Here is a 225,022-nt window from a genome sequence, read left to right as displayed (position 1 = left end):
TACAGCGTCTGCAGGCCGAAGGGGTGGAGGTGGAACAGCCGCTCGCCGTCGACGCCCTCGGGCGGATCGTCGTCGCGGTCGAGCGCGATGACGCTGGCGGCCTCGTAGTTCAGCGAGATGCGCTCGATCACCGGCGTGTACGGCGGATTCGGCAGCGGGCTCGGGCGCTTGGTGCGCGCGTTGGCGGCCACCGTCGCGGCCAGCTCGACCGGATAGGCCGCATGGCCGAAGGCCGCGCGCGGGCCGCTGAGCTGCAGCCGGCACAGGCCGTTGCGCGGCATCGGCATCGTGGACCAGTCCTCGTCGGTGGCGCGGCTGAGCTTGCGCACCGAGCCGGGATCGATCTCGATGTGCTGCGTGGCGATCAGCTCGCCGGCCGCGTTGGCGCCGGCGAACAGCGGCTGCTGGGCCGAGCGGTTCGCGCAGGCCTGCCATTGGCTGTCGCGCAGCCAGGCGATCTCGGTGCTGAACTGGCCCTGGCGCAGTTCCTTGCCGGCGGTGCCGCCGTAGCCGGCGTAATGCGTGTCGAAGCCGCCGGGCTCGAGCGGCAGGCCGCCCCATTCGATGTCCAGCGAGAGCCGGTCCAGGGTCTTGCGCGCCGCTTCGGGCGAGCCCACGACCAGGTAGGAGGACAGGCCCGGCAGCGGACCGAAGGGCGCGAAGGCCTTGGTCGGGTCGAGCGGGCCGAGGTTGTTGGCCAGCCGCACCTCGCGCACGCCGCGCACGCACACGCGCAGGTCGACCTCCGCCAGCGGCAGCCGCGCGAGCAGCGAGTACGGATAGAGCCGCCCCTGCGTCGCGACCTCCAGCCGCAGCACCGGCAGCCGCGTCGGCCACTCCGCGCCGTGCACGGCGGGATCGCAGCCGGTGATGGCCGGCGCGTCCGCGCGCAGCCGGATCAGCAGAGACAGGCCGGCGCCGGCGGCGCGGTCCAGGCGGCTCTCGACGGTCCACCAACCGGCCGCCGTGCTCAGGCTCAGGCGGAACGCGCCCTGCAGCAGCCGGTCGAAGATCAGCGCGCGGTTGGGCGAGCCCGAGCCGTCGAACATCGCGGGCAGGCCTTCGCCGAGCAGGCGGTGCGCGGCGTTGCGCATGGAGATCCAGTCGGTGTCCCTCAGATCGTGGCGGAAGTCGGCACTCCGATCGTCGGAGGAGGGCGCCGGCGCATCGGCCGCAGCGGGGCCGGTGCCGGCGCCAGTGCCCGGAGCGGTCGTCGCTGTCGTCGTCATGGTCGAGGCCGGCCGCGTGTCGCCGGCCGCCAGCAGCCATTGCGGCACCAGGTCGCCGAACGCATCGCGGAAGGCGTCCGCGGTCTTGGCGCGCAGCACCGCGTCGCGCAGGCCGCGCAGGTCCGGCGCGGCGCCGGACGAGGTCTGGCGCAGGATCACGCGGATCTCGCGCTCGCCCTCGCGCAGCAGGAGCAGCGGCGACGCGATGGCCAGGCCGATGCGCGCGTCCTCGGCCCCCGCGCCGCCGGCCGCGCCGAACAGCGGCCAGACAGTGCGGCCGTCCGCCACCGGCTGCGCGACCTTGGCGCGGGTGACGTAGTTGAGGTCGCGCTCGGGCGCGATCAGCCGGTCCCGTTCCAGCCGCAGCGTGCGCAGCGTCTCCACACGCGCGTCGGTGACGGTCAAGGGACCCTCGCTGACGAAGCGCACCGGCCGGCCCGCCGCGTCCTTGCCCGCGTCGAAGGCGGTGCCCGCCGGCACGTGCACGTCGCCGGGCGCGCGCAGGTCGCGCTGGCAGGCCAGGTAGACGGTGTCGGCGCGCGACGGCGCGAGGTCGAAGCCCAGGCAGTCGCGGTAGTAGAACGCGGTGTGCCGGGCGGGGAAGCGGTTGACCTCGCGCTGCGCCGTCTCGCAGACCTTCAGGAAGGCGACCAGCAGCGCCGCCGCGGGCTCGTGGTTGGCCGTGGCGATGCTGTCGGGCAGCAGCTCGCGCGCCAGCCGGCGCACGTCGTCCACCGCGCTGAGGAAGGCGAAGAAACGTTCGCGCAGCCGCTCGCGGTCCTCGCGCTCGGCGTCCGGATCGACGGACGGCTCCTCGCTGATCTGGCGGTGCCACATGCGCGAGAGCTCGCGCTCCACCGGTCCCGGCGGACGCGGCGCGGCCGGCGCGTCCTGCTTGTCCTCGCCCTGGAGGAAGCGCCGCTCGACCCAGCGCAGGTCGGCCGCCAGCTGCTGGTCGACCAGCAGGTGGATGCGCTCGCGCAGCACGCGCGGCGCCGTGTCGTGGATGCCGGCCAGCGCGCGCCACCACAGGTCCAGCCAGCCCGCCAGCGTCAACACCTGGCGCGCCAGCTGCGGCAGCGGCGCCGAGTCCACCTCGCGCCCGAAGCGCTGCTGCAGCGGCCACGGATCGACCGCCGCGATGCGCGCCATCACCAGCGTCGGATCGGTGGCGAAGAGCGAGCTCCAGTCGCCCGCGTCGTGGTCGTCCAGGTCGATGAAGCGCAGATGGCGCGCCAGCTGCGCCGTCATCTCCACGCGCTGCTCGAAGTCCAGGTCGTCCGGGCGGAAGTAGCCCGGCGCCAGGGCCATCGGGAAGCGCTCGCGCTGTTCGGTGCCGGTGCTCATGCGGCGACCCTCCCTGGCGCGTCGCGCCCCGGGTCCTCGGTCCCCAGCACCTCGCCCTCGCGCAGGTAGAGCGGGAACACGAAGTTGTAGCGGCTGTTGCTGCTGCGCAGCGTGTAGTCGAGCTGGATGCGCAGCACCCCGTCGTACAGCCCGGAGGTGTCGATGTCGATCGCGTTGAGCGCGATGCGCGCCTCGAAGAACAGGATGGCCTGCTGGATGAGGCTGCGGATCTCCGTCAGCGTGCTGTCGTTCATCGTCTCGAAGACCATGCGCCGCAGGCCGCAGCCGTAGGTCGGGTGCATCACGCGCTCGCCCGGCGCGGTGGTCAGCAGGATGCGCAGGCTCTCCTCGACGTCGGTCACGCCGGACACCATCACGCCGCCGCGCGTGCGCCGGTCGAAGGCCGGCGGGAAGGCCCAGCCGGTGCCGAGGAAGTCGTGTTCGCCGTCCATGTGCAGGTGTCCGTGAGCGGGTCCGTGGAGGAGTCGGAGGGACGTCGGAGGGGGTCCGGGCGGCGGCGTCATCCGCCGATCAGCACGGTCGGCAGGCCGATCGCGATGTTGCCGCCGTGCGCGGTGGGGTCGCCGACGCGCGCCGCCGGCTTGTTGCCGATCAGCACCGTGGTGGAGCCCATCACGATCGCGTCCGGCGGGCCGACGCAGGTCGCGTTGTCGCCCAGCACGGCGGCGGGCAGCGAGCCGATGAGCACCGTCGGCACGCCGGGCCCGATGACCGGGCCGCCCACGTGCGGGATCGGCGGCAGGCCGGGCGTGACCATGGGGCAGACATTCAGGTCGGTGAGTCGGGCGGCGGGCGGCATGGCGTGTCCTTCCTCAATTGATCATGACCATCGCGCCCTTGACCACGGTCTGACCCGAGGCCGAGAGTTCCGCGGAGGCGTTGCCCTTGGCGGAGAAGGCGATCTGCGCCTCGTTGTTGACGTTCATGCCGGCGGTCTTGACGTCGGCCTTGGACGTGATCGACACCGCGCCGACGGCGTCCAGCTTGATCTGGCCCTTGGCGGTGACGGTGATGTCCTTGGGGCTGTCCAGCGCGATGCCGGAGGGGCCGAGCTCGACCGTGTTGCCGTTCTGGTCCGCGAGCAGGATGGACTTGTCCTTGTCGCTCAGCACGATGCGGTTGTTGCCCGGTGTGGTGACGGTGATGACCTTGTCCTTCTCGTCGAACTCGAGCTTGTGCTTGCAGCGCGTGACGAAGGCCTTGGTGTCGTTGGGCGCGGCCAGCGCGTAGGGCGGCGTGCGGCTGCTGCTGTAGAGGCTGCCCAGGATGACCGGGTGCGAGGGGTCGCCGGCGAAGTAGCCCAGCACGACCTCGTCGCCGACCTCCGGCAGGAAGAACGCGCCGAAGCCGCTGCTGGCGTGCGACTGCAGCAGCCGCGCCCACACGCCTTCGGTCTCGGCCTGCAGCACCGGCACCTTGACCTGGATGCGCTGCTCGCCGGCCGGGTCGGCGTCGAGCTTCATCACCACGCCGACCTGCAGTCCCGGCACGGGCGGCAGCAGGCCGGCCGCCGGCAACGCCGGCACGTCGGGCCGTGCGCTGAACCAGTCGGGATCGAGGCCGAAGTCCGCCTCCGTCGTCCACGCGCCGTCCTCGATGTGGTGGCGCAGCCCGGTGATGAAGACCGTGCCGCTGAAGCGCTTGCCCACGCCCTGCAGGTCGATGAGCCCGCCGACCTTGGCCTTGGCGCTGCCCTGGAAGCTCAGGTGGCCGCGCAGGCGCGCCAGGCCCGACTTGAGCTGCTGCGCCTTGGCCCACTGCGTCAGCATGTCGCGAGACTGCGGCGCGCCGGCCTGCAGCCGGAAGCTCGCCAGGCCGATGACCTCCGACAGCGTGCTGGTGTCGAGGTCGCCCTGCACCGGCAGCGTGGCGGGATCGGCGGCGGTGCCTTCCAGCGCGGCCTGCGCCTTGGGATCCCAGGACACCGCCATCGCGCTGCCGTACTGGTGCCGCGCGTCGACGTCGCCCTCGAACGAGATCAGGTCCACGCCGTAGGTGACCGACAGCGCCGGCTCGCCGCCGGCCTTGGGCGCGGCGACGGCCAGCGCGCCGTCGTTGACCAGGACCAGCATGCCGTTGGCATCGGCCCGCGTCAGCAGGAAGTCCCAGTCGCTGCAGAAGTGCTGCACCAGCTCGGGATGCGTGATCGTGGTGGCCTCGACGTCGGCGGACAGGCCGTGCGCGCCGGCCAGCGTGCTCATGATGTCGCTGTCGAGCTGGTCGATGTAGTTCACGTTGCGCCGGCCGACCGTCATCTTCACCGCCTTGTCGCGGCAGTCGACGACCAGGCGCGCGTCGTTGTCGCCCTCGACCCGCAGGCCGTGGCGCACGACCAGGCCTTCGAAGATCGTCTCCTCCTGCTGGCCGTAGCCGGCCTGCACGGTGAGCGCGGCGCCGGGCTTGAAGTGGGCCGCGTCGCTGAGCGGGAACTCGCGGTCCGGCATGTCGCCGTCGTTGAAGACGAGCCGCGCGCTGGGCACGGTGTTGGCGGCGCGGCGCACGGTCACCGACATGAGGTCGGCGCTTTCGGGCAGGCGCTCGCCGTCGACGAGCACGCTGAGCGTGACGACGCCGACGGTGTCCTGGAGCGGGGAAACGCCGGGCATGTCACTTCCCCACCGGTGGAAACTTCAGCACCGTCCCGGGCGGGATGGCGCGGAAGTCGTTCAGGCCGTTGTAGCGGGCGACCTTCATGAAGGCGGAGGAGTCGCCGTAGATCTTCTCGCAGAGCGCGCCCAGCGAGTCGCCTTCCTTCATCTTCACCGTCTGCGTCAGGTCGGAGGTGCTGGCGCGGCTGGTGACGCGGCGCTCCTCCTCCTTGCTCATCGCGCCGACGAAGGCCAGGTCCACCTTCGCGCGCAGCGGATCGCCGCCCGGCTTGAACAGCGTGTACTGCGCCTTCAGCGACTCCAGCCGGCCGAAGAAGATCAGCGTGCCCCACAGCACGCGGACGTAGGGCGGCTCGGTGCGCAGGTCGATGTACTCGTACACGACCTTGTTGAGCTGGGCGAGCTGGCCCTTCACGTCCGTCGGCTGGCCCGGCACGGGCGGGACCACGCCGGTGCTGTCCAGCACGATGGAGAAGTTGACGCGCTCGTCGTCGATGGCGCTGAACTTCGGCTCCACGCCCGGCGAGCCCTGCGACTTGGTCTTGTCGTAGCGGATGCCGAAGCTGTGGCTGAACTCGGACGGGTTGATCTGCGCCTGGAAGGTGACGTCCTTGTCCAGCTCGACCGTGCCGGTCTTGCTGAGGTTGTAGCGCGTCAGCAGCAGCCGGGTCAGCTGCGGCGAGGCGGACGTCGACGATGAGGACGACGACGATGCCGAGGACGACGAAGCGGTGGCGGGGGCCGGCATCTCAGCGCTCCCGTTGCGCGCGCAGCCGGTCGGCCAGCCAGGCCCGGCATTCGGCGAGCAGCTGCTCGCGCAGCCGCTGCAGGTCCCGCTGGGCGATCGCGGGCGCGGGCGGCGCCGGTGCGGGCGTCACTTGCGAGCGGATCAGCAGTTGTCTGACTTCGATGCTCATGGTCTTTCTCGATCGGGGGTCAGGTCTTGATCCCGGGGCGGTCGTGGTCGTCGTGCCGTGCCGTGCCGTCACACCAGGCGGCTCGATCCGGCGTAGGCCAGCTCGACGCGTTCGATGGCGACCTCGTTGCGGGTGGACTGGAAGGCCTCGACCGACCACTTCACCGGATACGCGTTCCGCACCGACCACACCCGCAGCGGACCGCCGTCCTGGTCGAGCAGGAAGACGTGCAGCAGCTGCGGCACGATGGGCTGGGCGAAGCCGCCTTCCAGCACCTCCTGGCACCACTGCAGCAGGCCCGACTCCATCGTCGCGACGCCGCGCGAGAGCACCAGCTTCGGATGCTTGGCCGGCTTGGGCAGCTGGTGGACGAAGGTGTTCTGTCCGCCTTCGACCACCGTCTCCGTGTCCAGCTCCGGCCCCAGGCCGGTGACCTCGCGGAAGGCGTTGTCGCTGTTCCTGCCGGCCGACCCGAAGGTCACCGCGAAGCGGAAGGCCGGCGGCGGGTAGAGCATCTCCGCCCGCAGCGCGGCCGAGGCCGACGCGGTGCCGGGCCCCGCCGCGCCGGCCGCCGCGGACGGCCGCTTCGCCGCCGCCGGCGTCGGGCTCACCCGCGCCGACGGACGGGCCGCGGGCGGCAGCGGCGGCGCGGGCGGGACCGGCGGCATCAGGCGTTGGCGATGACGAGGCCTTCGTGCGCGATCACGATGGTCTCGATCGCCACCTCGTTGCCGGTGGACTTCAGGTCGGTGCTGGTGATCTTGGTCGGCCAGGCGTTGGCCAGCGTCCAGACCATCGTGGGCTTGCCGGCCTCGTCCAGGAGACTGATGGTCACCGGCTTGCGCTTGATGGTGTTCATCTTGATCTCGTTGAACCAGTCCCAGAACTTGTTGTCGCCCTTGAAGACGCCTTTCTTCATCGTGACGTCGCTGTACTTCTTCATGCCCGGCATCTTGAGCACCGAGAACGCGGGGCTGTCCCCGTGCCGGTACTCGATGGGCTGGGCTTCCACGTCCAGGCCGGAGACCTCCTGGAAGGACATCACCGCCGAGTCCCACTTCACTTCGAAACGGAACTTGGGGAGGGGCCACACCGTGCCCGATTGCGCTGATCCGTCGTCTGCCATTGCCTGCCTCCACGAGGGTTATGAGGTCGAAAATTGAGGGTGCGCGCGATACGGCGCCGCGATGCCGCGCCGAGATCCGGGGACGCCCGCGATGCCGACGGCATCGGGGACGCGCCGCATCACGACTTCTGCATCTGCTGCTGGAAGGTGATCTCGATGAACTCGGCCGGGCGGCTGATGGCGACCAGGACGGTCACGCGCAGGATGCCCTCGAGGATGTCCTCGGCGGTCATCGTCTCGCCCAGGCCGACGTGGACGCTGAAGGCGTCGTCGGGGACCGCGCCGGCCAGGCCGCCGCGCTTCCAGATCCCGGTGAGGAAGCTGGAGATCATGCTCTTGATGGTCACCCAGGTATTGGCCACGTTGGGCTCGAACACCATCGCCTTGGACGCCAGCCGGCAGGACTCCTCCAGCATGATCATCGTGCGGCGCACGTTGATGTAGCGCCAGTCCAGGCTGTTGCCGTCCAGCGTGCGGGCGCCCCAGACGAGCACGCCCTCGCCGATGAAGGACCGGATCGCGTTGATCGACTTGCCCTGCGTCGTGACGTTGAGGTCTTCCTGGTCCTCGTGCGAGATGGTCACCTCGGGCGACACCACGCCGTTGAGGCTGACGTTGGCGGGCGCCTTCCAGACGCCGCGGCTGTTGTCGACCATCGTGTACACGCCGGCCATCGCGGCCGAGGGCGGCAGCAGGTTGAGCCGGTTGCGCGCCTCGGTCATCACCGTGTTGTAGAGCGGGCTCATCGAGACCAGGCTCTTGTGCAGCAGCGACTTGTGCGTCTCCACCGCGACGGCGAGCGCGGCGGGCGTCAGCGCCTTCTGCTTCTCCAGGTCGGACTTGGTGGAGTTGTTCACCAGGTCGGTGACGTACTTGGTCCAGTCCTCGTCGGTCTTGAGGATGTCGGCCACGGCCTGCGTCTGCTGCGCGGCGCGCGGAGGCATCGCGGGGTCGACGGCGTCGGGCAGCGACAGCTCCTTGCGCAGCAGCTGGGCCAGCAGCGCCGGGTTGGCGATGCGGGTGTAGTCCAGGTCCTTGTCCTGCACGACGGTGGTGTTGACCCACGGGTAGTAGGCCGCGGCGAAGTCCAGGAAGTTGACGCCCAGGTCGTTGCGGAAGCCCTCGATCGGATCGCCGCCCGGGTCCTTGCGGTCCAGGTAGCCGTTCCAGACGTCGAGGATAGCGATGCGGTTGCGCATGCGGCCGCCGCAGTGCTGCAGCATGGCCTGCTGGACCGCGACGCAGTCGGCGCGCTTGAGCAGCACCGCGTCGGGGATGACCAGCATGGTCGGTTCCTGCTCCTTGATCAGCGTGTCGATGCCGTCGGTGAGCGCCTGCGCCTCGACCAGGCCGCCGTAGTTGCCCACGGAGACGACGTAGCAGGGCCCGCCGCCGTTCTGGAAGAAGTGGACCATGCCGTGGTACAGCAGGAAGCGGCCGCCTTCGGCGCCGTCGGCCTGGGTCAGGGCGTAGTCCTTGTCGTCCCCGCGGAAGTCGGAGCGCGTGTTGGGCGGCGCCTCGGCGATGGTCAGGTGGGGGTCGGGACCGTGGCCGAAGTAGGTGTGGTACTCCGCCATCGAGCTGATGCGCCAGGGCTTGTTCAGCAGCGACTTGCCGCCGTTCTCGGCCCGGCGGGTGTAGCCGACGAAGGCGGGCACCGCGGTGGCCACCTCGACGACCGAATTGGGAAACGCATTCTTCTCGACGATATAGACACCGGGTGTCTTCATAGCCATGGCGGCCTCCTCTGCGGGTTAGCGATGCACGTGGATCTCGGAGACGATCGCCGGTTGGCCGTCGATCATTTCGCGGGCGAGCAGTTGCGCCGCTGCCGTGGGCAGGCGGCGGATCAGCACCTTGTCGTTGCCACCGGCCGTGCCGGCGGTGGTTCCGTTTCCGTTTCCGTTTCCGTTTGCGCTGCCGGCGCCGAGCTCCACGCGGCTGCGCAGCTGGAACCGGCGCGGCGAGCGCTGCGCCAGCGGCACGCGGCCGCGGGACCGGATCGCCAGCATCGGCGTGCCGTCGTCCAGGCGCTCCAGCGCGGGCGGGGTGAAATCGGTCTCGCCGGCCAGGTCGACGACGGCGAGCGCCGGCTCGGTCCAGTCGCCCAGCAGGCAGTACTTCCAGACCGTGGCGCGCGGCGCCAGCGGCCAGCGATGGCGCACGGGCCAGGCCGCGGGATCGCGCGAAGGGCCCTGCGCCGGCAGTTGCGCCAGCGGCAGGTGCAGCAGCGCGAAGGGCGGCAGGCGGAGCTCGCGTTGCGTCAGCAGCGCCTGGACCTCGGGCGTGTCGAGCGCCTTGGGCCGTGCGACCAGCGTGACCGCAGACGCGACGCGCGTCGGCGTCGGCAAGGCCGTGATCGTGGTGGCGGTGGCGGTGGCGGTGGTCGTCGTGGACGCGTCGGCGCTGCGCTCGACCCACAGCAACTCGCGCGGCCGGTCGGCGGCGTCCTCCGTCCCGCAGGCGAAGTCGTCGTCGGTGGCGAAGACGCACCAGCTCAGCGCGGCGCCACGGCCCTGGTCGTCGCCGAACGCGCCCGACGCGTCCTCGGCATCGGCGCGCAGACGCTCGACCGCTTCGGCCGGGCCGTGGATGCGGAGCGATCCGCCGTCGGCGCGCACCAGCGCGTCGGCGCGGCGCAGCCGCTCGGCGGTCGATCCGGCGGGGACGAAGCGCAGACCGCGGCAGCGGCCGTCGGCGTAGTAGCCGTGGTCGACGTCCACCTGCAGCAACGGGAAGTAGGGGCCGCTGTGACTCATGCCGTGCTCCCGCCCGTTCAGCCGTGCACACCGACCGCCGGCGTGCGCACCGGCGGCAGTTGCGCGTCGGGCTTGCGGGCGTCGATGGTGAGGAGCCGCACGCGGTAGAGCACCGACGGCACGTAGCGGCCGCCCAGCACGCCCCACAGCGTGGACAGGTCGTGCAGGCTGAGCGGCTCGATGTTCAGCGTGAGCTTGTCGATGCGCGGGTCCAGGCCGGGCGAGTTCTGCGGATCGAGCACCGGCGTGGCCTGGAAGCAGGCGATGGTGCTGGAGATCAGCTTGAGCGCCTCCGGATAGGTGCTGCCCCCGTAGTTGGCCGCGAACATCACCAGCAGGTTCAGCTGGACCGGCGGGGCGGAGCGCGCCATCCGGTCGCCGCTGCCCAGCGTGTGCGCCGGCATGCCGGGGACGCCGTCGCGTTCCAGGTTGACCAGGAAGGCGCAGAGCCGATGCGCCGCGCCGGCCGCCGGGGCGCCGTCCGCTTCATGCAGCGCGGTCACGGCGACGAGGTCCTCCGCCGACTGGTGCGAGCGGCGCAGCACGGCGTTCAGGTGGCCGGCGATGTGGAGGAGGGCGGCGTCGATCATGGTGGGCCGGTGGGTGGGCTGCGTGTCGGGGAGCGGCGGGTGAAGGGGCGGTAAGGGGCGGTAAGGGGCGGCGAAGCGTGCGACGAAGGGGCGGGTGGGGGACGGCTGGAGGTGCGGAGGCACCGGGCTGTCGATGCGTTGAACGATAGGAGCGCGCGCCCTCGCGTCCCATCCGACGGATGCCGATGTTGGGGGCCGGGTTTGCGGAGATTCGGCTCGGACCGCCGCACTGGCGGATCGCGGTCGCGGCGCAAGCGCGGGTTGTCCCCTGTCAAGCTGTCAACCCTTGCGGGGTGGACATGCACACGCGCGCGGCTGCGGCTTCTAGACTGCGCGCCATCACGGCTCGAAGAGGCCGGGCACAGGGGGTGATGACATGCATCCGAGGATCGAGGAGGGCCCGCCGCCCGCGATGACGCCGGCTTCGGCGCGCGGGGCCAAGGCGGGCGAGCCGCTGAGCTTCCTGCTCGGCGACTGGATCGTCGACGTGCCCACGCGCCGGCTGCGCCGCGATGACGAGACCGTGACGCTGGAGCCGCGCCCGATGGCGGTGCTGGCCGCGCTGTGCCGTCATCCGGGCGAGGTGGTGTCCGCCGAGGCGCTGCTCCAGGACTGCTGGCCGGAGGCCACGACGCTGGGGGACAACCCGGTGCACAAGGTGGTGGCCGGCCTGCGCCGGGCGCTCGGCGACAGCGCCACCACGCCGCGTTACCTGGAGACCATCCGCAAGCAGGGCTACCGGCTGGTGGCGCCGATCGGCGTGCTGTCGGCGGAAGGGCCGCGCAGCCACGCCGGCGGCTGGCGCGGGCTGTCGCCGTTCCGCGGGCTGGAGCCGTTCGACGCGGCGCATGCGAGCGTGTTCTTCGGCCGCGACGACGCCGTCGCCGCGCTGCACCTGCGTCTGACGCGGCAGTGGCGCTCGGGCCACCCGCTGGTGGTGCTGCTGGGGCCGAGCGGCTCGGGCAAGACCTCGCTGGTGCAGGCGGGCCTGGTGCCGGCGTTGACGCGAGCGGCGTCGGCGGCGACTTCGTCCGCATCGGTTTCTACTTCGGTGCCAACCTCGACATCGACATCGACCGCGGGCTCGACCTCGAACTCGACCTCGGGCTCAGGCTCAGGCTCAGGCTCAGGCTCAGGCTCAGGCTCGGCACCGGTGGTCGGCCGTGTGCCGGACGCCGGCCTGGGCGGCTCCAGCGGCCCGTTGCTGCGCGTCAGTGCGGCGGCGCTGGTCGACCTCGGCGCGCTGGGCGGGCTGGACGCCTGGGCCGGCGTGGCCGGTGCGATGCTGGACTGGGAATGCCAGGGTGTGCCGCTGCTGTCCGGCTACAGCATCGACACGCTGGCCGCGGACCTGCGCGAGGCGCCGGGCGAGGTGCTGCGGCAGCTGGAGATCGGGCTGGACGCCACGCGTGCGCTGCGCAGCGGCGCGCAGGCGCCGCCGCTGCTGGTGCTGGACCGGCTGGAGGCGATCTTCCAGGACGACGACGGGCATCTCCGTGCATGGGTCGCGATGCTCGACCGCCTGGTGACCAGCGCGCGGATGGTCGTGCTGGCGATCTGCCGCAATGATTTCTATGCCGCGCTGGCTCGCTGGCCGTCGCTGATGCGCGGCAAGGAGGACGGCGCCCACCTGGACCTGGCGCCGCCGGACGCGCGCGCGATCGCGCAGATGATCCGCCTTCCGGCGCGCGCCGCGGGCCTGAGCTACGGCGCCGACGAGAGCGGCCTCAACCGCCTCGACGACCGGCTGTGCATCGACGCGATGCAGGCGGCGGATGCCCTGCCGCTGCTGCAGTACACGCTGCAGCAGCTCTACCTGCACCGGGCGCCGGGGGACGTGCTGGCGTGGTCGGCCTACGAGGACCTCGGCGGCCTGGAAGGCGCGATCGGGCGCCGCGCGGAGGCGCTGCTCGGCGAGCTGCCGGCGGCCCAGCAGGAGGCGTTGCCGCGGCTGCTGCCCCGGCTCGTCACGCTCAGTGGCGAGGAGGCGTCGCCGACCAGCCGCTGGATCGCCGCGTCCGAGCTGACGGACCCGCAGGAGCAGGCGCTGGTGCGTGCCTTCGTCGATGCGCGACTGCTGGTGGCGGACCTGGCCGGTGGCAACGCAGGCTTGAACGCAGGCACGAACGGCGCGATCAACGGAGGACTGGGTGGAAGGGCAAGCGCGGGCGTGAGCGGCTACCGCGTCGCGCACGAAGCGCTGCTGCGACGCTGGCCCCGCGTGACGTCGTGGGTCGCGCAGCACCGCGCGTCGCTGGCCGCGCGCGACGAACTGCGGCCCTGGGTCGCGCGCTGGATCGAGGCGGACCGGGCCGGCCCGCTGCTGATGCCGCGCGGCTCGACGCTGTGGACGGCGGCGCGCGCGCTGGCGGAGGCGCCGCAGCTCTTCGGCGATGAGGAGCGGGACTTCATCGAGCGCTCGCAGCGGCGCCTGCGCCGTCAGCGCTGGGGTCTGGGCGCGGCGAGCACGGGGGCCTTCCTGCTGGCCGGCATCGCGGGCATCGCCGCGATCGGCTATGCGCGGCAGGCCGAGGTCGCGGCGGAACGCCAGCGCCAGAGCCGGCAACTGGCGTCCTTCATGCTGGGCGAGCTGGCGGACAAGCTGCGGCCGATGGGGCAGCTCGACGTGCTCAGCCGCATCGGCGAACAGGGCGTGAAGCTGCTGGCGCCGGCCGAGGGCGGCCGCGAGACGCCCGCCGACGCGCTGCAGCGCGCCCGGGCGCTGGTGGTGATCGGCGAGGTCAACAGCAGCCGCGGACAGGGCCGCACCGACATCGCGATCGATGCGCTGCAGGCGGCGCGGCGGCTGCTGGCGCCGCTGTCGCTGGCCGCGCAGCAGGATCCCGCCGCCTACTACAAGACATTGGGCGCCGCGTCGTTCTGGCTCGGCCAGATCGCCTACGACGCCGGTGACTTCGACACGGCCTCGCAGGAAATGACGCGCTACCGGCAGGCGTCGCAGACCTGGCGCCAGGTCTTGCCCGACGACGCGGACGCGCCGGTCGAACTCGCGTTCGCGGTGAACAGCCTGGGCTCAATCGCGGTCCGGCGCGCCGCCTGGGACGAGGCGCAGCGCTGGTTCGAGCAGGCGCTCGCGATGAAGCTGGCGACGCTGGCGCTGAAGCCGGAGAACGCGGAAGCCCAGGAGTCGGTGGCGAGCTCGCGCATCTGGCTCGGGCGGGTCGCGTATGTCCGGGGCAATCCGGTGGAGGCGCTGGCGCTGTTCGACCTGGCCCGGCAGCCGCTGGCGACGCTGGCGGCGCGTTCGCCCGACGCGCTCGTGCGCCAGCGCGATCTGGCGACGGTGGAGGCGCGGCGCGGCGATGCGTTGTGGGCGATGGGCCGTGTCCACGAAGGGCTCGCGGTGATGAGCGCGGCCGTGGACCTTCTGCGCGATGTGGAGCGCCGCGATGCCAGCAACCGCTACTGGTCGGCGGACCGGCTGCATGCGCAGGCCAGCCTCTTGCTGCTGCAGACGGACGCGGGGATGGCGGTGCGCGAGGCGCTGGACGCGCTCCGCGGCCAGGTGCCCGCGCGGCCCGATGCCGAGCCGAGCCGCGAGTTCATGCGCCGCGAGGTGCTGGCGCGATTGGCGGTCGCCGAGACGATGCTGGCGGCGCGCGGTGGCGCGCGCGAGGACTTCCAACGGCTGCATGCGGCGGCCGTCGACGAGGTGCAGTCGCTGCTCGCGCTGGCGCCGCGGCATTGGCAGACCCTCGAGCTGAAGGCGCGACTCGGGCTGATGGCGTTGGCGATGCCCGAGGCGAACGGCCCCCGCGACGGCCTTCGCGACGGCGCGCGAGACGGAGCGCAAGATGGCGCGCGAATCGGCGCCGCGACCGGCCCGCGAGGCGTCTGCCTGCAACTGCGCGACGGCCTGGGCTCGGCGGTGATGGCCGGGCAGGGCGGCCTCGTGCTGGAGGCCTGGCTCGCGGCCCGGCGCTGCCTGGGCGAGGCGGCGGCCGACACCGAGGCGGCGGCGCGCCTGCGCGCGGGCGGCTACGCGCCGAGCCGGCTCACGACGTCCGCACTTCCTTCGACCCCCATTTCGACCTCCATTTCAACCCCCACTCCAACCTCAACGACGACAAGGAAACCTGTGTCATGACTGACTTCGCAATGATCGACGAATCGACCACCGGCGTGCCCCTTGACACCCCGGGCGTGGCGACGTTCTACGTGGTGCCGTGGACCCTGGAGACGGTCAATCACAGCAGCGGGAAGACCACCCTGGTGGCATGCCGCTACTACGACGACCAGTGGAACCAGATCGAAAGCGGCACGCCGATGCAGAGCGGCGCTGCCTTCTTCCAGCTCGCGCAACGCGCCACGACGCAGGGCGGCAACGAGAAGCCTCCAGCGGAGCTGGACCTCACGCTGGTCTCCGCGGTGGCCAAGACGCTGAACTCGGCGTGCAACCTCGACAACAGCTTCATCGCGGCGGGGAAGCCGAAGGCGACCTGGCTGATCATCCCGGTGATGCCGGACACGAAGCGCGGCGTCATCCTGGTGTTCCGCTCGCCGGCGGACGGCGACAAGGTGGACTACCTGGTCGCGACCTCGGATCCGGAGATCAAGAACGGGAGCAACTAGGAGCGGGGCTTCAGCGTGTGCCTGACCACGGCGGGCTTGCTGCGCGTCCCGGCGTTGCATGCCGGCCGAGGCATTTGCCGTACTGGCAACGCCTGACCCCTGATCATCGTCTCCGGGGTCGTCCTTCAATCACCGGTGCGATTCGAGGTCCAGGCCGACGGGCCGCCGTTCCACGGCGGCACATAGACATACGTCGACTTGGACTCGTACGCCTCTCGCTTTTCCGTCTTCCGCTGCTGCTTGTACGTGTCCCGATGGCTCTCGGAGCGCTGGCCGCTCCCGCTGCTCGAGGTGGTCACCGCGCCGCCGGAGGCGCCGTCCTCGTCCTCGTCGTCATCCTTCTTGTTCTTCCTTTTCCATTTCTCGAATTCAGTCCACCACTTCTCGAGCCGGGTGTTGTTCTGCTGCTGTCGGTTCTTTTCGCCCTTGCCGTCGGTGCCGGGTCGCTTGGAGGCATGCCCGGCCAGCGTCGGCGCGGCGAAGCCCAGGTCCTCGGCCTCCTGCAGGCGGGCGGCCCACTTGTCGTAGGAGTCCGGCGAATAGGCGGCGATCAGCTTGCCGGCCTCGTCATAGGCCCCGGTCAATCGTTGCACGGGGCCCATGCCTGCGGGCGTTTCGCGCGCGATCTCCGGCGCCAGCGCGGCACGTGCCGCAGCGTAGGCGCCGGGCAGTTCCCTGCGTTGTGCCGGGGAGGAGGGGACGGCCGCTTGAGCGCCGAACAGGGATTCGATCGTCCGGCGCTGCGCCAGCATGCGGGGCGACGCATCAATGCCGGTCGACACGGCGGTCGCGGTGGACGACCGGCGTGCCTGGGCCACGGCGGCGGCGCGGCTGGGCGCGGAGTCGCTCTCATGCCTGGATGTCAGCTTCATCCTGATCCTCCCGATCTGATTGCATCGTGACGGTGCTGTCACGTTGACGGGACAGAGTGGCACGGATGCAGACCGGGCGACATCAGCAGAATGCTGAGTCGCCGCGGCAGAAATGCCGAGACGATCGCGCGTGCACGCAAGACACCACGCCCGCCGCGCCGCCCGCTTAGCGCGCCACCTGCGCGCCCTGCTGCGCCGCCCGGTGCACGACGTCGGCCACGACCTTTGCCTGCGTCATGAACACCGCGTGACTGGCCTTCACTTCCGTCACGGACGCGCCGATGCGCTTGGCCATCGACTGCAGCATGCGCTGGTCGAAGGCCTTGTCGTCGGTCGCGATGACCGCCCAGCTCGGCTTGCTGCGCCAGGCCGCGTTCTGCAGCTTCGTGCCGAACGAGGCCATGTTGATCGGCACCTGGCTGTCGCGAAGGAAGGCGGCGTCCGCATCGCTGGCGTCCGCGGCGAAGCCGGCCTTGAACTTGTCCGGACGGACGATGCCGAAGCCGTCGGGCAGCGTGTCGAGCACGAACTCCGGCGGCGTGGTGAAGCCGGCGTACTGCTGCGCCGTCGTCTCTCCGGCGTCCGGCGACAGGGCCGACACGTAGACCAGCGCCGTGACCTTGGGATCCACGCCGGCCTCGGTGATCACGGTGCCGCCCCAGGAATGTCCCACCAGCACGGTCGGGCCGTCCTGCTGCGCCAGTGCGCGCCTGGTGGCGGCGACGTCGTCCGCCAGCGAGGTCAGCGGGTTCTGCACGATGGTGACGCGGTAGCCGCGCTTCGTGAGGTTGTCGTGGACACCGCGCCAGCCCGACCCGTCGGCGAAGGCGCCGTGCACCAGCACCACGTTCCGGGCAGGCTTGACGTCCGAGCTACTCCGGGCCGTCTGCGCGGACGCGAGGTCCGACAGACCGGCCATGGCGGAAACGGCGAGGACGGCGGAAAGGATGGCTTGTCTGCTCATGATGAATCTCCTTGGGTGGGGCAACGGCATGCGGGCCAACACGGCCGGTGGATGACCGACGACACGGTCCGATCGGGTGGAAGGATCTGGCGAGGGGATCCGGTCAGGGAAGTCGGAGACCGTGTGTCGACACGAGCTCCTCGACGGCGCGCTCCCCGATGACGACGCAGGGCGCCATCGTGTTGCCGCTGGTCACGTGCGGCATGACCGAGGCATCGGCGATGCGCAGGCCGTCGATCCCGTAGACCTTGAGCTGCCCGTCCACCACCGCCATCGCGTCGCGGCCCATCTTGGCCGTGCAGGACTGATGCCAGTAGGTCACGGCGGCATTGCGGAGGTAATGCTCCAGAGCCTGACCCTTCATCCGGCCGGGCAGCGATTCGCCTTTGACAAGCCCCTTGAAGGCCGGGCTCGCGCCGAGTTCGCGGACCAGTTCGATGCTCCGGACCGCGCTGCGAAGGTCGTCCGGGTGCGACAAGGTGCCGGTATCGATCACGGGTGCGTCGGTGAACTCGCGTCCGGAGAGCGTGATGCGGCCGCGGCTCTGCGGATGGGCCAGTCCGGCGAACATCGTCCAGCCGTGGGCGGGAACGCCGAGGGAGGCGTTCTCCGCGCTCGGCACCGGGAACTCCACCTGGCAATGGAACATGTCGGGCAGTCGCAGGGCGCTGCTGCTGCTCCAGTACAGGGTGGCCTCCGATCCGCCGTAACCCACGGCCTGCGGTTCCTCATACTCGAAGATCGCTGCGAAGGAGACATGGTCCTGGTGGTTCTCGCCGACGCCGGGGAGGTGCTGGACCAGGGGAATGCCGTGACGGTGCAGTTCCGCCGCGGGCCCGATGCCGGACTGCATGAGGAGCTTGGGCGTGTTGACGGCGCCCAGGGACAGGATGACTTCGCGATCGGCGTTGAAGCGCTCGATGCGGCCGTCGCGCAGCGCTTCCACGCCGACGACGCGGCGGCCGGAGAACTGCAGGCGGCTCACCACGGTGCCGGTGAGCACCGTCAGGTTCGACTGGCCGCGTCGGGGATGGACGTAGGCGCGGTAGATGGAATGCCGGCGGCCGTCCTTGACGATGAGGTCGTTGAAGGCGACGCCGCCGAGGCCTTCCATCATGGCGCCGTTGGGGCTGTCGAAGTGGGGGATGTCGCTCGCGCGCGCGGCCTCCACCAGTGCCCGGGCGATCGGCTGCGGATCCTGCACGGCGGCGACGTGGACGGGACCGTCCGCGCCCCGCCGCAGCGGATCGGCGGGCCCGCGATAGTCCTCCACGCGCCGGTAGATCTTCAGCACGGATTCGTAGTTCCACGCGGGATTGCCGGACTCCTCGGCGAAGTCCTCCCAGTCGTTCTTGTGGCCGCGCGCCCAGAGCCCCACGTTGATGCTGGATCCGCCGCCCAGGACGCGACCCATGTTGAGCGGGATCGACCGGTGGTTCAGATGCGGATTGGGCGCGCCGCTGAAGTTCCAGTCACGCGCCGATCCGAGATTCAGCGGCCATTGGCCGGGCGTCATCACTTCCGGCAGATCGTCGTCGCCACCTGCTTCGATGAGCAGCACCTTGACGCTGGGGTCCTGCGCGAGACGACCCGCGACGACGGAGCCGGCCGTGCCGGCGCCGCAGATGATGAAGTCGTAGGTCGTTCCGGCAGCGTCGGCGCTGACCGGGTTCGGTTGCGAGTGTTCCATTGCTTTCTGATCGGCCATGGCCGATGCCGTGTGACGCGGAGGTGGCCGCGACATCGATCAGAAAGGAAGGATTTGGCGGCTACGAAATGGTAGGAGGAGTGCCGCGAAATGAGGTTGCAAACATCGTCGTTAGAACAAGCCTTGATGTGATCATCACGCCTGAATCGCTTAAGAATATTAGAGGAATGATTTCAGTGAAGAAATTTAATTCCACGCGCCATTGAGGGAAGGCGGCAGAAGAAGTCGAGCGGGATCAAACGACGTGCAAACGGCGTCCGAGCGAGGTCCGGACGGACTCAGGCAATCGGAATCGCGGTGGTGGAGAGCACTTCCTTCAGGACCATGAAGGACCTGACCTGCCGGACGCCGGGCAGATGCAGGAGGTGCTCGGCGTGCAGCCGGTTGTAGCTGGCGTTGTCCTTGGTGCGGATCACCATGAAGTAGTCGAACTCGCCGGTCACGACATGGCATTCCTGGCATCCGGGGACCTTCTGCACGGCCTTCTCGAAGGCCGCGAACGACTCGGGTGTCGAGCGATCGAGCACCACGCCGATCACCACCAGCATCCCGGCCTCCAGCGCGGACGGATTGAGGAGCGCCACGATGCCCTTGATGTAGCCGGCGTCCTTGAGTCGTTCCACGCGTCTCAGGCAGGCCGGCGGACTCAGGTTGACCTTGCCGGCCAAGGCCACGTTGGAGATCGACGCGTCCTTCTGCAGCGCCTTCAGGATGGCCTTGTCGATCTTGTCCAGCGTGCCCGATGAGAGATCGACGGCGGCGCCACTCTTGCCTTGCACTTTTCTTGCGTTCATGTCGATTTCAGAGATGTTTTGTGAATGAAAGGGAATCGCTGATGAACTATCGACTCATGGGAAGCCCTGATGTTGCATCAACATTGTTCGAGCTTATTCCTATCATCGACAGACCCGCAATCAGGAGTGCCTCTGATGAACCTGTCGAAGTTCCCCCGTCATCCGCTGACCTTCGGGCCCACGCCGATCCAGCCTCTCAAGCGCCTGTCCCAGCACCTCGGCGGCAAGGTCGAGCTCTACGCGAAACGCGAGGACTGCAACAGCGGCCTGGCCTTCGGCGGCAACAAGACGCGCAAGCTCGAATACCTCATCCCGGAGGTCCTCGAAGGCGGCTACGACACGCTGGTGTCGATCGGCGGGATCCAGTCCAACCAGACCCGCCAGGTCGCCGCGGTCGCCGCGCACCTGGGCCTGCGCTGCGTGCTGGTGCAGGAGAACTGGGTCAACTATTCCGACGCGGTCTATGACCGGGTCGGCAACATCGAGATGTCCCGCATCCTGGGCGCCGAGGTCACGCTGGACGCGGCGGGATTCGACATCGGCATCCGTCCCAGCTGGGAGCAGGCGATCGAGGACGTGAAGCGCGCCGGCGGCAAGCCCTATCCGATCCCGGCGGGCTGCTCCGAGCATCCGCTCGGCGGACTGGGCTTCGTCGGCTTCGCCGAGGAGGTGCGGCAGCAGGAGCAGGCCCTCGGCTTCCGGTTCGACTACATCGTGGTCTGCTCGGTGACCGGCAGCACGCAGGCCGGCATGGTGGTCGGCTTCGCCGCGGACGGTCGTGCCGACCGGGTCATCGGCATCGATGCCTCGGCCAAACCCGACAAGACCCGCGCGCAGATCCTGCGCATCGCGCGCCACACCGCCGAGATCGTTGAACTGGGTCGCCCCATCCAGGACAGTGACGTGGTGCTGGACGACCGTTACGGCGGACCGGAATACGGCCTGCCGAACGACGGCACGCTGGCGGCGATCCGCCTGTGCGCGCGGCAGGAGGGCATGCTGACCGACCCGGTGTATGAGGGGAAGTCCATGCACGGCATGATCGACAAGGTGCGCAAGGGCGAGTTCCCGGAGGGCTCCCGCGTCCTGTACGCGCATCTGGGCGGCGTACCCGCGCTGAACGCCTACAGCTTCCTCTTCCGCAACGGCTGATGAGCGCGAAAGCGATGACGCAGCGCACGACGCGGGGGCGACCTCGTATCGCCGCTGAGTGCGCGCGAGTGCCTCGCGACTGCCTCGCGCATTGCCTCGCACATTGCCTCGCACTATTGCGCGGCTGAGGCCGTGGGCAGGTCGCGATCCAGCAGGCAGTCGATGAAGGCGCTCAACGCCGCGGGGCGATGGCGGCGGTTCGAGTAGTAGAGGAAGAGCCCCGGCCGCGTGATCGACCAGTCGGCGAGGACCTGCACCAGACGCCCCTGGGCGAGCCACTCGTCGACGGGCCCGCGGTCGAAGGCGTAGGTGATGCCCAGCCCTTGCAGCGCCGCGGCGACACCGATGTCGGCGTGGTTGGTGACCAGAGGGCCTTCCGCCGCGACCTCCACGCGTTTGCCCTTCTTCTTGAACTCCCATCGATACACGCGGCCGTCGAGCTGCAGCCGCCAGTTGATGCAGGCATGGCCGTGCAGGTCGGCGGGTGACTGCGGCGTGCCGCGGCTCGCCAGATAGTCGGGCGACGCCACCGCGACCATGCGCACGTCGGGGGTCAGGCGCACGGCGACCATGTCCTTCTCCAGCTGCGCGCCCACGCGGATGCCGGCATCGAAGCGACCGGCGACGATGTCGCTCAGCGCGTCGTCCACCACGATGTCGAGCGCCACGTCCGGATGCGCACGATGGAACCGGCCGAGCCGTGGCGCGATGACGGTTCGTGCCGCCATCCCCAGCGTGTTGATGCGCAGCGTTCCGCCCATCTGGCCGGTCGCCGCGCTGGCCTCGGCGACGGCGTCGGCCATTTCCCGGAAGAGCGGAGCGACGCGCCGGTAGAGCTGCTCGCCGCTGGCCGACGGCGCCACGCTGCGGGTGGTGCGGTTCAGCAGTCGCGCGCCGAGGCGTTCTTCCAGTTGCCGGATCGTCTGGCTCAGCGCCGAAGGCGACAGGCCGAGATGCTCGGCGGCGCGGGCGAAGCTCTCCCGCTCGACCACCGCGACGAAGGCCTTCAGTTCGGCGAATTCCGATCCGCGCATTCTGTATCCGTTGCTACATAGCCTATCAAGATTCTAGGTGATTCTCTAATGTCTCCATCGGACGGAAGCTATGAACTTCGAAGCCTGAAAGGAGTCTCGTCATGAACGAATTGATCCTTCCCGATCCCATCGCCGCCTACTTCGCCGCCGACCGGCAGAATCCGGACAGCCTTGCCCGATGCTTCACCGCCCAGGCGGTCGTGAAGGACGAGGGGCGCGCCTACACGGGCCGCGATGCCATCAAGGCGTGGAAGGCCGAGTCGGCGGCCAGGTACACGTACACGAGCGAGCCGTTCGCCGTGGCGCCGGAGGAGGGCGGTCACGTCGTGAGCAGCCATGTGGTCGGGAACTTCCCCGGCAGCCCGGTCGATCTCAGGTATCACTTCCGCCTTGAGCGCGGCCTGATCGCACAGCTGGAGATCACCGCATGAGCTTCGATCTCCAACTGGACGGCCTCCGGGCGCTGGTCACGGGCGGTACGAAGGGCGTGGGGGCCGCGGTCGTGCAGAGCCTGCTCGATGCCGGCGCGCAGGTGATGACCACGGCGCGGTCCGTGCCCGCGTCATCGACGGATGGCGCGTTCTACGTCGCCGCCGATCTGTCGACGGCCGAGGGCGCGAGCCGCGTCGCGCAGGTCGCGCTCGAGCGGTGGGGTGGTGTCGACATCCTGGTCAACCTGCTGGGCGGTTCCAGCGCGCCCGGTGGCGGTTTCGCGGCACTGGACGATGCGCAATGGTTCAGCGAGTTGAACCAGAACCTGATGCCCGCGGTGCGCCTGGACCGCGCGCTGCTGCCCGCCATGCTGGCGCAGGGGTCGGGCGTCATCGTTCATGTGAGCTCGATCCAGCGGCTGCTGCCGCTGCCGGAGTCGACGACGGCCTACGCCGCGGCCAAGGCGGCCCTGTCCACCTACAGCAAGGCCTTGTCGAAGGAGGTGACGCCCAAGGGTGTCCGCGTGCTGAGCGTCGCGCCGGGCTGGATCGAGACGGAAGCGGCCGTGGCGCTGGCGCAGCGGCTGGCGACCCAGGCCGGCACGGACTACGAGGGCGGGAAGCGGATCATCATGCAGTCGCTCGGCGGCATCCCACTGGGCAGGCCGGCCAAGCCGCAGGAGGTGGCGGATCTGATCACCTTCCTGGTGTCGCCGCGCGCCGGCTCGATCTCGGGGTCGGAGCATCTGATCGACGGCGGGACCGTCCCGACGGTGTAGGGCGACGGGGCGTGCCGTTTCCGGACGGGAGATGGCAAGTCCTGACCCCCAAGAGACGCCCCTGTCTGCGTGGTCCGCAAAGGCGGCCGCTTGCGGAAGACGGGCGACTGAAGTCTCGGAGGCTGCGGCTTCACTCCGCCGGGAGGTGGTAGCTGAATTCGTAGAAGTGTTTGCCGTCCCGCACGTCGATGCTGAGCGTGCCGCTCAGGCCGACCAGTTCGCCGGTGCCGGAATCGGGCACGACCTGGACGATCAGCTTGGGCGTGCCGCGATTCATCTCGCCGAAGTGCATCAGCATGAACGAGCCGCTGCGGCCCGCCACCCGGCCCTCGACGCGCTCCATGGCGACGTAGCCGGCCGAACTTGGCTCCGCGCTGCGGAAGGCCAGCATGTGGCCGAGGCCGGTCGCGTCGAGTTCGCCGTGGAACTGCTTGCGAAGCAGCAGGTGGCCGAGGTTCGCTTCGGCCTCTTCAGGCGCCGGGGTGAGCGGCGTCATCTGCACGTCGAAGGTGCCGCGGAGGGTGTGGGTCTGGGGCATGGTGGCCTCGGTGTCTATCTACCAATCGATGATGACGAGCCGCTTCATCCTGGCATGACGGGAATGCTGAAATCCCTGCTTCAGGCGGCTCAGAACGGACACCGCAACGGCGGCGTCGTCATCCGGATAGTCTAGTCATTGGATATGCTCGGCACGAGACGCTGACCGGACCGGGAATGAGCAAGCTCCACTTTTCCGAACACGCAGAGCCCATGCGCTTCATGGCCGCGAGCACGGCGCCCCTCGGCGGCGTGCTGCTCGCCCTGTTGGCGCTGTGGATGGCGGCGGTTCCTCCGTCGCTTCATGAGATCGGCTTTGATCTTCCCGGCGACGGTTGCCTGGGCGTGACGGGTCCGGAGGGGCCTCCAGTCCACATCGTCATCATCGACCAGGCCGGGGACGTCACCTGGGATGGCGAGGTGCTGGCCGATCGCGCGGCCCTCGAGCGACGGATGAGCGCCATCGGTGCCGAGGCCATCGCTCAGCAGCCGGCGATCCATGTCGTGCCGCACAAATGGGCACGCTACGGGGCGTTCATGGCCGTCATGGTTGCCGCTCAGCGCAATGGCGTGGCATTGGTCGACCTGATCGGAGAGGGGCCGATGCGCATCCGCGGCGTGCCGGCCGACGCCCCGAGGGTCATCGACCATCTCTGAGCCTCACGAGCAGCTGGGCAAGACCTGACACCGCCGCTCACCGAGCGTGTTGTGGGACCGCCGTGATCCGCGCTTTCAGCACGTCCTTCATCCAGTCGAGCGCCTCGCGCTTGCGCTGCTCCGATTCGGAGGCCGTGCAATCGGCGGGAACCGCCACGCGATAGCCGCGGACATACGCGTCCATCGCCGTGCACTTGACGCAGTAGTCCGTCGCGAGGCCCGTGACGATGAGATCCTTGGCGCCCAGCTGCGCCAGGAGCAGGTCCAGCGGCGTCGCGTAGAAGCCGGAATGTCGCGGCTTGAGGATCAGCAGGTCGGCCTTGGCGGGCGGCAGCAGCCGTGCCAGTTCGGCGGCGGCGCCGCCCGCTTTGCGGCATTCGCGCAGCAGCGTCTGCACATCCGACCGCCACTGGCCGAAGTTGTCGTTGACGTAGATGACGCACGACCCGTCGGCATGGAACTGCTTCCTCAGCCGCGCGGTGGCGCGTGCCGCTTCCACCGCCGCGTCGGCGATGTCTCCGGCGCCTTCGAAGCGCAGCGGATTGATGAAGTCCACCAGCAGCAGCACCTTGCGTGAACGCGGCATGCCCGTCCCGCTCGCGACCTTCCGGTCGATCGCGCGGGCGCTGGAACGGGATGGCATGGTCAGCGCGCTTTCATGGATCGCCGCGTCCGCCTGACGCGCCGTAGACCTGCCCGGTGGCGTAGCCGGACTCCGCCGACGCCAGCAGCACGTACACCGCCGCCAGTTCCGCGGGCTGACCTGCCCGCCCCATCGGCGTGTCGGTGCCGAATTTCTGCAGCTTCTCCTGCGTCTGGCCGCCGCAGACCTGCAGCGGCGTCCAGAACGGCCCCGGCGCGACCGCGTTGACGCGGATGCCCTGCTTGGCCAGCTGCTTCGCGAGCCCCTTGGTGAAGATCAGGATCGCGCCCTTGGTGGACGCGTAGTCCAGCAGGTTCTCGCCCGGGTCGTACGAGTTGACGGACGCCGTGTTGATGATCGAGCTGCCCGGCGCGAGATGCGGGATCGCCGCCTTGGACAGCCAGAACGGCGCGTAGATGTTGGTCTTGAAGGTCCAGTCGAACTGCTCGGTGCTGATGTCCAGGATCGATTCGTGGCTCTGCTGCCGGGCGGCGTTGTTGACGAGGATGTCCAGGCCGCCGAGCTCGCGCACCGCGTCCGCCACCAAGCGCTGGCAGAAGGCTTCCTCGCGCAGGTCGCCCGGCAGCGCGATCCCCTGGCGTCCGGTCTCCCGGATCAACTCGATCACCTCGCGCGCGTCGGGCTCCTCGTCGGGCAGGTAGTTGATCGCGACGTCCGCGCCCTCGCGCGCGAAGGCGATCGCGGCCGCGCGGCCGATGCCGCTGTCACCGCCGGTGATCAAGGCGCGGCGACCGGCGAGTCGGCCATGCCCCACGTAGCTCTTCTCGCCGTGGTCGGGCGGAGGCGTCATGTCGCGGGCGAGGCCCGGCCATGGCTGTGACTGCTTCGGGAAGGCGATCTTGTCCGTCATCGGAATACTCCTGGGAAAGGCGCGGCGTCCGCGTTACCGCACCCGCACCCGCATCCGCGTTGACGCTGATGCGGCAACGCGGATGCCTGTGGCGTCGATCTCGCGCCGCGATCAATGCTTGGCCTGCTCCTGCGCCATCAGTTCCTGCTTGCGCTGCAGGATCCGTTCGCCGAGCTCGGCCATGTCCAGTCCGGACTTCTTCGCCTTCGGGAACATCTCGTTCTGTTCTTCCTTGACGTGGTGCTTGACCCACTCGCTCATGACCTTGACCTTGGCGTCATAGTCCTCGCCGCCGGGCTCGACGCCTTCGACGGCGGCGATCAGGTCCTTGATGCTCTGGTGCTCGACACGCGCCTCGGGGACCAGCTCCTTGTCCTTCAACGCGGCCTGGACTTCCGGGTAGAAGATCTCTTCCTCGACCTGGGCGTGCACCGTCAGCTCCAGGCAGATCTGCGCGACGAGCTGCTTCTTCTTCGCGGTGGAGCGCGACTTCTCGAATTGCTCGAAGAGCCCGGCGACCAGCTTGTGATCGGCGCGCAGCAGGCTCACGGCATCCGGTGTCTTCGTGCGCGCGGTGGTCGCGCGGCGGGTGGTCGATTTGCGGCTGTTGGTCGCGGTCGTCGTGGATGGCATGGAAGTTCTCCTGGCGGTGATGGCTGGGGCGGCGAGCCCTCATGGCTCGCCGCAGCAAATTCATTGGCAAAGGCGATGCCCGCCGCCGCGTCCGCTAACCGGGATCGTCCGACGCCGCAGCTTCTTCGTCCTCCTTCTTGTTCTTGCGCACGCCGCGCAGGTTCATCGCGAACAGACCCAGCTGCAGCACGATCAAGGCGTACGACTGCGTGAAGGCGCCCCACACGCACCACAGCAGATTGCTGAGCACGAAGACCCAGAAGCCCCAGGTCCGGCGCCGCGCGCTGCGACCGCCGACCAGCCAGGCGGCGACGAGCGTGACGACCATCGCGGGCCATTGAAGCGCGTTGAGCAGTGGGTCCATCACCCGCCGAGGCAAGCGGCTCGCCAGCGATGGTCCACGGCATTCAACGCAGGACTGCGGAGGACAGCGGCGGCGGGACGAAAAAGCCCCGGCGGGCCGAGGCTTGTGTTGCAGGCTGGCAGCGGCAGCGGCCGCCGCGGAGCCGTTCGAAAGGACGAGCCTTCAGCGATCGTCGCGCGACGAATCGCTGTCCTGGCCTTGATCGTCCTTGGAGGCGCGGTTGGACTGATCGCGCGAGGTCTGCGGGTTCTGCTGTTGCTGCGAACCTTCGTTCATCTGGCCCTGCCGGCCGCTGCCGGGCTGGCCCTGCTGCGGCGATTGCCGCTGACCTTGCGATCCTGATCCTTGCTGCTGGCCGCCGGGCTGGTTCTGTCCTTGCTGGCCTTGCTGATGCTGCTGTTGTTGCTGCTTCTGCTGGCCTTCTCCGCCCGGGGCCTGCTGCGGGTTCTGCGCGTTGGGTTGCTGAGCCATGATGGTCTCCTCGTTGTGCGCGTCGGCAAAGACACCGACAGCAGGAAATGGGCAATGCGCATGCCGCCTCGGCGTTGCCGACCCCGATCGCCGGGCCGGTCCGCCGCTTGCCACGATCTGGCGGAATCCGTCGTCCCGGAGCCACCCGCATGCCCGTCATCATCCGTATCGGCACCGCCGGTTGGAGCATCCCCAAGGCCGTCGCGGCTTCGTTCCCCGGCGACGGCAGTCAGCTGACGCGTTATGCCCGCGTCCTCGAATGCGCCGAGATCAACACGACCTTCAGCCGCACCCATCGGCCAACGACGTTTGAGCGCTGGGCGAACGAAACGCCGGCGGACTTCCGCTTCTCGGCGAAGGTGCCTCAAGCGATGACGCACGGCGCACGGCTGAAGGTGCCTCGCGCGGAGGTCCGGGCCTTCACCGCGTCGCTGGTCGGGCTGGGCGATCGGCTGGCCGCGTTGCTCGTGCAACTGCCGCCGTCGCTCGACCTGGACACGAGGACGGCGCGCGCCTTCTTCCGTTCGATCCACGCCGGATTCGAAGGCGCCGTGCTGTGCGAGCCCCGGCACCCGAGCTGGTTCACCGCGGCCGCCGAGCGGCTGCTGATCGAGGAACGTGTCGGACGCGTCGCCGCGGATCCCGCGAAACCGGAGGGTGCGGCCGCGCCGGGCGGATGGCTCGGCGAGAAGGGCGACGGTCGCGGCGCCACGGTCTACTACCGTTGGCACGGCTCGCCGCGCATGTACTGGTCGCGGTATGAGGATGACTGGCTCGCCGCGCAGGCATCGGAGATCTCGCGGTGGCCGGCGGGCACGCAGGTCTGGTGCGTCTTCGACAACACCGCCTCCGGTGCGGCGGCCGACGACGCGTTGCGATTGCAGGCCTTGCTGAGCGGTGGTCTCAAGGGTCCTTGAACGCTGGCCCGGGATCCTTCAAGCGGAGACGCGCCTCGGGCCGTGGCTAGAGGCGCTCGATGCCGACGACGGACACGGCCGATATCACCACCACCCGCACCGGCTTCGTATAAGCCGGACTGTTTGCGCGCAGGGTGGCGAGCAGTGCCGCGACGACAGTTGGATCCGATTCACGCACCATCAACAACGTGGGCCGGCGCGGTCGGAACGCCGCGGCGGCCTCCAGCGGACCCGCTCGCCACCAACCGCAATCCCACGGGTCCTGGGCCTGAGCGTCTCGCCGCGTCACGCACTCGCGCCACAGGATCTGCAAGCGCCATCGCAGGCCGAGCCAACGGCCCAGGCGTGCCAGTTCATGGCTGCCGTCGAGCTCGCACGCTACGCCATCCAGGCCGGCATGAGGCGCGATGCTGGCCGCGCGCAGCGGCTCCGTCATGACCGGGAAGGCGCCGCTCTCGCACCAGGCGCGCAGCGACGAGAGCAAGCCGCCGTTGACCGCGCCGAGCGCATCGGGCGGGATCATCAGGGCGTCGTCGAAGCGGCGCGGCAGGCGCATGGCAGGGCGGGTCAACCGCCGCTCGACGAGCGCCTCGCGGGGGCCGAACTCGCCTGGGGCGCGACGCCGATGGGGATGACACGTACGCCGGAGGCGGTCGCCGTGGCGTCGGTCTGACGAGTCGTCTGCGCCGCGGGCGGCTTCTTGCGGGCCGCGAACATGTTCACCACGCCCTGGCGAGCTTCGGAGAAGTAGAACAGTCCGGTCACGGCCAGGACGACGGCCACGATGCCGGCGGCGATTTTGACGGGGGAGATGTGCAGCATGAAGAAGCCTTCGACGGGGCCAGGAGGGTAACAGCCCGCGCCTGGCGTCCCGAGGTCACTCCTTCGCGACGGCTTCCACCTGGATGCGCAGGGCCACGTCCATCTTGAAGCCGTAGTCCTTCCCGGCGGCGAGGCCGAACTCCTCGCGGTTGAAGCTGCCCGAGGCGTCGGCGCCGCAGAAGTCGCGCTTGAGCATCGGGTGCGGCATGCACTTGAGCTGGTGGATCGTCAGGGTGAGGGGTCGGGTCTTGCCATTCAGCGTGAGTTCGCCCACCACCTGGGTCGGCACGCCGCCCTTGGCGCCGTCGAATCGACCCTTGAACGTGGCGCTCGGGTTCTTCTCGACGTTGAAGAACTTGTCGCCGGTGGCCCAGGCGTTCATCGCGTCCAGGCCGAAGTCGATGCTGGCCAGGTCCATCTTCACGTCGACGCTGCCCGCGCCGGTGGCCTTGTCGTAGACGATGGTGCCGGCGCTCTTGTTGAGCTTGCCGCGCCAGTGGGACATGCCCATGTGGTCGGCCTCGAAGCTGGGGTAGGTGTGCGATGGGTCGATGTCGTAGGTCACGGGCGCGGCCTGCGCGGCGACGGCGGAGAGGAGCAGGGCGGGGACGAGCAGCAGCGAGTGCATCGGAATTCCTTGAGTGGGTTGGGCGGGAGTGCCTGTCTGACGACGAATCGGGTGGGCGGATTTCGACAAGGCGGCATCATCGCCCGGTCACCGAGCCGCCGCGTCGAAGGTCTGTCATTCGGCAACTGGAGGCTCAGGATTCCGGCGGCCCGGAATCGGCAAGGGTCGGATGGCGCCGATCGGTTCAACGCGCTCCAGGCCTACGTCGACCGGTCGCCGCGAAGCACGCAAAAGGCTCCGGCAACCTGCTCACGATGTTCGGTCAGACGACCGCAAAGGCCGCGACCAGCAGCGGCAGCAGCTCGAAAGAGTCCGGGCTCGAGAGCACCGCAAAGGCGCTGGACGACGAGGCCGATCTGCTGGCCAATCAGGGCGTCTATCAGGTGGAGGATCTGAGGAACATGCGCCAGACGGAGCAGATCCAGGGCATGGTCGCCATTCTTGAGGAGTTGATCCACGAGTCCGCGGGCAAGCCGCATGGCGAATCCGAGCCCTACTTCTACTACGGGCGCATGCGATGGTGAGCGACTGATCCTCAACCCACTTCGATGACGACCTTGCCGCGGAGCGGTTGATCGCCGTTCCGACCGCTTTCGAGGGCCGTGTGCGCCGCGCCGATCCGGGCCAGCGGGAAGGTGGCGCCGATGACCGGCCGGATGCGCTCGCGCTCCAGCAGGTCCTTGAGCGCGAGCAGCTTGCCGCGGTTCTGCCTGGTGAAGACGAAGTGGTACTCCGCGTTCACGCCCCAGGCGGCATTCAGGTTCTGAGGTGTCGCGATGTCGACGATCGAGACGACGCGTCCCGCATCCGCCAGGACCAGCGGCGAGCGCTCGAGCGTCCTGCCGCCGATGGTGTCCAGGACGACGTTCACGCCGCGGGTGCCCGTCAGCTCGCGCACGTGGTCGACGTAGTCGCCGGATTCGTAGTCGATCGCCTCATCCGCGCCGAGCGAGCGGACGAAGTCGGACTGCGGGGCTCTGCAGGTGGTCAGCACCCGTGCGCCCATCGTCTTGGCGAGCTGAATGGCGATGGAGCCCACGCCGCCAGCGCCGCCGTGGATCAGTACGGTTTCAGCCGGCTGAAGGCGGGCCCGCGTGACCAGCGCTTCCCAGGCGGTGCCGCCGACCAGCGTCAGCGACGCTGCCTCGGCATGCGTCAGGTTGCGCGGCTTGTGCGTCACCAGCTCCTGCGGGACGACGTTGAACTCGGCGTAGCTGCCGCCCTTGGGGCCGAAGATCTTCGGTGTGTAGAAGACCTCGTCGCCGGGCTTGAAGTCGCGCACGCCGGTGCCGACGCGCTCGACCACGCCGGACACGTCGTGCCCGATGACCGCCGGCAGGGGCACGTACGCCGGGTAGTCGCCGCGGCGGATCTGATAGTCCAGCGGATTGATGGACGTGGCGATGACGCGCACGAGGAGTTCACCGGGATCGACGTCCGGCACGGGGATCTCCTGCAGCTGCAGGTGCTCGACGCCGCCGAAGGCGGTCAGGACAATGGCTTTCATGGGGACTCGCAAAGGTTGAGGGCTGTCTCGCTCCGCCGATTTCCGCGGAACGACGCCATTGTCATATCGCAAATCGTCGATACGTTGAGGCGATGAACTCAACCCTCCTGCCGGCGATGGTGATGGGTCCGGTCTTGCGTGGCCGGTCGCCAGCTGCTATCCGCGGCGCGAGCCCTTCGTCGCGCGAGCCCCCCGTACACTGGCCGCTCAAACGCTCGATTCCGCCCATGTCCGAAGAAGTGCCCCTGCTCCGCGTGCTCGAAGTGCTGGCCAACGCGCAGCGCCTGGAGATCCTGCGCAAGCTCAAGACGCCCGGGAGCTTCCCGCCGCAGGACGAGGGCGACCCGCTGGTCGACGGCGTCTGCGTGTCGTCGATCCAGGAAGGGCAGGGGCTGGCGTTCTCGACGACCTCGAAGTACCTCGCCGACCTGGCGAGCGTGGGGCTGGTGACCGTCAAGCGGGCGGGGAGGTGGTCGTACTACCGGCGGGATGAGCGGGCCATTGCGGCGTTGGCGAAGCGGATGGCGCGCGAGCTTTGATTTCTGCTGCTAGAACGACTGCAACACGCTCTTGGTCGTGAGACAGTCCCGTGGCCTGCGGTATGAGCAGGCAATCCAGAGGAGCATGCAGTTTCCGGACGCCGCCGCATCCAGGAAGTACTTCCACACCGTCACAACTAGGGATGTCCGTCCTCGCTGGCTGGAGCACGATCCACCGGCACTGGGAGGAGGCCAAGATGGCACGTTCACTCATCCGCATTCAGGCTTGGGCCTTGGCAATCGCCATGGCATCGATGGCAGCGCCTGCTTGGGCCACGCTCACCGTGGGCAAGGACGCCGCGTGCGGCCAGGACCAGTGGGTCACAGGCCTCACCGGGAAAGCCGGTCTCTGGATCGACGCCGTCGGCCCGACATGCACCGGCTGGAACGAGAGGACCCACCTTCCCATCGAGGGGCGGGCAGGGCGCCCCGTTGGCGGCAAGGGCGGCGGGGTGGTCACGCAGAGCTGTCCTGCGGGCTCCGCCGTCAGCGCGTGGGAAGTCGCGAAGGTGCTTCAGGGGGATGCCGCGTTTGCCGACAAGGTGACCCTGCAGTGCAGCACGCTCGCACCGCCGCAGACGGTGACCGGGTCGGCCATCGCTTTCGGAGGAAGCAACAACCTCCCGCGTGGCAAAGGCAAGCCAAACAAGGGCAGGTGCCCAGCGGGCGAACTGGCCACCTCGTTGTCGGTCTGGACCTCCAGCGACGGGCGCTTCGTGACGGACGTGAACATGAGGTGCGCCCGCGCGCCGCGCGCGTATTCGCAGATGTCGACGCAGCGCGCGGCGGACGGATCCCTCACCGTCTTCTCGCCTGAACTGAAGCTCAAAAGCGGCGACGTCGTCCAGCTCGATTGGTGCCGGGAGTGGGCGACCAATTGCGGCAAGCCGGCCGCGGACGCCTTTTGCGCATCGAAGGGCTTGGGACCATCGAGCAATGAAGTCGCGAAGCCGAACTACGGCCTGACCGTCGTGATCTCTGATCAGCGGATCTGCAATGGTCGCGACTGCACGTCGTTCCAGAAACTCACCTGCAGTCCCCGCAGCTAGGAAAGGGCAGCCGAGACAGGAATCGGGGAAGGAGAATCGCTACAGGTACTTCGGGATCGGGCCATCCTGCGGGGTCGTATCCGCTCCCAGGTCCACGATGGTCTTGTCGACGAAGCACCATCCCCATCCCTCTGGCGGGTCGTAGCCTTCGATGATGGGGTGCTGGGTCGCGGTGTAATGGGCTCGTGCATGCCGATGGGGCGAGTCATCGCAGCATCCGACGTGCCCACAGGTGCGGCAGATGCGGAGATGCACCCATTCGCTGCCGATCTTGAGGCACTCCTCGCAGCCTCGCGCGCTGGGAATCACCGTTCGAATGCTGTCCCGGTGTGTGCAAGAACGTGCCACTGTGGTCTCCTCAGAGTCGCCTTTGAACGGCGGGGTCATCCTAGCAGTGGCCCATGGCGTCGGAGCTCGCTCGGCCTGCCTGAGTCGTCCCGTCTCCGGAAACACTGCGTTCCGCCATCGGCACGAGATGAACAGCGCAGTGCCGTGGGTCGAGCTGGCGGCTCTGAGCCAACAGACCGCTACCTCGCCGCCACCGGCAAACTTCTCGAATCCCACCTCAGCATGTTCGCGAGCGCGTTCTCGATCGGATCCGAGGTGACGCGTTCCGCGCCGAGGAAAGGCCGATCCATCGCGGCGACGAAGTGGAAGACCAATCCGAGGGCAATCGCCAGCACCACGATCGCCCCGCGACTGCACGCGGTGACCGGCAGGACCGACACCGGCGCCAGCGTCAGCAGCGAGCTGACCAGCACCACCACCCACAGCGTCGTCGGCACCTTGCCGTCGCTGGCCTCCAGCCGGGCGCGGCGCTGCATCAGCAGGTCATTCGCCTGGCTCCACATCTGCTCGACCAGCACGGTCTCCGCCGCGCTCGCCGGCCGCAGGGCGCCCAGCGACCGGTAGACGTCGTCGAACGCGTCCTGCGTCGGCTGACTCGGCTGCTCGTGCTGCATCGCCGCCCATTCCTTGCCGATGACGCTTCGGCCATAGCCGCGCAGCCGCTCGCGCGCGAGCGTCGACTCCGGCGTCCCGTACACCGCCAGCGACCGCCCCAGCTGCGCGATCGCCGTCGCCTCCCGGCTCACCGCCTGCTCCGCCGCGCTGAACGAGTCCCACACCGACACGGCCGAGAACGCCAGCAGCAGCGAGTTGATCGTCGCGATCACGCCCAGCGACGCGAGTGCGACGTTGCGATCCGCCTCGGTCGCACGCTCGCGCCACCGCCGCGGAAGCACCGCCTGCGCCCCCAGTCCCAGCATCACCCAGGCCAGCACCAGCCCCAGCCCGAGCGCCCAGTTCGGCACGTCGTAGACGATCACCGGCATGGCACGCCTCCCTCGCTCAGGCCTTCGCTCAGCGCGTACCGCGTCATGCCCGCCACCCCCCGCACGCCCAGCTTGCGGGTCACGTTCTCGCGATGCGTCGCCACCGTCTTCGCGCTGAGCTTGAGCCGGTCCGCGATCTCCTGCGTGCTCAGGTCCTCGGCGAAGAGCTGGACGATCTCCCGCTCACGCGCCGTCAGCGCGGGACCGACCGGGATCGGCGTGCCGGCCTCGGGCAGCCGATGCCGCGTACGGATCTCGTCGACCAGTCCGCCCATCAGTCCCGGGCTCAGATAGATCCGCCCGCTGGCCACGTCGCGCACCGCGCGCAGCAGCTCCTCGCTCGACGCGTCCTTGAGCACGTAGCCCGACGCCCCCGCCTGCAGCGCCGTGACCACGCTGCGCTGATCGCCGTGCATCGACAGGCAGATCGCCTGCACCGACGGATGGTGGGCGCGGACGCGGCGCGTGGCCTCGATGCCGTTGAGTCCGGGCATCGCGATGTCCGTGATCAGCAGATCCGGCTGCAGATGGCGCACGAGCTTGACGGCGGCGGCGCCGTCCTCGGCCAGCCCGACGACGTCCAGCTCGGCGTCTCGCGACAGGAGCGCGCGCAGGCCTTCGCGCACGAGTTGGTGGTCGTCCGCCAGGACGATGCGGAGGGTCATCGGAATCTCCCTGAAATGGAACGTGAAAGAGGAACCTGGAAGAGGAACGTGGAAGAGGAACGTGGAAGAGGGCGCGGGATCACCCGGGATCACCCGGGATCGCGCCGGATCGCGCCGGATCGCCAGGCATCACGCGGAGTCGATGGGGATCAGCAAGGTCGCGCAGGTGCCGCGCCCCGGCTCGGAGCGCAGCACGAGCGCGCCGCCCAGGGCCTGCAACTGGGCGCGCGCGCCGCTCAGGCCGAGCCCTCGCGCCTCGGCGGCACCCTGGCCGGTCGCGAAGCCGCGCCCGTCGTCGCGCACGCGCACGCTCAGCCATCCGGCGTCGACCGTCGGCACGATGTCGACGCGGGACGCCTTGGCGTGCTTCTGCACATTCAGGCAGAGCTCCCGCACCACGCGGCAGGCGACCGCGCGTTGCGCCGCCGGGATCTCGGTGGTTCCGGGGGGCGCCATCGCGCTGTCGTCGACATGGATCGCCAGCGGGCCGAGCAGGCCCAGCTCCGCCGCCATGGCGGCCAGCGCCGTCGGCAGGTCGCCGTGCCAGTCCGGCGGCGCCAGCGCGAAGGTCAGCGTGCGGACCGTCTGTGACAGCTCGCCCAGCAGCGCGGTGACCTGGGCCAGCGCCGGATCCGCGCCGGCCGGGGCGGTCGCGCCCTGGCGCCACTCCCCGAAGGCCAGCCGCAGCCGGACGATCAGGCCGCCGACCTGGTCATGCAGCAGCTGGGCGACGCGCTCGCGCTCACGGAGCTCGGCGTCGGCGTGCGCTTCCGCGAGCGTCATCTGCAGACGGGTCAGCCGCTCGAGCCGGTGCTCGCGGGTGAGCCGGCCGGTCGGGCCGGCGGAACGGGGCCGCGCCGGCGGCGGGGAATCGTCACGCTGGCGGGGACGGTGCGGGGTGAGGTTCATGCGAGCTCCCTGTGCGCCTGGACGGCGTCGTCGTGTGGATGCCGACCCGGGGGATCGGTGCCGCAGACGGTAGGCGCCGCCGCCTTGCGCGACCTTCCGGAAACCTTCCGGAAGGTCCGTCAGGTTCCGGAAGGTCCGGAAACAGGCGCTTGCGGGCGCTGGCACGCGCTCGCATGCGCTCGCCTGCGCGCTTGCGACCGACCGGCCGGGCCGATCATTCGCGGGGGCAGTGCGGTCGCTGGTGCGGCGCGGCACGGCTGAGGTCGTAGCAGCGCTTCAGGAAATCGATGTTGGCGCCCAGGTCCGGCAGCGGTCGCCCGATGCCTTTCCAGTGCTCGGCGAGCGCCTTGCGCAGCGGGTCGACGGCCGCCATGTAGTCGTCGGGGAAGGGGACGACCTCGTAGACCAGGGGGAACTCGATGTACTCCAGCTTCACCAGCGCGCCGAGCTGCTCGTAATGGAAGTGGACGGCGGCGAAGTTCTCCATGTCCTGGCTCAGGTAGAGGTCCTCGCCCGAGCCGGCCAGGCGGATGAGCTCCTGGGCGTGCGGGCCGATCTCGGGCAGCAGCTCGCGCTGGAACGCGCGGGCGCGCAGCCGGATGCGCTCGTCGCGCTCCAGCAGGTGGGCCACGTGCTGCAGCGACTGCAGCCGCTCCGTCAGGTTGGCGCGCTTGCTGTCGTCCACCCATTCGACGAGCTGGGTGACCGAGATCAGCACCCCGACGATGACGCTCAGGCCCGTGGCCAGCCCGACCGCCGCCTGCCAGTAGCCGAGCACCGCCGCGCGGCGGTCGCGCGGCATCCTGACGTTGTCGGAGGTGCTCAAGGCGGCGCTCCCTTCTGACGCAGCAGGACCGTCCAGGCGCGGTCCGGCGTCGTGATCAGCCGGCCCCCGGCATCCAGCGGGGCGCGCGTCCAGCTGACGCTCTCGCTGACGTTGCCGCCGATGGCGCCCAGCTCGCCGCCGTCCACCTGCACGACCAGGTCGCAGTGCCAGGTCCAGATGCGGCTGCGCAACGCGCGGGGCAGGGTGCTCCATTGGGCGAAGCCGGTCGGAGCGTCGGGCTGCGCGTCGCGCGGCGCGCAGATGACGTCGCCCGGTCGCGGCGGCGTGATGGCGGCGTCGCGGGCCTCCAGGCCCGGACGGCTCCCGTCCAGCGCCGCGCGGATGTAGTGCCAGTGCAGCTCGCTGGCCTCGAACTGGCGGTCGCCGAAGCCGGCGTTGCGCATCAGCCAGGAGATGAAGACCGCGCTCCACGGCTTGAGCGAGCCGTCGTCGAAGCGCGTGCGCTGGAGCGGGTAGTCGGGACCCTTCACGCCGATCCAGTACAGCAGCACGCGGGTGTGGAGGTAGGGCTCGGTTTCCTGCCGGCGCGGCACGTCCAGCCGGCGCTCGGTGAGGTTGGAGGCGGCATCCCAGCGACCTCGACCCCAGAGCTCCCATTCCTGCAGTGCAAGCGCGAGCAGGCGTTCGGTCGACGGCGCCGGCGGCGCGGTCTCGCCGCCGAGGCCGGTCGTCGGGCTGGCGTCCGGAGCGGCGTTCGAAGTGGCATTCGAAGCGGCGTTCGGACTGACGTTCGAACTGAGGTTCGACGTGGCGGCCGGACGCGGCGGCTCCACTTCATAGACCGGCGCGGGATCGTCGAGCGGCCACGGCGGCGGCGCCGCGATCGGCTTGGTCTGCGCGCAGCCCTGCAGCCAGAGCGCGACGAGCGCGAGCAGCGCCAGCAGCACGGCGTGAGAGAGATCGCGAGGGAACGGATCGCGCCGGGACTGACGCTGCGACATGAGGCCTCCTGCTCCAGCCACGGGGACGCGGCAGGCTCATCGTCGGGGCGTCAGTGCTGGCTGGGCATCGGAGGAAAGCTGAGCTTGAGGCTCCGGATTCTCCGATTGGTGCGGGCGGATCGCGTCGGCGGCTGGCATCGCCGGACGTCGCGGCTCTCGCGCCCCAAAGCGGTCGCGGCGGAGGTCCTGCCTGGTCCAAATCGACAGATATCGCCCAAATCGGGCGCTCAGCGCCCGCGCGGTGCGAACTGTCCTCAGGGTTCCCCTGTTCGTGCCGATCCCATGGAGACACACGACAAGGGAGTCAGGATGTCTTCGGTTTTCAATCTCAGGATCGGCGCGCGTCTGGCCGTCGCGTTCGGTCTGATGGTGCTGCTCATGCTGCTGATGGCGGGCGCCTCGCACGGCGGGTTGACGTCGGTCGACGGCCGGCTGGGGCAGGTGATCGGTGACCGGTACGTGAAGGTGCGCTCGGTGGGACGCATCTTCGACGAGCTGAACCTGCAGGCCCGCAATGCGCGCAACGTGCTGCTGCTGGACACGGCGCAGGAGCGCGGGGTGGAGCTGACGTCGATCCGCGAGTCGCGCGAGCGCGCGACCAAGGTCTATGACGAGCTGATGCCCACGGTCCACGACACGAAGGCCAAGGCGTTCCTCGAGGAATCGTTGACCGCGCGCAAGGCCTACGGGGAGGCGCTCGACGCCTTCTTCGCGCAGGCCAGGTCGGAGGACATGGACGGCGCGAAGCTGGTGCTGATGCAGAAGCTGCGCCCGGCGCAACTGGCCTACGTGGGATCGCTGGGCAAGCTGGTGGAGCGGCAGGAGCAGCTGATGGAGGAGTCCGGCTCGCTGGCCAAGGAGGCGGTGCGGGAGACGACGCTGGTGCTGTGGATCGCGGTGATCGTCGGCGTGGGGGCAGGTATTGCTTTCGGCGTGCTAGCGACGCGGTCGGTGACGCGGCCGCTGGCGGACGTGCGTCGCGCGATGGAGGCCGTGGCGGGCGGCGACCTGACGACGGACGTGCGCGTGACGCGTCGCGATGAACTGGGGGACCTGCAGCAGAGCCTGGCGCGCATGGTGGAAGGCCTGCGCGGGCTGGTGCGCGAGGTACGCAGCGGCGTGGACTCGGTGACGACGGCGTCGAGCCAGATCGCGGCGGGCAACCTGGACCTGTCGAGCCGCACCGAGGAACAGGCGAGCAGCCTGCAGCAGACGGCGAGCTCGATGGAGGAGATCACCGGGACCGTGCACCAGGCGGCGGACAGCGCGCGTCAGGCGACGGCGCTGGCGGAGGAGGCGTCGGGGACGGCTCGCCGAGGTGGGGAGGTCATCGGGCGGGTGGTGGCGACGATGGATGCGATCACGGACAGCAGCCGGCGCATCGAGGACATCATCGGCGTGATCGACGGGATCGCGTTCCAGACGAACATCCTGGCGTTGAACGCCGCGGTCGAAGCGGCGAGGGCAGGGGAGCACGGCCGCGGATTCGCGGTGGTGGCTGGTGAGGTGCGAGCGTTGGCGCAGCGCAGTGCGAGCGCGGCAAGGGAGATCAAGACGCTGATCGGGACGTCAGGCGTGTCGGTGGCGTCGGGTGGCCGCGAGGTCGCGGCGGCAGGCGAGACGATGCGCGAGATCGTCGAGCAGATCCGCCGCGTGAGCGAGCTCGTCAACGAGATCTCCGGCGCCGCCGGAGAGCAGAGCCGCGGAATCGAGCAGATCAATCAGGCCATCACGCAGATGGATCAGGTGACGCAGCAGAACGCGGCGTTGGTCGAGGAAAGTGCCGCTGCCGCCAACAGCCTGGAAGCGCAGGCGCAGAGGTTGGCAGAGTCGGTGGCGACGTTCAGGGTGGCGTGAAGCGGCGGAGCGCGCTGCTGCTGATGTGCTCGGCTTGCCCCCCATTTTTCCTAGGCGATGTAGGACTGCCAAAGGCTGTGTGCAGCCGCTCAGTGTCGGCAGGTGACGGGCAGCTCGAGCTGAAATCGGGCGCAGCGTCGCCGATAAGGAGGATGACCGCTGCACCTCGCTGACCGGTCACTCGCTCTACGTCCTCGATGCGGCTGCCGCGACTGACCCCTATTGCCCCTGACTCAAGGGCCTCAGGTTCATCGTCGAACTGGCAGGCTGGATCAACAGAACTCTGGCGGATTCTGACCGGGCCGCTGAGCCGAGCGCCGCTCGTGCTCAAACCTTGGTAGGGGTTGGATAAACCTACCTCCGATGGTGAGGCCGTGTCGAACCTGATGTCATGCGTCAACTCCTCTGAAGAGCAACCATGATCCGCACGAACCTATCCACTTACGCGATCTCAATGCCCAGTTCGCCTGCGAATCGCGCATCTCTGTCGACGCTCTACCTGTGCCGCGGCTTGCTCGCGCTGTTGTGGGCAGCCGCCTTCGCCCCGGCACACGCGACCTTGGGCCCCGCGGCGACGGCATTGCTCGTGAGCTATCCGCTGATCGACGCAGTCTCATCGCTGATCGACTATCGCGCGCTGAAGCGCGACGCGGAGCGCCGCATCACCGCCTTCAATGCGGCTCTGAGCACTCTTGCGGCGATCGCCACTGGCTCAGCGTCAGCCTACGGCCCCGCCGCCGTGCTCGCCGTCTTCGGCGTCTGGGCGGCCATCGCCGGTGCGGCGCAGTTCGCGCTGGGCATTCGCAGGCGTGGCCAGGAACTCGGTCAACAGTGGCCGATGCTCATCTCCGGTGGCCTGTCCTTTCTCGTCGGCATCGCGTACTGCATCCAGGCCACGGGGCCCATGCCGTCCCTGGCCGTGCTGTCGGTCTATGCGACCGGAGGCGGTGGATTCTTCGTCATCCAGGCGGGACTGCTGGCATGGCGCTCGCGCCGCCAGCGCTGATCCCGACACCTCGTTCGTTGATCGCCGGCCTGCCGACTCGTCTGCAGAACCCTTTCAGCTACCCATTTGCCTCCACGTCGGAGCAATCAAAGGACACCCAATGCACAAGCAACCCGTATCGACATCCGATGCACCGGCTGCCATCGGCATCTACTCCCAAGCTGTTCGAGCTGGCAGCACCATCTGGCTATCGGGCCAACTCCCATTGGATCCGCGGACCAACAGGATGGTCGACGGCAATGCCGAGTCGCAGATCCGGCAGGTCTTCGAGAACCTCCGCGCGGTTGTCACGGCAGCCGGCGCCACGTTCGACGACGTCGTGAAGGTCAATGTTTACCTGACCGACCTTGCCCATTCCGCGCTCCTCAACAGCGTCATGTCGGAGTACTTCCAGAAGCCTTACCCCGCACGCGGCACGGTCGGCGTGGCGGCACTCGCTGGCGGGGCGCTGGTCGAGGTCGAGTGCGTCGTCGCGCTGTGAGGCGCCAGATCCAGTTCAAGACGAATACACCATGACAAGAACCGTTGCAGATCAGTTCGTCGACACCCTTCGGGCTGCTGGCGTCAAGCGCATCTTCGGCGTCGTCGGGGACAGCCTGAACGGGTTGACCGACGCCGTACGCCGTCGAGGCGACATCGAATGGGTGCCCGTCAGGCATGAGGAGGTTGCCGCCTTTGCCGCCGGGGCGGAAGCACACCTGACGGGATCGCTCGCCGTTTGTGCCGGAAGCTGCGGGCCGGGCAACCTGCATCTGATCAATGGACTGTTCGATTGCCATCGCTCAGGCGTGCCAGTGCTTGCCATCGCGGCTCATATTCCTTCACCGGAAATCGGCACAGGCTATTTCCAGGAGACCCACCCGCAGACGCTCTTCCAGGAGTGCAGCCACTACTGCGAATTGGTCTCCGACCCCGAGCAGATGCCTCGGACCCTGGAGATCGCGATACGCGAGGCAGTGAGCAAGCGGGGGGTCTCCGTCGTGACGATCCCGGGCAATGTCGCGCTTCTTCCGGCCACCGAGGCACCCACGGCGAGGACGTCGAGCCTGCTGCCGGCGGCGCCCTTGGTGACGCCCGCCAGAGACGAGTTGGTCAAGCTCGCGGAGATGTTGAACAGCGGTCGGCGGATCACGGTGCTGTGCGGCTCCGGATGCCAGGGTGCCCACGATCAACTGATCTCTGTCTGCGAGCGATTGAACGCGCCCGTGGTGCATGCGCTCCGGGGCAAGGAACACGTCGAATGGGACAACCCCTACGACGTCGGCATGACGGGCTTGATCGGCTTCTCGTCGGGCTACTACGCCATGCTCGATTGCGATGTCCTGCTGATGCTGGGGACCGATTTCCCCTACCGGCAGTTCTACCCCCGCGAGGCGGGTGTGCGCATCGCCCAGGTCGACATCAGAGCGGAGCACATTGGACGTCGTGCACCGGTCGACCTCGGAATCGTGGGAGACGTCCGAGCGACGCTGGAGGCCTTGCTGCCGCTGCTTCAGCAGAATCCCGACGCCGCCCACCTGACGCAGGCGCGCGAGCATTACCGGAAGACTCGCAAGGGTCTCGACGATCTCGCGGCGCCTGGTCGACGGGGCATCCATCCGCAGCAGATTGCCAAGGCGCTCAGCGACCAGGCCGCCGACGATGCGGTCTTCACCTGCGACGTCGGTCTGCCGACCGTGTGGGCCTCTCGATATCTCGCCATGAACGGCAAGCGCCGATTGATCGGCTCGTTCTGGCACGGGTCGATGGCGAACGCGATGCCGCACGCGATCGGCGCACAAGCCGCATTTCCTGGCAGACAGGTGATCTCGCTTTCAGGCGATGGCGGGTTCACGATGCTGATGGGTGACTTCCTGAGCCTCGCCCAGTTGGGACTGCCGGTGAAGGTGGTGGTCTTCAACAATTCGGCCCTGGGATTCATCGAGCTGGAGCAGAAGTCGACCGGCACGCTCAACGTCGGTACGGAACTGAAGAACCCGTCCTTTGCAGCAATGGCGGAGTCCGTCGGCGTGCGCGGAATCCGGCTCGAGCATCCCGACGAGGTGGACCGAGGCATCGCGCAAGCGTTGGCACATGACGGGCCTGTCCTTGTCGATGCGGTCGTGAACCGAAGCGAGCTTGCGATGCCTCCCGCCATCACGCTTGAGATGGCCAAGGGCTTTTCGCTCTACATGCTTCGGGCCGTGATGAATGGCCGCGCTGACGAAGTCATCGAGCTCGCACGCTCGAACCTGTGGCGCTGAACTGCGGGAGTGAAATGAAAAGAGGTGTTGAAAGCGCGCCCACGGATGCAGCCTGGGACGCCGCGCGAATCACGCGGGCATCGTCTGAACTCTGGCGGCTTCCCGCGACCGAGCTTGCGCAGCTGGTGCGGCTGCGCAAGGTCTCCGCTCGGGAAGCTGCGGCGGATGCACTGAAGAGACTGGACGAGGTCAATCCGCGGATCAACGCGGTGGTGGCGCATCGACCCGAACAGGTGCTCGCGCAGGCAGATGAGTTGGATCGCAGGATCGGACGCGGCGAGGACGTGGGGCCATTGGCCGGCGTTCCGGTGACGGTCAAGATCAATGTCGACATGGCGGGCTGGGCATGCTCGGCGTGGTGGAGCGTGCGGTGGATGATGATCGGAGGAAGGTGGTCTCTTGAGCGCGAGAGTCCAGATCAGCGGGGCGATAGCGGATGCCGATCGCCTCGCGTTTGACCGCATTTGCCTTTCAAGCGCAGCCGGTGACGGAGTCGGTGGTGGCGTTCAGTTCGGAGTGAGAGGCTTTATGCCCGATTGCAGTCATTCGAGAGCCTAGTCGATCACAACTGAGGGCGTTGCGATCAAACCTGATTTCCTTGCATGCTATACGCCACCTACGGAAATGCAGCTTTCCTCAGTCGGCTCTAGGTGCCTGTTCAGGCGCGCCAAGGCTCGGACAACTCGTTTCCTGGATCGCGCAAATGCGATCGACCCAGGCGCGGAAACGGCCGGAAGGCAAGCCCTCGCGCGCAGCGCGCTCTACCTTCACAGACGCACGCGTTTCCGCCGGGAATCGCTGATCGGCGAACTCGAGTTGTGCCCACGTGCCTTTGCAGTCAACAAGGCGAGCGGCTTCGATGGTGTCGTCGTCATCGAAGGTCTGGTTCTCGCCGATGCGCAACACTGCCGCAGCTTGCGGTCCGGGCTGAGCACGACCGACGTCGGCCTGCGACTTCACCGTCAGCTTGCTGCCGCTGACCCAACCTTCGCCGTTGTACAGGCGGCGAGCCGGCTGGCCGGTGAGGGCGTCGTTGTCCTTCGCGTTGCGGATCAGGAACCAGCCGTTGCGCGTGCCGGCGACCTCGACCTCGATGCGGACGCCGTAGCCTGCCGAGGGCTCGACGAAGGTTCGCGGCAGCTTGCCAAGAATCTTGGCGGAGGAGTTCGGCTCGGCGCGCACGTTGAGGCCGGCGGGATCGTTCTCGGCAACAAAGGCGCCGAAGTTGCATGCAGTGACGGGCGTGGTTGCGGTAGCGACGGTTGCCGTCGCCTTGCTCTCGGACGGAGCGCCGGCACAACTGGCCAGCGAAGCAAAGCCCGCGCTGGCGAGAAGCAGGACGGCGTTGCGCAGAAGGTGTTCAGTAGCCATCGACGAGGACGTAGTGGAACGACGACATCTGGCCCAGTGAGGCCAGGAAGCCGGGGTAGAGGTCATCCGGGATGGTCTGGCAGCCGGCGGACCAGGTGTTGCCGGAGGCCTGGGTGCCGCCGCGGTGGATGTACATCGTAGTCTGGACGTTCTTCGTGTCGATGCGGTTGGCGTCGAAGGGGTTGAACCGGCCGTCGCCGTCGGTGTCACGTTCGGCGGTCTGGGTGCGGGTGGCCTGGAAGGCACGGCGCTTGAGGTGGCCTTTAGGCTTTTCGCCGAAAAAGTAGGTGCCGGCGCGCAGGCGGCCGATCTCGGCGATGCCGTCGCCGTTCACGTCGAAGCCTTCGCTGTGTTTGAAGAGCACGTTGTTGTAGCGCGGGTCCAGGCGGCCGGCGCCAACGGGCTTTGCACGTTGGGAGTACTGGGCGCCGGGTTCGGTGCAGGCGGGGAAGACACGTGCGGTGCGCAGGCCGTCGCCGCCGTTGAGTACGACGATGTGATCGTCGTAGACGCCAAGACCGCGGTTGGCCAGGGCAGAGGTTTCGCGGCGCAGGCCGACGAGGATCATGCGGCCCTGGTGGAGCGCGTCGACGGCCGCGGCAGTGCCACGTTGCAGGACGATGCCAGCGCAGTAGGCATAGGTCTGGCGTCGGGAGAGCAACGGCAGGCGGGGGACGTAGGGCGCGCGCAAGCGATCTGCGTCCCACTCGGTGATGAGGGCGGTGCCAGCGCGCTGGGTGCCGAGCGCCGCCTTGGCGCGCCAATCGAGCTGCGCGGCAGCGAGGCGTCCGCCGGTGTCGCGCTGAACCTCTGAGAGACCGGCAGTGTCGGCGCGCCACTGTTGCAGCGCCTCGTCGGGCGCGGCCGCAGCGCGGGACGCGAAGCCCCGGGCGAAAGCTTCGAGGTCAGGATCGATGGGGTTGATGGTGGCGCGCATGAGTCTCCCTGGGGGCTCGCCGCGTTGATGGCGGGCGAGCGACGCAGTTGATTCTGCGTAGCAGCCAAGGTGGGAATATGGTCGAAAGTCATCCCAAGCCGAATGCCAACCGCTGCTTTTGATTTAGATCAGAAATCGAAGTCGCGTTCGTGCGGAGCATGGGCATCGGTGTTAAAGGCCCAGCAGCGTGGTCACGACGCGTGCGCTGCTGCGGTAGCGCTCCTCCAGCACCACGATGAAATGCCCTTTCTCGTGCTCGTTCGGTTCCACCCGATGATCGGGATTGAGCGCCAGCATCCGCGCCATGCTGAAACCCGCGACGTCGCATCGCGCGTCGAATCGACCGTAGAACTGCGTGTGCTTCAGACGCATGGGAGGGGAAGTTCAATCCATGTCAGCGTGCGCCATGTCGCCGCAGCAAGGCGATCATCTGCTCGTCCTGGTTATGTCGCGCCCGCGCCATCACGGAGGCCCCGTCCTTGGCGACGGCCTTCACGTCGGCGCGATGCTCGATCAGCAGTTCCGCCATCGCCACGTTGCCGACGCCAGCCACCCACCATAGCGGGGTTGCGCCCTCCGTGTCGCGAGGATCGACCGGCACGCCGCGGTCGAGCAACACGCGAGCGACGTCCTTCTCTCCCGAATCGACCGCGCGATGCAGCACGGTCGAGTTCCTGACCTCGGGATCGACAGCTTGCGGGTCGGCTCCAGCGGTGAGCAGGAAAGTCGCCGTCGCTGCGCGGGCCGCCGGCGGTGCGCCACTCTCGCGTGTGCCGCTCGCCAGCGACCACAGCGCCTCCGTGGCGACCTGAGCCTGTGTCGCGCTCAGGCGTGGCGCCAGGATCTGCAACGTCGCGAGCTGGCCCGCGGCAGCGGCGGACAGATACGCGCGCTTGACGACATCCAGGGCGGGATCGGCGTCGAGCAACAGGCGCGTCAGACCCTCGTCCCCTGCGAAAGCCGCCACGGCCAGCGCCGGCCCTTGCCGCTGTCCCCACTTGGACTGATCCGCTTTCGCCGCCAGCAGCCGCTTCACGACGGCCGTGCGCCTGGCGCTGGTGGCCGCATCCAGCGCGGTCAAGTCCTGACCCGACGGTTCGTCCACGGGGATCGCCGCCTGGAGATACAGCCGCACGGCGATCTCGTCGCCGCGCGCGGCGGCCGCGACGAAGGCGTCCTGCGTGAACGGCTGACCGAGCTTCACCAGTTGCTGCCGAGGGTCCTCCACGTGGTCGGGCTGGAACAGCGCCACCAGCTTCTTCGCCGAGTCGGTGAAGCCGGCCACGCCCGTGACGACCGCGGCGATCACCAGCAACACCGCCACCCAGCGCCGCTGCTTCAGGCTCGCGAGGTAGCGTTCGTGCGGGGGTGGCGGGGGCGGCGGGGGCGCGGCATCGGGCATCCGAGATCCGTGTGAGTGGTCGACAAGGCCTTTCTACTCCAGAGTAGCGCCGCCATGCGCGGGACGGACCGCTCTGTCCTCGGGATACGGGTCGCGACCGCGGCGATCCGCGCGCATCGCCACTGGCAAGTCCTGACCCCCGTCACCACCGGGGCATCCGGTGACCGGAGCCGGATCTGCGTCAAGAACGCGTTGCCACGGCGCAGTTGTCGTCGGGCCTTCATTCATTGGAAAACCTTTGGCTGGCCATTGGGGTTCGCGGAAGGTCCTTCGGGATACTTTGAATGGAGCCGCGCCCCAGGATCGGACATGGGGATCGCCTGGCAGGCCTCGCTCGCCGGGACGGCTCCTGGAACCTTCGACTGGCGACGCATTGAAGCAGGTCGCGAGGATGGTGCTCGAAACCGAATGTCTGGACCACAAAGATGAAGACGATTAAGAACATGCTGATCGCTACCGCCACTGCCTCGCTCGCCGCGGCGGGCGGCGGCGCCGTTGCCGCGGACAAGCCCACGATCGCCCTGGTGCATGGCGCCTTCTGCGACGCCCACGCGTGGGACGCCGTTGCCGGCGTGCTCCGCACGAACGGCTACAAGGTGATCAACATCAATCTCCCAGGTCGTCCAGGCACGGAGGTCTCTCCGAAACGGGCAACGCTCGACAGCTACCGCCAGACCGTCCTGACCGCCCTGCAGGAGGAGACATCCCCGGTGGTGCTGGTGGGCCACAGCTTCGCGGGCATCACCATCTCCAACGTCGGAGAAGCTGCGCCCGACAAGGTGAAGACGCTGGTGTACGTGGCCGCCTATCTGCCCAAGGACGGCGACTCGCTGCTGAAGCTCGCGAACGAGGACAAGGACGCCAGGATCGGACCGATCCTCAAGCCCGATGAAGCCAATGGCGTGGTCGGCGTGGACCGCGCCGCCAGCGTGGATGTCTTCCTCAACGACGGCTCGACCGAGTTGCGCGCCGTGTTCCCGAAGCTCGTCATCGACGAGCCGCTGGCCCCGCTGGGGACACCCGTGCATCTGACCGCGGCCCGCTTCGGCAAGCTCGACAAGGCCTACATCCGCACGTCGAAGGACCAGGTCATCAGCCCGTACCTCCAGTCCGCGATGCTGGCCGCCACACCCGTGCGACTGACGCAGACGCTCGACACCGGCCACCTGGGTTTGCTCACCAACCCGAAGGGCGTGGCCGAGGCCGTGGAGAAGGCGGCCCGATGACCCGGCGGCGGCCATCGTGCCGCTCGTCGGGGTGGGCTGGATTCAGGAGCAAGTGGAGCGTATCGAATGGGTTTTTCACGTCGTAGATTCGGGTCGCATGTCACCGGCGCGGCCGTCGGGGCGGCGCTCGCCGCGTGCGGTGCGGAGGGGGCCGATGGGCCAACCGACGGCGCCAGGACAAAACGGGCGGTCGTGCTGGTTCACGGCTCGTGGTTCGGGGCATGGTGCTATTCGGCGCTGACGCCGCTGCTCGTGGCCAAGGGCATCACGGTGGTCGCGCCGGACCTGCCGGGCCACGGGCTCGGCGCCAGGTTCCCCGGCAGTTTCGGGCCGCGGCTGTTCGACGCCGCGGGCTTTTCGTCCGAGGTCTCTCCGCTGGCCGGCGTCTCCTTGCAGGACTACGTCACGGCGATCCTGGCGCAGGTCGACAGCCTCGCGGCGGCAGGTTTCGGGCCGATCACCGTGCTCGGACACAGCATGGCCGGCATCCCCATCACGGCGGCGGCCGAGCAGTCGCCATCGAAGATCGCCAAGCTGATCTATCTGTCGGCCTTCATGCCGGTGACGAGCGCGCCGGCCGCCGCCTATCTTCAGCGTCCGGAAGCCGCGGGGAGCGGGGTAGGCGCACTCCTGAAGGCGGACCTGGCCGCCGTCGGCGCGTTGCGGCTCGAGACGACCACGCCCGATCCCGTCGACATCCAGAAGCTCAAGAACGCCTTCTGCGCGGACGTGTCGGACCTGGACTTCGCGGCGATCGCGCATCTGATGCAGCCCGACGATCCTGTTCAAGCCTATGGCACGCCCACCGGGGCCACCGCGAAGAACTGGGGCTCCGTGCCTCGGGCCTACGTCGGCTGCACCAGCGACAACACCGTGCCCCCCGCGCTGCAGAAGCTGTTCGTGAGCGAGGCCGACCTGCTGACTCCCTCGAACAAGACGGACTTCCACGCGTTCGAGAGCAGCCACACGCCGTTCTTCGCCAAGGCGTCGGCATTGGCTGGCCTCTTGGCGACGCTCATTGCCTGACGCAGGAGCGCCTCTCGACATCGGTCGATCCTGACTCCGAGGACACCTGTCGACCATCGAGCCCCCGCCATGGCGCGCATGCGCCGTTCGGGGGCTTTCTGTTTCGCACTGGAGGCGCAGGCCTACGGCGCCGCCGGCAGGCCCCTGTGCGACACGGGCCAGCACGGCGCACTGTTCTTCAATCGAATGGTGGGGTGCCTCATTGGCCGCACGCCGGAGCGTGGGCCGTTGTCGACCGTCACGGATTCGCCCACGTGCAGGCAAGAACGAGGCAGGACGCGAGATGCAGTCCATCGCGGAGGCTCCCGTCATTCACGCGCGACCACGCGAGGGCCGCGCGAAGGTTGTCCTGCTCCACCTCGAGACGTGCAAGCCAGAGGTGCCGATCGTCGCTGGCCAGGCGGCTCTCGGCCCGCTGCGCGAGGTCGTGCATGTAGTCGAAATGCCGTTGCAGCAGCCAGGCCGGCGCGCCGCCGTCCTTGCACAGGCGCTCCCGTGCGTAGTGGCGCACTGTCTCCGGCGCTTCGTAGCGCGTTTCGCCAACGCACTCTCTCGCAAGCAGCAAGCTCTTGTCCGTCAGCGATGTCAGCAGTTCCAGGACCTGCTGCTCCTCGATGCCGTCGCCCGCGCAGACGGACACCACGGCCTCCAAGGTACATCCGCCGGAAAAGACCGACACCCGGCGGAACAGCTCCTGTTCGGCGCTGTTCAGCAGGTCGTAACTCCAGTCGATCAGCGAGCGCAGCGTGCGCTGGCGAGGCAACGCGACGCGTGAGCCGCCGGTCAGCAATTCGAAGCGCTGGTCCAGGCGTCGACAGACCTCCTGGACCGGCATCTGTCGCGTGCGTGCGGCCGCCAATTCGATCGCCAACGGAATGCCGCCGAGTCGGCGGCATATCGATGCCAAGGCCGGTGAATCGTCCGCCGTGATGGCGAAACGGGGATGCTGAAGCCTCGCCCGGTCGATGAAAAGGCGGCCGGCTTCGGATTCGGCCACTTGTTCGGGCGTGGCTCGCGGGTGCCGGGGCACCGACAACGGGGGAACCCGATAGGCCGTCTCTCCGATGATCCCGAGCCGCTCCCGGCTCGTGACCAGCATGCTGATCCCGGGGCACGCCGAGAGGAGGGCGTAGGCGACGTCGGCGCAGGCCGGCAGCAGGTGCTCGGCGTTGTCCAGGATGATGAGCAGGTTCCTGGAGACGAGTTGCGCGGAGATCGTCTGGATCCACGTTCTTCCTGATTCCTCCTGGAGTCCCAGAACATGGCCCAGGGCCATCGACACGAGCGGCGGTTTTGACAGCGCGGCCAGCTCGACGAGCCAGATCCCGTCCGGATATCGGTCGACCACCTCGGCGGCCACGCGCAGCGCCAGGCGGGTCTTGCCACATCCGCCGGAACCCACGAGGGTGAGGAGCCTCGAACTGTTCAGCAAGCCTTTGAGTTCCGAGACCTGGGCTTCTCGGCCGACAAAGCTGCTCAATGGCTGTGGCAGGTTGTGCGCCGGCCTCGCGTCGGACGGGACATCATCCGCAAGAACGCAGCTCGTCTCCGGGGTCCAGCGATAACCGCGTCCGGTCACGGTCACGATCGCATCGCGTCCCAGGATCTTGCGCAGCGACGAGATCTGCATCTGCAGCGCGGCCTCTTCGACGATCACCTTGGGCCAGGCACGTTCGAGCAGTTCATCCTTGGTGACGAGGTGCCCGGCGCGCTCGACCAGAACGGTCAGAAGATCGAAAGCACGAGGCCCGATGGCGACAGGGGCGCCGCTGGCGAGCAGGCGTCGCTCGTCGAGCTGGAGCTCGAACGACGAAAAGCGATATCGAGCAGATGGATGCTTGGCGGCCACGGTGCGACGAAGGTTCGAGGGAAATGGCATGCAGGACCGCCACGCTCAATGGTCATGGACGCAGTCCTTGCCATTGCGGGTCATACTTCCGGTGGCCATTGCAGATAATCCTGAAAATTGTGCGATTGAGCCTATGATTCAAAACGAGGCCTTCACGTTTACCTCTTATGGGTGATCGTGATGCCGCGAGGCATGGACAAATACTAGGAGTTTCAGCAATGTCTGACCATGTCGGCAAAGCCGATTCGTATGCTCAGGAGTCCGGATCAGGACGGCCCATCCCCACGATCGCCGCGCAGAGCGACGTGTTGTCCGAAGTGCTGACCTTGATTCGGCTGCGTGGGGAGCTCGTCTACACGGCGCAACTGGGATCGCCGTGGCGCATCCGGTTTCCGGCCGGTCCGGCGCACTTCCACTTCGTCGAAGAGGGCTGTGTCTGGGTACTGCCATGCGAGGGTGAGGCCGTCCGCGTCAATGCCGGCGATCTCGTGCTGCTGCCGCATGGTCGAGGTCATTCGCTCGTCGATGCGCCGGACACCACGGCCGAGGCGGTCGACGCGCTGGCATCGCCTGGCTTCGATCGCGATCACCTGACGCTGCAGGCCGGCGGTGGCGGCGCATCGAGCCGGCTGGTGGGGGGGCTTTTCGGATTCGAGGGCAGCACGACCCCGGTCATCACCTCGGTGTTGCCTCCCGTCGTCCACATTCCGCGCAGCGAGGGCGGGGCGCCGCCTTGGCTGGCGGCCATCTCGCATTTCCTGGTCGATGAGGCGCGAGCCGCCGATCCAGGCTGGACATTGATGATCTCGCGCCTGATCGACCTGCTGGTGATCCGGGCGCTGCGCAGTTGGGCTTCCACCCAGACCCGCCGCACGGGCTGGCTCGCCGGGCTCGGGGAGGAGCGCATCAGCCGCGCCCTGGTGGCCATGCACGCGGATCCGTTCCGGCGCTGGACGGTCAATGCGCTGGCGGAAACCGCATTGATGTCGCGCTCGATCTTCGCGCAACGTTTCGCGGCGACTGTCGGAGAGCCTCCATTGCATTACCTGGCGCGATGGCGTCTGACCATCGCCGCGGATCTGCTGCGCAGCGGCGGAATGAAGGTGACCGAGGCGGCGCAGCGTGTGGGTTACGCCTCCGACGCGGCGTTCAGTCGCGCGTTCAAGGCGCACTTCGGTTATGCGCCCAGCGAGGCGCGGCATCGGCCATGAGCGCCCCGCATCGTGGCGAGGCTCGCGAGCGTGCAGCGCCCCGCAGGGCTTGACAGCCTTCAGGCAATCCGGCCGTCTCCATGTGCGGGCATCGAGGCGGGCATCGAGGCGGGCATTGAGGCAGGCGTCGAGGGCATCGTCGCGCTGCATCTCTTCCGGCGTCCGGCGTGCCACCTCGGGTGTGTCGGTGCCGACGTCGGCGATCACCTCGCGCGCCTTCGCGGCAGACGCGCGGGCTGCGAACCGCTGGTGATCGTCACATCATCGGCCGAACTGCCGGCCATCGCTCAGAGCGTCAGCCACCCCACCAGCACCGCGCACACCACCAGGAAGGGGAGGCTGATGCGATGGAATTCCGCCAGCCCACCCGGCACGCGCGCCAGGCGCAGGGCGATGAGGTTGGCCATCGAGCCCAGCACGAAGCCGAAGCCCCCGACGTTCACGCCGATGGCCAGCACGGCCGGTTGCGGCAGGTGGTCCGCCAGCAGCAAGGTGGCCGGCACATTGCTGATCACCTGCGAGCTCACGATCGCCGCCAGATAGGCCGGCAGCGGCTGGTCCAGCGGCAGCCGCGCCAGCAGGCCGGCCACCTGGGGCAGGGCGACGAGCTGGTGCAGGTCCACGAACATCAGGGCGAAGGTGGCGAGCAGGGCCCAGTCCAGCCGCTTCAGCACCTCCCGGTACCAGAGCGCGTAGGCCGCCATCACCACCGCCAGCGCGGGCACCCACTGGTGCAGCTCCAGCGACAGCACGAAGCCCACGAACAGCACGACGGACAGCGTCAGCAGCCGGGGCTGCGTGGCCGTCTTGTGCCGCGCGGGCGCGATCGTGATCGGCGTGCCCGGCATCGTGAGGAGGATGGTCGCCGTCAGCAGGACCAGCATCACGCCCACCGACGGTCCCATCATCGCGATGAAGCCGCCGAAGGACTCGCCGGAGCGATGCCAGAGGTAGAGGTTCTGCGGGTTGCCGATCGGCGTCAGCGACGAGCCGGCGTTCACCGCCAGCGCCTCCAGCGCGACCAGTCGCGCCAGGGGCAGCTTGGCCTGCGCGGCCAGTTCGCGGGTCAGCGGCACCAGCAGGAACAGGCTCACGTCGTTGGTGACCAGCGCGGCAAGCACCGCGGCGACCGCGCACATCACCAGCGCCAATTGCCGCGCCGTGCCGGTGCGGGCCAGCAGCGCGCGGGCGGCTCCCTGCAGCACACCGCTGCGTTCGACGCCTTGCGTGATGGCCAGCAGGCCGGTCAATGCCCCCAGGGTCTGCCAGTCGATCAGGCGCAACCAGTCGCCTGGCGAGATCGGCCGCAGCAGGGCGAAGGCGACGGCCACCAGGGCCAGGAAACCCAGCAGACGGTTGCCGCCCGGGCCGGCGTCGTGATCGCCGGGCGGGAGGCCCGGTGCTGGGTCCGACGGATCGGGGCTGGGGCGTGAGGAGAGGGGGGCGCTCATGAAACGATGGGGGGCGAGGGCTCGACGCCCGGGGGAGTGGCAGGATGACGCGCAGTACCAGTTCCGGCACGCGTGTCGCGAAGAGGGGCAGCGCGGCGCAAGCGATCAATGCCAGCAGGCTGAAGGCCGCGCCGTGGTCCGCGATCAGATTGCTGGCCGTGGTTCCCAGGCTCACGCCGGTGCCCGCGACGGCCAGCGCCAGACGGAGGCCAGCACGGCCTGGAGTGAACGGCGCGTCCGGTGGCGACTAGCCGTCGCCCAGGCTGACCAGGCGTTGAATCTCCTTGCGGCGCGCGCCGATGGCCGAGTCGATCCGGGGCAGCCACGTCGCGAGCGGACTGTCCTTGGCCACTGCGAAATGCACGTCTTGCGCCGACAGCGGCTGTCGTCCGACCTGCAGCGTCTGCAGATTCCCACCCGCCGCGCGCAGCCGGGCATGGACGCTGTCGGCGGAGCCATGAAAACTGGTCACGAGCAGCACGTCGCAGTGTCCGGCCTCGAGCGTGCGAAGCCGACGCGACAGGTCACCCGCCACCGGTCGCACGTCCAGACCATCCGCGGCAGGATTGGCCAGCGCGTTGCCGTAGGTTGCCATGCGGGACATGCAGACCACGCGACCGCGCAGGTCGTCGACATGGCGGACATCGAGCTGGCGGTCCCGCCGGCTGACGGTCCAGATGGCGCCGCGGAAGAGGGGCACCGAGAAGCTCAGCCGCTCGCTGCGCTCTTCGGTCGGGCTGACGCCGAAACCGATGGTCTCGCCCCGTTCGACCAGCCGGAGCAGGCGGGAGAAGGGCACGGCGCTCCGCTCCCAGCGCAGCTTGGCGGCCTGTTCGACGACCGTCAGGATCGGGGTCAGGAAGGTGGCATCGACGGCCTCGGACAGGGCCAGCGGGACGACCGGGGGCACGCGCCCGGACTGCGCGACGGCCGGCGTCGCGGCGACGAGCGCGGCGCCAAGGAAGCTCCGGCGCTTCAGGGGCTGGCCTGCCGTCAAGGCCAGGTCGGCGAGGTGTTGCATGCGTTGATTCCTCTGTCCCTTGAACGGGTCTGAGGAACATTGTCGGGCAGTCCTGCGACAGCAGGATGCGTCCTCCGCCTCGGTCCGGACGCAACACCTGGCACCAGGCCCCGAAGGACATCTGTTCCATGATTGATGACAATGATTCTCAATTGAGATCAATTCTCATCTATAGTGCCGACCGACTCAACCCGGCACGAATCGCGATGTCCCTCTTCACGCTCAAAAAGATCGGCCCCTGGCTGACCCCGCTGCTGCTCTGCGCGGGCGCCCAGGCCCATTCGCCCTATCTCAAGCCCAACACCTTCAGCGCCGAGGAGCAGCGCAAGCAGGTGATCGTGGAAGCCTCGTTCGCCGAAGGCGACCTGCGGCCCGACGTGGCGATGAAGTCCGACGCCTTCCACGTGATCGGGCCCGACGGCAGGAAGCTGGCGCTGACGCCAGCGGCCGCGCTGAAGGAGGCGACCTATCTCGAGGTGCCGCTGGGCGCCGGCAACGGCACCTATCTCGTGTCGTCCGGGGTGCGCAAGGGCCGGCTGGCCAAGGGCGTGCTGCGCGACGGCAAGGTGCATTTCGCCGAACGCGCGGAAGACACGCAGCCGGGCGACAAGCCGATCGAGGTGCAGAGCATCACCCGCGCCGACGTCTACGTCAGCCGCGGCCGTCCGAGCGCGGCGGATTTCGACACCGACGGCGTCGGCATCTATCCGGTGACCCAGCCCTATGACCTCTATGCCGGAGACCCCGTCACCGTGCGCGTGCGCGACAGCCGCCAGCCCCTGGCCGGCGAGACCGTGACCGTCATCGCCGACGGCCAGAACTACGTCAGCCACAAGCAGGCGGAGCAGGACTTCACCACCAACGCCGCCGGTGAAGTGAGCTTCAAGCCGAAGACGGCGGGTCTTTACCTGCTCCAGGTGCGCGTGCGTCGCGCCTCGCCGGACAACCCCGCGCTGTGGATCAGCACCACGGCCACCCTGACCATCGAAGTGCAGCCCCAGCCATGAAGACCTCCCTCCCACGTCACCTGTTCGTCTCCCTGCTGGGCCTGGCCGCGCTGCCGGCGCTGGCCGCGTCGCATTCCTCGACCACCTTCATCGCCGAGCAGGACCTCAACGGCGACGGCAAGGTGCTGCTGGCCGAATTCAAGCTGGGCCGCGAGGTCGAGTTCGTGCGCATCGACTTCAACGCCGACGGCCAGCTGAGCGAGGCCGAATACCTCGGCGAATTCGAGGGCCGGCTGATGCAGCGCATCGGCAAGATCGCCGACCCGGAGAAGCGCCGCGAGGAACTGCAGCGCCAGATGCGTCAGGCCAAGGTCCGTTTCGGCGTGCTCGACACCGACAAGAACGGCAGCATCAGCCTGGAGGAGTTCCAGGCCGCCGGCCTGCGCATGTTCACCCTGCACGATCGCAACAAGGACGGCGCGGTGGACGAGGCGGACCTCAAGATCGCCGAGGACGAGAAGAAGGCGGGCAAGGAGAGCTTCGTTTCGCCGTGAGTAAATGATCCCCTCTCCCGAGAATTGGAGACGAAGTGAGAAGGCTTCAGTACTTCTGCCGCCGCTGGCCCTCACCCCCGGCCCTCTCCCGCAAGCGGGCGAGGGGGCAAGAAGGACGCCGGCATGACTCCCTCGCCCGCTTGCGGGAGAGGGCAGGGGTGAGGGCTAGCGGCCGCGGCAGTCATCAGTGCCCATCCAGCCGGAACGACGCCCTCGCTTCAACCGCCGGCGCCGCGTCGCCGCTCTCATCCTTCAAGGCAACACCTGTCACCTGACGGGCTCGCGCCTCGTTGAGCAACCACGCGAGGCGCGCCGCCGCCGCGTCCGGCGCCAAGCCTTCCGGCCTCACGTTGGAGATGCAGTTGCGCTCCGCGTCCACGCGGCCGGGCCGAGGCGCCCAGGTGACGTACACGCCCATGCTGTCGGGCGAACTCAGACCCGGGCGCTCGCCGATCAGCACGACGGCGAGCTTCGCTCCGAGCGCGTGACCGATCGGATCGCCGATCGCGACGCGCGCCTGGCGAGCGATGGCCACGGGCGCCCAGCGCCAGTCGCTCGCGAGCAGCGGCCTGAGCGCCGAGATGAACGCGAGCGCATGACGCTCGATCGCCAACGCGGACAGACCGTCCGCCACGATCAGCGCCAGGTCCGGTGGACCTTCCACCTCACACCCGGCCAGCAGCGCGGTCGACCTGTCGTCGAGCCGGCGACCGAGATCCGGCCGCTGCAGGTACATGGCCCGGTCGGTGGCGGCGCTGTGCAGATCGAGTGTCGCCAGCCCCGCCGCGCTCAGCGAGGCAGCCAGCGCCTCGTGATCCAGCTCGCGATGCACCGCGTCCCGCGCCTGGGCATGGGCGAGCTGGAACGCCAGGTGCGCAGCCGTGGGCTGACTGACGCCCGCGCGGCCCAGGCCGATGCGCGCCGGCGTGTGCCGGCGCAGCGTGCTCCAGGGGTTGGGGACGATGGTGTCGCTCGCGGGATCGCTCATGGTGTCGTCTCTCATGGCTGTCCTCACGACGACGGCAGCAAGGCCGCGAAGGCCGGGGACATGCCGTCCACCAGATGACCCGGCGCGCCGGGGCGGGCGATGCGCATGCGCTCGAGCCAGCGCTCGAACTCCGGCGCGGGGCGCAGTCCCAGCACCCGCCGCGCATACAGCGCGTCATGGAAGGACGTGGTCTGGTAGTTGAGCATCACGTCGTCCGAGCCCGGGATGCCCATGATGAAGTTGCAGCCCGCCACGCCCAGCAGCGTCAGCAGCACGTCCATGTCGTTCTGGTCGGCCGCGGCATGGTTGGTGTAGCAGATGTCACAGCCCATCGGCAGGCCGAGCAGCTTGGCGCAGAAGTGGTCCTCCAGTCCCGCGCGGATGATCTGCTTGCCGTCGTACAGGTACTCGGGCCCGATGAAGCCGACCACCGTGTTCACGAGCAGCGGCTCGAAGTGCCGCGCCACCGCATAGGCCCTGGCCTCGACGGTCTGCTGGTCGCAGCCGTGGTGCGCGCCGGCGGACAGCGCGCTGCCCTGGCCGGTCTCGAAGTACATGACGTGCCGGCCGCGCTGTCCGTCGTCGAAGACCGCGCCCCGCGCCAGCGACAGCGCCGCCGCGCGGGCCTCGGCCAGCAGCTTCAGGTCGATGCCGAAGCTGCGGTTGGTCGCCTCCGTGCCGCCGATGGACTGGAACACCAGGTCGACCGGCGCGCCGCGCTCGATGCACTGCAGCGTGTTGGTCACGTGGGTGAGCACGCAGCTCTGGGTGGGGATCTCGAAGCGCTCGATGACCTCCGCGAGCAGGCTCAGCAGGTGCGAGACCTGGGTCACGTTGTCGGTCGCGGGATTGATGCCGATGACCGCATCGCCGCTGCCGTACATCAGCCCGTCCAGCACGCTGGCGGCGATGCCGCTGGCATCGTCGGTCGGGTGGTTGGGCTGCAGCCGCGTGGACAGCCGGCCCGGCAGGCCCAGCGTGTTGCGCAAACGCGTGACCACCTCGCACTTCCTCGCCACCAGGATCAGGTCCTGGTTCCGCATGATCTTGCTCACCGCGGCCACGATCTCCGGTGTGAGCCCCGGAGCCAGACGCGTCAGGGCGGCGGTGTCGGCCGCGTCCGAGAGAAGCCACTCGCGCAGCCCGCCGACCGTCAGGTGGCCGACCTGCAGGAAGGCCGCGGCGTCGTGCGTGTCGACGATCAGGCGGGTGACCTCGTCGTCCTCGTAGGGGACCAGCGCCTCGTTGAGGAAGGTCTTCAGCGGCAGATCGGCCAGGGCCATCTGCGCGGCGACGCGCTCCTGCTCGGACTCGGCGCCGACGCCCGCGAGCCGGTCGCCCGAGCGCTCCGGCGTGGCCTTGGCCATCAGCTCGCGCAGGCTGTCGAAACGGTAGCTGACGGCACCGACGCGTTCGCCGTAGGGCGAAGAGGCAGACGCCTTGGAAACGTTCATCGCTGGCTCCTTGCGGCCAGCTTAACCCGGTCGCCGATCCGGGCGTGTGACGGGTTACTCCTGCGCCGGCGGCCGCTCCGTCCGTCCATCCGCATGCCGCGCGAATCGATCGCCGTCCTCGCCGTGCACCGGCGCGGCATCCGGCCACGGCCAGCCGCCGAACTCGGTGCGGCGATAGTCCTCGAAGGCCTGGCGCAGCTCCTGCTCGGTGTTCATCACGAAGGGGCCGTACTGGGCCACCGGCTCGCCGATGGGGCGGCCCTGCAGCATCAGCAGCTCGGCGGGTTCATCGCCGTTGGTCAGCACGACCCTGGCGCCCGCGCGCACTTCGATGCCGGAACCGACGGGCACGACCTGACCCTCGATGGTCATCCGGCTGCCGGCGAAGAAGTACAGCTTGCGCCGCGTGCCATCGCCCAGCGCCGCAGGCAGGGTCCATGTCGCACCGGCTTCCAGGCGCAGCGTCCACATCGCCAGGTCCGAATGCAGGCGGGAGGCCCACGAGTCCGGCGGCGGCGCGAGCGGCCTGGCCGCGCCGGCATGGCCGTCGCCATCGACGGCGGCTTGCAGGTCTCCCGCGATCACCACGACCTCGGTCGCGCGTCCCGCTTCGTCGACGAAGGTGTGCCGCGGGATGTCCTGCGACCAGAACATCGTGAAGTGCGGCTCGACCATCTTGCTGTCCGCCGGCAGGTTGAGCCAGATCTGGAACAGCTCCAGCGGGTTGGGCCGGTCGGTGTGCAGCAGCGGGAACATCTCCGCGTGGACGATGCCCTTGCCGGCGGTCAGCCACTGGACGTCTCCGCCGCCGAAACGTGCGCCGGCCCCCAGCGAGTCGGCATGGTCGATGCGGCCCTTGCGGACGATGGTCACGGTCTCGAAGCCGCGGTGCGGGTGCGCCGGGAAGCCGGGCACCTGCTGCCCGTGGTACATGCTCCAGCCGTCCTGGCGTGAGAAGTCCGAGCCCATCTTCCGGCCCGACAGCAGCGACGCGTCCGGTCCGTGGCGGCCGTTGCCGCGCGGGTAGGCGTCGTCGTGGTGGACGCAGAACAGGAACGGGTCGATCGTCTCCCAGGGCATGCCGAGCGGCTGGATGGAGACGATGGCGGAGGAGGGCGAGTCGGTGGCGGTGATGGCGGTCGTTGCTGTCATGGCTGTTACGGCGTTCTGGCGTGGCGTTCTGGCGTTCTGGCGTTCTGGTGCTTTGGCGCTTTGGCGTTCTGGCGCTTTGGCGCTCGCGCGGATATCCCTCCACCCTAACCCGATCCGGCCGTCCGCGCTCGAGGCGAGGCATTCCTGACGATCTGCCTGGGCAGGCGGGCCTCGTCAGTCGTCGCCCTACATGAGCTTCATCCAGTCCCGGATGGTGCGTCCCAGGGGGCACGCGTACAACGTCCACCATGGACCAAGGGCGTGAATTCCCCGCCGATGGCTCCGCTCGAAGGAGGCCTTGCCATGCAGCAACAACGAACGAAAGCGACGACGTCACTGACCCGCCTGCGCCGCTGGCTGGCCGCGGGCAATGTGGCGCTGGGACTGATGCTCTGCGTGGCGGCCGCACTGAGCCTGCACAACGCCCGCGAGGGCGATGAGGGCGCGGCGCAGCTGACCGCCGAGAATCTGGCCACGAGCATGAGCAGCGAAGTGGCCGCGGAGCTGCGCCTCATCGCCAACGCCCTGGCCACGGTGGCCGAGCGGTATGCCAAGACGCCCCGCGCGGCAGACCGGGCGGACGTCCTGGCGGAAATGGTGGTCGAGCAACGGCAGTTGCTCCAGCACGTGAGCGCGATTCGCGTGGTCGATGCGACCGGTGCGGTGGTCGCCGACGAGGGCGCTGGCGCTGGCGCGGGCACGGCGCCCGTCCACCTGGGCGACCGGCCGTACTTCGAGCGCGCGCGGGCGCGCGACGCCACCGTGGTGTCCGAGCCGCTGAAGAGCCGCACGGCGGGCGTGTGGTGCATCGTGCTCGCGCGCCGCCTGATCAACGGCGACGGCGGCTTCGACGGCGTCGTGCTGACGGAGGTGACCTCGGACCACTTCGTGCAACGCTTTGCCGGCATGGAACTCGGGCGGTCCGGCGCCATGGCGATGCGCATGAACGACAACTTCCTGCTGGTGGCCCGGCATTCCGCGTCCGAACCCCAGTCCCTCAAGGGGCTGGGCGAGGCGAACGTCTCCAAGGCCCTGCGCGAGAGCATGCAGCGCGACGCGGACCACGGCTGGTACGTGACCCCGACGGCCCTGGACAAGGTCGAACGCATCACCGCCTACCACCGCGTGCCGGGCTACCCGTTCACGATCTACGCCGGCCTGAGCACCGATGAGTATCTCGGGGCCTGGTACCGCCAGGCCGCCGAACTGTCGGGGCTGGTGGCGCTGATGATCGCCTTGGTCGGCGGCGTCTCCGTGCTGCTCTATCGCGGGCACAAGCGCGAGAGCGAGGGCCGCATGGATGCGGACCGCACCGCGCGCGAGCAGTCGCTGATGCTGGAGAACGACCTGGTGGGCATGGTGCGCCTGCGGTCGCGCGTGATCCTCTGGGACAACCGCGCCCTGGCGCGCATCCTCGGCTACGACGCCGGCGAACTGCGCGGCATGTCGATGCGCGACCTCTACCTGGACCAGGCCACCTTCGACCACATCGGCCGGGCCGGCTACGGCGCCCTGCACGCCGGCGAACGCTTCCGCACCCAGGTGCAGATGCGCAGGAAGGACGGCTCCGCGCTGTGGATCGATCTCAGCGGCATGCTCGTCTCCGAGGACGAAAGCCTGTGGATGCTGGTGGACATCGACGCGCTCAAGCAGAGCGAGGAGAAGGCCTACGGCATGGCCTTCCGGGACGCCTTGACCGGCCTGCCCAACCGCCGCCTGTTCGAGGAAAAGCTCGCCGACGCCCAGGCGACCGCGCTGCGGGCGGACACGGGCCTCGCGGTCTGCTACCTGGACCTGGACGGCTTCAAGCCCGTCAACGACCGCCACGGGCACGAGGCCGGCGACGAGGTGCTCAAGGAGGTCGGCGCGCGGCTGCAGCAGACCTTGCGCGCCAACGACATCGTGGCCCGCCTGGGCGGCGACGAGTTCGCGATCGTGCTGGCCGCCAGCAGCGAGGTGGGCGGGGCCCGCGCCGTCCTGCAGCGCTGCCTGGCGGAGATCGAGCGGCCGATCGAGGTCGCGGGCGGCCACCGCGTGACCGTGAGCGCGAGCATCGGCATCGTCCTGGCCCGCGGGGCCTGCGAGACGGCGGCGATCCTGCGCGGCGCCGACGACGCCATGTACGCGGCCAAGCGGGCCGGCAAGGGACGCATCCAGATCGGATCGACCCTCACGTCGGCCGACGCGTGCATGTTGACGCCCCTGGCGGCCGTGGCTGCCGTACCGGCCGCGCGGCCGTTTCGCGTGGCCTGAAGCCTGAGGCGTGAGGTGTCCGGCGCCCGCGCCGGGCGGTGCGGGAGCGGAAATTGCCGCGGCGCGTGATCCACCCTGTCCAGGCGGCGCTCGCGCGGCTCGGGGCAGGCCTGACCGCCTCCCGTCCGCTCCTTCCGACTCATGCCCCCACCACGCTGTTCCACCGGCATCGCCGGCCTCGATGACATCCTCCAGGGGGGGCTGCCCCCCGGCCACCTCTACCTCTTCGAGGGGGAGCCGGGCACCGGCAAGACCACGCTCGGCATGCATTTCCTGCTCGCCGGCCTGGCCGTCGGGGAATCTGGTTTGTACGTCACGCTGTCCGAGACCGGCACCGAGCTCAAGGAGGTCGCCAAGTCCCATGGCTGGGACCTCGATCAGGCCGGTCTGGAGGTGTTCGAGCTGGTCAGCGCGGAGCAGCTGGGCCCGGAGGCGGAGCAGTCCATCATCCACCCCGCCGAGCTGGAGCTGAACCAGACCGTCCAGGGCGTGATGGCCCGGATCGAGGCGACCCGTCCGAAGCGCGTGGTCTTCGACAGCCTGTCGGAGATGCGTCTGCTGGCGCAGGACCCGCTGCGGTACCGGCGCCAGGTGCTGGCGCTCAAGCACTTCTTCGCCCATCACGACTGCACGGTGCTGATGCTGGACGACCTCAGCGCGTCCACCGGCGACATGCAGCTGCGCAGCATCGCCCACGGGGTCGTGTGGCTGCAGCAGATCGTGGGCGAGTACGGCGCCGACAAACGCTTCCTGCGCGTGGCGAAGATGCGCGGCATCGGCTTTCGCAGCGGCGAGCACGACTTCACCCTCAAGACCGGCGGGCTGGAGGTGTTCCCGCGCCTGGTCGCGGCCGAGCACCACAAGACCTTCATTCCGGAGAACGTCAGCACCGGCAACGCGGCCTTCGACGCCGCGCTGGGCGGCGGGCTGGCGCGCGGCAGCAACACGCTGTTCGTCGGACCGTCCGGCGTCGGCAAGACCACCACCGCCATCGCCTGCGTCCACGCGGCGCTGCGGCGCGGCGAGCGGGCCGCCTACTACCTGTTCGACGAGGGGCTGGGCACGCTGCTGCCGCGCGCCAGGACCCTGGGTTACGAACTGCAGGACGACATCGACGACGGGCGCTTCCTCCTCAGCGCCCTGGATCCGGCGGAAGTCACCGCGGGCGAATTCGCCGCCTGCGTGCGGCGGTCGGTCGAGCAGGACGGCGCCCGCACGGTGGTGATCGACAGCCTCAATGCCTACCTCCAGGCCATGCCCGGCGGCAAGTTCCTGATGCTGCAGATGCATGAGCTGCTGACCTACCTCAACCAGCGCGGCGTGATGACGATCCTGGTGCTGGGCCAGCACGGCATCCTGGGCCAGGGGCGCATCGACATCGACCTCAGCTACCTGAGCGACGCCGTGGTGCTGTTCCGCTACTTCGAGGCGCGCGGCAACCTGCTGAAGGCGGTCTCGGTGGCGAAGAGCCGCACCAGCCGGCATGCCAACACCATCCATGAATTCCGGCTCGGCGACCGGGGCGTGGAGATCGGCGAGGCGCTGACCGACTTCGAGGGCGTGGTGTCCGGCGTCTCGCGCTACGCCGGGGACATCGCGTTGCTCGGCGATCACGACGACGAGCGGCAGCGGCGCTGAATGACGAGTGCCTTCGAATCCCGCGTGCTCATCCTGGCCCCGTTCGGCCGGGATGCCCAGGTGATCGCCGAGGTGGTGACGGGCATGGCACCGGCCCAGCCCGTCCATGCGCCGGAGCAGCTGCTGGCGGCGCTGAACGAGGGCGCCGCGGCGGCCGTCGTGACCGAGGAGGCGCTGTCCATCGCGCCGGGCAGCCCGGTGCACCTGTGGCTGAGCCGGCAGCCGTCGTGGTCGGACTTCCCCTTCGTCGTCCTGACCAGCAAGCGCACCGGCCGACGCCCGCCCAACGCGGCGACCTCGCTGCACCTGATGGGCAACGTCATCCTGCTGGAGCGTCCGCTGAGCCCGGACACGCTGCACACCGCCGTGGAGGCGGCCGTGCGCGCCCGGGCGCGGCAGTATGCGAACCGGGCGATGCTGGCCGAGCTGGCGGTCGCGCACGATGCGGTGGAGCGGCTCAATCGCGAGCTCGAGGACCGCATCGAGAGCCGCACGCGCGAGCTCTCGATGGCCAACAACCGGCTCATGAACGAGATCGCCGAGCGCGAGCGGGCGCAGGCGGCGCTGCTGCAGGTCCAGAAGATGGAGGCCATGGGGCACCTGACCGGCGGCATCGCGCACGACTTCAACAACCTGCTGCACGTCATCGGCACCAACCTCGACCTGCTGGCGCGGCTGGACTGCCCGCCGCCGGCCGGCCGGATCGTCGAAGGCGCGCGGCGGACGGTGAAGCGCGGCGCGCGATTGACCGAGCAGCTGCTGTCCTTCGCCCGCAACCAGTCGCTGGTGCCGCAGGCCACCGACATCCATGCGTCGATCAACGGCATGCAGGAACTGCTGCTGACCTCGGTCGGTTCGCGCGTGCGCATCGCCCTGGAGCTGGCGCATCCGAAGCCGATCGTGCTGCTGGATCCCAACCAGCTGGAGATGGCCGTGCTCAACCTCGCGCTCAACGCGCGCGATGCGATGAAGGAGGGCGGCACCATCGCCATCACCACGCGGGAGGCGGAATGCGAGCGCGAGGGTCAGGTCGTGCCCTGCGTGCGGGTGACGGTGGCCGACAGCGGCGCCGGCATTCCGCCGTCGATCATCGAGCGCGTGTTCGAGCCCTTCTTCACCACGAAGGCGATGGGCAGCGGCACCGGGCTGGGCCTGGCGCAGGTGTACGGCTTCGCGAAGCAGTCCGGCGGGCAGGTGAGCATCGAGAGCGCGCCGGGGCAGGGGACGCAGGTCCACCTGCTGTTCCCGCTGGCGACGGAGTCGCTGGCGGAGGAGTCCGAGGCCGACCGGTCCAGCCTGGTCACGCCGCGCCAGGACATCCTGGTGGTGGAGGACGACGACGAGGTGCGCCAATCCATCGTGCAGAGCCTGGAGCTGCTGGGCCACCGGGTGTCGGCGGTCTCCAACGGCGCGGATGCGCTGCGCACGCTGGGCGAGCGCCGGCCCAGCCTGCTGATCGTGGACTACGTGATGCCGGGCATGAACGGCGGGGAACTGATCCGCCGGGTGCAGGACGCCTGGCCCACGATCCCCATCATCCTGGCGACCGGCTATGCCGACATGGAGAAGGTCGGCCAGGTGCTGGGCGCCAGGTCCATCCTGAAGAAGCCGTTCCGCGTCGATGCGCTGGCGGAGGCGGTGCATCTGGCGGTGGCGTGAATCGCGGGACACGGCGCGGGGATGAGGGAGACGGAGCCCGTAACATCCGCGCTCCTCGATACATCGATCCCTGGTGCTCGTCGTGCAGCTGCTCGCCCTTCCGCCTCTCGCCTTCCTGCCGCGTCACCGGCTCGCCGACAACCAGCGCACCGGCTTCTTCCTCAGACGGGATCGGCTGTTTGCAAGTTGTACGCCGCAGGAGCAGCAACTGCTGATCGCGCTGGCGGACCGGTTCGGCGCGGACGACTCGCCGTCGCGGGCGCCAGGCATCATCGCCTGGATCACTGCCGCGCAGGACGAGGTCCCTTCGGATGTGCTGTTCGGCGTCGTGCATTTCCTCCGGGTGCTTCGGGTACAGGTGGAATTGTGGGAAACGGGTCCGGACTTGTCCTTCGCAAATCAACTGGCCGGCAAGGCGCTGGCGTGCGCGGAAGACGCGCGCGTGCCTGCATCGCGTCGCCACGCGGCGTTGAAGCGCGCCGCGTTGTGGTCCTGGGAACTGACCGGCGAGAGCGGTCGCGACGACTCGCTCCGCGCGCTCGGCCAGTCGGCGTGGCGGATCCTGCTGGCGCTGCTGCAGGAGGATCTCGAGGCCGGCCTGGCGGTCTTCGACGAGCATTGGGCCGGCGAGGCAGCGCCCAAGCTGATGAGCCGTCTGGACTTCTACGGGGCGCCGGACCTCGCCAGGCGCCTCGCCCTGGCGCTGCGTCCGCACCGGCCGGATGCGGCGGCATCGCTCATGGGCGAGTACCTGTTCATCGGGGAGTCAGAGTTGAAGCATCGCGCCAGGGACGAGGCGGAAGATGCAGACCCGGCGATGCTGCAAGAGAGCCTGGACGCCGCCGGGGCGGCCCTGGCCGGCTGGGTGTTCACCGACGGGCTCCTCGGACCCGAGGTGGCCATGGCGGCCGTGCTGAAGCTGTTGCGCTTCGGCGATCCGTCCTCGGACCATTGGCGACGGCTGCCCGGGCACGCCATGGCATTGCTGCAGGAGAACTTCCCGGAGCGACCGCGCCTGGAGGCCGGCGTGCTGACGGGCATCGCCTTCTACGCGCCGCCTGGCGATCCTCTGGCCGTCATGGCGACGGGGATGCTCGACGCCAAGGCGGCCAGCTTCCTCAAGGACATCGACCAGGTGTGGTTCGGCGGCGGGTCGCTGCTGATGACCTTCCTCGACGACACGGTGGGCCTGCTGGACACCACCGTGATCAGCCGCCGCAATCGCCGCGTGCCGCTGCCAGCCACCCACCTCGTGCTCACGATGATGGACGAATGGCTGGACGCGCTGCTGACCGCGCGGGCGGCGGCGCACCCGGAGCTGGCCCTGGGCTATCGTGTCGCGCTGGTCCGGAGCGCCCCGCACGAGGCCCTGGTGCGCAAGCACCACCGGCTGCTGCGAGAGGAATTCGAGGCGCTCGCGCGGGCGTTTCCGAAGCAGGCCGGCGTGGCGCTGCAACGGGTCATCACGTATTGCGCCTACAGCCAGCTGGACGATCAGGCCTACAGGCACGATCTCTGCGCGGAATCGTTCGAGTTGCTGATCCCCGTCCTCGAGGCGATCTCACCGTCAGATGCCGCATTCGCGCGTCAGGGCATCGGCTGGGACATTCGCGAAGACGGCTACGACGACGGCGACGAATGACGGCACGTCTCCCGTCATGTGCCGCCATGTCCCATCACGTTCCGTCATGTCCCGTCACGTCGCGTCCGGCACGCGCGACAGCACTTCCCTCCGCCGTCGGCGGGTCATGTCGATCTGGCACAGGATCTTGACCTCGCCGGTGTAGGCGTAGCTCATGCCGTCGTGCAGCGGCACGAAGCTGCATTCGGCATCCCTGTGGTCTCGCCAGGTCTGTTCCCCCGCACGAAAGGCCTCCTGGGCCACCTGGACGTAGTCGTCGGGGGTGTAGTCCGTGAAGGCTTTCGCCAGGTAGGCGTCCATCCGGCGTTCGACGCGCTGAAGGGCCCGCTCGGCCTGCGCGAGCAGGGCCTCGCACAGCTCATCCACGCCCCGCCCGCCGGAGGGGCAGGATGACAGCGCGGCGATGCGCTGCTCGTAGAGCGTCTCCAGGCAGCCCGCGTCGCGGCAGGCATTGCGGGTGGCGAGCCAGCGTTTCTGCTCGGTCACCACTTTCTCGGGCACCTTCAGGTCGTCGCCGTCGTCCGCGGGGCGGCCGCGGGACAGGTAGGCCGTCTGCAGGAGATCGTCGAGCTCGGACAGCGAGGGGTCGCCGCAGATCAGCCGCTCGATCCGGCCGCCGGCCTTCTTGCAGTCGAAGCTGGCCGCTTCGGCCTGTCGGGGCAGCGTGATGGCGGTCATCGCCAGGGTGAGTCCCGCCATCAGCAGCAGCGTGTCTCGCAGGTGTCGACGGTGGCGCGCGCGGTCACTGGTCATTGCTCTTCGTCCTCCGCTTTCGGCAACGGCGCGGAGGATAGTGGAGACGACGTTAAGAAGATGTCTTCGCCGCCAGGTGCTGCCGGAAGTCAGGACGCCGGATCGAAGAAGAACACGCGAAGCTCCTGTTGACAGCGGCAGGCCTTGGCGATGCGCGCCGCCCAGTCGACGGCCGCCTCGCGAGAAGGGAGTTCCAGGACACAGAATCCGCCGTCGAGCGTGGGCGCCCACGGATAACCGCCTTCGGCGACCGTGCCGTCCGCCGAGACGAGCACGGGCGGGACGCTCTCGTCGATGCCGCCGCCGAAGACATAGACGCGGGCCGTCTTCGCCTCCTCGATGACGGCGTGGGAGTCGCGGACCACGGCGTCCCATTCGCCGTCAGGGACGACCATCGCGGCGCTGGGGAAGGAGATCAGGTACTTGGCCATGTGCACTTCCTTTCAGGAACTTTCGCTGCGCGCGGAGAACTCGCCATTGGCCCGCCGCACGACGGCGGCCAGGCAGACGTCGTCATAGCCGAGCCGCCGTGAGGTCGCTTGCGCCGACCGGTGAGCCATGTGGTCCACCATCACGAGACCGTTCACCGATCGCCAGGGCCGCCAACTGCGAAACAGGATGCCGCCCGACACCGCTGCTTGCGCAAAAGCATTGAGCGGCGCGTCGGGCTCAGCGTCCCAGAGAAAGAGGTTCACGTCGCCGTTGCGCCGATATGTCTCGAGGGCCCACCGTTCGAACTGGCGGATACCCGCAGCCGTGTTCTCAAACATAGCGCGTCTGTCCGTGGCGTCGACGATCTGCGCCTCGAACGATCTGGCGGCTGCAAGGATGGCAATCTTCATGGGTGCAACTCGTCCGGCATGTGCCCTCATCAGCGCCAGCACGCTTCGAACTCGATCCTCACATCGCCTTCGGACACGAAGGCCCGGTAGACGGTCCCTGCGACGAAGAGTCCGTTGTGAAGGCGGCCCGTACGAACTTCGTAATCTGCCTGCACCCGCACCGGCTGTTCATCGATATCTGTGAGCGGGTAGTTCTCCGGTGTCCAGACATTCAGGACGACTTCTCCGCAGTCCTGTTCGACCAGCTCGCACAGACGCCGCTCCAGAGCAGTCGTCGGCCGGAACGGCAGGGGGTTCACGGTGGGATTTCTCATCAGAGGTGCTCAGGACGCTTCAACCAGTCACGGACTGCTTCGCTCACCCGATTCGAGCGAAGTGAATCCAGCTTCCTGTCTCGATACGGCGACACGCTGCCCCGAACGCCGGGAGCAGAGAAATGAATCGCCTCCGCAAGCTCGTTGAGGTACGCATGACCTCGCGCGGCGTATGCCTGTCGCTCCGCATCGTTCAGCGCCAAGGTCACGATGTAGTCCACCGCGCCGTGGCTGCACGTCACCTCGAACAGAAGCGAGTCCTTCTCCCCGACGAGAAACCAGAGTTGCGGTTCGTGATCCAGCACTTCCATCGCTATTCGCGTTCCTGTCGTTGAATGACGCTTCCGAGACCCTGGAGTCTAGTTGGACACACGACGTCAGAGCGAGAATGGCCGCCGTAGTCCTGCATCGCCGACGAGGCCAGCCGGCCATCCACGCTCGCAGTCTTGCTTCCACTCGCCATCCCGGATCGCCACGTGTCCACCTTGCACATCACCACCGAAAAGTCGGACCTGGACATCGACCTGATCCACGCGTTCCTCGCGAACGAGTCGTCGTGGGCAAAGGGAATCTCGCGCCAGGTCGTCGAGCGATCCATCGAGCATTCGCTGTGCTTCGGCGGTTTCGTCGACGGACGACAGGTGGCCTTCGCCCGGGTCATCACGGATCGCGCGACTTTCGCGAACCTCGTCGATGTCTTCGTGCTGCCCGCGCATCGCGGCAAGGGCTACAGCAAGCGACTGATGGAGGCCGTGATGTCGCACGCCGATCTCCAAGGGCTTCGGCGGTTCACGCTGGCGACCGGCGATGCACATGCGCTCTACGCGCCATTCGGATTCACGTCGCCGTTGAAGCCGGCGACGCTGATGGAGCGCTACTTCCCCGGTTTGTATGAGTCGACAGCGGGCGAGAGCTTGAACGAATGACAGCGCCCATCTCCGTTCATCGCGCCTTCGAGCGGATGGCGCGCCACCGCCACGCGCAAGGCTATGTCGCGCTCGTGCTCGCCGGCGGCTACGTGGAGGCGGGTGATCGCGGCCGGCTGCGCGTCGAAGCCGGCCAGGCCGTGTTCCATGGCGAGCACGAATCGCATCAGAACGAGTTCTTCCGCGCGGGCGCGCGTGTGCTGAATCTGCCGGCGCTCGGGAGCGACTTCCACGATCCGTTCGGACATGTGGACGATGCCGACGCGATCGCCCGGCTGGCCGAGCGCGATCCGCACGAGGCCGCCGCGCTGCTGCGCCGGACCTTCCGCCCTTCGGCCGTGCGGCTCAACGATTGGCCGGACCTGCTGGCCGCAGCACTCGCGGCCGATCCGGCCCTCAGCCTCGCCGATTGGGCCGAGGCCATGGGCCTCGCGCCGCAGTCGCTCAGCCGGGGCTTCGGCCGCGCCTTCGGCACCAGCCCGAAGCGCTACCGGCTGGAGCTGCGCACACTGCAGGCGCTGCGCCGGCTGCCGGGATGGCAGGGATCGATGGCGGCGCTCGCCGCCGAGACCGGCTTCGCCGACCAGGCCCACCTGACGCGCGCCATCGTCGCCCTGACCGGACGGACGCCGACGCGCTGGGTGGGTTAAGTCCGTTCAAGAACGGAGCGCCTCGCTTGCCTAGCATCGAGGCATGCAACGACGAACCTTCCTGACCGTGCCGCTGATCGCTTCGGTGGCGTCCGTGCTTTGCACTCTGCCTGCCGACGCCCGGTCCGACGCCCCAGCCGCCGGCCGCACCCGATGGAAGGTGCGCGCTTCGGAAGGCTTCGATGCGATCGCCTTCCTCGGCCCGCTGTCGGGCACGCAGCTCTACCTGGACTTCTACGGCGAGGACGCCGCCGCCTTCGCGCCACGCCTGCCGGAGGCGGTGCGCAGCGACGTGGCACGCCTGTGGAACGAGGCGACGAAGGACGGCTTCGGGCTGCTCGGTCCCAACCTGCAGGTGCTGTTCTCCGCCAACGGCCACGACGCGACGATCGCCACGCTGCTGACCGCGCTGCGGTCGCGGCAGACGGCCATCCTGCCGAGCTACAAGGCCAGCAGCTACTGGAGCGAGGAGGACTGGGCCTGGTTCGATCGCGCCGCGCCGCGGATCGATGCGATCTTCAGCGCGATGCAGCGCGCCGGGTTCGCGGGCTTCCGCAAGGAGCGGATCGGCAACGATCTGGACCAGCGCATCGCCGAGGTGCAGCGCGCGCTCGCCGGCTTCGACGTGATCTCCTGGCAGGAGAAGCTGACCGGTCGGAGCTTCGACCCGGAGATCCAGATCGTGCTGATGCAGTTCTCCAAGCCGCACGGCATCAAGGTGCAAGGCCAGACCTTCCTGCAGGCGGCCGACTACGACACCGCGACCACGGTGCGCATCGCCGCGCACGAGATGCTCCATCCGCCCGTGCCGATGGACGGCCCGGCCGCGACCGCCGCGCTCGCGGCCTTCGGTCGCGATCCGCTGATCACGAAGATCGTCCGCGACCACGATCCCCGCTGGGGCTACACGACGCTGCCGGGTCTCCTGAACGAGGACCTGTGCCAGGCGCTGGACCAGTTGATCAGCGAGGCGCTGGGCGTGGCCCGCAATCCGGCGGATCGCTGGCGCAAATCGGACGACGGCATCCACGTGATCGCCGCCGGCCTGTACGGCTTGCTGCGCCAGGATCGATGGGCGGAGAAGGGCGGATCGATCGAGCGCTGGCTTGCTGCAGCCGCCGCCGAGGGCCGATTGGACCCGGCCGTGTTCCATCCCGTCGCCGCCCGGGTGCTGGAGCGCGCCGTCGATGCGCTGTGGCCCGCTTGAGGGAGAACGATCCGCCTCCCGTCCGCTGGCGGCGACGCGCCCTACGGCGTCACCTTCTCCAAGGTATTGATGCTGATATGCGGCCAGCGGATCAGCCCGCCGTTGGGGCTGTCCAGGAAGTCGAGCGACACGTCCTGCAGGTACTGCAGGATCATGCGCGGATTGCCCGCCTTGTCCCGTTCCCTGAGTTCGTGGATCCAGAAGGTCGACACCATCCGCCGGGCATCGGCCTGCCGCACGATGAAGGGGATGTTGTGGATGCCGGCGCTCTGTGTCGTCGTGTCCACGTGCAGGATCGTCGTCCGGGCGATGTCCAGGCCGCCGATGGCCAGGCGCAGCAGCGCCGACGGATCCACGGGGTCGAAGCCCGGAAACCCCGGGGCGCCGACCACGCCCTTGAACGGCTGGTCGTGGAAGGCCTTGTAGGGCCCGAGGTAGCGGTTGGCCGGATCGTTGATGTCGGTGTTGGGGAGGTTGCTCGGCAGGCCGCTGACCTGCGGGATCAGCGTCGCCGGATCCGGGTCGTCGACGATGTCCGACGTGCCCAGCGCCAGCACCGAATTCCCGTGCGGCACGCTGGCCAGCCGGCCCACGTCGACGTCCTGCTCGACGTGGTTGGTCATGAACAGCCACAGGCCGGGTTCGTGGTGGATCGCCAGGTTCGCGCCGCCGGCCTTGCCGCTCACCGGCAGATCCGCCGCGGCGACCTGGTGCACGACCTGCTCGTAGTCCAGCGTCACGGTGAGCTGGTCCTGCTCCGCGACCGGCGTGCCGTCGCTGATGCCGCGGTTGGGCACGGCCTTGTCCACCAGCGTGAAGACCAGCGTCTCGTCGAACTGGTTGAGCAGCAGCCGGAACGGCGGGCCCGACGGCGCGGCGAAGGGCAGCGCGATCATGTTCCAGCCCAGGCCCGCGCTCTTCCAGGTGCCCGGCAGCGGCGCCAAGGGGCCGAGTTGAGGATCCTGCGCCACGGCGGGCGCCACCCGGCGGCCGACGGCGGCCAGGGCCTGTTGCATCTGCGGTTGGAGTTTCATCGCGAGTTCCTCGGGCTTGAATGACGAGCGCATTGGGCCCGCCGGGCGGGGGGGCCCGCATCCACTCTTGGCAGGACGCGCCAGCCTCACGCGCCGTCGTCATCGGTGCCGGTCCGCCGCGCCTTTAGAACGTTTAAGGAAGCTTCATCCGGGCACAAGGACGCTTGAGCCGCGCCGCGCGACAGTGCGGTCAACAAGGAGGCGGCCATGAACCACCGTGACCAGGGAACCACGCAGAACCCGTACCGGAGGCGCTCGTCCGATGTGGCGGGCGCGTCCGGCATCGCCGAGGCCGGCATGGCGCTGGCCTTGTTCGACGAGATCGAATGCGGACTCATCGTGTGCGACGAGCACGGTCGCATCCAGTTCGCCAACCACGCCGCACAGCAGGAGCTGGCGACGCGGCTCGTGCTCCAACGCAGCGACGGCGTGCTGCGCGTCACCGCGAGCGGCGTCGGCGAGCTGGATGCCGCCATGCGTCATGCGGCCACCGGCGGGCGCCGTTGCCTGGTCCGGCTGATCGGCGCGAGCGACGAACTGATGGTGTCGGTGCTGCCGCTCCAGATCGCGGGCGACGATGCCCGCCACGTGCTGATCATCCTGGGCCGGCGCCAGCCGTGCTCCGACCTCGCGCTGGAACTGCTGGCCAGCAGCTACGGCCTGACCCTGGCCGAGCGCAAGGTGCTGGGCGCGCTGATCCGCCAGGCCACGCCGCGCGAGATCGCTTCCGCGCACGCGGTGAAGCTCTGCACGGTGCGCACGCAGATCCTGTCGATCCGCGCGAAATTCGGTTCCCGCAGCATCGAGGGCCTGCTGTTGCGCGCCGCGCAGGTGCCGCCGGTGACCGGGGCGCTGCGGCTGGCCGGCAGGGCCGCCGCGGAACCGTCCGGCGGGCAGGCGGCCACGCAGTCCGAGGTGCGGCCTGACATGCGGCCTGACATGCGGCCCGGGATGCGGCCCGAGGTGCGACCCGAGGTGCGGCCCGACATGCAGGCCGCATGATCGGCAGCGCCGGGGTCGGGTCTTGCGGTTGAAGTCAGACCCGCGCGCCGCGACCCGCCAGGGCGGTCTCCAGCGACGACGCCAGCAGCGATTCCTCGACATGCCGGCCATGCAGCATCCACAGGTGCTGATCCGAGATCGGCACGGCGCCGCCCATCAGGCGCAAGGATTCCTCGCGCGCCCGGGCCGCGAGGCGGTCGCGGCGACTGTCGCCGCGGCGATGGAATTCGTCCACCGCGCCGAGCACCCGGGCCGCCAGCTGGTGCTGCTCCCGCGCCGCGGCCAGCCACGCGAAGATGTCGCCGCGATGGAAGAACAGCCCGCAGCTGCGCAAGGCCCGCACCACGTCGGGCAGGGCCGCGCAGGCCTTGTCGAGGCGGCCCGCCGCCGTGCGCGCCGCCAGGATCGCGGCCAGCGCCTCGGCTCGGGGCAGACCGTCATGCGGGCCCGGAGGAATGCGGCGCAGCAGTTCGAGCAGGCCCTCTTCCGCGGCCTCGGGTTGGCCGGTCTGCAGCTGGATCCACGCGCGATCGGACAGCAGGTTGTAGCAGTAACGCCGATAGCCGTAGAGCTCGGCGATGTCGAGCGCCTCGCGGTTGAACGCCAGGGCCTGCTCGAACTGGCCGCGGGCATCGGCCAGCAGCCCCTCCAGTCGCAGGCGGCGCATCACGTCCGCGGCGGGGCTCTGCTCCGATTCGACCTGGCGCGCCCGCGTCAGCGCCTGCTCGGCGGCATCCAGTTCGTCGAGGGTCAGGTGCGCCTCGGCCAGCTGGCGCCGGCAGGCGTGGACGCGACGGACGCGGCCCAGTTGCTCGAACATGCCCTCGGCCCGCGCGAGCACCTCGACGCAGCGCCGGCCCGGAAGCCGGCCGTCCTTGCCGACCCGGCCCACCCATTGCCAGTATTGCGCCGCCAGCGCGAGGTCGGTGTCCGCGGTGACGAAACGCTCGACGTTCAGCAGGTTGTCCAGCACCTCGGGCACGGGCCCCGACGTGGCGAGCACGACGCTGGAGTCGGTGGCCAGGGACAGCGCCACCGCGCCTTCGCCCGGCGTCGCGATCGCATGGGCCAGCGCCGCGCGCAGGTTCGCGACCTCGTCCAGCTGGCGGTCCGAATCGCGCTCCTTGACCGCCTGCTTGAACACGGCGCGCATCGCGTGCGCATGGCGCTGGCGGATCAGCCCGATCTCGTCCAGGGCCTGCATCTGCTCGCCGGCGTATTCGCGCATCGTCTCCAGCATCTGGTAGCGCGGGCGCGCGCTGTGCTGCGCCATCACGAGCAGGGACCTGTCGAGCAGGATGTCGAGCTGTTCGAGCAGCCAGTCCTCGTCCTCGCCGGGCGCCTCGCGGACCACGGACAGCGCCGTGTCCGCGCAGAAGCCGCCATGGAAGATGCCCAGGCGCCGCAGTACCCGCTGCGTCTCCGGCGCCAGCAGCTGGAAGCTCCAGTCGAGCGCGGCGCGCAGGGTCTGGTGCCGCCGCATCGGCGCGCGGATGCCGCCGCCGAGCGTGCGCAATCGCTCGCCGAGGCGCGCGCGCACGCCGGCCAGCCCCAGCAGCGGGACCCGCGCGGCGGCCAGCTCGATGGCCAGCGCGATGCCGTCGAGCTCGCGGCAGATGTGGACGATGGCGTCCAGGTCGTCGGCCGTGGGCGCGAAGTCGGGCTGCCGGCCGCACACGCGCTCGATGAACAGCTGCACCGCCCCGTGCGCCAGCGCGTCGGAGGGCTCCGCGCCCGAGGACGGCACGCTCAAGGGACTCAGCCGGTAGAGCTGCTCGCCTTCCACATGCAGCGGTTCCTGGCTGGTGACCAGCAGGCGCAGCCGGGGGGCGTCGCGCAACAGCGCGCGCGCCAGCGGGGCGACGCCGGCCAGCAGGTGCTCGCAGTTGTCGAGCACCACGAGGAACTCGCTGTTCTGGGTGGCGCGGACCAGCTCGGCGAGCGCGCCCATCTGTCCGGGCAATTGCATGCCCAGGGTCTGCGCCACCACCGCCGGCACGAGCGCCGGGTCCTGCGTCGCGGCGAGTTCGACGATCCAGGCGCCGCCCGCGAACCGGCCAGACAGTCGCTGGGCGACGATGCTCGCCAGACTGGTCTTGCCGATGCCGCCGGCGCCGCACAGGGTCACCAGCGACGACCGCTCCAGCGCGGACGAGACGGCCTCGATGTCGGCCTCACGGCCGAACAGCGCGGGCATCACCGCGGGCACGTTGCCGCGCCGCAGGCCGGGCTGGCGATCCAGCAGGGGCTCCTGGGCCGAGGCGGTGAACTGGTAGCCCCGGCCCGTCACGGTCGTGATGGCGCCGTTGCCCAGCAGCTTGCGCAGCGTCGAGATCTGGACGGCGAGGTTGTTGTCCTCGACCACGTGGCCGGCCCACACGGTGCGGAACAGCTCCTCCTTGCCGACCAGACGGTCGCGCTGCGCGGCCAGCGTCACCAGGACATCGAAGGCACGCGCGCCCAGGGTCAACGGCAGACCGTCGGCCAGCAGCAATCGCTCGGCGGGACGAAGTTCGAATCGACCGAAGACCAGACGCTGCATGCAGGGAGTCCTACGTCATGACGACCTCGACGGCCTCGACGACCTGGAGATGGTCGAAGGAACGGAAATAGAAGTTCTCGAACCACGACGGCTGCGCGTTCGGCGCCAGGCGCAGGCCGGGCCAGGCCGTCATCAGGGCCCGGATCGCCGGTTCGGCGATCAACTTCTGCAGGTGTATACCCATGCACTCGTGGACGCCATGGCCGAAACCCAGGTGTGGCTGGGACAGGTGACGCCCCGGGTTGAATTCGTCGGCGTCCTTGCCGTAGACCGCTTCATCGCGGTTGGCCGAGGCCAGCACGCCGTAGACGCGGTCCCCCTTGGCGATCAGCTTGTTGCCGACCTCGACATCCCGGGTGGCGATCCGGTCGACCACCGAGAGCGCATGCTCGCAACGGCGAGCCTCGTCCAGGCAGGCGCTCAGCAGTCCAGGGTCCTTCTGCACCCCTTGCCACCATCGGGCATCGTCCAGCAGCAGTCGCCGGACGCAGGTGGCCAGCAGGAACTCGACCGACATGTAGCCCGCGACGGTCATGCTCACCAGGCTTCTGACCGCGACCATCGTGCTGAGTGGATTCCCGGGCGCGTCACCGACGTGCGGCGCCAGGCGCTGCAGGAAACTGCCCTCGAAGGCAGTGCCGTGACGTGCCTGCGCCAGCAGGGCCATGAGCTGGGCGCCGAGGGCCTTACCCGCCGCGGTGCCCGGCAGCTGCTGGGTCTCGTCGAACGTGTGGTCGTGATGCTTCATCACCGTGCGCGCCAGCGTGTCGAGGTCCCTGCGGGTCTGCGCGTCGATGCCCGCGCCGCCGAGGATGTCGAAGTAGACATCGCGGGGGACAGGTCGCGCGAAGTCGTCGACCAGGTCGAAGGCCTTCCCGTCCGACGACTTTCCGTCGTACGCCTTTCCGTCGGATGCCTTTCCGCCTGATGCCTTCTTCTCGATCTGATCGAGCGTCCTCTTGATCGACTGATCGACCCGGGCCGCCGCGTCCGAGGCTGCTTCGAACCAGGCGGTGGCGATCCGTTGGCGGACCAGTCCGTGCGCGGGATCGTCGAGCTGGAACATGCCGCACTGGGCGCCGTCTCCATCGACGTCGGCGCTGAACGTGACGCCGTCCTTGCACACTTGCAGGACGTCGGCGTAGCGGAAGAGGAACCAGCCGTCGAAGGGCTTCGGCGCGCGGTGCACGGGCGCCGCATTCCGGAACCGGGCGAAGACGGGGTAGGGGTCCGCCCAGAAGGCTGGATCCTTCGTATCGAAATCGGGCTCGCGCTCGGGCTCGGAGTCGCTGACGGGATCGCTGTCGCGGTCCAGGGAGGTCGTGGTCATGTCGCTGCCCTTCAGTGGGTTGTGCTGGCTTCGTCGGCGGCGTTCGTGGGCGCCGGCTGCGGTGGGGCGACCTGTGCGGGCGGCGGGCCCTGGTCGACGAACTGGTCGAGGCTGCGCAGCGCGGCGAGGCCGGGCATGAACAGGTAGAGGCTGCCCCGCGTGTACGCGAATTGCGGCAGCTCGAGGTCCAGGGCGGTGCCGTCCGGCATCGGGATCCGGAACTTGTGGGTGCCGTTCTCGGGCGTGCCGGCGAAGGGATCGCGGGTGCCGCGCAGCCCCGGGGCGAAGCCGTCGCCGTTGATCCACTGGCGCTGGATGAATTCGAACTGCCGCTCCAGATCGGCGCAGAGGAACAGGCCGAACAGGCCGGACTCCTCTTCCCCGTCCTGCGTGGTGCGCGTGTAGTGCATGCCGCGCCGCATCAGGCGACGGGTATAGCGGGCGCCGGCGATGCGGGACGTGCGCGCGTTGACGCGCCGGATGTGCGCGCCCATGGGGCATCGCAGGCCGTCGTGGTCCATCGGCGTCTTGGGAAACTCGTAGGACGGGGCGTAGTCGAAGTCGTTGCGCCTGTTCTGCGAGGCGTCCGTCGGCGCCTGATGCGGATGGAGGCTGACCGGCGCGCCGTCGAACCAGCGCCCCATCAGCTTGGCCGCCAGCCAGTCGAAATCGGCCTTCAGGCGCGTGGCCTCGGACGCGATCGCGTTGCGGAATCCCGGCGCATCCAGCGCGAGGACGCGGACGGCGCAGAAGGTCCCGTTGCCGGCGAGCGCCGCCGGCAGCGCGCCGAGGGACGACCCGCCATAGATGTTCTCGTACCCGGCGCCCAGCACGAACTCGCCGGCGGTGGAGGCCGGTTGAAGGTCGTCGCGCGTGGCGGCGGCGAGGCCGGCCACGCGGGGCTCCGCGATGCCGTCGGCAAAACCCAGCCCCTGTTCTTCCCGCGCCGGCGCGAGCGTCTGTTCCTCGACCAGCGCCAGTCCGCCGGACGCCAGCGATTCACGCAGCGCCGCGTCCGCGTCGGCGAAGGCCTTGCCATCCGCGGCATCGCGCTGGTACAGCGACACCATCACGTGGAGGTGGGGGGCCTGTTCCTGGCCGCCGAGCCACCAATGCGCCGGATCGTTGGCGTCGACATCGAAGTTGCCGGCGGCCCGCGCGAACGCGCCTTCCTTGAAGACCGATGGAAACGGGGCCAGCCAGTCCGGATGGAGCTCCAATGCCGCCATGCCGGCGGCAGTGAGGCCGATGTTCAGCATCAGCGTCGGCTTGGTGTCCTCGGTCCATGTCTCGGCCGAGGTCACGCCGGGCAGCGATGCCGTCGTCACGGTCCGGGCGGCCAGCCAGCGGCGCGCGTCGCCGGGGTGGGTCACCTCCAGCAGGTAGTGCGTGGCCCGCACGGCGCGGTAGCCCTTCAGGATGTTGCCCTGGATGTCGGCCTGCTGGACCGGGGTGTCTGCTCGATCGGGCTTGGGCATCGGCAGGTTCCTGCGGGGACCGAGGATCTCCAGCACGGTCTTGTCGGGATAGGCTGAGTAGAGGTCCAGCGCCGGAATGGGCGGGAGACCTGACACCACCACGGAGTTGTGTTCCTTGACGAACGCGAGGAACTCCGCCGGATGCTCCTTGATGGGGATGAGATGCTGGGTGCCCTCGGTGACGCCCAGCAGCTTGTCGAAGACGTCGCCGATCTCGATGGCGAAGTCGAGCACGTACGGCTCCAGCGGGCCGTCGAACTCCGTGATCACCTGCAGCGCGCTCTCGTCATGGGTCGGCAGGAAACGCGCGAAGTGCACGAAGCCCAGTTCATCGAGGCCGGCATCGATCGTCGGCTGGCGCATCTTGATCAGGCCCAGCACCGTGCTCATGGGCACGCCTTGCCGGAGCTTGAGCACCAGATTCAAGCCGTGACTGACCTGTGGAGACTTGGTCATTGGACCCTCCCATTTCGCCCGAATGCCGGATTGCCGAATGCCGGATTGCCGAATCGCCGAATCGCCGGATCGCCGGCGGCGCGGACCCTCGAAGGATCGTCCGGCTGCCGCAATCTACCGACTCGGCGGAGGGCGTCCATCATCAAGACGGATGAAGTGCGGGAGGGGGGCGGGGAGGAAAGAGGGGACTCCACGGGAACAAGCCCAGGCCGTCGCGTCGCCACGACGAAGTCGGCCGCGCGGGCCGGGGCCCCGGTAGCATCGCGCGTCCCCGTCCGAGCGTCCGTCCCCCTCCATGTCCCCGTCCGTTCCTGCCGGCGATCCGCCCGGCGCGCAGCCGCAGCGCATCCTCGACGTCCGCCATGCGATGGCGCTGTGCATCGGCATGGTGGTCGGCGCGGGCATCTTCAAGACCTCGCCGATGGTGGCGCAGTTCCTGGCCACGCCGGAGCAGCTCTACCTGGCCTGGGCGCTGGGCGGCGTGCTGTCCTTCATCGGCGGGCTCTGCTTCGCGGAACTCGCCGCGGCCTTCCCGGACGCCGGCGGCGATTACCACTTCCTGCGCCGCGCCTTCGGCGCGCGGCTCGGCTTCCTGTTCGCGTGGTCGCGCTTCGCGGTGATCCACACGGGCTCGATGGCCTTGCTCGGTTTCGTGTTCGGGGACTACCTGGCGCAGGTCGTCGACCTCTCGCCCTGGCTCGGCGAGCACGTGAGCGCATGGCTCGCGGGCGGGCTCATCGTCGCGCTGACGGGGCTGAACCTGCTCGGCGTGCGCGTGGGGCTGGGCACGCAGCTCGGGCTGACGACGCTGGTCATCGCCGGGCTGTTGCTGCTCGGCGTGAGCGCGGGCGTGCAGCACTGGCAAGGACTGGCCCCGGCGACGCCCGGCGCGCTGGGCGGTGCAGCCGGGCAGGGCGCGCTCGACGCTGCGAGTGCTGCTGGTCCCGCGACTGCCGCGAGCGCCGTGAGCGCCGTGGGCGGTGCAACCCTCTCGTGGGGCACGGCGATGGTGTTCGTGTTCCTCGCCTACGGCGGCTGGAGCGATGCGGCCACCTTGTCGTCCGAGATGAAGGACCCGCGCCGCGGCATCGTGCGCGCGCTGCTGCTGGGATTGGGAACGGTCACGGCGCTGTACCTGCTCGCGAACTGGGCCTATGTGCGCGTGCTCGGCCTGGGAGGCCTGGCGGCGAGCGCGGCCCCGGCGGCGGAGTCGATGCGCGTGGTGTTCGGACGCGGCGCGGAGGTCGCGATGGTCGGCGTCGTGACGCTGACGGCGCTGTCGGTGATGAACGCGATCCTGATCGCCGGTCCGCGCACGACCTACGCGGCGGCGCGCGATCTGGCCGCGGAGCTGCAGCTGGCGCGCTGGGACGCGGATCGCGGCACGCCCACCGTGGCGGTGATCGCGACCAGCGGCATGGCCCTGGCGTTGGTCGCTTTCGGCGCGGCGACGCGGGGCGGCTTCTCGACGATGGTCGACTACCTGTCGCCGGTGTACTGGTTCTTCATGACGCTCAGCGGCCTGGCGGTGCTGGTGCTGCGCCGCAAGGCGCCGGCGCATCCGCGACCGTTCCGCGTGCCGCTGTATCCGGTGTTGCCGCTGGTGTTCGTCGGCTGCAGCGCGTACGTGCTGTGGTCCAGCGTGGTCTATGTCAGCTCGGGCGCGATCGTCGGCGTGGCAGTACTGGCCGCGGGGGCGTTGCTGCTGTGGGGCTACGGGCGGTGGCGCCGTCCGGCGTGATGCTGCTCCGGCAGTCTGAACCGTCCGGGCCGTAGAGACCCCAGAGGTCGCAGAGGCTGGACGCCAGGGGCCGGCTGATGCGCCGACTCAGAACGCGACGACCAGCGAATCCGCGAAGCGCTCCGCGACGAACTGCCGGACCTCGGGCGACTGGAAGGCGCGGACCAGCTTGGTCACCCAGGGTCGGCCCTTGTCCTGCGTCCTCACGGCGATCAGGTTGGCATAGGGGCTCCTGGCGTCCTCGATCGCGATGGCATCGCGCTTCGGAACCAGCCCCGCCTGCACCGCGTAGTTGGTGTTGATCGCGCTCGCATCGACGTCGTCCAGCGTGCGAGGCAACTGCGCGGCGTCGACCTGGACGATCTGCAGCTTGCGCGGATTCCCGGCGATGTCGAGCGTCGTGGCCGAGATGCCCGCACCCGGCTTCAGCGTGATGACGCCAGCCCTGTGCAGCAGCTGCAGCGCGCGGCCGCTGTTGGTCGGATCGTTGGGGATGGCGACGCGGGCGCCGGTCGCCAGCAGGTCGAGCCGCTTGATGCGTTTCGAGTAGAAGCCCAGCGGCGCCGTGACGGTGACGCCGACCGCGCTGAGCTGGTAGCCGCGCGCCTGGATCTGCGACTGCAGGAAGGGCAGGTGCTGGTAGCTGTTGGCCTGCACGTCGCCGGCGTCCAGCGCGGCGTTGGGCTGCACGTAGTCGGAGAACTCGACGATCTGGAGCGTGAGGCCGTCGCGGGCGGCGACCTTCTTCGCGACCTCGGCGATCTGCGCGTGCGGGCCGTTGGTCACGGCGATCCTGATGATCTCCTCCGCGCGGCTCGCGGCGGAGAAGAGCAGAGCGGTGGCGGTGAGGCCGAGGAGGGCGGAACGTCGAGTGGCCATGTCGATGGGTGGACGAGTGATCGGAGAACGGGCGATGAGAACGAGAAAGAGCCCGGGAGGCGGGACTCCCGGGCTTGAAGATGCTCGGTAGAGCACACGGCAAGGGTCGACGTCAGGATCGCGCAGGCGACCCGCGCTGGCTACGAAGGGATATGCAGGTGCTTATAGCGCCAGCTTGTTTGGCTTCGGGATCTTGATGTTCATCACGAAACCTTTCGTGGGCAGGACCCTGACCATGGTCTCCACCATGGTCCGGACGTTCACCTGATTGATCGTTGTCGAGTCCAGGTAGGCGTCGCCCATGTTGAACGCGCTGCATTGGACGACCATGTCGTTGTTCTCCACCAGGAAGACCAGCCTGCCCCAGAACTGGGGGAACTGCGCCGGGTCGTAGAACTTCCGCTTGACCAGCTCTGAGGGCGTGCTCAGGGCCGTCGTGCCAGCCGCCTTGGCGGTGCCATCCTGAGAATCCTCGCCGTTGATTTCGATCGTCAACTGCTTGAGGGAGATGTGGGCGCTGAGCGGATTGACGAGGTTCAGCGAGATGGTGTCGGCTCCCGCCGTTTCGCCTGCGAGCGCGTCGCTGTTCATGGCCTTCACTGCCGCGGCGCCCAGCTTGGTGCCGTAGCTGAGCCCTTGCTGGTCTCCCTTCACCTCCAGCCCGTCCGGCTTCAGCACCGTGCCCAGGAGGTAGATGAAGATTACGCCCTTCGACGCATCGGCCTTGAACAGCTCCAGTTTCCAGACCTTGTCCCACTCGCCCGAATCAGCCACCCTGCTGAGGCTGTAGGTCTCGTCTCCGTTCTCGACCCAAGAGTCGACCGGCTTGTCCTTGCCTTCCGCATCCCGGCGTTTCCCCACCCTGCGCTGCAGGAGGGGCTCCGGCTCGATGTGTTGTTGCCGGGGGCCATTCCCGGATACCGCCTGCAGCAGCGATCGTTGAGCCTGCATGCGCGGCGAATGGTCGATGCGTCGCTGCAGCGATTCCAGGGCGGTGTCCGGTGTGTTTCCCCGTGCGGGACGTCCCGACGGGACCGTCGCCCGGGGGCCGGGTGTTGCCACCGCCTCGTGCTGAGCCCAAGGAGAATCGGACGGTCGGGTTTTCATCGGGCGGCTCCAGGGACGGCTCGGTGGCTCGTTGAAGGCAATCCCATTCACGCTAGGACTGAACCCAGGCCACGTCCATCGGTGGATGGCTGAACTTCCGCCGCCGATTTGCCGACCCCGAGGGGCCCCTATGATTCCTGCACGAGCTTTGGGGAGTTCCGCGTTGAGCAAGAGGAATGAGCGGCATGTCAGCGGGCGACAGGCCGCCGATGCACTGGCCGATCAGTGCCGCTGGGAAGAAGCGGCGACGCGTTACCGCGCCCTGGCCGAGGCGGGCAGCCAGGACGCCGTACTCTTCCACAACTGGGGCGTGACCTTGCGGGAGCTCGGTCAGCCCCAGGCGGCCCTCGACGCTTTCGAACGGGCCATCGGCCTGCAGCAGACCTATGCGAAGGCATTCCACGGCCTGAGTCTGGCCTACCGGGACCTCGGCGCCGCGGACTCGGCGCGGATGGCCATCGAGCTCGCCATCGAGCACGATCCCCAGCGCGACACCTTCCGTCTGGAGTTGATCGACCAGTTGATCGCTGCGGGCGAGTTGGACGCCGCCCTCCAGCAAGCCGATCGATTCGAACGCGGAACTCCTGGTCATGCCGTCGCCCAGAACCTGAAGGGGATGGCGCTTCGCAAGGCCGGATCAATCGACGGCGCGCTGGCAGCCTTCGGCAACGCGATCGAAGCGGACCCGCGCCTTGCCGCGCCGCTTCAGAATCGCGCGAACCTGCATCTCCGGGCCAGGAGGTTCTCGTTGGCCGTGTCGGACTTCGATGCGGCGATCGAGCGGGCGCCGCACACGACGTGGCTGGCCGGCCTGAGGCTGTACGCCGCGATGCATCTCTTCGATTGGCGCCGCCATGCGCAGGACCGGCAGGCGCTCCTGACGCGCGTCGAGGCGGGCGAACCCGTCGCGCAGCCGCTGATCGTCCAGCACCTGACGGACGATCCGGCGCTGCAGCAGCGCGCGGCGAGAACCTGGGCGGCGCAGACGCTGCCGCGACCGCAGCCGGGTCCACGGGCGCCGGGCTTCCCGACGGGGCGCAAGATCCGCATCGCCTACGTCTCTCGCGACTTCCACAGTCACCCCGTCGCCTACCTGATCGCGGAGGTGCTGGAGCTTCATGACCGGCAGGTCTTCGACGTCGCGATCCTCCACTACGGCCGCGCCAGCGACGACCCCATGCAGCGCCGGCTGCGCGCCGGCGTCGATGCGTTCATCGATGTCCAGCACCAGACCGATGAGCAGATCGTCCAGATCTGCCGCGAGCTGTCCATCGACGTCGCCGTCGACCTGACGGGCTACACCGACAACTCCCGCAACGCGATCTTCGCCAGCCGGATCGCACCGGTGCAGGTGCTCTACCTGGGCTATCTCGGGACCTCGGGGTCCGGGCTGTACGACTACGTCGTCGCGGACCAGTACCTCGTCGACGATCGGACCCGCAGCTTCTTCGATGAGAAGCTGTTGATCCTGCCGTCGTACCAGGCCAATGATCGACAACGCCCGAGGCCTCCGTCCGGTGAGCAGCGCGCCGCTGCGGGGCTGCCCGAGGACGCGTTCGTGTTCTGCTGCTTCAACAACCCGGCGAAGCTGACGCCGTCGATGTTTGCGGCGTGGGCGCGGATCCTCGAGCGCGTGCCCGGCTCGGTGCTCTGGCTGCTGGCCGAGGAGGACGAGGCCATCCGGAACCTCCGCGGCCATGCCGCGGAGCTCGGCCTCGCGCCGGATCGACTGGTCTTCGCGAGTCGATGCGATCGCGAGACCTATCTCGCTCGCCTGGCGTCGGCGGATCTCTTCCTCGACACGCTCCCGTACAACGCCGGCACGACGGCCAGCGACGCGCTGTGGATGGGCCTGCCGGTGCTGACGCAGGCAGGGCAGTCCTTCGCCGGCCGGATGGCGTCCAGCCTGCTCCACGCCGTGGGCATGCCGGAGCTGGTGGTGAAGACGCAGGACGAATACATCGACACCGCGGTGGCGCTCGCGACCGACGCCAACAGGCTCAACGAGCTTCGCAATCGCCTGGGGGCAAATCGCGACTCGGCAGCACTGTTCGACACGCCGGCTTTCACGCGCAGCCTGGAGCTGGCCTATCTCACCGCGCTTTCAGGAACGCAGGAGGGAGATGTGGTTGTCAGCGAATGACGGACACCTCGGATGCATAGTCCGTCCCCTGCTCCAGGCTGTGCAGGTAGTCGAACTCCGGCGCCTCGACACCCGCCAGGCGACGGATCTCCACCAGTCGGTCGGACTCGAAAAAGGCCTTGGCCTGCGCCAGCGAGGCCCACCGGGAGAAATGAACGACACGGTTGCGATCGCACGCGTCGTGCAGCAGGTGATAGCTCTGCTCGCCGGCCTCCCTGCGCAGGGCGGCGGCCTCGTCGAAGACCCGCTTCCAGGCGGGATAGTCCTTGACGGCATGAATGATGAGTACGTAGTCCATGGGGGTCTGGAGTGGGTCAGTCGGGCAAGTGGCAGGCAACACAGAGCTTGTTGCCATCAGGGTCGCGGAAGTAGGCGCCGTAGTAGTGCTCGTGATACTCGGGCCGCAAGCCCGGCGCACCTTCGCAAGCGCCGCCATGCGCCAGCGCGACGGCGTAGGCGTCGCGCACAGCGGCCCTGTCCGCGGCCAGGAAAGCCGCCATCTGCCCGTTGCCCTGCTGGTGCGCCTGCCCGTCGTGAGGCCTGGCGATGACGAACAGCGGACGCGGCCCCGGACTCGATTGCCAGCCCGCCCATGGGCGGCTCGCATCGCAGAAGCGGGCATGGATCCCCAGGGCCGCCATCAAGGGCCGATAGAAGGCGAGCGCTCGTTCGAAGTCGCTCACGCCAACAAAGAGGTGTGAAAACACGGGCGTCCTCGATTCGTTGCTGACGCTTGAACAGCGCCGTCGCCGCGGCGCGCAGCAGGTAGATGCCAGCCAGCAAGGGGCTCTCCCTGCAGGCCATTACAGGATCTGCCGGCCCGTGCTTCAATCGATCTTCTCGTCGCACCACATGCACCACAGGAATGTCACTCCCGCTCGTTCGTCTGTCGTTTCTGGATCTGATTCGCGGCTTTGTCGCGGTCGGGCGGCGCATGAGCATCACGCTCGCGTCGCAGGACTTGTGCCTCACGCAATCGGCGGTGAGCCGCCAGATCAATGCCCTGGAGGAACAACTGGGCGTCAAGCTGCTGGTGCGCGGCTACCGCTCCATCACCTTCACGCCCGAGGGCGAGCGCTTGTTCCGGAGCGCCGATGGCGCCGTGCAGCAGTTGCAGGATGTGGTGGGCGAGATTCACAAGACCGGTGTGCTCAAGCCGGTGATGTTGAGCGCGACCATCGGCGTCACCGGCTTGTGGCTGCTGCCGCGGCTGAGCCGCTTCCAGAAGCGCCATCCCGGCGTGGACCTGCGAGTCTCGGCGAACAACCGGGTGGCCGACCTGCGCGCCGAAGGCATAGACCTGGCCATCCGCTACACCACGGCGGCCTTGACGCCGGAGGGTGCTGTGCGCCTGTTCGGCGAGTCAGTCGCGCCGGTCGCCCATCCCTCGCTGGGTCTCAAGTCCCTGCGCTCGGCTCACGCGCTGGCCAGGCAGTCGCTGCTGGAGTTCGACAACCCGGCGCACCCCTGGCTGCAATGGGGCGACTGGCTCAGCGCCCATGGCTGGGCCGATGTGAAGCCCAGGGGCATGCTGCACTTCAATCAATACGATCAGGTGATCCAGGCCACCCTCGATGCCCAAGGCGTGGCATTGGGGCGGCTGGCGCTGATCCAGCCCCTGCTCGACGATGGCCGGCTGGTGCTGCTGGCCCCGCCCAGGCACAACCCCGAGATGGTGCACGCCTATTGGCTCATCGCCGCCAGCGATCGGCCCCGGGCCGATGTGCGCTGTGTGGCGGAGTGGATCGTGAGCGAGGCGCAGAGCTCGCGCGAGCTCGCCGAGTAGGCGCTCAGCCCTGCGTGCAGCGGGTCAACGCATCATCCAGGCGGTCGTTGCCCCAGAACATCTCGTCGCCGACGAAGCACATGGGCGCGCCGAACACGCCCCGGTTCGCGGCCGTTTCGGTCTGCCGGCGGAGCCGCAGCTTGTTCGCTTCGGACACCGCCTCATCGAGGATCGCCTGGGCCGGCAGGCCAAGCTGCGTGAGCACCTCCGCCAGCACATCGCGCGAATCGATCTCGCGGTCCTCCACGAAGTTGAGCGACATCACGCGTCGGCAATAGGCGCCGATCCAGCTCCGCTCGGCGCCAACCAGCGCGACGCGCAGCGGCAGCACGGAGGCGCGCGGGAATGTCGAGGGCCGAGTCCATGGCAGGCGGTGTCTCTCGCATTCCCGCGCCATGTCCTGCCAGACATACTCGCCCTTGGCCCTTTGCAGCACGAAGGGCGAGTTGTTCCAGCCCAGGCTGTGAAAGATGGGGCCCAGCAGAAAGGGTCGCCAGTGCAATTCCACGCCGAGCCGGGCAGCGGCTGCTTCGATGCGCATCACGCTCAGATAGCTGTAGTTGCTCGCGAAGTCGAACCAGAACTCCATGGCTTTGGTTTTGGGTTTTGCTGCTTCGGTCATGGTTCTTCGCTCTCATAGACGACCAGGCAGCGCAACTCGATGCTCTCGCGAAGCGGGGCGCCGGGCGCGATCTCTGGCAGGTCGAAGGCCGTGTGCAAGGTGAAACGGGCCGCGCCGCTGAGTTGGGAGTCGTACTGCTTGAACACCAGTACCTCGTGGCGATCCATTTCCGGGAAGTAAGACCAGCGATGCCGCGGTGAATGCTTCGAGACATAGATTTCGCCCGTGCGGCGGGGGTAGCGCACCTCGCTCTCGACCAGGTCCGCCGCGCTGACCGTGCGGGCATCGCAGACGGCGAGCGGCGTGTCCAGCACTGGTCCCTTGATGGAGCGCCAGATGTTGACGATGCCGTAGCGCCTGACACAGGCGGCCGCTTGCGCATCGCCGATGACCAGGGGCAGTCGCCTGCGCCCCGAGGCCTCCGTGTAGTCGTTGTGAATGCGACCGTTGGCGGGGGCCATGCCGGCGCTTGAGCTGCGGCCGAAGTTCAAGGCGCCGCGGCCCGCTTCACGCCGACGAACCAGGTGATCGAAGACGTGAGCCTGTCGTGCGCCGGTGGCGGCAAGCGCCAGCTCGGCGGCTTCCCGGTAGTAGGTGGACCTGACGGCGGCTTCGTCGAGAAAGTCCGTGACGGTGGTCGGCGCCTCCCACAGCGCGAAGCCTTCACGTTCAAGGCAGGGCCTATCGCTGGCCTGGCGGGCATCGGCGATGAGCATGTGGTGCGCGTCGTAAGCGCAGTTCTCCCAGGGCGTGCCGGGCGGCGGCTCGCAGACATAGCTGTAGGGGCGTTCGGCGGTGGGCCTCAGGTAGTTCAGACCCGCGCGGATCTCCGGCCTGGCAAGTGGCGACGTCATGGGGGGCTCCGGCTTTTGCAGACCCACCCATTGCACCCAGCCAAGGTGACGGACTCAAGCGACTTCCTGGTTGCTCCGCATGCGCTGCGGGAATGTCGTGCTGCTGGGAATTCGTTTGAGGATGGGCGCCGCGAGCGCTTCAATCAGCCCGTCAACTCGATCAGGCGGTGCCAGCATGATGTGGATGAGGAAGCCCCGCAGCCCCACGGTCGTGGAGGTCGAGTTCGTCAAGTCCTACCGCATCACGGCTTCAAGAGATGTGTGGGTCATGTGCCTGCAAGGCACGGCCTGGCTGACGCTGGACGGCTGCCTTGCCGACTTCATCCTCTCGCCCGGCGATGTGACACGGGTTTCCAGCGCCGACTATGCCCTCGTCACCGGCATGCCGCACTGCAGGCTTGCGATCGCCGAGAAGCACGAGCAACTGGCTGAGATGCAGCGCGCGACGGTGCATGTTGCGCCGGCAGCCGTGGTGCATGAAGAGACCGATGGTGCCAACGACCGAAACGTCACCGGCGAACGGCTGCCTGTCGCAGGCGCTCCCTAGGGCTTGCCTCGCCCCCGGCGTCTCCTGCGGCAATGCCCCGTTGCAGCACGAGGCCGGCGCCGTTGGGGGCTTCCTGCCGTCGGAGAGAATCGGCCCGCCGTGCGCGACGTGGCTGATCCTTCGGTCCTGTCGCGACAGGTTTCGAATCGGATGACCAACAGGAGCGACCCACGATGGCCGATCGGGAACACCACTACCAAGTCACCGTGACCTGGACCGGCAACCAGGGCAGCGGCACGTCGGGCTACAAGGCCTACCGCCGCGACCATGCGATCGAGGCGTCGGGCAAGGCGCCGATCCTGGGATCGTCCGATCCGGCCTTCCTCGGGGACAGGACCCGCTGGAATCCCGAGGACCTGCTGGTGGCTTCCACCAGCGCCTGTCACAAGCTCTGGTACCTCCACCTCTGCGCCGAAGCCGGCATCGCCGTGCTCGCCTACGTGGACGAGGCCGAGGGCACGATGGAGGAAGGCGAGAAGGGCCGCTTCACGCAGATCGTCCTGCGCCCGCGCGTCACCGTGCGGGCGGGCCACGACGTCGAGCTCGCCCAGCGCCTGCACCACGACGCGCACGAGCAGTGCTTCATCGCCAACTCGCTGAACTTCCCGGTGCTCTGCGAGCCGTCGATCCAGACGGCGTGAGCGGAGGACGCCCGGCAAGGCGTTCCCGCGCAGCGCGTCAAGTCCCTCACCGACGCTTCCCCGTCCGGGCCGTGGCCGGGGACGCCGGACGCGGGCAGGATGCGGTCCTCCGAATTTCCGGATCCGATCGCATGTGTTTCCAGACTCTCCGATCCGCGCTGGCCGTCGCCTGTGCCACTGCCGCTTTTGCCGTCGCCTGTGCGGCCGCGCTGATCGCCAGTCCTGCCCAGGCCGCGCCCGACGCGAAGAGCCTGGTCACTGATGCCGCCGCCATGAGTCAGCTCATCGAGGCCGTGAGCTTCGACGCGATGTCCGAAGCCGCGATCAACGCGTGCCAGGAGATCGGCGCCCCCTCCGTCACGCCGATGCGGGACGCGTGGGTCGCCTGGCGCGGGCGCTACCAGATCGCCCCGATGCGGGTGGTGCTCACCCGCATGATGCAGCGGCGCGGTGGCGATGCGCCCTGGGACAAGCTCGTCGAGCCCATGCGCCAGCGCGTGCTGAGCGACCCGCAAGCCTGCGCCACGCTCGCGCGCGAGTGGCAGGGCGGCGGCAAGGACGTCGACGCGCGCTATCCGCAGGCGGGCGCCGTGGCGCGCGCGATCGTGCAGGCCAATCTCGTGATGCCGATCACCCCGCTCCCCGTGGCCGCCGAACCCGCCCGGGGCCAGGTCTTGCTGCCCAGCCAGGTGATCGCCCTGACGGAGCAGCGCGGCAACTGGCTCGTGATTTCCGAGGAAGCCGCCCGGCGCAAGCTCGGGCTGGTCTACGTCAAGGGCCGGGTGGCGCGCGACATGCGTCGTCCCGAAAACTTCCATCTTGTACAGGAGCAGGGCGACCGGATCGGCGAGCAGGTCATCCACCTGAAGTTCAACGCCGAATCGTGGCTTGGCAAGGAGGTGGTGCTGCGCGGTGTCGTCACCTCGCTGAACCGCTTGTCGATGGACCTGGCCGACGCCGCACTCGTCAACGATGCGTCGGGCCTGACACCGTCGCCGTTGGCTCAGACGCCGCTGGCGCGCAAGACGGTGTCGCTGCAGCGCGTATCGACCGCGCCCGGAAAGGGCCTGGGCGACAAGGACCTGGCGGCCGTCGTGATCCACGGCGAAGCCAACAACATCAACGGCACCCGCTGGCAGGAGGACGTGCGCTTCCTGCTGCGGGACGGCAGCGTCTACCACCGCACCGAGATGCCGCCGGACCAGCTCGACGTCGCCGCGTCGCGCCAGCTCGAGCCGCAGCGCTGGGGGCGTTGGCGCAGCGCCGGCAAGGGTTACGCCATGCAGGCGCAGGACGACGACGGTCGACCCGTCGGCGACTGGAAGCCCGAGGGCCACGAGGCGGTGCGCCCCTGGCCGAAGGAGGCACGACTGGACGGCAGCTTCAGCCGGCGCAGCTTCACCGGCAGCATGATCACCGGCGGCACGTCGGCCATGCGCGGCATCCGCTTCACGAAGGACGGGCGTTTCGAGCGCAGCTTCAGCGCGACCTCCGGCACGGGCAGTCTGCAGGCGATCACGGGCACCGTGGTCGCGGGGTCGTCGCATGGCGACGGCAAGGGCAGCAGCAGCACGGGCAGCAGCACCGTCGGCACGGGGCTGGGGACGGTCGGGGTCAGCAGCGGCAGGCGCACGAAGGACGATGGCGCGAGTCGCCGCGGCAGATATCAGCTGGACGGCTTCGCGATCGCGCTCGAGTACGACGACGGCCACAAGGAGCGGCTGCTCAGCTTCCCCGTCGACGGCGGGAACCGGTCCGTCTACATCGGCACCGGCAGCTACGATCGCGACAAATGATTCAGCTTCAATCCCGGCGACCGCAGCGAGGCCCCGCGCTGCATCACGTGATCGCGATCCTGATCGTCGCGCTGGGCGGCGTCGCGCACGCGCAGGCGGCCTCCGGCTGCCTGGGTGTCTACGTCGATCCCCAGAAGCGCTTTCTCCACAACGAGGCGCCGGCCGCCGCCGTCCCGCAGGCCTTGCCCGCGGGGACGCCATTGGGCGCGGTGGCCTACAAGCCGCGGGGAGCGGCGACAGCCGTCCCGCTCGAGGACTACTTCGGCAGGTTCTGCACCACCGGATTCCTCGTGATGCACGAGGGTCAGGTCGTGTTCGAGCGTTACCTCCAGCAGGCCAAGCCATCGACGGCACTGCTGTCCGCGTCGATGTCCAAGACCGTCCTCGCGCTGCTGATCGGCATCGCGATCGACGAGGGCAGGCTGTCCCTGGACGAGCGCGTCGCGGCGGTGCTGCCCGACTTCCGCGACAGTGCCTTTGCCGACGACAGCGTCGAAGACCTGTTGCGCGTGAGCTCGGGCGTGGCGCTGAAGAACTCCTTCCGGCCCGGCGAGGTCTCGGACAACCAGACCACGAATCCGATGATCGAGCCCTTCACCGACATGCGCGTCTATCTGGCGGGCAAGAAGGACAAGGATCCGGCCGGCAAGGTCTTCAACTACAACGGCGCGGTGACGGCCGTGCTCGGCCTGATGCTGAGCGCGCGCACCGGCGTGAGCAATACCGACTACCTGTCCACGCGCCTGTGGGGGCCGATGGGCGCCGAGTCACCGGCCTACTGGATCAAGAACCGGGCGGGGCAGGAGGGCGTGCAGGGCCAGTTCGTCGCCACCTTGCGGGATTACGCCCGACTGGGGCAACTGATCATGAACCTCGGCCGCGTGGGCGAGCGTCAGGTCGTGCCCCAGGCCTGGGTCGAGCAGATGACCGCGTTGCGCAAGGACAAGCCCCAGCCCGCGACCGTGCCGTTCTACGGCCTGCACGTCTGGATCCCGCAGGCGGCGGGCGGGCGCTCCTTCGCCTGGGGGACGAACGGGCAGAACATCTTCGTGGATCCGGTGGCGAAGGTCGTGATCGTGCATACCGGCAACAGCCCGGATGCGGAGTTCAACGGCAACGACCACCTGTTTCCGATCCGGGATGCGATCACGGCAGCGCTCCGGGCCGTCAGGAACTGAGCATCCGCAAGCGTCGCGCGGCTTCCTCGTCCGCCGCGTCGTCGATCTCGCGAATCACTTCGCCGAGGTCGACGGGACCGGCCGCATGCTTGAAGCGACCCGTCAGCGGCGTGTCGGGCGTGAGGCTGCCGCTCTCGTACAAGGCCCAGATCTCGTGCCCGTAGTCGGTGCTCAGCAGGTCCGGGGCGAAGCCGCCGAAGAAGTCGCGCAGGTTGTTGACGTCGCGCAGCAGCATGCGCTTGGCGTGGTTGTTGCCGGCGGCGTCCACCGCCTGCGGCAGGTCGATGATCACGGGGCCGTCGCCGGCCAGCAGGATGTTGAATTCGGACAGGTCGCCGTGGACCACGCCCGCGCCGAGCATGCGCACCACTTCGACCAACAGGCTCTGGTGATGGGTGCGGGCTTCCTCGGCGGTGAACATGACGTCGTTGAGCCGCGGCGCCGCATCGCCGTGCTCGTCCACGACGAGTTCCATCAGCAGCACGCCGTCCATGAAGTTGTAGGGCTGCGGCACGCGCACGCCGGCGCCCGCCAGGCGATACAGCGCGTCGACCTCGGCGTTCTGCCACGCGGCCTCCTGGGCCTGGCGTCCGAACTTCGTGCCCTTGGCCATCGCCCGCGCCTGCCGGCTGTTCTTGGTCTTGCGGTTCTCGGTGTAGTCCACGGCCTGCCGGAAGCTGCGCTGCGTGGCCTCCTTGTAGATCTTGGCGCAGCGGGTCTCGTCGCCGCAGCGCACCACGTAGACCAGCGCCTCCTTGCCGCTCATCAGCTGACGCACGACGGTGTCGATCAGGCCTTCCTCGATCAGGGATTGGAGTCGCGGGGGTGCTTTCATGAATGCCTTGAACGTGAGCTCATCGCGCGCCGATGGCGGCGGCCGAATGAGCGGGAACCAGAGGGGCGACGAACTCCCAGACCGCCGTCAGGTTCTCGGCGGCGAGTGCCTTCATCTCGTCCGACAGCGGCGCGGCCAGGGTCTCGGTCTGGGCCGCGGTCCAGAAGCGTTGCGCCGCGCGGGCGGCCCGCTCCCAGACTTCGGGCCGGGCGCCGATCGGGCCGACCTTCGGCTCGATCGGGCGAAGATCCGGATCCACGCCGCCGCCGATGGAAGCGTAGCGCATGGGCAGGATGTCGTAGGCGGGCGCAATGCCCTGGTATTCGCCGCGCTCGTCGATGAGCAGCGAGAGGTTCTCGAAGTGCCGATCGCCGTTGCCGATCAGCTCGCTGAAGGCGGCCATCGTGTGCACGTGGCGGGCGTCCTCGGCAGAAAGGGACTTCGCCGCCACGCAGCGCGCGGCGAACTCAGACCAGCTGTCGCGCTTGCCGAAGAATTCGTCATCGACGGCGCCCGCCGAGAGCATGCCGACGCGACCGTTGAGCCCCACGCGATCGAAGCGCTGGACCTCGAGGAACACGTAGTCGCCGGCGGTCAGCAGTTGCGTGCGGGCGGCGGGCACGCCCACCTCGCCCAGCGATCGGAGGGCCAGGTGCTCGAGCGGCAGCAGTTCCGCCATGCGGCTGCCCAGCTTGGCGAACTTCACGATCACGTGGCCGGCGTCCTCTGTGAGCCAGAGGAACTTGGGCTGCTCGCCGCCAGCGCCAAGGCCATAGACGGAGCCTTTCAGCGCTGAGGCCATGTCCAGGTAGGCGAGCGACTTCTCTCGAACTGGTGTCGGCTTTGCCTTCCGGAGCTCGAGGTCCATCTGCAGGGAAGCGTTGCCGAACACGAGGTTGCCGGGGAGGTTGAGGCCGTGGGTGAACAAGTAGGTGATGCGATGCTCGTCCCGCCACTCGGACAGGCTTTGGGGAAAGTCGTGCATCGGCGCAAGCTCATGGGCAAGCTGCTTGCCAAGGAAGCCCGAGGGCGCTGCGAAATTCATGTACGGGGGCAGTCCGTCATAGAGCGTGACGCGACCTTCGTCATCTGAATCGCGCTCCAGCGTCGCGCCACCGAGGAACTCCAGTTGGACAAATGGCACGACGGCGCCAGACTTCAGCAGCCGGTAGACCTGCAGCTTCTGCGGCATGGTTCGGTGAATTTCGATCAACTCCTCAAACCGTGAGTATCGCCGCCCACCCGACATCGCGATCTGAGCGGTCCAAAGCATGCTGCGCCTGACCGCGTTCTGGCGGTGGGCGCGGCTGGCTGCCGTGCGCACGCCCGTCCTCGGCGTCCTGCTGCTCGCCATCCGCAACTACGTGCTGCACCAGAGCGCCAACCAGGCGGGGAGCATGGCGTTCTCGATGGTGCTGTCGATGTTCCCGTTGCTGCTGCTGCTCTCGGCGGGCGCCGCTTACATCGGGTCGCCCGGCGACGCGGCCGCGCTGGCAAGCCGCGTCGTGGAATACGCGCCACCGCTCGTGCGCAGCGCGCTGCAGCCGGTGGTCAACCAGGTGCTGGCCCAGCGCAGCCAGGCGCTGCTGGCGATCGGTCTCTTCGTCACGCTGTGGACGGCGTCGTCCGGCATGCAGGCGGTGCGCACCGCCCTGAACCGTGCCTACGCCATCGAGCGCGGCCTGCCGTTCTGGCGGGCGCGCCTCAAGGTCACGCTGTTCACGCTGATCGTCGGCGGCGGCATCCTCGCCATCTTCAGCTCCGTCATCGTCATGCCCTACGTCTGGGAGGCGCTGGAGAACAGCGTCGGCAAGGGCCGCGAGACGCTGTGGCTGCGCAACAGCGTGCGCTACGGCGTCGCCTTGCCGGTGCTGACCGTGCTGTACGCGCTGCTCTACGGCTGGCTGCCCGACATCCGCCAGCGGCTGCGCACCGTGCTGCCCGGCGCCATCGTCGGCGCGGCGCTCTGGGTGGCGTCGGCGGCGACGCTCTCGTACACGCTGCGCAGCGCGGGCAAACTGGCGCTGCTCTACGGCAGCTTCGCCGGCGTGGTTGCCACGCTGGTGTTCCTCTACATCAGCGCGACGACGCTGATCTACGGCGCCGAGGTCAATGCGGTGATCCGGGAGCGGTTGACGCAGGAGCAGGAACCGGCGCCGGCCTGAAGGCGGATCTGAAGGCGGATCTGAAGGCGGATTTGAAGGCGGATCCGAAGGTGGAGAAGTCCCGCCGGGACATCGTCACGACGCGGTGGCGTCTTCCCTGGGCGTTTCCGGTATCCAGACCTGGAAGGTCGTCCCTTCGCCCGGAGCGCTGATCACCTCGATCCGGCCCGCGTGCTTCTGCACGATGGAGTAGGACAGCGACAGGCCCAGGCCCGTGCCTTTTCCCACCGGCTTGGTGGTGAAGAAGGGTTCGAAGATCCGGCGCCGGACCTCTTCGCTCATGCCGCACCCGGTGTCCTCCACTTCCACGCACACCCACCCGTCCTGCGCGCGCGTGCGCAGGCGGATCTCGCCGCGCTGCGGGATCGCATGGGCGGCGTTGACGATCAGGTTCATGAAGACCTGGTTCAACTGCGCCGCGATGCAACGCACCGGTGGCAGCACGCCGTAGTCCTTCTTCACCTCGGCCTTGTACTTGACCTCGTTCATGACCACATTGAGCGTCGAATCGAGCCCGGCGTTGAGGTCGGCGTCCTGCCACTCCGCGTGGTCGACCCGGGAGAAGTCCTTCAGGTCCTGCACGATCTTCTTGACGCGCACCAGGCCGTCGTCGCTCTCGTCGAGCAGTTGCGGCAGGTCCTCCTTCACGAAGGCCAGATCGATGCGCTTGTCCAGTTCCCGCAGCGCGCGGTCGACGGACTCGGGCAGGGCGCCGGGCGTCAGCGCCTGCATCGTCTCGAGCAGCTCGAACATCGGTTCCACGTAGCTGCGCAGCGTGCTCATGTTGGAACTGACGAAGCCGATCGGATTGTTGATCTCGTGCGCGACGCCCGCGGCCAGCTGGCCGATCGAGGCCATCTTCTCGGATTGCAGCAGCTGGTTCTGGGCCTCCTCGAGCCGGCTGTTGGTCAACTTGATGCGCCGGTAGTTCTCCTCCAGTTCGCGCTGCACCTGGCGCTCCTTGCTCCGGTCCTGCAGCAGCCACCAGGTTTGCGCCAGACGGTCGTGGGGGTTGGCCACATACGCGATCATTTCGATCCACAGTCGCCGGCCGCGCGCGGACACCATCTCCATCTCGTGCCGCAGGGATTCGCCGCGCGTGAGCACCGGGTAGGCGACCGCCCCCAGCGACTGGAAATCCTCGTCGCTGACGAAGAAGGACCGCGTCGGGATCCCGCTGGGCGACGCGCCGTCCAGTTCGAATGTCTCGCTGAACTTGCGATTGCCCCGCACGATCCGCTGGTTCAGCGTCGTGACGATGCCCACGGAGGCGTTCTCCAGGAAGGCCTCCAGTTCATGGTGCGTCAGCAGCAGTTCGGCGGTGCGCTCGCTGACCAGTTCCTCCAGCTCGGCGCGATGGCGGCGCAATTCCTCTTCCGCGCGACGACGCTGCGTCACGTCCTGCAGCGTCTCGATGGCGCCGATGACGGTCCCGTTCGCGTCCATCAGCGGCGCGGCGGTGAAGAACAGCCAGCGACCGCCCTGGTCCATCTGCGGGAAGAAGGACTCGACCTCGTAGGCGTCGTCGATCGTTTCCGAACGGCGGCAGCGTCCTTCATACAGCGGCCCGTTGTGCGCGTCGATCGCGCCGTCGATGATCAGGTCGGCCAGCAGTGGGCGCTGTTCCACATAGAAGGCCGACCAGGCGTCCTGTCGCCCCAGCATGTCGAAGCGGTCCCGTCCGGTGAGCTTGCTGCAGGCGGCATTCCAGTGCGTGACCCGGTGCTCGGCATCGAGCACGAAGCTGGCCACGGGGTTGTTCTCGATGATCTGGTGCAGGACGCGTCCCACGTCCAGCAGGCTGGTCTGCACATGGCGGATGTCGCTCAGATCCTGCACCGTGAGCACATTCAGGCGGCGGCCCTGCACCACGACCGGCCGCGCGTTCAGTTCGAGCGACCGCGTCGAGCCGCTCGCGGTGAGGGCATCGATCTCGATCGCCGACGGCGGCCCCTCCGCGCCGATGGCCTGCAGCCCGTAGGTCCGCAGCGCTTCCTGCTGCTCGGGCGCCGCCCAGGCGTCGAACGGCATCGCCGCCAGCGCCCGCGCGTCGTAGCCCAGCAGCCGGAGCATGGCGGCATTGGCATGCACGATGGACTGCTCGTCATGGACAAGGATCGGCGTCGCCACCGCTTCCAGGGCGACCGTCCAGCCGGCCGGCAGTCCGGCCGACGTGTCCTCGGGCGCTGCGATGTGCGCGCTCATGGCTTCACTTCTCCGGGATCTTCCAGGATGAAGGAGCCATCCTCGGCCCAGTTGACGTGGGTGATGCCGGGCTCCAGGCGCTCGAGCCGGCGCAGCTCCGCCTCCTGCACGCTGATCTGGCCCTGCTGCGTGCGGACGAGGTCGGCCAGCCGGCGGTTCTCGAGCGTCAGGTCGCGGACCTGCAGCACCTGCCGCACCGCGCTGAGCAGCTCGAAGTCGGCCCAGGGCTTGGCGATGAAACGCGCGATGGCCGCCTCGTTGACCGCACGGACCAGCGCATTCAGGTCGGTGTAGCCCGACAGGATGATGCGCTCGCACTCCGGTTGCAGCGTGCGCAGCGCCGTCAGGAAGTCCACGCCATTCATCTCCGGCATGCGGTAGTCGGAGATGGCCAGCGCATAGCGATGGCGCCGCGCCTGTTCCAGCGCCAGCGCGCCGTTGGCGCACTCGTCGACGAGGTAGCGGCTGCCGTCCGCGGCGGTCAGGCCATGCCGGAGCAGCCGATGCAGGGCATGCAGGATGCCGGGCTCGTCGTCGACGATCAGGATGCGTTCATCCATGGGAGGCTCCTTGGGCGGCGGCGGCCAGGTGCGGTGCGCCGTCGTCATCCGGCAACCGGACGTAGAGCGCCAGCCGGGCGCCCTCGCGACCGGCGAACTCGCGGATCTGCCGCACCATCCGCCCGTCGAAGACATGCCCCGCCGCCAGCAGCAGCGTGCCCTTGGGCGTGAGCAGGTCGCGCGCGAGCACCATGCCCGGCTCGACGTCCGACGGGCTGATCTGGCGATCGCGCGGCTTGTCCTCCGGCTCGTCGGTCAGCGCCAGTTCGAAGGCTTCGACCACTTCCGGCTCGTAGCGCATGCCGGCGCCGCCGCGCACCAGTTGCAAGGCCTGCGCCGGTGAGAAGTGCTGCTCGGCCATCCGGCCCGACTGTGCCGCGGCGTAGTCGCTGGCCACGCTGAGGACCTGCGCCGCCAGCGGCACCGCATCGCCCGACAGGCCGTCCGGGAAGCCCTTGCCGTCCACGCGCTCGTGCTGCGAGCGCACCAGCCGCGCGACATGCTGCAGGTGTCCCAGCGGCAGCAGGGCGGCTTCGCCGTTGAGCGTGTGGCGCCGGTAGCGGGCCATCTCTTCCGCGTTCATCGTCGACACCGGCTTGCGCAGCAGCGCGTCCGGAAAGCCGATCTTGCCGATCTCGTGCAGCAGGCCCGCGCTGTGCACGTCCTCCTCGACCCGCGGGCCCAGGCCCATGCGACGCGCCGTGCGCCGCGCCAGATCCGCGACCTGCCGGGAGTAGCCGGCCAGTCCGCCCTCGCGCAACTCCAGCAGGCCCGAGAAGACCTGGATGGACAGGAGGAAGGTCTCCTTCACCTGGTCGAAGGACTTCTCCAGCATGGCGTTGACCTGCTCCAGCTCCTGCGTGCGTGCGCGCACGCGGTGCGAGAGATCGGCATTGAGCGACTGCAGCTCCGCGTTCTGGGTCTTGGTGAGCTGGAGCAGCGCGCGGTTCTCCACCTCGAGCCGGCGGCGCGCCAGCGCGTCGTCGATCGCCAGCAGCAGCTCGCGGTCGTCCCAGGGCTTGGCGATGTGGCGCTGGATCTGGCCGCGGTTGACGGCGGCCACCGTGGCCTGGATGTCGGCATACCCGGTGAGCAGGATGCGGCCGACCGACGGCCAGCGCTCGCGCACCTGTTCGAGGAACTCGGCGCCATCCATCTCCGGCATGCGCATGTCGGAGACCACCACGTCGACGGTCTCCGCGGCCAGGATCTGCAGGCCGCCGGCGCCGCCCGGTGCCAGCAGCACGCGATAGCCCTGAGGTCGGACCAGCCGACGCAGCGCGCTCAGGATCGACGGCTCGTCATCCACGAAAAGGACGACGGGCGGCGCGGTCTCTTCGGTCATCTGTTGATCTCCCTGATGTGACCCGGCGACGGACGCCTGCCGAGTGTAGGAGCGCTTGCGACGGCACGCCAACCCCTCGGCCCGATGATCTCGCCGTTGCCGGACGGGCATGGACTGGCCGAGCCGGCGCGGCGGAGACCGTCACGCCCCAGCATCATTCACCTGATCGGCTCCGCGACCGTTTCTTCATGTTTCAATGGAATGGAACGGAATGGAACGGAACGGAATGGAACGGAAGGAGCAGTCCCGATGAAAACCGCCGTCTTCAGTACCCGTCGATACGACCAGACCCTGCTGCAGCAGGCCAACCGGGAGATCGGCCACGAGCTGGTGTTCGTGCAGGACCGGCTGACCGTCGACACGGCGGCGCTGGCCGCCGGATGCAAGGCGGTGTGCGTCTTCGTCAACGACGCCGTGGATGCCGAGGTGCTGACCCGGCTTGCGGCGCAGGGCACGCTGCTGGTGGCGACGCGGTCGACCGGCTTCAACCACATCGATGCGGCGGCCGCGCGCCGGCTGGGCATCGAGGTCGTGCGGGTCACCGACTACTCGCCGTACTCGGTCGCCGAGTTCGCCGTCGGCCTGCTGCTGGCGGTCAACCGCAAGATCGTCCGCGCCAGCGTGCGCACGCGGGACGGCAACTTCGAGCTCGACGGCCTGATGGGGGTCGACCTGCACGGCAAGACGGTGGGCGTGATCGGCACGGGCAAGATCGGCACGATCTTCGCGCGGATCATGGCGGGCTTCGGCTGCACGATGCTGGGCCACGACGCGTTCCCGAAGCCGGCGTTCGAGGAACTCGGCGGGCGCTACGTGCCGCTGCCGGAGTTGATGGCGCGGTCGGACGTGATCTCGCTGCACTGCCCGCTGACGGAACAGACGCGTCACATCGTCGATGCGAACTCGCTGGCGCTACTCAAGCGCGGCGCGATCCTGGTGAACACGAGCCGCGGCGGCCTGGTCGACACCGAGGCGGCGACGCAGGCGCTGAAGACGGGCCAGCTCGGCGGCCTGGCGATCGACGTCTACGAGCAGGAGGCCAGCCTGTTCTTCCAGGACCTGTCCTCGACGGTGATCCACGACGACGTGATCCAGCGGCTGGTGTCCTTCCCGAACGTGATCGTCACCGGGCACCAGGCCTTCTTCACCGTCGAGGCCATCGGCCAGATCATGGCCACGACGCTGGAAAGCCTCAGCGCGTTCGAGCGCGGGGAGCCGTTGGTGAATCGGGTTCCGGAGGGCTGAGCGGGCAGGCGTCGGCACGATCCCACGCCTCGTGGATCTATCCGGCCACCGTGAACTCGAACACCACGGTCGGCGCCTCATAGCGATAGCTCAGCGTGCCGCCGTGCTCCTCCACGATGCGCCGCGTGATGTAGAGACCGAGCCCCAGGCCGCTGCGGTTCGGGGCGCCGCGCTCGAGGCCCCGCTTGAACGGCTCGAACAGCCCGGACGCCACCAGCGCCGGAATCTCGTCGGCCTCGTTGGCCACGCTGAAGCGCTGACCGCCGTCGCCCGCCGGTTCCAGCGAGACCACCACCGGTCGTCCCGGCGCGCCGTAGTTGCGCGCGTTGGCGATGAGGTTGGACATCGCCTGCGCCAGCCGCACCGGATCGCCGGTCACCGTGGCCGGGCCGGCCGTGCGCACGGCGATCTCGAAGCCGGGGTGTCCCATCCGGACTTCCTCGATCAGGTCCAGCAGGAGCGCCTCCAGGTCCAGCGCGCGCAGCTCCGTGTGCAGCGGCATGCCGACCTCGGCCCGGCTGAAGTCCAGCACCTGCGTGATGAGCCGGTGCATGCGCCCGCTCGACGCATCCAGCCGCGCGCCCAGCCGGCCCGTCTGCGCCGGATCCGGCTCGCGCTTGAGCACGCCCGCCACCATCTGGATCGCCTGCAGCGGATCGCGCAGGTCGTGGCCGAGCATCGCCAGCAGGTTGCGCCGCGCCGTCTCGACCTCGGCATGCCGCGCGGCCGCCGTGCGCTGCAGCTCCAGCATCAGCTGCTTGCCGAAGCGCACGTCCGTCTCGCTCCACGGCTCGGCGCAGTCCTTGACCTGCTCGCGCCATTCGGTGAACGAGCCGCGCGGCGTGAGGCGGGGACCGTTGGGGCCGCGCGCCACGACCTTGTCGGGCTGACCGGCCCAGCGGACCGTCTCGCGCTGCTCCTTGCGCAACGCGATCAGCCGGCCGCCGTTGCTGGCGTCGAAGGGCAGGCACATCGCGCCGACCCATTGACCGAGCAACGGACGCAACGCCTCCGGCCAGTCGTCGCTGCAGGACCTCAGGGCCGGCATGTCGCCGGTCCAGGGCACCGTCGCGATGGCCACCGCCAGTTCCTGCGGCAGGTCGCCGTCGGAGACCACCTTGCTCTGCTGCGCCAGCACCAGCGTGTCGGCGCGCAGAACGTCGCGCAGCCGTGACGACTGGCCGAGCATGGCGGTGATGGCGTCGTCCGCGATCGAGATGTCGCCCGCGAGTTCCGCCACCAGCGAGGCGGTGTCGGCCTGGCGCCGCGCGAATTCGCGCGCCTCGATCGTCGCGATCGCCGACGACAGGATGTGGGCCAGCACGTCGCAGTCCGAGCGCACCGGGTAGGGCACCTGCAGCGAACTCATGTGGTGGCAGGCGATCAGGCCCCAGAGCTTGTCGTTGACCACGATGGAGACGCTCATCGACGCGCCCACGCCCATGTTGTGCAGGTACTCGACGTGGATCGGCGAGACGCTGCGCAGCACCGAATGGGTCAGGTCCAGCGGCGGCGCCTCCGGATGACCGACGAGCGCGACCGCGCGATAGCTGACGTGCGGGATCAGCCGCAGCGTGTTGAGCAGGTAGAGCCGGCGCGCCTGCGCCGGGATGTCGCTGGCCGGGTAGCGCAGGCCGCGGTAGGAAGAGAGGGCGTCCGACTTGGCTTCCGCCTCGACCTCGCCGCTGTCGTCGTGGCGGAAGCGGTAGGCCATCACCCGGTCGAAGCCGGTCCACGCGCGGATCGCATCGACGGCCACCTGCAGCACCGCCTCCATCGACCCGGCGCGGCGGACGCGGTCGTAGACGCGAGCCTGCGAACTCAGCGGCGCCAGCGGCTGGGTGCGGGGCTCGATCTCGATCAGCGTGTGATGGTCGTGGACATGGACGACCGCATCGTGCGCCCGGCCGGCGATCTCGACCTCGCAGAAGGCGGGCATGCCGGGCGTCAGCGCGGCCTCGTCGGCGAGCAGGGTCAGTTCGCCGTGCACCGTGCCGGGCAGCGACAGGTCCTGCCACGGCTGACCCAGTGTCGGCTGCAGGCCGAGCAGCGCCGGGACGTTGTCGCTCCAGGCGGCGATGCGACCCTCTCGCAACGCGATCAGCAGGCCGTGCGGCTGGATCGAGCCGGGAATGTGGATAGGCTCGTCGGCGCAGGACTGCAGCGTCGGAAACGAAGGCGCGAGACTTTCCATGGTGACTGGCGGAAGAGGGCCCCGGACTGTACCTGCCGGGGCGGATCACCGGCCCCCGCGCGGACCCGGGGACGCGCACTCGCGGGGGTGCGGGAGCGCGGATTGCCGCGTGGTCTGTCCGGCGCCGACGTCCCGCGCCACCCCGGAACTCCGTTCCCCTGGAGGACAGGCGATGAAGCACTTCAGCACCTTCCTGACCGCGTTCTGCATCACCCTGGTCGCGGCGGCTGCCATCGCGCAGACGACGGAACCGCCGGTCACGTCCAACGCCAGCCGGCGCCAGTCCGGGACCGTGGGTCCGCCGCTGGACGCTGCCTCGATGAACCCGCGCGCCGCCTCTGCGCCGCGGAACGTGATGCCGTCGCTGTCGCCGTCGCCAACGGTCACACCGGCGGCGTCCGTACCCAGCATCACGCCTGCGCCGGTCCAGACGCCGGAGGCTGAACCCGCCGACACCTCATCGCCCGCGACCGCCACGCCAGGCGCCTCGGCCAAGCCCGCCGCCGGCAGCCGTGCCAGCCGCCGGGCGAGCGGTCGGGTCACGGAAGCGGATGGGTCCTCCGGCGGGTTGCCGGTGCGGCCGGATCGGAACTGAGACGGTCGGAGGAAGGGTTTCCAGCTGGACGACGCCCAAGAGTCACCATCCGGGACTCGGCCTGGTTTGGGGCAGGCGCAAGACCCGGCCCCTGCGTGATCACCCGATGACAGCAATCCCCCCAGAGGGTGTGGCGGATCGCGTCCAGGTCGGTGATGCCCCCATCGACCACCCCAATAAGCACTGACACAATGCTCCCCAAAATTCTGAGAGAGAGGGAACGATGTCAGTTTCAACGGAAGACCGCTTCGCGCCGCCTCAGGCCGTGGTGGCCGACGTGGCCGCGCAGGAATCCGGCGAGGTCCTGGCCGGTCGCGGCACGCGTTTCGTCGCGGCGCTGCTGGATGGCCTGATCCTCTGGGCGATCATGACCATGTTCCTGAAGCTGATCCCCGTGGCGGCCGCTCTGTTCATGAAGCCCGACAACATGTCGTTCACCGGCATGAATCTGTCGGCGCTGCTGGTGGCGTTGCCGCTCTTCCTGATCGCGCAGGGCTGGCCCCTGCTCACGCGCGCCCAGACCATCGGCAAGATGATCTGCCGGGTGCGCATCGTTCGCTCCGACGGCTCTCGACCAGACGCCTGGCGCCTGCTCGGCCTCCGCTACGGCATCGGCTTCCTGATGAACGCCTTTGTCTTGAGTTCGCTGATCTACTGGCTGATCGACTCCCTGCTGATCTTCCGCCAGTCGCGCAAGTGCCTGCATGACACGATCGCCGACACGAAGGTGATCAAGCTCTGAACCCGCATCCCGCCGTGCCCGCGCCGCGCATCGACACGCTGGCGCTGGCCGAGACCCCCGAAGGCATCGTCCTGTCCCTGCGGCCCGCCGGGCTGGTGGCGCGGACCATGGCCTTCCTGCTGGACCTGTTCATCCGGCTGATCCTCGACCTGGTCCTGATGATGTCGCTGGGCGCCTCCGGCGGCCTGGGGGGCCTGGGCTTCGGCCTGATGCTGATCGGGATGTTCCTCGTGGAGTGGCTGTACCCGATCGCCTTCGAACTCGGCCGTTCCGGCGCCACGCCCGGCAAGCAGGCGGCGGGCCTGCGCGTGGTCATGGACACCGGTCTGCCGGTCACGCCGGCCGCGTCCGTCACCCGCAACCTGCTGCGCGTCGCGGACTTCCTGCCGCTGGCCTACGCCTTCGGCATCGTGACGATGCTGCTCCACCGCGATTGCAAGCGCCTGGGCGATCTGGCCGCCGGCACGCTGGTGGTGTACGCCCAGCCCGTGGTCCTGCACGACGCGCCGCCCGCCGCGCCCGGCCTGGCGCCGGCACGGCCGTTGAACCAGCGCGAGCAGGCGGCCGTCCGCGCCTGGGCCGGCCGCGCGAAGCGGCTGACGCCGGAACGTCTCGAGGAACTCGCGTCCCTGGCCGCTCCCGTGTTGCCGGCGGAGACGCCTGGCGAGAAGAAGCGCAGCGCGTCCGAGCGCCTGCTTGGCGTCGCGCAATGGTTGATGGGGAAGCGCGCATGAGTCCGATGCATTTCGAGGCGACCTACGGCCCGCTGTGGGAGGCCTTCGCCGCGGAACTGGCGCTCGCCAAGCTGGGCAAGAGCGCGGACGGCGCGTTGCTCGCGTCGCAGTACCGCCGCGTCTGCGAACACCTGGCGCTGGCGCAGTCGCGCGCCTACCCGATCCACCTGGTGGCGCGGCTCGAAGCGCTGACGCAGGACGCGCATCAACTGATCTACCGCCGGCAGGACTACGGCCTGCGGCAGCTGTCGCGCCTGCTGCGCGTCGATCTGCCCCGCGCGGTGCGCGCGCAGGGACGCTTCGTGCTGGCGGCGGCCGTGCTGTTCGTGCTGCCGCTGGTCGTGGCCTTCCTGCTCGCCTGGTCGGGGCCTGATTTCGCGCTCCGCCTGCTGGACGCGAGCCAGCTGCGCGAGTACGAGTCGATGTACGGCGACGGCAAGCGCGCCTTCGGCCGCCTGCGCGAGGCCGGCGACGACTGGTACATGTTCGGCGTCTACATCTTCCACAACGTCGGCATCGGCTTCCGCTGCTTCGGCGCGGGCATCCTGGCGGGCGTGGGCAGCGCCCTCGTGCTGCTCTACAACGGGCTGATGATCGGCGCGGTCGCCGGACACCTGACGCGCGTCGGGCTCGGCCACAACTTCTGGCCCTTCGTGGCCACGCATTCGGCCTTCGAGCTGACCGGCATCGTGCTGTGCGGCGCGGCGGGGTTGCGCATGGGGCTGGGCTGGCTGGCGCCGGGGCGTCTGGGCCGGATCGAGGCGCTGGCCGCGTCGGCGCGCGCCTCCGTGCCCATCGTCTACGCGGCCTTCTTCCTGCTGCTGGTCGCCGCCGCCTTCGAGGCCTTCTGGTCGTCCGCCGCCTGGATCGCGCCGGGCGTCAAGTACGGCGTGGCGGCCGTGTGCTGGGGGCTGGTGGTGGCTTGGCTGGGCCTGATGGGCCGAGAAACTGGCCGAGAAGCGGACCGAAAAACGGGCCGGGAGACGGACCGGGAGCGCCCCCATGCGCGTTGACGGCCTGGCCATCGTCCTGCGCCCGCGCACCCAGGCCGAAGCCTGCGACCTGGGCCTGGCGCTGGTGCGTGCGCACGCGGCGTCGATCTGGCGCTGCTTCACGCCGTTGCTGCTGGCGGTCGCGGTGCTCGCGATGTGCACCGTGGATCTTGGCGGCACGCTGCCCATCCTGATCCTGTTCTGGCTCAAGCCGTGGCTGGACCGCAGCCTGCTGTTCGTGATGTCGCGTGCCGTCTTCGGCGAGGCGACGCGCTGGAGCGACCTGTGGCGCGCGCGCCGCCAGGTCTTCGGCGGCCAGTTCCTGCGCACGCTGCTGTGGCGGCGCTTCTCGCCGTGGCGCGCCTACACGCAGCCGATCGAGCAGCTCGAAGGCCAGCGCGGCGCCGCGCGGCGCAAGCGCGCCAAGCTGATGCTCAACGACAACCGCGGCGCGGCCACCGCGCTGCAGGTCGCCTTCGCCCACGCCGAGGCGGTGCTCGGCTACGCGCTGATCGCGCTGGTCTGGTGGTTCGCGCCGGAGAACCGCAACGCCGGCGTGTGGGACTGGTTCTTCCATCCGGAGGCGCACGCGGCCGGTCAGATGGGGCTGGACATCGCGGTCGCGTCGGCCTATGCGCTGGTCGTGCTGTTCCTGGAGCCGTTCTACGTCGCGGCGGGATTCGCCATGTACCTGAACCGGCGCGTGGTCCTCGAGGCCTGGGACATCGAGCAGGAGTTCCGCCGTGCGTTCACGTGACCTGCTGCTGGCCGCCGTGATGCTGGCGTGCGCGGTCGTCCACGCGCAGCCGGCGGCTTCAGCGCCTGTGGCCGACGTGCCCTCTGTCTCTGCGTCTGAGACTACCTCTGCATCCGCATCCGCATCCGCATCCGCATCCGCATCCGCAGCCGGACCCGGCGTGATGCCCGTGCCGGTCAAGGTCGCCGCGTCGGCGATCGACGCCGAGGCCGTGTGGATCGCCGAAGGCGAAGTCCGCGCCGATCCGCTGTGGGCGGGCGAGGAAAAGAAGAAGGTCCTGCGCTTCAAGAAGTCCAAGGACGAAGCGCCGGAAAAGAAGCTCGAGAAGCCCGAGGACTTCCGCTGGTGGGTCGAGATGTTCAAGAACCTGTCGGCGGGCCTGCGCGTGGCGCTGTGGCTGATCGGCGCCGCGGCGCTGGTCTGGGTGTTGCTGCGGCTGCGGGACTGGCTCAAGGGGCAGGAGGGCGGCAGCGCGCTGAAGGGCGCGCCGCCGACGCACGTGGGTTCGCTGGACATCCGCCCGGAGAGCCTGCCCGACGACATCGGCGCCGCCGCGCGCGCGCTCTGGCAGCGCGGCGAGCAGCGCGCCGCGCTCTCGCTGCTGTACCGCGGCGCGTTGTCGCGCCTGGTGCACGGGCACGGCGTGCCGATCCGCTCGGCCAGCACCGAGCGCGAATGCCTGGTCCTGGCGACGGCGCGGGTGTCGCCGGCCGCGCTGGACTTCCTGTCGCGCCTGGTCTCGGGCTGGCAGACGGTGGCGTATGCGCAGCGCGAGCTGGCGGCGGATCGCTTCGAGGCTCTGTGCGCCGACTTCGACGCACGCATGGCGGTCGGCCCGGTCAACGGCGGGACCGGCGTGACCGCCGGCGGAACCGCCGTTGTGTCGAACGGGGGCGCGGCATGACGCGCGAGCGCCTGTTCCTGCTGCTCGCCGCGCTGGCGCTGATCGCCGGCGGCTGGTGGCTCTCGGTCAACACCGAATGGGTGGAGGAGGACGTTCCGCGTCCGGCCATCGGCGAGGCCCGCAGCAACCCGGTCTACGCGTTCGAGCAGATCATGCGCAAGCTCGGCATGCACGCGGAGCATCACGAGCGGCTCGACCGCATGCCGCCGGAAGGCGCGCGGCTGGTGCTGCTGTCGGCCGACTGGGACCTGGTGCCGGAACGCGGCGCGCAGATCCGCGCGTGGGTCGAGCGCGGCGGTCACCTGGTGCTGCTGCAAGGCGCGGATTGGGACGACACGCGGCTGGAGAGCTGGGTGCCCGTTTTCGCGGCCGACATCAGCGAGAAGGTCAAGCGCCAGCGCGCGGCGGAGGCGGCGGCCAGGGCGCAGCGGCCGAAGTCGCCGATGCACGCGGCGTCGGCCGGCGCGAAGGCCGGCAAGGACGACGACGAGGAGGAGAACCGCGACGAGGCCGTCTCCGAGCCCCCGGTCTTCGGCGAGATCGAATCGCTCGACCTCTGCCACCACTTCAACTGGAGCAAGCGCCTGAAGGTCAAGCCGGGCCGGCAGGCGGACTGGACGCTCACTCAGGAGCACGGTCAGCAACTGATCCGCGCGGCCCAGGGCCGGGGCAGCGTGACGGTGCTCAACACGAGCGCGTTCCTCTTCCAGGGCCAGGCGCCTTTCGGTTGCGACACGTCGCTGCTGCTGGCCGCCACCGTGCAGGCCGACCCCGGCGCCACGGTGTGGATCTACCTGAACGAGAAGCGCGAGGCGCTGACGCCCTGGCTGTGGCACAGCGGCTGGATCGCCATCGTGCTGGGCGGGCTGGCGCTGGCCGCCGCGCTGTGGCGCGCCGCGGTGCGCTTCGGTCCGCGCCTGGCTGCGCCGCCGCGGCTGCGGCGGTCGATCTCGGAGCAGGTGCGCGGCATGGGCGCCTACCTGCATCGCCATGGCCGCGACGCCTTGCTCGCCGCGCAGCAGCGCGCGCTCGCCGAGGCGGCGACGCGCACCCTGCGCGGCTATGCCCGCCTGCCGCTGGCCGACCGCGTGCATGCCGTCGCGACCGCGACCGGCGTGGCGCGGGACGACCTGTACGCGGCGATGTCGTCCAAGTTCTGCACCCGTGCCGAGCTGCCCGCGCGGCTGCATCTGCTCGAGACCGCGCGGCGGCTCCTGCTCAGCCGCCAGTGATCCGCCGGCGACCCTGCGCTCAACCCTTCGCTCAACCCGCAGCCCGATCCGTCCCCGATCCGAATCCGATCCGAATCAGCACCGCATTCACGACGAAAGACCTTCGCAATGATCAAGCCCGAGGAACTCAAGCTCGCCGCGCACTGGCTGCAGGTGCTGCGCAACGAAGTCGGCAAGGCCGTGGTCGGCCAGCCGGACGCGGTCGAGCAGATGCTCGTCGCCGTGGTGGCGTCCGGCCATGTGCTGGTCGAGGGCGTGCCGGGGCTGGGCAAGACGCTGCTGGCGCGCACGCTGGCGCAGGCGCTGCAGCTGAAGTACGCGCGGGTGCAGTTCACGCCGGACCTGATGCCGGCGGACGTCATCGGCCACAGCGTGCTGGACGACACCGGCGCGGGCCTGGGACAGCTGCGCGTGCGCAAGGGCCCGGTGTTCACCAACCTGCTGCTGGCCGATGAAATCAACCGCGCGCCGGCCAAGACGCAGAGCGCGCTGCTGGAAGTGATGCAGGAGTACCAGGCCACGCTGGAAGGCGAGAGCCTGGCCCTGCCGCGGCCCTTCATCGTGATGGCCACGCAGAACCCGGTCGACACCGAGGGCACCTACCCGTTGCCCGAGGCGCAGCTCGACCGCTTCCTGCTGCAGATCCGCATCGGTTATCCGACGCATGACGAGGAAGCCGCCATCGTGCAGCTGGTGACGGACCACCGCGCCGGTCACGAGCTGCCGCTGGAGGCGGTGCAGCCGGTGCTGGACGACGTGCAGGTGCTGGAGCTCCAGCGCCTGGCGAGCCTGGTGCACGTGGACGCCAAGGTCATCGACTACGCGGTGCGCGTGGTCCGCGTGACGCGCAACTGGCCGGGCCTGGAGTTCGGCGCGGGGCCGCGCGCGAGCGTGGCGCTGATCCGAGCGGCGCGGGCCGTCGCGCTGATCGAGGGCCGCGACTTCGTCACGCCTGACGACGTCGCCAAGCAGGCGCTGGCGGTGCTGCGTCATCGCGTGACGATGGCGCCGGACGCCCAGATCGAAGGGCGCGATCTCGACGAGATCCTGGCCGCCGCGCTGGAGAGCGTGGAGGCGCCGCGACTCTGATGAACACCGTCCGTCGCGTCGTCCTGCCCTCCCGGGCCAGCATCGTGGTGCTGGCCGGCCTGGCCCTGGCCGCCGCCGTCGCGTTGGCGGCCGGCGCGCCGCTGGCGCTGGTGGCGCCGGCGGGCGGGGCGCTGTTCGGGGTGCTGCTGATCGTGGCCGGCGTCGACCTGTGGCGCAGCCTGCGCCTGTGGCGCCGGAGCGGCGTGCGGGTCGAGCGCCGGCTGCCGGCGGCCTTCGCCATCGGCGCGTCGACCGAGCTCAAGCTGGACCTCGTCAACGCCAGCGAGCTGGCCTGGCGGATGCAGGTCTTCGACGAGCTCGACCCGCTCTTCGATTTCGAGGGCCTGCCGCGCTCGCTCGTGCTCGGCGCGCAGAGCCGCAGCCGCGTGAGCTTCCGCGTCATGGCGCGCCAGCGCGGCGTCGCGCAGCTCGGCCGCACGCAACTGCTGTGGCGCACCCGCGCGGGTTGCTTCGAGGTGCGCGACCGCGTCGGCGAAGCGAGCGAGCTGCGCGTCTATCCGAACTTCGCGGCGCTGGCGCGGTATGCCTGGCTGTCCGGCGATCGTCGGCTGGCGCAGATCGGCATCAAGACCTTCATCCAGCGCGGGCAGGGCACCGACTTCCGTCAGCTTGCCGAATACAAGCGCGGCGATCCGCTGCGGCACCTGGACGTGAAGGCCTCGCTGCGGCATCGCAAGCCGGTGGTGCGCGAATTCCAGGACGAGCGCGACCAGTGCGTGATGTTCCTCCTCGATTGCGGGCGGCGCATGCGCGCGGACGAGCAATCGGCCGGCGTGGGCGAGACCAGTCACTTCGACGACGCGCTGGACGCGTTGATGCTGCTGGCCTACGTCGCGCTGTCGGAAGGGGACGAGGTCGGCGCGATGACCTTCGGCAACGAGGAAGGCCAGAGCCGCGACTGCGCGCCGCGCAAGGGCATGGGCACGCTCAACGTGCTGATGAACAAGATGCACGACCTGCAGCCGGGCGGCCACCATTCGGACTACCTGGCCGCGGCGCAGGCGCTGTCGCACCGGCTGCGCCGACGCTCGCTGGTCATCGTGCTGACCAATTTCCGCGATGAGGATTCGCCCGAACTGCAGCCCGCGCTGCGCCTGCTGCGCCGCCGCCACCTGGTGCTGCTGGCCAGCCTGCGCGAGACGGCGCTGGGCCGCATCGCCGGGCAGCCGATCGCGGGCCCGGAGGACGCCGTCGCGGTCGCGAGCGCGCACCTGCTGTCCCAGGCCCGCCACGACGCCTTCGCCCGCGTGGTCGACCACGACCGCCTGTCCATCGACGTCGAGCCGCGCCAGCTCGCGTCCACGCTGGTCAACCGGTACCACGAGGTCAAGCGGTCGGGGCTGCTCTGAGCGGCGGCGCCCGAGGTGATCGAGGCATTCAACGCATCCAACGCATTCAACGCATCCAACGCATTCAATTCATCGACGGAGGGAACCCATGACTGAGCAGACCTTGAATCAATACGCGGCGCCGCGCGCGCATGTGGCCGACGTGGCCGCGTCCGAAGGACCGGGAGAACTCAATCTCTTCTCGTCCAAGGGCCGCATCGGGCGGCTGCGCTACCTGGCGTACGCGACGGGTGCTTCGCTGATCCATGGCGCGGTGTCCTTGGGCCTGACCTTCGCGCTGGGCAACTCGACCGGGTTCGTCGTCTTCGGTCTGGCGGCGTTCGCGGTGGCGCTGTGGTTCACGGTCATCACCGGCATCAAGCGGTGCCATGACATGGACATGAGCGGCTGGTGGACGGTGACGGTCTTCATCCCGCTGATCGCGCTGATCTGGATCTTCGTGCCGGGCAGCAAGGGCGCCAACCGCTTCGGCCCGCCGCCGCCGGCCAACAACTGGGGCGTGCGCATCCTGGGGATCCTGCTGCCGCTGTTCTTCTTCGTCGGCATCCTCGCGGCGATCGGGCTGCCGGCGTACAAGGGCTACGTCAACAAGGCGCGCGCGGCGCAGGCGGCGCAGCAGGTTCAGCCGGCGCAGCAGCCCTGATCCAGGCCGGACCAGCCCGATCAATGGGCCTGGTCGGCGGGTCCGAGCGCTGTCAGCGGTGAGGCCGGTGCGCGCTCTGCGGAGCGGGATTGCCCGCGGGCGGTCAACGAGGGGGAGGGCGCGTCCGTTGCCCCTCCCAGGTTGACCTGTCCCCCGATCGGGACCGCTGCGGGAGCGTGACATGACGAGAGCGAATCGATGCCGCCGGACCCTCCGGGTCCTGGCGCTGGGCACCTTGCTGACGGCCGGGACGGCCGTTCATGCCCAGTCGCTGCGCTGCAGCGATGGCGGTGTGCGCGAGGGCGATTCCAAGGTCTTCCTGCTGCGCGCCTGCGGGCAGCCGGCCATTGCCGATTCGTACTGCGCCCGCGTGCTGACGAACGCGCCGCCGCCGGTGCCGTACTACCCGGGCCAGCCGCCGGTGCAGCAAGTGCCGCAGGTCGCCTGCGTGATGACCGACGAATGGCTCTACGAGCGTGGCGACGGCTACCTGCCGGCGGTGATCCGGATCCGCGAGGGGCGGATCATCTCGATCCGTTTCGGCGAGCAGGGAAAGTCCGAGCCGCGCTGACGGCGAGATCCGCCATGCCTCGCCGCAAGCGCGAGGTGTCTGTCCCGGATGGGGCATGCGCCGTGCGGCGTGAGCGGCTACCCTGTGGTCCCCACGACTGCCTGCCACGCCATGACCACCGACGCCTGCCACCAACTCCGCCGAAGCCTCCTCGACCTCCACCGCGCGCTGGTCGAGCTGGAGCGCGGCGACTACCAGAAGACCCACGGTCCGCAGAGCGCGGGCGAGTTCCTCCAGGTCATGGCCTTCGGCGAGGAGATGAAGTGGCTGGAGCCGCTGAGCCGCTTGATCACGATGCTGGACGAGGCGATCGACGGCGCGGCGGATGCGACGCAGACGCCGCTGCCGGTGGCGCAGCGCCTGCGCGGGCTGCTGAGCCTGGACCGCGACAGCGCGGATCCATTCATGAAGCGATACGCGGAGCGCTTCGACCAGTCGCCGGAGCTGGTGAGCGCGCATGCCGGCGCGATCGCGGCGTTGAAGGCGGTGGGGACGGTGTCGCCTCAGGGGTGACGCCGGGGTCGAAGCGGCGATGCATCCGTCGACTCTGGATGCCTGCGGGATGAGTTCGAACCATTCAGCGCTCTTGGTGTCACCAACCCTCCCATGCGAATCTATCTGGATGATGAACGAACCACCCCCGAAGGCTGGACGCGCGCGTACTGGCCGGACGAAGTCATCGCGCTGCTGAAGGCCGGCGGGGTCGAGGAAGTCAGCCTCGATCACGACCTGGGCGACGACGAGCGCGGGACCGGGTACGACGTGGTGCTGTGGGTCGAGGAGGCCGTGGCGCTGCACGGCTTCGCCCCGCCGCGGATGCGGGTGCACTCGGCCAACTCGTCGGCGCGCGAGAAGATGGAGGCGGGGATCAGGGCCATCGAACGGCTGGCCAAGGAGCGGTCGAACACGACCCAGGTGCGCGGCATGCCGTGACGGGTAAGTCTCCAGAAAGACCACCGCGCCGACCATGCGCCCGGCTCCATTTCCGGAGCGGGAGCATTTCCATGTCGTCTTTCCCCGTCCCCATCGGCGTGTCGCGCCGCCTGCCGGCTCTCGTCATCGTGTCCGGCGTGCTGCTGTCGGGCTGCGCCACGCCGCAGAACCCCGATCCCATCGAGCCCGTGAACCGCGCGACCTTCGCCCTCAACGAGGGGATCGACAAGGTCGTGCTCAAGCCGGTGGCCACCGTCTACAAGACGGTCGTGCCCACGCCCGTGCGCAGTGGCGTGACCAACTTCTTCTCCAACCTGGGCGACCCGTGGTCCGGCGCCAACCTGCTGCTGCAGGGGCGCTTCAAGGACGGCATGTCCGACTTCGCCCGCTTCGGTACGAACACGACGGTAGGCCTGCTAGGCGTCATGGACGTCGCCACCGGCTGGGGCATGCCTCGCCACGGCGACGGCTTCAGCGACACGCTGGGCGTGTGGGGCGTCGGCGGCGGCGCGTACCTCGTGCTGCCCCTGTTCGGACCGTCCGACCTGCGCGGCACCGCGTCCATTCCCGTCAACAGCTTCGGCAGCCTGACCGGGCAACTGGAAGACGCCGGCGCGCGCAACGCGCTGACCATCGTCAGCATGGTCGACAGGCGCGCCAACCTGCTTGACGTGACGAAGGTCGTCGACGATGTGGCGCTCGACAAGTACCTCTTCGTACGGGATGCCTATCTGCAGCGGCGGACGCAGCGGGAGGCGGATCGGTCGGGCGCGTCGCGTGTCGAAGTCGATGCGCCAAAGACCGAGGCGGCGGAGCGTGAGACGCCGATGCGTTGATGGTTGTCTGTGCTCGGCGTTTGAAGTCACAGTCTGTGACTTCAAAGCGCTGAACTCTGGGGGATGCTCACGCCGTGATCGCCTCCAACACATGCAGCACCGCGAAGATCATCGCCATCAGCCCGCTCAGCAGCGTTGAGTTCAGCAGGAACTTCAAGGTCTTGTAGACGCGCTGCCGCTCCGTCTTCAGTCGCAGCGACCGCTCGCGCAGCGGCGCGAGCTTCGCGAAGAGCGCGCTGAACACGCCGCGCTCGTCCTCCGCCGTGTTGGCCACCAGCGTGCCGCGCGCGATCACGCGGTAGCCCGCGTGGATCACCCGCCCCAACGCATTCATCGGGCGGTCCACATCGCACATCAGGATCAGCCGCGGTCGATCCGTCGCGTTGTGCGCGCTATGGGGATAGGTCTCGTCGAAGATGAAGTCCTGCCCATCCCGCCACACGCAGTCCACGTCGTCCACCTGGATGCGGCACGCCGGATCGTTCGGCGTCTGCAATCCCAGGTGATACCGGAACGAGCAGGCCATCGGATCCGCGTGCAGCGACAGCTCCGCGCCCGCCGGCAGGATCGAGAACATCGCCCCGCGGATCTGCGGAACCTGTGCCAGCAGGGCCACCGTGCGCGGGCACAGCCGCTGCGCGGAGCGGTGCGTCGTGCCGTACCACTTCAGGTAGAACTTGCTCCAGCCGCGCTTGTAGAAGGTGCGGAAACCGACGTCGTAGTAGCCCGCCGAACCCGCCGCCTTCGCGGCCTCGAACGCGCCCGCCGCCTCGAGCGCCAGCGCCTCGTCGCGGATCACGCGCCAGTTGGCGCGCAGCAGCCGGATGCCGTCGAGGTAGTCGGCCTGCAGCACCGGCTGGCGCGCCGAGGCCCGCGTCGTCATGTACATCAGGCAGTTGAGCGGCGCGAAGAGGGGCCAGCTCTTGCGCAGGTACTGCGTGAAGCTCTCGTAGCGGCGACGGCCGCGCCACCGGTAGACGTAGGCGATGCAGGCGGCGATGTACGCCGCCACGGCCATCAGGCCGAGGGTGCTGAAGCTCATGCTCATGGGGCGGGTGTGACGCGTCGGGCGCTCGTGGCGCCCTGGGTAGGGTCGGTGGGGTCGGTGGGATCTGCGCGCTTGGTGCGCTTGGTGCGCCCGAAGTGCTTGATGCGCACGATGAAGTCATCCACCAGGCTGAAGCGAGGGAGCGACTGTCCCGTCGCCCGTCTTTCCGGCTCCTTACCGCCGATGGAGGAGGGGTCAGTCCTTGCCGACGCGCTTCAGAGGGAGCTCCGGAGGGAAACAATCGGTGTACGGTAAGGAGTCAGTAAGACACCGGCGCCGAGGATGCGGGCTCCAATCACCGCCCCTCTCGGGAACTTCTCATGGCACCGCAGACACGATTCCTCTCGCATGCGCCCCGGGCGCTCACCCGCGCCGTCTTCTCTTCTGCCGCCGTTCTCTGCGTGTCGGCGCCGCTGTCCGCGATGGCGGCGGGTCCGGGCGGTCCGGGTGGCCCTGGCGGCAAGGAAGGTGAATCGTCCTGGGGCCTGGGCATCGGCGCCGTGAGCTCCCAGAAGGCCTACACCGGCTACGACCGCGAGACCCGGGTGCTGCCCATGCTCAGCTACGAGAACCGCTGGGTGAAGGTGGCCGGGCTGGGCGTCACGGGCAAGCTGCCGAGCTGGAACATCAATCCGTCGCAACGCATCGACTTCGGCCTGGTGGCCAAGCTGGACCTGGGCGGCTACGAGCAGGACGACGCCCCCATCCTCAACGGCATGGCCGAACGCAAGGGCGGCGTGTGGCTGGGCGCCAAGGCCGAGTGGAAGACCGACCTGTTCGACCTCGGCGGCGAATGGACCGCCGACGCCTCCGGCCACAGCAAGGGCCAGAAATTCGCGCTGACGCTGGAGAAATCCTGGCGCCTCGGCCAGCAGGTGATGCTGACGCCGCGCCTGGGCGCGACCTGGGTCGACAAGAAGTACGTCGACTACTACTACGGCGTGCGCGCGGATGAAGTCCGCGCCGGCCGCGCCTTCTACCAGGGCAAGTCGACGACCAATGCCGAGGTGGGCCTGCGCACGATGTACCTGTTCAACCGGCACCACGCGATGTTCCTCGACCTCAGCGTCACGGCGCTGGGCAGCGGCATCAAGGACAGCTCGCTGGTCGACCGTTCGACGGAGAATCGCCTCTTCGTGGGCTATCAGTACCGCTTCTGATGCCTGAGGGACGCCGCGCGCCGGCCGGAGACTGCTCGACGTGAAACCCGGATGGATGAGGAGCCTCGCCTTCAAGGTGATGGTCGCGTACGTCGCCGGGGTGGTGCTCACCGTCGCGACGCTCGCACTCGTCTTCAAAGGGCTGACGAGCCTGCGCGGCCCGCTCTACTTCGACGAGAACATCGCCGAGTTCGCCGAGGAACTCGCCGAGAAGCTGGAGTTCGACGCGTCCGGCGTCCCGGTCGGCTTCAACCAGCAAGAGCGGCAGCGCGACTGGATGTTCGGCGTGCTGAAGGACGACCTGGCGTACCGGCTGCTGGATGCGTCGGGTCGCGTGGTGCTGGCGTCGTCGACGCCGGAGGCCTTCTGGATCGCGAGCGGCCCCGGCGCGCGGCAGCTCAAGCAGGGCAGCTTCGCCTTCGAGTACGCCGGCCAGCCGATGCGCGGCGCCACCGAGGTCGTCGTGCGCCATGGCCGCTCCTGGTACCTGCAGCTGGCCGGCAGCGCGCGGCTCTTCGAACTCTTCCACCTGGACTTCGCGCTGCCCTTCATGGGCATCGGGATGCTGCTGTTCGGCTCGACGCTGCTGCTGGTCTTCGGCCTCTGCGCCTACGTGATGCTGCGGCGCGTGCTCCAGCCGCTGCACGAGGTCTCGGCCTCGGCGGCGGCGATCTCGCCGCGCTCGGTGCACGGGCGCCTGCAGGTCGACCGCGTGCCGACGGAGATCGTCCCGCTGGTCGAGAGCTTCAACCGCGCGCTCGAGCGCCTGGAGCGCGGTTATCGCGTGCAGCAGGAGTTCCTCGGCACGGCGGCGCATGAGCTCAAGACCCCGCTGGCGCTGATCCGCGCGCAGGTGGAGCTCATGGCCGCGGGCCAGGGGCCGGACATGCTGCTGCAGGACGTCGAGCACATGACGCGGCAGGTGCAGCAACTGCTGCTGCTGGCCGAGGCGAGCGAGACGCAGAACTACGTCTTCGCGCCCACCGACGTGGGCGGCGCGGCGCGCGAAGCCGTGGACTACCTCGCCCGGATGTCGACCGCGCGAAGGGTGGTGCTCGATGTCGTGGTCGGCGCCGCGGACGAGGCGGAAGATTCAGGCCAGCCGGACAGGCGGCGCGAGCCGGGAAAGCTGGAACAGCTGGAACAGCCGGGAGAGCTGGAACAGCCGAAAAGGCCGCAAGCGCCGGTGATGTGGGACGCGGACCGGGCTGCGCTGTTCACGCTGCTCAAGAACCTGCTGGAGAACGCCATCCAGCATGCGCCGGCCGGCAGTCTGGTGAGCGTGGAGATCGAGGCCGACCGGCTGTCGGTCCGCGATCGCGGGCCGGGCGTGACCCCGCTCCAGCTGTCGAGGATGTTCGCGCGCTTCTGGCGCGGTGCGCATCGTCGCGACCACGGCGCCGGGCTCGGCCTGGCGATCTGCCAGGAGATCGCCGAGGCGCATGGGTGGACGCTGTCCGCGCAGCCCGAGGACCCGGGGCTGCGGATGGTGTTGACGAAGGGCTGACGGCGTTGAGTCGGCCACGACCCCAACCCTCACCCGCTTGCGGGACAGGGAGCCATTCAGACTCCTCCTATTCCCTCTCCCGCTTGCGGGAGAACAACGGTGCCAAGCGCTGCTTGCTCCCTCTCCCGCTTGCGGGAGAGGGTAGGGGTGAGGGCTAGCGGCGGTGGCAGTGCCGCAGTTCAGGCCGCCGCGACGCTCACGCTGTCCTCGTCGCGCAGTTCCCCGGCGGCCATCTCGTCGAACGACGGCCGGTACTCGGGGGCAGGTCTTGCCTGGCGTTCTTCCGCCTGCGACCGGGCGAGCAGGGCGCGACGCGCGGGGTCCGCCTTGATCAGGCGTCTGGCGCGGCCGATCTCCGCCGCGTGCTCGGGCCGGCGGCGCTCCCAGTCGGCCAGCAAGGGGCCGTGACGTTCAGGGAAGATGCACCACCATTCCACGATCGAAGCCGCGTTGTTGAGGTCGAGCAGCATGCCGGTACTCCGGGAGTTGGATGGCTCGATGATACTGTATTTTTATACAGTAGTGACTCAAAGATGTTGGTCCGGGGCCGCCGCTCCCTGTTGGAAGGGCTTGCGCGGTTGAGTCAGACGGCGCTGGCCCTGATCCGCGATTGGCCGAAGTTCACGGGTGCCTGCGCCAGCACGCTCACCGCCTGGAGCAGGCGCTCCATGTCGTAGGTCTTGTCGTAGAAGCCGGTGATGCCGGCGTCCACGCATCGGGGGCCGTATTCCGCCTCGTCGGCCGAGGTGAGCATGTAGGCGATGCCCTCGTACCCCGCGGCGCGCAGCCGCTCCATCAGCGCGAAGCCGCAGCCGCGTCCGAGGTCCAGTTCCGTCAGCACCAGGTCGGGCGCGCAGAGCGCCGCCAGGAGGACGGCCTGGTCTTCATCGGAGGCTTGACCCACCACGGTCGCGGTGGGCACTTCCCGCAGGCGCTCGTAGAGCGTCTTGCGGAAGGCGGCGGAAGGATCGGCGAGCAGAATTTTCATGGCGGTGTCCTTCGCGCATATTGGCACCGCTCCGCCACGATGTCTGCACCGTGGATGCCTCTGCGGGTGTCAGGCGTTGCCCTACTCGGCAGGTCGGCGTGAAGACGTTCACGATCCCTTGCTGGGCGAACATCGCACCATCACGCCGGGCCGCTTCGGCCCTTCGGCGGCCCAGCGCCACAGCGACTCCGCCATCGCCTGCGCCGAAGCCGACAGCGCGCGATCGCGCCGGCAGATCAGGTAGATGTGGCGCTGCAGGCCCTCGTCGGCGATCGGTCGCGCGATCAGGTCCGGGTGGTTGAAGTGGAACAGCGTCAACGCCGGCACCAGCGTCACGCCGTGGCCTGCGACCACCATGCCGGCCACCGAGCTGAGCTGCTCGAACTCCAGCACCGGCTGCAGGGGCTGGAAGGGCATCGCGGCGTCCAAGGCCTGCCGGATGCTGCTGGGCCGCGCGGCGTCCAGCGCCTGGCGCACGCTGCTGTGGCGCGCCAGGCCGATCACCGCATGGTTCGCGCACTCCTCCAGCCGGGGTCGGCGGCGGCGCGCCATCGGGTGGTCCCGCCGGCAGACCAGGTAGAAATCGTCGGACAGGAAGGGCTCGACCGACAGCTCCGGCGCGGTGGCGCGCACGGCGGCCAGCGCCAGGTCGGCGCGGCCCGTGCGCACGCGCTCCACGCAGCTTTCCGACAGCACGTCCGCGAGATTGAGCTCGATGCCCGGGTACTCCTTGCGGAAGGCCGCGAGGTACGGCGGCAGCCAGCCCGCCACGAGCGCGGGCAACGCAGCCAACGCCACGCGGCCGCGGCGGCGCGCGACGTGGTCGCGCACGTCGTCGGTGGCGAGTCGCATGTCCTGCAGCAGGCGCCGCGCCGGATCCAGGAACAGCGCCCCTTCGACGGTGGGTTCGACCGCGCGGGTCGTCCGGTCGAAGAGGCGGGCGCCCAGGCTGTCCTCCAGCGACCGGATCAGCGCACTGAAGGCCGGCTGCGACAGGTGGCACTGCGCGGCGGCACGGGTGAAGCTGCGCAGCTCCGCCAAGGCCACGAAGGCGGCGAGCTGCCTGGCCGACAGGTTGGCCACCGCGGATCGATAGGTCGAAACGGTCGATGACGGACTCATTCGCTTCCCCGATCAGTTGATCCAAACAATCGAATTCTCCTATGGGCGGGCCAACTCTACAGTGGACGGCATGGAATCCGTCGCAGCGCCCGCTTCAGCATCCCTGTCCACCTCCTTGCTCGTCGGCTGCGCCGCCGGCTTCTCCGGCGATCGCACCGACGCGGCGCGTCCGGTCGTCAATACGCTGATCCGCCTCGGCGGCCCGGCGGTGCTGATCTTCGAGACGCTGGCCGAGCGCACGCTCGCGCTGGCGCAGCTCACGCGGCAGCGGGATCCCGAGGCGGGCTTCGAGCCGTTGCTCGACGAAATGCTGCTGCCGGTCCTCGCGGACTGCCTCGCCCATCGCATCCCCATCGTGGGCAATTTCGGCGCGGCGAATCCGCCCGCCGCCGCGCGCCGCGTGCAGGCACTGGCGGCCGAACTCGGCCTGCGGGCGCCGGTCGTTGCCGTCGTCGGCGGCGACGCGCTGGAATCGCCCGAGCAACGTGCGCTGCTGACGCAGACCTTGGCGCGCGAGGGCCATGCGATCGCCGAGGACACCATCGCCTGCGCCAATGTCTACCTCGGCGCGGAAGGGATCGCGCAGGCGCTGCGGCTGGGCGCGGATGTCGTCGTCACGGGCCGCGTGGCGGACCCGTCGTTGACGGTCGGTCCGGCGCTCGCGTACTTCGGCTGGGCGCCCTACGACTGGGACCGGCTGGCCGGCGCGACGATGGCCGGTCATCTGCTGGAGTGCGGCGCCCAGGTCTGCGGCGGCTACTACGCGGACCCCGGATTCAAGGAAGTGCCGGACCTGCCGAACGTGGGTTTTCCCATCGCCCGGATCCACGCCGACGGCAGTTGCACGGTGTTCAAGGCCGACGGCACGGGCGGCTGCGTCGACGAGCACACCGTCAAGGAGCAACTGCTGTACGAGCTGCACGACCCCGCGGCCTACCTGACGCCGGACGTCGTCGCGGACATCGGCGAGGCGCAGGTGCAGGGGGTCGGCCTGGACGCGGTGCGGTTGTCGGGCGTGCGGGGTCACGCGCGGCCCGAGGCGCTGAAGGCGAATGTGTTCTTCGCCAACGGCTGGCTGGCGGAGGGCGAGATCTCCTACGCCGGCCCGGGGGCGGAAGCGCGGGCACAGCTGGCCGCGACCGTGCTCCGCGCCCGGCTGAAGGCGTGGGAACGGCAAGGCCCGCTGCGGGTCGATCTGATCGGCGTGACGAGCGTGCTGGGCGACGACCGCGGCGAGGCGTGGGCTGGCCTGGACATCGGCGACGCGCGCGACGTGCGGCTGCGCATCGCGGCGAATCACGCGGAGCGCGCCACCGCCGAGCGCCTGACGCGCGAGGTCACGGCGCTGTACACCTGCGGTCCCGCGGGCGGTGGCGGCGTGAGGACGAATCTGCGTCAGCGCCTGGGTCTGAGTTCCTGCCTGTTCCCACGAGAGCGAGCGACGCCCACGGTCACGCTGTCATTGGAAGGCAGCGAGGGCGGCTGGGGCCGGAATGGTGCCTGGGGGTCCCGGAGGGATCCCCCATGCACCGTGGAGCGCCCGCGCCTGGCGACGCGCATGCCGGTGACGTTTCCCACCACCTTCGCGTCGACGACCCACACGGTCGAACTCCGACTCGCCGCCCACGGCCGCACCGGCGACAAGGGCAACCGCTCCAACATCAGCGTGATCGCGTGGCATCCGGCGCTGTATCCGCTGCTGGTGGAGCAACTCACCGAGGCGGCTGTCGCCCTCAGGTTCGCGTCCCGGCGGCCGAGCCGCGTGACGCGCTACCTGCTGCCGCATCTGCACGCGATGAACTTCGTGCTGGACGACATCCTCGACGGCGGTGTCAACGATGCGCTGAATCTCGACAGTCATGGCAAGGCGCTGGCCTTCGTCGTGCTGGCGATGCCCCTGGAGGTGCCGGAGTCTTTGCTGCCGCTGCTCCGGCGACCGGTCCTGAATCACAACGACATGATGGAGATGACGCCATGACTTTTCCGACGCCGATCAGCCGAAGACAGGCCCTGATGACTGCCGCGTGCGCCGCGGCATGCTTGGTGGCCGTGCCGGGTCACGCGCAGGCCCAGGCCCAGGTCCCCACGCAGGCATCGGGCGCGGGCGGCTATCCGAGCCGGCCGATCACCTTCGTGGTCCCCTTCGCGCCGGCGAGCGCGACGGATCAACTGGCGCGGGCGCTGGGGCAGTCGGTCACGGAGCAGACGAAGCTGGCGGTCGTCGTCGACAACAAGGCGGGCGCCAGCGGCATGCTCGCGGCGCAGCAGGGCGCGCGCGCCGCGCCGGACGGCTACACGGTGCTGATCACGACCAACACGACGCAGGCCGCCAATCCGCATCTGTACCGCAAGCTGCCCTACGACCCGGTGAAGGACTTCGCGCCGGTGACCGGTCTGGGCAAGGGCGGCCAGGTGATGGTGGTCAAGGCCGACGGCCCGTACAAGTCCGTGGCGGACGTGATCGCGCACGCGAAGCGCGAGCCGGGCAAGGTGAGTTTCGGCAGCGGGAGCGCGTCGAGCCGCGTCGCGGGCGAGCAGTTCCAGCAGCTCTCGCACACGCAGCTGCTGCACGTGCCGTACAAGAGCAATCCGCCGGCGCTGACCGACCTGATCGGCGGGCAGGTCGACTTCATGATCACCGACACGGCGACCGGGCTGCCGCAGATCAAGGGAGGGAAGGTGAGGGCGCTGGGCTTCTCGATGACCAAGCGCTCGCCGCTGCTGCCGGAGGTGCCGACGATCGACGAAGCCGGCGTCAAGGGCTACGACATGAGCTACTGGTTCGCGGCCTACGTGCCGGCGGCGACGCCGACGCCGGTGGTGCAGCGTCTGCGCGAACTGCTGATCGCCGCGCTGCGCAGCGTGCCGGCGAAGACCTTCTTCGATGGCGCCGGCGTGGACGCCTGGGCCAGCACGCCGGACGAGCTGCGCGTATTCCAGGAGGCGGAGACCCGCAAGTGGGGGCTGATCATCAAGGCGGCGGGCATCGAGCCGGAGTGACGAACGTGATGACGCCCTCTCCCGCTTGCGGAAGAGCGGGGATGACTCCCTCTCCCGCTTGCGGGAGAGGGTGGGGGTGAGGGCCAGCGGCGGTGGAAGTACCGGGGCCTTGATCGCTCACTTCCCCTTCTCGCTCCACAACACGCCGCCCGTGGCCCAGTCCTGACGCTTCACATCGAAGAACACGACGTCGACGCCGTCGGCGCTGCCGCCCAGCACGCGGACGCAGGCCTCGGTGAGTTCCCTGGCCAGATCGGCCTTCTGCTGCGGGGTGCGGCCTTCGAAGAGTTCGACGCGGAGGGTGGGCATGGGTGTTCTCCTGGGAGTGTGGGGGATTCAGTGCCGGAAGCCGGGCGACAGCCGGGCCACGCGGCGCAGCAGCGCGGGCCATTCGGCGTCGCCGTCGCGTTCGGTGCCGTCGCCGATCCATTGGTGGTGGGTGAGCCTTGCAAGTTCGTCGCTGACCTGCAGCACGCGGCCGCCGGTCGCGGCCGCTGCGGCCATCGCGCGCAGTTGGGCCTGCGCGGCGCGCTCGAGGATGTGCATCAGCAGGTAGGCCTCGGCCACCGAGCGGCCGACGGTCAGCGTGCCGTGGTTCTCGAGGATCAGACCGTCGAGCGCGCCGAGATTGGCGACGAGGCGGGTTTGTTCATCGGCGCCCAGCGCCAGTCCTTCGTAAGCGTGGCGGCCGAGCCGGCCGTGCAGGCGCATCGCCCATTGCGAGGTCGGCTGCAGTCCGCCCGGAAGCATGGCCAGTGCGACGCCCCAGGGTGCGTGCAGGTGGATCACGCATTCGACGTCGGGGCGTGCGGCGTGCACGGCGCCGTGGATCGCGAAGCCGCTCGGATTGACGCGCCGGCCGGTGCCGTCGACGACGCGGCCGCGCACGTCGACCTTCACCAGGCTGGAGGCGCAGACCTCGTCGAAGCCGAGGCCGAATTCATTCAGCAGGTAGACGCCGGGCTCGCCGGGAACGGCGGCGGACAGGTGCGTGTAGATCGTGTCGTCCCAACCCGCCAGCGCGGCCAGGCGATAGGCGGCGGCGAGGTCGATGCGGACGTCGGATTCGGTGCGAGGTTGGATGGGCGCTGCCTGGGTCATGGGGCGTCCTCGACGTCCAACGGCCAGTCCAGGCCGCGAAGCAGGGTCTCTGCCAACCGCACGAAATCGCTGCCGAAGTTGTACAGGCGCTCGTCGATCTCGGCGATGACCAGGAAATCGCCCTTCGCGTCAACGAGCACGTCGACGTAGGTGTCGAGCGCCACTGCAATCCACGCGGCAGTGCCGAGCCGCGGCCAGCAGGCAATCCAGTGTTCGCGAACGGGCTCGGGTGCGCGCAGCAAGCGGATGTTGGCCTCGGCGCGATCGGAGTCCGGGGCGGCTTCGCCAACGATCAAGCCCCCGAATTCTTCGAGGAGGGACGTCGCATAGGCCATGGCATCGCCGGCGGCGACGGGTGCGGGCCGTGGCAACGGCTGCCAGCCTGCGCGCTTGAAGAGCTGCCGCACGTAGGGCTCGAAAGCCCAGGCTCCGGCCTCGGAGTCGGCCTCGTCGTCGTCTTCAATCCAGTCTCCGTGAACCCAGGACATTGGCGCGCGTGTCGATCGGTTGCAATGCGGCGGAGTCTATTCGACGCGCAAGTCGAGAGGTCGCTTCGGAATAGTCCTTATCTGTGCGAGCCTGTTGACCGGCGACACTCCTGACCAAGAACAGCAAGCCCGGCGCACAGACCGGCGACAGACGTTCAAGAACAGGAGAGGGGTCATGGGAGAACGAGTGCTGAGCGCGCGATGCATCGTCGCGTTCGTGTCAATGGCGCTGGTGCTGTCGGGCTGCGCGATGAGTCCGGCGAAATTCGAGCAGAAGCGGCTGCGATTCAGCGACCCTCAGGTCTGCGAGGCCTCGGCGGATGCCCGCAAGACCGGGGACGAGGACTTCATCGGAACGGTCACCGCGGAGCTTGATCGACGCCAGCTCGGCGAGGCGCGATGCGAGGCGTTGGCCGCGGACAAGCGCAAGAAGATCGCCTTGGGCGTCATCGCGGCTTTGACGGTCGTGGCCGTCGCGGCGGTGGCGTCTTCGAGGAACGGTGGCGGTGGTGGCGCCACCTATGCCCAGCCCAACTACACGCGACCCTCCGTGCAGCCGTACGCAATGACGGACTACTCCTGGGAATGGGATCAGTTCTTCAACGAGAGGCGGCAGCTGGTGTGGGCGTGTCGCGGCGAGCAGACCGGGCAGTTCGCCGAATCGGCGCGGTGCGCGGGGAAGATCCAGCTCGATCTGAGATGGCCCGGGAATTGAGGAACTTATCGACATGAGGAACGTCAAGCGAGACGCGGTCAGCAAACCCAGGATCCTGGGTGATTCATCGATCGAGGGCGCCATGCACGCCCTGCGGACCCACTACCGGCTTTCCGAAGATCGCAGGCAAACCCGCAGGGCACCGCTTCAGCCTGATCTGTGGCGGGACCAGGAAGTGCAATTACGTTTGAGGGAACTCTTTCTCAGCAAATGCGCCTACTGCGAGAGTCGCCTCGCTATCAAACAAATCGATGTCGCGATCCATCATCGACCGACCGCGAATGCGACAGGCCATATTCGGGTCCCCAGCCCGGATCACTACGCCTGGTATGCCTACGAGTGGGAGAACCTGCTTCCAGCCTGTCAGCAGTGCTCGCGTTCGAAATCGAATCATTTTCCAACCGAGCAAGCCCGCGTGGAGCCCTTCACGTCGCTGGCGAATGCTGACCGACTTGAATTGCCGTTGCTGATGGATCCCTGCAAGGACCCGGTGGGGGAGCACCTTGCCTTCGAGCACGACGGAACGTGTATCGCCCTGTCATTGAAAGGAAAGGCCACGATCAACACGCTGGCGCTCAATCGGGAGGATCTGCTCAAGGAGCGCAGACGGGCCTTCGCCGAGGTTTCATCCGCGCTGAGCGTGAAGCCCGCGAAAACCTTTCAGGTCTTTGACGATCTGCTCACCAATTTTCTTGAAGACAGCGACGAATTTGCTGGCGCCAAATCTCTTTGGCTGGATGGCGCCTTGCGTCGAGTCAGCGACCGGCGTGGCGCGGACACTGTCCCGGCTTCCGTCTTGCGAAGGCGGCTTTGGGAGCTGTCGCGGCAAGGAGACCAGGCGTGGGCCGAGTATTGCCGGCGGCTCACTACCGAGGACTCCACGACACCTATGGCCGGGAAGGTGCAGGAGGGACGCTCGACAAGGGCTAGGCGCGCAGCAGGGATCGCTTCGGTCGAGATAACGAATTTCAAGGGCATCGACAAGCTCTCGATTGACTTCGATGGGGCCCAACCCAACCCGCACGGATGGGCACCTTCGGCAGCACTGCTCGGAGAGAACGCCACCGGTAAGAGCTCGATTCTTCAAGCCTTGTGTCTGGTGCTGATGGGGGCCGATTTGAGGACGCGGCTGGGCATCGATCCCCGGTTGTTCGTACGGACCCTGCCCGACGGCGACGACGAAGACGAGGCGACACTAGAGACCGTTGTGCGGGTTCGTATGGACACTGGCGATGTCAACATGATTCGCGTGGATCGCGATGGGGTGCTGACTCAGGATGCGGGCCCGGGGCCGATGCTGCTCGCCTATGGCGCACACCGTTTCTTCGGTGCCGAAGACTCGGCGCCGGCATCGATTCGCAAGGAGGTGAGCGTCCGGTCGCTGTTTCGGCGGAATCTGCAGATCCCTCATTCGGCTCAATGGCTGGCCGGCATCGACAAGTCTGCTTTCCAGGCCCTGGCGCGAGCACTGCGGGAAGTCTTGAGCCTCGGGCCGGACGACGAGATCTCTCGGGATCCCAGCGGGAACATCGTCGTGTCCACGCATGGACAGCGAATGGCGCTCCACCGGATGAGCGACGGCTATCGCTCTCTGTTCGCCATGGTGCTGGACATCTTCAGGCGAATGATTCTGGAATGGGGAACCCTCGAGGATGCGCGCGGCGTTGTCCTGATCGACGAGGTAGAACTCCATCTTCATCCCAGGTGGAAGATGAAGGTGATGTCTGCACTCCGCAGCGCATTGCCAAACGTCCAGTTCATCTTCACGACCCACGATCCGCTCTGTCTCCGAGGCATGTACGACGGCGAAGTCCATGTGCTGGTTCGAGATGAAGAAGGCGACATCGCGGAATTGATCGGGCTGCCGGACGTGCGCGCGATGCGTGCGGAGCAGCTCCTGACCTCCGAGTTCTTCGGGTTGGCCAGCACCGCAGATCCGGAGCTGTTCAGGGAACTCGACGACCTCGCGTTGAGAGGAGCCTCAGCGCCAGCGGACGACGGCGAGGACGATCGCCGCTTCTCCGAGCAGTTGGCGGCGTTCGACATGATTGGTGACACGCCGGCGCATCAGGTCGTGAACGAGGCGCTTCGTCGCCGAATCGTGGAGCAACTGAATTCCAAGAAGCTGGATCGAGCGCAAGTGAGGGAGGATGCCGTCGCGGAGATACTCCAGCGGCTCCGGGCACAGGGTGGAGGGCCGGAGAATTGAGGTTCGTCGACAGATCCGCGGAAAAGTGCCCATCCTCTCTGGACGGCGCCGAGAGCAAAGGCCAAAAGGAGATCAAGCGTGTCCAGAAGCATCTTTCGAAGCTTGCGCAAGCGCCGGCGCCGGTAGCGGCACCGGCACCGGTAACTCCGAAGCAACAAGCGAAGAAATCCAAGAAGCCCAAGAAGGCCGGAAAGCCGTCATTCAGCGCCTACAAATCCGACGACGTCGTCGCGGCTTTGGAGAGGCTCTTCCACAAGAAGTGCGCTTATTGCGAGTCGAGCTACAAGGCGGTGATCACCATTCAGGTCGAGCATTTCCGACCCAAGAGCAGAGTGGCCGGCGAAACCGCTCACCCTGGCTACTGGTGGCTTGCGGCGAACTGGGACAACCTGCTTCCCAGTTGCGTTCACTGCAACGGGACCGAGTACTTGGCAGTACAGCACTTGTCGGCCGAGCCGGCGTATACGCAGCCCGAAAAGGGTGGGCTGTTCAAGCTCGGAAAATATGACTTCTTCCCGATCGCTGGCACCCGTGCGTTCGAGGACGGCGACAGCCTGGACGCGGAAGATCCCCAGTTGATCGACCCGACAAAGGTGGATCCCCAAAAGCATCTCACCTGGGTCATCGAGGGCGGCCTGAGCCTCGTCGCGCCGATCGCCATGTCAAACGGAGTCTGGGATCCCAAGGGCTTTGAAACGTATCGGAGGTTCGGACTCAACCGCCAAGGACTCGTGGAACTGCGGACCGACCTTCTTCGTGAAGTGATGACAACTGTCCTCCGCGCGGAAGAGTGGTTGAAGCAGGCTGCCGTCACCGAGGCTGGCCCGCAGCGAACGTTTCTGATCGACCAGGCGTTGGGTCTGCTGGACGGTCTGAAGCCGCTGACCGGAGCGCGTAAGCCGTATTCGATGATGGTGAAATCGGCTCTCGACTCGGAGCGCAATCGAATCGAGGAGCAGTTTGGATCGCTGCTCCAATAGATCGCGAACCCGGGATCCGGCTCCCCATGAGTCCGCAGCTCACACCCCCGGCACGCACACCATCGCAATGCTCGCCCACACCCCGAAGCTGAAGTACGGCGTGAGCCACAGCGCATCGGCCTTCCACGCGACCCAACTGCCGCTCGGGACGCGGCGGTGCCAGGCGTCGCGCGCGCCTTCGTCCAGGCGCATGTAGACGAGGCCGCGCGCGCGGCCCTCGCGGTAGCGGCGGCAGTACATCGGCACGTCCACGCTGAGCACATACGCGACGAAGCCGATCGCGCCTACGATCCCGAACAGCGCCACCGCGTGGACCCAGCCGCTGCTGTTCAGCGCGATGACGCCGAGCAGGATCGCCATCCAGCTGAAGCCCGCCGCCCAGAGCGAGGACTCGACCGCTTGCGTGATGTGGTTCAGCGTCAGCACGCTGTGCCAGCAGAAGCCTTGCGCGATCACCATGAACAGCGGGATCGCCCACGCCGCCTTCTGGACCGCCGGCATGCCGGCGTGCCCGGCCAACTGGTGGACCAGCAGCCCCAGTTGGAACGCGAAGCAGATCTCCGCGATCGTGGCCGCGGTGCGGCCCAGGAAGATGCTGGAGAGGTGGGTGTCCACGACGACCAGTCGCTCGAGGTCCACCCGCGGAAACAGCGAGCGGTAGGCGCAGACCAGCACGTAGACGCCGGACAGGGCCAGGTGCAAGTGAGCCTGGAAGCCGTCGATCGGCGCGAATTGCAGCACCGCCAGCCACAGGCAGACGTTGAGCACGGCGATCGCGCGAAGGGCGCGCCACCAGGACAGCACGCCGGGATCGGCGCCGGCGAGTCCTACAGAAGAAATATTGCGAATTGATGACATTTCGCGGTGAGGGTAACCGCGACTCGATGGCCCAGGGAATGGCCCGGATGGCTCATTCGGCGCTATTGATGGCCTGCGGAAGGAGCTTGGCGAAGGCGCCGCGGAAATGGCGCCGATGAGGCGCCGATGAATCGCCTATAGGTCGCCAATGAGTCGCCAATGAGTCGCCGACAGATGGCGCGATGATGGACACACCCTTTCAGGAGAGCTCATGTTCGACCACGTCAAATTCGGCGTCCGCGACTATGCCGCCAGCAAGGCGTTTTATCTGCAGGCGCTCGCGCCGCTCGGCGTGACGATCGGCGGGGAGGGCGTACCGACCTACGGCATCGAGATCTGCGGCAGCAACGACGCGTCGCTGTGCCTGTTCCAGACCGAGGAACGGACGGCGCAGCTCCACATCGCCTTCGTCGCCCAGACCCGCGAGCAGGTCGACGCGTTCCATCGCGCCGCGTTGGCGGCCGGCGGCAAGGACAACGGCCCGCCCGGACTGCGTCCGAAGTACCACGCGAACTACTACGCCGCCTTCGTGATCGATCCGGAGGGGCACAACATCGAGGCGGTCTGCCACGCGCCAGGCTGACCGGTCCTCGGCGCTGCTTTCAGAGCGCTCTGCTGGAGGCGCGATCGCGGTCAGTCAGCCCCCGGAGAGGCCGCCGCGAAGCGGCGCTCAGAACCCGTACAGGCTCAGCGCGTTGTCGGTGAGCACGACCTCGCTCATCGTGTCCGAGGCCAGCCAGTCGGCGATCCACCGCGGCGATGCGGACGTCGCCTGCGCCTGCTCATGGGCCGTGCACGGCCAGTCGCTGCCCCACACCAGCCGCATCGGACCCACGCGGTCCAGCCAGCGGGTCGCCAGGTCCTGGGCCTCGCACCCGGCCGCGAGGCGGTAGGGCGCGCTCAGCTTCACGTAGAGCCGGTCATGTTGCCCGGCGACCAGGCCGCTGAACTCGGTCGGCGACGCCGGCTTGCCGAAGTGGTCGACGACGACCGTCAAGGACCCGGGAAGCTGACGCAGCACTTCCGCGAGACGCCCGTGGTCCGTGTGGATCTGCAGATGCCAGGACAGCGCCTCCAGCTGATCGAACAGCGGATGCAGGTCCTCGCCGATCCGGTGGTCGGTGCCGACCAGGTTGAGACGGACGCCGCACACGCCCAGCGCGTCCATGCGGCGGAGCTCGTGGACCGCGAAACCGGGCGAGACGACGGCCACGCCGCGGAGCTGCGCGGGCCGCTCGGCCAGCAGCTGAAGCAGGTGGCTGTTGTCCGTGCCGAGGAAGCTCGGCTGCACCAGCACGCCGTGCGTGATGCCGTTCGGCGCGACCGTCGCGTCCCAGGCCTCGATCGGCGCCGCGTAGTCCGGCACATAGCGCGATCCCGGCGCGCCTGTGGTCGTCAGCGCAAACGCGTGGAAGTGCGCGTCGACCACGCCCGAGAGGGGCTGGCCGGTGACCGCGCCCGAGCCCGGCGTGGCGGCGGCCTCGCTCGGGCCGGTGGGGTTGACGGCGGGGAGGGGCGTCGGCATCATGAGCGAATTCTAGTCCTATAGAGGACTGCATGAAAGCAGCTTTGCGAACACCGAGCACATCAGGTCCATCGGGGACCTCCGACAGGGGGCTCGCCTCCACCGCCGGCGTCAGCCGCTATGCGCAGCTCGCGCAGGACCTCCGCCAGCGCATCATCGGCGGCGAGTGGTCCGCGGGCGCGGCCATCCCTTCGGAGACCGAGCTCGCGCAGCGCTTCGGCGTGGCGCTCGGCACGGTCCGGCAGGCCGTCGCCATGCTGGCGGCCGAGGGCATCATCCAGCGCGTGCACGGCAAGGGCACCTTCGTCACGCAGGGCTTGAACGGGCCATCGCTGCTGCGCTTCTTCCGGTTCCGCGGTCCGGCGGACGGTCCGCCCACGGCGCAGGTCCGGCGCTGCCAGACCGTGCGCCTGCGCGCGGCCGAGGCCCAGGCGCTCGGACAGGAGACCGGCGACGCCGCGCTGCGCGTGAAGCGGGTGCGGCAGCTCGACGCGAAGCCGGTGCTCGCCGAGGACCTCCTGCTGCCGCTCGCCCGCTTCGCCGCGTTGCGCGAGCTCCCGCTCCGCGAGTGGGAGGACCTGCTCTATCCGATGCTGGCCCGCCTGTGCGGCGTGACGGTCGCGCGGGCCGCCGACGAGCTGACCTTCGGTCATCTGGACGCCGCGACCGCGGCCCTGCTGGACCTGCCCGAGGGCGCGCCCGGGATCCGCGTCGATCGCAAGGCCTTCGACCTCGGCGGCCAGTGCATCGAGCTGCGCACCACCTGGGGCGACGCCACCGCCTTCCACTACAGCGCCGAGACGCGCTGATCCCCTGCGCCGAGAAGCGCGGGTTCCTCTTTTTCCCTGGAGACCGATGATGATCCAACGACGCCATGCCGTGCTGACGGCGCTGGCCCTGGCCGCCCTGACCAGTTTCTCCGGCGGCGCCTCGGCGCAAGCCTGGCCGACCAAGCCGGTGACCTTCATGGTGAGCTACCCGCCCGGCGGCGGCGCTGACCTGATCGCGCGCCTGATCGCGCCCAAGGTCGGCGAGGCGCTCGGGCAGACCATCATCATCGAGAACCGCCCGGGCGGCAGCGGCCAGATCGCCGCCGACGCCGTGGCGCGCGCGCCGGCCGACGGCTACACGCTGCTGTTCGACGCGTCCTCGTATGCCGTCACGCCGACGCTGTTCCCCAACTCGCCCTACAAGCAGGGCAAGGCCTTCAAGACGGTCGCGGTGACGGCGCTGTTCCCCAACGTCGTGCTGGTGAACGCGCAGTTCCCGGCGAAGAACGCCGCCGAACTGGTGGCGGCGGCCAAGGCGAAGACGGATGCGGTGGCCTTCGCCTCGTCGGGCAACGGCTCGGCGCAGCACATCGCCGGCGTGCTGTTCGAGCAGTCGGCGAAGGTCGAGATGATGCATGTGCCGTACAAGGGCGGCGGACCCGCGCTGACCGACGTGATCGGCGGCCAGGTCCCCGTGTTCTTCGGCAACGTGGCCTCGACGCTGCAGTACGTGAAACAGGGCAAGCTGCGCCCGCTGGCGGTCAGCGGGAAGAAGCGCTCCGCGGCATTGCCGGACGTGCCGACCGGCGCCGAGGCAGGACTGCCCGGCTTCGAGATGTACGAATGGAACGGGCTGTTCGCCCCGGTCGGCACGCCCGCGCCGGTCGTCGACCGGCTGTCCAAGGCCGTGCAGCTGGCGCTGGCCTCGCCCGAGGTGAAGGCGCGGATCGCCGAGCTCGGCGGCGACGCCTTCCACGGCGGCGTGGCCGAGTCGGAGAAGTTCGTCAACGCCGAACTCAAGCGCATGGCCACGCTCATCAAGGAGCGGAGCATCACCGTCGAGTGAGCGCTCCGCGGGGTGTTGCGCGCGCTACTTCGCGTCGCGCAACATGCCCAATCGGATGAGGCTCTCGGCGGTCGCCACGATCGCCTCCTCGTTCGACCGCGGCCGCCAGCCCAGCACGCGTCGCGCCTTGTTGCCCGAGGCGTTCATGTTCCGGTCGAGCAGCCAGGCGACGCTGCGCCCCGCGGGCGTGCCGCGCCCGATCAGCTTCACCAGCCAGTTCGGCAGCACCCGCGTCTTCACGCGGCGCGCGTCGGCGCCGAGCCGCCGCTTGAGCAGCTTCGCGATGTCGACCATCCACAGGCTGTCGCCGGCGGTGGCGAGGAAACGCTCGCCGTTCGCGGCCGGGTCGACCATCGCGCGCAGATGCAGGTCGGCGACGTCGCGGACGTCGACGACGCCGGTGTTGATCTTGGGGCAGCCGGGCTGGCCGTTCATCATCCGCTGGATGAGGCCGATGGAATGGGAGGTGTCGGGACCCAGCGCCGGTCCCAGCACCGCGACCGGATTGATCGCCGAGAGCTCGAGCCCGCGACCTTCCTTCGCGATGAAGTCCCAGGCGGCACGTTCAGCCAGCGTCTTGGACTTCTGATACGGCCAGACCTGGCCGGAGAGGTCGCTCCAGTCCGTCTCGTCGAAGGGGCGGGACATCGGCCCGTGGCCGGCGCAGATCGCGCCGAAGGCGGAGGTCAGCACGACGCGCTGGACGCCGGCCTCCCGCGCCGCGCGCAGCACGCGCAGGTTGCCGTCCACCGCGGGGCGGATCCAGTCCTCTTCGCTCGCATACGTGCCCGAGGGCGTCGGCGAGGCGCCGTGCAGCACGTAGCGGCATCCCGCCACGGCCTCGCTCCAGCCGGCGTCGGCCGACAGGTCGGCGACGACGAAGGACAGGCGATCGCCGGGATCGGCACCACCGACGCGCAGGTGGGCGCGGACCTCGGCTTCGCGCTTCGCGGTGCGCAGGGTGGTGCGCACGTGGTAGCCACCGGCGAGCAGCGCGAGGATGCAGTGCTGGGCGATGAAGCCGGTGCCGCCGGTGACCAGGACGAGGTCGCCGCGCGGGTCCTTCGGATCGTTCCGATGGTCCGGAGGGCCGTCGAGGTCGTTCGAGTTGCTCATGTCGTTCATGCTCTTCAAGTCTTCCACGGAGGTGGCCTCGACGAGCGGTGGCGTCCGCTGCCCCGAGGCCGAAGACCGGCACGATAGGAGTCGGCGTCCGAACTGTGAATGCTTGAGCGTACGCATCACTTGCGTGATAGTTCGGAAATGCAGGCTGATCCGTTTTCCGACATCCTCAAGTTCACGCGCGCCGAGTCGCTGGTCACCGGCGGCTTCCGGGCCGGCGGCCAGTGGGCGATCCGCTTCCCCGCGCCCGACAAGATCAAGTTCTTCGCCGTCGTGAAGGGCCGCTGCTGGGTGCGCATCGAGGGCGAGCCCGACGCGGTCCTCTTCGAGACCGGCGACGTGGGGCTGCTGGCGGCGAAGCGGGCGTCGGTGCTGGCGAGCGCCCTGGACATCGAGCCCGTCGATGCGATGGGACTCTTCTCCGGCGCCGGCCGCTCGACGGCCACCTTGGGCGACGGCGAGGACTTCGCGCACCTCGGGGGTCATGTCTTGCTCGACCCGGCGAGCGGACGCCTGCTCGAGGGCGTCCTGCCGCCGTGGATCCACATCCGGGCGGCCTCGCCTCGGGCCACGGTGTTCCGATGGGTGCTGGACCAGCTCGTCGAGGAGCGGGCCCATCCGCTGCCCGGCGCGCAACTGGTGACGGAGCAACTCTCGCAGCTGCTGTTCATCCAGATCCTGCGCGCGCATCTGGAGGCGTCGGGCTCGATGCCCGCCGGGTGGCTGCGCGCGCTGGCGGATCCGCGCCTTGCGCCGGCCTTGCGCCTGATGCATGGCGACCCCGCGCGAAGCTGGCATCTCGAAGAACTGGCGAGCGCCTGCGCGATGTCGCGGACGACCTTCGCCGTGCGCTTCAAGGACATCGCGGGCGTCGCCCCGCTGAGCTACCTCGCCGACTGGCGCATGCGACTGGCGGAGCGCGCGCTGAGGGAGGAGGACACGCCGGTGGCGGTGCTGGCGCGCTCGCTCGGTTATGCGTCCGAGAGCGCCTTCAGCAACGCATTCAAACGTGTCACGGGGAAGTCGCCGACGACGTGGCGGAACTCCGTGGCGGACAGCACGCGCTGAATCAGCCGCGCAGGCTCTTCATCACCACACTCGTGATCAAGGCATGGGCGGCATCGAGGTCGCCCTCCGACAACTGCCGCTTGCCCATCACCACGGCGAACTGGGGGCCCAGGTCGGCATACGCCTGGGTCGAGGACCAGATCAGGAACATCAGGTGCGTGAAGTCCACGCGCGCCACCAGGCCCTGCTTGGCCCAGCGCTCGAAGGTGCGCACATTCGCGCGCAGATGCGGCACGACGCTCTTGGCGAGCTTGTCGGCGTAGCGGGGCGCACCGGCCATGACTTCGCGCGTGAAGACCGCCGAGCCGCCCGGACGCTCGCGTGAGAAACGCAGCTTGGCGCGAATGTAGGCGCTGATCGCCGACTCGGGCTCGTGCTCCCTGGCCAAGGTGTCCATGCTCTCGAGCCAGGACGCCAGCACGCTGTCGAGCACGGCACCGTACAGCTCCTCCTTGCTCGCGTAGTAGTACAGCATGTTCTGCCGGCTGATCGACAGCGCCGCGGCGATGCTGTCGAGCGAGACGCCCTCGAAGCCGAAGCGCGCGAACTGCTGCTCGGCCTCGGCCAGGATCTGCGACTGCTTCCGGATGCGGGCCGCACTGGCCTTGCGCGGCGGTGTCTGCAACTGTTTCTCCATGCACCGATTGTGGGCGGCAACGCCCCAGGACGTCTTCATCGGGTTTTTACGCGATGGTCAATTTTTTACTTCTCAGTAAATATCGCCGCCGTACTGACCGCCAACGGATGAGGTCGAGATGACGAACGTGCCATCGCCACACACATCGGACGACAGCCCTCCGGGCGGGATCCGCGCCGGACGGCTCGATGCCGCCGCCTACGCCCGCAACTTCGGCGACGCCCACCCCGCGCTGACCCGCGTGCAGGCGCTGATCGAGGCCGAGCGCTGCTACTACTGCTTCGATGCGCCCTGCATCGCGGCCTGTCCCACCGGCATCGACATCCCGACCTTCATCCAGCGCATCGCGCAGGACAACCTCCGCGGCGCGGCGCGCGCCATCCTGGAGGCCAACCCGCTGGGCGGCCTGTGCGCGCGGGTCTGTCCGACCGAGGTCCTGTGCGAGCAGGCCTGCGTGCGAGACAGGAACGAGGACAAGCCGGTGGAGATCGGCAGCCTGCAGCGCTACGCGACGGATGCTCACTTCTCGGCGCCCGGCGCGCCGCTGTTCACGCGCGCCGCCGCGACCGGCCGGCGCGTGGCCGTCGTCGGCGCGGGTCCGGCAGGCCTGGCCTGCGCGCACGGCCTGGCGCGACGCGGCCACGAGGTGGTGCTCTTCGACGCCCAGCCCAAGCTGGGCGGACTCAACGAGTACGGCCTGGCCACGTACAAGACGGTGGGCGACTTCGCGCAACAGGAGATCGACTGGCTGCTGTCCATCGGTGGCATCGAGCCGCGCTGCGGACAGCAGCTCGGCCGTGACTTCACGCTCGACGAGCTGCTCGCGGGCTTCGACGCGGTCTTCCTCGGCATGGGCCTGGCGGGGGTGAACGCGCTGGGCATCGAGGAGCCGCAGCTGGACGGCCTGCGCGCCGCGGTGGACTTCATCGCCGAGCTGCGCCAGAGCGATCCCGCGCAGGTGCCGGTCGGCCGGCGCGTCGTCGTCATCGGGGGCGGCATGACGGCGGTGGACGCGGCGGTGCAGGCCCGTCTGCTGGGCGCCGAAGAAGTGACGATGGTCTACCGGCGCGGGCCGGAGTCGCTCTCGGCCTCCGACGTCGAGGTGCGTTGGGCGCAGACCAACGGTGTCACGGTGCGTCATTGGGCGAAGCCCACGGCGGTGCTGGGCGACAGCGGGCGGGTCATCGGCGTGCGCTTTGCCGCCACGGCGGAGCAGGGCGGCCAGCTCGTGGAGACCGGCGAGGTCTTCACGCTCGCCGCCGACATGGTGCTCAAGGCCATCGGCCAGACCTTCGTCGCGGAGCCCGTCGGCGCCGCGATCACGCTCAACGGCGGACGCATCGGCACGGACGACGACGGGCGCACCAGCCACCCGCGGGTCTGGGCCGGCGGCGATTGCCGCCACGGCGGCCGCGATCTGACGGTGGAAGCCGTCGAGCACGGCAAGCGCGCGGCCGTGTCCATCGACGCCGCGCTGCGCGACGCGGCCGGCAGTTCCGAGGCACGCCCCCAGGAGGTCCACCGTGGCTGATCTCACCACCACTTTCGCGGGCATCAAGAGCCCCAACCCGTTCTGGCTGGCGTCCGCGCCGCCGACCGACAAGGAGATCAACGTCACCCGCGCGTTCGAAGCCGGCTGGGGCGGCGTGGTGTGGAAGACGCTGGGCGAGGATCCGCCCGTGGTCAACGTGAGCGGCCCGCGCTACGCCACGCTGATGTCGCAGGACCGCCGTGTCATCGGCCTGAACAACATCGAGCTGATCACCGACCGGCCGCTGCGCACCAACCTCGAGGAGATCGCCCGCGTCAAGCGCGCCTGGCCGGACCGTGCCATGGTCGTCTCGCTGATGGTGCCCGTGGACGAGATGGCCTGGAAGCGCATCCTGCCTATGGTGGAAGACGTGGGCGCCGACGGGATCGAGCTCAACTTCGGCTGCCCGCACGGCATGAGCGAGCGCGGCATGGGCGCGGCCGTCGGCCAGGTGCCCGAGTACATCCAGCGCATTGCCGAGTGGTGCAAGCACTACTCCCGACTGCCCACCATCGTGAAGCTCACGCCCAACATCACCGACGTGCGCCACCCGGCGCGCGCGGCCAAGGCGGGCGGCGCGGATGCCGTCAGCCTGATCAACACGATCAACTCCATCATGGGCGTGGACCTGGATCGTCTCGCCATGCTGCCCAGCACCGACGGCTGGGGCTCGCACGGCGGCTACTGCGGCCCGGCGGTCAAGCCCATCGCGCTGAACATGGTGGCCGAGATCGCCCGCGATCCGCTGACGGCCGGCCTGCCCATCTCCGGCATCGGCGGCATCACCACCTGGCGGGACGCGGCGGAGTTCATCGCCCTGGGCGCCGGCAATGTGCAGGTCTGCACCGCGGCCATGGTCTACGGCTTCAAGATCGTGCAGGACCTGTGCGACGGGCTGTCCAACTACCTCGATTCGCGCGGCATGCGATCCGTGGAGGAACTGCGGGGCCGCGCCACGCCGACGGTGAAGGACTGGAACGCGCTGAACCTCAACCACGTGGAGAAGGCCGTCATCAACCAGGACAGCTGCATCCAGTGCGGTCGCTGCCATGTGGTCTGCGAAGACACCTCGCACCAGGCGATCAGCGCGACGAAGGACGGCAGGCGCCACTTCGAGGTCAAGGACGAGGAGTGCGTGGGCTGCAACCTGTGCGTCTCCATCTGCCCGGTGCCCGACACGATCACGATGCGCGCGCTCAAGCCCGGCGAGATCGATCGTCGTACCGGCCAGCCGGTCACCGGTACCTACGCCAACTGGACGACGCACCCGAACAACCCGCGCAGCCACTGTGCGAGCGCGCCCGAGACCGTGCAGGGGGCCGCATGAGCACGCCGGGCAACGATCAGCTGTCCAACGCCGACCTGGCGCCCACCCGGCCGGAGCAGCGCACCTGGCGCTGGTACCACTTCGCCGCGCTGTGGGTGGGCATGGTGATGTGCATTCCCGCCTACACGCTGGCGGCGGGACTGATCGAGGCCGGCATGTCCTGGCGGCAGGCCGTGCTGACCGTGTTTCTCGGCAACTTCATCGTGCTGATCCCGATGCTGCTGATCGGCCACGCGGGTGCCAAGCACGGCATCCCGTACGCGGTGCTGGCCCGGGCGTCCTTCGGCACGCGCGGCGCGCGGCTGCCGGCGCTGCTGCGGGCCCTGGTGGCCTGCGGCTGGTACGGGATCCAGACCTGGTTCGGCGGCATGATGATCTACACGCTCATCGGCACGATCCTGGGCCGCCCGCTCGACGCCGACCCGTTGCCGGGCCTGGGCATCACGGCCGGACAGCTCGTGTGCTTCCTGGCGTTCTGGGGGCTGCAGTTCTACTTCATCGTCCACGGCATCGAATCGATCCGCAAGCTGGAGACCTACACGGCGCCGATCAAGATCGCGATCTGCTTCGTGCTGCTGGGCTGGGCGTGGCAGCGTGCGGGCGGCTTCGGACCGATCCTCGACCAGCCCTCGCAGTTCGTCGAGGGCGGCAGGAAGGCCGGGCAGTTCTGGGCCGTGTTCTGGCCCTCGCTCACGGCCATGGTCGGTTTCTGGGCCACGCTGGCGCTGAACATCCCCGACTTCACGCGCTTCGCCAGATCGCAGCGCGACCAGTTCGTCGGCCAGGCCATCGGCCTGCCGGCGCCCATGGGCCTGCTCGCCGCGCTGGCGGTGATCGTGACCTCGGCCACGGTGGTCATCTTCGGCAAGGCGATCTGGGACCCGGTGGACCTGGCCAGCCGCATGACCGGCGCAGCCGTGCTGATCGCGCTGATCGTGCTGCTGATCGACACCGTGAGCGTGAACCTCGCGGCCAACCTCGTCGGCCCGGCCTTCGACTTCTCGGCGCTGGCGCCTCGGCGAATCTCGTACCGCACCGGCGGCTTCATCACCGCCGGTCTGGCGCTGGCCATGATGCCCTGGAAGATCCTCGAGTCGACGCAGGGCTACATCTTCACCTGGCTGATCGGCTACTCGGCGCTGCTCGGTCCGGTGGCCGGCATCCTGATCGTCGACTACTACCTGATCCGGCGCACCGAGCTGCAGGTCGACGACCTGTACCGCGAGGGCGGGTGCTACAGCTACGGCTCGGGCTGGAACCGGGCCGCGCTGCTGGCCTTCGTGCTCGGCGTCCTGCCCAATCTCCCGGGCTTCCTGAACGCGGCGCTGCCGGCGCGGTTCGGCGACGTGGCGGAGCCCTTCAAGCTGATCTACACCTACGCCTGGTTCGTCGGCATGGCGATCGCGGCGGTGGTCTATCGCGTGGCCATGGGCGCGCGCGCAACGCCGGTACCGGCCAATGCCTGAGGAGATGTCGAGATGAACAACGCCTTGCTCATCCACGGCGCGACCGTGGTCAACGCCGACTGCGAAACCCGGGCCGACGTGCTCTGCGTGGAGGGCCGCATCGCCGCCGTGGGCGCCGCCGCCGCGCGCGAAGCCCCGTCCGGCTGCGAGCGGCTCGACGGTGCTGGCCAGTACCTGCTGCCCGGCGGCATCGATCCACACACCCACATGCAGCTGCCCTTCATGGGCACGGTGACGCAGGACGACTTCTTCAGTGGCACGGCCGCGGGCCTGGCCGGCGGCACCACCAGCATCATCGACTTCGTCATCCCCAATCCGCAGCAGCCCCTGATGGAGGCCTACCGGCAATGGCGCGAATGGGCCGGGAAGTCCGCCGCCGACTATGGCTTCCACGTGGCCGTCACCTGGTGGAGCGAGAGCGTGCATGCCGACATGGGCCGGCTCGTGGCCGAGGAGGGCATCAACAGCTTCAAGCACTTCATGGCCTACAAGAACGCCATCATGTGCGACGACGAGACGCTGGTGAACAGCTTTCGCCGGGCGCTGGAGCTTGGCGCCATGCCCACCGTGCACGCCGAGAACGGCGAACTCGTCTACCTGCTCCAGCAGGAGGTGGCCAAGATGGGCATCACCGGGCCCGAGGGGCACCCGCTCTCGCGCCCGCCGATGGTCGAGGGCGAAGCCGCCAACCGCGCCATCGCGATCGCCGATGTGCTCGGGGTGCCGATCTACATCGTCCATGTCTCCTGCATCGAGGCCGCCGAGGCCATCGCCCGCGCTCGTGCGCGCGGTCAGCGCGTCTACGGCGAGGTGTTGGCGGGTCATCTGCTGATCGACGACAGCGTCTACCGGCACCCGGATTTCGCCACCGCCGCGGCCTATGTGATGAGTCCGCCGTTCCGGCCCAAGATCCATCAGGAGTTCCTCTGGCGCGGCCTGCAGAGCGGCCAGCTCCACACCACGGCGACGGACCACTGCACCTTCTGCGCCGGGCAGAAGGCCGCGGGCAAGGACAACTTCGCCAGGATCCCCAACGGTTGCGGCGGCATCGAGGAACGCATGGCCGTGATCTGGGATGCGGGCGTCAACACCGGCCGGCTCACGCCGAGCGAATTCGTCGCGATCACCTCGACCAACTGCGCCAGGCTGTTCAACCTCTATCCGCAAAAGGGCGTGATCGCGGAAGGCGCCGATGCCGACCTCGTGCTCTGGGACCCGCAGGGCACGAAGACGCTCTCCGCCAAGACCCACCACAGCCGCAACGACTTCAACATCTTCGAGGGCCGCACGGTGCGCGGCGTGCCGAGTCACACGATCTCCCAGGGCCGGCTCGTCTACGCGAACGGCGATCTGCGGGCCGAGCAGGGGAAGGGCCGCTACCTCAAGCGCCCTCCCTTCGGTCCCAACTTCAAGGCCGTGCAGGCGCGCTCGCAGGATCTCGCGCCGACTGCCGTGGTGCGATGAAAAGGGGGCTTGCGATGGACATGAAGACACCCACCCGACTGGACGCGCTGCGCGTCAACGGCGAGCGCCTCTGGGAGTCGCTGATGGCGCTCGCGAAGATCGGCGCCACGCCCAAGGGCGGCGTGTGCCGCCTGACGCTGACCGACTTCGACCGGGACGGCCGCGACCTGGTCCTCCGCTGGGCGCGAGAGGCCGGCATGACGGTCACCATCGACAAGATCGGCAACGCCTTCATGCGCCGTCCAGGCCGCAACAATGCGCTGGCGCCCATCATGACCGGCAGTCACATCGACACGCAGCCCACGGGCGGGAAGTTCGACGGCAACTACGGGGTGCTGGCCGGGCTGGAGGTGGTGCGGACGCTCAATGACCACGGCATCGAGACCGAGACGCCGATCGAGGTCGCCTTCTGGACGAACGAGGAGGGCTCCCGCTTCGTGCCCGTCATGATGGGCTCGGGCGTGTTCGCCAAGGCGTTCACGCTCGACCATGCGTACGCCGCCACCGACATCGAAGGCAAGACCGTGCGCGGCGAGCTTGAGCGCATCGGCTACATCGGCGAGCAGGAACCCGGCGACCATCCGATGGGCGCCTACTTCGAGACCCACATCGAGCAGGGGCCGGTGCTGGAGGACAACGACAAGACCATCGGCGTGGTGCAGGGCGTGCTGGGCATCCGCTGGTTCGACTGCACCGTCACCGGCATGGAGGCGCACGCCGGCCCCACGCCGATGGCGCTGCGCAAGGATGCGCTCCTGGCCGCCACGCGCATCATGCAGGACGTGGTGAATGCCGCGCACCGCCATCCGCCGCACGGCCGCGGCACCGTCGGCATGGTGCAGGTCTTTCCGAACAGTCGCAATGTGATCCCGGGCCAGGTGAAGTTCAGCATCGACCTGCGCAATGCGACGGACGCGCTGGTCGACCAGATGGTCGAGGAGGTGAAGTCCTTCGCCGCGCAGGTGGCGTCGGAGCACGGCGTGGAGGTGAAGCTCGAGATGGTGTCGAGCTACTCGGCCATCGGCTTCCACCAGGATTGCATCAATGCCGTGGCGCGTGCCGCTGAACAGCTCGGTTATTCCAGCATGCCCACGGTCTCCGGCGCGGGGCACGACGCCGTCTACATGTCGAGACTCGCGCCGACGGGCATGATCTTCATCCCCTGCAAGGACGGCATCAGCCACAACGAGATCGAGGATGCCAAGCCCGAGCACATCACGGCGGGCTGCAATGTGCTGCTGCACGCCATGCTTGAGCGGGCCGTCCCGGTGAACACCGACACCACCCGTTGACGCTTCACCGCCGGGCGGCCAACTGAGCCTGGTCGAAGAAGCGCACCAGGCTGTGCGGCGCCTCGTCGCCGAGGCAGGCGTCGAGCACCTCGACTGCTCCCGCCGCCGCCGCGGCGCTGCGGGGGAAGAGCTTCTCCTCATAGGCCGCGAGCGCCGCTTCGAGATCGCCGGAATGCCCGGCGATCGACGCACCGAGCTCGGCGCCGTCGAGCATGGCGAGATTCGCGCCATCGCCCGCCGGGGCCATCAGATGCGCCGCGTCGCCGAGCAGCGTCACGCCGGGGAGGCGTGCCCATCGATGATCCGAGGGCAGCGCATGGATCGGCCGCAGCACCGGATCCGTCTCGCCGTCAGTGATGAGCGCGGTGAGCGCCCGATCCCAGCCCTCGAACTCTGCGGCCACGCGATGCCGTGCGGCGGCGGGCTCGGCGGCTTCGATCTCGGAGACCCAGGCCATCGGCTTGCGCAGCGCCACATACGTGTGCAGCACGCCGTCCGGCTCGCGGTGGGCGAAGAGGCCCTTGCCTGGCACCATCGCGAAGAGGGCACCGCCGCCGACCGCCTGCGCGCTTGCGGGATGGCGGACATCCGCATCGGACAGATGGGTCTCGACGAAGGTCGTGCCGATGTACGCGGGCTTCGCGTCGGAGAGCAGGGGGCGGACTTTCGACCAGGCCCCATCGGCGCCGACGAGCAGATCCGTCATCGCCGTGGCTCCGTCGGCGAAAGTCAATGCATGCCGGCCGCCGCCGAGCGCGGTGACCGATGCCAGCTTGCGACCCCATTGCACCGTGCCTGCCGGCAGCGAGTCCAGCAACAGGCGACGGAGTTCACCGCGGCGCACTTCGGGCCGCCCGCCGTCGCCGTCGTCGGGCTGGTCGAGCAGCACCGCGCCGGTGCTGTCGAGCACCCGCGACGCCTGCCCGCCCGGATGGATGAGGCGGACGAACCCATCATGCAGCCGCGCGGCCTTCAAGGCGATCTGGCCGCTGTCATCGTGGATGTCGAGCATGCCGCCTTGGGTGCGCGCGGTGGCGGAGGCTTCGGCCTCGTAGACGGTCGAGGCGATGCCGTGGACGTGGAGTACCCGGGCGAGCATCAGGCCGCCGAGGCCGGCGCCGACGATCGCGATCGTGCGTGTCATCTGGAATCCTTCAGGCTGGAGTGACATCGCCCGACAAGGAGGGAACAGGCCGATGTGTGGAATGACGTTCCATGATGATGGAGCGACGTTCCAGTTGTGTCAAGATGCGGCATGGTCAAGAAGACACGTGCGCCTCAACGGCGCGAGGATTCCCTCTCGCGCGATCGCATCATCGACGCGTCGATCGAGCTGCTCGACAGCGCCGGGGAGGGCGGCCTGACCTTCCGCGCGCTGTCGGAGCGGCTTGCGACCGGACCCGGCGCGATCTACTGGCACATCGCGAACAAGGGCGATCTGATCGTCGCCGCCTGCGACGCCGTGATCGCCGGTGTGATGGCCGTCCATGCGGAAGCGGAGACGCCGGAGGACACGATCCGCGCGCTGGCGCTCGGCATGTTCGACGCGATGGACGAGCACCCGTGGATCGGTTCGGCGCTGTTCCACTCGGCCGGCGCACTGCCGACGGTGCGTCTGCTCGAATGCATCGGACAGCAGGTGAGGGCGCTCGGTGCGCCGCCTGCGGGGCAATGGTCGGCGACATCGGCGCTGCTGCACTACATCCTCGGCGTCGGCGGACAGAACGCGGCGAACCGGCTCTCGGCGCAGACGCGCGAGCTGGATCGGGAGGACTTCCTCGGCGAGGTGGCGGACGCGTGGTCCGCGCTCGACGAGCGCGACTACCCGTTCACGCGATCGGTGGCCGAGCAGTTGCGGGACCATGACGACCGCGGCGACTTCCTCGCGGGCATCGATCTGATCCTGGGCGGGATCAAGGGGATGTCGAAGGCGACGGGGCGGAAGCGGTAGCTCCGCGCCGAAAGAGTCCGAGGCCTCGGCCCGGGCGATGAATGCAGGCCCAGGCAACGACCGGGCACGCGCCGCGCTCCTCGCGCGCGACGCGTACGCAGCCCGTCGACTTCTGGATTCATCGGAAACCTGCAGGGCCTGTCCCGCCCATCGCTGACGCGATGACGGACTGACAGGGCGCGTCCTTGCCCTCCGGGAGCAGCGGTGGACATCAAACCCGCGACACGGACGGGGACGGCGCATCCAACGCGCACCCCGCCGCGTAAAGGGACCCGGGTGGCGCTGATCCGCGCCCGCCTCCACCACATCGTTCCCTCAACAACGAGGAGATTTCCATGACCCAGTTCCCATCGACGCCCCTGCGCGTCGGGCTGTTCGCCGCGAGCGCGCTCTGCGCCGGCCTGGCCTTCGCGTCCAGCCATCGCGAGGCGCCGTTCATCACCACCGTCCCCAAGGCGGACGCGACCGACTTCTACCTGTTCATGAGCTACGAGGCCGGCCGCACCGACTACGTCACGCTCATCGCCAACTACCTGCCGCTGCAGGACCCGTACGGCGGCCCCAACTACTTCTCGCTGGACCCGAATGCGCTCTACGAGATCCACGTCGACAACAACGGCGACGCCAAGGAGGACATCACCTTCCAGTTCCGGTTCAAGAACTCCCTGAAGGGCACCGCGCTGACCATCGGCGACAAGAGCGTGCCGATCCCGCTGATCCAGTCCGGCCCCGTGTCCGACGTGAAGGCCGCCACGCTCAACCTCAACGAGAGCTACACCGTGGACGTCGTGCGCGGCGACCGCCGATCCGGCACGCGCTCGGCCATCGTCAACGCCAGCGGCGGCGGGACGTCCTTCGACAAGCCGGTCGACAACATCGGCAAGAAGACGATCGCCGATTACGCGGCCTACGCGGCCAAGCACATCTACTCGGTCACGATTCCCGGCTGCGCCCAGCCGGCCAAGGTCTTCGTGGGTCAGCGCAAGGATCCGTTCGCGGTCAACCTGGGCACGATCTTCGACCTCGTCAACGCGCCGGTCGGCGTCATCACCGACCCGGCCCAGACCAACGCGGCGCCCAACACGCTGGACGGGAAGAACGTCACCACGCTCGCGCTTGAGGTGCACAAGAGCTGCCTCGTCGCCGGCACCGAGCCGGTGATCGGCGGCTGGACCTCGGCCAGCATGCGCCAGGCCCGCATCCTCGATCCCGCGCCCAAGCCCGGCCACCAGAACAGCGACAAGGCCGGCGGCGCCTGGGTCCAGGTCTCGCGCCTGGGCATGCCGCTGGTCAACGAGGTCGTCATCGGCCTGCCCGACAAGGACCGCTTCAACGCCTCCCGGCCGAAGGACGACGCGCAGTTCGCCAACTACGTGACCCATCCGACGCTGCCGGCGCTGCTGTCCACCGTGCTCAACCTGCCGGGGACCGCGCCGACCAACCTGCCGCGCAACGACCTGGTCACGACCTTCCTCACCGGCATCAAGGGCGTGAACCAGCCCGCGAACGTGGTCGCCTCGGAAGAGCTCCGGTTGAACACGTCGATCGCGGCCGTGCCCTTCGCGCAGCAGAACCGGCTGGGCATCGTCGGCAACCTGCTCGCGCAGGGCAACGACAACGCGGGTTACCCCAACGGCCGTCGACCCAAGGACGACATCGTCGACATCTCGCTCGTGGCGGTGATGGGCGGCCTGTGCGTGGCCAACGGCGACACCGACGCGCTGGGCTTCGGCGCGGCGTGCAAGCCGTCCGCGGTGCCGCTGGGCGCCACGGCGTTCAAGCTGCATGACGCGGTCGACCAGGCGGTGGTGCCGCTGCTGCCCGGCTTCCCCTACCTGTACACGCCCCTGGGCGGCACGCAGTGAACGAGGAGACCATCATGAGCGAATCCTCTTCGAGATCGTCCACGACCGCCGATCACGACGATCGGACCCCCGTGGCGCGCCTGCGTCGTCCGGCGCTCGCGCTGACGGCGATCGCCGCCGCCGCGATGGTGGCCGGCTGTTTCGGCGGCGGCGATGGTGACGGCGGCGGGCCGGTCGATGCGACCCCGGCGTCGGTGCCCGACAGCGCGCTCGGGTCCTCCGCGGCCTACACGCAGTTCACGCTGACGACCTCCCAGTCGAGCAGCGAGACCGCGGAGCCGCTGACGGCCGACAACGTGACGACGCCGCCCGCCAGCGAGACCGACGAACCGGTGTCCGTCAGTTGAAGGCCGCGCGAGCCCTCGCGCTCGCGTGCGTGGCCCCCTTCGCCGCGGCGGTGTGGGCGGAGCCCTTCACGCCTCGTCAGGATGACGAGGTCGTGGAGCGGCTGCCGCTGCGCGCCGGATCGGCGGTTGAGCGCGCGCGCCAGCGTGCCGAGCAGCGGGTGCTGGCGCAGCAGCCGCGCGACCTCGGGCTGGCGCTGCGCGCCGCGCGCGAGGCCATCGAGCGCAGCCGGCGTTACGGCGACCCGCGTGACCTCGGCACCGCGCAGGCGTGGTTGCAGCCCTGGTGGAACGATCGCGACGCGCCGCCCGCGGCGCGCCTGCTCAAGGCGACGGTGCTGCAGGCGCGGCATGACTTCGATGCGGCGCTGGAGGAACTCGATCGCCTGCTCGGCGCGGGCGGACTGCCGGCCGCGCTCCAGGCCCAGGCGGAGCTCACGCGCGCCGGCATCCTGCAGGTGCGCGGCCGTTGGGACGAAGCCAGGCAAGGGTGCGAGCGACTGGCGGCGCCGCCGCTGGCGCTGTCGCACGGACACGCCTGCCTGGCCGAGCTCGACAGCCTGCAGGGCAGGGACGCGGCCGCGACGCAGCGCTTGTCGGCGCTCGATCGCGCGCCGGGGGCGCCGCATGCCTGGATCGCCCTGCTGCGTGCCGAGCTTGCCGAGCGCCAAGGGCTCGCGACGGCCGGGCCACTGTACGCGCGGGCGCTGCAACTGGACGACGAGCTCTATGTCCGCGCGGCGTATGCCGATTGGCTGCTCGATGCGGGCCGTCCGAGGGATGCCGCAGCCATCGTGCGCGCCGGACAGCCGGAGGCATTGGACCAAATTCCCGACGCGCTGCTGCTGCGTCTGGCCATTGCCTGGAAGCGGGCGGGCGATGCCGGCGCCGCGCGCGCGGCGGTCGAGATGCAGCAGCGTTTCGACGCGGCGGCGTTGCGCGGCGACACCAGCCACGCGCGGGAGCGGGCGCGCTTCGCGCTCGATGTGCAGGGCGATGCGGCGCTGGCGTTGAAGGAGGCCACGACGAACTGGACTCAACAGCGCGAGCCGGCGGATGCTGTGCTGCTCCTGCGCGCCGCGCGGGCGGCGAAGCGGCCGGATGCGGCGGAGCCGGTTCGCGCCTTCATCCGCGAGCGGTCGATGCAGGACCGGCGTCTGAAGGAGCTCGGATGAACGGAGCTCGGATGAACTGGGTTCGAATGAACCGGGCTCGGATCGACGGTGCTCGGATCACCCGGATCGATGAGGTTCGGAAGAACGGGGCAGCGATGACAGGCTCCCGGATGGGCGCGTGGCTTCGACGGGTCGTCGTGGCGTTCGTCGTGCTCGGGGGCGTCGTGGGCGCTTCGATCGTCGAGGCACACAAGGCCAGCGACGCCTACCTGCAGCTGCGCGTGGCGGACACGACGGCGACGCTGCGCATCGACATCGCCCTGCGCGACCTGGACCGCGATCTGGTCCTCGACGCCGACGACGACGGCCTGCTGCGTTGGGGCGAGGTGCGATCGCGGGCGGCGGACATCGAGGCACTGGTGGATCGCAGCGTGCGTCTGGAGGTCCGTGACACCCAGGGCTTCGCCTGCCGACCCGGGCCGCTCGCGCCGCTGCAGCTGGAGCAGCACAGCGACGGCCGTTATGCGGTGCTCGTGCAGACGTGGACCTGCGGGCGTGCGCCGGCGGTCGGCACCTTGTCCTATGGGCTGTTCGCGGCGACCGACCCGACGCATCGCGGCGTGCTGGTCTGGCGCCAGGGCGGGGCGGCGAAGACCGCCGTGGTCGCGCCGGGAACGGCGGGCATGACCGTGCCGCTCGGACCGGACCGCGCGACCGCCGCAGGCCTTGCCGGGAGTGACGCCGCGGCGAGCCAGGCCGGCGCTGTCGGAGCGGACAGTGGCCAGACGCAGGGCCTGGCGGGCATCTTCCGCGACGGCGTCCATCACATCTGGATCGGCGTGGACCATGTGCTGTTCCTCGTCGTCCTGCTGCTGCCCGCGGTGCTGCGGCGCGAGGCGGGGCAGTGGCGTCCCGACACCGCGTGGCGGCCGGCCCTGTGGCGCGTGCTCGGCGTGGTCACGGCCTTCACGGTGGCGCATTCGATCACGCTGGCGCTGGCGGTCTTCGACGTGCTCAACCCGCCGTCGCGCTGGGTCGAAAGCCTGATCGCGCTGAGCGTGCTCCTCGCGGCGCTGAACAACCTGCGGCCGGTGCTCGTGGAGACGCGCTGGCGGCTCACGTTCGCCTTCGGCCTGGTGCACGGCTTCGGCTTTGCGAACGCGCTGAAGGACCTCGGACTCGCGCGGTCCGAACTGGCCGCGCCGCTGGTGCTGTTCAACCTCGGCGTGGAAGCGGGGCAACTCGCGATCGTCGCCGTGCTGGTGCCGCTGGCGTGGGCCGCGCGGCGCTGGCGCGGTTATCCGCGATGGGTGCTGGGCGCGGGATCCGTGATCGTGGCGCTGATCGCGATCGTCTGGCTGGTCGAGCGTCTCTTCGATGTGCAGATCCTGGGAGTGGGCGGATGACAGCCGATCGACTGATGACAAGGGCGGCCGTGACGCTGGCGGCGGTGAGCCTGCTCGGCGTCGCGGGCGCTGCAGAGCCGGACGGTGATGCGGCGACTGGCGCCGCATCCACGACCACGACCACGACCACGACCACGACCACGACCGCGCCGATCCTCGCGCTGCAACGCGTGGCGGTGGAGGGGCGCCACTACGACAACGGCGTCGGCAGCAGCGATGCGGCGTCGCAGGGCACGATCCGCGCGGGCCTTCTCAAGAGCCGGCCGGTGCTGCGGCCCGGCGAGGTGCTGGAGTTCGTGCCCGGCCTGATCGTCACGCAGCACAGCGGCGACGGGAAGGCGAACCAGTACTTCCTGCGCGGCTTCAACCTCGACCACGGCACCGACTTCGCGACGACGGTGATGGGGCTGCCGGTCAACATGCCGAGCCACGCCCACGGGCAGGGCTATGCCGACCTCAACTTCCTGATCCCGGAACTGGTCGAACGCATCGACTACCGCAAGGGGCCGTACTTCGCCCGCAACGGCGACTTCGCCGCCGCGGGGTCGGCGGACATCGACTACCTGAGCGAGCTCGACGCGCCCTTCGTCACCCTGACGCTGGGCGAAGGACGCTACCGTCGCGCGCTGGCGGCGGGATCGACGCGTGTCGCGGAGGGCGTGCAACTGCTCGGCGCCGTCGAGGCGATGGGCAATGACGGTCCGTGGCGGCTGCCCGAGGACTTGAGCCGACGCAACCTCGTGCTGAGCCTGTCGGGCGCGTCGGGCGGCGATCGCTGGCGCATCGGCCTGATGGACTACCGCGCCGACTGGACGTCGACCGACCAAGTGCCCCAGCGTCTCATCGATGCGGGCAGCTTCGACGGCCGGCCGTTCGGCCGCTTCGATGCGATCGATCCGAGCGACGGCGGCAGCACGCGTCGCAGCAGCCTGTCGGGCGAGTGGTCCCGCGACGAGGGCGGCCGCAGCACGCGGGTGGCCGCGTACGCGATGGCGTATCGGCTGTCGCTCTACTCGAATTTCACCTATGCGATGGAGCGCCCCGAGACGGGCGACCAGTTTGCGCAGAAGGACGACCGCAAGATCTACGGCTTCAGCGCCAGCCACGCGGTGGAGACGACGCTGGGCGGGCTGCCGGCGCGCGGTGAAGTCGGCGTGCAGTTGCGCCAGGACCGCGCGCGGGTCGGGCTCTTCGACACGCAGGCGCGGACGACGATCGGCACGACGCGCGACGATCGGGTGCGGGAGACGCTCGCGAGCGTCTACGGCGACCTCGGCGTGGAGCTCACGCCCTGGGCGCGCACCGTCGTCGGCGTGCGGACGGACCAGGCGCGGTTCAGCGTCGACAGCCTCGGCAACGCGATGAACTCGGGCTCCGCGCGGCAGACCCTGGCGTCGCCGAAGTGGTCGCTGGTGCTCGGGCCGTGGGCGCGCACGGAGCTCTTCCTCAACGCCGGTCGCGGCTTTCACAGCAACGACGCGCGCGGCGTGACGGCGCGCGTCGATCCGCGCAGCGGCGACCCTGTGGACGCGGTGCCGGGACTGGTCAAGGCCAAGGGTTATGAGCTGGGCGTGCGCAGCGAGATCGTGCCGGGGCTGCAAAGCTCGCTGGCGTTGTGGAAGCTCGATTTCGACTCCGAGCTGGTCTACGTCGGCGATGCCGGCGCGACCGAAGCCAACCGGCCCAGCAAGCGGCACGGCGTCGAATGGAACAACCGCTTCGTGCCGATGCCCTGGCTGCTGATCGATGCCGACCTGGCCTGGACGCGGGCGCGGTTCTCGGATGCCGACCCTGCCGGCGCGCGCATCCCCAATGCCGTCGACAAGGTGGCCTCGTTCGGCGTGACGGTGCGCGAGTTGGGTCCGTGGTCGGCCAGCCTGCAATGGCGTTACCTCGGCAGCGCGCCGCTGATCGAGGACGACAGCGTGCGGTCCCGCTCCTCGCTGACGACCAACCTGCGCGTGAGTCGGCGCTTCGGGGCGAAGACGGAGGTGACGCTGGACGTGTTCAACCTGCTCGATCGCCGGGTCAACGACATCGAGTACTTCTACGAATCCCGCCTCCCGGGCGAGCTGGCCGCCGTGGCCGATCGCCACGTGCATCCGGCGGAGCCGCGCACGTTGCGCGTGACCTTGCGTCGCAGCTTCTGACGCGGGTCAGAAGCGGTTTCGAAGCGGTTTCGAAGCGGTTCCGAAGCCACGCCAACGCCGCTTTGATCCTCTTTTTGATCCAGATGCGCATTGCCTGCGTAGAAGGGGCCATGACGACCTCCTCCGACGACTCCGGTCCCGATCCGCGGGCCGATGCGGCGCCGTCCGCCCATGCCGAGCGCGACGAGCGCCTCGCGGCGCTGATGGCGCGCGTGGCGTCGTCCGACCGCGGCGCGTTCGATGAACTCTATCGGGCCACCAGCGCGACGCTGTTCGGCATGGTGCTGCGCATCAATCGCGACCGCGGTCATGCGGAGGAAGTCCTGCAGGAGATCTACATCACCGTCTGGCGGCAGGCGCCGAGCTTCGATGTCGCGCACGGCAGGGTACTGACCTGGCTCACGACGATCGCGCGGCACCGGGCGATCGACAGCCTGCGGCGCCGGGCCGCGCAACCGGCGACCATCAGCCGTTTCGGCGCGCTGGACGGCGGCGAGGGCGGCGACGGGGAGCGCGACCTCCTGGACCACATGCCGAGCGAGCAGCCCAGCCCGCTGGACCTGCTGGACGACGCGAACCGCGCCCACGCGCTCGAGCGCTGCATGTCGCAGCTCAGCGGCGAGCAGCGCAGCAGCCTGGCGCTGGCGTACTACCAGGGGCTCTCCCATTCCGAGGTGGCCGAACACATGAGCCAGCCGCTGGGCACGGTGAAGAGCTGGGTGCGGCGCGGGCTGTTGAGCCTGCGCGGTTGCCTGGATCGCGCCACCGGGCGCCTGGGCGCGATGAGTCGGGTGATCTGATGGACTACGGACATCCGGAACGCGCCGAGCGACTGGCCGCCGACTACGCGGTGGGCACGCTGCGGGGCGGCGCGCGCCGCCGTTTCGAACGCCTGCTGCCGGCGCATCCCGCGCTCGCCGCGGCCACGGCGGCGTGGACGGCGCGGCTGCAGCTGCTGGCGGGGCAGGTGGCCCCGGTCGAGCCGCCGCCACGCGTGTGGACGACGATACAGACGCGCCTCTTCGGCGCGGCGGAGGGCGGGTCCGTCGTGGCCTCGTCGGCCGCATCGCCATCGACCTCACCATCGACCTCACCATCAACTTCGACTTCGACTTCGACTTCGACTTCGACTTCGACTTCGACTTCGCCTTCGGAAGTGCGTTCGACCGCCCAGGGTCGCTCCGGCCCGCTGCGCTTCTGGCGAGGCCTCAGCGCCGTGGCCCTCGCGGCCTCGGTCGTGCTGGGCGTGATGGTGGCCCGGCCCGTGCCCGAGGCGGCGCCCATCGTGGTGGTGCTGCGCAGCACGCCGGAGGGCGTCGGGCTCGTCAAGACGGGCTTCGTCGCCAGCGTGTCCGCGGATGGCCGGGCGCTGGTGCTCAAGCCCTTGGCGCCGGTGGTCATCGATGCCGCTCACGCGCTGGAGCTCTGGGCCGTCCCGAAGGCCGGCGCGCCGCGCTCGCTCGGCCTGATCGCGGCGGGCGACGTGCCGACCACGGTGACGCGCGCGAACCTGCTCGACGACACGCAGGCCTTCGCCGTCAGCCTGGAACCGAGCGGCGGCTCCCGCACCGGCAAGCCGACGGGACCCATCGTGTCGGCGGGAGGCATCTGAGGGCGCGAGGTCGCGCCAGGCGGGGTGTGTTCTTTCGCCGCACAGCGCGCGTGTCCCTCATGCGGAGGACCGTGTCGAAAATGCGGCGCACCGCTCGTCGTGCATAGGATGTCCCACCCACCCCAAGGAGACCCTCATGCAAGCGAAGAACACGATCTGCGTCTGGTACGACCGCGATGCCGAAGAGGCCGCGCGCTTCTACGAGAAGACCTTCCCGGACAGCAAGGTGGGCCGCATCGCCCGCGCGCCGGGGGACTACCCCTCCGGCGCGGAGGGCGACGTGCTCGTCGTCGAGTTCACCGTGATGGGCATTCCCTGCATCGGCCTCAACGGCGGGCCGGCCTTCAAGCACAGCGAGGCCTTCTCGTTCCAGGTCGCGACCGATGACCAGGCGGAGACGGACCGGCTGTGGAGCGCGATCGTCGGTAACGGCGGTCAGGAAAGCGAATGCGGCTGGTGCAAGGACAAGTGGGGCATCTCGTGGCAGATCACGCCGCGCGTGCTGTCCGAGGCGCTGAACAGCCCCGACCGCGCCGCGGCCAAGCGGGCCTTCAACGCCATGATGGAGATGAAGAAGATCGACGTCGCGAAGATCGAGGCGGCGCTGAAGGGCTGAACGCCCGGCGCCGCCGGGCGATCAGGCCGGCGAACAGGCTGGCGTGACCCCGGCCGGTTGCGTCGCATTGGCGCGCCGGCGACGCACCAGCAAGGCGCCGATACCGGCGACGGCCATCCAGGCGGCAGAGGGCTCAGGCACCGCGGCGGCCGGCGCGAAGGACCGGGTCCAGTCCGTGCCCGAATCGGACGTCAGCGAGTAGTCGACCAGGGTGCCGTCGGCGCGGGTGACCGACGAGATCCCGCCCCAGTAGATCCCTTGCGTGAACAGTGATCCGCCGTTGCCCGACACGGCGTAGTCCAGGAAGTTCAGCGTGACGCTGCTCTGCAGGGACAGTTCGATCATGCTGCGCGCGCCAGAGCGGATCATGGTCTCGAAGGTGAAGACCTGGCCGACGGTCGACGAGGGTTGGCTCGACGGAAACTGGGTGGCCGTGGTGCCGTCGTAGTAGATCCAGGTATACGCGTTGGCGCGCGAACTGTTCTGGCCGAAGGTCTGTGACGCCAGCCAAGAGGTCTCGCCACCGAAGTTCGAGTTGCCGGGTTGCGATTCGATGGTGCTCTGCGTGCCGCCGAAGATGGCCACGCTGTAGCGCACCTTCAGGAACTCTGACGGGGCATCGGTGTCGATGCGCACGAAATCGTAGAGGCTCGCCGATGCGGTGGCCGACACCGTTCCCGGGCCGTCGAACGAGGCAAAGGTCGATGCGGTCACCGCACCGGGATTGACCGACGTGGCAGCCCAGGACTCGGTCTTGAAGGTCACACCGCCGGCGCCGGTGCCGGACTGGGTGCCGTGATCGGCCAGCGTGCCGAACGCGCCGGACGAGGTCGTCCGATCCAGACCTTCCGACACCAGCCGGGTCGATTGATCCTGTCCCGCTTGGGCGACTGCCACGACCGCCGACAACCCGACGGCAAACCAGATCTGCTTCATGTGTTTTCTCCCTGGATGGGATGCGCACTCGCGCATCGCGGGCGCGAGCATACCCAGACAATCTGTATGAAGCGGTGACATTGCATGTCAAACCGCAGGCTGCTCAGCGGCCGCCACGCTCAGCGCCTGGCAATCACCTTGTCGGCCATCTTCTCCAGCAGGGTCAACAGCTTCGCTCCGATCACTCATGACATGCGATTATCCGAGCGCATCACTGCGGCCCACTCGAATCCTCGGGGGAGACGAACTCCCTCTCGCGGGGGAATCGTGCAGTGCAAATCGACGGACTTCTGAACATGAATGACAAGAACGAGTGGGGCGACCTACCCACAGCACTGAGTCAATTGCTGGATCGCCGTTTCGAGCACATCGTCGTGTTCAGCGGTGCCGGCATGTCGGCCGACAGCGGCATTCCGACGTTCCGCTCAGGCAGCAACGGGCTGTGGGGCGAGTTCGATCCCCAGCAGCTGGCAACACCTGACGCCTGGCAGCGCGACAAGGAGACCGTCTGGGGCTGGTATGAATGGCGCCGGGGTCACGTGATGGCCGCGACGCCGAATCCGGGCCATGTCGCCGTCGCTCGCTTGCAGCGCGAATTCGGCGCGCAGGTCGTGACGCAGAACGTCGACGACCTGCATGAGCGCGCGGGCGTCGAAGGTGCCTTGCACCTGCACGGCAGTCTCTTCGCCGCGCGATGCGATCGCTGCGGCGCGCGCGCGACCTTGAACCACCCGCCGCCTGAAGCGCAACGTCGATTGACGCCGCCGACCTGCGCGGCGTGCGGCAAGGGCTCGATCCGTCCGGGCGTCGTGTGGTTCGGCGAGCAGCTCGACGACGAGGTCGTGAACGCGGCGGCGCAACGCATCGCCGACTGCGACCTGCTGCTGATCGTCGGCACCTCCGGCGTCGTTTATCCGGCGGCGGGCATGGTGAGGCTCGCACCGAAGGATGCGGTGATCGTCGAGATCAATCCGCAGCCGGGCGACGTGGCCGCGCAGGTGGGCTTCCGGTGGCAGACGACCGCGGCGGCCGGACTGCCGGCCGTGGCGGCTTGGCTGTCCGAAGTTGCGCTCAGGCCTTCGGCGGACGCTTGACGCCGTAGCGCGGTCCCATCTCCGTCCACAGGAACTGCGCGTCGTAGACCTTCTCCGGCGCGACGCCGGCGGGCTTGTCCGCGAAGCACTGGATCGTCAGCGTCGTCGCCGGCTGCTTCTGCGTGACCGTCTTGGCCTCGTTGTAGGTGGTCGTCGAGACCGACTTCGTCTCATTGCCTTCGACCTTGCTCGTGGTCTCGGTCGTCTGCGTCGCCGGCACCGTGTAGCTGCTGGTCAGCACGTCGTTGCGCTCCTCGACGACGACGAAGTAGCGGTAGCCCTTCGTCAGCGTCACCTCGGCGCTGCGCAGCAGGGCCTGATCGGCCGCCTTGGACGGCACGTCGCCCTGGTAACCGGCGAAGGTCACGCGGTACCGGTCCGGCGAGAGCGGCGCGTCGCTGTAGCCGTAGCCCCCGAACATGCGGGTGTAGGACGTGAAAGCGCAGGCGTTCAGAAGCGCCAGTGCGCCGATGGCGATCCATTTCTTCATTCAGGGTTCCTCCCGGGAATCGACTGTCCGAAAGCGCCGTGACCGTCTCATTGCGGTCATGTTGCGGAACGCTTCGGAGTCGTCAGCAAATGCTCGTTCGAATAACGCGGCGGTTCGTCGCTCGTTGACTGCCGAGTCCGCGCAGTGCGGATTGGACCATCGGTCCAGGCAAGACCTGTCACCGCTCGAAACGGTAACCCACCCCGTAGATCGACCGGATCCGGTCCGTGCCGGCGCCCGCACGCTCCAGCTTGCGCCGCAGGTTCTTGATGTGGCTGTCGACCGCGCGCTCGGTGACCTCGCGGCCATCGACGTGCAGCAGGTCCAGCAGCTGCGTGCGCGCGTACACGCGCCCCGGCTGCGCGGCCAGGATGTGGAGCAGGCGGAACTCGATCGGCGTGAGGTCCAGCGGCTCGCCGCGCCAGGTGGCGGTCCAGCCGGCCTCGTCGATCGACAGCGCCTCGCTGCCCGCCGCGAAGGCGGCCACCGCGGCGGCCGTCGCCATCTCGTGCGCACGGCCGCGGCGCAGCGCCGCCTTCACCCGCGCCATCACCTCGCGCGGACTGAAGGGGTTCTTCGCGATGTAGTCGTCCGCGCCGGTCTCCAGACCGGCGAGCCGGTCCGACTCGTCCGCCCGCGCCGTCAGCATCAGGATCGGCACGCTGCTCATCGCGCGCAAGCTGCGGCACAGCGTCAGTCCGTCGATGCCCGGCAGCATCAGGTCCAGCAGGATCAGGTCGTGCCGGCGCGCCGTCCACGCCGGGATCACGTCGCGGCCATCGGCCACGCACTCCGGCTCGTGCCCGGCCGCGCGCAGATAGTCCGCCAGCAGCGCCGCGAGCTTGGGCTCGTCCTCGACCACCAGCACCCGCGACGGACCCGGCTCCATCGGCATCGGCGCCAGACCCGATGCCGCGCCAGCGCCCGATCCTCCGCTCGATCCCGCACCCCCCGATCCTGCGCCCGATCCCGCGCCTGATATCGCGCCCGATCCCGCGCCTGATATCGCGCCCGATCCCGCGCCTGATATCGCGCCCGATCCCGCGCCTGATATCGCACCCGATCCCGCGCCTGATACCGCACCCGATCCCGCGCCCGATACCGCGCTTGATACCGCGCCTGATCCGGGGGGCGATCCCGTGCCGTTCTCAGACATGGACCGGCAGCTCCACACGCATCCAGAGACCGCCCAGCGGCGAGGGGCGCGCCTCGATGCGGCCCTCGTGCGCCTCCGCGATGCGCTGGCAGATCGACAGCCCCAGGCCCGATCCGCCGCCGCGCCGGCTGCGCGAGGCGTCGACGCGGAAGAAGCGCTCGAACAGCCGCGGCAGATGCTCCGGCCCGACGCCGGGCGAGGTGTCCTGCACGTCGATCACCGCGTGCTCCCCGCTGCGCCGCGCGCTGATGCTCAGCGCGCCGCCCGCGTCGGTGTAGCGGCAGCTGTTCTCGACGAGGTTGCCCAGCAGTTGCCGCAGGCGGCGCTCGTCGCCGAAGACGCGCAGCGGCTGCTCCGGCAGATCCAGCTGCAGCTTCAGGCCGCTGCCGTGCAGCCGCTCCCCGAAGGCGCCGGCGGTCACGTCGATCAGCTCGCGCAGGTCGACCTCCGACTTGCGGTAGGCGAGGGCGCCGACGTCCGCCATCGACAGCTCGTGCAGGTCGTCGACGAGCTTGTGCAGGATCGCGACCTCGCCCTGCAGCGAGCGCAGCGCCTGCGCGTCGAGCTTGCGCACGCCGTCCTCCAGCGCTTCCAGCTCGCCGTGCAGCACGCCCAGCGGCGTGCGCAGCTCATGCGACACGTCGGCGAGGAACTCGCGCCGCATCGCCTCGTTGCGCTGCAGGGTCAGCGCGAGCTGGTTGAAGTCGCGGCCCAGGCCGGCGATGTCGTCGTTGCGGCGCGTCTCGGGCACGCGGACCTCGAAGTCGCCCGCCGCCAGCCGGTGCGTCGCCACGGCGACGCGTCGCACCGGGCTCAGCAGCCGGCGCGAGATCCAGTACGCCACCGCGCCCGCGAGCAGCACCGCCGCGCCGCCGACCACCCAGGCCGAGCGCAGTTGCGCGTCGTAGAAATGCTTCTCCGCGCCGGGGCTCACCGATTCGATCGGGGTCAGCGTCAACCAGCCGACCGTGAGACCGTCGACGATGATCGGCCGCTCCACGGTCGGCTCCACCGGACCCGCATAACCGGCCACGCGCTCGCGGTTCTCGTCGAACAGCGTGAAGCGCCGCGTCGCGCCCGTCAGCTCGGCGGGGCCGTGCTTGACCGCGGGCATGTCCGCCTCCGGCACCAGCGGGCGCAGCAGCCGGCCCCAGAGTTCGGGCTTCTGGCGCAGGAAATCCCAGCTCCTGCCGTTCTCGCGGTAGCCGGCGGTGACGCTGGTCCGGGCCAGTTCCAGCCGGTTCACGCCCTGTTCGTTGAGGTAGCCGATGAAGTCCCGGTTCAGGTTGATGTGCGAGAACACGCCCATCGCCAGCGCCACCGCCATGGCGGTGCTGAAGACGGCGGCGAAGAGCCGGGCGGTGAGGGTGAACGAGAGCTTCATCCGGAGGAGCGGGGCAAGGACGGACAACAGGCCGCGGAGAGAGGGGCATGGAGCGCCAGGGTGCCGAAAGTGATGGCAATCCCTCGACGCAGCGGATCATGGCGCCGCCGCCGTGCGGCCGGCAAGCCTTCTGGGCGGAGGCCGCGCGGCTGACGCGATCTTCAAGGTCTCTCCACATTCATGGCCGAGCATCTCCCGCCATGCCGAAGAAGATTCTGACATCCGCGCCCCTGACGTCGTCGACCGCCTCGTTGCTGCCGTCGCGCACGCCGCGCGCTCCGACCCTGGGCCCGATCGCCACGGCGCTGGCCGCCCTGGCCGTGCTCGTGCTCGCCGGCTGCGGCGAGAAGAAGGACGACACCGCCAAGCGCGCCCTGCCCGAGGTCGGCGTGATCGTGGTCACCACGCAGGACGCCCCGCTGTCGCTGGAGCTGCCGGGCCGGCTGTCCGCCAGCCAGGTCGCCGAGATCCGCCCGCAGGTGACCGGCATCGTGCAGAAGCGGCTCTTCGAGGAAGGCAAGCTGGTCCGCGCCGGCCAGCCGCTGTACCAGCTGGACGCCGCCACGTATGAGGCCGAACGCGCCCGCACCGCCGCCGCGCTGCAGAAGGCCGAGGCCCAGGTGGCCGTCGCCCGCAGCCGCGCCGAGCGCGACGCGGAGCTGCTCAAGGCCGACGCCCTCAGCCGCCAGAGCGCCGACGACAGCGCCAGCGCGCTGCGCCAGGCGCAGGCCGACGTGGCCGTGGCCCGTGCCGCGCTGGACGCCGCGCGCGTGCAGCTGGACCGCACCCGCATCACGGCGCCGATCTCCGGCCGCATCGAGGTCTCCACCGTGACCGCCGGCGCGCTGGTCACCGCCGCGCAGACGCAGGCGCTGACGACGGTGCAGCAGCTCGATCCGATGCATGTGGACATCGTCCAGAGCAGCGCCGAGATCCTGCAGCTGCGCCGGCAGCTCGACGCCCGCAGCGGCAGCAGCCAGGTCAGGCTGATGCTCGAGGACGGCACCGAATACGCCCGCCGCGGCACGCTGCAGTTCAGCGGCGTGACCGTGGACCGCGGCACCGGCGCGGTGACGCTGCGCGCGATCGTCCCCAACCCCGACGGCACCCTGCTGCCCGGCATGGTCGTCCGCGCCAAGCTGATGGCCGGCATCGACAGCGGCGTGATCCTCGTGCCGCAGCAGGGCGTGACGCGCTCGCCCACCGGCGAGGCGACCGCGCTGGTCGTCGGGCCGGAGAACAAGCTGCAGCTGCGCCAGCTGGTGCTGACCCGCGCGGTCGGCAACCAGTGGCTGGTCGCCAGCGGCCTCAAGGCGGGCGACAAGCTCGCCATTGAAGGCCTGCAGCGCGTGCGTGCCGGTCAACCGGTCACGCCGGTGCCGGCCGGGCTGAAGAAGGGCGCGCCGGGGGCCCAGGGCTCGGCGGGCGTCCCCGGCACCGCCGCCTCGGCGGCGGCGTCCGCCACGGCCGCGGTCGCGGCGGAGATCGGCGGCCCGGCCGCGTCGGCGGCCACCACCGCCTCCGGCGCGGGGCGCTGACACCATGGCCTCGTTCTTCATCGACCGGCCCATCTTCGCGTGGGTCATCGCCATCGTGATCATGCTGGCGGGCGGCGCCGCGGTGCGCTTCCTCCCGCTGGAGCGCTACCCCGACATCGCGCCCACCCGCATCTCGATCAACACCAGCTACCCGGGCGCCGCCGCCAAGGCGATCGAGGACTCGGTGACGCAGGTCATCGAGCAGAACCTCAAGGGCATCGACGGGCTGTTCTCGATCGAGTCCAACAGCAACGCCTCCGGCGGCGCCAGCACCGTGCTGAGCTTCGTCGCCGGCACGGACCCGGACCTGGCGCAGATGCAGGTCCAGAACAAGGTCTCGCAATCGCTCTCGCGGCTGCCGCAGGCGGTGCAGGCGCAGGGCGTGCGCGTGACCAAGGCGGGTACCGAGAACCTGATGGTCATCATGCTGACCAGCGACAACCCGGCCGTGACCTCGGCCGACCTGGGCGACTACCTGTCCAGCACGCTGGTCGACATCATCAGCCGCATCGAGGGCGTGGGCGACATCAACGTCTTCGGCTCCGGCTACGCGATGCGCATCTGGCTGGATCCCGCGCAGCTGCAGCGTTACGCGCTGGTGCCGGGCGACATCCGCAACGCGCTGCTGGCGCAGAACACCGAGGTCTCGGCCGGCCAGCTCGGCGCCCAGCCGGCGCCTGAAGGCCAACGGCTGACGGCCATCATCACCGCGCGCGCCAAGCTCACCACGGCGGAGCAGTTCCGCAACATCGTGCTGCGCGTGCAGGCGGACGGCTCCGCGCTGAAGCTGGGCGACGTCGCCCGTGTCGAGCTGGGCCGCGACAGCTACACCACCAACGTCAAGAGCACCGGCCAGACCGCGGCGGGCATGGCCATCCTGCCGGCCAGCGGCGCCAACGCGCTCAAGACCGCGGAGCTGGTGAAGGCCAAGCTGGCCGAGCTCGAACCCTTCTTCCCGCACGGGATGAAGTCGACCGTCACCTACGACACGACGCCCTTCATCAGCGTGTCCATCGAGGGCGTGGTCCATACGCTGATCGAGGCGATGGTGCTGGTCGTGGCGATCATGTACCTGTTCATGCAGAACCTGCGCGCGACGCTGGTGCCGGCGATCGCCGTGCCGGTGGTGCTGCTGGGGACCTTCGGCGTGCTGGCGCTGGCGGGCTACTCGATCAACTCGCTGACGATGTTCGGGCTGGTGCTGGCCATCGGCCTGCTGGTGGACGACGCGATCGTCGTCGTCGAGAACGTCGAGCGCCTGATGCGCGAGGAGGGCCTGAGCCCGCGCGACGCGACCCGCGAGAGCATGAAGGAGATCAGCGGCGCGCTGGTGGGCATCGCGGTCGTGCTGTCGGCGGTGTTCATCCCGATGGCCTTCTTCGGCGGCTCGACCGGCATCATCTACCGCCAGTTCTCGATCACCGTGGTGAGCGCGATGATCCTGTCGGTGCTGGTGGCGATGAGCCTGTCGCCGGCGCTGTGCGCGACGCTGCTCAAGCCCGTGCACAAGGGCGAGCACGCGGCCCACGGCGGCCCGTTCGGCAAGCAGCTGGACTGGTTCTTCGGCGGCTTCAACCGCCAGTTCGACAAGTTCAGCGAGCGCTACGTCGTGCGCGTGCGCTGGCTGACGGCGCGCGGCGTGCGCAGCTTCCTCGTCTACCTGCTGCTGATCGGCGGCATGGCGCTGCTCTACAAGTCGCTGCCGACCTCCTTCCTGCCCGACGAGGACCAGGGCAGCCTGCAGATGCAGGTCCGCATGGCGCCCGGCGCCACGGCCGAGCGCATGGAAGCGGTCGCGCAGGCGATGGAGGCCTACCTGGCCGAGCAGAAGGAAGTGCAGTTCTACAACCTCGTGCGCGGCGCCAACGGCGACCAGGGGTCGGGGCAGGGCTTCATCCGGCTGACCGACTGGACGGAGCGCCCCGAGAAGCAGCAGGGCGCCGCGGCGCTGGCCGAGCGCTTCAGCCGCGAGCTCGGCAAGAAGGTGCGAGACGCCAACATCTTCATCGTGCAGCCGCCGACGGTGCGCGGCCTGGGCGGCAGCGCCGGCATCCAGCTGTTCCTGCAGGACCTGGGCGGCGTCGGCAACGCCGCGCTGGCCGAGGCGCGCGAGCGCCTGATCGACGAGGCCAACAAGCATCCCGAGCTGGCGCGCGCGCGCATCAACAGCCTGACCGAGACGCCGCAGCTGCAGATCAACATCGACGACCAGAAGGCGGGCACGCTGGGCGTGGCGACGACGACGATCAACGACACGCTGTCGATCGCGCTGGGCAGCAGCTACGTCAACGACTTCATCGACCGCGGCCGCGTCAAGCGGGTGCTGGTGCAGGGCGAGGGCGCTTACCGGGCCGATCCGGACGCGCTGCGCCACTGGTACGTGCGCAACGCCGCCGGCACGATGGTGTCGTTCAATGCCTTCGCCACGGCGACGTGGCAGAACGGTCCGCGCCAGCTGGTCCGCTACAACGGCAGCGCGGCCTATGAAATCCAGGCCGACGTGCCGCCGGGCGTCAGCTCCGGCGCGGCGATGAAGGCGATGGAATCGATCCTGCGCGAGATGCCGCCCGGCATCGGCTTCGAATGGGCGGGCCGCAGCTACCAGGAGCGGCTCTCGGGCGACCAGGCGCCGATGCTCTATGCCGTGTCGGTGCTGTTCATCTTCCTGTGCCTGGCGGCGCTGTACGAGAGCTGGTCCGTGCCCTTCAGCGTGATGCTGGTCGTGCCGCTGGGCATCATCGGCGCGCTCGCGGCCAGCCACCTCGGCGGGCAGCAGAACGACGTGTTCTTCCAGGTCGGGTTGCTGACGACGGTGGGGCTCTCCGCGAAGAACGCGATCCTGATCGTGGAGTTCGCCGAGACCTTGCGAGGGCAGGGGATGAGCGTGCTCGACGCCACCTTGAAGGCGTGCCGGCAACGACTGCGGCCGATCCTGATGACCTCGCTGGCCTTCATGATGGGCGTGCTGCCGCTGGCCTTCGCGAGCGGCGCGGGCTCGGGCTCGCAGCGCGCCATCGGCGTCGGCGTGCTCGGCGGCATGGGCAGCGCGACGCTGCTGGGGATCTTCTTCGTCCCGCTGTTCTACCTGTGGGTGAAGCAGCGCTTCAGCCGCGCGAAACCTCCGGCGGCGCAGGCCGAGGAACACCAGGATCCGGAGGTGCGGGCATGAGCCGCGTTCTTGCACTTCGCCCGTCGGCGCAAGCCGGCCCGGGGGCTCCTCATACGCTGTCGCAAATCGTCTCCCCCGGGCCGGCTTGCGCCGACTCGAGGTCGAGCAGGTCGACGAGGAGCGCCGTGCTGTTGCCGTTGCTGCTCGCCCTCAGCGCCTGCGGCAGCCTGGTGCCGAGCACCGACACGCCGCGTCCGCCGCTGCGCGAGGACTTCCGCCCGAACGCCGCCGCGGCGTCGTCGACATCGACGGTGCCGGCGCCCTCGCATGAATGGCGCGGCTTCTTCGCCGACGCGCGGCTGGACGAGGTCGTCGCCACGGCGCTCGACCAGAACCGCAGCCTGCGCGCGAGCGCGGCCGCCGTCGAGCGCGTGCGGGCGCAGTACCGCGTGACCGCCGCGGACCGTCTGCCCGAGATCGGCGTCGGTGGCTCCGTCACGCGCCAGCGCACGATCAACGGCGAAGGCGCGACGACGGCCTACGGCGTCAACCTCGGCCTGGCGAGCTACGAGATCGATCTGTTCAACCGCCTCGGCAGCCTCGAAGGCGCGGCGCTGTCGCGCTTCCTCGCGGAGCAGGAGACGCAGCGCAGCACGCGGCTGAGCCTGGCCGCGGAGGTCGCGACGGCGTGGCTCGGCCTGGCGGCGGCGCAGCAACGCCTGACCCTCAACCAGGAGCTGCGCGACAGCCAGCAGCGCTCGCTGGATCTGGCCGAGCGGCAGTACGCGCTCGGCGCGGCGTCGGGGCTGGATCGGGCGCGTGCGCGCGCGGCCTTCGAGTCCGCACGCGGCGACGCGGCGGAAAGCGTCAGCGCGGTGACGCAGGCGCGATTGCAGCTGGAGCTGCTCGTCGGCCAGCCGCTGCCGGATCGGCTCCTGCCGACCGCGCCAGGCACGACGTCCACGCCGGGCGGCGTCGACGTCACGGTGCTGCCGGCGGTGCCGGGCGGTCTGCCCGCCGACGTGCTGCTGCAGCGGCCCGATCTGCGCGCGGCCGAGCAGCGTTTGCGCGCGGCCGCCTTCGACGTCGGCGCGGCGCGCGCGGCGCGATTCCCGCGCCTGACGCTGACGGCGAGCGCCGGCACGCGCAGTCCGGACCTGGACGGCCTCTTCAAGAGCGGCAGCGGCGTATGGAGCATCGTGCCGCAGATCGACCTGCCGATCTTCGACGGCGGACAACGCCGCGCGCAGGTCGAGGTCAGCGAGGCCAGCCGGCAGGAAGCGCTGGCGAACTACGAGTCCGCCTTGCAGACGGCGTTCCGCGAAGTCGCGGATGCGCTTGCGGTGCGCGACCAACTCGCCGAGCGGCTCGACGCGCAGCAGGCGCAGGTCGATGCGGCCGAGCAGTCGCAACGCCTCGCTGAGCGCAGCTACCGCTTGGGCGGCAGCAGCCAGCTGGAGCTGCTTGATGCTCAACGCCAGGCGACGACGGCGAAGCGCGCGCTGGTGACGCTGCGACAGACCGAGCAGGCCAATCGCGTGGCGCTGCTCAGGGCGTTCGGCGGACGCTGGACGCAGTGATTGGACGGTGCGCCCGGTCCCGATGATGGCTTTCGCTTTCGTACAAATCGAAAATAAAACTTTCGATTTATGTTGTAAGGAAAGAGAAAAACGTGGCGTAAACCATATTCGAAAGAATTCGATGGCTTCCTAGACTCCGCTGGTCATTCACCACGACCAGGGGATCTCATGAAGCAAGCCACATGGCTGACCGCGCGTCCGACCACGCTTTTCAACACGTTCTCCCGACTTTCTGCCGTCGTCGCGCTCGCGGGCGCGGCGGCCGGTGTCGCGACCACGGCCACGGCGGCGCCGACCGGTTTCGGCCTGATCGCCTACTGGGGCGAGACCGCCAGCACCTACGGCGGCCAGGTGCCCTTGGGCAGCTACGTCGTCATCAATCCCAACAGCGGCGCGCAGGGGCTGAGCGCGAGCCAGATCACCAACTGGAAGGCGGTCATCGCCAGCATCCGCGCGCAGGGCGGCAAGGTGCTGGGCTATGTGCCGACCGGCTACGACCGCAACACCGCCGACGAGCTGACCCGCTACAACGCGATCCCGACGGAGCTCTCGGCCTACAAGAACACGCTGGGCGGCGTGGACGGCTTCTTCTTCGACGAGGCCGCGCACGACGACGCCTCGCTGACCGACGCACAGAAGTGCAGCGGCACGCCGTCGAAGTGGGCCAACGTGCGCTCGATGGTGTCGGGCTCGGGGGCAGGCGGCATCAAGGTCTGGAACGCGGGCTGGCCGGGCGCGAGCGGCTGCTTCGTCAGCGCGGCGCAGTCCGGCGAGCACATCGTGATGTACGAGGCCGCGTATGCGGACTACCTCAACGGCGCGAGCTGGCTCAACGGCGACGTGCAGAACCTGGCGACCTCGCTCAACGTCAAGACCTGGCTCCTGATCCACTCCGCGACGCAGGCGCAGATGCAGGCGACGCTCAAGGGCACGACGGCCAACTACGTCTACGTGACCAGCATGACCTACAACCCCAGCCTGCCGTGGGGCGGGCCGATCTGGAACTACACGCCGACGTACTGGGGCAACGACACGACCAGCGGGACGGAGCGGTGGTGTCTGAAGAGTCTGAAGTCGGGTGGCAATTGCTGAGGCGGGCTTAGCACGTCGGCGAGTCGCCTTCTCTCATGGATCGACCCGGTGCCGGCACGGGTCGACCTCACGAAAAATGCGCCCATTCAAAAAGCACATTTTCGATTCAGGGAGAGAGGGATGAATCAATCTCGTGGGTGGCGCCATGCCACTTGGGCGAGCCTTTGCGTGCTCGGCGCGCTGGGTGTGATGCACACCGGTCCGCGCGCGCAGAGTGTGTTGGCGCCCGCGGCCGCGGCGACGTCGACAGGCAAACCGCCTTCGGTCGCCGACTTCTTCCGCGACCCGATGATGCGGCGCCCGAAGATCTCGCCGGACGGCCGCGCGATCGCGCTGGTCGTGAGCAGCGCGCAGCACGAGCGCAGCGCGCTCGCGGTGATCGAGCTGGAGCAGGGCAACCGCATCACGCAGGTCGCGAGCTTCACCGATTCCGACATCGCCCACTTCGACTGGGTCGGCAGCGATCGCCTGGTCTACACCTCCGGCAAGGACGAGGCCGGCAAGCGTCGCGACTACAACACCGCCGGCCTGTGGACCGTGAAGCGCGACGGCTCCGAGGGCAGGCAGCTGATCCTGACGCGCTACGCGCAGGAGAGCCGTATCGATTCGCGCATCATCACGCGGGCGCTGCCGTTCGAATGGTTCCTCTACGACGTGCCTGACGACGACAGCGGCGAGGTGGTCATCGGCTATGGCCGCTACGACGCACGTTGGGACCTGAAGTCGGTCCAGTTGGCTCGCCTGAACGTGCAGACGCAACAGCGCCGCACGCTGGAGGCCAAGTCGCCGGACTTCGCCGTCAACTGGGAGCTGGACCCCGCCGGCGAGCCCTGGGCGCTGCAGACGCTCAACGAGAACCGCCAGGCGCTGTACTTCAAGACGGCGGACGGCGCTTGGACGCTGGCGCAGGAAGGCGACTGGGTGGCTTCGCCGACCGTGCGGCCGTTCGCGTCCGACGGCCGCGATCTGCGGCTGGTCCTCGCCAGGTCGCCCGCGGGCACGCAGGCGCTGTACCGCATCGACCCCAAGACGCTCAAGAAGGAGACCGAGCCGCTGGTCTCGCTGACGGGTTTCGACTTCGACGGCGCCGCGATCTTCGACGCCGACAGCCGGCGTCTGCTCGGCCTGCACTTCGAGAACGACGCGCCGTCCACGCACTGGTTCGACGCGACGCTCAAGGAGATGCAGGCGACGGTCGACCAGGCGCTGCCCGGCCGCGCCAACACGCTGGAATGCCGCCGCTGCCTCAAGACCGGCCGCGTGATGGTGACCTCGATGTCGGACACGCAGCCGGCGGAGTACTTCCTCTACGACCACCGCGCGAAGAAGCTGCGGGAGTTCGGCTCCTCGCGGCCGTGGATCCGCGCCGCCGACATGGCGCAGGTGGAGCAGACCCGCATCCGCGCCCGCGACGGACTCGAGTTCCCGGTGACGGTCACGACGCCGCGCGGCAAGGCCGGCGGCCCGAGACCGGCCGTGGTGCTCGTGCATGGCGGGCCTTTCGTGCGCGGCACGTCGTGGGGCTGGAACGCGCTGCCGCAGTTCCTCGCCTCGCGCGGCTACGTCGTGATCGAGCCGGAGTTCCGCGGCAGCGAGGGCTACGGCGAGCAGCTGTTCAAGGCCGGTTGGAAGCAATGGGGCGAGGGGATGATCGACGACGTCAGCGATGCGCTCGCGTGGGCGGTCAAGCAGGGCGGGGTGGATGCGCGCCGGGTCTGCATCGCGGGGGCGAGCTACGGCGGGTACGCGTCGATGATGGGCCTGATCAAGGACCCGGGGCAGTACCGCTGCGGCGTGAGCTGGGCCGGGGTCACCGACCTCGACTACCTGTTCAGCCTGGATTGGAGCGACGCCAGCGACGCGTCGCGGCGCTTCGGCATGACGGCCATGATCGGCGACCGCGTGAAGGACGCCGAGCGTCTGCGCCGCACCTCGCCGCTGCGACGCGCGGCCGACATCAAGGCGCCGGTGCTGATCGCGCATGGCATCGACGATCAGCGCGTGCCGATCGATCACGCGACGGACTTCCGCCGCGCGCTGGAAAAGGCCGGGCATAAGGACATCGAGTACGTCACCTACGACGGCGAAGGCCACGGGTGGCGCAAGCTGTCCACCGACGTCGACTTCTACGGGCGGATGGAGAGGTTTCTGGCGAAGCACCTTGCGCTAGGAGCCGCAGGCGCGCAATGAAGGAAGAGGACGCTGAATGCGGTGAAAGCGTTGAAGGCATTGAAGTCGCTGAGTTGAAGTACACGACCGCGCCCTTCGACCTGGCCGCCTACGAACGGCTTTGCCACGACATCGACTACGACCCCGATCGCATCTGGTACCTGCGCAGTTTCTGGGAGCGCGGGACGCTCCGGAAGCAATACCTGGTGGCGGACGACGCCTACCTGGTCAATGTTCCGCCAATCTATGTCATGGACCGCTACAGGTACTACCTGTTTTGCTTCCGCGACGTCTGCTGCGAAGTCAGCCGGAAGCACGACGTGTCCGCTGTGATCGGAGTTTCAGTGATCGGGGGCGGTCAAGCCGTGCTTCCCGCAGGGTATGAGACCGCTCTGTTGACGGCTCTGACGGCCTTCCATCGTCAGGTGCGCGTGTCGACGCTTGAGGTCGTCGAGCCCAGGATCGAATGGCATCACCTGCCGCTGAACGGAGCCTGGAGAAGAACGGCGGGGGACCCCGCGGTGGAGGAACTGGTGAGGCGGCCTCGACCCGACAAGGTGTGGCCAGCGGGAGCGAATCGGCGTGTCCGGATGAATCGGAAACTGGCCGAATGGTCCACCGCCCTGCTCATCTATGGCTTCATCTTCTTCGCTTTTTGGATCGCGTACTTCTGATCTCCGTGCCCCAAAAGCTGAAGGCCCCGCCGGGCGGGGCCTTCGATGCGACGGGCGCTGAAGCGGTTTACCAGCCGATCGTGTACGTCACCGTCGTCGGCGCATTCGTGTGCAGCGACGGGCTGAAGCCGCCGACGTCGTCGTACGCGAAACCGTAGGCCAGACCGTAGCCGTTGGCGTTGCCTTCCGTGCCCTTGATCGAATGGTCATGCCAGAACTTGGCGAACCAGTTGCCGCGCGTGCCGGCCGGGTAGAAGGCCGCCGGGCGGTACCAGTCGGCCGGCGTGGCCAGCACGTGGCGGTTCAGCGCCGCGCACACCTGCGCCTGGATCTGCAACTGGATCGACTTGGCCGCGTCGGCGGGCGTGTCGACCTGGAAGCTGCCGTCCGGCTTGCGCGGATCGTCCAGCTTGCCCGCGCCCAGGAAGACCTCGGCCGTGTTGGGCTGGCCGTTGATGTAGTACGTGCCGTTCGAGCGCCCGCCGGTGAACACGAATCGGTTGGTGCTGCCGTCCACGCGGCCGCGGAAGGTGCCCAGGTTGTCCAGCGTGAAGACCAGGTCCTGCGTCTTGAAGCGGTTCCACATCTCGCCGATGTAGCCGTCCAGGTAGGCGCCGTTCACGTCGCCCGGGCGGAAGGTGAAATGCGCCGGCGCCAGGATGCGGGTGCGGTACGGGACGTTCGGGAAATTGGGCTCCGCCAGGCTGCGGAACTCGACCGGCACTTCCTGTTGGAACTTGGTGAACAGCGTGTCGCGCGATTCGGTCAGCGGCTCGCCGACCGTCTTGTCGTAGCCGCCCAGGCCCTGAAGGCGCAGCTTCAGCGGGAAACCGAAGTGGTCCACGCGGGTCGTGTTGATGAAGATGCCTTGGTCCGGCTGGCCCTTGGGGATCAGGGCGAATTCACCGAAGTCGAAGATGACGTCCAGGTTGGGATCGCTCGAGTTCTCGATGTTGGCGCCGGCGTAGGCGATGTTGCCCGCGCCGTCCGTGTTCACCTCGATGAACATCGGGCTGCCCACCGACATGAGCACGCGCGCCGAGTTCACCGGCGGGATCGTGATCTGCTTGGTCTGCGACAACGGGAAGAAATAGTTGGCGTACTTGCGGCCATTCTTCGTCACGGTGTTGTCGGACAGGCGCATCGGGACGAGGTTGCCGCCGGCGTCGACGTGCACGAACTCGCCGGTCTGCCAGCTCTTGCCGATGATGGCCCAGTAGACCTGCGAGTCGGGCCAGCGGCCGTTGGTCGCGTTCTCGATCTTGAAGGTCGTGCGGGCGTTCCAGTCGGCCGGATTGCCGGGGTTGCCCGGGTTCTGCGGCGTGCCCGGATCCGTCGTGCCGCCGCCGGTCGTGACGGTCGCGGTGAAGCGCGCGCTGTCGTAGGCCGGGTTGCCGTTGTTGTACGTGAACCAGTAGTCCACGCGCGTGCCGGCGACCGCGCCGGGCAGCGCCAGCTCGTAGCGGGCCGCGCCGCCGTTGAAGGGCATGCGCAGGTTCTGCTGCGCGCCGCCGTTCAACTGGTAGTGCGCGTCGACCCAGGTCGTCGCGACGTTGGACTTGAACCAGAGCGTGGCCTGGCTGCCGTTGAACGCGACGCCGTGCGAGAAGCTCGCATTGGACTGCGCCTGCGTGGTGGGCGCGCTGAAGCTCAGCACGAGGAAGGCCAGGCATGCGCCCAGCCAGCAGAGGAGGCGATTCATGAAGTCTCCAAGAGGTTTCGATGGTGTGCTGGAGGCACCGATCGACGCGGTCCGGCCAGCGCTCTTCGACGCCCGTCCGGGACTGCGACTTCTCTCCTGCGCCCACCATCCTAGGCAAAAGCCGCGCATTCTGAAAGCGCTTTCACAATTTGGAGGTATTCGATTGCAACGGCATGAAAGCGACGGTGGCGACGCGTCTCGCGCCATCGGGGCGTGAGGGCCGGTGCGATGTCCGGGCGATGGAAGGAGGGCGACGGGCGAGGAATGCGCGCGGCACGGTCCTGCGGGCGAAGAGCGTCGACGCCTGGCACGGACCTCGCTTATCGTCGTGTCAGCCTTTGCCCCACGCCTGACCTCCGATGTCGACACCTTCCGCAACGTCTGATGCCGAGTTCTCGTTCCGCCGGATCGCGGTTCCCGCGTTCGGGCCGTCGATGCTGTTCGGCCTGGGCGAGGGCGCGATCCTGCCGATCGTGCCGCTGATGGCGCGGGACCTGGGGGCGTCGGTGTCGATGGCGGCCTTCGTGGTGACGCTCATCGGGCTGGGCTCGCTGCTGAACAACATCCCGGCGTCGGTGATCACGATGCGGTGGGGCGAACGCTGGGCCATCGTCGCGGCCGGCGTCTGGAGCGCGTTGGGCATGGCGCTGTGCGTGCTGCTGCCGGGCGTGCTGGCGCTGGGCATCGGCTGCTTCATGGTGGGCATGTCGCAGGCCGTCTACAACCTGGCGCGCCAGAGCTATCTGACCGAGGCGGTGCCCGCCGCCTACCGGGCGCGGGCGCTGTCCACGCTGGGCGGCGTGATGCGGATCGGCATGTTCATCGGGCCGTTCCTGTCGGCGGCGGCGGTGCATGCGTTCGGGCTGGAGGCGGCGTTCGGCGTCGGCATCGCGGGCGTGCTGGCCGCGGCGGCGATCGGCGCGCGGCTGCCGGACCTGGAAGCGCCGCCGCATCCTGCTGGCGCGGCGCCGGCGCCGGTGTCGCTGAAGTCCATCGTGGCCGATCACCGCCGGGTGTTCCTGACCCTGGGCCTGGGCGTGATGCTGGTCAGCGCGGTGCGGGCATCGCGCCAGGCGGTGATCCCGCTGTGGGCGGACCACCTGCTGCTGGCGCCGGCGGTGACCTCGCTGATCTACGGGATCTCCGGCGGCATCGAGATGCTGCTGTTCTATCCCGCGGGCCGCGTGATGGACCTGAAGGGCCGGCGCTGGGTGGCGGTGCCGTCGATGGCGATCATCGGCATCGCGCTGCTGCTGATGCCGCTCACCGCCGGCTTCACCACGCTGCTGATCGCCGCGACGGCGATCGGTTTCGGCAACGGCATCGGCTCGGGGCTGATCATGACGCTGGGCGCCGACCACGCGCCGCGCCACGGTCGCGCCTACTTCCTCGCGGTGTGGCGCTTCCTGTCCGACGTGGGCGGCTCCTGCGGGCCTGCGCTGCTGTCGGCGCTGGTGGCGACGGCGTCGCTGGCCGGCGGCATCGCGGTCACCGGCGGGCTGGCGATGCTGGCGGCGACCTTGCTGGGGATGTGGATCCCGGCGAAGCAGGCGGTCGAGCGATCGCGTTGACGTCGACACACCAGTCGGCCGGATCGGGCGACTACAGTTGCGCCATGCCTGTTCCCCCTGACGACTCTCCGGCTGATTACCGTCCCGGATCACCGCTCAAGCTGCTGCGGACCGAGCGCCTGCTGATGCGGGCCTCCGTGCCCGCGCTGGCCGAGGCCGCGGTCGACTACCAGTCGCGCAACCTCGCGCACTTCGCCCGTTGGGATCCGACGCGTCCGGCCAATCATTGGGAACTGGAGGTCACGCGAGCGCGACTGGCCCGTGAGGAAGCCGCCTTCGATGCGGGCACGATCTGGCGCTACTGGCTGTCGCTGGCGGAGGCGCCCGGTCGCGTGATCGGCGTCTGCGCGCTGTCGGATGTGGTGCGCGGCGTGTTCCAGAGCGCGATGCTGGGCTACAGCCTGGACGAGGACTGCGTCGGCGCCGGGTTGATGCAGGAGGCGCTGAAGCAGCTGATCGACGAGGCCTTCTCGCCGGCGGTGTCGCTGCACCGCGTGCAGGCGTCGGTGCGGCCGGAGAACGCGCGCAGTCGGCGCGTGCTGGAGCGGCTCGGGTTCCAGCGCGAAGGCCTCAGCCCGCGCTACCTGTTCATCGACGGCGAATGGCGCGACCACGAGACCTTCGCGTTGATCAATCCGCAGTGGGGCGAGACTCGGCGGCCGGCGACGTGAAACGTCGGCCATGCTCGCGACGCTCCCGATCCTCCTCCGCTCTTCGGTCTGATCGCTGTCGGTTACGGCGCGAGGCGGCTGTCTATCGACGGGACGTCGGGGTGTCGTCGACCACCACGCTGGTGTCGACGGTGCTGTCGCTGGGGACGCTGGCGGTGGTGCTGACGCAGCTGCGCTAGGGACTGAAGCTCGTCCTTCGCATTTGCTTGTGCGGTGCGCTTCGTTGGCCGGGCATGCCAAGGCCCGCAGGCTATGGGGTTGTCGTGACTGATGAATCCCCGAAAGCCCCCATGTCCCTTCGTTCGTCCTTCCGCCCGCTGATCTCCGGAATCCCGCTGAGCGCCGTGGCGCTCGCCGCCATCGCCAGCCTCGCGTCCGCCGTCCAGGCCCAGGCTCAAACTCAGCAGGCGTCGACGCCGGCCGCCGCCTCCGGCGATCAACTCCAGCAGGTCGTCGTCACAGGAACCCGTCGCGTGAATCGCACGGTGGCGGAGTCGGAATCGCCCGTCGATGTCCTCAGCGTCGCCGATCTGCAGCGCACCGGGACCTCCGAACTCGCGACCGCGCTCGGCCAGTTGCTGCCGTCGCTGAACTTCCCGCGTCCGTCGCTGACCGACGCCTCCGATGCCTTGCGGCCCGCCCAGTTGCGCGGGCTCTCGCCCGACCAGACCCTCGTGCTGATCGACGGCAAGCGCCGCCACACCACCGCCGTGGTCAACATCAACGGCACGCAGGGCCGCGGCTCCGCGCCGGTGGACCTGAACACGATCCCGTTCGCCGCGATCGAGCGCGTCGAGGTCCTGCGCGACGGCGCCGCCGCGCAGTACGGCTCCGACGCGATCGCGGGTGTGATCAACATTGTCCTGAAGAAGGGCGCCAAGGGCGGCAGCGTCAACGCCGAGGTCGGCCAGACCGATGCGGGCGACGGCTTCCGCCACACCGAGGCGGCCAGCGCCGGCTTCGCGCTCGGACAGGACGGATGGGTGCGCTTCGCGCTCGAGAACCGCCATCAGCAGCGCACCAACCGCGCCGGCGTCGACACGCGCGACGCGGCGACCGAACCCCGCTTCGGCCAGGTCAACAACCGACTCGGCGATCCGGACAGCCATCAGCAGTCCGCGGTGATCAACGCCGAGGTCGCGCTGAGCGGCAGCCTGCAGGCCTATGCCGTCGCCACGCTCAGCCATCGCGACACGGTCTCCGCCGCGTTCTGGCGCACTCGCGCGACCGCTGTCGCCAACAACGTCGCCGGGCTGTACCCCGAGGGCTTCCTGCCGTTGCAGGACAGCACCACCGTCGACACCGGCATCGTCGCCGGCGTGCGCGGTGAGTTGGCCGGATGGTCCTGGGACGCGAGCGTCAACCATGGCCGCAACCGCTTCGACATCGACGTGGCCAACACGGCCAACTACTCGCTCGGCAACGCGAGCCCGACGCGCTTCGACGCCGGTCGACTCAGCAACCAGCAGACGGTGCTGAATCTGGACCTGTCGCGCGAGGTCGACCTCGGTCTGGTCGCGCCGTGGACTTTGGCCCTCGGCGCCGAGGCCCGTCGCGAGCGCTACGAGATCGATGCCGGTGAACCGGCGTCGTACCAGAGCGGCGGCGCTTCCGGTTTCCCCGGCTTCCAGCCGAGCAACGCCGGCGCGCATTCACGCCATGACATCGCCGCCTACGCGAGCCTTGAAGGCCAGGTGACGAGGGCCTTCAGCGCCTCCGCCGCGCTGCGGGCCGAGCACTACAACGACTTCGGCAATGCGACCTCCGCGAAGCTGTCGGGCCGCTACGTGTGGTCCCCGGCCGTGGCGCTGCGCGGCACGGTGTCCACCGGCTTCCGCGCGCCATCACTGGCACAGCAGTACTTCGCCACCACCTCGACCAACCTGATCAACGGCGCGCTGGTCGATGCCGGCACCTTCCCGGTGGAATCCGCAACCGCGGCGGCGCTCGGCGCCAAGCCGCTGAAGGCGGAGAAGTCGCGCAACCTGAGCCTCGGCCTGCTGTTGCAGCCGCTGGCGCAATGGCAGACCACGGTCGACGTCTACCAGATCGACATCGACGACCGCATCCTGCTGTCGGCCAACCTGACGCTGCCGGCGGCGCTCCGCAATCAGCTGGCGGCGCAGGGCGTGCTGGTCAGCGCGGGGCGTTACTTCACCAATGCGCTGGACACGCGCACGCGTGGCGTGGACGTCGTGAGCACGTGGCAGCAGGACTGGGGCGGCGCGGGCCGTGGCCAGTACACGGTGGCCTACAACCACAACAAGAATTCGATCCGGCATGTCGACGACAACCCGGCGATCCTCACGGCCAACAACCTGGAGCTGATCGACCGCGTCTCGCTGGCGCGCGCCACGATCGGGTCGCCGAAGGACAAGCTGGTGCTCGGTGCCGAGCACCGCTGGGGACCGTGGATCGGCCGCGCGGCGGCGAGCCGTTACGGCAGCTTCGTGATCCGCCAGTCCAACGCGGCCAACGACCAGACCTTCGGGCCGGCGTGGCTGCTGGATCTGTCGGCGGGGTGGGAGCAGGGCGCCTGGTCGCTCAGCGCCGGCATCGACAACGTCACCGACCGCTACCCCGATCGGGTGACCACGCCGAACGCCGTCGGCGGCATCCTGGCCTACAACCAGTTCTCGCCGTTCGGGGCGAACGGGCGGCAGTACTACGCGAAGGCGGGGTATCGGTGGTGAGCGCGCGGCGTCGGCAATCGCCGGCGTTGTCGCCAGACCGGAACATCGTGCGTCAGGTTGTCACTCAATCGGACAAGTCGACGGGGACTGCGACGGCGAGCGCACGGAAGTCGAGGCCGGCAATGATCTCTTGAAGTCGAGCCATGGGGTCGCCGCCTTCTTGATACCAGCGCAATGTCAACACGCGCTGCGTCGATGCTTCGAAATCGATCTGATCAGCAACGACAGCCTCCCAGCGCTCGTTCGGGCCCCACACCGCGTGACGACTGTCAATCGCTGCAAGCTCGCGCTCGATCTCGTCGATCGCGTGAACCAGGTGACCTGGCTGTTCCATCCATTTCCTGCCCATCACAACGCGCCACTTCCGTTCGAGGTAGGGGTTGCCCTCGATCACTCCGTCGTGGGTGTTCCTGGCAGTGACGGAGAGCAGGTGAACGGCATAGCCGTTGACGTCCAAGGTACTACGCATGCGTGGGTCAGGGTTAGAAGCGCAATGACGATCTCGGGTTACAGGTCGCCAACCAGCGCCTCGACGCCCGCGACCATTGCCCTAGCGTCCTGCTCAGAGTAATCGGTCCACTTGCCGTGCGCGGCCTTGTTTCCGATGTCGGCCCATGCTGTAACTTGCTTCTGCTTGACCATGTTGTACGCACCTGCTCGACAGAGGTCGGCGTTCATCTTGTCTAGCTTTCCTTCGGGCACGCCAAATCTCGCGGCCAGGTCCTTGAGAGAAGACTCAAGCGCAACCCTGGCCAGAATGCATGCGGGATCTTTGTAGCCTGCTGAGAGCAGGTCTCGCGATTGGCTAAGAGCGTCGGCAAGCACCTCGGCTTTTGCGAGCGTCCTCAAGTGAAACAGGTAGCCGCCTTCATAGTCCTCCTTCGCCGCGCTAAAGATGGCAAAGCTGTCCTTGCATTCCGAAAGCCATCCTTGGAACGCACTGTAGTGCTCAGCGAAGTTTCGGTAGTGAACGCTTTCGTCTCCAAAGGTCCGGTGCAACAGATTGAGGACATTGGTTGCCCATGCCTTGTATGCATCTGTGGGGACGGTAAAGACCTGACGGCCCTCATGCGAGGTGAAGTCCAGTTGCTTGGCAGCGATAACAGCTTCCCCCTTTTGTTTGAGTTCTTCGAAGCGGCGCGTGACGACTGGATCGAGATGCATGGAGCGAATCGACAGGCAGTTGCGATGAACGATCCTATGCGATGCAGTGCGCGCCTCGCTTAGTCAATGCCGCTCTATCCGCTATGAGGAAGAGGCGACCCAGTGTGAGAGTCTTCATGTGAGCAATCCATGTCCTGCCACGCCAAACGCATACCGTGAGAGGCTCCTGCTCTCACCCCTGGAGGCGCGTTGCTCTCACCGTTCGGCGCCTTCGAGGCAGGCATTGATGGAACCGGAATCAAGCGGGCCAAAGCCCTTGCCTTCACAGGCAATTCAGACCAGCCCTTGCTTCGACGCCAGCACCGCCGCTTCCGCGCGGCTCGACACGTTGAGCTTCTTGTAGATGCTCTTGATGTGGTCGTTGACGGTGAACCACTTGATGCCCATGAGGTTCGCGATCTCCTTGATCGTGAAACCCTTGCTGAGGTAGGTCAGCACCTCGTTCTCGCGCGGGGTCAGGCGTTCCCATTCGGGCACCGGATCCAGCGTGACGCCGCGCGTGCTGGGCGTGGCCGTGGAGGTCAGGCTGCCGAAGCCGGAGTTCAGTCCCATCGGGCCCGAATCGCCGGTCGACCCCGGACGGAAGTGCGACAGCAGCCGGCGCGCGATCGCGGGCGACAGCGGCGGCTGGCCGCGTACGATGCGCTGCAGCTCCTCCACCAGCACCTCGAAGCGGTCTTCCTTCAGCAGGTAGCCGTCCGCACCGCGTTGCAGGGCGGGGAAGAGGTGGTCATCGTCCGAATAGAGCGTCGTGACGATCTTGACCGCCGGCTTGCCGGCGAGCTCGCCCAGGAACTCCATGCCGTTGCCGTCCGGCAGTTCCAGGTCGATCATGATCAGCTTGTAGCCGGTGGCGGGCGACTCGGCCTCCACCTTGGCGAGCTGGCGGCGCGCGCCTTCCAGGTCGCCGGCCTCGGTGATCTCCATGCCGTCGCTGAAGCTTTCACGCACCACGCGGCACAGGAAGCTGCGGGCGACGGGGTTGTCTTCGACGATGAGAACTTTGACGGCCATGGTGTGGGGAGCGATAGCTGGCCGCATCCTAGCAGCGCCCCCCGGGCTTGCATGCCCCGTGAAACAGGGTGTCGCCGGACGATCGTCCGGCGGTCGACGGACGGTCAGCCGTTGACGACCACCAGCTTGCCCACCACCTGCCGCGAGGCCATGCGCTCGAAGGCCTTGGGCAGCTCCTCCATCGGCAGGACCTGGTCGATCACCGGGCGGATCTTGCCAGCCGCGTACCACTGCGCCAGCGTCATCATCATCGCGGCGTTGCGCTTGGGTTCGCGCTTCGCGAACTCTCCCCAGAAGACGCCGACCAGCGAGGCCCCCTTCAGCAGCGCCAGGTTCAGCGGCAGCGCCGGGATGCTGCCCTGCGCGAACCCGACCACCAGGTAACGCCCGCGCCAGCCGATCGAGCGGAACGCCGCCTCGGCCAGGTCGCCGCCGACGGGGTCGTAGATGACGTCCGGGCCCTTGCCCTCGGTCAGCGCCTTGATCTCGTCCCGCAGCGAGCCGCTCGCGTAGTTGATCGTGGCATCGGCGCCGATCTCGCGACAACGCGCGCATTTCTCGTCCGACGAGGCCGCCGCGATCACCCGCGCGCCGGCCGCCTTCGCGATCTGGATCGCCGCCGTGCCGACACCGCCCGCCGCGCCCAGGATCAGCACCGTCTCGCCGGCCTGGAGCGCGGCGCGGTCGATCAGCGCATGGTGGCTGGTGGCATAGGTGCAGATGAAGGCCGCGGCGTCCTCGAAGGGGAAGCCGGGCGGCAGCGGCAGCGCCAGCGCGGCGGGCACCAGCGCCTCGGTGCCGAAGCCGCCGGTGCCGGTGAAGGCCGCCACCGCGTCGCCCGGCTTGAAGCCGGTCACGCCGTCGCCGACCGCCTCGACGATGCCGGCGAACTCGGTGCCCGGCACGAAGGGCAGCGGCGGCTTCATCTGGTACTTGTTCTGGACGATGAGCAGGTCGGGGAAGTTCAGGCTCGCCGCCTTGATCGCCACCTTCAGCTGGCCGGGGCCGGGCTGCGGGGAGGGCAGTTCCTTCCACTGCAGCGCTTCGACGCCGACGGGGTTCTCGCACAGCCATGCCTTCATGTCTCGTCTCCTCATTCTGATGGATCCGCCAATCGTCGCGGGGTGGTCCAGGGGTCGCCGGGCGCATGATAGGCAGCACGGGTGGACCCTCGCGTCACCGGGGTGACGGCCTGCCTACAATGCCGTCCATGCGCATCCTCATCGCCAACGACGACGGCTATCTGGCCCCCGGTCTCGCCGCCCTGGTCCGTGCCTGCGAAGGGCTCGGCACGGTGGAAGTCATCGCCCCGGAGCAGAACGCCAGCGGCACGTCCAACTCGCTCACGCTGCACCGGCCGCTGTCGGTGTACACGTCCTCCAACGGTTATCGCTACGTCAACGGCACGCCGTCCGACTGCGTCCACCTGGCCCTGACCGGGCTGCTGGACTACAAGCCCGACCTGGTGCTGTCCGGCATCAACAACGGCGCGAACATGGGCGACGACACGCTCTACTCGGGCACCGTCGCCGCCGCGACCGAGGGCTACCTCTTCGGCGTGCCGTCGATCGCCTTCTCGCAGGTCGAGAAGGGCTGGGGCGACCTGGACGCCGCCGCCGCCGTCGCGCGCGCGCTGGTCCAGGACGTCATCGCGGGCGGACTGGGTCAGCCCTTCCTGCTCAGCGTCAACATCCCGAACCGTGCCGACGCCGCCTCGCTGCCGCGCCGCATCACGCGCCTGGGACGCCGCCACGCCAGCGAGGCCACGATCCAGCAACGCAGCCCGCGCGGCGAGATGATCTACTGGATCGGCCCGGCCGGCGCCGAGCGCGAAGCGGGCGAGGGCACCGATTTCCACGCGACCGCCAATGGCGCCGTATCGGTCACGCCGCTGCAGGTCGACCTCACCGAACACGCGACGCTGGGCCACTGGCGCCAGCAACTGCAGACCGACGGCCGTCCATGACCTCGCTGCCGCCCCGGCCCAAGCGCTTTCCGCTGTCGCTGGACAAGCTCGGAGCGACCCGCCCGGGCGCGCCCGGCGCAGCCGCGGCCGCCGAGGCGCGCGAGCCGCTCAAGCCGCAGGGCCATTGGCAGCAGGCCGCCGCCATCAAGGCCCGGCAGACGACGCCGATCGGACTGGGCCTCGATTCGGCCGGGGTGCGCCAGCGCATGGTCGAGCGGCTGCGCCGCGAAGGCCTGTCCGACGAGCGCGTGCTGCAGGCGCTGGCCACGGTGCATCGCCATCACTTCGTCGACTCCGCGCTCGCCACCCAGGCCTACGAGGACACCAGCCTGCCGATCGGCCACGGGCAGACGATCTCCAAGCCGTCCGTCGTCGGGCGGATGATGGCGCTGATGCTCGACGCGCCCGGGGCGCGGCAACGTGGGCATCTGGGCAAGGTGCTCGAGATCGGCACCGGCTGCGGCTACCAGGCGGCGCTGCTGATGCAGTTGTCGAAACAGGTCGTGTCGGTCGAGCGGCTGCGGCCGCTGCACGACAAGGCGCGCGCCAACCTCGTGGGGCATCACCAGATCCGGCTCGTCTACGGGGACGGCATGCTCGGCCACCCGCCGTCGGCCCCGTACGACAGCATCATCTCCGCCGCCGGCGGCGACGACATCCCGCAAGCCTGGCTGGACCAGCTCGCGCCCGGCGGCCGGCTGGTGGCGCCGATGACCGCGCCCAGCGGCCGGGGGCAAGTCCTGGTCCTGATCGATCATGTCCGCGACGCCGCGGGCTCGCGTTTCCTGCGCAGCCTGCATGAGGCCGTCCTGTTCGTACCCCTAAAATCAGGCGTCCTGTAGCGCGCCAGCCCGACGGTGGCTTCCGCGCTTCGGCTTTCCAAATGACAACTTCGCGCATGCAACAACTCTTCCGTTCCCCGCTGCTCTGGGTCTCCGTGGCGGTGCTCGCGCTCACGGGCTGCCAGAACACCCCGCACCGCGCGCCGGTGGAGGACCGTCCCGTCGGCAAGGCGACTGCGCCGGCCATTCCCGGCACCGCGGTCACGCCCGCCCCGGAATCGAAACCGCTGCCCGGCGCCGAGAACGCCGGCAAGCCCGGCTACTACACCGTCAAGCCCGGCGACACGCTGATCCGCATCGCGATGGACAACGGCCAGGGCTGGCGCGACGTGGCGAGATGGAACGGCATGGACAACCCCAACCTGGTCGAGGTGGGTCAGGTCTTGCGCGTGATTCCGCCGGGCCTCGACCCGAACGCGGCGACGACCCGTCCGCTGACGACTTCCAAGGTGGAGACGCGTCCGCTGGATGGCAAGTCCCCGGCTCCGGCGACGACGACCGCCGCGGCCGCGTCCTCCTCCTCGCCCGCCAGCGGCGCAGCGACGCCCGCCGCGCCCGCCGCGCCCGCCGTCACCAAGGACGATGACGACATCAGCTGGGGCTGGCCCGCGTCCGGCGCGGTGGCCGCGGGCTTCGACGAGGTCCGCAACAAGGGCATGGCCTTCTCCGGCAAGGCCGGGGATCCGGTCTTCGCCGCCGCCGATGGCCGCGTGATGTATGCGGGCGCGGGGTTGCGCGGATACGGCAACATGATCATCATCAAGCACAGCACGAACTATCTGACGGCTTACGCGCATAACCAGACCCTGCTGGTGAAGGAGGACCAGGTGGTGCGCAAGGGCCAGAAGATCGCAGAGATGGGTTCCAGCGACGCGGATTCGGTGAAGCTGCACTTCGAAGTGCGCAAGCAAGGCAAGCCGATCGATCCGTCCAAGTTGTTGCCCGCGCGCTGAGGCGCTCAAGGAGGCGCCGCAACATGACCTTGCATCGCGCCTCTTCGACTGACGGACTTCTGCCCGACGGCCTGGATCGACCCGTTCATCCCGGCCGCTTCAAGCTGCCGCCCGAGTTGGCGGTGGACGGTCACGATGTCGCGCAGGCCGCCGGCAATGATGCCGATCATGACGACGGCCCCGACCCTCACGACGGCGACGAGCGCGAACACGCCGCGCGCGACGACGCTGACGCGCCCGGTGCGGCGGAGGTCGCGACCGATGACGACGACGAGGTCCGCGTCCTGCGCAGCGTCGAATCCGAGGACGGCAAGGGCAAGTCCAAGTCCGGCAAGGGCGATCTCGGACCCGCCGACGGCGACGCCACCAACGCCCTGCAGGCCTACCTGCGCGACATCCGCCGCACGCCGCTGCTGACGCCGCAGGAGGAGTACGACACCGCCGTGAAAGCGCGCGCCGGCGACTTCGAGGCGCGGCAGGCGATGATCGAGCACAACCTGCGGCTGGTCGTCAGCATCGCCAAGAACTACCTGGGCCGCGGCCTGCCGATGAGCGATCTCATCGAGGAAGGCAACCTCGGCCTGATGCACGCGATCGGCAAGTTCGAGCCCGAACGCGGCTTCCGTTTCTCGACCTACGCCAGCTGGTGGATCCGCCAGGCGGTGGAGCGCGCGCTGATGCATCAGGCGCGGCTGGTGCGGCTGCCGGTGCACATCGTGCGCGAGCTCAACCAGGTGCTGAAGGCGCGTCGCGCGCTGGAGGCGGTCGCGGCGCAGCGCGGCGGCGAAGGCGGCGTGCGCGCCGAGGACGTCGCCCAGGCGCTCGGACGGCCGGTCGACGAGATCGCCGAGCTGCTGGCGTATGCGGAGCTGCCGAGCTCGCTCGATTCTCCGGTCGACCGCAACGGCGAGGGCGGCGAATCGATGCTGGACCTGGTCGCGGACGAGCAGGCCGTCGATCCGGCGGGACATCGGCTGAGCCATGAGCTCGAGGACCTGCTCAAGAGCGGGCTGGCCTCGCTCAGCGACCGCGAGCGCGAAGTGCTCGCCGGTCGTTACGGCCTCGCGGACCGCGAGCCCGAGACGCTGGACATCCTGGCCGTGCGGCTCAGCCTGACGCGTGAGCGCATCCGGCAGATCCAGATCGAGGCGCTGGCCAAGCTCAAGCGCAACATGATGCGGCAGGGCATCAGCCGCGATTCGATCTTCTGACGCCGCGTGAGGCGGGTGCGGTGCGGACATGTTCCGCATCACGGCGCCTTCATGCGGGTCGTCGTCGCGGGAGCGGCGGCGGGCACGTCCTGTGGCGCTGGGATAATGCGCCCCCATGACTGATGTATCGGAATGGCTGAAGGTCGACTCGCTGGACCTTGAAGCGCAGGGCGTCGCCCACAACAGCGAAGGCAAGGTGGTGTTCATCGAGGGCGCCTTGCCCGGCGAGGAAGTCCAGGTCACCGTCGGCCGCAAGAAGAACAAGTGGGAGCAGGCCGCGATGGTCGCGATGCGCCGCGAGAGCTCGCAGCGTGTGCGCCCGGTCTGCCCGCATTTCGGCCTGCATCCCGGCGCCTGCGGCGGCTGCAAGATGCAGCACCTGCACCCGGGCGCCCAGGTCGCCGTCAAGCAACGTGTGCTGGAGGACAACCTCTGGCACCTCGGCAAGGTCAGGGCCGAGGCGCTGCTGCGTCCGATCGAGGGCCCGGCCACCGGCTACCGCTATCGCGCGCGCCTGTCGGTGCGCTACGTGCCGAAGAAGGGCCACGTGCTGGTCGGCTTCCACGAGCGCAAGAGCCGCTACATCGCCGACATGCAGGTCTGCAAGGTCTTGCCCGAGAAGATCAGCGCGATGCTGATGCCGCTGCGCGAGCTGGTCGGCGCGATGGACGCGCGCGACCGTCTGCCGCAGATCGAGCTCGCCATCGGCGATACCGACGGCACGCAGGTCATCGCGCTGGTGCTGCGCCATCTGGAGCCGCTGAGCCCGGGCGATGTCGCGAAGCTGCGCGCGTTCGCGGCCGAGCATGGCGTGCAATGGTGGCTGCAGCCCAAGGGGCCGGACACGGTGCACCTGCTCGACGCGGGCGGACCCGAGCTGGCCTACACGCTGCCGGAGTTTGGCGTGCTGATGCCCTTCAAGCCGACCGACTTCACGCAGGTCAACCACCACATCAACACGGTGCTGGTCGGTCGCGCGCTGCGCCTGCTGGGCGTGCAGTCGGGCGAGCGCGTCATCGACTGGTTCTGCGGCCTGGGCAACTTCACACTGCCGCTGGCCACGCAGGCGCGCGAGGTGCTGGGCATCGAAGGCAGCGAGGCGCTGGTGCAGCGCTCGCGCGAGAACGCGGCGCGCAACGGCCTCGATCACAAGGCGAGTTTCGTTGCCCGCAACCTGTTCGAGATGACGCCGCAACTGCTGGCCGCCGACGGCGTGTCCGACCGCTGGCTGATCGATCCGCCGCGCGAAGGCGCGTTCGCGCTCGTGAAGGCGCTGGCGGATCTGGTCAAGGATCCGTCGCTGGCGCCGGGCTGGACGCCGCCGGAGCGCATCGTCTACGTGTCGTGCGCGCCGTCGACGCTGGCGCGCGACGCGGGCCTGCTGGTCCACGTGGCCGGGTACCGCTGCACGAAGGCGGGCGCGGTCAACATGTTCCCGCACACGGCGCACGTCGAATCGATTGCGGTCTTCGAGCGCGATCCCGAGGCGCAGGCGCGCATCGCGCGCGGCGAGGTGGCGGCCGTCGTCATGGCGGATGTCATGGCCGGCGCCGATGCGCAGACGCTGGCAGATGCGGACGCGGACGCGGGCGCGGGCGCGGACGCGGACGCGGACGCATCGTCATCTCCGAGCGCTGAGTTGACCGCTTAATGAGGTCGCAATGTCGGAGACGGGGCGCATGACGAGTCGCGAGGTCAGGGGCCGCTCGTAGAATCGACGGCTTCGGTTTCTCCCGCCTCGGCAGGTTTCCAGATGTCCGGCAGCACTTTCGGCAGCTTGTTTCGCGTCACCAACTTCGGCGAGAGCCACGGTCCGGCCATCGGCTGCGTGATCGACGGCTGTCCGCCGGGGCTGGCGCTGTCGGTGGCGGACATTCAGCCCGAGCTGGACCGGCGCCGTCCGGGCACCTCGCGCCACGTGACGCAGCGCCAGGAACCCGACCAGGTCGAGATCCTGTCCGGCGTCTACGAGGGCCTGACCACCGGCACGCCGATCTGCCTGCTGATCCGCAACGTCGACCAGCGCAGCAAGGACTACGGCAACATCCTCGACACCTTCCGCCCGGGCCACGCCGACTACACCTACTGGCGCAAGTACGGCCTGCGCGATCCGCGCGGCGGCGGGCGGTCGTCGGCGCGGCTGACGGCGCCGATGGTGGCGGCCGGCGCGGTCGCCCGCAAATGGCTGCAGCAGGAACTCGGCATCGGCTTCCGCGGCTGCATGACGGCGCTCGGCGAGATCGACCTGGCCTTCGAGGGCTGGGAACACGTCGGCCAGAACCCGTTCTTCGCCGCCAATGTCTCGCAGATCCAGGCGCTCGAGGACTACATGGACGCGTTGCGCAAGGACGGCGACTCCGTCGGCGCGCGGCTGATGGTCGAGGCCACCGGCATGCCGGCCGGGCTGGGCCAGCCGCTGTTCGACAAGCTCGACGCCGACATCGCCTACGCGATGATGGGCATCAACGCGGTCAAGGGCGTCGAGATCGGCGCCGGCTTCGAGAGCGTGCGCCAGCGCGGCAGCCAGCATGGCGACGAGCTGACGCCCGCGGGCTTCGCCAGCAACAACGCCGGCGGCGTGCTGGGCGGGATCTCGAGCGGCCAGGACCTGCGCGTGTCGATCGCGATCAAGCCGACCAGCTCGATCCGCACCCCCAAGGCCTCGATCAATCGCGCGGGCGAGCCGACCACGGTCGAGACCTTCGGCCGCCACGATCCCTGCGTGGGCATCCGCGCGACGCCGATCGCCGAGGCGATGCTGGCGCTGGTCGTCATCGACCATGTGCTGATGGACCGCGCGCAGTGCGCGGACGTGGAGCTCCCGATCCCCGCCATCGCCGGCCAGCGTCCGACCGCTGAATGAGCGGCGGATGGGCGGCGGATGAGCAGTGGATGGCTGGTGGAACGCGGCGGTGAATCTTCGGCGAATGACCGGTGACTGACAGCCGCCGCGTGCTGCGCGCGAGCGCGCTGCTCGGCTGCGCTTATTACGGCAGCATCGGGCTGTTCAACCCGTTCGCGCCGCTCTGGTACAAGTCCCTCGGCCTGCCGGTCGTCGCGATCGGGCTGCTGGTGTCCATGCAGAGCTGGACGCGGCTGTTCGCGCCGTATCTGTGGGGCCTGGTGGCCGATCGCAGCGGACGGCGCGTCGAACTGATCCGCGCCGCGGCGCTCGCCTGCTGGGTCAGCGCGCTCGGGCTGCTGCTGGTACCGGCCGTCTCGGCCACGTCGGCGGCAGGCACGGCGTCGGTGATCGGACTGACGGCGGTCGTCTTCCTGATGTACTTCTTCAACGCCTGCGTGACGCCGCTCAACGAGGCCTTGATCGCGCATGAACTCGCCGCGAGCGGCGGCATGGATCCGAAGCGATACGGCCGCGTGCGCCTCTGGGGCTCGGTCGGTTTCCTGGTGACCGTCGTCGGTGGGGGCTGGTGGTTCGACTGGGCGGGGATGTCGGTGTTCCCGTGGACCATCGTCGTCGGACTCTCGGCCCTGGTCATCGCCGCCTGGCGCCTGCCCAAGCGCGCCGCCGTCCAGCACGACGCCGCCGAGCCGGTCTCCATCGCCGACACGCTGCGCCGGCCCGAGGTCGGCTGGTTCTTCCTCGGCATGTTCTTCACCGTGCTCGCGCACACGGCGATCTACGCGTTCTACAGCCTCTACCTGGACCGGCTCGGTTACGGCAAGGGGCAGGTGGGGGCGCTGTGGGCGGTGTCGGTGGCGGCGGAGATCTGCTGGTTCGCGTTCCAGGGCCGCTGGGTGCGGCAGCACCATCTGCACCACTGGCTGGTCGCCGCCGCGCTGCTGGCGGCGCTGCGCCTGGCCGGCACGGCGTGGCTGGGCGCCAGCCTTGCTGCCATGGTGCTGCTGCAATGCTTTCATGCCGTCACTTTCGCGGCGCAGCACACCGCCTGCATCGGCCTGATCGGGCGCTACTTCCCCGGTCGTCTGCAGGGCCGCGGGCAGGCGCTCTACGCGGTGCTCGGATACGGCGTCTCGGGCGTGCTCGGCAGCCTGGGCGGCGCGTGGCTGGCTGAAAGTCATGGGTACGCCGCCTGCTTCTGGGCCGCCTCGCTCTTCGCGCTCGTCGGCGCCTGGAGCCATTGGCGCTGCGCCCGGCGCGATCCGCTGCACGCGGTCTGACGCTATCGCCACGGCGACGCTGAGAGAGGAAAACTCAGCGGTTTCCAAGAGCGCGTCATCGCGCATCGATGTCATTCCATCGGGCCGACCCGCCATCCGTCCTCGGCCGCGCCAATTTCAGTCCCGGAGAAAAGCAGGCCATGACGCGCAATCTGCAATTCGTCGCGTCCGGCCATCGCATCAATTTGGGGATTCCTACACTCCGCCGCATTCAAGGATCATCAATTGGGTGATCCCGTGTCGACGGATGGGGGAGATCATGCGCAAGCAATGGTGGTTGGGTGGTGTGGCGGTGGCGGTCCTCGCGGGCGGCGCCGGTGTGTACGCCACGAGCGGGGGCAGCGCTCCCGCCGCGAAGAAGGACGAGGTCAAGCCGGCCCTGGAGTTCCAGGCCGGCGAGATCGTCAAGCCGTCGATGGCGCCGATGCCCGGTGTCATCGAGTTCTCCGGCCCGCTGGTCGCGCCGAACACGGTGATCGTCCGCGCCAAGGCCTCGGGCAGCCTGGACCGCCTCGCGGTCGCCGAAGGCAGCCGCGTGAGCGCCGGCCAGTCGCTGGGCCAGCTGGACCTGGAGGAGCTGCGCCACAAGGTCGCCGAGCGCAACGCCAGCGTCGAGGCGATGCAGGCCATGTACGAGCAGTCCGAGCGCCAGTACAAGGCCAACCAGGGCCTGGCGGCGCAGAACTTCATCGCGCCGACGGCGCTGGACAACTCCCGCGCCCAGCTCGAATCGGCGAAGGGCCAGATGCTGTCCGCCAAGGCGCAGCTCGGCACGAGCGAGGTGCTGCTGCGCCAGGCCGCGCTGGTCTCGCCGATCAACGGCATCGTCGCCAAGCGGCATACGTTGCCCGGCGAGAAGGTGGCCGCCGAGCAGCCGGTGCTGACCATCGTCGACCTGTCCAAGCTGGAACTCGCCGGCCTGGTCGGCATGCACGAGGTCAGCAAGCTGTCGCCCGGCATGACGGTGCAGCTCAGGATCGAAGGATTCGACGACCCGGTGACGGCCCGCATCGCGCGCATCTCGCCGGCGGCCGAGCCCGGCACGCGGTCGATCGGGGTGACGCTGTCGCTGGACAACCCCGGCGAGCGTTTCCGCGCCGGCCAGTACGCGGTCGCCCGCGTGGAGCTGGCCGACGACAAGCCGCGCCTGACGGTGCCGGTGACGGCGATCGGCGCGGTGTCCGGCCAGGAGCATGTCTGGCTGATCGACAAGGGCACGCTGGTGCGCCGCATCGTGACGACCGGCCGCCGCGATCCGCGTGAGGGCCGCGTCGAGATCCTGGCCGGCGTGACGCCGCAGTCGCAGGTGCTGGGCGCGCGCTTCGACAACCTCAAGGAAGGCGAGCGCGCCGAGATCCGCGTGCCGAAATCGGGGGTGGCCAGCGTGGCCAGCGCCGCCGCGAGCGGCAGCGCCGCTCAGTAAGCACAACAACAAGAACAACTTCTGCCGAGGAGCTTCCCATGTGGATGACCCGCGTCTCGATCCGCAACCCCGTCTTCGCCACCATGGTCATGGTCGCGCTGTGCGTGCTGGGGCTGGTCGCCTATTCCAAGCTGGGCGTCGAGCAGTCGCCCGACATCACCTTCCCCGGCGCGCAGATCGACATCCAGTACCCGGGCGCCTCGCCCGAGGCCGTCGAGCGCGAAGTGGCCAAGCCGCTCGAGGAGGCGCTCAACACCATCGCCGGCGTGGAGCGCGTGCAGTCGCGCAGCTTCGAGGGCCGCGTGCAGACCTCGGTCGAGTTCTCGCTGAACGCCGACATGAACCGCGGCATGCAGGAGATCCGCGACCGCGTCGCGATCGCGCAGGCGCAGTTCCCGCGTGACGTGAAGCCGCCGATGGTGCAGCGCTTCCAGGGCGAGAACGCGCAGCCCATCATCGTGGCCGCGCTGATGAGCTCGAACCGCACACTGCGCGAGCTGTCGATGCTGGCCGACCTGACCGTCTCCAAGCGCCTGGGCCGCGTCGAAGGCGTGGCCAAGGTGGACGTCGGCGGGATGGCCGTGCGAGAGGTCCGCATCGACCTCGACCCGACGCGCCTGCGCGCCTACAACATCACCCCGGCGGAGATCTCCACCGCGCTGAATGCGGCCAACACCGACGCGCCGGTGGGCCTGATCTCCAACCGCTACGACGACGCGATGCTGCGCGTCGAGGGCAAGGTGAAGGATCCCAAGCAGTTCGTGAACGTCGTCGTCGCGCGGCGCGGCGACCTGGCGCTGACGCTCGGCGACCTGGGCACGCTCAGCGAGCGCGAGCGCGAGCTCGATTCCATCGCCCGCATCAACGGCCAGCCGGCCGTGACCTTCAACATCTTCAAGCAGCAGGACGCCAACATCGTCCAGACCGGCGAGGCGGTGAAGGTCGCCGTCGAGGAACTGCGCAAGACGCTGCCCAAGGACATGGAGCTGCGCCTGGTCTACGTCAACAGCGACTTCGTGAAGCACTCGCTCGACGGCCTGCGCCACACCCTGATCGAGGGCGCGCTGCTGACCATCGCCATCGTGTTCCTGTTCCTGCACAGCTGGCGCTCGACCATCATCACCGGACTGACGCTGCCGATCTCGGTGATCTCCAGCTTCATCGCGATCTACGCCTTCGGCTTCACGCTGAACTTCATGACGATGATGGCGCTGAGCCTGTGCATCGGGCTGCTGATCGACGATGCGATCGTCGTGCGCGAGAACATCGTGCGCCACGTCGGCATGGGCAAGGACCACCACACCGCGGCCGAGGACGGCACCAACGAGATCGGCCTGGCCGTGATGGCCACGACCTTCGCGATCTGCGCGGTGTTCGTGCCGGTCGCCTTCATGGGCGGCATCGTCGGCAAGTTCTTCTATCCGTTCGGCATCACGGTCGCCGTCGCGGTGCTGGTGTCGCTGTTCGTGAGCTTCACGCTGGATCCGATGCTGTCGTCGGTGTGGCCCGATCCGCCCAGCACCTACATCAAGAAGGTGCCGGTCATCGGCCACCTGATCCGCGCCACCGACGCCGGCATGGACGTGCTGCACACGGCCTACGAGAAGACGCTGCGCTGGGTGTTCTCGCCGCGTCGCTTCCGGTTCCCGCTGCCGGCCTTCGGCCGTCCGTTCGGGGCCGACGGGCAACGCCTGAAGCAGGCGCCGCGGCGGCTGCGCATGGCGACGATCACGCCGCGCGGCATCGTCGCGTGGTCGGGTGTCGGCAGCTTCGTGCTGGCGATCCTGCTGGTGCCGGCGGTGGGCAGCGAGTTCCAGCCGCAGATCGACCAGGGCTTCACCCATCTGACGCTGCGCATGCCGGTGGCGACCAGCCTGGAGCGCGGCGAGGCCAAGGTCCGGCAGGTCGAGGAGATCCTCGCGACCTTCCCGGAGATCAAGACCGTCGCGACCGTCGTCGGCAGCAGCGGCGAAGGCCTGGCGACCGGCCGCAACCAGGCCAACCTGGACATCGCGCTGGTCGACCGCAAGCAACGCAAGCGCACGCAGACGCAGGTCGAGGACGCGATCCGCGCCGAGATCGCGCGCATTCCCGGCGTCGAGGTCAGCGTCGGCTTCAACCGGCCGGTGTGGGTCACGATCCTGGGCTCCGATCCGGAGGTGCTGACGCAGGTGGCCAAGGACTTCGCCGAGAAGGTCAAGAAGATCAAGGGCGCCGTCGACGTGGACACCACCGTCAAGCCCGGCCTGCCGGCCTTCGCGGTCAAGCTGCGCGACAACGCGGTGCGCGAGCTGGGGCTGAACGCGGTGCAGGTGGCCTCGTCGCTGCGCGCCTATGTCAACGGCGACATCGCCACCTACTGGACCACGCCCGACGGCAACCAGGTGGAGGTGCTGCTGCGCCTGCCCAAGGCGCAGCGCCAGAGCATCGAGCAGATGCGCAACCTGCCGGTGGCCTTCGCGAAGGACGGTTCGCCGATCTCGCTGGAGCAGGTCGCGACGATCGAGCCGGTGTTCAACCCCGAGGTGATCCGCCGCCAGAACCTGCAGCGCCGCGAGGCGGTCTACGCCGGCGTGCAGGGACGCCCGGGCGGCGACGTCAACGCCGACGTGCAGAAGCTGATCAAGGAGACGCAGTTGCCCCCGGGCATCAGCTTCATGGTCGACGGCGACGGCAAGCAGCAGGCCGAAGCCTTCAACGGCCTGCTGATCGCGATGGGCCTGGCGCTGATCTTCATCTACATCGTGCTGGCCAGCCAGTTCGGCAGCTTCGTGCAGCCGATCGCGATCATGGCCTCGTTGCCGCTGGCCTTGATCGGCGTCATGGTGGCGTTGCTGCTCTGGAAGACGACCCTCAACATCTTCTCGATGATCGGTCTGGTGATGCTGATGGGCCTGGTGACGAAGAACGCGATCCTGCTGGTCGACTTCACCAACCACCTGCGCAAGGACCAGAGCCTGTCGGTGCCCGAGGCCCTGCTGCAGGCGGGCCTGATCCGGATGCGGCCAATCATCATGACGACGGCGGCGATGGTGTTCGGCATGCTGCCGATGGCGATCGCGCTCAACGAGGGCGGCGAGATCCAGGCCCCGATGGGTCGCGCGATCATCGGCGGCGTGATCACGTCGACCCTCCTGACGCTGGTGGTGGTGCCGGTGATCTATTCGTACCTGGTGCGGGGCCGCAAGGTGTTCTCGGCGGTGGAGGCCGATGCGACGCCCGACACGACCGGCCCGGATCGGGCGGTCGCGATGCCCGTCACGCCCGCGCCTGGAATCGCGGATTGAGACTGCATCAATGAGTTGGTCGACGTCACCGGATGACTCATTGAGGCTGTGGTGTCTCTCAAGGCGGGCGGGCAGATTGGCGGCATCGATATCACCGCGCTCTGCCGCCGCCTCCCGTGTCCACGTCGCCGCCCAACCCGCCGATCGCGCTGCTGCGCCGCCCCTCGTCGACACGTGAGTTCCGCGCGGCGTTCGCGCCGTGCGTCTCCGTGCCGTGGGTCTCCGCGCCGCGCGCCGCCACGCCGGCGGCCAACGACGGCGACTTCAAGGCCGGAGAACAGGATCGCGCCGTCCTGCGCCTGCGCGACCTCCACATCGTGCCGACGCCGCTGTTCTTCGCGATGCTCGCCTGCGCCATGCCGCTGCTGATGCTGGGGGTGACGATGCACTCGCTGGCGTCGGCGTCGGTCGGCGCGCTGCTGCTGGTCGCCGCGCTGGGCTGCCTGTGGCACGGCGTGCCGACGCTCAGGGGCCTTGAACTGCGCTGCGGCTCGCCGCTGCCGTGTTTTGCCGGGGACGAGGTGATGGTCGATCTCGACGTGATCAATCCCTCCGGCCGCTCGCGCTGGGACATCGTCGTATCGCTGGGCATGACCGCGAAGCCGCCGGGGAGCGGCTGGATCGATGTGTCACCGCGCGCGTGCCGGCAGGTGCTGATGCCGCTGGTGGCGGACGGCCAGGGCCGGCAGGCGTTGCCGCTGATCCGGTTCGAGACCCAGCATCCGTTCGGCCTCGTCCGCGTCAGCGCGTTCTGGGCGCCTCGCAGGCATCTGCTGGTGAGCGAGCGGCCGGCGCTGTCACCCGTCTGACAAGGCGCTCAGCAGCTCTCTCGCAGGACCAGCTGGAAGCCCAGGTCCATGCAGACCTCGGGCACCGCCTCGTTGCGCATCAGTGCCACGAGCATCCGTGCCGCCTCCAGACCGATCTCCCGTCTCGGTGTCCGCACGGTGCTCAGCGGCGGCAGCATCTGATCGCCGCCGGTCAGGTCGTTGAACCCGACGACGGCCACGCGTTCAGGCACTTTCACGCCCTGGCGCAGCGCCTGCAGGAGCGCGCCTTGAGCCAGGTCGTCGTTGTTGAAGAAGATCGCATCGACGTCGGGCGCTTCGCGCAGCACGCGTTCGAACATCGTGGCGCCCAGCGCCAGCGATGAGGGCGCGGCGTCCATGAACTCCAGCGCCGGATCGTACGCCGCGCCGAGTGCCGCGCGATACCCCTCGGCGCGCTGCAAGGTGCGCGGATCCAGCTGCGCCGCAGCGAAGGCGATCCGGCGGTAGCCGCGCCGGACCAGCTCGGCCGTCATCGCATGGCCGGCGGCCTGCTGCGAGAAGCCGACCGAATGCAGGCCCGTTTCCCCGCGGTTCTCCATCACATGGACGAAGGGCACGCCGCTGCCCTGGAGCAGGGCACGGGAGGCGTCGGTGCGGTCGAAGCCGGTGACCAGCAGCCCGGCGGGCCGGTTCATGAGGTAGGTGCGCAACAGCGCTTCCTCTTCCTCCGGGTGGTAGTGCGTGACGCCGATCAGGCTCTGGTAGCCGGCGGCGAGCAGCGTGCGCTGGGCCGCGTCGAGCAGGTCCACGAACAGCGCGTTCGACAGCAACGGGATCAGCACCACGACCTGGTTGCTGCGCGACGAGGCCAGCGCGCGCGCGGCCGGATCCGGCACATAGCCGAGCTGCGCGACGGCGGCGGTGACGCGCTCGACCAGCTCGGCGGCCACGCTGCGCTCGCCGCGCAGCGCGCGCGACGCGGTGATCGGGCTGACGCCGGCGGCAAGCGCGACGTCTTGCAGCGTGGCGCGACCGGTGGCGCGCCGGCGCTTGGAGGAGGGCAGGGAACTCATTGTTCGGGAGGATAGCGCTGTCCTCCTGGGAAGCCGCGCACCTCGATACCCCGCGTAATCCCTGATCTGGTGCCTCCATGCACCATCTAAGATAGCGCTATCCCGTCTGCTTCCCTGTGCGACGAGGACCCGACGGCGAACCGGTTCATCCGATCGCCGTCTCTTTTCAGACTTCGGGATAGCGCTATCCAATGACTTCGCCGACCGTCACCGCCGCCTCGACCGCCGCCCGCGCCATCGTCGTGATGGGCGTTGCCGGTTGCGGCAAGACCAGCGTCGGACAGGCGCTCGCTCAATCGCTCGGCTGGACGTTCATCGAAGGCGACGCGCACCACGCACCGGCGTCGATCGCCAAGATGCAAGCCGGTCAGCCACTCACCGACGAGGACCGCTGGGGCTGGCTCGAACGGCTCGGGCAGATGCTCGCCGAGCAGTCGCCGGTCGTCCTCAGCTGCTCCGCGCTCAAGCGGGCGTATCGCGACCGTCTGCGTCGTGCATGCCCGGCGCTGCGCTTCGTGTTCATCGACATCGATCGAGCATTGGCGCTCCAGCGCGTCGCCGATCGCGCTGACCGACACTTCTTCTCGACCACGCTGGTCGACAGCCAGTTCGCCACCTTGGAATCGCCCATCGGCGAACCCGGTGTCATCACCGTGCCCGCCGCCCTGACGCTGGCGGAACAGGTCGATCAGGCGCTCGCGCTGCTGATCCCGAACAACAATCAGGAGACCGGACCATGACGACGCCCGCATCGGACGCTCCCGCCGCTTCAAACGCCTCGGCAGCCCCCGCGCGCCGCTCCCGCCTGCAGACCCTCAGCGAAGCCGCGATGGCGCTGTGTCTGGCCGTGATGGCGCTTGCCGTGTTCGTCAACGTCGTGCTGCGCTACGGCTTCGGCAGCGGCATCAACGCGAGCGAGGAACTCTCGCGCCTGCTCTTCGTCTGGATGGTCTTCATCGGCGCGACCGCCGCCTATCCGCTCGGCGAGCACATGGCCTTCACCAGCCTGTTGCTGCCGCTGCGCAAGAAGCCCGCCGCATTGCGCGTCATCACCGCCGTGATCCGCATCGCCGTCATCGCCGCGGCCGCCCTGGTGGGATGGGGCGCGTGGCAGCAGGTCGTCGTCGGCCTGGACAGCCGCTCGGTCGTGCTGGGCTATTCCAACGCGCTGTTGCCGTTGCCGGCGCTGCTGTCCTGCGGTGCGATCGCGCTCATGGCCGTGTGGGAGTTGATCCGGAACAAACCGATCGATCTCGACCATGAGTCGGACGTCGAATAAGGGCAGGGTGCATCGATCATGAGCAACGAAGCACTCGCCTTCATCGTCTTCTCCGTCGGCATGCTGCTGCTGATGGGCCTGGGCATCCCGATGGCCTTCGCGCTGGTGCTGACCGGCGCCGGCATGGCCTGGGCACTCGACTTCTGGGACACCCAGCTGCTGGCGCAGAACCTCGTCGCCGGCATCGACAGCTTCCCGCTGCTGGCCGTCCCGTTCTTCATCCTCGCCGGCGAACTGATGAACGCCGGCGGCATCAGCCGGCGCATCATCGAGATGGCGCAGGCCTGGGTCGGCCACATCCGCGGCGGGCTCGGCTTCGTCGCCATCGGCGCCGCCGTCCTGATGGCCAGCATGAGCGGCTCCGCACTCGCCGACACCGCCGCGCTCGCCACCATCCTGCTGCCGATGATGCAACGCCACGGTTATCCGATGGGGACCTCCGCCGGCCTGATCGCCTCGGGCGGCATCATCGCGCCCATCATCCCGCCGTCCATGCCCTTCGTGATCTACGGCGTGACGACCAACACCTCGATCTCCGCGCTCTTCATCTCCGGCATCGTGCCGGGCCTGGTGATGGGCCTGGGCCTGCTGATCGCATGGAAGCTGCAGCTGCGCAAGATCGATCTGCCGCCGGGCACGCCGATGCCGATGGCCGACCGGCTCAAGGCCACCGCCAAGGCGTTCTTTGCGCTGCTGATGCCGCTGATCATCATCGGCGGCATGAAGACGGGCATCTTCACGCCCACCGAGGCCGCCGTGGTGGCCGCCTTCTACGCCCTGGTCGTCAGCTTCGCGGTGCACCGCGAGATGAGCCTGCGCGACCTGCACGGCGTGCTGGTGCGCGCGGCCAAGACGACGGCGATCGTGATGTTCCTGTGCGCCGGCGCGCAGGTCGCGAGCTACATGATCACGCTGGCCGACCTGCCGGGCGTGCTGACCGGCTGGCTCGGCGGCCTGATCGATTCGCCGCGGCTGCTGATGGCGCTGATGATGCTGATCCTTGTCGTCATCGGCACCGCGCTGGACCTGACGCCCACCATCCTGATCTTCGCCCCGGTGATGCTGCCCATCGCCGTCAAGGCCGGCATCGACCCGGTCTACTTCGGCCTGATGTTCGTGCTCAACGGCGCCATCGGCCTGATCACGCCGCCGGTGGGCACGGTGCTCAACGTCGTGGCCGGCGTCGGCCGGCTGTCGATGCACCAGGTCATCAAGGGCGTGAACCCGTTCCTGATCACGTATGCGCTGATCCTGGCGATGTTCACCGCGTTCCCCGAACTCGTGACCGCGCCCATCAAGTGGATGCGCTGAGCCCGTCGAGCTTCCCGTCCAGACCCCTTCCCCCAAGGAGACAAGCATGAGCCTGAAGAGCCTGAACACCCGCCGCAACATCCTGGCCGTCGCGACGGCGCTGAGCGCCGCGATGCTGGCCGCCGCGCTGCCCGCGCAGGCCGCCGACATCAAGCCGCGCCTGATCCGCTTCGGCTACGGCCTGGCGGAGAACAGCAACCAGGGCCGCGCGGTGAAGGTCTTCGCCGACGAGGTGAACAAGCTCTCCGGCGGCAAGATGAAGATCCGCGCGATCGGCGGCGCCGCGCTCGGACCGGACACGCAGATGCAGCAGGCGCTGATCGGCGGCGCGCAGGAGATGATGGTCGGATCGACCGCGACGCTGGTCGGCATCGCCAAGGAGATGGCGCTGTGGGACACGCCCTTCCTCGTCAACAACGTCCGCGAGGCCGACGCGCTGCTGGACGGTCCGGTCGGCGACAAGGTCAAGGCCAAGCTGACCGACAAGGGCCTGGTCGGCCTCGTCTACTGGGAGAACGGCTTCCGCAACCTGACCAACAGCAAGCACGCGGTCAACAAGCTGGAAGACCTCAACGGCATCAAGCTGCGCGTGATGCAGAACAGCGTGTTCCTGGACAGCTTCAAGCAGCTGGGCGCGAACGCTGTCCCGCTGCCGTATTCGGAGCTGTTCACGGCGCTGGAGACCAATGCGGTCGACGGTCAGGAGAACCCGTACAACACCATCCTGTCGGCCAAGTTCTACGAGGTGCAGAAGTACCTCACGGTGACGAACCACGTCTACAGCCCGTGGATCGTGACGGTGTCGAAGAAGTTCTGGGACGGCCTGTCCAAGGACGAGCAGGCGGTGCTGCAGCAGGCCGCCGTGAAGAGCCGCGACTTCGAGCGCAAGGACACGCGCGACGAGGCCGCCAAGGCGCTCGCCGAGCTCAAGACCAAGGGCATGGCCGTCAACGAACTGAGCCCCGCCGAGACCGCGCGCATGCGCGACAGGCTGACCCGCGTGAACGCGGGCGTCGCGACGCAGGTGGGCATGGACCTGTGGAACGAAACGCAGGCCCAACTGGCGAAGCTGCGCGGCGGCAAGTGAGCGCACGACGCGCATGACGCGCACGACGCGCACGACGCGCAAGACGCGCATGACGCGAATGACGCGCGCGCGACAGCGCGGCTCGGTGTTTTCCCCGGCCGCGTCTGCGCACGAATGCGCATCGCCGCCGTGGCTTTCGTCTCCACGCGAAAGAGACGTTTCGTTACCGCCGCCTATCATGGACTGGACACTTCCTTCCTGATTCGCGGATGCATCGACGACATCTGACCCTGGCGGGTCTGGCCTGGTTGGGCGGCGCCCACGCCGCCGGCCGCGCCACCCTGCCGCCTCCGGCCCTCGGGCCGGGGCCGGCGTCGACACCGCCCACGCCGATCACGGCGTCTCCGGCCACCGCGTTGTCCGGCGGCACGCCGTCCGCGTCGCTCCGCCTGCTGAGCGAGGAATTCCCGCCGATCAATTTCACCGAGGCCGGCCAGCCGCGCGGGCTCTCCGTCGACATCGTGCAGGCGATCCAGAAACGGCTCGGCCAGTCGCTGCCCATCGAGTTCATGCCCTGGGCCCGTGCGTTTCGCGAGGCGCAGGACGGGCCGCCGGCGGCGCTGTTCGCGATGGCCCGCATCCCCGAGCGCGAGAAGCTCTTCCAGTGGGTCGGCCCGATCGTCACCTTCCAGAGCACCTTCTTCGCGAAGGCCGGCAGCGGCATCCGGCTGCGCTCGCTGGCCGAGGCGAAGCGCGCGGCCAAGGTGCTGGTCGTGCGGGACTGGTACACGCTGACGCAGCTCCAGTCGGCCGGCTTCCACAACCTGCAGCAGATCAGCGATCCGATCCAGGGCGTGCGGATGCTGGCCGCCGGGCGGGCGCCGCTGTTCGCGGCGGAGAAGCTGTCGATGCCGCAGACGCTGGTGCAGGCGGGTGTCGCGCGCGACGCGCTGGAGGAAGTCTTCAGCTTCGCGGCGAGCGAGGGCTACATCGCGTTCTCCCGCAGCACGCCGATGGGGACGATCCACGCGTGGCAGTCGCAGCTCAACGAGCTCAAGCGCGACGGCACGTTCCAGGCGATCTACAAGCGCTGGCTGCCGACCGACGCGCCGCCGAAGTAGCGCGGGGCGTTCCCGCCCCATTTCCCGGCAACTTGTCACGGCATCGCGTCCTGCCGCCGTTCGAGCGCGGATCTCAAACGGCGCGTTTTCGAACTCTCCTGTCATGCGAACACTTCGGCATGACCAATGAAATTCACTTCTCTTGGCGCGGCGGGCGGCCCGGCATCGGCTTCGGACAACGACACGGCAATGGCGTCGGCCACGGACCCCAGCCGGGGTCCGAGCGTCGCTGAAGGGCAGCATGTCCTGGGGGTGGACTTCTCCCAGTCCAGTCGTCTGAAACCGCGAAACAGTCCGATCGCCTTTCAGCCGGGGGAAAAACTTGGACATCAGCACCCGATGCCCGCATCCGGCGATGCGCGGCAGCTGATCGGCGAGGTCGCGGCGGCGTTGGGGCAGAGCCTGCAGGAACGTTACGACTGGGATCGACCGGTCGCCATCGACTCGCACGCCGTGGCCGCGCTGCTCAAGTCCTCGCAGGTTCAGGGCAAGGGGGACGTGCAATGGGAATTGAAGGCGGATGCCCGGGCGGAGAACGTCCTGGTCGTGGCCTTGTCCGGCGGCAAGCCGGTGGCTCAGGCGCGCGCGCTGGATTTGAGCATGACCCCCCCGGGGATGGTCATCCTCTCTCTGGAGCCCAATGACATCACGATAGAAGTGGCTCGGCGCAATCTGACGGACCGCTACAACGCGGGAGGGCACACACGAGGCTGCCTCAGCCTGCCGGAACATCTGAAACACCACGCCGCTGCCGTACGACCTCTGCACGGGTTGCCCTCCCAGTCGCGCATCATGCTCGTGGGCCATGGAAGGGAGCGATCGGGGCGTGATCCAAGCACGCCCTTCTCGAACGGTGAATTGGCCAACATGAATGTCCGCCAGATTGCGGATCGATTGGCCAAAGACGGCCTGCAGAAGAGCTTTGCCGGCACGCTGTACCTGGAGAGCTGCAGCGGCGGATCAGGCTTTGGCGACGGGTCTAGTTTTGCGCAATCGCTGCAGGCTGAGCTGTTCAAGCGAGGATATCGGCAGGCCAGCGTCGCGGGGGTGCCCGGCAAGACCTACGCTCTGGAGACGGGGCATAACGACTCCGAAGTCGATGCGCTGACCAAGGACTTCGACATTGCCTTGCAACAGTCGAAGCGCACCGTCGGCAATCTGAAGAAGACGCGCCAGCAGCACTCGGAATCCCTGACCACGGGCAAGCTGACCTCGGGTGGCCGACGTCAGGATCAGGTGACGCAATCGCTCACGGCCGCGTTGAACAAGGAAAAGAAGCACATCGCCGCACTGAAAACACTGAAGGGACTGGTCAACCGCGGTCTCGAGAAGGGGGAGACGGACGCGCAGCGAAACGACAAGATCGTCAACAGCGCCGGCGTGCGCAATTGGTGGGGACGACTCGGGCCAGGGGCGTCGAGGCCGAGGCCGCCCAAGGCGTCGAAGGGCTGAGACCCAAGCGCGGCGGCTTATATTCCATGCGACCCCGAGAAAGGTTCGCATGGCTTCGTCCTCGCTTGTTTCCAAGTCCCACCGCCGTCCCAGCCTGGATCTCGCCCTGCAGGGCGGCGGCTCCCACGGCGCCTTTACCTGGGGCGTGCTGGACCGGCTGCTCGAGGACGGCTCGCTGCGCATCGACGGCGTGTCCGGCACCAGCGCAGGCGCGATGAACGCGGCGGTCATGGCGACCGGCTTCGCACAAGGCGGTGCGCTGGGCGCGCGGCAGGCGCTGTCGCGGTTCTGGCAGGACGTCTCCGGTGTGCCCGCGTGTTTCGGCATCGTGGGAGAGATGAAGGGGCTGGCGGACACCGCGCGGCTCGAGACGCCCGCCTGGGTCTTCAATCGCAGCGCGTGGCCGGGGATGGCCGCCTGGGACGCGTGGTTGCGGCTGTGGAGCCCGTATCAGCTCAACCCCTTCAACCTCGATCCGCTGCGGGACATCGTCCGCCGGCACGTCGACATCGACGCCGTGCACGCAGGACCGGTCAAGGTCTTCGTCACCGCGACCTCGGTGCGCACCGGGCAGCCGCGCGTGTTCAGCGGCGACGACCTGAGCATCGAGGCGCTGATGGCCTCGGCCTGCCTGCCGCACAGCGCGCAGACGGTCGTCATCGACGGCGAGCCGTTCTGGGACGGCGGCTACTCGGGCAACCCGGCGCTGTGGCCGCTGGTCTACGGCACCGGGTCGGACGACGTGCTGCTGGTCCAGATCAACCCGCGCCAGCACGACGGGATCCCGCGCACGTCCGCCGAGATCGACGACCGCATCAACGAGATCACCTTCAACGCGAGCCTGGTGGCCGAGCTTCGGGCGATCCACTTCGTGCAGAGGCTGCTGCGCGACCAGCGCGTCGATCCCACGCGCTACAAGCAGATGCGACTGCACCGCGTGGCCGACGAGGGCGGGCTGGCGCAGTTCGGCGCGTCCAGCAAGCTCAACACCGATCCGCGGCTGCTGACGACGCTGTTCGGCCTCGGCCGCGCGGCCGCCGACGGCTGGCTGACCACGTGCGCGAAGCACGTCGGCCACGAGAGCACGCTGGACATCGGCGAGGTGTTCCTGGCCAATCGCGTCCGCAATGCGCGGCCGGCGATCAAGCCGCCGACGAAGGCCGTCGACAAGACCGTCGACAAGACCGTCGACAAGGCGGTCGGCAAGCTCATGGGAAAGCCGGGCAAGTCCTGACCCCGCGATGCCCGACCGCGCGCCGGGCGCAACCCGGTCCACGTCCCGGCGCCTGGGGACAGGGAGAACCCCGGCGCCGCACGAATTCTTCACCGGATCGTCATGCGTTTCCCCGAACATCCGTCCCCATATGTCGACGTGCGGAAAGCACGCGGTTTTCGGGACCATCAGGGAGACTTCGATGCGATCCATCCTGCTTCTGACCGCCGTGGCGGCGGGCCTCGTCCATCAGACCGAGGCCAACGCCTTCGCCCAGGACACCCACAAGCGCATCGCCATCGATGCGGTCCGCTACATGCAGCGGCATGCGGACACCACCAACTACGCGAAGCTGCTGGCCGGCGTGACACGCGCGGGCTATACGATCGACCAGTTCGCCGAGCAACTGGGCCAGGGCGCGTATGACGTCGACGACTTCGCCGACACCTACCTCTGCGGCGCGGTGACCGGCGACTGCGTGCTCGCGCCGGTCTGGGGCCTCGGGTCGGGGATCGTCAACTACACGTCCTACTGGCATTTCCAGAACCGCACGCAGGGGCCGGACGTCCACGGCAATCCCTTCGGCGGCTACAACTACGCCAGGCTCACGGTCAAGGGCGACATCGACGACCTGGCCGCGGCATGGCTGGTCGGCGACCACCTCGACGACGGCAAGGGCGGCATGAAGGGCTGGTTCAGCGACGGCAGCAAGTACAACTCGTACGGACTGACCGAAGCCAACTACCGCCAGGGCGGCACGTCGAGCGCGTCGATGTACGCGGACTTCGAGAAGGCGCCGTTCCAGCCGATCGACAACCTCGGCCAGTACTGGTGGTCGCAGTTCCTGGCGCGGCCCACGGTGCAGAGCCTGGGCTTCGTGATGCACACGACCGATCTGCTGCAGCCGCATCACACCTGGACGACGTCGGCGCTCAACCACTCCGGCTGGGAGACCTGGGTCAAGGACTACTACGACAGCGAGACGCTGAACGCCGATGCGCTCGTCACCACGGCGCTGGGCAGCTACACGCCGCTGGCCCCGACCGCCGCCGACATCCGGCCGCTGCTGCGCCAGGGCGGTCAGATCTCGTACAGCCGCGGCGGGCAGGTGCTGTCGACGACCGATCACGCGGTCCGTCGCGACGTGGGGCGCGTCGTCGTGCCCCATGCGATCGCGATGGTCGTCCACCTGCTGAATCGCGCGGCCGAGCGGCTGTGAGGGCGCGAGGCTCGCGCGCCACGGCGGCGACCGTGGCCGCGCTGGCGCTCGCGTTCGGCGCGCCGTTGCTGCCGGTGAGCGGTGGCATCGCGGCGACGACGGTCGAGGCGCATGCCGCGTCGTCCTGGATCGCCCGCGTCGGCGGCGACACGATCCCGCGTCGTCCGACCGAGGCGCTGCTCATGCTCGCCCGTCGCGAGCAGCCGGACCTGACGCTGCAGGAACTGGCGCGCCAGCTCGCGATCGATCTGCTGATGGGCGACGCGGCCTCGCGCGAGGTCGGCGACGCGGCGCTGTTCGCGAGCAGGCGGGTGGCCTTCGCGCCGGAGGTCGACGTGCGACGCCAATGGCTCGCGACCTTGCAGCAGGTCTGGCCCGAGCGGATCGAGCGCGACTGGCAGTCGGCGGCGCCGGCCTTGCCGTCGACGGTCGACGCGCGCGCGTGGCAGGCACTCTGGTCGGGCGGGCAGGGCGACCGCCTGCGGATGGACGAGGACCTGGACGACGCACAGCGCGAGGGCGCGACGCGCCTCGTGCTGCTGCGCCATCGCGGGTTCGGCGGCAGACTGGCCGGCGCGATCACGCTGGCCGATGTCTGGCCGTTGCAGAACGTGCAGGGCCGTCGCCTCCTGCGCGCGGGCGATCTCGACTTTGCGCGGGCCCAGGCGCGGCAGTTGCTGCGGGAACGCTTCGTCGAGGCCTGGTTGCATCGCAGCAGCGGCTGGAGCGAGGCCGAGCTCGACTTCGTCCGCCGCGTCATCGAAGCCCGGCAACGCAAGCTCGCCTGGCAACGCTGGCAGGGACTGACGGGCGATCCGCATGGGGACGCGCCGGCTCGCGACGCGCTGGCGGCGGCGGTGACCGCGGAGGAGATCACCGCGTATTACCGCGCTCATCTGGATCGTTTCGAGCGCCTGGAGTCCGTCGAGGGGCTGCGCCTGCGCTGCCTGCCTGCCGGGTGCGGGGAGGCCGCGTTGGGGCAGGACCTGCGGGGGCGGCCGGGGGTGGCGCCGGTCGAATGGCGCCTCGGCGATCCCCGGCCCGTGGCCGGTCTCGACGCATGGGTGCTCGACCTGTTGCAGGCGTGGCCCGTGGGCGCCGCTTCGCCGCCGATACGGCACCCCGATGGCGAGGGTTGGGAACGGGTGCAGGCGCTGTCGGTGAAACGCGGTCATCATCCCGCCGACAGCGAGACCGTCCGGCACGAGGCACGGCAGGCCGTGGCGCTGCAGAAGCTGGAAGCGCGGTGGCAGCAGCGGCAGGTCGAGCTGTTGGCATCCGCCGGCTGGCGGTGGGGGCCGGGCATCGCGGCGCCCGATACGCCGTTCGCGCCGCAACGGCCGATGCCTGCGGGCGGGGAGCACGGACATGCGCATTGAACCCTGGCATCGGCAAGCTGGCGCCCGACGTCTCCGGCGATGCGGTCGCATCGATCTGAAGGTCGCGGCGGCGGTCGCATTGGCGCTCGCAGGCGCCCTGATCGCCTGGATCGCCGCCGGTCGCCACTTCGGGAGCGAGACCGCGTCTCGGCCGCTGGCGGCGCCGCCGGCGGCCTCCACCTCGGCGGCCATCCGGACGGGTGAAGGCGAGGGCATGGCACCGATGCACGATGTGGTCGGCACGCCGACGACCGGTCCGATCTCCGCCATGGTGGCGGCCGCGTCGGCCTCGCCGCCGGCGTCCTCACCGGGCACGGAAGTCCCGGCGGCATGGAGCCTCGCGGACACGCGCGTCGCCGGCGACGATCGCGCGCCACCGATCCAGCGGTCGGCGGCGGAGGCGGCCACGCCGGCGTGGCAGCTCGACGATCATCAGGCCTACACGCGCCGCGAGCAGGATCGGCATCAATCGGTGCAGCGCGCCTTCGTCGCCGCCGCCGACCGCGAGCTCCCGCTGCTCGACCAGCAGATCGCGCAGGGACGCGCGATGGGCGTCTCAGCGGAGCAGCTCGCGAAAGGCGAAGAGAAGCGGCGCCGCATCGCGGAGATGCGCGCGCGGATGCAGGCGGACCTGGCCGCGAGCGCTCCGGCGCCCTGACGCGTCGGTGCTGGCGCGGGCGCGAGCGTCGCCGACCTCGGCGCCAGTCATAGCGCCAGTGACGGCGCCATTCATCGCGTCATTCGCGATGCCCGGCGGAGGGTCAGGTGATGCGCCGGAAGCGCAACTCCTCGATGAGCGCGTCGTCGCCGACGGTACTCACCCGTTGCGCGACGACCTCGGCCCGGCCGTCGGCGGCAAGCTGATGGATCTCGCGCGCCGCGCTGTCGAAGACCAGCGGATGCTCCAGGGCAGAACCGGCGTGCGGCAGATCGACGAGCTCCCCGGGCGCGGAGTCGAGGAACATCGTCATGGCGATCGAACTCATGCTGGACCTCACGAGTTGGCTGAACACCCGCAGACTCTATGCGGCATCGCAGCAGGTTCAATGACGATGGCATCAGGTTTCCGCGCTGGCGTCCGGCGTTCGCACCAGCGGCCCTTTTGCACCTGATTGAAGCCGGACCGGGAATGAAAAACGGGAGCCTGATCGGCCCCCGCTTCGGTTTTATCGACGCCCGGCGGGACGGGACTGACGTCAGGCGCCCGCCATTCCGCGCACCTTGAACCGCGCGATCGCTTGCGTCAGCGCCATCGCCTGCTGGCGCAGGCTCTCGGCCGCGGCGGCGCTCTCCTCGACCAGCGCCGCGTTCTGCTGCGTGCCGCGGTCGATCGCCGCCACCGCCTCGTTGACCTGGACGATGCCGTGCGTCTGCTGGTCGGTGGAGGCGCTGATCTCGCCCATCAGGTCGGTGACCTTGCGGACCTGCGACAGCACCTCGTCCATCGTGCGGCCCGCCTCCTGCACCTGCGCGGCGCCGGCGTCGACCGTCGCGGCGGAGTCCGAGATCAGCGTCTTGATCTCCTTGGCCGCCTGCGCGCTGCGCTGCGCCAGCGCCCGCACCTCGCTGGCCACGACCGCGAAGCCGCGGCCCTGCTCGCCGGCCCGCGCCGCCTCGACGGCCGCGTTCAGGGCGAGGATGTTGGTCTGGAACGCGATGCCGTCGATCACGCTGGTGATGTCGCCGATCCGCTTGCTGGAGCCGGTGATGGCCTCCATCGTCGTCATGACACGGTGGACCACCGCGCCGCCTTGGCCCGCGACCTGCGCCGCGGCGTCGGCCAGACCCGTCGCCTTGCGCGAGGACTCGGCGTTGACCTGCACCGTCTCGGTCATCTGCGCCATCGACGACGCCGTCTCCTGCAGCGCGCTGGCCTGGGTCTCGGTGCGGCTGGACAGGTCCTGGTTGCCTGTGGCGATCTGCGTCGACGCCGTGGCGATGCCGTCCGCGGCCTGGCGCACGTTGGTGACCATCGTCGACAGGTTGCCGCTCATGGCCTTCAGCGCCGTCAGCAACTGGCTCAGTTCATCGCGGCCGTCGACCTGGATCTCGTCGCGCAGGTCGCCGTCGGCCACCGATTGCGCGACCTTGATCGCACGGTTCAGCGGCGTCGTCACCGCGCGGCTGATCAGCCAGCCCAGCAGGCCGGCCACCGCCGCCGACAGCACGGCCGTGGTGACCAGCATCATCCGGTCGGTCGCGAAGAGTTCGGCCGCCGCCGTGGTCTCCGCGGCGGAGCGCTCGTCCTCATAGCGGATGAAGTCGTCGGTGGCCGTCAGCAGCGCTGCCAGCAGCGGACGGCATTCCTCGTTCATCTTGGTGACGGCGTCGTCGTGCTTGCCGTCGTTGGCCAGGCCCACGATCCTCAGCGCGACCTTGCCGTACTGGGCCTCGATCCCGGCGACCTTGTCGAAGAGGTTCCGGTCCTGGGGCGTCGCGTCCTGCGCGGCGGCCAGGTGCGACTTCAGTTGCGCGAGCGACCGCTGCACCGCTTCATGGGATCGGGTGACGGCGTCGAGCTCGGTGGCGCGGTCCTGCGGCGTCGTCACGAGCACCAGGTTGCGCGCCGCGATGGCGCGGGACTTCGCCGCCGACTGCACCGCCACCACCAGCCGTTCGCGGGCGGCGACGCCCTGCAGGTAGTCATCGACGCGCGAACTCGACTGGTTCAGCCAGTGCAGCGCCGCGCCGGAGACGGCGGCGACGATGACCGCCATGACGCCGAATCCCGCCCACAACTTGGTCTTGACCTTGAGGCCTGAGAAGTTCATTGGTGTTCCCCCCTGATGGATGCCGGAATCCGCGATTGCAGTTCCCATGCGATCTTCAGCGCTGGGCGGGCGCTTCTCAATGGGAAGGCCGCCGAATCGCGTGTGCTGCGATCACCTACATCCGGGGAGGGCGGCGGGACGGGATCGGTGGACATCCGATCCTGTCCGCGCCGGCGGGATCAGGCGCCGAAGGCGTGCGCCAGGCCGGCGACCTCGCGCTCGAAGATCATCCGCTCGCGCTGCACCGCCTGCCGGGCGGGACGCGAGAGTTCGAGGTAGAGCGGGAAGTCGCGCATCAGCCCGTGCGCGCCGGCGAAGACCTGGTCGACCTGGTCCGGCTTGAAGTAGCACTCGTCGGGCAGCGCATAGTCGCGGGCCGCGCCGACGTCCAGCGCGAAGACGCAGCAGTCGCGCATCAGCGCCTCGCGCGCCAGGCGGTCCTTGCCCGGGAAGGTGCCCAGGTCGATGAAGAGCCGGCTGCGCCCCAGCGCCTCGTAGACCTGCGCCCGCGTCAGGCCGCGGATCAGGTGGACCTTGCAGCCGTTCTCCGCCTCCAGCCGCGCCGCGATCGCGCCGACGTCGTAGACGACCTTGTGGTTGGCGTTGAGCGCGATGTCCGTCTTGGCGGCGGTGTCGAAGACCGGCTCGCCGTCGGCGGGCGTCGGCTTGGCCGGCGTGTAGTCCGACAGCGGCAGCGTGCGCAGGCAGCCCAGCGCGCGGATCACGTCGTGCGCATAACCGGACTGGTAGGTGTGCAGCACCCGCTCGCTGCGCAGCAGGTTCATGTTGATCTTGTTGACCGAGAGGTACTCGAAGGCGTTGTCGATGCTCAGCCACCAGACCATCGGCGTGCAGGGCTGGAAGTAGCGCAGCCAGTGCACGTAGGTCTCGGCCAGGACGACGCAGGTGTCGGGCGTCATCGCGATCTCCTCGGCCAGCCGCACCTGGTACTTCTGGTAGTCGGCCACGGTGTTCGGCCGCGGCTGCAGCTTCAGCGCCGTGCCCGCCGTCAGGCCGTTGCGGCGGAAGAGGTCGTCGATCGCGGGCAGGTCGGTCGGCAGCACGTACCAGACGCGCGCGTCGTGCCCCTGGCGGATCAGCGAGTCCGACAGCTGGTGCAGCGCCTCCGGGCCGCCGGTCTGCACGCCGTGGGGGATCAGGATGACGATCTGCTTCTTCGCGTTCATGGGGAGGCTTTCAGGAGGTCTCGGATCGTTGTTGTCGTCGCCGTCATCGTCGTCGGGACGGGTGCGCGCGGTTCAGCCCAGCGCCGCCAGACGCGCCTGCAGCTTCTGCGCCGCGGCCGGCGACACCGCTTGCAGCCCGGGCAGCAGGAAGCCGCTGCGGGTCTTGACGATGCGGTCGGAGAGGTGGTCCAGCAGGAAGTCGGGCATCTCGCGATAAACGCTGGGCAGATGGAAGATGCCGTGGAAGCCGAAGGTCGGGTAGGGCACCGCCGGGAACTCGACCGAGAAGTGCGAGGCGATCGCCTTGGGCGCGAAGCGGCAGCCGGCGCGCTCGAGCGTGTCGCGCATCGTGCGGCAGATGTAGAGGTCTTCGGCCTCGGTGGGATCCGGGTAGTCGAGCTGCGCGACCGCGTGGACCAGCCGCTTGGAGCGCCACGAGAAGCCGCCGTTGCCGACCTCGTTGACCTCGTAGTTGGGCCAGGGCGCGCCGATGTAGTCGTAGTGCAGGAAGTGCGGCGAGAACTGGTCGGCATTGAGCACGAAGCCGTCGTACTGGATCACCAGCACGTGGTCCGCGCTGAGGTGCCGGGCCAGCTCGCGGGTGATCAGCAGGTTGTACTCGGTGATCGAGCGCAGCGTCGGCACCGGGATCACCGGCAGGCCGGGCCAGAGCTCGGGCTTGTCCGAGTAGATCAGCACCTGGCTGAAGGGCAGGCCCTGCTGCTCCATGGCCCGCATGCTGTGCAGCAGCGCCTGCCGTGCGAGCACATGCAGGTCGGTGTCGACGATGGCGACGGCGATGCTCGGCTTCGTGGCGCCGATGGCGGCGGAGGGCGCGCTCATGTCACATCAGGTCCAGCAGCTGCTTCGTCACCGTGGCCCAGGAGAAGCGCTTCTCCAGCCGCTGGCGGGCCGCCTCGCGGCGCGGGGCGGGGGTCAGGCGTTGCTCGACGACCTGCAGCATCGCTTCGCGCAGGTCCTCCAGGTCGGGGACGACGAAGGCGCCGACCGGCTGCGGCGCATCGGCGTCGGTGCCGGGACGGCTGTGCAGGCGATGGCAGAGCTCGGGCGGCGTGAAGTCGTCGGTGGCGCCGCCGCCGCTGACGATCACGTGCGTGCCGCACCCCATCGCCTCCAGCACCGGCAGGTTGAAGCCCTCGGCGCGGTACGGCGAGACGTAGGCGTCGGACAGCGCGTACAACGAGCGCAGCTGCGGCAGGTTGAGGCTGGTCGACAGGATGGAGATGCCGTCCCGCACCTGCGGCGTGTTCAGCTGCGGCGCGCGTGCGGCGAGTTCGGCGAAGACGCGCTCCACGCCGATGCCGTACAGGCCCTGGTGGTCCTTGAGGATCAGCCGCACCGGCAGGCCTTGCAGGCGCAGCTCGGCGAAGGCCAGCAGCAGCAGGTCGATGCCCTTGTTCCAGGTCGCGACGCCGACGTTGGTGAAGACGGTCTCGTGCGGCAACATGCCCAGCGCCGCGCGCGCGGTCTGGCGCTGCTCCGGCGTCATCGGGAAGAAGGTGTCGGTCTTGTAGCCGTGCGGGACGACCAGGACCTTGTCCGCGTCGAAGCCGTAGTCGACCAGCCGGGCCTTGGACCAGCGGGTCGGCGTCACGACGATGTCGTCGCCCTGTGTCAGCGCGGACGGCGCCATCTCGGGCGGATCGAAGCTCTTGCCCGACAGGCCGAATTCGGTGACCACGAAGGTGGCGTTGCGACGCGCGGCCGCCGCATCGCCCAGGCGCACCGGCGACGCGATGCGCAGGCGCACGTCCATCACGCGGTCGCCGGGATCGGGCAGGCCGTCGATGATGGCCCGCTCCTCGGGCGCGAAGCCGGAGTCCAGCTTGCTCTTGTCCCAGTGCGGCATGAAGAAGGGCGCGTCCTTGTGGAACAGCTCGAACCGCGGGTCCTTCACCATCTCCAGGATCTGGTTCTGGTTGACCATCGCGATGGAGTGGTTCACTCCCCGCCAGCCCTCGATGCACAGTGTTTTCAACGCGGAATCCCCTTTGGATGCTCAGGTCGGGCACCCGCGCGGGGGCCGTCCTTCCCATCGATCTTTGAGCCATTGTGTCGCGCCGTGGGCGCGGCCATGCCAGGATAAGGGGGACAGGGAGCGGTCAACTCTTCGCGGTGAGAGGGGGCTGGCGTCGTCGCTCGCCGAGCCCCGCGCCGGCGGCAGGGACGGTGGGGGGGCTGGGGGACGACGGGGCGATTCAGTGCGCCGTGGCCATCGTGTCGTGCATCGCCGAGTCGGAGAAGGCCGGGATGGCGGACGGACGCGCGTCGTGCGGCCGGCTGGACACGGCGTGGCCTGGTGTCGCGGCCGGGCGAGGGGGGACGTCCAGCGCGAGCAGGATCTTCCCGCCCACGGCCGCCCGGATCCTGCCGCCCAGGGCCAGGCGGCCGCCGCCGAGCAGCCGGTCCGCGCCGTCGCCGTGGCCGCTGCCCGGCTGCATCGTGACGCTGGCGTCCACGCCGCCGGACCAGTCGGCCGCGGCCTGCATCGGCTCGACCACGTCCATGCCTGCCGGTAGCCAGTGGGCGGGGTTCGCCACATGGGAGGCAATCCTGCGCTGGAGGTCTTCCACCTGATCGAGGGCGCCCGGATCCTGCGGCATGCCCGGTGGCAGGGGCCGCTGCAGCACCGCGAGCCGGTCCATGCAGGCGTTGATCACCTCCGCGGCCTCGGTCGTCAGCGTCTGATGTTCACGGTAGACCCGCGAGCCGGCGGGGCGCAGGTTGACCAACCTGTCCATGAACTCCTCGTACTGCTCGTCTCCGTCGCGGGGCCGGCCGTCGGGGCCGCGGACGTCCAGCGCGGCGACCCATCGCGCGCGCTGGGCATTCATCGCCTGGATGAAGTCATCACGGACGCCGAACTCCCGGTCGCGGCTCGAGAGTTCCGGTCGAAGCCGGCCCCCCTCGGTGACGAGGCGCACGACACCGTTCTGCGACTGGATCACCACCTCCGTCTCGACGCCGACCCGATGGCGGCCGAACACGGCGATGCTGCGGCCGGACGGCGTGGTGAACGCGGGACTGCCGACACCCAGGCTCGCGCCCGCGCGCAGGGCACTGCGCGCCCCTTGCTCCGCCTGCACGCTGCGGGCCGTGCCGGCCGCGTCCCGCGTCCGCTTGCGGTCGAACAGGGTGCGCTTCAGGCCGATGCCTGCCGAGGCCGAGGCGGCGATGCCGGGCGCCAGCGTCGCGGAGGCCGTCGCATCGAGGGTCACGGACACGTCCGCCGTGACTGCCTTGCCCTCGTTCCAGCCGAACGAGATGTCGCGGTAGTCGCCCAGCTTGTCCACCAGCTGTGCCCACATGGCGCCGCCGTGGGCGGGGCGGTCGGCCTTGTCCTGATCGGCGATCTGGAAGATCGCATTGATCACCAGTTCGTTCATCCGCTGCCAGTCGGTGGACTTGAGTCCGGCGGTCTGCTCGGCCGACAGGGCCTCATGGTCACGCCCCGCCTTGCGGGTGCGGATCATCAGCCCCCGCGAGACCAGGTGCGATCCGCCGATCCGGGCCATGGCCTGGGCGGAGACGCCCGCGATCGGGCCGGCTTGCGCGCCGGCCCGCACGCCCGCCCCGACGGTACCGCTCAGCTTGCGTTCGATGCCGAGGTAGAGCGTCCCGGCCTCGGCGATGCCGGCCCTGAACACGGCGGTGCGGGAATGCTCGGCGCCGACCTCCATCACCGGCGTGATGCCGATGCCCGTCCCGCCCAGGCCGCCGACATCCGCGAGGCCATACCCCGCCGTCACGCCGAATCCATGACGGCGACCGTCGCTGTAGGTGCCGAGGCGGCCTCCGGTGACGGCGTTCATCACCTGACGCAGGATGTCGCGCCGCTCGGCCGGCGACGCGGCTTCGAAGATGGGCTGGAGGCGCTTCGCATCCTGGCGCGTGTCCAGGTCGCCCTGCGGGGTCTTGAGGGTCGCGGCCGTCTCGATGGGGCCGGCCTTCAGCAAGGTTTCCAGCGGCGACTTGCCCTTGCCGGCCAGGTGTCGTTGCAGCAGGCGTATCGGCAGCCGGGCCTTGTGCATCGCCGTCGGCAGGTCGCCGTGGGGCGTCTTGCAGGCCAGGTCGATGTAGGTGATGAACTTGCGCAGGCGCTTGGCCATCAGATGGAAGTCCGAGCCCTGGCCGCTGGTCGTGAAGCCGTTGCGCAAGGCGACGTAGGCCGGTTTGAGGTCGCGATGCAGCTCGCCCTGGCCGGGGGCGCGCCGGAGATTGTCCGTGGCGTAGAGGAAGGCCTGGGCGGCGAGCGTGGCGGGATGCTCCGGCTCGTGCGGACCCCGGGGACGGCGGCGCGCGTTGCCGGTGCCGAGACGGCCTGGATCGAGCAGTTCGCGCCGCTGCGGATGGGCGTCGAGCGCCGCGCGGATGTCGGTCATCGACTGGGTGCCGCCCACGGCGAGACCCGCGGCGAGCAAGGCCTCCTCGGCATGGAGTCCGAGCTTGTAGTGCTCGATCGCCTGCTCGGCATGGCCGCGGCGCGGATCGCCGGGCTGCGGCAGCGCGAGGCCCTGCAGGTCGAGCAGCGCCTGGAAGCCGCCGGCCGTCGCCGCCAGCGCGCGCCGCGCCGCGTGGGTCATGCGCGCAACGGTCGGAGCGCCCGTGCCCAGCTCGGCCGGGGTCGGCGTGGGGGCATCGGAGCCGCGGGTGCAAAGCTCGTCCAGCGCCGGCGGCGTCTCCAGGCGCAGCCGCTGGTAGACCTGCGAGGCCTGCACCGGACTCGCGGTGACGGAGCGGAGCACCGTGGCGATCAGCAGGGATTGCTCGTAGCGCAGCGGGTGACCGTCGGGACGTCGGTCAGGGTCCGGGTTCGGGTGGTCGAGCAACGTGGTCGCGAGCCCGATCGTGGCGAGCCGCGTCGATGGCGAGGCCGCGGGGAACATCCGCTCGATCTCGGCGTTGAAGTCGACCGCGCTGCCGGCGGCGGCCGGCGCTGCAGCTCGACGGCCGTTGTCGACGCCGTCCTGCCCGGTGGCGAGCGGCGATCCTGTCGTCAGTGCCTGTCCCACGCCGTGGGCGGCGACATCGACGAGGCGATCGACGGCCTTCAATCCGCGCTCGCTCGCGATGGTGGTGGCCTGGAGGATCCGGGGACGTTCTTCCAACGAGGGCTCGGGCGTCGAGGTGCTGCGGGACAGGTTGAGCGGCCCGATGACGAGCTCGACGCGCGGCACCGTCGCGCGCAGCCGCAGCGCTTCCAGCGGTCGGCGCAGCCGATCCATGAACCGCGGCCTGGGCGCCGGGTCGGTGCCGCGCGGCGGAGGCGGTGGCGGCTGGAGCGCTTCGGCCGTCATGTCCGGCGCCTGCGCATCGGTGGCGGTCTGCAGGCGGAGGACTTCCTCAGCGGCCTGTCGCTGCGCCGCAAGGGCGGCGGCGGCGGATGACGCATCGATGCGCGCCAGCATCCGCGCATGGGCGCCGGCGGCGAGGGCCGCGGCGCGCTCGATCTCGGGGTCGACGGGAGGACGCTGGATCGAGGCGGCGCTTCGATGTGGGGCAAACAGCCGCGATGGGCGACCCCGGGACGATGGCAGGAGCTTGGTCCGGTCGTCGGCCTCGGGCGGCTGCGATCCTGCCGTCTCGGCCGTGGTCACCGTCGCCGCGGTGACGACAGGCGTGGCGCCGCGGGGGCTCCATCCAAAGAAACTGATCGGCATCGTCGTGTTCCATGGCGAGACCACGCGCCGAACGTCCCGGACCACTGTCGGACCACCCTACATCGACGCGTAGCGGCCAGATGACTGGGACAGTGCCGAGGTTGTCGTTCGCGGTTCGTTCGTGAACGGCGAAATCAGACGAGAGGCGGACATATTGCGGGACGCCCGCGAGCGCGGTCAGAGCAAGGGCGTGCTGCCGTTGTTCTCGTCGTCCTGGCGCTTCAGGGCGGTCAGCGTCGCGTGCGTCACGGCCGCATGGGCGAGCGCGTCCGTGCCCGTCGCGACGGCGGCCGGTGTCGATCCCGACGTTCCCTCGGAGAGCAGCGCGGTCTCCGAAGTCTTCGGCGACGCCAGCAGGTCCGACGCCGCCGGCAGGGGCGTGCCCGCATCCGCCGTGGTCCCGGAGCCGTCCGCCGTCTTCGAGAACCAGACGTCGCCCATCTGGTGCGTGACGCCGTCCGCGGTCTTGTAGCCGGAGATCAGCCCGATCAGGTTGCCGTGATCGACGGTCGAGTTCGACCGTGCGTTCAGGTCCAGTTCGACGATGCCCAGCTCCGTCAGGGACTTGAGTTCGCCCGCGTCGGTCCTGCCGTTGCCGTTGGCGTCGGCCCAGATCCGCAACTGGCCGAAGCCGGCGTCGAGCGCATTGAGCGCATGGTCGCCGTTGGCGTCCATGGCCTGCATCGCTTCGTAGCCGTTGGCCGCGTGCTTGCCGTTGGCCATCGCGGTGCCGGTGCCGAAGAGTTCCCCGCCCGAGTCGATCTGCCCGTTGCCGTTCAGGTCGCGGGCCAGCAGGCCGTTGCCCTGTGCCATCCACCCCCATTGCTGGGCGTGGCCGGTGTTGTTCATGTCGAAGCTGACGCCCTGCGCCGCGGACACCGTCCCGAGGCCGTGGCCGTCGAGGTTGAGCATGATCGGCGTGGCCAGGAACAGCGCGTCCAGCTGCGCGCCGGACATCGCATGGATGGTCTCGGTGCTGAACGCCATCACCTGGTCCATGCTGAGCGCGGCCAGGTCGCGGGTCTCGAAGCCCACGATCGCGTCGCTGCCGATCGCGTGGATCTGGTCCACCGTCAGCGCCTTGGCCTGATCGCGGCTCAGCGCGGTCAGGTCGTCGCTGGACATCGTGGCGAAGGCCTCGGACGTGATCGCCGCGAGTTGCTGCGTCGTCAGCGCGGCGACCTGCCGGCTGTCGAGCGCCTCGATCGCGTCGGAATTCATCGCCGCGATCGCCTCGGTGTGCAAGGCGCGCAGCGTCTGCGTCGTCAGGCCGTGGATCTGGTCCGAGCCCAAGGCCGCGAAGACGTCCGTGGACAGCGCATTCAACGTCGCCGTGCCCAGCCCCCGGAAGGCCGTCGAGGTCAGCGCCGCGTAGTCCTCGGTGCCGAAGCCGCTCAATTGCGAACCGGTCATTTCAACCAGCTGCGTGCTGGTCATCGCATGGACCTGGTCGGTGGACAGCGCCGCGAAGTCGCCGGCGTCCATCACCCGGATCGCCCGGCCCGGCAGCAGCGCCACATCCTGCGCGTCCAGCGCGGCCATCTGGTCGCTGGTCCATGCCAGGACCTGCACGTTCGTCAGGCCCAGGACCTGTGCCGTGCCGAGCGCCTGGATCTGCTCCGTGTGCATCGCCGCGGCCTGCTGGAAGGTCAGCGAACCGACCTGGTCCGGCCGCAGCGCCGCGATCTGATCGGTGCTGAACAGCGCGATCTGGTCGGAGCCCATCGCCTTCAGCGCCGTGGTGTGCAGGACGGCGAGGTCCTGCGTCTCCAGCGCGGCGATCTGCGTGCCGCCGAGCGCCGCGAGCTGCGACGACCGCAAGGCCGCGAACTGCAGCGTCGTCAGCGCCGCCAGCGCCGTGGGGTCCATGGCGGCGATCTGCAGCGACGTCAAGGCCGCGACCTGCCTGGCCGAGAGCGCGGCGATCTGGTCCAGGTCCAGCGAGCCGAACTGGTCGCTGCTCAGGCCCAGCAGCGCCTGCGAGCCCAGGCTCGCGAGCTGCGCGGTGCTCAGGTGGTCGATCTGGTCCGCGGTCAGTCCCAGCAGCTGCTTCGAGCTGAGCGCCGCCAGCTGCGCGCTGCTCAGCGAGGCGATGCTGTCGACGTTCATCGCGCCGAGCTGGGCGGAGGTCAGTCCCAGCAGCGCCCGCGTATTCAGCCCGACGACGTCCTGGAACTCGAGCTGACTGATCTGGTCGGTCGTGAACGCCGCCAGCTGCTTCGACGAGAAGACCGCGAACTGCGCCGAGTCCAGCGCGTTCAAGTCGGCCTGTTCCATCGCCGACAACTGGGTGGTCGTCAGCGAGGCGACCTGGTTGGTGCGCATGGCCGCGAACTGTTCGGGCACGAGGGCATTGAGCTGGCCGGTGCTGAAGCTCTGCAGCGCCTGCACGCTCAGCCCGCGCACGCCGTCGGTGGAGAGCGCGTCGATCTGAGACGGCGTCAATGCGGCGACCTGACCGGTGCCGAGCAGCGCCGTCTGCGCGCTGCCGAGGGCGCCGACCTGCTCGCGGCTCAGCACGTGGATCTGGTCGGTCGTGAGCGCGGTCAGGTAGATCGGCTTGACGCCGGCGAGCAGCTCGGGCGCCAGGGCGCCGATCTCGTCGGTGGAGATCGCCGCCAGCTGGAACGAGGTCAGCGCGGCGAAATGGGCCGAACCCAGCGCGTTGAAGCTGTCGCGGTCGAGGCTGCGCACCTGCGCCGTGCTCAGCGCGGCCAGCTGGCCGTCGCGCAGCGTCGCGACGCCGGTCGGCCCGAGGGCGTCCAACTGGTCCGCGGTGAGACCGCGGATCGCCAGCGTGGAGATCGCCTGCAGCGCCTGCGGAGACAGGACCTGCAACTGGCCGGCAGTCAGCGCGCCGATCTGGGCCGCGTTGAGCGCGCCCGTCTGCGAGGTGCTGAAGGCGGCCACCAGGTTGATGTCCAGCGCCTGCACCTGCGCGCTGCTCAGCGAGCGGATCACCGATGCGTTCAGCGCGCCGAAGTCCTCGGGCTCGAGTTGCGAGACCTGATCGGTCGTCAGGCCGCGGAACTGCGCCGACGTGAAGGCGGCGAACTGCGCCGACGTCAGCGTGTTCAGGTCCTCCACCGTCATCGCGGACAACTGCGCCGTGGTGAGCGCGCGGACCTGCGCGCTGGTCAGCGCCTGCAGCTGGTCGGAGTTCAGCACGTCGAGCTGGTGATCGGTCAGCGTCGCGATCACGCGCGTGGTCAGCGCCTGGATCGCGCCGGTGCCGAGCGCGGACAGCTGTTCGTCGCTCAGGTCGCGCAGCTGTGTCGTCGACAGCGACGCGGTCTGGGCGCCGCTCAGCGCGGCGAGCTGCTCCGAGCTCAGCGACGCGAGCTGCGCCGGCGTCAGGCCCCGCAAGGTCGCGCTGCTGAGCGCGGCGAGGTCCTCGGTCGTCAGCGAATGGAACTGGTCCGGCGTCAGCGACTGCAGCTGCTTGGAGTTCAGCGCCGCGATCTGTGCGGTCGACAGCGCGGCGAGGTCGTCGGTGTCGAACGCCGCCAGCTGGCGCGTCGTCAGCATGGCGATCTGCACCGTCTTCAGCGCGCCGAGCTGCTCGGCGCTCATCGCGCCCAGCACTTCGGGCTTCAGGCCCACGAGCGCGCTGCTGCTCAGCAGCCGCAGTTCATCGGTGCTGAAGGCCGGCAGTTGATCGCTGCCCAGGCCGATCAACTGGGTCGAGGTCAGGCTCTGCACCTGGCGCGAGCTCAGCGCGTCGACCTGGTCGGAGGACAGCGCGGCCAGCTGTTGCGAGTTCAGCGCGCGCAGGCCCTTGGTGCCGATGGCGGCGAGGTCCTCGCCCTCGAGCGCCGCGACCTGCGTGGTGCTCAGCGACTTGATCTGCAGCGTGTTGAGCGCGCCGGCCTGCTCGGTCGTCAGCGCCACGAGGGCGTCGGTGCTCAGCGTGCGGAACTGCTGGCTGGTCAGCGCGGCGATCTGCCGGCTGTCCAGCGACTGCACGGCGTCGGAAGAGAGCTGCGACACGGCGGCGGTGCTCAGGCCGCGCACCGCGCCCGTGGTCAGCGCCTGCAACGCGTCGGTGCTCAGCGCGCTGAGCTGCTCGCCGCTCAGGCCCTTGGTCTGGTTGCCGCGCAGCGCGCCGATCTGGGCGGTGTCGAAGGCGTTGAGCTGGTCCACGCTCAGCGCGCCGATCTGCACCGTGTTCAGCACCTGCATCGAGGCGGTGCTGAAGACGGCCACCTCGTCGGTGGTCAGCATGCCGATCTGCTGGCTGCCCAGGCCGCGCACCTGCACCGACGACAGCGCCGCGATCTGCGTGCTGTCGAGCGCGGTGAACTGGTCGCTGTCCATGCGGCGCAGCCGGTCCACGGTCAGGGCCGGGATCTGCGTCGTGGTCAGCGCGTGGATCTGGTCGGTGGTCAGCGCCGCGAGCGAAGCCGTCGTCAGCGTGCGGATCGCGGCGGTGTTGATTGCCTGGACGTCCTGCAGCTCCATCGCCGAGAGCTGCCCCGAGGCGAGGTAGTTGAGCTGGCGGGCCGACAGCGCGGAGACCTGGATCGTCGTCAGCGCCACGACCTGCTCGGCGGTCAGCAAGGCCCACTCCGACCCCGTCAGCGTCGCGAGCTGCGTGGTGGTGAGCGCTGCGATCTCCTCGGGAGTGAGCGAACCGACGTCGAAGGTGGCCATGCGGGAAAGGAGAGTACTTCTGAAACCTGACGGTCTGTCGTTTGCGGCCGCTCGACACGCATCGCGTGGGCGAAGGCCGCAAACGGCAAACCGGGGGCGCGAGGCCCCCGGTTCCGCACTGCCGCTTAGATCAGCGGAGCAGCGCCGTTCTGGTCGTCTTCATGCAGCTTCTTGTAGGCCGCGCTCATGACGTCGTGGTTCACCGTGTCGGTCGCCGCGGCGGTGGTCGCCGCCGTGGTGGCCGTCGCGGTCTGGGCCGTCGCGCCGCCGAGCAGGTTGGCCTCCGGCTGGGCGAGCAGGTCGCCCAGGTGCGGCGTCGCCGCCGTGGCGCCGGTCGCCGTGTGCTGCGAGCCGTCCTTGGAGAACCACACGTCGGTCATCTCGTGCGTCGTGCCGTCGGCCTTGGTGAAGCTCGACACCAGACCCAGGACGTTGCCGTTGTCGACCTCAGTGCCCTTCGTGGCGCCCAGGTTCAGATCGGCGATGCCCAGGTCCGCCAGCGTCTTGAGCTCGCCCGTGTCGGTCTTGCCGTCGTGGTTGGCGTCGACCCAGACCTGCAGCTTGCTGAAGTCCACGTCCTTGCCGTTGATGTGGCCGTCATGGTTCGAGTCCAGCGAGGCGAGGGCGGCGAAGCCGTCCAGCCCCTTGCGGCCGTTGACCGTGGTGCCGGCCCCGAAGAGCTCCGCACCGCTGTCGATCGAGCCGTTGCCGTTGCGATCCATCACCAGCAGGCCGTCGTTGCCGCCGACCCAACCCCACTTGTCGTTGTGACCGGTGGCGTTCAGGTCGAAGTTCACGCCGTGCGACGCGGACACCGTCTGGATGCCGTTGCCGTCCAGGTCCAGCACGATCGGCGAAGCCAGGAACAGCGCGTTGGTCTGTTCACCGCTGAAGCCCGCCGTCTGGTCGGACGTCATCGCCAGCACCTGCTGCATGTTCATGCTGGCCAGGTCCTGCGTGTCCCAGCCGATGAACTGGTCGGACGTCATCGCCACGATCTGGTCCGTCGACAGACCCTGCACCTGGATGGAGGTCAGCGCATGGATGTCGCTGGAATCCATCGCCAGGATCTGGTCGGTCGTGAACGCGTGGAACTGCGAGGACGTCAGCGTCGCGAAGTGCGTGCTGGTCATCGACGCGATGTCCTCGGTCGACAGCGCCGCGATCTGGTCCGTGCCCAGCGAGCGCAGTTGCGCCGTGCTGAATTCATGGACCTGGTCGCTGGTCAGCGCCGCGATCTGGTCGGTGTTGAACGCGTGCAGGGCGGTCGTGCTCAGCGCATGGATGCCGTCGGTGGTGATCGACGCGATGTCGGCGGTCTCGATGCCGGCCACCTGCGTGGCGCCCACCGCGCTCCACTGCTGCGAGGTCAGGGCGTGGATCTGATCCGAGGTGAAGGCCTCGAAGTCCGCCGAGCCGAAGGCCACCATGTTCACGCTGCTGATGGCCGCGAGGTCGCCGGTGTCGATCGCCTGCACCTGGTCGGTGGTGAAGGCGTGCAACTGGGCCGAGCTCATCGACACGATCTGCTGCGAGGTCAGCGCCTGCACGTCGTCGGTGGCCAGCTGGCTCACCTGCAGCGTGCTCAGCGCGGCGACCTGCTGCGTGCTCAGCGCGGCGATCTGGTCGGAGCCCAGGGCTTCGAGCTGCGCGCTGTCCAGCGAGCGGATCGCCAGCGTGCTCAGGCTGCGCAGGTCACCGGTCTCGAAGGCCGCGAGCTGGTCGGTCGTCAGGCCGTCGACCTGGGCCGAGCTCAGGGCCGCGGCTTGCGACGAGCTCAGGGCGACGATCGCGTCGGTGCTCAGCGCGCCCACCTGGGCCGAACCGAAGGCCTGCAGCTGCGTCGAGGTCAACGCGGCGACGTCGTCCGTCGTCATCGTCGAGATCTGCGCGGTCGTCAGGGCCTGCAGCTGGGCGTTGCTCAGCGAGCGGATCTGGCCGCTGGTCAGCGCGTTCAGGTCGTCGCTGGTCAGGTTGGCGATCTGCGCGGTCGTCAGCGAGGCGACCTGCAGCGTCGTCAGCGCGGCGATCTGGTTGCTGTCGAGCGCTTCCAGCTGATCCGTGCCGAGGGCGCGCAGGGCGACCGTGGACAGTGCCCGCAGGTCGGCGGTTTCCATCGCGGCCATCTGGTCCGTCGTCAGGCCCTTGACCTGCGCGGAGGACAGCGCGGCCACCTGGGCGGAGCTCAGCGCGACCACCGAGTCGGTGCTCAGCGCGCCGATCTGGGCCGAGCTGAACGCCTGGACCTGTTGCGAGGACAGCGCGGCGACGTCGTTGCTCTCCATCGTCGAGACCTGGGCGGTCGTCAGCGCGGCGACCTGCTGGGTCGTCAGCGCCTTGACCTGGGCGCTGGTCAGCGCGTTCAGGTCGTCCGAGGTGAGGTTGCTCACCTGGCCGGTGGTCAGCGCGGCGACCTGCTGGGTCGTCAGCGAAGCGACCTGGTCGGAACCGAGGGCCGCGAGCTGGTCGCTGGTCAGCGCACGCAGCGCCACCGTGGACAAGGCCTTCAGATCACCGGATTCGATCGCACCGATCTGGTCCGTCGTCAGGCCGGCGACCTGCTTGCTGGTCAGCGCGGCGACCTGCAGCGAGCTCAGCGCCACGACCGCATCGGTCGTCAGGGCACCGACCTGGTCGGAACTCAGCGCGGCGACCTGGTTGGTGGCCAGCGCGGCCACGTCGGCGGTCTCCATCGTCGAGACCTGCGCGGTCGTCAGCGCGGCCACCTGGGCGGTGCTCAGCGCCTTGATCTGCGCGCTGGTCAGCGCGTTGAGGTCGTCCGACGTCAGGTTGCTCACCTGGCCGGTCGTCAGCGCGGCGACCTGCTGGGTCGTCAGCGCGGCGATCTGGTCAGAGCCGAGGGCTTCGAGTTCCGCCGAGGTCAGCGACGCCACCTGACCCGTGGTCAGGGCGCGCAGCTGGCCGGTGGTCAGCGCGGCGAAGTCGTCCGTGGCGAACTGGCTGATCTGGCCGGTCGTCAGCGCGGCCACCTGGGAGGTGGTGAGCGCTTCGACCTGGTCGGAGCTCAGCGCCTGCAGCTGGTCGCTGGTCAGCGCGCGCAGGGCGACCGTCGACAACGACTTCAGATCACCGCTTTCGATCGCGGCCATCTGGTCGGTCGTGAGGCCGGCGACTTGCTTGCTGGTCAGCGCGGCGACTTGTGCCGAGGTCAGGGCGACGATCGAGTCGGTGCTCAGCGCGCCGACCTGGGCCGAGCTCAGCGCGGCGACCTGGTTGGTGGCGAGCGCCTGCACGTCGGCGGACTCCATCGCGGCGACCTGGGCGGTCGTCAGCGCGGCGACCTGCTGCGTCGTCAGGGCCTTGATCTGGCCGCTCGTGAGGGCGTTCAGGTCGTCGGAAGTCAGGTTGCTGACCTGGGCGGTCGTCAGCGCGGCGACCTGCTGGGTCGACAGCGCGGCGACCTGGTCGGAGCCCAGCGCTTCCAGCTGGGCCGAGGTCAGCGCCTGCAGGGCGTTGGTCGACAGGGCCTTCAGGTCACCCGTTTCCAGGGCGGCCATCTGGTCCGTCGTCAGGCCGGCGACCTGCTTGCTGTTCAGCGCGGCGACCTGCGCCGAGCTCAGGGCGACCACGGCGTCGGTGCTCAGCGCGCCGACCTGGCCGGAGCTCAGCGCGGCGACCTGTTGAGAGCTCAGCGCGGCGACGTCGTCGCTGGTCATCGTCGAGACCTGACCGGTCGTCAGCGAGGCGACCTGCGCGGTCGACAGCGCCTTGATCTGGCCGCTCGTGAGGGCGTTCAGGTCGTCCGAGGACAGGTTGCTGACCTGCGTGGTCGACAGCGAGGCGACCTGGGCGGTCGACAGCGCGGCGATCTGGTCGGAGCCCAGCGCGTCGAGCTGGTCGGTGCCCAGGGCCCGCAGCGCGACGGTGGACAGGGACTTCAGATCGCCCGTCTCGATCGCGGCGATCTGGTCGGTCGTCAGGCCGGCGACCTGCTTGGAGGTCAGCGCGGCGACCTGCGCCGAGCTCAGGGCGACGACGGCATCGGTGCTCAGGGCGCCGACCTGGGCCGAGCCCAGGGCCTGCACCTGCGCGGTGGTCAGCGCGGCGACGTCGTCGCTGGTCATCGTCGAGACCTGGCCGGTCGTCAGCGCGGCGACCTGCTGGGTCGTCAGCGCCTTGATCTGGCCGCTCGTGAGGGCGTTCAGGTCGTCCGAGGACAGGTTGCCCACCTGCGCGGTCGTCAGCGCGGCGACCTGGACGGTCGACAGCGCGGCGATCTGGTCGGAGCCCAGCGCGTCGAGCTGGTCGGTGCCCAGGGCACGCAGCGCGACGGTGGACAGGGACTTCAGGTCGCCCGTCTCGATCGCGGCGATCTGGTCGGTCGTCAGGCCGGCGACCTGCTTGGTCGTCAGCGCGGCGACCTGCGAGGAGGTCAGCGCGACGATGGCGTCCGTGCTCAGCGCGCCGACTTGCGACGAGCTCAGCGCGGCGATCTGGTTGGTCGCCAGCGCGGCGACGTCACCCGATTCCATCGTGTTGATCTGGCCGGTCGTCAGCGCGGCGACCTGCTGGGTCGTCAGCGCCTTGATCTGACCGCTCGTGAGGGCGTTCAGGTCGTCCGAGGACAGGTTGCTGACCTGGCCGGTCGTCAGCGCGGCGACCTGCTGGGTCGTCAGCGCGGCGACCTGGTCGCTGTTCAGCGCGTCGAGCTGGGCGGTGCCGAGCGCGGCGATCTGGGCGGTGCCCAGGGCGCGCAGCTGGCCGGAAGTGAATGCACCGAAGTCGTCCGTGGCCAGCTGGCTGACCTGGCCGGTCGTCAGCGCGGCGACCTGGGCGGTCGACAGCGCCTGGACCTGATCGGTCGACAGGGCCTGCAGTTGGTCGCTGGTCAGGGCACGCAGGGCGGTCGAGGACAGCGAGCGCAGGTCAGCCGACTCGAGGGCGGCCATCTGGTCGGTCGTCAGACCGGCGACCTGCTTGCTGGTCAGCGCGGCCACCTGGCCCGAGGTCAGGGCGACGATCGAGTCGGTACTCAGCGCGCCGACCTGGGCCGAGCTCAGCGCGGCGACCTGGTTGGTGGCGAGCGCCTGCACGTCGGCCGATTCCATCGTCGAGACCTGGGCGGTCGACAGCGCGGCGATCTGCTGCGTCGACAGGGCCTTGATCTGGCCGCTGGTCAGCGCGTTCAGGTCGTCCGAGGTCAGGTTGTTCACCTGGCCGGTCGACAGCGCGGCGACCTGCTGGGTCGACAGGGCGGCGATCTGGTCGGAGTTCAGCGCCTCCAGTTGGGCGGAGGTCAGCGACTGCAGCGCGTTGGTGGCCATCGCCTTCAGGTCGCCCGATTCGAGCGCGGCCATCTGGTCGGTGCTCAGGCCCGCGACCTGCTTGCTGTTCAGCGCGGCGACCTGCGTCGAGGTCAGCGCGACGATCGAGTCAGTGTTCAGCGCGCCGACCTGGGCGGAGCCCAGCGCGGCGACCTGCGCCGTGGTCAGGGCCTGCACGTCGGCGGATTCCATCGTCGAGACCTGCGCGGTCGTCAGGGCGGCCACTTGCGCGGTGCCCAGCGCCTTGATCTGCGCGCTGTTCAGCGCGTTCAGGTCATCGCTGGCCAGGCCGGCGACCTGCGCGGTCGTCAGCGCGGAGACCTGGACCGTGCTCAGGGCGGCGACCTGGTCGGAACCCAGCGCGTTCAGCTGATCGGTGGTGAGGGCGCGCAGCGCGGTGCTGCTCAGCGCGCGGAGGTCACCGGTCTCGATGGCGGCCATCTGGTCGGTGGTGAGGCCGGCGACCTGCCTGGTCGTCAGCGCGCCCACCTGGGCGGAGCTCAGCGCGACGATCGCGTCCGTGCTCAGCGCGCCGATCTGGGCCGAGCCCAGCGACTGCAGTTGCGTGGTGGTCAGCGCGGCGACGTCGTCGCTGGTCATCGTCGCGATCTGGCCGGTCGTCAGCGAGGCGACCTGCGCGGTCGACAGCGCCTTGATCTGGCCGCTCGTGAGGGCGTTCAGGTCATCGGAGGTCAGGTTGCTGATCTGACCCGTCGTCAGCGAGGCGACCTGGGCGGTCGACAGCGCGGCGATCTGGTCGGAACCCAGGGCCTCGATCTGGTCGGTGCCCAGGGCGCGCAGCGCGGCGGTGGACAGCGCCTTCAGGTCACCCGTTTCCAGGGCGGCCATCTGGTCGGTGGTCAGGCCGGCGACCTGCTTGGTCGTCAGCGCGCCCACCTGGGCGGAGGTCAGCGCGGCGACGTTTTCAGTCGACAGCGCACCGACTTGCGCCGAACCCAGCGCGGCGACTTGCGCCGTCGTCAGGGCCTGCACGTCGGCGGATTCCATGCCGTTGACCTGGCCGGTGGTCAGCGCGGCGACCTGGGCGGTCGACAGCGCGCGGATCTGGGCCGAGCCCATTGCGTTCAGGTCGTCGGAAGCCAGCGCCTGGACCTGGGCGGTCGTCAGCGCGGCGACCTGGGCCGTCGTCAGCGCGGCGATCTGGTCGGAGTTCAGCGCATCGATCTGTGCGGTCGTCAGGGCGCGCAGCGCGTTGGTCGACAGCGCGCGGACGTCCACCGTCTCGATGGCGCCGACCTGGTCGGTCGTCAGGCCGCCGACCTGCTTGGTCGACAGCGGGGCGACCTGCTGCGAGCTCAGCGCGGCGATGTTCTCGGTCGACAGCGCGCCGACCTGGTCGGAGTTCAGCGCGACGATCTGCTGCGTGGACAGGGCCTGGACGTCGTTGCTCTCCATCGTGGAGACCTGCGCGGTCGTCAGGGCGGCGACCTGCGTGGTCGACAGCGCCTTGATCTGGGCGCTGGTGAGCGCGTTCAGGTCGTCGGAGGTCAGGTTGGCGATCTGGCCGGTCGTCAGCGCGGCGACCTGGGCGGTCGTCAGCGCGGCGATCTGGTCGGAGCCCAGCGCGGCGATCTGGTCGGTGGTCAGCGCGCGGATGGCCGCGGTGCCCAGCGCCTTCAGGTCGCCCGTCTCGAGGGCGGCCATCTGGTCGGTCGTCAGGCCGGCGACCTGCTTGGTCGACAGAGCGGCGACCTGCGAGGACGTCAAGGCGACGATGTTGTCGGTCGACAGGGCGCCGACCTGATCGGAACTCAGCGCCTGCACCTGACCGGAGCTCAGCGCCTGCACGTCGGCGCTTTCCATCGTGGAGACCTGGGCGGTCGACAGGGCGGCGACCTGGGCCGTGCCCAGCGCGCGGATCTGGGCCGAGCCCAGCGCGTTCAGGTCATCGCTGGCCATCGCCTGGACCTGGCCGGTCGTCAGCGCGGCGACCTGCTGGGTCGTCAGCGCGCCGACCTGGTCGGAATGCAGCGCATCGAACTGGTCGGTGGTCAACGAGCGGATCGCGGCCGTGGACAGGGCGCGCAGATCCTGCGATTCCATCGCAGCCATCTGGTCGGTCGTCAGACCGGCGATCTGCTTGGTCGACAGCGCGGCGACCTGCGCCGAGCTCAGCGCGGCGACGTTGTCGGTCGACAGCGCGCCGATCTGGGTCGAGCTCAGCGCGGCGACCTGCGCCGTCGTCAGCGCCTGCACGTCGGCGCTTTCCATCGTGGAGACCTGGGCGGTCGACAGGGCGGCGACCTGGGCGGTGCCCAGCGCGCGGATCTGGGCCGAGCCCAGCGCGTTCAGGT

199 protein-coding genes and 2 pseudogenes (2 of these 201 cut by a window edge) are annotated in these 225,022 nt (G+C 69.1%); 108 read left to right on the top strand and 93 right to left on the bottom strand.

All coding sequences use genetic code 11. The annotated features are described in order from the left end of the window. From ACQ4L4_RS09815 to ACQ4L4_RS09765, 11 genes are all read right to left on the bottom strand, one after another. On the bottom strand, positions 1–2,576 hold the 5' portion of the coding sequence (locus ACQ4L4_RS09815; protein ID WP_431104054.1) for a hypothetical protein. Its footprint begins 1,507 nt before the window's first position; 2,576 of the gene's 4,083 nt are visible here — the first part of the coding sequence; its start codon is at positions 2,574–2,576; its stop codon lies beyond the left edge, outside the window. Next, positions 2,573–3,028, bottom strand: coding sequence for a GPW/gp25 family protein (locus ACQ4L4_RS09810; RefSeq protein ID WP_431104053.1), 456 nt, complete (start codon positions 3,026–3,028; stop codon positions 2,573–2,575). The genes ACQ4L4_RS09815 and ACQ4L4_RS09810 overlap by 4 nt, the downstream gene beginning before the upstream one ends. A 68-nt stretch (positions 3,029–3,096) precedes the next feature. After that, positions 3,097–3,396, bottom strand: coding sequence for a PAAR domain-containing protein (locus tag ACQ4L4_RS09805; RefSeq protein WP_431104052.1), 300 nt, complete (start codon positions 3,394–3,396; stop codon positions 3,097–3,099). Between the two features lie 13 nt (positions 3,397–3,409). Beyond that, complete coding sequence (gene vgrG / locus ACQ4L4_RS09800) at positions 3,410–5,203, bottom strand: type VI secretion system tip protein VgrG (protein ID WP_431104051.1); 1,794 nt, start codon at positions 5,201–5,203, stop codon at positions 3,410–3,412. Position 5,204: 1 nt separating this feature from the next. Then, positions 5,205–5,954, bottom strand: a complete 750-nt coding sequence (locus ACQ4L4_RS09795; protein ID WP_431104050.1) for a CIS tube protein — start codon at positions 5,952–5,954, stop codon at positions 5,205–5,207. Position 5,955: 1 nt separating this feature from the next. Then, positions 5,956–6,123 (bottom strand): DUF5908 family protein, encoded by a 168-nt coding sequence (locus ACQ4L4_RS09790; protein ID WP_297526290.1) that lies wholly within the window; start codon positions 6,121–6,123, stop codon positions 5,956–5,958. A 68-nt stretch (positions 6,124–6,191) separates the two neighbouring features. Beyond that, entirely contained in the window at positions 6,192–6,791 is a 600-nt protein-coding gene (locus ACQ4L4_RS09785; RefSeq protein ID WP_377154465.1) for a phage tail protein, read from the bottom strand. Then, complete coding sequence (locus ACQ4L4_RS09780) at positions 6,791–7,249, bottom strand: phage tail protein (protein ID WP_431104049.1); 459 nt, start codon at positions 7,247–7,249, stop codon at positions 6,791–6,793. Before ACQ4L4_RS09780 ends, ACQ4L4_RS09785 begins: the two co-directional genes overlap by 1 nt. Before the next feature lie 119 nt (positions 7,250–7,368). Further along, on the bottom strand, positions 7,369–8,985 hold the full coding sequence (locus ACQ4L4_RS09775; protein ID WP_431104048.1) for a phage tail sheath family protein: 1,617 nt from the start codon (positions 8,983–8,985) through the stop codon (positions 7,369–7,371). 18 nt (positions 8,986–9,003) lie between these two features. Continuing rightward, a complete protein-coding gene (locus ACQ4L4_RS09770; protein ID WP_431104047.1) occupies positions 9,004–10,008 on the bottom strand; it encodes a hypothetical protein in 1,005 nt (334 codons plus the stop codon). A 17-nt stretch (positions 10,009–10,025) separates the two neighbouring features. After that, positions 10,026–10,598, bottom strand: coding sequence for a DUF4255 domain-containing protein (locus tag ACQ4L4_RS09765; protein WP_431104046.1), 573 nt, complete (start codon positions 10,596–10,598; stop codon positions 10,026–10,028). Between the two features lie 376 nt (positions 10,599–10,974). Here ACQ4L4_RS09765 and ACQ4L4_RS09760 point away from each other — a divergent pair, with 376 nt between their 5' ends. Beyond that, positions 10,975–14,706 (top strand): winged helix-turn-helix domain-containing protein, encoded by a 3,732-nt coding sequence (locus tag ACQ4L4_RS09760; protein ID WP_431104045.1) that lies wholly within the window; start codon positions 10,975–10,977, stop codon positions 14,704–14,706. Further along, positions 14,703–15,191, top strand: a complete 489-nt coding sequence (locus ACQ4L4_RS09755; RefSeq protein WP_431104044.1) for a hypothetical protein — start codon at positions 14,703–14,705, stop codon at positions 15,189–15,191. Before ACQ4L4_RS09760 ends, ACQ4L4_RS09755 begins: the two co-directional genes overlap by 4 nt. A 125-nt stretch (positions 15,192–15,316) precedes the next feature. Here ACQ4L4_RS09755 and ACQ4L4_RS09750 read toward each other — a convergent pair whose 3' ends face one another. Then, on the bottom strand, positions 15,317–15,943 hold the full coding sequence (locus ACQ4L4_RS09750; RefSeq protein ID WP_431104043.1) for a hypothetical protein: 627 nt from the start codon (positions 15,941–15,943) through the stop codon (positions 15,317–15,319). Between the two features lie 16 nt (positions 15,944–15,959). Here ACQ4L4_RS09750 and ACQ4L4_RS09745 point away from each other — a divergent pair, with 16 nt between their 5' ends. Next, on the top strand, positions 15,960–16,082 hold the full coding sequence (locus tag ACQ4L4_RS09745; RefSeq protein ID WP_431104042.1) for a hypothetical protein: 123 nt from the start codon (positions 15,960–15,962) through the stop codon (positions 16,080–16,082). Between the two features lie 147 nt (positions 16,083–16,229). Here ACQ4L4_RS09745 and ACQ4L4_RS09740 read toward each other — a convergent pair whose 3' ends face one another. The 3 genes from ACQ4L4_RS09740 to ACQ4L4_RS09730 form a co-directional block, all read right to left on the bottom strand. Then, a complete protein-coding gene (locus tag ACQ4L4_RS09740; protein ID WP_431104041.1) occupies positions 16,230–17,027 on the bottom strand; it encodes an alpha/beta fold hydrolase in 798 nt (265 codons plus the stop codon). Positions 17,028–17,130: 103 nt separating this feature from the next. Beyond that, positions 17,131–18,717 (bottom strand): GMC family oxidoreductase, encoded by a 1,587-nt coding sequence (locus tag ACQ4L4_RS09735; protein ID WP_431104040.1) that lies wholly within the window; start codon positions 18,715–18,717, stop codon positions 17,131–17,133. Positions 18,718–19,013: 296 nt separating this feature from the next. After that, positions 19,014–19,529, bottom strand: coding sequence for an Lrp/AsnC family transcriptional regulator (locus tag ACQ4L4_RS09730; protein ID WP_431104039.1), 516 nt, complete (start codon positions 19,527–19,529; stop codon positions 19,014–19,016). Positions 19,530–19,664: 135 nt separating this feature from the next. Between ACQ4L4_RS09730 and ACQ4L4_RS09725 the strand changes: the two genes are divergently transcribed. Then, complete coding sequence (locus ACQ4L4_RS09725; RefSeq protein WP_431104038.1) at positions 19,665–20,681, top strand: 1-aminocyclopropane-1-carboxylate deaminase; 1,017 nt, start codon at positions 19,665–19,667, stop codon at positions 20,679–20,681. Positions 20,682–20,794: 113 nt separating this feature from the next. On the opposite strand, the gene ACQ4L4_RS09720 is transcribed toward ACQ4L4_RS09725, so the two are convergent. Further along, complete coding sequence (locus ACQ4L4_RS09720; RefSeq protein ID WP_431104037.1) at positions 20,795–21,715, bottom strand: LysR family transcriptional regulator; 921 nt, start codon at positions 21,713–21,715, stop codon at positions 20,795–20,797. Positions 21,716–21,816: 101 nt separating this feature from the next. Between ACQ4L4_RS09720 and ACQ4L4_RS09715 the strand changes: the two genes are divergently transcribed. Next, positions 21,817–22,146, top strand: coding sequence for a nuclear transport factor 2 family protein (locus tag ACQ4L4_RS09715; protein WP_431104036.1), 330 nt, complete (start codon positions 21,817–21,819; stop codon positions 22,144–22,146). Then, on the top strand, positions 22,143–22,925 hold the full coding sequence (locus ACQ4L4_RS09710) for an SDR family oxidoreductase (protein WP_431104035.1): 783 nt from the start codon (positions 22,143–22,145) through the stop codon (positions 22,923–22,925). The genes ACQ4L4_RS09715 and ACQ4L4_RS09710 overlap by 4 nt, the downstream gene beginning before the upstream one ends. Positions 22,926–23,055: 130 nt before the next feature. Here the strand turns inward: ACQ4L4_RS09710 and ACQ4L4_RS09705 are convergent, their stop codons facing one another. Then, complete coding sequence (locus tag ACQ4L4_RS09705) at positions 23,056–23,463, bottom strand: DUF3224 domain-containing protein (RefSeq protein ID WP_431104034.1); 408 nt, start codon at positions 23,461–23,463, stop codon at positions 23,056–23,058. A 176-nt stretch (positions 23,464–23,639) separates the two neighbouring features. Here ACQ4L4_RS09705 and ACQ4L4_RS09700 point away from each other — a divergent pair, with 176 nt between their 5' ends. Next, positions 23,640–24,119, top strand: coding sequence for an ExbD/TolR family protein (locus ACQ4L4_RS09700; protein ID WP_431104033.1), 480 nt, complete (start codon positions 23,640–23,642; stop codon positions 24,117–24,119). Positions 24,120–24,156: 37 nt separating this feature from the next. Here the strand turns inward: ACQ4L4_RS09700 and ACQ4L4_RS09695 are convergent, their stop codons facing one another. The 5 genes from ACQ4L4_RS09695 to ACQ4L4_RS09675 form a co-directional block, all read right to left on the bottom strand. Further along, positions 24,157–24,762, bottom strand: a complete 606-nt coding sequence (locus ACQ4L4_RS09695) for a cysteine hydrolase family protein (protein WP_431104032.1) — start codon at positions 24,760–24,762, stop codon at positions 24,157–24,159. Positions 24,763–24,775: 13 nt separating this feature from the next. Beyond that, positions 24,776–25,633, bottom strand: a complete 858-nt coding sequence (locus ACQ4L4_RS09690; protein WP_431104031.1) for an SDR family oxidoreductase — start codon at positions 25,631–25,633, stop codon at positions 24,776–24,778. Between the two features lie 111 nt (positions 25,634–25,744). Beyond that, positions 25,745–26,266, bottom strand: a complete 522-nt coding sequence (locus ACQ4L4_RS09685; protein ID WP_431104030.1) for a hemerythrin domain-containing protein — start codon at positions 26,264–26,266, stop codon at positions 25,745–25,747. A gap of 94 nt (positions 26,267–26,360) precedes the next feature. Next, complete coding sequence (locus ACQ4L4_RS09680; protein WP_431104029.1) at positions 26,361–26,630, bottom strand: hypothetical protein; 270 nt, start codon at positions 26,628–26,630, stop codon at positions 26,361–26,363. A gap of 162 nt (positions 26,631–26,792) precedes the next feature. After that, entirely contained in the window at positions 26,793–27,101 is a 309-nt protein-coding gene (locus tag ACQ4L4_RS09675; RefSeq protein ID WP_431104028.1) for a hypothetical protein, read from the bottom strand. A 149-nt stretch (positions 27,102–27,250) separates the two neighbouring features. On the opposite strand from ACQ4L4_RS09675, the gene ACQ4L4_RS09670 reads away from it, so the two are divergent. Next, entirely contained in the window at positions 27,251–28,018 is a 768-nt protein-coding gene (locus tag ACQ4L4_RS09670) for a DUF72 domain-containing protein (RefSeq protein ID WP_431104027.1), read from the top strand. A gap of 46 nt (positions 28,019–28,064) precedes the next feature. Here ACQ4L4_RS09670 and ACQ4L4_RS09665 read toward each other — a convergent pair whose 3' ends face one another. Genes ACQ4L4_RS09665 through ACQ4L4_RS09655 form a run of 3 tightly spaced genes read right to left on the bottom strand, consistent with a single transcriptional unit; the run spans position 28,065 to position 29,468 of the window. Next, positions 28,065–28,574 (bottom strand): hypothetical protein, encoded by a 510-nt coding sequence (locus ACQ4L4_RS09665; protein ID WP_431104026.1) that lies wholly within the window; start codon positions 28,572–28,574, stop codon positions 28,065–28,067. A gap of 11 nt (positions 28,575–28,585) precedes the next feature. Beyond that, positions 28,586–28,840 (bottom strand): hypothetical protein, encoded by a 255-nt coding sequence (locus ACQ4L4_RS09660; RefSeq protein WP_431104025.1) that lies wholly within the window; start codon positions 28,838–28,840, stop codon positions 28,586–28,588. 55 nt (positions 28,841–28,895) lie between these two features. Beyond that, the gene (locus ACQ4L4_RS09655; RefSeq protein WP_431104024.1) at positions 28,896–29,468 is read right to left on the bottom strand and encodes a YceI family protein; all 573 of its coding nucleotides are present in this window, start codon (positions 29,466–29,468) and stop codon (positions 28,896–28,898) included. Positions 29,469–29,722: 254 nt separating this feature from the next. Here ACQ4L4_RS09655 and ACQ4L4_RS09650 point away from each other — a divergent pair, with 254 nt between their 5' ends. Further along, positions 29,723–29,992 carry a hypothetical protein gene (locus tag ACQ4L4_RS09650; RefSeq protein ID WP_431104023.1) on the top strand — a complete coding sequence of 90 codons (270 nt, stop codon included), beginning with the start codon at positions 29,723–29,725 and terminating at the stop codon, positions 29,990–29,992. 11 nt (positions 29,993–30,003) lie between these two features. On the opposite strand, the gene ACQ4L4_RS09645 is transcribed toward ACQ4L4_RS09650, so the two are convergent. Further along, positions 30,004–30,975 (bottom strand): zinc-dependent alcohol dehydrogenase family protein, encoded by a 972-nt coding sequence (locus tag ACQ4L4_RS09645; protein WP_431104022.1) that lies wholly within the window; start codon positions 30,973–30,975, stop codon positions 30,004–30,006. A 227-nt stretch (positions 30,976–31,202) separates the two neighbouring features. Between ACQ4L4_RS09645 and ACQ4L4_RS09640 the strand changes: the two genes are divergently transcribed. After that, the gene (locus ACQ4L4_RS09640) at positions 31,203–31,514 is read left to right on the top strand and encodes an ArsR/SmtB family transcription factor (RefSeq protein ID WP_377154525.1); all 312 of its coding nucleotides are present in this window, start codon (positions 31,203–31,205) and stop codon (positions 31,512–31,514) included. Between the two features lie 197 nt (positions 31,515–31,711). Further along, positions 31,712–32,563 (top strand): hypothetical protein, encoded by an 852-nt coding sequence (locus ACQ4L4_RS09635; protein ID WP_431104021.1) that lies wholly within the window; start codon positions 31,712–31,714, stop codon positions 32,561–32,563. Positions 32,564–32,602: 39 nt separating this feature from the next. Here the strand turns inward: ACQ4L4_RS09635 and ACQ4L4_RS09630 are convergent, their stop codons facing one another. The 6 genes from ACQ4L4_RS09630 to ACQ4L4_RS09605 form a co-directional block, all read right to left on the bottom strand. After that, positions 32,603–32,950: a UBP-type zinc finger domain-containing protein gene (locus tag ACQ4L4_RS09630; RefSeq protein ID WP_431104020.1), complete on the bottom strand. Its 348-nt coding sequence runs from the start codon at positions 32,948–32,950 to the stop codon at positions 32,603–32,605. 140 nt (positions 32,951–33,090) lie between these two features. Continuing rightward, positions 33,091–33,897 carry a hypothetical protein gene (locus tag ACQ4L4_RS09625; RefSeq protein WP_431104019.1) on the bottom strand — a complete coding sequence of 269 codons (807 nt, stop codon included), beginning with the start codon at positions 33,895–33,897 and terminating at the stop codon, positions 33,091–33,093. Further along, complete coding sequence (locus tag ACQ4L4_RS09620; protein WP_431104018.1) at positions 33,888–34,562, bottom strand: response regulator; 675 nt, start codon at positions 34,560–34,562, stop codon at positions 33,888–33,890. Before ACQ4L4_RS09620 ends, ACQ4L4_RS09625 begins: the two co-directional genes overlap by 10 nt. A gap of 129 nt (positions 34,563–34,691) precedes the next feature. Then, positions 34,692–35,471 (bottom strand): sensor histidine kinase, encoded by a 780-nt coding sequence (locus ACQ4L4_RS09615; protein WP_431104017.1) that lies wholly within the window; start codon positions 35,469–35,471, stop codon positions 34,692–34,694. A 214-nt stretch (positions 35,472–35,685) separates the two neighbouring features. After that, positions 35,686–36,297, bottom strand: coding sequence for a hypothetical protein (locus tag ACQ4L4_RS09610; RefSeq protein ID WP_431104016.1), 612 nt, complete (start codon positions 36,295–36,297; stop codon positions 35,686–35,688). Beyond that, entirely contained in the window at positions 36,294–37,259 is a 966-nt protein-coding gene (locus tag ACQ4L4_RS09605) for a DUF2272 domain-containing protein (protein WP_431104015.1), read from the bottom strand. Before ACQ4L4_RS09605 ends, ACQ4L4_RS09610 begins: the two co-directional genes overlap by 4 nt. A gap of 309 nt (positions 37,260–37,568) precedes the next feature. On the opposite strand from ACQ4L4_RS09605, the gene ACQ4L4_RS09600 reads away from it, so the two are divergent. From ACQ4L4_RS09600 to ACQ4L4_RS09580, 5 genes and pseudogenes are all read left to right on the top strand, one after another. Further along, the gene (locus ACQ4L4_RS09600; protein ID WP_431104014.1) at positions 37,569–39,116 is read left to right on the top strand and encodes a methyl-accepting chemotaxis protein; all 1,548 of its coding nucleotides are present in this window, start codon (positions 37,569–37,571) and stop codon (positions 39,114–39,116) included. A 418-nt stretch (positions 39,117–39,534) separates the two neighbouring features. Then, complete coding sequence (locus ACQ4L4_RS09595) at positions 39,535–40,122, top strand: DUF308 domain-containing protein (protein ID WP_431104013.1); 588 nt, start codon at positions 39,535–39,537, stop codon at positions 40,120–40,122. A 100-nt stretch (positions 40,123–40,222) separates the two neighbouring features. Then, positions 40,223–40,603: a Rid family detoxifying hydrolase gene (locus ACQ4L4_RS09590; protein ID WP_431104012.1), complete on the top strand. Its 381-nt coding sequence runs from the start codon at positions 40,223–40,225 to the stop codon at positions 40,601–40,603. A 31-nt stretch (positions 40,604–40,634) separates the two neighbouring features. Continuing rightward, a complete protein-coding gene (gene poxB, locus ACQ4L4_RS09585) occupies positions 40,635–42,365 on the top strand; it encodes a ubiquinone-dependent pyruvate dehydrogenase (protein ID WP_431104011.1) in 1,731 nt (576 codons plus the stop codon). 68 nt (positions 42,366–42,433) lie between these two features. Further along, a pseudogene (locus ACQ4L4_RS09580) lies at positions 42,434–42,712 on the top strand (amidase family protein); the annotation flags it as partial. A 289-nt stretch (positions 42,713–43,001) separates the two neighbouring features. Here the strand turns inward: ACQ4L4_RS09580 and ACQ4L4_RS09575 are convergent. The 4 genes from ACQ4L4_RS09575 to ACQ4L4_RS09560 form a co-directional block, all read right to left on the bottom strand. Continuing rightward, positions 43,002–43,736: an SH3 domain-containing protein gene (locus tag ACQ4L4_RS09575; RefSeq protein WP_431104010.1), complete on the bottom strand. Its 735-nt coding sequence runs from the start codon at positions 43,734–43,736 to the stop codon at positions 43,002–43,004. Further along, positions 43,726–44,673 (bottom strand): hypothetical protein, encoded by a 948-nt coding sequence (locus ACQ4L4_RS09570; protein WP_431104009.1) that lies wholly within the window; start codon positions 44,671–44,673, stop codon positions 43,726–43,728. The genes ACQ4L4_RS09575 and ACQ4L4_RS09570 overlap by 11 nt, the downstream gene beginning before the upstream one ends. Before the next feature lie 171 nt (positions 44,674–44,844). Then, a complete protein-coding gene (locus ACQ4L4_RS09565) occupies positions 44,845–45,045 on the bottom strand; it encodes a hypothetical protein (RefSeq protein ID WP_431104008.1) in 201 nt (66 codons plus the stop codon). Positions 45,046–45,067: 22 nt separating this feature from the next. Beyond that, entirely contained in the window at positions 45,068–46,075 is a 1,008-nt protein-coding gene (locus ACQ4L4_RS09560; RefSeq protein ID WP_431104007.1) for an ankyrin repeat domain-containing protein, read from the bottom strand. Positions 46,076–46,500: 425 nt separating this feature from the next. Between ACQ4L4_RS09560 and ACQ4L4_RS09555 the strand changes: the two genes are divergently transcribed. Both ACQ4L4_RS09555 and ACQ4L4_RS09550 read left to right on the top strand, forming a co-directional pair. Further along, positions 46,501–47,301, top strand: a complete 801-nt coding sequence (locus ACQ4L4_RS09555) for an alpha/beta fold hydrolase (RefSeq protein WP_431104006.1) — start codon at positions 46,501–46,503, stop codon at positions 47,299–47,301. 66 nt (positions 47,302–47,367) lie between these two features. Beyond that, positions 47,368–48,327, top strand: a complete 960-nt coding sequence (locus ACQ4L4_RS09550; protein WP_431104005.1) for an alpha/beta hydrolase — start codon at positions 47,368–47,370, stop codon at positions 48,325–48,327. A gap of 238 nt (positions 48,328–48,565) precedes the next feature. Here the strand turns inward: ACQ4L4_RS09550 and ACQ4L4_RS09545 are convergent, their stop codons facing one another. Continuing rightward, positions 48,566–50,206: an ATP-binding protein gene (locus ACQ4L4_RS09545; protein ID WP_431104004.1), complete on the bottom strand. Its 1,641-nt coding sequence runs from the start codon at positions 50,204–50,206 to the stop codon at positions 48,566–48,568. A 188-nt stretch (positions 50,207–50,394) separates the two neighbouring features. Here ACQ4L4_RS09545 and ACQ4L4_RS09540 point away from each other — a divergent pair, with 188 nt between their 5' ends. Beyond that, the gene (locus ACQ4L4_RS09540) at positions 50,395–51,387 is read left to right on the top strand and encodes an AraC family transcriptional regulator (RefSeq protein ID WP_431104003.1); all 993 of its coding nucleotides are present in this window, start codon (positions 50,395–50,397) and stop codon (positions 51,385–51,387) included. Between the two features lie 287 nt (positions 51,388–51,674). Here the strand turns inward: ACQ4L4_RS09540 and ACQ4L4_RS09535 are convergent, their stop codons facing one another. After that, positions 51,675–52,838: an SLC13 family permease gene (locus ACQ4L4_RS09535; protein ID WP_431104002.1), complete on the bottom strand. Its 1,164-nt coding sequence runs from the start codon at positions 52,836–52,838 to the stop codon at positions 51,675–51,677. A 247-nt stretch (positions 52,839–53,085) separates the two neighbouring features. Then, positions 53,086–53,859: a substrate-binding periplasmic protein gene (locus tag ACQ4L4_RS09530; protein ID WP_431104001.1), complete on the bottom strand. Its 774-nt coding sequence runs from the start codon at positions 53,857–53,859 to the stop codon at positions 53,086–53,088. A gap of 206 nt (positions 53,860–54,065) precedes the next feature. Here ACQ4L4_RS09530 and ACQ4L4_RS09525 point away from each other — a divergent pair, with 206 nt between their 5' ends. Beyond that, positions 54,066–54,866: a DUF4198 domain-containing protein gene (locus tag ACQ4L4_RS09525; RefSeq protein WP_431104000.1), complete on the top strand. Its 801-nt coding sequence runs from the start codon at positions 54,066–54,068 to the stop codon at positions 54,864–54,866. Next, positions 54,863–55,360, top strand: coding sequence for a hypothetical protein (locus tag ACQ4L4_RS09520; protein ID WP_431103999.1), 498 nt, complete (start codon positions 54,863–54,865; stop codon positions 55,358–55,360). Before ACQ4L4_RS09525 ends, ACQ4L4_RS09520 begins: the two co-directional genes overlap by 4 nt. A 184-nt stretch (positions 55,361–55,544) precedes the next feature. Here the strand turns inward: ACQ4L4_RS09520 and eutC are convergent, their stop codons facing one another. From eutC to ACQ4L4_RS09505, 3 genes are all read right to left on the bottom strand, one after another. Beyond that, a complete protein-coding gene (gene eutC, locus ACQ4L4_RS09515) occupies positions 55,545–56,363 on the bottom strand; it encodes an ethanolamine ammonia-lyase subunit EutC (protein ID WP_431103998.1) in 819 nt (272 codons plus the stop codon). Positions 56,364–56,371: 8 nt separating this feature from the next. Beyond that, positions 56,372–57,715 (bottom strand): ethanolamine ammonia-lyase subunit EutB, encoded by a 1,344-nt coding sequence (locus tag ACQ4L4_RS09510; protein WP_431104906.1) that lies wholly within the window; start codon positions 57,713–57,715, stop codon positions 56,372–56,374. Between the two features lie 141 nt (positions 57,716–57,856). After that, positions 57,857–58,954 (bottom strand): pirin family protein, encoded by a 1,098-nt coding sequence (locus ACQ4L4_RS09505; protein WP_431103997.1) that lies wholly within the window; start codon positions 58,952–58,954, stop codon positions 57,857–57,859. Between the two features lie 303 nt (positions 58,955–59,257). Here ACQ4L4_RS09505 and ACQ4L4_RS09500 point away from each other — a divergent pair, with 303 nt between their 5' ends. The 4 genes from ACQ4L4_RS09500 (at position 59,258) to ACQ4L4_RS09485 (ending at position 66,146) form a co-directional block, all read left to right on the top strand. Then, positions 59,258–61,207, top strand: coding sequence for a diguanylate cyclase domain-containing protein (locus ACQ4L4_RS09500; protein WP_431103996.1), 1,950 nt, complete (start codon positions 59,258–59,260; stop codon positions 61,205–61,207). 141 nt (positions 61,208–61,348) lie between these two features. Next, positions 61,349–62,845 (top strand): ATPase domain-containing protein, encoded by a 1,497-nt coding sequence (locus tag ACQ4L4_RS09495; RefSeq protein WP_431103995.1) that lies wholly within the window; start codon positions 61,349–61,351, stop codon positions 62,843–62,845. Further along, complete coding sequence (locus tag ACQ4L4_RS09490) at positions 62,846–64,504, top strand: response regulator (protein WP_431103994.1); 1,659 nt, start codon at positions 62,846–62,848, stop codon at positions 64,502–64,504. A 73-nt stretch (positions 64,505–64,577) separates the two neighbouring features. Further along, positions 64,578–66,146, top strand: coding sequence for a hypothetical protein (locus ACQ4L4_RS09485; RefSeq protein WP_431103993.1), 1,569 nt, complete (start codon positions 64,578–64,580; stop codon positions 66,144–66,146). A gap of 54 nt (positions 66,147–66,200) precedes the next feature. On the opposite strand, the gene ACQ4L4_RS09480 is transcribed toward ACQ4L4_RS09485, so the two are convergent. From ACQ4L4_RS09480 to ACQ4L4_RS09460, 5 genes are all read right to left on the bottom strand, one after another. Next, positions 66,201–66,899, bottom strand: coding sequence for a lysozyme inhibitor LprI family protein (locus ACQ4L4_RS09480; RefSeq protein WP_431103992.1), 699 nt, complete (start codon positions 66,897–66,899; stop codon positions 66,201–66,203). Between the two features lie 89 nt (positions 66,900–66,988). Beyond that, positions 66,989–67,330 carry a YciI family protein gene (locus ACQ4L4_RS09475; RefSeq protein WP_431103991.1) on the bottom strand — a complete coding sequence of 114 codons (342 nt, stop codon included), beginning with the start codon at positions 67,328–67,330 and terminating at the stop codon, positions 66,989–66,991. Between the two features lie 12 nt (positions 67,331–67,342). Further along, complete coding sequence (locus ACQ4L4_RS09470) at positions 67,343–67,741, bottom strand: hypothetical protein (RefSeq protein WP_431103990.1); 399 nt, start codon at positions 67,739–67,741, stop codon at positions 67,343–67,345. A gap of 29 nt (positions 67,742–67,770) precedes the next feature. Then, positions 67,771–68,040: a hypothetical protein gene (locus ACQ4L4_RS09465; protein ID WP_431103989.1), complete on the bottom strand. Its 270-nt coding sequence runs from the start codon at positions 68,038–68,040 to the stop codon at positions 67,771–67,773. Positions 68,041–68,054: 14 nt separating this feature from the next. After that, positions 68,055–68,366, bottom strand: coding sequence for a hypothetical protein (locus ACQ4L4_RS09460; RefSeq protein ID WP_431103988.1), 312 nt, complete (start codon positions 68,364–68,366; stop codon positions 68,055–68,057). A 165-nt stretch (positions 68,367–68,531) separates the two neighbouring features. Here ACQ4L4_RS09460 and ACQ4L4_RS09455 point away from each other — a divergent pair, with 165 nt between their 5' ends. From ACQ4L4_RS09455 to ACQ4L4_RS09445, 3 genes are read left to right on the top strand one after another with little or no spacing between them, the layout of a single operon-like run. After that, positions 68,532–68,981 carry a GNAT family N-acetyltransferase gene (locus ACQ4L4_RS09455; RefSeq protein WP_431103987.1) on the top strand — a complete coding sequence of 150 codons (450 nt, stop codon included), beginning with the start codon at positions 68,532–68,534 and terminating at the stop codon, positions 68,979–68,981. Continuing rightward, positions 68,978–69,631, top strand: coding sequence for a helix-turn-helix domain-containing protein (locus ACQ4L4_RS09450; RefSeq protein WP_431103986.1), 654 nt, complete (start codon positions 68,978–68,980; stop codon positions 69,629–69,631). Before ACQ4L4_RS09455 ends, ACQ4L4_RS09450 begins: the two co-directional genes overlap by 4 nt. A 43-nt stretch (positions 69,632–69,674) precedes the next feature. Next, on the top strand, positions 69,675–70,838 hold the full coding sequence (locus tag ACQ4L4_RS09445; RefSeq protein WP_431103985.1) for a hypothetical protein: 1,164 nt from the start codon (positions 69,675–69,677) through the stop codon (positions 70,836–70,838). 41 nt (positions 70,839–70,879) lie between these two features. On the opposite strand, the gene ACQ4L4_RS09440 is transcribed toward ACQ4L4_RS09445, so the two are convergent. After that, entirely contained in the window at positions 70,880–71,872 is a 993-nt protein-coding gene (locus ACQ4L4_RS09440; RefSeq protein ID WP_431103984.1) for a heme-binding protein, read from the bottom strand. 207 nt (positions 71,873–72,079) lie between these two features. Here ACQ4L4_RS09440 and ACQ4L4_RS09435 point away from each other — a divergent pair, with 207 nt between their 5' ends. After that, on the top strand, positions 72,080–72,874 hold the full coding sequence (locus tag ACQ4L4_RS09435) for a helix-turn-helix transcriptional regulator (protein WP_431103983.1): 795 nt from the start codon (positions 72,080–72,082) through the stop codon (positions 72,872–72,874). A 34-nt stretch (positions 72,875–72,908) separates the two neighbouring features. On the opposite strand, the gene ACQ4L4_RS09430 is transcribed toward ACQ4L4_RS09435, so the two are convergent. From ACQ4L4_RS09430 to ACQ4L4_RS09420, 3 genes are read right to left on the bottom strand one after another with little or no spacing between them, the layout of a single operon-like run. Further along, positions 72,909–75,416 (bottom strand): ATP-binding protein, encoded by a 2,508-nt coding sequence (locus ACQ4L4_RS09430; RefSeq protein WP_431103982.1) that lies wholly within the window; start codon positions 75,414–75,416, stop codon positions 72,909–72,911. Between the two features lie 10 nt (positions 75,417–75,426). Beyond that, positions 75,427–76,746, bottom strand: coding sequence for a cytochrome P450 (locus tag ACQ4L4_RS09425; RefSeq protein ID WP_431103981.1), 1,320 nt, complete (start codon positions 76,744–76,746; stop codon positions 75,427–75,429). A gap of 11 nt (positions 76,747–76,757) precedes the next feature. Then, a complete protein-coding gene (locus ACQ4L4_RS09420; protein ID WP_431103980.1) occupies positions 76,758–78,680 on the bottom strand; it encodes a Dyp-type peroxidase in 1,923 nt (640 codons plus the stop codon). A gap of 295 nt (positions 78,681–78,975) precedes the next feature. Between ACQ4L4_RS09420 and ACQ4L4_RS09415 the strand changes: the two genes are divergently transcribed. Beyond that, the gene (locus ACQ4L4_RS09415; RefSeq protein ID WP_431103979.1) at positions 78,976–80,421 is read left to right on the top strand and encodes an APC family permease; all 1,446 of its coding nucleotides are present in this window, start codon (positions 78,976–78,978) and stop codon (positions 80,419–80,421) included. Between the two features lie 87 nt (positions 80,422–80,508). On the opposite strand, the gene ACQ4L4_RS09410 is transcribed toward ACQ4L4_RS09415, so the two are convergent. Together ACQ4L4_RS09410 and ACQ4L4_RS09405 are read right to left on the bottom strand one after the other, a co-directional pair. Then, the gene (locus ACQ4L4_RS09410) at positions 80,509–81,300 is read right to left on the bottom strand and encodes a MetQ/NlpA family ABC transporter substrate-binding protein (RefSeq protein WP_431103978.1); all 792 of its coding nucleotides are present in this window, start codon (positions 81,298–81,300) and stop codon (positions 80,509–80,511) included. A gap of 162 nt (positions 81,301–81,462) precedes the next feature. Next, positions 81,463–82,407, bottom strand: coding sequence for a hypothetical protein (locus ACQ4L4_RS09405; RefSeq protein WP_431103977.1), 945 nt, complete (start codon positions 82,405–82,407; stop codon positions 81,463–81,465). Positions 82,408–82,570: 163 nt separating this feature from the next. Here ACQ4L4_RS09405 and ACQ4L4_RS09400 point away from each other — a divergent pair, with 163 nt between their 5' ends. Further along, positions 82,571–84,550 (top strand): tetratricopeptide repeat protein, encoded by a 1,980-nt coding sequence (locus ACQ4L4_RS09400; RefSeq protein WP_431103976.1) that lies wholly within the window; start codon positions 82,571–82,573, stop codon positions 84,548–84,550. Here the strand turns inward: ACQ4L4_RS09400 and ACQ4L4_RS09395 are convergent. Both ACQ4L4_RS09395 and ACQ4L4_RS09390 read right to left on the bottom strand, forming a co-directional pair. Beyond that, entirely contained in the window at positions 84,540–84,848 is a 309-nt protein-coding gene (locus tag ACQ4L4_RS09395) for an antibiotic biosynthesis monooxygenase (RefSeq protein WP_431103975.1), read from the bottom strand. The two genes, ACQ4L4_RS09400 and ACQ4L4_RS09395, sit on opposite strands and share 11 nt — an antisense overlap. A gap of 16 nt (positions 84,849–84,864) precedes the next feature. Next, positions 84,865–85,257: a VOC family protein gene (locus ACQ4L4_RS09390; protein WP_431103974.1), complete on the bottom strand. Its 393-nt coding sequence runs from the start codon at positions 85,255–85,257 to the stop codon at positions 84,865–84,867. Positions 85,258–85,415: 158 nt separating this feature from the next. On the opposite strand from ACQ4L4_RS09390, the gene ACQ4L4_RS09385 reads away from it, so the two are divergent. Next, a complete protein-coding gene (locus ACQ4L4_RS09385) occupies positions 85,416–86,336 on the top strand; it encodes a LysR substrate-binding domain-containing protein (RefSeq protein WP_431103973.1) in 921 nt (306 codons plus the stop codon). Positions 86,337–86,340: 4 nt separating this feature from the next. Here the strand turns inward: ACQ4L4_RS09385 and ACQ4L4_RS09380 are convergent, their stop codons facing one another. Both ACQ4L4_RS09380 and ACQ4L4_RS09375 read right to left on the bottom strand, forming a co-directional pair. Further along, a complete protein-coding gene (locus ACQ4L4_RS09380; RefSeq protein ID WP_431103972.1) occupies positions 86,341–86,958 on the bottom strand; it encodes a 2-hydroxychromene-2-carboxylate isomerase in 618 nt (205 codons plus the stop codon). Beyond that, positions 86,955–87,812: a CmcJ/NvfI family oxidoreductase gene (locus ACQ4L4_RS09375; RefSeq protein ID WP_431103971.1), complete on the bottom strand. Its 858-nt coding sequence runs from the start codon at positions 87,810–87,812 to the stop codon at positions 86,955–86,957. The genes ACQ4L4_RS09380 and ACQ4L4_RS09375 overlap by 4 nt, the downstream gene beginning before the upstream one ends. A gap of 184 nt (positions 87,813–87,996) precedes the next feature. Between ACQ4L4_RS09375 and ACQ4L4_RS09370 the strand changes: the two genes are divergently transcribed. The 4 genes from ACQ4L4_RS09370 (at position 87,997) to ACQ4L4_RS09355 (ending at position 91,974) form a co-directional block, all read left to right on the top strand. After that, positions 87,997–88,359: a hypothetical protein gene (locus tag ACQ4L4_RS09370; RefSeq protein WP_431103970.1), complete on the top strand. Its 363-nt coding sequence runs from the start codon at positions 87,997–87,999 to the stop codon at positions 88,357–88,359. A 173-nt stretch (positions 88,360–88,532) separates the two neighbouring features. Then, positions 88,533–89,000 carry an OsmC family protein gene (locus tag ACQ4L4_RS09365; RefSeq protein ID WP_431103969.1) on the top strand — a complete coding sequence of 156 codons (468 nt, stop codon included), beginning with the start codon at positions 88,533–88,535 and terminating at the stop codon, positions 88,998–89,000. Positions 89,001–89,131: 131 nt separating this feature from the next. Further along, positions 89,132–90,796 carry a hypothetical protein gene (locus ACQ4L4_RS09360; RefSeq protein WP_431103968.1) on the top strand — a complete coding sequence of 555 codons (1,665 nt, stop codon included), beginning with the start codon at positions 89,132–89,134 and terminating at the stop codon, positions 90,794–90,796. Further along, a complete protein-coding gene (locus ACQ4L4_RS09355) occupies positions 90,793–91,974 on the top strand; it encodes a serine hydrolase domain-containing protein (RefSeq protein ID WP_431103967.1) in 1,182 nt (393 codons plus the stop codon). Before ACQ4L4_RS09360 ends, ACQ4L4_RS09355 begins: the two co-directional genes overlap by 4 nt. On the opposite strand, the gene ACQ4L4_RS09350 is transcribed toward ACQ4L4_RS09355, so the two are convergent. Both ACQ4L4_RS09350 and ACQ4L4_RS09345 read right to left on the bottom strand, forming a co-directional pair. Continuing rightward, on the bottom strand, positions 91,964–92,809 hold the full coding sequence (locus ACQ4L4_RS09350; protein WP_431103966.1) for a PA4780 family RIO1-like protein kinase: 846 nt from the start codon (positions 92,807–92,809) through the stop codon (positions 91,964–91,966). The genes ACQ4L4_RS09355 and ACQ4L4_RS09350 overlap by 11 nt on opposite strands. A 19-nt stretch (positions 92,810–92,828) precedes the next feature. Then, positions 92,829–94,133 carry a HipA domain-containing protein gene (locus ACQ4L4_RS09345; protein ID WP_431103965.1) on the bottom strand — a complete coding sequence of 435 codons (1,305 nt, stop codon included), beginning with the start codon at positions 94,131–94,133 and terminating at the stop codon, positions 92,829–92,831. Between ACQ4L4_RS09345 and ACQ4L4_RS09340 the strand changes: the two genes are divergently transcribed. Continuing rightward, positions 94,081–94,974, top strand: a complete 894-nt coding sequence (locus ACQ4L4_RS09340) for a YihY/virulence factor BrkB family protein (RefSeq protein ID WP_431103964.1) — start codon at positions 94,081–94,083, stop codon at positions 94,972–94,974. The two genes, ACQ4L4_RS09345 and ACQ4L4_RS09340, sit on opposite strands and share 53 nt — an antisense overlap. A gap of 75 nt (positions 94,975–95,049) precedes the next feature. On the opposite strand, the gene ACQ4L4_RS09335 is transcribed toward ACQ4L4_RS09340, so the two are convergent. From ACQ4L4_RS09335 to ACQ4L4_RS09325, 3 genes are read right to left on the bottom strand one after another with little or no spacing between them, the layout of a single operon-like run. After that, on the bottom strand, positions 95,050–97,179 hold the full coding sequence (locus ACQ4L4_RS09335) for an ATP-binding protein (protein ID WP_431103963.1): 2,130 nt from the start codon (positions 97,177–97,179) through the stop codon (positions 95,050–95,052). Continuing rightward, complete coding sequence (locus ACQ4L4_RS09330; RefSeq protein WP_431103962.1) at positions 97,176–97,739, bottom strand: response regulator; 564 nt, start codon at positions 97,737–97,739, stop codon at positions 97,176–97,178. The genes ACQ4L4_RS09335 and ACQ4L4_RS09330 overlap by 4 nt, the downstream gene beginning before the upstream one ends. Next, positions 97,732–99,084 carry an HD domain-containing phosphohydrolase gene (locus ACQ4L4_RS09325; RefSeq protein ID WP_431103961.1) on the bottom strand — a complete coding sequence of 451 codons (1,353 nt, stop codon included), beginning with the start codon at positions 99,082–99,084 and terminating at the stop codon, positions 97,732–97,734. The genes ACQ4L4_RS09330 and ACQ4L4_RS09325 overlap by 8 nt, the downstream gene beginning before the upstream one ends. A gap of 249 nt (positions 99,085–99,333) precedes the next feature. Here ACQ4L4_RS09325 and ACQ4L4_RS09320 point away from each other — a divergent pair, with 249 nt between their 5' ends. After that, positions 99,334–100,329 (top strand): 2-hydroxyacid dehydrogenase, encoded by a 996-nt coding sequence (locus ACQ4L4_RS09320; protein ID WP_431103960.1) that lies wholly within the window; start codon positions 99,334–99,336, stop codon positions 100,327–100,329. A gap of 37 nt (positions 100,330–100,366) precedes the next feature. Here the strand turns inward: ACQ4L4_RS09320 and ACQ4L4_RS09315 are convergent, their stop codons facing one another. Further along, positions 100,367–102,523: an ATP-binding protein gene (locus ACQ4L4_RS09315; protein WP_431103959.1), complete on the bottom strand. Its 2,157-nt coding sequence runs from the start codon at positions 102,521–102,523 to the stop codon at positions 100,367–100,369. Between the two features lie 172 nt (positions 102,524–102,695). Between ACQ4L4_RS09315 and ACQ4L4_RS09310 the strand changes: the two genes are divergently transcribed. From ACQ4L4_RS09310 to ACQ4L4_RS09245, 14 genes are all read left to right on the top strand, one after another. Then, positions 102,696–103,118: a hypothetical protein gene (locus tag ACQ4L4_RS09310; RefSeq protein WP_431103958.1), complete on the top strand. Its 423-nt coding sequence runs from the start codon at positions 102,696–102,698 to the stop codon at positions 103,116–103,118. 223 nt (positions 103,119–103,341) lie between these two features. Further along, positions 103,342–103,860, top strand: a complete 519-nt coding sequence (locus ACQ4L4_RS09305; protein ID WP_431103957.1) for an RDD family protein — start codon at positions 103,342–103,344, stop codon at positions 103,858–103,860. Positions 103,861–103,874: 14 nt separating this feature from the next. Then, on the top strand, positions 103,875–104,594 hold the full coding sequence (locus ACQ4L4_RS09300; protein WP_431103956.1) for an RDD family protein: 720 nt from the start codon (positions 103,875–103,877) through the stop codon (positions 104,592–104,594). Continuing rightward, positions 104,591–105,607: a stage II sporulation protein M gene (locus tag ACQ4L4_RS09295; RefSeq protein WP_431103955.1), complete on the top strand. Its 1,017-nt coding sequence runs from the start codon at positions 104,591–104,593 to the stop codon at positions 105,605–105,607. The genes ACQ4L4_RS09300 and ACQ4L4_RS09295 overlap by 4 nt, the downstream gene beginning before the upstream one ends. Further along, positions 105,597–106,343, top strand: coding sequence for a hypothetical protein (locus tag ACQ4L4_RS09290; RefSeq protein ID WP_431103954.1), 747 nt, complete (start codon positions 105,597–105,599; stop codon positions 106,341–106,343). The genes ACQ4L4_RS09295 and ACQ4L4_RS09290 overlap by 11 nt, the downstream gene beginning before the upstream one ends. 163 nt (positions 106,344–106,506) lie before the next feature. Continuing rightward, positions 106,507–107,247 carry a DUF4129 domain-containing protein gene (locus tag ACQ4L4_RS09285; RefSeq protein ID WP_431103953.1) on the top strand — a complete coding sequence of 247 codons (741 nt, stop codon included), beginning with the start codon at positions 106,507–106,509 and terminating at the stop codon, positions 107,245–107,247. After that, positions 107,244–108,479 (top strand): DUF4350 domain-containing protein, encoded by a 1,236-nt coding sequence (locus ACQ4L4_RS09280; protein WP_431103952.1) that lies wholly within the window; start codon positions 107,244–107,246, stop codon positions 108,477–108,479. The genes ACQ4L4_RS09285 and ACQ4L4_RS09280 overlap by 4 nt, the downstream gene beginning before the upstream one ends. A 108-nt stretch (positions 108,480–108,587) precedes the next feature. After that, positions 108,588–109,568: an AAA family ATPase gene (locus ACQ4L4_RS09275; protein ID WP_431103951.1), complete on the top strand. Its 981-nt coding sequence runs from the start codon at positions 108,588–108,590 to the stop codon at positions 109,566–109,568. Next, complete coding sequence (locus ACQ4L4_RS09270; protein WP_431103950.1) at positions 109,568–110,938, top strand: DUF58 domain-containing protein; 1,371 nt, start codon at positions 109,568–109,570, stop codon at positions 110,936–110,938. Before ACQ4L4_RS09275 ends, ACQ4L4_RS09270 begins: the two co-directional genes overlap by 1 nt. Before the next feature lie 88 nt (positions 110,939–111,026). Next, positions 111,027–111,581 carry a DUF805 domain-containing protein gene (locus ACQ4L4_RS09265; protein WP_431103949.1) on the top strand — a complete coding sequence of 185 codons (555 nt, stop codon included), beginning with the start codon at positions 111,027–111,029 and terminating at the stop codon, positions 111,579–111,581. A gap of 181 nt (positions 111,582–111,762) precedes the next feature. Further along, on the top strand, positions 111,763–112,152 hold the full coding sequence (locus tag ACQ4L4_RS09260; RefSeq protein ID WP_431103948.1) for a DUF2845 domain-containing protein: 390 nt from the start codon (positions 111,763–111,765) through the stop codon (positions 112,150–112,152). Positions 112,153–112,263: 111 nt separating this feature from the next. Continuing rightward, positions 112,264–112,665: a hypothetical protein gene (locus ACQ4L4_RS09255; RefSeq protein ID WP_431103947.1), complete on the top strand. Its 402-nt coding sequence runs from the start codon at positions 112,264–112,266 to the stop codon at positions 112,663–112,665. A gap of 93 nt (positions 112,666–112,758) precedes the next feature. Then, entirely contained in the window at positions 112,759–113,085 is a 327-nt protein-coding gene (locus ACQ4L4_RS09250; protein WP_431103946.1) for a cyclic-phosphate processing receiver domain-containing protein, read from the top strand. 71 nt (positions 113,086–113,156) lie between these two features. Further along, entirely contained in the window at positions 113,157–113,921 is a 765-nt protein-coding gene (locus ACQ4L4_RS09245; RefSeq protein WP_431103945.1) for an MlaA family lipoprotein, read from the top strand. A gap of 67 nt (positions 113,922–113,988) precedes the next feature. On the opposite strand, the gene ACQ4L4_RS09240 is transcribed toward ACQ4L4_RS09245, so the two are convergent. After that, complete coding sequence (locus ACQ4L4_RS09240) at positions 113,989–114,963, bottom strand: aspartyl/asparaginyl beta-hydroxylase domain-containing protein (protein WP_431103944.1); 975 nt, start codon at positions 114,961–114,963, stop codon at positions 113,989–113,991. A 326-nt stretch (positions 114,964–115,289) separates the two neighbouring features. Here ACQ4L4_RS09240 and ACQ4L4_RS09235 point away from each other — a divergent pair, with 326 nt between their 5' ends. Beyond that, entirely contained in the window at positions 115,290–116,129 is an 840-nt protein-coding gene (locus ACQ4L4_RS09235) for a MipA/OmpV family protein (RefSeq protein WP_431103943.1), read from the top strand. 55 nt (positions 116,130–116,184) lie between these two features. Continuing rightward, positions 116,185–117,636, top strand: a complete 1,452-nt coding sequence (locus ACQ4L4_RS09230; RefSeq protein ID WP_431103942.1) for a HAMP domain-containing sensor histidine kinase — start codon at positions 116,185–116,187, stop codon at positions 117,634–117,636. Between the two features lie 179 nt (positions 117,637–117,815). On the opposite strand, the gene ACQ4L4_RS09225 is transcribed toward ACQ4L4_RS09230, so the two are convergent. The 3 genes from ACQ4L4_RS09225 to ACQ4L4_RS09215 form a co-directional block, all read right to left on the bottom strand. Beyond that, positions 117,816–118,106 (bottom strand): hypothetical protein, encoded by a 291-nt coding sequence (locus ACQ4L4_RS09225; protein ID WP_431103941.1) that lies wholly within the window; start codon positions 118,104–118,106, stop codon positions 117,816–117,818. Positions 118,107–118,219: 113 nt separating this feature from the next. Then, positions 118,220–118,624, bottom strand: coding sequence for a response regulator (locus ACQ4L4_RS09220; RefSeq protein ID WP_431103940.1), 405 nt, complete (start codon positions 118,622–118,624; stop codon positions 118,220–118,222). A gap of 108 nt (positions 118,625–118,732) precedes the next feature. Next, a complete protein-coding gene (locus ACQ4L4_RS09215; RefSeq protein WP_431103939.1) occupies positions 118,733–119,746 on the bottom strand; it encodes a LysR family transcriptional regulator in 1,014 nt (337 codons plus the stop codon). A gap of 70 nt (positions 119,747–119,816) precedes the next feature. Here ACQ4L4_RS09215 and ACQ4L4_RS09210 point away from each other — a divergent pair. From ACQ4L4_RS09210 to ACQ4L4_RS09200, 3 genes and pseudogenes are all read left to right on the top strand, one after another. Then, a pseudogene (locus tag ACQ4L4_RS09210) lies at positions 119,817–121,196 on the top strand (acyclic terpene utilization AtuA family protein); the annotation flags it as partial. Positions 121,197–121,304: 108 nt separating this feature from the next. Further along, a complete protein-coding gene (locus ACQ4L4_RS09205) occupies positions 121,305–121,724 on the top strand; it encodes an AtuA-related protein (protein WP_431104905.1) in 420 nt (139 codons plus the stop codon). After that, on the top strand, positions 121,721–122,746 hold the full coding sequence (locus ACQ4L4_RS09200; RefSeq protein ID WP_431103938.1) for a Bug family tripartite tricarboxylate transporter substrate binding protein: 1,026 nt from the start codon (positions 121,721–121,723) through the stop codon (positions 122,744–122,746). Before ACQ4L4_RS09205 ends, ACQ4L4_RS09200 begins: the two co-directional genes overlap by 4 nt. Before the next feature lie 117 nt (positions 122,747–122,863). Here ACQ4L4_RS09200 and ACQ4L4_RS09195 read toward each other — a convergent pair whose 3' ends face one another. From ACQ4L4_RS09195 to ACQ4L4_RS09185, 3 genes are read right to left on the bottom strand one after another with little or no spacing between them, the layout of a single operon-like run. Next, positions 122,864–123,055, bottom strand: coding sequence for a 4-oxalocrotonate tautomerase (locus tag ACQ4L4_RS09195; RefSeq protein WP_431103937.1), 192 nt, complete (start codon positions 123,053–123,055; stop codon positions 122,864–122,866). A 27-nt stretch (positions 123,056–123,082) separates the two neighbouring features. After that, complete coding sequence (locus ACQ4L4_RS09190) at positions 123,083–123,847, bottom strand: class II aldolase/adducin family protein (protein ID WP_431103936.1); 765 nt, start codon at positions 123,845–123,847, stop codon at positions 123,083–123,085. Continuing rightward, positions 123,844–124,335 (bottom strand): hypothetical protein, encoded by a 492-nt coding sequence (locus ACQ4L4_RS09185; protein WP_431103935.1) that lies wholly within the window; start codon positions 124,333–124,335, stop codon positions 123,844–123,846. Before ACQ4L4_RS09185 ends, ACQ4L4_RS09190 begins: the two co-directional genes overlap by 4 nt. 175 nt (positions 124,336–124,510) lie before the next feature. Here ACQ4L4_RS09185 and ACQ4L4_RS09180 point away from each other — a divergent pair, with 175 nt between their 5' ends. From ACQ4L4_RS09180 to ACQ4L4_RS09170, 3 genes are read left to right on the top strand one after another with little or no spacing between them, the layout of a single operon-like run. Then, positions 124,511–125,050: a hypothetical protein gene (locus ACQ4L4_RS09180; RefSeq protein ID WP_431103934.1), complete on the top strand. Its 540-nt coding sequence runs from the start codon at positions 124,511–124,513 to the stop codon at positions 125,048–125,050. Positions 125,051–125,063: 13 nt separating this feature from the next. Beyond that, positions 125,064–127,259, top strand: coding sequence for an AAA family ATPase (locus ACQ4L4_RS09175; RefSeq protein WP_431103933.1), 2,196 nt, complete (start codon positions 125,064–125,066; stop codon positions 127,257–127,259). After that, on the top strand, positions 127,256–128,239 hold the full coding sequence (locus ACQ4L4_RS09170) for a hypothetical protein (RefSeq protein WP_431103932.1): 984 nt from the start codon (positions 127,256–127,258) through the stop codon (positions 128,237–128,239). Before ACQ4L4_RS09175 ends, ACQ4L4_RS09170 begins: the two co-directional genes overlap by 4 nt. A 39-nt stretch (positions 128,240–128,278) precedes the next feature. Here ACQ4L4_RS09170 and ACQ4L4_RS09165 read toward each other — a convergent pair whose 3' ends face one another. Beyond that, entirely contained in the window at positions 128,279–129,043 is a 765-nt protein-coding gene (locus tag ACQ4L4_RS09165; protein ID WP_431103931.1) for a hypothetical protein, read from the bottom strand. Positions 129,044–129,308: 265 nt separating this feature from the next. On the opposite strand from ACQ4L4_RS09165, the gene ACQ4L4_RS09160 reads away from it, so the two are divergent. Then, a complete protein-coding gene (locus tag ACQ4L4_RS09160) occupies positions 129,309–129,680 on the top strand; it encodes a VOC family protein (protein WP_431103930.1) in 372 nt (123 codons plus the stop codon). An 87-nt stretch (positions 129,681–129,767) separates the two neighbouring features. On the opposite strand, the gene ACQ4L4_RS09155 is transcribed toward ACQ4L4_RS09160, so the two are convergent. After that, a complete protein-coding gene (locus ACQ4L4_RS09155; protein ID WP_431103929.1) occupies positions 129,768–130,625 on the bottom strand; it encodes an amidohydrolase family protein in 858 nt (285 codons plus the stop codon). A gap of 29 nt (positions 130,626–130,654) precedes the next feature. On the opposite strand from ACQ4L4_RS09155, the gene ACQ4L4_RS09150 reads away from it, so the two are divergent. Both ACQ4L4_RS09150 and ACQ4L4_RS09145 read left to right on the top strand, forming a co-directional pair. Continuing rightward, positions 130,655–131,431 (top strand): GntR family transcriptional regulator, encoded by a 777-nt coding sequence (locus ACQ4L4_RS09150; protein ID WP_431103928.1) that lies wholly within the window; start codon positions 130,655–130,657, stop codon positions 131,429–131,431. Between the two features lie 49 nt (positions 131,432–131,480). Beyond that, a complete protein-coding gene (locus ACQ4L4_RS09145; RefSeq protein ID WP_431103927.1) occupies positions 131,481–132,458 on the top strand; it encodes a tripartite tricarboxylate transporter substrate binding protein in 978 nt (325 codons plus the stop codon). A gap of 24 nt (positions 132,459–132,482) precedes the next feature. On the opposite strand, the gene ACQ4L4_RS09140 is transcribed toward ACQ4L4_RS09145, so the two are convergent. Continuing rightward, entirely contained in the window at positions 132,483–133,574 is a 1,092-nt protein-coding gene (locus ACQ4L4_RS09140; RefSeq protein ID WP_431103926.1) for an SDR family oxidoreductase, read from the bottom strand. A gap of 147 nt (positions 133,575–133,721) precedes the next feature. Between ACQ4L4_RS09140 and ACQ4L4_RS09135 the strand changes: the two genes are divergently transcribed. Beyond that, entirely contained in the window at positions 133,722–134,648 is a 927-nt protein-coding gene (locus tag ACQ4L4_RS09135) for an AraC family transcriptional regulator (RefSeq protein ID WP_431103925.1), read from the top strand. Between the two features lies 1 nt (position 134,649). On the opposite strand, the gene ACQ4L4_RS09130 is transcribed toward ACQ4L4_RS09135, so the two are convergent. Then, complete coding sequence (locus tag ACQ4L4_RS09130) at positions 134,650–135,285, bottom strand: TetR/AcrR family transcriptional regulator (protein ID WP_431103924.1); 636 nt, start codon at positions 135,283–135,285, stop codon at positions 134,650–134,652. A 118-nt stretch (positions 135,286–135,403) separates the two neighbouring features. Between ACQ4L4_RS09130 and ACQ4L4_RS09125 the strand changes: the two genes are divergently transcribed. Genes ACQ4L4_RS09125 through ACQ4L4_RS09105 form a run of 5 tightly spaced genes read left to right on the top strand, consistent with a single transcriptional unit; the run spans position 135,404 to position 142,365 of the window. Then, positions 135,404–136,816, top strand: a complete 1,413-nt coding sequence (locus ACQ4L4_RS09125; RefSeq protein WP_431103923.1) for an NAD(P)-dependent oxidoreductase — start codon at positions 135,404–135,406, stop codon at positions 136,814–136,816. Then, complete coding sequence (gene preA, locus ACQ4L4_RS09120) at positions 136,809–138,143, top strand: NAD-dependent dihydropyrimidine dehydrogenase subunit PreA (RefSeq protein WP_431103922.1); 1,335 nt, start codon at positions 136,809–136,811, stop codon at positions 138,141–138,143. The genes ACQ4L4_RS09125 and preA overlap by 8 nt, the downstream gene beginning before the upstream one ends. After that, positions 138,140–139,609, top strand: a complete 1,470-nt coding sequence (locus tag ACQ4L4_RS09115) for an NCS1 family nucleobase:cation symporter-1 (protein WP_431103921.1) — start codon at positions 138,140–138,142, stop codon at positions 139,607–139,609. Before preA ends, ACQ4L4_RS09115 begins: the two co-directional genes overlap by 4 nt. A 12-nt stretch (positions 139,610–139,621) precedes the next feature. Continuing rightward, the gene (hydA, locus tag ACQ4L4_RS09110; RefSeq protein WP_431103920.1) at positions 139,622–141,073 is read left to right on the top strand and encodes a dihydropyrimidinase; all 1,452 of its coding nucleotides are present in this window, start codon (positions 139,622–139,624) and stop codon (positions 141,071–141,073) included. A gap of 14 nt (positions 141,074–141,087) precedes the next feature. Then, a complete protein-coding gene (locus tag ACQ4L4_RS09105) occupies positions 141,088–142,365 on the top strand; it encodes a Zn-dependent hydrolase (protein WP_431103919.1) in 1,278 nt (425 codons plus the stop codon). Between the two features lie 4 nt (positions 142,366–142,369). On the opposite strand, the gene ACQ4L4_RS09100 is transcribed toward ACQ4L4_RS09105, so the two are convergent. Continuing rightward, positions 142,370–143,509, bottom strand: a complete 1,140-nt coding sequence (locus ACQ4L4_RS09100; protein WP_431103918.1) for an FAD-dependent oxidoreductase — start codon at positions 143,507–143,509, stop codon at positions 142,370–142,372. 111 nt (positions 143,510–143,620) lie between these two features. On the opposite strand from ACQ4L4_RS09100, the gene ACQ4L4_RS09095 reads away from it, so the two are divergent. From ACQ4L4_RS09095 to ACQ4L4_RS09055, 9 genes are all read left to right on the top strand, one after another. After that, positions 143,621–144,316 (top strand): TetR/AcrR family transcriptional regulator, encoded by a 696-nt coding sequence (locus ACQ4L4_RS09095; protein ID WP_431103917.1) that lies wholly within the window; start codon positions 143,621–143,623, stop codon positions 144,314–144,316. Positions 144,317–144,651: 335 nt separating this feature from the next. After that, positions 144,652–146,181: a DUF4331 domain-containing protein gene (locus tag ACQ4L4_RS09090; protein ID WP_431103916.1), complete on the top strand. Its 1,530-nt coding sequence runs from the start codon at positions 144,652–144,654 to the stop codon at positions 146,179–146,181. Between the two features lie 14 nt (positions 146,182–146,195). Further along, complete coding sequence (locus ACQ4L4_RS09085) at positions 146,196–146,528, top strand: hypothetical protein (RefSeq protein WP_431103915.1); 333 nt, start codon at positions 146,196–146,198, stop codon at positions 146,526–146,528. 29 nt (positions 146,529–146,557) lie between these two features. Continuing rightward, positions 146,558–147,700, top strand: a complete 1,143-nt coding sequence (locus ACQ4L4_RS09080; RefSeq protein ID WP_431103914.1) for a hypothetical protein — start codon at positions 146,558–146,560, stop codon at positions 147,698–147,700. Between the two features lie 95 nt (positions 147,701–147,795). Further along, entirely contained in the window at positions 147,796–149,046 is a 1,251-nt protein-coding gene (locus ACQ4L4_RS09075) for a HupE/UreJ family protein (protein WP_431103913.1), read from the top strand. Continuing rightward, complete coding sequence (locus ACQ4L4_RS09070) at positions 149,043–151,196, top strand: TonB-dependent receptor (RefSeq protein WP_431103912.1); 2,154 nt, start codon at positions 149,043–149,045, stop codon at positions 151,194–151,196. Before ACQ4L4_RS09075 ends, ACQ4L4_RS09070 begins: the two co-directional genes overlap by 4 nt. A gap of 110 nt (positions 151,197–151,306) precedes the next feature. Continuing rightward, on the top strand, positions 151,307–151,996 hold the full coding sequence (locus tag ACQ4L4_RS09065; RefSeq protein ID WP_431103911.1) for a sigma-70 family RNA polymerase sigma factor: 690 nt from the start codon (positions 151,307–151,309) through the stop codon (positions 151,994–151,996). Then, positions 151,996–152,808: an anti-sigma factor gene (locus ACQ4L4_RS09060; RefSeq protein ID WP_431103910.1), complete on the top strand. Its 813-nt coding sequence runs from the start codon at positions 151,996–151,998 to the stop codon at positions 152,806–152,808. The genes ACQ4L4_RS09065 and ACQ4L4_RS09060 overlap by 1 nt, the downstream gene beginning before the upstream one ends. 136 nt (positions 152,809–152,944) lie before the next feature. Continuing rightward, a complete protein-coding gene (locus ACQ4L4_RS09055) occupies positions 152,945–153,424 on the top strand; it encodes a VOC family protein (protein ID WP_431103909.1) in 480 nt (159 codons plus the stop codon). A 21-nt stretch (positions 153,425–153,445) separates the two neighbouring features. On the opposite strand, the gene ACQ4L4_RS09050 is transcribed toward ACQ4L4_RS09055, so the two are convergent. After that, complete coding sequence (locus ACQ4L4_RS09050) at positions 153,446–154,411, bottom strand: VPLPA-CTERM sorting domain-containing protein (RefSeq protein WP_431103908.1); 966 nt, start codon at positions 154,409–154,411, stop codon at positions 153,446–153,448. 245 nt (positions 154,412–154,656) lie between these two features. Between ACQ4L4_RS09050 and ACQ4L4_RS09045 the strand changes: the two genes are divergently transcribed. Beyond that, complete coding sequence (locus tag ACQ4L4_RS09045; protein ID WP_431103907.1) at positions 154,657–155,454, top strand: SIR2 family NAD-dependent protein deacylase; 798 nt, start codon at positions 154,657–154,659, stop codon at positions 155,452–155,454. Here the strand turns inward: ACQ4L4_RS09045 and ACQ4L4_RS09040 are convergent. From ACQ4L4_RS09040 to ACQ4L4_RS09030, 3 genes are all read right to left on the bottom strand, one after another. After that, positions 155,432–155,944 (bottom strand): CC0125/CC1285 family lipoprotein, encoded by a 513-nt coding sequence (locus ACQ4L4_RS09040; RefSeq protein ID WP_377154725.1) that lies wholly within the window; start codon positions 155,942–155,944, stop codon positions 155,432–155,434. The genes ACQ4L4_RS09045 and ACQ4L4_RS09040 overlap by 23 nt on opposite strands. A 178-nt stretch (positions 155,945–156,122) precedes the next feature. Further along, entirely contained in the window at positions 156,123–156,833 is a 711-nt protein-coding gene (locus ACQ4L4_RS09035; RefSeq protein WP_431104904.1) for a response regulator, read from the bottom strand. A gap of 259 nt (positions 156,834–157,092) precedes the next feature. Beyond that, complete coding sequence (locus tag ACQ4L4_RS09030; RefSeq protein WP_377154729.1) at positions 157,093–158,484, bottom strand: ATP-binding protein; 1,392 nt, start codon at positions 158,482–158,484, stop codon at positions 157,093–157,095. A gap of 200 nt (positions 158,485–158,684) precedes the next feature. Here ACQ4L4_RS09030 and ACQ4L4_RS09025 point away from each other — a divergent pair, with 200 nt between their 5' ends. The 6 genes from ACQ4L4_RS09025 (at position 158,685) to ACQ4L4_RS09000 (ending at position 168,646) form a co-directional block, all read left to right on the top strand. Beyond that, a complete protein-coding gene (locus ACQ4L4_RS09025) occupies positions 158,685–160,022 on the top strand; it encodes an efflux RND transporter periplasmic adaptor subunit (RefSeq protein ID WP_431103906.1) in 1,338 nt (445 codons plus the stop codon). A 4-nt stretch (positions 160,023–160,026) separates the two neighbouring features. Beyond that, on the top strand, positions 160,027–163,191 hold the full coding sequence (locus ACQ4L4_RS09020; RefSeq protein WP_431103905.1) for an efflux RND transporter permease subunit: 3,165 nt from the start codon (positions 160,027–160,029) through the stop codon (positions 163,189–163,191). Between the two features lie 125 nt (positions 163,192–163,316). Next, positions 163,317–164,711 carry an efflux transporter outer membrane subunit gene (locus ACQ4L4_RS09015; protein ID WP_431103904.1) on the top strand — a complete coding sequence of 465 codons (1,395 nt, stop codon included), beginning with the start codon at positions 163,317–163,319 and terminating at the stop codon, positions 164,709–164,711. A 168-nt stretch (positions 164,712–164,879) separates the two neighbouring features. Further along, on the top strand, positions 164,880–165,803 hold the full coding sequence (locus tag ACQ4L4_RS09010; RefSeq protein ID WP_431103903.1) for a spherulation-specific family 4 protein: 924 nt from the start codon (positions 164,880–164,882) through the stop codon (positions 165,801–165,803). Positions 165,804–165,923: 120 nt separating this feature from the next. Continuing rightward, positions 165,924–167,993: an alpha/beta hydrolase family protein gene (locus ACQ4L4_RS09005; protein WP_431103902.1), complete on the top strand. Its 2,070-nt coding sequence runs from the start codon at positions 165,924–165,926 to the stop codon at positions 167,991–167,993. Next, positions 167,990–168,646, top strand: a complete 657-nt coding sequence (locus ACQ4L4_RS09000) for a hypothetical protein (protein WP_431103901.1) — start codon at positions 167,990–167,992, stop codon at positions 168,644–168,646. The genes ACQ4L4_RS09005 and ACQ4L4_RS09000 overlap by 4 nt, the downstream gene beginning before the upstream one ends. Positions 168,647–168,713: 67 nt before the next feature. Here ACQ4L4_RS09000 and ACQ4L4_RS08995 read toward each other — a convergent pair whose 3' ends face one another. Then, positions 168,714–170,348 carry a glycoside hydrolase family 64 protein gene (locus ACQ4L4_RS08995; protein WP_431103900.1) on the bottom strand — a complete coding sequence of 545 codons (1,635 nt, stop codon included), beginning with the start codon at positions 170,346–170,348 and terminating at the stop codon, positions 168,714–168,716. Between the two features lie 359 nt (positions 170,349–170,707). Between ACQ4L4_RS08995 and ACQ4L4_RS08990 the strand changes: the two genes are divergently transcribed. The 3 genes from ACQ4L4_RS08990 to ACQ4L4_RS08980 all read left to right on the top strand — a co-directional run bounded on the left by ACQ4L4_RS08990 (position 170,708) and on the right by ACQ4L4_RS08980 (position 175,283). Next, the gene (locus ACQ4L4_RS08990) at positions 170,708–171,919 is read left to right on the top strand and encodes an MFS transporter (protein WP_377154743.1); all 1,212 of its coding nucleotides are present in this window, start codon (positions 170,708–170,710) and stop codon (positions 171,917–171,919) included. A gap of 44 nt (positions 171,920–171,963) precedes the next feature. Next, positions 171,964–172,590 (top strand): GNAT family N-acetyltransferase, encoded by a 627-nt coding sequence (locus ACQ4L4_RS08985; RefSeq protein WP_431103899.1) that lies wholly within the window; start codon positions 171,964–171,966, stop codon positions 172,588–172,590. 290 nt (positions 172,591–172,880) lie between these two features. Next, the gene (locus ACQ4L4_RS08980) at positions 172,881–175,283 is read left to right on the top strand and encodes a TonB-dependent receptor plug domain-containing protein (RefSeq protein ID WP_431103898.1); all 2,403 of its coding nucleotides are present in this window, start codon (positions 172,881–172,883) and stop codon (positions 175,281–175,283) included. Between the two features lie 64 nt (positions 175,284–175,347). On the opposite strand, the gene ACQ4L4_RS08975 is transcribed toward ACQ4L4_RS08980, so the two are convergent. The 4 genes from ACQ4L4_RS08975 to ACQ4L4_RS08960 form a co-directional block, all read right to left on the bottom strand. Then, positions 175,348–175,740 carry a hypothetical protein gene (locus ACQ4L4_RS08975; protein ID WP_431103897.1) on the bottom strand — a complete coding sequence of 131 codons (393 nt, stop codon included), beginning with the start codon at positions 175,738–175,740 and terminating at the stop codon, positions 175,348–175,350. A gap of 50 nt (positions 175,741–175,790) precedes the next feature. After that, positions 175,791–176,447, bottom strand: a complete 657-nt coding sequence (locus ACQ4L4_RS08970; RefSeq protein ID WP_431103896.1) for a DUF4145 domain-containing protein — start codon at positions 176,445–176,447, stop codon at positions 175,791–175,793. A gap of 273 nt (positions 176,448–176,720) precedes the next feature. Next, positions 176,721–177,461: a LuxR C-terminal-related transcriptional regulator gene (locus ACQ4L4_RS08965; RefSeq protein ID WP_377154755.1), complete on the bottom strand. Its 741-nt coding sequence runs from the start codon at positions 177,459–177,461 to the stop codon at positions 176,721–176,723. Between the two features lie 104 nt (positions 177,462–177,565). Further along, positions 177,566–178,543 carry an NADPH:quinone oxidoreductase family protein gene (locus tag ACQ4L4_RS08960; protein WP_377154757.1) on the bottom strand — a complete coding sequence of 326 codons (978 nt, stop codon included), beginning with the start codon at positions 178,541–178,543 and terminating at the stop codon, positions 177,566–177,568. Positions 178,544–178,671: 128 nt separating this feature from the next. Here ACQ4L4_RS08960 and surE point away from each other — a divergent pair, with 128 nt between their 5' ends. The 10 genes from surE to ACQ4L4_RS08910 all read left to right on the top strand — a co-directional run bounded on the left by surE (position 178,672) and on the right by ACQ4L4_RS08910 (position 192,095). After that, complete coding sequence (surE, locus tag ACQ4L4_RS08955) at positions 178,672–179,427, top strand: 5'/3'-nucleotidase SurE (RefSeq protein WP_377154759.1); 756 nt, start codon at positions 178,672–178,674, stop codon at positions 179,425–179,427. Then, entirely contained in the window at positions 179,424–180,269 is an 846-nt protein-coding gene (locus ACQ4L4_RS08950; RefSeq protein WP_431103895.1) for a protein-L-isoaspartate(D-aspartate) O-methyltransferase, read from the top strand. Before surE ends, ACQ4L4_RS08950 begins: the two co-directional genes overlap by 4 nt. A gap of 56 nt (positions 180,270–180,325) precedes the next feature. Then, positions 180,326–181,222 carry a peptidoglycan DD-metalloendopeptidase family protein gene (locus tag ACQ4L4_RS08945; RefSeq protein ID WP_431103894.1) on the top strand — a complete coding sequence of 299 codons (897 nt, stop codon included), beginning with the start codon at positions 180,326–180,328 and terminating at the stop codon, positions 181,220–181,222. Between the two features lie 23 nt (positions 181,223–181,245). Continuing rightward, positions 181,246–182,433: an RNA polymerase sigma factor RpoS gene (gene rpoS / locus ACQ4L4_RS08940; protein ID WP_431103893.1), complete on the top strand. Its 1,188-nt coding sequence runs from the start codon at positions 181,246–181,248 to the stop codon at positions 182,431–182,433. A 115-nt stretch (positions 182,434–182,548) separates the two neighbouring features. Next, complete coding sequence (rlmD, locus tag ACQ4L4_RS08935) at positions 182,549–184,084, top strand: 23S rRNA (uracil(1939)-C(5))-methyltransferase RlmD (protein ID WP_431103892.1); 1,536 nt, start codon at positions 182,549–182,551, stop codon at positions 184,082–184,084. Between the two features lie 102 nt (positions 184,085–184,186). Continuing rightward, positions 184,187–185,296 carry a chorismate synthase gene (gene aroC / locus ACQ4L4_RS08930; protein ID WP_431103891.1) on the top strand — a complete coding sequence of 370 codons (1,110 nt, stop codon included), beginning with the start codon at positions 184,187–184,189 and terminating at the stop codon, positions 185,294–185,296. Positions 185,297–185,367: 71 nt separating this feature from the next. After that, positions 185,368–186,576 carry an MFS transporter gene (locus ACQ4L4_RS08925; RefSeq protein ID WP_431103890.1) on the top strand — a complete coding sequence of 403 codons (1,209 nt, stop codon included), beginning with the start codon at positions 185,368–185,370 and terminating at the stop codon, positions 186,574–186,576. A gap of 259 nt (positions 186,577–186,835) precedes the next feature. Further along, on the top strand, positions 186,836–187,999 hold the full coding sequence (locus tag ACQ4L4_RS08920) for an efflux RND transporter periplasmic adaptor subunit (RefSeq protein WP_431103889.1): 1,164 nt from the start codon (positions 186,836–186,838) through the stop codon (positions 187,997–187,999). A 38-nt stretch (positions 188,000–188,037) separates the two neighbouring features. After that, the gene (locus ACQ4L4_RS08915; protein ID WP_431103888.1) at positions 188,038–191,286 is read left to right on the top strand and encodes an efflux RND transporter permease subunit; all 3,249 of its coding nucleotides are present in this window, start codon (positions 188,038–188,040) and stop codon (positions 191,284–191,286) included. A 116-nt stretch (positions 191,287–191,402) separates the two neighbouring features. Beyond that, entirely contained in the window at positions 191,403–192,095 is a 693-nt protein-coding gene (locus ACQ4L4_RS08910; RefSeq protein WP_431103887.1) for a hypothetical protein, read from the top strand. Between the two features lie 8 nt (positions 192,096–192,103). Here the strand turns inward: ACQ4L4_RS08910 and ACQ4L4_RS08905 are convergent, their stop codons facing one another. Next, positions 192,104–193,129 (bottom strand): LacI family DNA-binding transcriptional regulator, encoded by a 1,026-nt coding sequence (locus ACQ4L4_RS08905; RefSeq protein ID WP_431103886.1) that lies wholly within the window; start codon positions 193,127–193,129, stop codon positions 192,104–192,106. 191 nt (positions 193,130–193,320) lie between these two features. Between ACQ4L4_RS08905 and ACQ4L4_RS08900 the strand changes: the two genes are divergently transcribed. From ACQ4L4_RS08900 to ACQ4L4_RS08855, 10 genes are all read left to right on the top strand, one after another. Further along, positions 193,321–193,869, top strand: coding sequence for a gluconokinase (locus ACQ4L4_RS08900; protein ID WP_431103885.1), 549 nt, complete (start codon positions 193,321–193,323; stop codon positions 193,867–193,869). Then, positions 193,866–194,408, top strand: a complete 543-nt coding sequence (locus ACQ4L4_RS08895) for a TRAP transporter small permease (RefSeq protein ID WP_431103884.1) — start codon at positions 193,866–193,868, stop codon at positions 194,406–194,408. The genes ACQ4L4_RS08900 and ACQ4L4_RS08895 overlap by 4 nt, the downstream gene beginning before the upstream one ends. Before the next feature lie 18 nt (positions 194,409–194,426). Further along, the gene (locus ACQ4L4_RS08890; RefSeq protein ID WP_377154787.1) at positions 194,427–195,719 is read left to right on the top strand and encodes a TRAP transporter large permease; all 1,293 of its coding nucleotides are present in this window, start codon (positions 194,427–194,429) and stop codon (positions 195,717–195,719) included. 46 nt (positions 195,720–195,765) lie between these two features. After that, on the top strand, positions 195,766–196,806 hold the full coding sequence (locus ACQ4L4_RS08885; RefSeq protein ID WP_431103883.1) for a TRAP transporter substrate-binding protein: 1,041 nt from the start codon (positions 195,766–195,768) through the stop codon (positions 196,804–196,806). A gap of 209 nt (positions 196,807–197,015) precedes the next feature. Then, positions 197,016–197,867, top strand: a complete 852-nt coding sequence (locus ACQ4L4_RS08880) for a substrate-binding periplasmic protein (RefSeq protein ID WP_431103882.1) — start codon at positions 197,016–197,018, stop codon at positions 197,865–197,867. Between the two features lie 126 nt (positions 197,868–197,993). Then, positions 197,994–199,319: a hypothetical protein gene (locus ACQ4L4_RS08875; protein ID WP_431103881.1), complete on the top strand. Its 1,326-nt coding sequence runs from the start codon at positions 197,994–197,996 to the stop codon at positions 199,317–199,319. Positions 199,320–199,368: 49 nt separating this feature from the next. Further along, positions 199,369–200,553: a patatin-like phospholipase family protein gene (locus ACQ4L4_RS08870; RefSeq protein ID WP_431103880.1), complete on the top strand. Its 1,185-nt coding sequence runs from the start codon at positions 199,369–199,371 to the stop codon at positions 200,551–200,553. A 181-nt stretch (positions 200,554–200,734) separates the two neighbouring features. Further along, a complete protein-coding gene (locus ACQ4L4_RS08865; RefSeq protein WP_431103879.1) occupies positions 200,735–201,751 on the top strand; it encodes a phospholipase in 1,017 nt (338 codons plus the stop codon). After that, entirely contained in the window at positions 201,748–203,130 is a 1,383-nt protein-coding gene (locus ACQ4L4_RS08860) for a hypothetical protein (protein ID WP_431103878.1), read from the top strand. The genes ACQ4L4_RS08865 and ACQ4L4_RS08860 overlap by 4 nt, the downstream gene beginning before the upstream one ends. After that, complete coding sequence (locus tag ACQ4L4_RS08855) at positions 203,120–203,788, top strand: hypothetical protein (RefSeq protein WP_431103877.1); 669 nt, start codon at positions 203,120–203,122, stop codon at positions 203,786–203,788. Before ACQ4L4_RS08860 ends, ACQ4L4_RS08855 begins: the two co-directional genes overlap by 11 nt. Positions 203,789–203,891: 103 nt before the next feature. Here the strand turns inward: ACQ4L4_RS08855 and ACQ4L4_RS08850 are convergent, their stop codons facing one another. From ACQ4L4_RS08850 to ACQ4L4_RS08815, 8 genes are all read right to left on the bottom strand, one after another. Next, on the bottom strand, positions 203,892–204,116 hold the full coding sequence (locus ACQ4L4_RS08850) for a hypothetical protein (RefSeq protein ID WP_377154799.1): 225 nt from the start codon (positions 204,114–204,116) through the stop codon (positions 203,892–203,894). 210 nt (positions 204,117–204,326) lie between these two features. Further along, positions 204,327–205,901 (bottom strand): methyl-accepting chemotaxis protein, encoded by a 1,575-nt coding sequence (locus ACQ4L4_RS08845; protein WP_431103876.1) that lies wholly within the window; start codon positions 205,899–205,901, stop codon positions 204,327–204,329. Positions 205,902–206,080: 179 nt separating this feature from the next. After that, complete coding sequence (locus ACQ4L4_RS08840) at positions 206,081–207,088, bottom strand: hypothetical protein (protein WP_431103875.1); 1,008 nt, start codon at positions 207,086–207,088, stop codon at positions 206,081–206,083. A gap of 72 nt (positions 207,089–207,160) precedes the next feature. Next, positions 207,161–207,931, bottom strand: coding sequence for a DUF5672 family protein (locus ACQ4L4_RS08835; RefSeq protein WP_431103874.1), 771 nt, complete (start codon positions 207,929–207,931; stop codon positions 207,161–207,163). 1 nt (position 207,932) lies between these two features. Then, positions 207,933–209,054: a glycosyltransferase gene (locus tag ACQ4L4_RS08830; RefSeq protein ID WP_431103873.1), complete on the bottom strand. Its 1,122-nt coding sequence runs from the start codon at positions 209,052–209,054 to the stop codon at positions 207,933–207,935. Between the two features lie 253 nt (positions 209,055–209,307). After that, on the bottom strand, positions 209,308–212,769 hold the full coding sequence (locus ACQ4L4_RS08825) for a hypothetical protein (RefSeq protein WP_431103872.1): 3,462 nt from the start codon (positions 212,767–212,769) through the stop codon (positions 209,308–209,310). Positions 212,770–212,946: 177 nt separating this feature from the next. Beyond that, the gene (locus ACQ4L4_RS08820; protein WP_431103871.1) at positions 212,947–217,422 is read right to left on the bottom strand and encodes a hypothetical protein; all 4,476 of its coding nucleotides are present in this window, start codon (positions 217,420–217,422) and stop codon (positions 212,947–212,949) included. A 125-nt stretch (positions 217,423–217,547) separates the two neighbouring features. Continuing rightward, positions 217,548–225,022, bottom strand: partial view of a beta strand repeat-containing protein gene (locus ACQ4L4_RS08815; RefSeq protein ID WP_431103870.1) — the 3' portion only. Its footprint extends 1,978 nt past the window's final position; the window shows 7,475 of its 9,453 coding nt (coding positions 1,979–9,453); the start codon falls outside the window, past its right edge; the stop codon is at positions 217,548–217,550.

This window comes from Roseateles noduli (genome assembly GCF_050626985.1).
Classification (GTDB): domain Bacteria; phylum Pseudomonadota; class Gammaproteobacteria; order Burkholderiales; family Burkholderiaceae_C; genus Roseateles; species Roseateles noduli_A.
The sequence above is the reverse complement of the archived record's forward strand: the minus strand, read 5'-3'. Positions and strand labels throughout refer to the sequence as shown.

Coding starts and splice junctions, on each gene's coding strand:
- ACQ4L4_RS09565 (WP_431104008.1), bottom strand. CDS start 45,045: ATGCGTCTGAAGCACACGCAGTTCTACGGTCGATTCGACGCGCGATGC.
- ACQ4L4_RS09760 (WP_431104045.1), top strand. CDS start 10,975: ATGCATCCGAGGATCGAGGAGGGCCCGCCGCCCGCGATGACGCCGGCT.
- ACQ4L4_RS09785 (WP_377154465.1), bottom strand. CDS start 6,791: ATGCCGCCGGTCCCGCCCGCGCCGCCGCTGCCGCCCGCGGCCCGTCCG.
- ACQ4L4_RS09000 (WP_431103901.1), top strand. CDS start 167,990: ATGAAGGAAGAGGACGCTGAATGCGGTGAAAGCGTTGAAGGCATTGAA.
- ACQ4L4_RS09135 (WP_431103925.1), top strand. CDS start 133,722: ATGCAGGCTGATCCGTTTTCCGACATCCTCAAGTTCACGCGCGCCGAG.
- ACQ4L4_RS08980 (WP_431103898.1), top strand. CDS start 172,881: ATGTCCCTTCGTTCGTCCTTCCGCCCGCTGATCTCCGGAATCCCGCTG.
- ACQ4L4_RS09310 (WP_431103958.1), top strand. CDS start 102,696: ATGAAGCACTTCAGCACCTTCCTGACCGCGTTCTGCATCACCCTGGTC.
- ACQ4L4_RS09130 (WP_431103924.1), bottom strand. CDS start 135,285: ATGGAGAAACAGTTGCAGACACCGCCGCGCAAGGCCAGTGCGGCCCGC.
- ACQ4L4_RS09795 (WP_431104050.1), bottom strand. CDS start 5,954: ATGCCGGCCCCCGCCACCGCTTCGTCGTCCTCGGCATCGTCGTCGTCC.
- aroC (WP_431103891.1), top strand. CDS start 184,187: ATGTCCGGCAGCACTTTCGGCAGCTTGTTTCGCGTCACCAACTTCGGC.
- ACQ4L4_RS09360 (WP_431103968.1), top strand. CDS start 89,132: ATGTGTTTCCAGACTCTCCGATCCGCGCTGGCCGTCGCCTGTGCCACT.
- ACQ4L4_RS09160 (WP_431103930.1), top strand. CDS start 129,309: ATGTTCGACCACGTCAAATTCGGCGTCCGCGACTATGCCGCCAGCAAG.
- ACQ4L4_RS08965 (WP_377154755.1), bottom strand. CDS start 177,461: ATGGCCGTCAAAGTTCTCATCGTCGAAGACAACCCCGTCGCCCGCAGC.
- ACQ4L4_RS09050 (WP_431103908.1), bottom strand. CDS start 154,411: ATGCTCGCGCCCGCGATGCGCGAGTGCGCATCCCATCCAGGGAGAAAA.
- ACQ4L4_RS09065 (WP_431103911.1), top strand. CDS start 151,307: ATGACGACCTCCTCCGACGACTCCGGTCCCGATCCGCGGGCCGATGCG.
- ACQ4L4_RS09460 (WP_431103988.1), bottom strand. CDS start 68,366: ATGGAAGTGCTGGATCACGAACCGCAACTCTGGTTTCTCGTCGGGGAG.
- ACQ4L4_RS09095 (WP_431103917.1), top strand. CDS start 143,621: ATGGTCAAGAAGACACGTGCGCCTCAACGGCGCGAGGATTCCCTCTCG.
- ACQ4L4_RS09625 (WP_431104019.1), bottom strand. CDS start 33,897: ATGCCGGTGATCGTCTACGACGTGCCGAACTGGGCGCTCGGGCTGGGG.
- ACQ4L4_RS09415 (WP_431103979.1), top strand. CDS start 78,976: ATGTCCCCGTCCGTTCCTGCCGGCGATCCGCCCGGCGCGCAGCCGCAG.
- ACQ4L4_RS09445 (WP_431103985.1), top strand. CDS start 69,675: ATGCAACGACGAACCTTCCTGACCGTGCCGCTGATCGCTTCGGTGGCG.
- ACQ4L4_RS09145 (WP_431103927.1), top strand. CDS start 131,481: ATGATCCAACGACGCCATGCCGTGCTGACGGCGCTGGCCCTGGCCGCC.
- ACQ4L4_RS09640 (WP_377154525.1), top strand. CDS start 31,203: ATGTCCGAAGAAGTGCCCCTGCTCCGCGTGCTCGAAGTGCTGGCCAAC.
- ACQ4L4_RS09655 (WP_431104024.1), bottom strand. CDS start 29,468: ATGCACTCGCTGCTGCTCGTCCCCGCCCTGCTCCTCTCCGCCGTCGCC.
- ACQ4L4_RS09280 (WP_431103952.1), top strand. CDS start 107,244: ATGACGCGCGAGCGCCTGTTCCTGCTGCTCGCCGCGCTGGCGCTGATC.
- ACQ4L4_RS09555 (WP_431104006.1), top strand. CDS start 46,501: ATGAAGACGATTAAGAACATGCTGATCGCTACCGCCACTGCCTCGCTC.
- ACQ4L4_RS09525 (WP_431104000.1), top strand. CDS start 54,066: ATGTCCCTCTTCACGCTCAAAAAGATCGGCCCCTGGCTGACCCCGCTG.
- ACQ4L4_RS09060 (WP_431103910.1), top strand. CDS start 151,996: ATGGACTACGGACATCCGGAACGCGCCGAGCGACTGGCCGCCGACTAC.
- ACQ4L4_RS09305 (WP_431103957.1), top strand. CDS start 103,342: ATGTCAGTTTCAACGGAAGACCGCTTCGCGCCGCCTCAGGCCGTGGTG.
- ACQ4L4_RS08885 (WP_431103883.1), top strand. CDS start 195,766: ATGAGCCTGAAGAGCCTGAACACCCGCCGCAACATCCTGGCCGTCGCG.
- ACQ4L4_RS08880 (WP_431103882.1), top strand. CDS start 197,016: ATGCATCGACGACATCTGACCCTGGCGGGTCTGGCCTGGTTGGGCGGC.
- ACQ4L4_RS08845 (WP_431103876.1), bottom strand. CDS start 205,901: ATGAACTTCTCAGGCCTCAAGGTCAAGACCAAGTTGTGGGCGGGATTC.
- ACQ4L4_RS09090 (WP_431103916.1), top strand. CDS start 144,652: ATGACCCAGTTCCCATCGACGCCCCTGCGCGTCGGGCTGTTCGCCGCG.
- ACQ4L4_RS09220 (WP_431103940.1), bottom strand. CDS start 118,624: ATGAAAATTCTGCTCGCCGATCCTTCCGCCGCCTTCCGCAAGACGCTC.
- ACQ4L4_RS08835 (WP_431103874.1), bottom strand. CDS start 207,931: ATGAGCGCGCCCTCCGCCGCCATCGGCGCCACGAAGCCGAGCATCGCC.
- ACQ4L4_RS09750 (WP_431104043.1), bottom strand. CDS start 15,943: ATGCTGGCGCAGCGCCGGACGATCGAATCCCTGTTCGGCGCTCAAGCG.
- ACQ4L4_RS09425 (WP_431103981.1), bottom strand. CDS start 76,746: ATGACCACGACCTCCCTGGACCGCGACAGCGATCCCGTCAGCGACTCC.
- ACQ4L4_RS09335 (WP_431103963.1), bottom strand. CDS start 97,179: ATGAGCGCGCACATCGCAGCGCCCGAGGACACGTCGGCCGGACTGCCG.
- ACQ4L4_RS09380 (WP_431103972.1), bottom strand. CDS start 86,958: ATGACCGAAGCAGCAAAACCCAAAACCAAAGCCATGGAGTTCTGGTTC.
- ACQ4L4_RS09775 (WP_431104048.1), bottom strand. CDS start 8,985: ATGGCTATGAAGACACCCGGTGTCTATATCGTCGAGAAGAATGCGTTT.
- ACQ4L4_RS09470 (WP_431103990.1), bottom strand. CDS start 67,741: ATGAAGATTGCCATCCTTGCAGCCGCCAGATCGTTCGAGGCGCAGATC.
- ACQ4L4_RS09255 (WP_431103947.1), top strand. CDS start 112,264: ATGACCACCGACGCCTGCCACCAACTCCGCCGAAGCCTCCTCGACCTC.
- ACQ4L4_RS09185 (WP_431103935.1), bottom strand. CDS start 124,335: ATGTCCTGGGTTCACGGAGACTGGATTGAAGACGACGACGAGGCCGAC.
- ACQ4L4_RS08995 (WP_431103900.1), bottom strand. CDS start 170,348: ATGAATCGCCTCCTCTGCTGGCTGGGCGCATGCCTGGCCTTCCTCGTG.
- ACQ4L4_RS08960 (WP_377154757.1), bottom strand. CDS start 178,543: ATGAAGGCATGGCTGTGCGAGAACCCCGTCGGCGTCGAAGCGCTGCAG.
- ACQ4L4_RS08920 (WP_431103889.1), top strand. CDS start 186,836: ATGCGCAAGCAATGGTGGTTGGGTGGTGTGGCGGTGGCGGTCCTCGCG.
- ACQ4L4_RS09735 (WP_431104040.1), bottom strand. CDS start 18,717: ATGGAACACTCGCAACCGAACCCGGTCAGCGCCGACGCTGCCGGAACG.
- rlmD (WP_431103892.1), top strand. CDS start 182,549: ATGACTGATGTATCGGAATGGCTGAAGGTCGACTCGCTGGACCTTGAA.
- ACQ4L4_RS09070 (WP_431103912.1), top strand. CDS start 149,043: ATGACAGCCGATCGACTGATGACAAGGGCGGCCGTGACGCTGGCGGCG.
- eutC (WP_431103998.1), bottom strand. CDS start 56,363: ATGAGAGACGACACCATGAGCGATCCCGCGAGCGACACCATCGTCCCC.
- ACQ4L4_RS09005 (WP_431103902.1), top strand. CDS start 165,924: ATGAATCAATCTCGTGGGTGGCGCCATGCCACTTGGGCGAGCCTTTGC.
- ACQ4L4_RS09150 (WP_431103928.1), top strand. CDS start 130,655: ATGAAAGCAGCTTTGCGAACACCGAGCACATCAGGTCCATCGGGGACC.
- ACQ4L4_RS09330 (WP_431103962.1), bottom strand. CDS start 97,739: ATGGATGAACGCATCCTGATCGTCGACGACGAGCCCGGCATCCTGCAT.
- ACQ4L4_RS08850 (WP_377154799.1), bottom strand. CDS start 204,116: ATGAGTTCGATCGCCATGACGATGTTCCTCGACTCCGCGCCCGGGGAG.
- ACQ4L4_RS09115 (WP_431103921.1), top strand. CDS start 138,140: ATGAGCACGCCGGGCAACGATCAGCTGTCCAACGCCGACCTGGCGCCC.
- ACQ4L4_RS09450 (WP_431103986.1), top strand. CDS start 68,978: ATGACAGCGCCCATCTCCGTTCATCGCGCCTTCGAGCGGATGGCGCGC.
- ACQ4L4_RS09505 (WP_431103997.1), bottom strand. CDS start 58,954: ATGACAGCAACGACCGCCATCACCGCCACCGACTCGCCCTCCTCCGCC.
- ACQ4L4_RS09430 (WP_431103982.1), bottom strand. CDS start 75,416: ATGCAGCGTCTGGTCTTCGGTCGATTCGAACTTCGTCCCGCCGAGCGA.
- ACQ4L4_RS09545 (WP_431104004.1), bottom strand. CDS start 50,206: ATGCCATTTCCCTCGAACCTTCGTCGCACCGTGGCCGCCAAGCATCCA.
- ACQ4L4_RS09285 (WP_431103953.1), top strand. CDS start 106,507: ATGCCCGTGCCGGTCAAGGTCGCCGCGTCGGCGATCGACGCCGAGGCC.
- ACQ4L4_RS09590 (WP_431104012.1), top strand. CDS start 40,223: ATGCACAAGCAACCCGTATCGACATCCGATGCACCGGCTGCCATCGGC.
- ACQ4L4_RS09630 (WP_431104020.1), bottom strand. CDS start 32,950: ATGACCCCGCCGTTCAAAGGCGACTCTGAGGAGACCACAGTGGCACGT.
- ACQ4L4_RS09575 (WP_431104010.1), bottom strand. CDS start 43,736: ATGGCTACTGAACACCTTCTGCGCAACGCCGTCCTGCTTCTCGCCAGC.
- ACQ4L4_RS09200 (WP_431103938.1), top strand. CDS start 121,721: ATGACTTTTCCGACGCCGATCAGCCGAAGACAGGCCCTGATGACTGCC.
- ACQ4L4_RS09700 (WP_431104033.1), top strand. CDS start 23,640: ATGAGCAAGCTCCACTTTTCCGAACACGCAGAGCCCATGCGCTTCATG.
- ACQ4L4_RS09745 (WP_431104042.1), top strand. CDS start 15,960: ATGCCGGTCGACACGGCGGTCGCGGTGGACGACCGGCGTGCCTGGGCC.
- ACQ4L4_RS09250 (WP_431103946.1), top strand. CDS start 112,759: ATGCGAATCTATCTGGATGATGAACGAACCACCCCCGAAGGCTGGACG.
- ACQ4L4_RS09490 (WP_431103994.1), top strand. CDS start 62,846: ATGACGAGTGCCTTCGAATCCCGCGTGCTCATCCTGGCCCCGTTCGGC.
- ACQ4L4_RS08820 (WP_431103871.1), bottom strand. CDS start 217,422: ATGGCCACCTTCGACGTCGGTTCGCTCACTCCCGAGGAGATCGCAGCG.
- ACQ4L4_RS09685 (WP_431104030.1), bottom strand. CDS start 26,266: ATGCCATCCACGACGACCGCGACCAACAGCCGCAAATCGACCACCCGC.
- ACQ4L4_RS09420 (WP_431103980.1), bottom strand. CDS start 78,680: ATGACCAAGTCTCCACAGGTCAGTCACGGCTTGAATCTGGTGCTCAAG.
- ACQ4L4_RS09510 (WP_431104906.1), bottom strand. CDS start 57,715: ATGGCCAAGGCCACGCCGGAGCGCTCGGGCGACCGGCTCGCGGGCGTC.
- poxB (WP_431104011.1), top strand. CDS start 40,635: ATGACAAGAACCGTTGCAGATCAGTTCGTCGACACCCTTCGGGCTGCT.
- ACQ4L4_RS08900 (WP_431103885.1), top strand. CDS start 193,321: ATGACTTCGCCGACCGTCACCGCCGCCTCGACCGCCGCCCGCGCCATC.
- ACQ4L4_RS09025 (WP_431103906.1), top strand. CDS start 158,685: ATGCCGAAGAAGATTCTGACATCCGCGCCCCTGACGTCGTCGACCGCC.
- ACQ4L4_RS09265 (WP_431103949.1), top strand. CDS start 111,027: ATGACTGAGCAGACCTTGAATCAATACGCGGCGCCGCGCGCGCATGTG.
- ACQ4L4_RS09030 (WP_377154729.1), bottom strand. CDS start 158,484: ATGAAGCTCTCGTTCACCCTCACCGCCCGGCTCTTCGCCGCCGTCTTC.
- ACQ4L4_RS09790 (WP_297526290.1), bottom strand. CDS start 6,123: ATGAGCATCGAAGTCAGACAACTGCTGATCCGCTCGCAAGTGACGCCC.
- ACQ4L4_RS09650 (WP_431104023.1), top strand. CDS start 29,723: ATGTTCGGTCAGACGACCGCAAAGGCCGCGACCAGCAGCGGCAGCAGC.
- ACQ4L4_RS09260 (WP_431103948.1), top strand. CDS start 111,763: ATGACGAGAGCGAATCGATGCCGCCGGACCCTCCGGGTCCTGGCGCTG.
- ACQ4L4_RS09020 (WP_431103905.1), top strand. CDS start 160,027: ATGGCCTCGTTCTTCATCGACCGGCCCATCTTCGCGTGGGTCATCGCC.
- ACQ4L4_RS09290 (WP_431103954.1), top strand. CDS start 105,597: ATGCGCGTTGACGGCCTGGCCATCGTCCTGCGCCCGCGCACCCAGGCC.
- ACQ4L4_RS09245 (WP_431103945.1), top strand. CDS start 113,157: ATGTCGTCTTTCCCCGTCCCCATCGGCGTGTCGCGCCGCCTGCCGGCT.
- ACQ4L4_RS09035 (WP_431104904.1), bottom strand. CDS start 156,833: ATGGAGCCGGGTCCGTCGCGGGTGCTGGTGGTCGAGGACGAGCCCAAG.
- ACQ4L4_RS09275 (WP_431103951.1), top strand. CDS start 108,588: ATGATCAAGCCCGAGGAACTCAAGCTCGCCGCGCACTGGCTGCAGGTG.
- ACQ4L4_RS09500 (WP_431103996.1), top strand. CDS start 59,258: ATGCAGCAACAACGAACGAAAGCGACGACGTCACTGACCCGCCTGCGC.
- ACQ4L4_RS09270 (WP_431103950.1), top strand. CDS start 109,568: ATGAACACCGTCCGTCGCGTCGTCCTGCCCTCCCGGGCCAGCATCGTG.
- ACQ4L4_RS09665 (WP_431104026.1), bottom strand. CDS start 28,574: ATGCGCCTGCCGCGCCGCTTCGACGACGCCCTGATGATCCCGCCCGAT.
- ACQ4L4_RS09675 (WP_431104028.1), bottom strand. CDS start 27,101: ATGGCTCAGCAACCCAACGCGCAGAACCCGCAGCAGGCCCCGGGCGGA.
- ACQ4L4_RS09780 (WP_431104049.1), bottom strand. CDS start 7,249: ATGGCAGACGACGGATCAGCGCAATCGGGCACGGTGTGGCCCCTCCCC.
- ACQ4L4_RS09570 (WP_431104009.1), bottom strand. CDS start 44,673: ATGCGCGCCACCATCAACCCCATCGATCCTGACCTCGAAGCTTTCGCC.
- ACQ4L4_RS09620 (WP_431104018.1), bottom strand. CDS start 34,562: ATGACCCTCCGCATCGTCCTGGCGGACGACCACCAACTCGTGCGCGAA.
- ACQ4L4_RS09055 (WP_431103909.1), top strand. CDS start 152,945: ATGCAAGCGAAGAACACGATCTGCGTCTGGTACGACCGCGATGCCGAA.
- ACQ4L4_RS08970 (WP_431103896.1), bottom strand. CDS start 176,447: ATGCATCTCGATCCAGTCGTCACGCGCCGCTTCGAAGAACTCAAACAA.
- ACQ4L4_RS09040 (WP_377154725.1), bottom strand. CDS start 155,944: ATGAAGAAATGGATCGCCATCGGCGCACTGGCGCTTCTGAACGCCTGC.
- ACQ4L4_RS09440 (WP_431103984.1), bottom strand. CDS start 71,872: ATGAAACTCCAACCGCAGATGCAACAGGCCCTGGCCGCCGTCGGCCGC.
- ACQ4L4_RS09660 (WP_431104025.1), bottom strand. CDS start 28,840: ATGCTGCACATCTCCCCCGTCAAAATCGCCGCCGGCATCGTGGCCGTC.
- ACQ4L4_RS09105 (WP_431103919.1), top strand. CDS start 141,088: ATGGACATGAAGACACCCACCCGACTGGACGCGCTGCGCGTCAACGGC.
- ACQ4L4_RS09010 (WP_431103903.1), top strand. CDS start 164,880: ATGAAGCAAGCCACATGGCTGACCGCGCGTCCGACCACGCTTTTCAAC.
- ACQ4L4_RS09235 (WP_431103943.1), top strand. CDS start 115,290: ATGGCACCGCAGACACGATTCCTCTCGCATGCGCCCCGGGCGCTCACC.
- ACQ4L4_RS09075 (WP_431103913.1), top strand. CDS start 147,796: ATGACAGGCTCCCGGATGGGCGCGTGGCTTCGACGGGTCGTCGTGGCG.
- ACQ4L4_RS09755 (WP_431104044.1), top strand. CDS start 14,703: ATGACTGACTTCGCAATGATCGACGAATCGACCACCGGCGTGCCCCTT.
- ACQ4L4_RS09375 (WP_431103971.1), bottom strand. CDS start 87,812: ATGACGTCGCCACTTGCCAGGCCGGAGATCCGCGCGGGTCTGAACTAC.
- vgrG (WP_431104051.1), bottom strand. CDS start 5,203: ATGCCCGGCGTTTCCCCGCTCCAGGACACCGTCGGCGTCGTCACGCTC.
- ACQ4L4_RS08890 (WP_377154787.1), top strand. CDS start 194,427: ATGAGCAACGAAGCACTCGCCTTCATCGTCTTCTCCGTCGGCATGCTG.
- ACQ4L4_RS08905 (WP_431103886.1), bottom strand. CDS start 193,129: ATGAGTTCCCTGCCCTCCTCCAAGCGCCGGCGCGCCACCGGTCGCGCC.
- ACQ4L4_RS08950 (WP_431103895.1), top strand. CDS start 179,424: ATGACCTCGCTGCCGCCCCGGCCCAAGCGCTTTCCGCTGTCGCTGGAC.
- ACQ4L4_RS08875 (WP_431103881.1), top strand. CDS start 197,994: ATGAAATTCACTTCTCTTGGCGCGGCGGGCGGCCCGGCATCGGCTTCG.
- ACQ4L4_RS09520 (WP_431103999.1), top strand. CDS start 54,863: ATGAAGACCTCCCTCCCACGTCACCTGTTCGTCTCCCTGCTGGGCCTG.
- ACQ4L4_RS09615 (WP_431104017.1), bottom strand. CDS start 35,471: ATGAACCTCACCCCGCACCGTCCCCGCCAGCGTGACGATTCCCCGCCG.
- ACQ4L4_RS09405 (WP_431103977.1), bottom strand. CDS start 82,407: ATGAAAACCCGACCGTCCGATTCTCCTTGGGCTCAGCACGAGGCGGTG.
- surE (WP_377154759.1), top strand. CDS start 178,672: ATGCGCATCCTCATCGCCAACGACGACGGCTATCTGGCCCCCGGTCTC.
- ACQ4L4_RS09395 (WP_431103975.1), bottom strand. CDS start 84,848: ATGGACTACGTACTCATCATTCATGCCGTCAAGGACTATCCCGCCTGG.
- ACQ4L4_RS09180 (WP_431103934.1), top strand. CDS start 124,511: ATGGGAGAACGAGTGCTGAGCGCGCGATGCATCGTCGCGTTCGTGTCA.
- ACQ4L4_RS09765 (WP_431104046.1), bottom strand. CDS start 10,598: ATGATCGACGCCGCCCTCCTCCACATCGCCGGCCACCTGAACGCCGTG.
- ACQ4L4_RS09385 (WP_431103973.1), top strand. CDS start 85,416: ATGTCACTCCCGCTCGTTCGTCTGTCGTTTCTGGATCTGATTCGCGGC.
- ACQ4L4_RS09770 (WP_431104047.1), bottom strand. CDS start 10,008: ATGAGTCACAGCGGCCCCTACTTCCCGTTGCTGCAGGTGGACGTCGAC.
- ACQ4L4_RS08855 (WP_431103877.1), top strand. CDS start 203,120: ATGCGCATTGAACCCTGGCATCGGCAAGCTGGCGCCCGACGTCTCCGG.
- ACQ4L4_RS09670 (WP_431104027.1), top strand. CDS start 27,251: ATGCCCGTCATCATCCGTATCGGCACCGCCGGTTGGAGCATCCCCAAG.
- ACQ4L4_RS08865 (WP_431103879.1), top strand. CDS start 200,735: ATGCGATCCATCCTGCTTCTGACCGCCGTGGCGGCGGGCCTCGTCCAT.
- ACQ4L4_RS09225 (WP_431103941.1), bottom strand. CDS start 118,106: ATGCTGCTCGACCTCAACAACGCGGCTTCGATCGTGGAATGGTGGTGC.
- ACQ4L4_RS09680 (WP_431104029.1), bottom strand. CDS start 26,630: ATGGACCCACTGCTCAACGCGCTTCAATGGCCCGCGATGGTCGTCACG.
- ACQ4L4_RS09560 (WP_431104007.1), bottom strand. CDS start 46,075: ATGCCCGATGCCGCGCCCCCGCCGCCCCCGCCACCCCCGCACGAACGC.
- ACQ4L4_RS09370 (WP_431103970.1), top strand. CDS start 87,997: ATGAGGAAGCCCCGCAGCCCCACGGTCGTGGAGGTCGAGTTCGTCAAG.
- ACQ4L4_RS09810 (WP_431104053.1), bottom strand. CDS start 3,028: ATGGACGGCGAACACGACTTCCTCGGCACCGGCTGGGCCTTCCCGCCG.
- ACQ4L4_RS09340 (WP_431103964.1), top strand. CDS start 94,081: ATGCTGCGCCTGACCGCGTTCTGGCGGTGGGCGCGGCTGGCTGCCGTG.
- ACQ4L4_RS08870 (WP_431103880.1), top strand. CDS start 199,369: ATGGCTTCGTCCTCGCTTGTTTCCAAGTCCCACCGCCGTCCCAGCCTG.
- ACQ4L4_RS08945 (WP_431103894.1), top strand. CDS start 180,326: ATGCAACAACTCTTCCGTTCCCCGCTGCTCTGGGTCTCCGTGGCGGTG.
- ACQ4L4_RS09175 (WP_431103933.1), top strand. CDS start 125,064: ATGAGGAACGTCAAGCGAGACGCGGTCAGCAAACCCAGGATCCTGGGT.
- ACQ4L4_RS09350 (WP_431103966.1), bottom strand. CDS start 92,809: ATGAAAGCACCCCCGCGACTCCAATCCCTGATCGAGGAAGGCCTGATC.
- ACQ4L4_RS09190 (WP_431103936.1), bottom strand. CDS start 123,847: ATGACCCAGGCAGCGCCCATCCAACCTCGCACCGAATCCGACGTCCGC.
- ACQ4L4_RS09085 (WP_431103915.1), top strand. CDS start 146,196: ATGAGCGAATCCTCTTCGAGATCGTCCACGACCGCCGATCACGACGAT.
- ACQ4L4_RS09475 (WP_431103991.1), bottom strand. CDS start 67,330: ATGGCCAAGTACCTGATCTCCTTCCCCAGCGCCGCGATGGTCGTCCCT.
- ACQ4L4_RS09725 (WP_431104038.1), top strand. CDS start 19,665: ATGAACCTGTCGAAGTTCCCCCGTCATCCGCTGACCTTCGGGCCCACG.
- ACQ4L4_RS09540 (WP_431104003.1), top strand. CDS start 50,395: ATGTCTGACCATGTCGGCAAAGCCGATTCGTATGCTCAGGAGTCCGGA.
- ACQ4L4_RS08840 (WP_431103875.1), bottom strand. CDS start 207,088: ATGAACGCGAAGAAGCAGATCGTCATCCTGATCCCCCACGGCGTGCAG.
- ACQ4L4_RS09435 (WP_431103983.1), top strand. CDS start 72,080: ATGAACCACCGTGACCAGGGAACCACGCAGAACCCGTACCGGAGGCGC.
- ACQ4L4_RS09045 (WP_431103907.1), top strand. CDS start 154,657: ATGAATGACAAGAACGAGTGGGGCGACCTACCCACAGCACTGAGTCAA.
- ACQ4L4_RS09365 (WP_431103969.1), top strand. CDS start 88,533: ATGGCCGATCGGGAACACCACTACCAAGTCACCGTGACCTGGACCGGC.
- ACQ4L4_RS08985 (WP_431103899.1), top strand. CDS start 171,964: ATGCCTGTTCCCCCTGACGACTCTCCGGCTGATTACCGTCCCGGATCA.
- ACQ4L4_RS09495 (WP_431103995.1), top strand. CDS start 61,349: ATGCCCCCACCACGCTGTTCCACCGGCATCGCCGGCCTCGATGACATC.
- ACQ4L4_RS09695 (WP_431104032.1), bottom strand. CDS start 24,762: ATGCCATCCCGTTCCAGCGCCCGCGCGATCGACCGGAAGGTCGCGAGC.
- ACQ4L4_RS09690 (WP_431104031.1), bottom strand. CDS start 25,633: ATGACGGACAAGATCGCCTTCCCGAAGCAGTCACAGCCATGGCCGGGC.
- ACQ4L4_RS09710 (WP_431104035.1), top strand. CDS start 22,143: ATGAGCTTCGATCTCCAACTGGACGGCCTCCGGGCGCTGGTCACGGGC.
- ACQ4L4_RS09320 (WP_431103960.1), top strand. CDS start 99,334: ATGAAAACCGCCGTCTTCAGTACCCGTCGATACGACCAGACCCTGCTG.
- ACQ4L4_RS09100 (WP_431103918.1), bottom strand. CDS start 143,509: ATGACACGCACGATCGCGATCGTCGGCGCCGGCCTCGGCGGCCTGATG.
- ACQ4L4_RS09240 (WP_431103944.1), bottom strand. CDS start 114,963: ATGAGCTTCAGCACCCTCGGCCTGATGGCCGTGGCGGCGTACATCGCC.
- ACQ4L4_RS09230 (WP_431103942.1), top strand. CDS start 116,185: ATGAGGAGCCTCGCCTTCAAGGTGATGGTCGCGTACGTCGCCGGGGTG.
- ACQ4L4_RS09550 (WP_431104005.1), top strand. CDS start 47,368: ATGGGTTTTTCACGTCGTAGATTCGGGTCGCATGTCACCGGCGCGGCC.
- ACQ4L4_RS09140 (WP_431103926.1), bottom strand. CDS start 133,574: ATGAGCAACTCGAACGACCTCGACGGCCCTCCGGACCATCGGAACGAT.
- ACQ4L4_RS09205 (WP_431104905.1), top strand. CDS start 121,305: ATGCCGGTGACGTTTCCCACCACCTTCGCGTCGACGACCCACACGGTC.
- ACQ4L4_RS09480 (WP_431103992.1), bottom strand. CDS start 66,899: ATGACCAGTGACCGCGCGCGCCACCGTCGACACCTGCGAGACACGCTG.
- ACQ4L4_RS09215 (WP_431103939.1), bottom strand. CDS start 119,746: ATGAGTCCGTCATCGACCGTTTCGACCTATCGATCCGCGGTGGCCAAC.
- ACQ4L4_RS09325 (WP_431103961.1), bottom strand. CDS start 99,084: ATGACCGAAGAGACCGCGCCGCCCGTCGTCCTTTTCGTGGATGACGAG.
- ACQ4L4_RS09355 (WP_431103967.1), top strand. CDS start 90,793: ATGATTCAGCTTCAATCCCGGCGACCGCAGCGAGGCCCCGCGCTGCAT.
- ACQ4L4_RS08990 (WP_377154743.1), top strand. CDS start 170,708: ATGTCGACACCTTCCGCAACGTCTGATGCCGAGTTCTCGTTCCGCCGG.
- hydA (WP_431103920.1), top strand. CDS start 139,622: ATGAACAACGCCTTGCTCATCCACGGCGCGACCGTGGTCAACGCCGAC.
- ACQ4L4_RS09595 (WP_431104013.1), top strand. CDS start 39,535: ATGATCCGCACGAACCTATCCACTTACGCGATCTCAATGCCCAGTTCG.
- rpoS (WP_431103893.1), top strand. CDS start 181,246: ATGACCTTGCATCGCGCCTCTTCGACTGACGGACTTCTGCCCGACGGC.
- ACQ4L4_RS09720 (WP_431104037.1), bottom strand. CDS start 21,715: ATGCGCGGATCGGAATTCGCCGAACTGAAGGCCTTCGTCGCGGTGGTC.
- ACQ4L4_RS09295 (WP_431103955.1), top strand. CDS start 104,591: ATGAGTCCGATGCATTTCGAGGCGACCTACGGCCCGCTGTGGGAGGCC.
- ACQ4L4_RS09605 (WP_431104015.1), bottom strand. CDS start 37,259: ATGTCGCAGCGTCAGTCCCGGCGCGATCCGTTCCCTCGCGATCTCTCT.
- ACQ4L4_RS09530 (WP_431104001.1), bottom strand. CDS start 53,859: ATGCAACACCTCGCCGACCTGGCCTTGACGGCAGGCCAGCCCCTGAAG.
- ACQ4L4_RS09730 (WP_431104039.1), bottom strand. CDS start 19,529: ATGAACGCAAGAAAAGTGCAAGGCAAGAGTGGCGCCGCCGTCGATCTC.
- ACQ4L4_RS09155 (WP_431103929.1), bottom strand. CDS start 130,625: ATGATGCCGACGCCCCTCCCCGCCGTCAACCCCACCGGCCCGAGCGAG.
- ACQ4L4_RS09195 (WP_431103937.1), bottom strand. CDS start 123,055: ATGCCCACCCTCCGCGTCGAACTCTTCGAAGGCCGCACCCCGCAGCAG.
- ACQ4L4_RS08915 (WP_431103888.1), top strand. CDS start 188,038: ATGTGGATGACCCGCGTCTCGATCCGCAACCCCGTCTTCGCCACCATG.
- ACQ4L4_RS09715 (WP_431104036.1), top strand. CDS start 21,817: ATGAACGAATTGATCCTTCCCGATCCCATCGCCGCCTACTTCGCCGCC.
- ACQ4L4_RS09125 (WP_431103923.1), top strand. CDS start 135,404: ATGACGAACGTGCCATCGCCACACACATCGGACGACAGCCCTCCGGGC.
- ACQ4L4_RS08825 (WP_431103872.1), bottom strand. CDS start 212,769: ATGCCGATCAGTTTCTTTGGATGGAGCCCCCGCGGCGCCACGCCTGTC.
- ACQ4L4_RS09535 (WP_431104002.1), bottom strand. CDS start 52,838: ATGAGCGCCCCCCTCTCCTCACGCCCCAGCCCCGATCCGTCGGACCCA.
- ACQ4L4_RS09635 (WP_431104021.1), top strand. CDS start 31,712: ATGGCACGTTCACTCATCCGCATTCAGGCTTGGGCCTTGGCAATCGCC.
- ACQ4L4_RS09805 (WP_431104052.1), bottom strand. CDS start 3,396: ATGCCGCCCGCCGCCCGACTCACCGACCTGAATGTCTGCCCCATGGTC.
- ACQ4L4_RS08895 (WP_431103884.1), top strand. CDS start 193,866: ATGACGACGCCCGCATCGGACGCTCCCGCCGCTTCAAACGCCTCGGCA.
- ACQ4L4_RS09600 (WP_431104014.1), top strand. CDS start 37,569: ATGTCTTCGGTTTTCAATCTCAGGATCGGCGCGCGTCTGGCCGTCGCG.
- ACQ4L4_RS09410 (WP_431103978.1), bottom strand. CDS start 81,300: ATGGCCACTCGACGTTCCGCCCTCCTCGGCCTCACCGCCACCGCTCTG.
- ACQ4L4_RS09315 (WP_431103959.1), bottom strand. CDS start 102,523: ATGGAAAGTCTCGCGCCTTCGTTTCCGACGCTGCAGTCCTGCGCCGAC.
- ACQ4L4_RS09740 (WP_431104041.1), bottom strand. CDS start 17,027: ATGAGCAGACAAGCCATCCTTTCCGCCGTCCTCGCCGTTTCCGCCATG.
- ACQ4L4_RS09705 (WP_431104034.1), bottom strand. CDS start 23,463: ATGCCCCAGACCCACACCCTCCGCGGCACCTTCGACGTGCAGATGACG.
- ACQ4L4_RS09645 (WP_431104022.1), bottom strand. CDS start 30,975: ATGAAAGCCATTGTCCTGACCGCCTTCGGCGGCGTCGAGCACCTGCAG.